The 226,233-nt window shown below is 72.9% G+C and carries 193 protein-coding genes, 1 tRNA gene and 1 pseudogene (2 of these 195 only partly in view); 122 read left to right on the plus strand and 73 right to left on the minus strand.

Going from position 1 to position 226,233, the window contains the following annotated elements; genetic code table 11:
- Nucleotides 1-722: the 5' portion of a metallophosphoesterase gene (locus tag ACZ4TG_RS06595; protein WP_468160210.1), read on the minus strand. It extends 217 nt beyond the left edge of the window; only the first 722 of its 939 coding nucleotides appear in the window; it begins with the start codon at nt 720-722; the stop codon falls past the left edge of the window.
- An 80-nt stretch (nt 723-802) separates the two neighbouring features.
- Here ACZ4TG_RS06595 and ACZ4TG_RS06600 point away from each other — a divergent pair, with 80 nt between their 5' ends.
- On the plus strand, nt 803-1,264 hold the full coding sequence (locus ACZ4TG_RS06600) for a GatB/YqeY domain-containing protein (RefSeq protein WP_468160211.1): 462 nt from the start codon (nt 803-805) through the stop codon (nt 1,262-1,264).
- A gap of 83 nt (nt 1,265-1,347) precedes the next feature.
- Here the strand turns inward: ACZ4TG_RS06600 and ACZ4TG_RS06605 are convergent, their stop codons facing one another.
- The gene (locus ACZ4TG_RS06605) at nt 1,348-3,660 is read right to left on the minus strand and encodes a transglycosylase domain-containing protein (protein WP_468160212.1); all 2,313 of its coding nucleotides are present in this window, start codon (nt 3,658-3,660) and stop codon (nt 1,348-1,350) included.
- 386 nt (nt 3,661-4,046) lie between these two features.
- Here ACZ4TG_RS06605 and ACZ4TG_RS06610 point away from each other — a divergent pair, with 386 nt between their 5' ends.
- On the plus strand, nt 4,047-4,397 hold the full coding sequence (locus ACZ4TG_RS06610; protein WP_030299276.1) for a WhiB family transcriptional regulator: 351 nt from the start codon (nt 4,047-4,049) through the stop codon (nt 4,395-4,397).
- 57 nt (nt 4,398-4,454) lie between these two features.
- On the opposite strand, the gene bagB is transcribed toward ACZ4TG_RS06610, so the two are convergent.
- Nucleotides 4,455-5,789 carry an ATPase BagB gene (bagB, locus tag ACZ4TG_RS06615; RefSeq protein WP_468160213.1) on the minus strand — a complete coding sequence of 445 codons (1,335 nt, stop codon included), beginning with the start codon at nt 5,787-5,789 and terminating at the stop codon, nt 4,455-4,457.
- An 8-nt stretch (nt 5,790-5,797) separates the two neighbouring features.
- Nucleotides 5,798-6,784, minus strand: a complete 987-nt coding sequence (gene bagA, locus ACZ4TG_RS06620) for an ATPase BagA (protein ID WP_468160214.1) — start codon at nt 6,782-6,784, stop codon at nt 5,798-5,800.
- A 72-nt stretch (nt 6,785-6,856) separates the two neighbouring features.
- On the opposite strand from bagA, the gene ACZ4TG_RS06625 reads away from it, so the two are divergent.
- From ACZ4TG_RS06625 to ACZ4TG_RS06645, 5 genes are all read left to right on the plus strand, one after another.
- Nucleotides 6,857-7,021, plus strand: a complete 165-nt coding sequence (locus tag ACZ4TG_RS06625) for a DUF4177 domain-containing protein (RefSeq protein WP_107089134.1) — start codon at nt 6,857-6,859, stop codon at nt 7,019-7,021.
- A complete protein-coding gene (locus tag ACZ4TG_RS06630; RefSeq protein WP_468160215.1) occupies nt 7,018-7,491 on the plus strand; it encodes a RidA family protein in 474 nt (157 codons plus the stop codon). Before ACZ4TG_RS06625 ends, ACZ4TG_RS06630 begins: the two co-directional genes overlap by 4 nt.
- Nucleotides 7,492-7,953: 462 nt before the next feature.
- A complete protein-coding gene (locus ACZ4TG_RS06635; RefSeq protein WP_468160216.1) occupies nt 7,954-8,877 on the plus strand; it encodes an NUDIX hydrolase in 924 nt (307 codons plus the stop codon).
- Entirely contained in the window at nt 8,874-9,719 is an 846-nt protein-coding gene (locus tag ACZ4TG_RS06640; protein ID WP_468160217.1) for an MBL fold metallo-hydrolase, read from the plus strand. The genes ACZ4TG_RS06635 and ACZ4TG_RS06640 overlap by 4 nt, the downstream gene beginning before the upstream one ends.
- On the plus strand, nt 9,716-10,027 hold the full coding sequence (locus ACZ4TG_RS06645; protein WP_468160218.1) for a hypothetical protein: 312 nt from the start codon (nt 9,716-9,718) through the stop codon (nt 10,025-10,027). Before ACZ4TG_RS06640 ends, ACZ4TG_RS06645 begins: the two co-directional genes overlap by 4 nt.
- On the opposite strand, the gene ACZ4TG_RS06650 is transcribed toward ACZ4TG_RS06645, so the two are convergent.
- Both ACZ4TG_RS06650 and ACZ4TG_RS06655 read right to left on the minus strand, forming a co-directional pair.
- The gene (locus tag ACZ4TG_RS06650; RefSeq protein WP_468160219.1) at nt 10,024-10,845 is read right to left on the minus strand and encodes a nucleotidyltransferase domain-containing protein; all 822 of its coding nucleotides are present in this window, start codon (nt 10,843-10,845) and stop codon (nt 10,024-10,026) included. The two genes, ACZ4TG_RS06645 and ACZ4TG_RS06650, sit on opposite strands and share 4 nt — an antisense overlap.
- A 141-nt stretch (nt 10,846-10,986) precedes the next feature.
- Entirely contained in the window at nt 10,987-11,661 is a 675-nt protein-coding gene (locus tag ACZ4TG_RS06655; protein ID WP_003981529.1) for a Crp/Fnr family transcriptional regulator, read from the minus strand.
- 266 nt (nt 11,662-11,927) lie between these two features.
- Here ACZ4TG_RS06655 and nth point away from each other — a divergent pair, with 266 nt between their 5' ends.
- The 3 genes from nth to ACZ4TG_RS06670 all read left to right on the plus strand — a co-directional run bounded on the left by nth (nt 11,928) and on the right by ACZ4TG_RS06670 (nt 14,930).
- Entirely contained in the window at nt 11,928-12,788 is an 861-nt protein-coding gene (gene nth / locus ACZ4TG_RS06660; protein ID WP_468160450.1) for an endonuclease III, read from the plus strand.
- A gap of 116 nt (nt 12,789-12,904) precedes the next feature.
- A complete protein-coding gene (locus ACZ4TG_RS06665; RefSeq protein ID WP_468160452.1) occupies nt 12,905-13,714 on the plus strand; it encodes an NUDIX hydrolase in 810 nt (269 codons plus the stop codon).
- 13 nt (nt 13,715-13,727) lie between these two features.
- Complete coding sequence (locus ACZ4TG_RS06670) at nt 13,728-14,930, plus strand: MarP family serine protease (RefSeq protein WP_468160454.1); 1,203 nt, start codon at nt 13,728-13,730, stop codon at nt 14,928-14,930.
- Between the two features lie 385 nt (nt 14,931-15,315).
- Here the strand turns inward: ACZ4TG_RS06670 and ACZ4TG_RS06675 are convergent, their stop codons facing one another.
- From ACZ4TG_RS06675 to ACZ4TG_RS06695, 5 genes are all read right to left on the minus strand, one after another.
- Nucleotides 15,316-16,275 carry an alpha/beta fold hydrolase gene (locus ACZ4TG_RS06675; protein WP_468160220.1) on the minus strand — a complete coding sequence of 320 codons (960 nt, stop codon included), beginning with the start codon at nt 16,273-16,275 and terminating at the stop codon, nt 15,316-15,318.
- On the minus strand, nt 16,272-16,730 hold the full coding sequence (locus tag ACZ4TG_RS06680; RefSeq protein ID WP_468160221.1) for a phage holin family protein: 459 nt from the start codon (nt 16,728-16,730) through the stop codon (nt 16,272-16,274). The genes ACZ4TG_RS06675 and ACZ4TG_RS06680 overlap by 4 nt, the downstream gene beginning before the upstream one ends.
- 62 nt (nt 16,731-16,792) lie before the next feature.
- Nucleotides 16,793-18,289, minus strand: coding sequence for a Na+/H+ antiporter NhaA (gene nhaA / locus ACZ4TG_RS06685; protein ID WP_468160222.1), 1,497 nt, complete (start codon nt 18,287-18,289; stop codon nt 16,793-16,795).
- Nucleotides 18,290-18,479: 190 nt separating this feature from the next.
- Nucleotides 18,480-20,477 carry an acetate--CoA ligase gene (acs, locus tag ACZ4TG_RS06690; protein ID WP_468160223.1) on the minus strand — a complete coding sequence of 666 codons (1,998 nt, stop codon included), beginning with the start codon at nt 20,475-20,477 and terminating at the stop codon, nt 18,480-18,482.
- Nucleotides 20,478-20,746: 269 nt separating this feature from the next.
- Nucleotides 20,747-23,089 carry a SulP family inorganic anion transporter gene (locus tag ACZ4TG_RS06695; protein ID WP_468160224.1) on the minus strand — a complete coding sequence of 781 codons (2,343 nt, stop codon included), beginning with the start codon at nt 23,087-23,089 and terminating at the stop codon, nt 20,747-20,749.
- 234 nt (nt 23,090-23,323) lie between these two features.
- On the opposite strand from ACZ4TG_RS06695, the gene ACZ4TG_RS06700 reads away from it, so the two are divergent.
- A complete protein-coding gene (locus ACZ4TG_RS06700) occupies nt 23,324-24,634 on the plus strand; it encodes a polysaccharide deacetylase family protein (RefSeq protein ID WP_468160225.1) in 1,311 nt (436 codons plus the stop codon).
- On the opposite strand, the gene ACZ4TG_RS06705 is transcribed toward ACZ4TG_RS06700, so the two are convergent.
- Entirely contained in the window at nt 24,588-25,613 is a 1,026-nt protein-coding gene (locus ACZ4TG_RS06705; protein WP_468160226.1) for an ATP-binding protein, read from the minus strand. The two genes, ACZ4TG_RS06700 and ACZ4TG_RS06705, sit on opposite strands and share 47 nt — an antisense overlap.
- 109 nt (nt 25,614-25,722) lie before the next feature.
- On the opposite strand from ACZ4TG_RS06705, the gene ACZ4TG_RS06710 reads away from it, so the two are divergent.
- Entirely contained in the window at nt 25,723-26,574 is an 852-nt protein-coding gene (locus tag ACZ4TG_RS06710; protein ID WP_468160227.1) for a Fic family protein, read from the plus strand.
- A 489-nt stretch (nt 26,575-27,063) separates the two neighbouring features.
- Here the strand turns inward: ACZ4TG_RS06710 and ACZ4TG_RS06715 are convergent, their stop codons facing one another.
- Nucleotides 27,064-27,924, minus strand: coding sequence for an HAD family hydrolase (locus ACZ4TG_RS06715; RefSeq protein WP_468160228.1), 861 nt, complete (start codon nt 27,922-27,924; stop codon nt 27,064-27,066).
- Between the two features lie 487 nt (nt 27,925-28,411).
- Here ACZ4TG_RS06715 and ssd point away from each other — a divergent pair, with 487 nt between their 5' ends.
- From ssd to ACZ4TG_RS06750, 7 genes are read left to right on the plus strand one after another with little or no spacing between them, the layout of a single operon-like run.
- On the plus strand, nt 28,412-29,584 hold the full coding sequence (ssd, locus tag ACZ4TG_RS06720) for a septum site-determining protein Ssd (protein WP_468160456.1): 1,173 nt from the start codon (nt 28,412-28,414) through the stop codon (nt 29,582-29,584).
- Nucleotides 29,581-30,729 carry a TadA family conjugal transfer-associated ATPase gene (locus ACZ4TG_RS06725; RefSeq protein ID WP_468160229.1) on the plus strand — a complete coding sequence of 383 codons (1,149 nt, stop codon included), beginning with the start codon at nt 29,581-29,583 and terminating at the stop codon, nt 30,727-30,729. The genes ssd and ACZ4TG_RS06725 overlap by 4 nt, the downstream gene beginning before the upstream one ends.
- Nucleotides 30,726-31,619, plus strand: coding sequence for a type II secretion system F family protein (locus tag ACZ4TG_RS06730; RefSeq protein WP_468160230.1), 894 nt, complete (start codon nt 30,726-30,728; stop codon nt 31,617-31,619). Before ACZ4TG_RS06725 ends, ACZ4TG_RS06730 begins: the two co-directional genes overlap by 4 nt.
- The gene (locus ACZ4TG_RS06735; RefSeq protein ID WP_468160231.1) at nt 31,619-32,395 is read left to right on the plus strand and encodes a type II secretion system F family protein; all 777 of its coding nucleotides are present in this window, start codon (nt 31,619-31,621) and stop codon (nt 32,393-32,395) included. Before ACZ4TG_RS06730 ends, ACZ4TG_RS06735 begins: the two co-directional genes overlap by 1 nt.
- A 49-nt stretch (nt 32,396-32,444) precedes the next feature.
- Nucleotides 32,445-32,642 (plus strand): DUF4244 domain-containing protein, encoded by a 198-nt coding sequence (locus ACZ4TG_RS06740; RefSeq protein ID WP_468160232.1) that lies wholly within the window; start codon nt 32,445-32,447, stop codon nt 32,640-32,642.
- The gene (locus ACZ4TG_RS06745; RefSeq protein WP_468160233.1) at nt 32,629-33,006 is read left to right on the plus strand and encodes a TadE family type IV pilus minor pilin; all 378 of its coding nucleotides are present in this window, start codon (nt 32,629-32,631) and stop codon (nt 33,004-33,006) included. Before ACZ4TG_RS06740 ends, ACZ4TG_RS06745 begins: the two co-directional genes overlap by 14 nt.
- Entirely contained in the window at nt 33,003-33,377 is a 375-nt protein-coding gene (locus ACZ4TG_RS06750; protein ID WP_468160234.1) for an Rv3654c family TadE-like protein, read from the plus strand. Before ACZ4TG_RS06745 ends, ACZ4TG_RS06750 begins: the two co-directional genes overlap by 4 nt.
- 935 nt (nt 33,378-34,312) lie before the next feature.
- On the opposite strand, the gene ACZ4TG_RS06755 is transcribed toward ACZ4TG_RS06750, so the two are convergent.
- On the minus strand, nt 34,313-36,766 hold the full coding sequence (locus tag ACZ4TG_RS06755; RefSeq protein WP_468160235.1) for a DEAD/DEAH box helicase: 2,454 nt from the start codon (nt 36,764-36,766) through the stop codon (nt 34,313-34,315).
- Nucleotides 36,767-36,847: 81 nt separating this feature from the next.
- Between ACZ4TG_RS06755 and bldG the strand changes: the two genes are divergently transcribed.
- From bldG to ACZ4TG_RS06805, 10 genes are all read left to right on the plus strand, one after another.
- Nucleotides 36,848-37,189: an anti-sigma factor antagonist BldG gene (bldG, locus tag ACZ4TG_RS06760; RefSeq protein WP_008743037.1), complete on the plus strand. Its 342-nt coding sequence runs from the start codon at nt 36,848-36,850 to the stop codon at nt 37,187-37,189.
- 126 nt (nt 37,190-37,315) lie between these two features.
- Nucleotides 37,316-37,756 carry an ATP-binding protein gene (locus ACZ4TG_RS06765; RefSeq protein ID WP_468160236.1) on the plus strand — a complete coding sequence of 147 codons (441 nt, stop codon included), beginning with the start codon at nt 37,316-37,318 and terminating at the stop codon, nt 37,754-37,756.
- Between the two features lie 694 nt (nt 37,757-38,450).
- On the plus strand, nt 38,451-40,853 hold the full coding sequence (locus tag ACZ4TG_RS06770; RefSeq protein WP_468160237.1) for a sodium-translocating pyrophosphatase: 2,403 nt from the start codon (nt 38,451-38,453) through the stop codon (nt 40,851-40,853).
- Between the two features lie 209 nt (nt 40,854-41,062).
- On the plus strand, nt 41,063-41,620 hold the full coding sequence (locus ACZ4TG_RS06775; protein ID WP_468160238.1) for a small secreted protein: 558 nt from the start codon (nt 41,063-41,065) through the stop codon (nt 41,618-41,620).
- A gap of 284 nt (nt 41,621-41,904) precedes the next feature.
- Nucleotides 41,905-43,419: a DUF7059 domain-containing protein gene (locus ACZ4TG_RS06780; protein WP_468160239.1), complete on the plus strand. Its 1,515-nt coding sequence runs from the start codon at nt 41,905-41,907 to the stop codon at nt 43,417-43,419.
- 157 nt (nt 43,420-43,576) lie between these two features.
- Nucleotides 43,577-43,774, plus strand: a complete 198-nt coding sequence (locus ACZ4TG_RS06785; RefSeq protein WP_468160240.1) for a hypothetical protein — start codon at nt 43,577-43,579, stop codon at nt 43,772-43,774.
- 278 nt (nt 43,775-44,052) lie between these two features.
- Nucleotides 44,053-46,890 carry a type I DNA topoisomerase gene (gene topA / locus ACZ4TG_RS06790; protein ID WP_468160241.1) on the plus strand — a complete coding sequence of 946 codons (2,838 nt, stop codon included), beginning with the start codon at nt 44,053-44,055 and terminating at the stop codon, nt 46,888-46,890.
- A gap of 163 nt (nt 46,891-47,053) precedes the next feature.
- Nucleotides 47,054-50,320 carry a dTMP kinase gene (gene tmk / locus ACZ4TG_RS06795; RefSeq protein ID WP_468160242.1) on the plus strand — a complete coding sequence of 1,089 codons (3,267 nt, stop codon included), beginning with the start codon at nt 47,054-47,056 and terminating at the stop codon, nt 50,318-50,320.
- Between the two features lie 113 nt (nt 50,321-50,433).
- A complete protein-coding gene (locus tag ACZ4TG_RS06800; protein ID WP_468160243.1) occupies nt 50,434-51,645 on the plus strand; it encodes a DNA polymerase III subunit delta' in 1,212 nt (403 codons plus the stop codon).
- 200 nt (nt 51,646-51,845) lie between these two features.
- Complete coding sequence (locus ACZ4TG_RS06805) at nt 51,846-53,429, plus strand: alpha/beta hydrolase (protein ID WP_468160244.1); 1,584 nt, start codon at nt 51,846-51,848, stop codon at nt 53,427-53,429.
- Between the two features lie 24 nt (nt 53,430-53,453).
- Here the strand turns inward: ACZ4TG_RS06805 and ACZ4TG_RS06810 are convergent, their stop codons facing one another.
- Nucleotides 53,454-54,914 carry an MFS transporter gene (locus ACZ4TG_RS06810; protein ID WP_468160245.1) on the minus strand — a complete coding sequence of 487 codons (1,461 nt, stop codon included), beginning with the start codon at nt 54,912-54,914 and terminating at the stop codon, nt 53,454-53,456.
- 258 nt (nt 54,915-55,172) lie between these two features.
- Between ACZ4TG_RS06810 and ACZ4TG_RS06815 the strand changes: the two genes are divergently transcribed.
- A tRNA-Thr gene (locus tag ACZ4TG_RS06815) sits at nt 55,173-55,246 on the plus strand.
- 44 nt (nt 55,247-55,290) lie between these two features.
- Here ACZ4TG_RS06815 and ACZ4TG_RS06820 read toward each other — a convergent pair.
- Nucleotides 55,291-55,517 (minus strand): annotated as a pseudogene (locus tag ACZ4TG_RS06820) (tyrosine-type recombinase/integrase); the annotation flags it as partial.
- A gap of 344 nt (nt 55,518-55,861) precedes the next feature.
- Between ACZ4TG_RS06820 and ACZ4TG_RS06825 the strand changes: the two are divergent.
- From ACZ4TG_RS06825 to ACZ4TG_RS06855, 7 genes are all read left to right on the plus strand, one after another.
- Nucleotides 55,862-56,047 (plus strand): plantaricin C family lantibiotic, encoded by a 186-nt coding sequence (locus ACZ4TG_RS06825; protein ID WP_468160246.1) that lies wholly within the window; start codon nt 55,862-55,864, stop codon nt 56,045-56,047.
- 79 nt (nt 56,048-56,126) lie between these two features.
- Nucleotides 56,127-59,183 carry a type 2 lanthipeptide synthetase LanM family protein gene (locus ACZ4TG_RS06830; protein ID WP_468160247.1) on the plus strand — a complete coding sequence of 1,019 codons (3,057 nt, stop codon included), beginning with the start codon at nt 56,127-56,129 and terminating at the stop codon, nt 59,181-59,183.
- Nucleotides 59,184-59,250: 67 nt separating this feature from the next.
- On the plus strand, nt 59,251-59,451 hold the full coding sequence (locus ACZ4TG_RS06835; protein ID WP_468160248.1) for a class II lanthipeptide, LchA2/BrtA2 family: 201 nt from the start codon (nt 59,251-59,253) through the stop codon (nt 59,449-59,451).
- 98 nt (nt 59,452-59,549) lie between these two features.
- Nucleotides 59,550-62,369: a type 2 lanthipeptide synthetase LanM gene (lanM, locus tag ACZ4TG_RS06840; protein ID WP_468160249.1), complete on the plus strand. Its 2,820-nt coding sequence runs from the start codon at nt 59,550-59,552 to the stop codon at nt 62,367-62,369.
- Nucleotides 62,369-64,531, plus strand: coding sequence for a peptidase domain-containing ABC transporter (locus ACZ4TG_RS06845; RefSeq protein WP_468160250.1), 2,163 nt, complete (start codon nt 62,369-62,371; stop codon nt 64,529-64,531). Before lanM ends, ACZ4TG_RS06845 begins: the two co-directional genes overlap by 1 nt.
- A gap of 30 nt (nt 64,532-64,561) precedes the next feature.
- Nucleotides 64,562-65,293: an ABC transporter ATP-binding protein gene (locus ACZ4TG_RS06850; RefSeq protein ID WP_468160251.1), complete on the plus strand. Its 732-nt coding sequence runs from the start codon at nt 64,562-64,564 to the stop codon at nt 65,291-65,293.
- Nucleotides 65,290-66,147 (plus strand): ABC transporter permease, encoded by an 858-nt coding sequence (locus ACZ4TG_RS06855; protein WP_468160252.1) that lies wholly within the window; start codon nt 65,290-65,292, stop codon nt 66,145-66,147. Before ACZ4TG_RS06850 ends, ACZ4TG_RS06855 begins: the two co-directional genes overlap by 4 nt.
- A gap of 80 nt (nt 66,148-66,227) precedes the next feature.
- On the opposite strand, the gene ACZ4TG_RS06860 is transcribed toward ACZ4TG_RS06855, so the two are convergent.
- The 11 genes from ACZ4TG_RS06860 to ACZ4TG_RS06910 form a co-directional block, all read right to left on the minus strand.
- A complete protein-coding gene (locus ACZ4TG_RS06860; RefSeq protein WP_468160253.1) occupies nt 66,228-66,410 on the minus strand; it encodes a hypothetical protein in 183 nt (60 codons plus the stop codon).
- Between the two features lie 21 nt (nt 66,411-66,431).
- Nucleotides 66,432-66,986, minus strand: coding sequence for a LuxR C-terminal-related transcriptional regulator (locus ACZ4TG_RS06865; RefSeq protein WP_468160255.1), 555 nt, complete (start codon nt 66,984-66,986; stop codon nt 66,432-66,434).
- A 665-nt stretch (nt 66,987-67,651) separates the two neighbouring features.
- A complete protein-coding gene (locus ACZ4TG_RS06870) occupies nt 67,652-67,882 on the minus strand; it encodes a hypothetical protein (protein ID WP_468160256.1) in 231 nt (76 codons plus the stop codon).
- A gap of 7 nt (nt 67,883-67,889) precedes the next feature.
- Complete coding sequence (locus tag ACZ4TG_RS06875) at nt 67,890-68,354, minus strand: hypothetical protein (RefSeq protein ID WP_468160257.1); 465 nt, start codon at nt 68,352-68,354, stop codon at nt 67,890-67,892.
- A 146-nt stretch (nt 68,355-68,500) separates the two neighbouring features.
- Nucleotides 68,501-69,193 (minus strand): hemerythrin domain-containing protein, encoded by a 693-nt coding sequence (locus ACZ4TG_RS06880; protein WP_468160258.1) that lies wholly within the window; start codon nt 69,191-69,193, stop codon nt 68,501-68,503.
- A 106-nt stretch (nt 69,194-69,299) separates the two neighbouring features.
- Complete coding sequence (locus tag ACZ4TG_RS06885) at nt 69,300-71,810, minus strand: hypothetical protein (RefSeq protein WP_468160259.1); 2,511 nt, start codon at nt 71,808-71,810, stop codon at nt 69,300-69,302.
- Between the two features lies 1 nt (nt 71,811).
- A complete protein-coding gene (locus ACZ4TG_RS06890; RefSeq protein WP_468160260.1) occupies nt 71,812-73,230 on the minus strand; it encodes a TldD/PmbA family protein in 1,419 nt (472 codons plus the stop codon).
- A complete protein-coding gene (locus ACZ4TG_RS06895; RefSeq protein ID WP_468160261.1) occupies nt 73,227-74,669 on the minus strand; it encodes a TldD/PmbA family protein in 1,443 nt (480 codons plus the stop codon). Before ACZ4TG_RS06895 ends, ACZ4TG_RS06890 begins: the two co-directional genes overlap by 4 nt.
- Nucleotides 74,666-77,290, minus strand: coding sequence for a lantibiotic dehydratase (locus tag ACZ4TG_RS06900; RefSeq protein WP_468160262.1), 2,625 nt, complete (start codon nt 77,288-77,290; stop codon nt 74,666-74,668). Before ACZ4TG_RS06900 ends, ACZ4TG_RS06895 begins: the two co-directional genes overlap by 4 nt.
- Nucleotides 77,283-78,386 (minus strand): NAD(P)/FAD-dependent oxidoreductase, encoded by a 1,104-nt coding sequence (locus ACZ4TG_RS06905; RefSeq protein WP_468160263.1) that lies wholly within the window; start codon nt 78,384-78,386, stop codon nt 77,283-77,285. The genes ACZ4TG_RS06900 and ACZ4TG_RS06905 overlap by 8 nt, the downstream gene beginning before the upstream one ends.
- On the minus strand, nt 78,353-80,986 hold the full coding sequence (locus tag ACZ4TG_RS06910) for a hypothetical protein (protein ID WP_468160264.1): 2,634 nt from the start codon (nt 80,984-80,986) through the stop codon (nt 78,353-78,355). The genes ACZ4TG_RS06905 and ACZ4TG_RS06910 overlap by 34 nt, the downstream gene beginning before the upstream one ends.
- Nucleotides 80,987-81,257: 271 nt before the next feature.
- On the opposite strand from ACZ4TG_RS06910, the gene ACZ4TG_RS06915 reads away from it, so the two are divergent.
- The 8 genes from ACZ4TG_RS06915 (at nt 81,258) to ACZ4TG_RS06950 (ending at nt 94,378) form a co-directional block, all read left to right on the plus strand.
- Entirely contained in the window at nt 81,258-81,398 is a 141-nt protein-coding gene (locus ACZ4TG_RS06915; RefSeq protein ID WP_468160265.1) for an ammosamide/lymphostin RiPP family protein, read from the plus strand.
- A gap of 73 nt (nt 81,399-81,471) precedes the next feature.
- On the plus strand, nt 81,472-83,370 hold the full coding sequence (locus ACZ4TG_RS06920; RefSeq protein ID WP_468160266.1) for a hypothetical protein: 1,899 nt from the start codon (nt 81,472-81,474) through the stop codon (nt 83,368-83,370).
- Nucleotides 83,367-85,778 carry a lantibiotic dehydratase gene (locus ACZ4TG_RS06925; RefSeq protein WP_468160267.1) on the plus strand — a complete coding sequence of 804 codons (2,412 nt, stop codon included), beginning with the start codon at nt 83,367-83,369 and terminating at the stop codon, nt 85,776-85,778. Before ACZ4TG_RS06920 ends, ACZ4TG_RS06925 begins: the two co-directional genes overlap by 4 nt.
- Complete coding sequence (locus ACZ4TG_RS06930; RefSeq protein WP_468160268.1) at nt 85,775-87,367, plus strand: hypothetical protein; 1,593 nt, start codon at nt 85,775-85,777, stop codon at nt 87,365-87,367. The genes ACZ4TG_RS06925 and ACZ4TG_RS06930 overlap by 4 nt, the downstream gene beginning before the upstream one ends.
- A 38-nt stretch (nt 87,368-87,405) precedes the next feature.
- Nucleotides 87,406-89,871, plus strand: a complete 2,466-nt coding sequence (locus ACZ4TG_RS06935; RefSeq protein WP_468160269.1) for a lantibiotic dehydratase — start codon at nt 87,406-87,408, stop codon at nt 89,869-89,871.
- Nucleotides 89,868-92,351, plus strand: a complete 2,484-nt coding sequence (locus ACZ4TG_RS06940) for a hypothetical protein (RefSeq protein WP_468160270.1) — start codon at nt 89,868-89,870, stop codon at nt 92,349-92,351. The genes ACZ4TG_RS06935 and ACZ4TG_RS06940 overlap by 4 nt, the downstream gene beginning before the upstream one ends.
- A complete protein-coding gene (locus ACZ4TG_RS06945) occupies nt 92,348-93,613 on the plus strand; it encodes an MFS transporter (RefSeq protein WP_468160271.1) in 1,266 nt (421 codons plus the stop codon). Before ACZ4TG_RS06940 ends, ACZ4TG_RS06945 begins: the two co-directional genes overlap by 4 nt.
- A 159-nt stretch (nt 93,614-93,772) precedes the next feature.
- A complete protein-coding gene (locus tag ACZ4TG_RS06950) occupies nt 93,773-94,378 on the plus strand; it encodes a response regulator transcription factor (protein WP_468160272.1) in 606 nt (201 codons plus the stop codon).
- Nucleotides 94,379-94,447: 69 nt separating this feature from the next.
- Here ACZ4TG_RS06950 and ACZ4TG_RS06955 read toward each other — a convergent pair whose 3' ends face one another.
- Together ACZ4TG_RS06955 and ACZ4TG_RS06960 are read right to left on the minus strand one after the other, a co-directional pair.
- On the minus strand, nt 94,448-96,406 hold the full coding sequence (locus ACZ4TG_RS06955) for a sensor histidine kinase (protein WP_468160273.1): 1,959 nt from the start codon (nt 96,404-96,406) through the stop codon (nt 94,448-94,450).
- A 151-nt stretch (nt 96,407-96,557) separates the two neighbouring features.
- Nucleotides 96,558-98,900, minus strand: a complete 2,343-nt coding sequence (locus tag ACZ4TG_RS06960; RefSeq protein ID WP_468160274.1) for a TOMM precursor leader peptide-binding protein — start codon at nt 98,898-98,900, stop codon at nt 96,558-96,560.
- A 319-nt stretch (nt 98,901-99,219) separates the two neighbouring features.
- Here ACZ4TG_RS06960 and ACZ4TG_RS06965 point away from each other — a divergent pair, with 319 nt between their 5' ends.
- Complete coding sequence (locus tag ACZ4TG_RS06965; protein WP_468160275.1) at nt 99,220-100,209, plus strand: Gfo/Idh/MocA family protein; 990 nt, start codon at nt 99,220-99,222, stop codon at nt 100,207-100,209.
- A gap of 89 nt (nt 100,210-100,298) precedes the next feature.
- On the opposite strand, the gene rfbB is transcribed toward ACZ4TG_RS06965, so the two are convergent.
- Nucleotides 100,299-101,309, minus strand: a complete 1,011-nt coding sequence (gene rfbB, locus ACZ4TG_RS06970; RefSeq protein ID WP_468160276.1) for a dTDP-glucose 4,6-dehydratase — start codon at nt 101,307-101,309, stop codon at nt 100,299-100,301.
- 166 nt (nt 101,310-101,475) lie between these two features.
- Between rfbB and ACZ4TG_RS06975 the strand changes: the two genes are divergently transcribed.
- Together ACZ4TG_RS06975 and ACZ4TG_RS06980 are read left to right on the plus strand one after the other, a co-directional pair.
- On the plus strand, nt 101,476-101,904 hold the full coding sequence (locus ACZ4TG_RS06975; RefSeq protein ID WP_468160277.1) for an ester cyclase: 429 nt from the start codon (nt 101,476-101,478) through the stop codon (nt 101,902-101,904).
- On the plus strand, nt 101,901-102,827 hold the full coding sequence (locus tag ACZ4TG_RS06980) for an NADP-dependent oxidoreductase (RefSeq protein ID WP_468160278.1): 927 nt from the start codon (nt 101,901-101,903) through the stop codon (nt 102,825-102,827). The genes ACZ4TG_RS06975 and ACZ4TG_RS06980 overlap by 4 nt, the downstream gene beginning before the upstream one ends.
- Nucleotides 102,828-102,909: 82 nt before the next feature.
- Here the strand turns inward: ACZ4TG_RS06980 and ACZ4TG_RS06985 are convergent, their stop codons facing one another.
- The 6 genes from ACZ4TG_RS06985 to ACZ4TG_RS07010 all read right to left on the minus strand — a co-directional run bounded on the left by ACZ4TG_RS06985 (nt 102,910) and on the right by ACZ4TG_RS07010 (nt 108,632).
- Nucleotides 102,910-103,434 (minus strand): GNAT family N-acetyltransferase, encoded by a 525-nt coding sequence (locus tag ACZ4TG_RS06985; protein ID WP_468160279.1) that lies wholly within the window; start codon nt 103,432-103,434, stop codon nt 102,910-102,912.
- Between the two features lie 87 nt (nt 103,435-103,521).
- Nucleotides 103,522-104,418, minus strand: a complete 897-nt coding sequence (rfbA, locus tag ACZ4TG_RS06990) for a glucose-1-phosphate thymidylyltransferase RfbA (protein ID WP_468160280.1) — start codon at nt 104,416-104,418, stop codon at nt 103,522-103,524.
- 1 nt (nt 104,419) lies between these two features.
- Complete coding sequence (locus tag ACZ4TG_RS06995) at nt 104,420-105,022, minus strand: dTDP-4-dehydrorhamnose 3,5-epimerase family protein (RefSeq protein ID WP_468160281.1); 603 nt, start codon at nt 105,020-105,022, stop codon at nt 104,420-104,422.
- On the minus strand, nt 105,019-106,122 hold the full coding sequence (locus ACZ4TG_RS07000) for a DegT/DnrJ/EryC1/StrS family aminotransferase (protein WP_468160282.1): 1,104 nt from the start codon (nt 106,120-106,122) through the stop codon (nt 105,019-105,021). The genes ACZ4TG_RS06995 and ACZ4TG_RS07000 overlap by 4 nt, the downstream gene beginning before the upstream one ends.
- 87 nt (nt 106,123-106,209) lie before the next feature.
- The gene (locus tag ACZ4TG_RS07005; protein WP_468160283.1) at nt 106,210-107,190 is read right to left on the minus strand and encodes an NAD-dependent epimerase/dehydratase family protein; all 981 of its coding nucleotides are present in this window, start codon (nt 107,188-107,190) and stop codon (nt 106,210-106,212) included.
- Nucleotides 107,187-108,632 carry an NDP-hexose 2,3-dehydratase family protein gene (locus tag ACZ4TG_RS07010; RefSeq protein WP_468160284.1) on the minus strand — a complete coding sequence of 482 codons (1,446 nt, stop codon included), beginning with the start codon at nt 108,630-108,632 and terminating at the stop codon, nt 107,187-107,189. The genes ACZ4TG_RS07005 and ACZ4TG_RS07010 overlap by 4 nt, the downstream gene beginning before the upstream one ends.
- A 319-nt stretch (nt 108,633-108,951) precedes the next feature.
- On the opposite strand from ACZ4TG_RS07010, the gene ACZ4TG_RS07015 reads away from it, so the two are divergent.
- A complete protein-coding gene (locus tag ACZ4TG_RS07015; protein ID WP_468160285.1) occupies nt 108,952-110,463 on the plus strand; it encodes a DHA2 family efflux MFS transporter permease subunit in 1,512 nt (503 codons plus the stop codon).
- A gap of 131 nt (nt 110,464-110,594) precedes the next feature.
- Nucleotides 110,595-111,773 (plus strand): glycosyltransferase, encoded by a 1,179-nt coding sequence (locus ACZ4TG_RS07020; protein WP_468160286.1) that lies wholly within the window; start codon nt 110,595-110,597, stop codon nt 111,771-111,773.
- Between the two features lie 152 nt (nt 111,774-111,925).
- Here the strand turns inward: ACZ4TG_RS07020 and ACZ4TG_RS07025 are convergent, their stop codons facing one another.
- Together ACZ4TG_RS07025 and ACZ4TG_RS07030 are read right to left on the minus strand one after the other, a co-directional pair.
- Nucleotides 111,926-112,816: an alpha/beta hydrolase gene (locus tag ACZ4TG_RS07025; RefSeq protein ID WP_468160287.1), complete on the minus strand. Its 891-nt coding sequence runs from the start codon at nt 112,814-112,816 to the stop codon at nt 111,926-111,928.
- Between the two features lie 89 nt (nt 112,817-112,905).
- On the minus strand, nt 112,906-113,373 hold the full coding sequence (locus tag ACZ4TG_RS07030) for an ester cyclase (protein WP_468160288.1): 468 nt from the start codon (nt 113,371-113,373) through the stop codon (nt 112,906-112,908).
- Nucleotides 113,374-113,553: 180 nt separating this feature from the next.
- On the opposite strand from ACZ4TG_RS07030, the gene ACZ4TG_RS07035 reads away from it, so the two are divergent.
- The 13 genes from ACZ4TG_RS07035 to ACZ4TG_RS07095 all read left to right on the plus strand — a co-directional run bounded on the left by ACZ4TG_RS07035 (nt 113,554) and on the right by ACZ4TG_RS07095 (nt 127,083).
- Nucleotides 113,554-115,395: an AfsR/SARP family transcriptional regulator gene (locus ACZ4TG_RS07035; protein WP_468160289.1), complete on the plus strand. Its 1,842-nt coding sequence runs from the start codon at nt 113,554-113,556 to the stop codon at nt 115,393-115,395.
- 192 nt (nt 115,396-115,587) lie between these two features.
- On the plus strand, nt 115,588-117,132 hold the full coding sequence (locus ACZ4TG_RS07040) for an acyl-CoA carboxylase subunit beta (protein ID WP_468160458.1): 1,545 nt from the start codon (nt 115,588-115,590) through the stop codon (nt 117,130-117,132).
- Entirely contained in the window at nt 117,129-117,359 is a 231-nt protein-coding gene (locus ACZ4TG_RS07045; RefSeq protein ID WP_468160290.1) for an acyl-CoA carboxylase subunit epsilon, read from the plus strand. The genes ACZ4TG_RS07040 and ACZ4TG_RS07045 overlap by 4 nt, the downstream gene beginning before the upstream one ends.
- A gap of 14 nt (nt 117,360-117,373) precedes the next feature.
- Nucleotides 117,374-118,363 (plus strand): ACP S-malonyltransferase, encoded by a 990-nt coding sequence (gene fabD, locus ACZ4TG_RS07050; protein WP_468160291.1) that lies wholly within the window; start codon nt 117,374-117,376, stop codon nt 118,361-118,363.
- Between the two features lie 67 nt (nt 118,364-118,430).
- Entirely contained in the window at nt 118,431-118,844 is a 414-nt protein-coding gene (locus ACZ4TG_RS07055; protein WP_468160292.1) for an acyl carrier protein, read from the plus strand.
- Entirely contained in the window at nt 118,816-119,340 is a 525-nt protein-coding gene (gene acpS / locus ACZ4TG_RS07060) for a holo-ACP synthase (protein WP_468160293.1), read from the plus strand. Before ACZ4TG_RS07055 ends, acpS begins: the two co-directional genes overlap by 29 nt.
- Nucleotides 119,330-120,115: an SDR family NAD(P)-dependent oxidoreductase gene (locus ACZ4TG_RS07065; protein WP_468160295.1), complete on the plus strand. Its 786-nt coding sequence runs from the start codon at nt 119,330-119,332 to the stop codon at nt 120,113-120,115. The genes acpS and ACZ4TG_RS07065 overlap by 11 nt, the downstream gene beginning before the upstream one ends.
- Nucleotides 120,115-120,567, plus strand: a complete 453-nt coding sequence (locus ACZ4TG_RS07070) for a hotdog family protein (protein ID WP_468160296.1) — start codon at nt 120,115-120,117, stop codon at nt 120,565-120,567. The genes ACZ4TG_RS07065 and ACZ4TG_RS07070 overlap by 1 nt, the downstream gene beginning before the upstream one ends.
- A complete protein-coding gene (locus ACZ4TG_RS07075; RefSeq protein WP_468160297.1) occupies nt 120,564-121,835 on the plus strand; it encodes a beta-ketoacyl-[acyl-carrier-protein] synthase family protein in 1,272 nt (423 codons plus the stop codon). The genes ACZ4TG_RS07070 and ACZ4TG_RS07075 overlap by 4 nt, the downstream gene beginning before the upstream one ends.
- Nucleotides 121,832-122,278, plus strand: coding sequence for a 3-hydroxyacyl-ACP dehydratase FabZ family protein (locus ACZ4TG_RS07080; protein WP_468160298.1), 447 nt, complete (start codon nt 121,832-121,834; stop codon nt 122,276-122,278). Before ACZ4TG_RS07075 ends, ACZ4TG_RS07080 begins: the two co-directional genes overlap by 4 nt.
- Nucleotides 122,275-123,567: a beta-ketoacyl-[acyl-carrier-protein] synthase family protein gene (locus ACZ4TG_RS07085; RefSeq protein WP_468160299.1), complete on the plus strand. Its 1,293-nt coding sequence runs from the start codon at nt 122,275-122,277 to the stop codon at nt 123,565-123,567. Before ACZ4TG_RS07080 ends, ACZ4TG_RS07085 begins: the two co-directional genes overlap by 4 nt.
- Before the next feature lie 37 nt (nt 123,568-123,604).
- Complete coding sequence (locus ACZ4TG_RS07090; RefSeq protein WP_468160300.1) at nt 123,605-125,986, plus strand: beta-ketoacyl synthase N-terminal-like domain-containing protein; 2,382 nt, start codon at nt 123,605-123,607, stop codon at nt 125,984-125,986.
- Nucleotides 125,983-127,083, plus strand: a complete 1,101-nt coding sequence (locus ACZ4TG_RS07095; RefSeq protein WP_468160301.1) for a 3-oxoacyl-ACP synthase III family protein — start codon at nt 125,983-125,985, stop codon at nt 127,081-127,083. The genes ACZ4TG_RS07090 and ACZ4TG_RS07095 overlap by 4 nt, the downstream gene beginning before the upstream one ends.
- Nucleotides 127,084-127,109: 26 nt before the next feature.
- Here the strand turns inward: ACZ4TG_RS07095 and ACZ4TG_RS07100 are convergent, their stop codons facing one another.
- Nucleotides 127,110-127,700 carry a TetR/AcrR family transcriptional regulator gene (locus ACZ4TG_RS07100; RefSeq protein ID WP_468160302.1) on the minus strand — a complete coding sequence of 197 codons (591 nt, stop codon included), beginning with the start codon at nt 127,698-127,700 and terminating at the stop codon, nt 127,110-127,112.
- A 162-nt stretch (nt 127,701-127,862) separates the two neighbouring features.
- Here ACZ4TG_RS07100 and ACZ4TG_RS07105 point away from each other — a divergent pair, with 162 nt between their 5' ends.
- The 4 genes from ACZ4TG_RS07105 (at nt 127,863) to ACZ4TG_RS07120 (ending at nt 132,733) form a co-directional block, all read left to right on the plus strand.
- The gene (locus ACZ4TG_RS07105; RefSeq protein ID WP_468160303.1) at nt 127,863-128,798 is read left to right on the plus strand and encodes an aldo/keto reductase; all 936 of its coding nucleotides are present in this window, start codon (nt 127,863-127,865) and stop codon (nt 128,796-128,798) included.
- An 87-nt stretch (nt 128,799-128,885) separates the two neighbouring features.
- Nucleotides 128,886-130,091, plus strand: a complete 1,206-nt coding sequence (locus ACZ4TG_RS07110; RefSeq protein ID WP_468160304.1) for an FAD-dependent oxidoreductase — start codon at nt 128,886-128,888, stop codon at nt 130,089-130,091.
- Between the two features lie 24 nt (nt 130,092-130,115).
- Nucleotides 130,116-130,955 carry an ester cyclase gene (locus ACZ4TG_RS07115; protein ID WP_468160305.1) on the plus strand — a complete coding sequence of 280 codons (840 nt, stop codon included), beginning with the start codon at nt 130,116-130,118 and terminating at the stop codon, nt 130,953-130,955.
- A 134-nt stretch (nt 130,956-131,089) separates the two neighbouring features.
- Nucleotides 131,090-132,733: a condensation domain-containing protein gene (locus tag ACZ4TG_RS07120; protein WP_468160306.1), complete on the plus strand. Its 1,644-nt coding sequence runs from the start codon at nt 131,090-131,092 to the stop codon at nt 132,731-132,733.
- Between the two features lie 166 nt (nt 132,734-132,899).
- Here ACZ4TG_RS07120 and ACZ4TG_RS07125 read toward each other — a convergent pair whose 3' ends face one another.
- Nucleotides 132,900-133,715 (minus strand): AfsR/SARP family transcriptional regulator, encoded by an 816-nt coding sequence (locus tag ACZ4TG_RS07125; RefSeq protein ID WP_468160307.1) that lies wholly within the window; start codon nt 133,713-133,715, stop codon nt 132,900-132,902.
- Between the two features lie 340 nt (nt 133,716-134,055).
- Here ACZ4TG_RS07125 and ACZ4TG_RS07130 point away from each other — a divergent pair, with 340 nt between their 5' ends.
- The 8 genes from ACZ4TG_RS07130 to ACZ4TG_RS07165 all read left to right on the plus strand — a co-directional run bounded on the left by ACZ4TG_RS07130 (nt 134,056) and on the right by ACZ4TG_RS07165 (nt 142,326).
- Nucleotides 134,056-134,208, plus strand: a complete 153-nt coding sequence (locus ACZ4TG_RS07130; RefSeq protein WP_468160308.1) for a hypothetical protein — start codon at nt 134,056-134,058, stop codon at nt 134,206-134,208.
- A gap of 100 nt (nt 134,209-134,308) precedes the next feature.
- Nucleotides 134,309-136,519 carry an MMPL family transporter gene (locus ACZ4TG_RS07135; RefSeq protein WP_468160309.1) on the plus strand — a complete coding sequence of 737 codons (2,211 nt, stop codon included), beginning with the start codon at nt 134,309-134,311 and terminating at the stop codon, nt 136,517-136,519.
- 4 nt (nt 136,520-136,523) lie between these two features.
- On the plus strand, nt 136,524-137,699 hold the full coding sequence (locus tag ACZ4TG_RS07140) for a sensor histidine kinase (RefSeq protein WP_468160310.1): 1,176 nt from the start codon (nt 136,524-136,526) through the stop codon (nt 137,697-137,699).
- Between the two features lie 5 nt (nt 137,700-137,704).
- Entirely contained in the window at nt 137,705-138,364 is a 660-nt protein-coding gene (locus tag ACZ4TG_RS07145; protein WP_468160311.1) for a response regulator, read from the plus strand.
- Nucleotides 138,365-138,488: 124 nt separating this feature from the next.
- Complete coding sequence (locus tag ACZ4TG_RS07150) at nt 138,489-139,733, plus strand: serine hydrolase domain-containing protein (protein ID WP_468160312.1); 1,245 nt, start codon at nt 138,489-138,491, stop codon at nt 139,731-139,733.
- A 76-nt stretch (nt 139,734-139,809) separates the two neighbouring features.
- Nucleotides 139,810-140,322: a GNAT family N-acetyltransferase gene (locus ACZ4TG_RS07155; RefSeq protein WP_468160313.1), complete on the plus strand. Its 513-nt coding sequence runs from the start codon at nt 139,810-139,812 to the stop codon at nt 140,320-140,322.
- A gap of 110 nt (nt 140,323-140,432) precedes the next feature.
- The gene (locus tag ACZ4TG_RS07160; RefSeq protein ID WP_468160314.1) at nt 140,433-140,948 is read left to right on the plus strand and encodes a SigE family RNA polymerase sigma factor; all 516 of its coding nucleotides are present in this window, start codon (nt 140,433-140,435) and stop codon (nt 140,946-140,948) included.
- 76 nt (nt 140,949-141,024) lie between these two features.
- Nucleotides 141,025-142,326: a hypothetical protein gene (locus ACZ4TG_RS07165; RefSeq protein ID WP_468160315.1), complete on the plus strand. Its 1,302-nt coding sequence runs from the start codon at nt 141,025-141,027 to the stop codon at nt 142,324-142,326.
- Between the two features lie 41 nt (nt 142,327-142,367).
- On the opposite strand, the gene ACZ4TG_RS07170 is transcribed toward ACZ4TG_RS07165, so the two are convergent.
- Nucleotides 142,368-144,050: a bifunctional 3'-5' exonuclease/DNA polymerase gene (locus ACZ4TG_RS07170; RefSeq protein ID WP_468160316.1), complete on the minus strand. Its 1,683-nt coding sequence runs from the start codon at nt 144,048-144,050 to the stop codon at nt 142,368-142,370.
- A 161-nt stretch (nt 144,051-144,211) separates the two neighbouring features.
- Here ACZ4TG_RS07170 and ACZ4TG_RS07175 point away from each other — a divergent pair, with 161 nt between their 5' ends.
- The 3 genes from ACZ4TG_RS07175 (at nt 144,212) to ACZ4TG_RS07185 (ending at nt 147,988) form a co-directional block, all read left to right on the plus strand.
- The gene (locus tag ACZ4TG_RS07175) at nt 144,212-145,381 is read left to right on the plus strand and encodes a DUF2786 domain-containing protein (protein ID WP_468160317.1); all 1,170 of its coding nucleotides are present in this window, start codon (nt 144,212-144,214) and stop codon (nt 145,379-145,381) included.
- Nucleotides 145,382-145,578: 197 nt separating this feature from the next.
- Nucleotides 145,579-147,624: an FUSC family protein gene (locus ACZ4TG_RS07180; protein WP_468160318.1), complete on the plus strand. Its 2,046-nt coding sequence runs from the start codon at nt 145,579-145,581 to the stop codon at nt 147,622-147,624.
- 118 nt (nt 147,625-147,742) lie between these two features.
- Nucleotides 147,743-147,988 (plus strand): DUF397 domain-containing protein, encoded by a 246-nt coding sequence (locus ACZ4TG_RS07185; RefSeq protein WP_030228447.1) that lies wholly within the window; start codon nt 147,743-147,745, stop codon nt 147,986-147,988.
- A 132-nt stretch (nt 147,989-148,120) separates the two neighbouring features.
- On the opposite strand, the gene ACZ4TG_RS07190 is transcribed toward ACZ4TG_RS07185, so the two are convergent.
- Nucleotides 148,121-148,639: an ATP-binding protein gene (locus tag ACZ4TG_RS07190; RefSeq protein ID WP_468160319.1), complete on the minus strand. Its 519-nt coding sequence runs from the start codon at nt 148,637-148,639 to the stop codon at nt 148,121-148,123.
- A gap of 348 nt (nt 148,640-148,987) precedes the next feature.
- Between ACZ4TG_RS07190 and ACZ4TG_RS07195 the strand changes: the two genes are divergently transcribed.
- From ACZ4TG_RS07195 to ACZ4TG_RS07220, 6 genes are all read left to right on the plus strand, one after another.
- Nucleotides 148,988-149,866, plus strand: coding sequence for a helix-turn-helix domain-containing protein (locus tag ACZ4TG_RS07195; protein ID WP_468160320.1), 879 nt, complete (start codon nt 148,988-148,990; stop codon nt 149,864-149,866).
- Between the two features lie 92 nt (nt 149,867-149,958).
- On the plus strand, nt 149,959-151,416 hold the full coding sequence (locus tag ACZ4TG_RS07200) for an aldehyde dehydrogenase family protein (RefSeq protein WP_468160321.1): 1,458 nt from the start codon (nt 149,959-149,961) through the stop codon (nt 151,414-151,416).
- A 63-nt stretch (nt 151,417-151,479) separates the two neighbouring features.
- On the plus strand, nt 151,480-153,555 hold the full coding sequence (gene mrdA, locus ACZ4TG_RS07205) for a penicillin-binding protein 2 (protein WP_468160322.1): 2,076 nt from the start codon (nt 151,480-151,482) through the stop codon (nt 153,553-153,555).
- Nucleotides 153,556-153,676: 121 nt separating this feature from the next.
- Entirely contained in the window at nt 153,677-154,231 is a 555-nt protein-coding gene (locus tag ACZ4TG_RS07210) for a DinB family protein (protein ID WP_468160323.1), read from the plus strand.
- An 84-nt stretch (nt 154,232-154,315) separates the two neighbouring features.
- Nucleotides 154,316-155,074, plus strand: a complete 759-nt coding sequence (locus ACZ4TG_RS07215) for a MerR family transcriptional regulator (protein ID WP_468160324.1) — start codon at nt 154,316-154,318, stop codon at nt 155,072-155,074.
- Nucleotides 155,075-155,215: 141 nt separating this feature from the next.
- Nucleotides 155,216-155,920 (plus strand): DedA family protein, encoded by a 705-nt coding sequence (locus tag ACZ4TG_RS07220; RefSeq protein ID WP_468160325.1) that lies wholly within the window; start codon nt 155,216-155,218, stop codon nt 155,918-155,920.
- An 84-nt stretch (nt 155,921-156,004) separates the two neighbouring features.
- Here ACZ4TG_RS07220 and ACZ4TG_RS07225 read toward each other — a convergent pair whose 3' ends face one another.
- Both ACZ4TG_RS07225 and ACZ4TG_RS07230 read right to left on the minus strand, forming a co-directional pair.
- Nucleotides 156,005-157,651 carry a threonine/serine exporter family protein gene (locus ACZ4TG_RS07225; RefSeq protein WP_468160326.1) on the minus strand — a complete coding sequence of 549 codons (1,647 nt, stop codon included), beginning with the start codon at nt 157,649-157,651 and terminating at the stop codon, nt 156,005-156,007.
- A 206-nt stretch (nt 157,652-157,857) separates the two neighbouring features.
- Nucleotides 157,858-158,352 carry an inorganic diphosphatase gene (locus ACZ4TG_RS07230; RefSeq protein WP_008742522.1) on the minus strand — a complete coding sequence of 165 codons (495 nt, stop codon included), beginning with the start codon at nt 158,350-158,352 and terminating at the stop codon, nt 157,858-157,860.
- A 162-nt stretch (nt 158,353-158,514) separates the two neighbouring features.
- Here ACZ4TG_RS07230 and dacB point away from each other — a divergent pair, with 162 nt between their 5' ends.
- The 7 genes from dacB to ACZ4TG_RS07265 all read left to right on the plus strand — a co-directional run bounded on the left by dacB (nt 158,515) and on the right by ACZ4TG_RS07265 (nt 166,853).
- Nucleotides 158,515-159,945, plus strand: coding sequence for a D-alanyl-D-alanine carboxypeptidase/D-alanyl-D-alanine endopeptidase (gene dacB, locus ACZ4TG_RS07235; protein ID WP_468160327.1), 1,431 nt, complete (start codon nt 158,515-158,517; stop codon nt 159,943-159,945).
- Between the two features lie 58 nt (nt 159,946-160,003).
- Nucleotides 160,004-161,149: a zinc-dependent metalloprotease gene (locus ACZ4TG_RS07240; protein WP_468160328.1), complete on the plus strand. Its 1,146-nt coding sequence runs from the start codon at nt 160,004-160,006 to the stop codon at nt 161,147-161,149.
- A 252-nt stretch (nt 161,150-161,401) separates the two neighbouring features.
- The gene (gene tilS, locus ACZ4TG_RS07245) at nt 161,402-162,493 is read left to right on the plus strand and encodes a tRNA lysidine(34) synthetase TilS (protein ID WP_468160329.1); all 1,092 of its coding nucleotides are present in this window, start codon (nt 161,402-161,404) and stop codon (nt 162,491-162,493) included.
- Between the two features lie 68 nt (nt 162,494-162,561).
- Nucleotides 162,562-163,122 carry a hypoxanthine phosphoribosyltransferase gene (gene hpt, locus ACZ4TG_RS07250; protein ID WP_468160330.1) on the plus strand — a complete coding sequence of 187 codons (561 nt, stop codon included), beginning with the start codon at nt 162,562-162,564 and terminating at the stop codon, nt 163,120-163,122.
- A gap of 227 nt (nt 163,123-163,349) precedes the next feature.
- Nucleotides 163,350-165,383, plus strand: coding sequence for an ATP-dependent zinc metalloprotease FtsH (gene ftsH / locus ACZ4TG_RS07255; RefSeq protein WP_468160331.1), 2,034 nt, complete (start codon nt 163,350-163,352; stop codon nt 165,381-165,383).
- A gap of 108 nt (nt 165,384-165,491) precedes the next feature.
- Nucleotides 165,492-166,100 (plus strand): GTP cyclohydrolase I FolE, encoded by a 609-nt coding sequence (gene folE / locus ACZ4TG_RS07260; RefSeq protein ID WP_468160332.1) that lies wholly within the window; start codon nt 165,492-165,494, stop codon nt 166,098-166,100.
- Between the two features lie 66 nt (nt 166,101-166,166).
- Complete coding sequence (locus tag ACZ4TG_RS07265) at nt 166,167-166,853, plus strand: hypothetical protein (RefSeq protein WP_468160333.1); 687 nt, start codon at nt 166,167-166,169, stop codon at nt 166,851-166,853.
- Nucleotide 166,854: 1 nt separating this feature from the next.
- On the opposite strand, the gene ACZ4TG_RS07270 is transcribed toward ACZ4TG_RS07265, so the two are convergent.
- The 6 genes from ACZ4TG_RS07270 to ACZ4TG_RS07295 form a co-directional block, all read right to left on the minus strand.
- A complete protein-coding gene (locus ACZ4TG_RS07270) occupies nt 166,855-167,340 on the minus strand; it encodes a DUF3180 domain-containing protein (RefSeq protein WP_468160334.1) in 486 nt (161 codons plus the stop codon).
- Between the two features lie 52 nt (nt 167,341-167,392).
- The gene (gene folK, locus ACZ4TG_RS07275) at nt 167,393-168,001 is read right to left on the minus strand and encodes a 2-amino-4-hydroxy-6-hydroxymethyldihydropteridine diphosphokinase (RefSeq protein WP_468160335.1); all 609 of its coding nucleotides are present in this window, start codon (nt 167,999-168,001) and stop codon (nt 167,393-167,395) included.
- On the minus strand, nt 167,998-168,357 hold the full coding sequence (gene folB, locus ACZ4TG_RS07280; protein WP_053678462.1) for a dihydroneopterin aldolase: 360 nt from the start codon (nt 168,355-168,357) through the stop codon (nt 167,998-168,000). Before folB ends, folK begins: the two co-directional genes overlap by 4 nt.
- Nucleotides 168,358-168,488: 131 nt before the next feature.
- A complete protein-coding gene (locus tag ACZ4TG_RS07285) occupies nt 168,489-168,932 on the minus strand; it encodes a nuclear transport factor 2 family protein (RefSeq protein WP_468160336.1) in 444 nt (147 codons plus the stop codon).
- A gap of 28 nt (nt 168,933-168,960) precedes the next feature.
- Nucleotides 168,961-169,833, minus strand: a complete 873-nt coding sequence (gene folP / locus ACZ4TG_RS07290; protein ID WP_468160337.1) for a dihydropteroate synthase — start codon at nt 169,831-169,833, stop codon at nt 168,961-168,963.
- Nucleotides 169,834-169,988: 155 nt separating this feature from the next.
- A complete protein-coding gene (locus tag ACZ4TG_RS07295) occupies nt 169,989-171,842 on the minus strand; it encodes a phosphatidylglycerol lysyltransferase domain-containing protein (protein ID WP_468160338.1) in 1,854 nt (617 codons plus the stop codon).
- Nucleotides 171,843-171,994: 152 nt separating this feature from the next.
- On the opposite strand from ACZ4TG_RS07295, the gene ACZ4TG_RS07300 reads away from it, so the two are divergent.
- Nucleotides 171,995-173,104, plus strand: coding sequence for an alpha/beta hydrolase (locus ACZ4TG_RS07300; RefSeq protein WP_468160339.1), 1,110 nt, complete (start codon nt 171,995-171,997; stop codon nt 173,102-173,104).
- Nucleotides 173,105-173,116: 12 nt separating this feature from the next.
- Here ACZ4TG_RS07300 and ACZ4TG_RS07305 read toward each other — a convergent pair whose 3' ends face one another.
- Complete coding sequence (locus ACZ4TG_RS07305) at nt 173,117-174,088, minus strand: ABC transporter ATP-binding protein (protein WP_468160340.1); 972 nt, start codon at nt 174,086-174,088, stop codon at nt 173,117-173,119.
- 164 nt (nt 174,089-174,252) lie between these two features.
- Here ACZ4TG_RS07305 and ACZ4TG_RS07310 point away from each other — a divergent pair, with 164 nt between their 5' ends.
- The 4 genes from ACZ4TG_RS07310 to ACZ4TG_RS07325 all read left to right on the plus strand — a co-directional run bounded on the left by ACZ4TG_RS07310 (nt 174,253) and on the right by ACZ4TG_RS07325 (nt 177,833).
- The gene (locus ACZ4TG_RS07310; protein ID WP_468160341.1) at nt 174,253-174,954 is read left to right on the plus strand and encodes an ABC transporter permease; all 702 of its coding nucleotides are present in this window, start codon (nt 174,253-174,255) and stop codon (nt 174,952-174,954) included.
- A gap of 3 nt (nt 174,955-174,957) precedes the next feature.
- Nucleotides 174,958-175,629 carry an ABC transporter permease gene (locus ACZ4TG_RS07315; protein WP_468160342.1) on the plus strand — a complete coding sequence of 224 codons (672 nt, stop codon included), beginning with the start codon at nt 174,958-174,960 and terminating at the stop codon, nt 175,627-175,629.
- 64 nt (nt 175,630-175,693) lie between these two features.
- A complete protein-coding gene (locus ACZ4TG_RS07320) occupies nt 175,694-176,683 on the plus strand; it encodes an ABC transporter substrate-binding protein (RefSeq protein WP_468160343.1) in 990 nt (329 codons plus the stop codon).
- 112 nt (nt 176,684-176,795) lie between these two features.
- Nucleotides 176,796-177,833 (plus strand): hypothetical protein, encoded by a 1,038-nt coding sequence (locus ACZ4TG_RS07325; RefSeq protein ID WP_468160344.1) that lies wholly within the window; start codon nt 176,796-176,798, stop codon nt 177,831-177,833.
- A gap of 90 nt (nt 177,834-177,923) precedes the next feature.
- On the opposite strand, the gene ACZ4TG_RS07330 is transcribed toward ACZ4TG_RS07325, so the two are convergent.
- The 3 genes from ACZ4TG_RS07330 to ACZ4TG_RS07340 are packed head-to-tail and all read right to left on the minus strand — an operon-like array spanning nt 177,924 to nt 180,222.
- Nucleotides 177,924-178,139: a hypothetical protein gene (locus ACZ4TG_RS07330; protein WP_468160345.1), complete on the minus strand. Its 216-nt coding sequence runs from the start codon at nt 178,137-178,139 to the stop codon at nt 177,924-177,926.
- A 42-nt stretch (nt 178,140-178,181) separates the two neighbouring features.
- Nucleotides 178,182-179,033: an arylamine N-acetyltransferase family protein gene (locus ACZ4TG_RS07335; RefSeq protein ID WP_468160346.1), complete on the minus strand. Its 852-nt coding sequence runs from the start codon at nt 179,031-179,033 to the stop codon at nt 178,182-178,184.
- 46 nt (nt 179,034-179,079) lie between these two features.
- Nucleotides 179,080-180,222 (minus strand): NADH-quinone oxidoreductase subunit D, encoded by a 1,143-nt coding sequence (locus ACZ4TG_RS07340; RefSeq protein WP_468160347.1) that lies wholly within the window; start codon nt 180,220-180,222, stop codon nt 179,080-179,082.
- 31 nt (nt 180,223-180,253) lie between these two features.
- On the opposite strand from ACZ4TG_RS07340, the gene ACZ4TG_RS07345 reads away from it, so the two are divergent.
- Both ACZ4TG_RS07345 and ACZ4TG_RS07350 read left to right on the plus strand, forming a co-directional pair.
- Nucleotides 180,254-180,745 (plus strand): PH domain-containing protein, encoded by a 492-nt coding sequence (locus tag ACZ4TG_RS07345; RefSeq protein WP_468160348.1) that lies wholly within the window; start codon nt 180,254-180,256, stop codon nt 180,743-180,745.
- Nucleotides 180,742-182,046, plus strand: coding sequence for a PH domain-containing protein (locus ACZ4TG_RS07350; protein ID WP_468160349.1), 1,305 nt, complete (start codon nt 180,742-180,744; stop codon nt 182,044-182,046). Before ACZ4TG_RS07345 ends, ACZ4TG_RS07350 begins: the two co-directional genes overlap by 4 nt.
- Before the next feature lie 28 nt (nt 182,047-182,074).
- Here ACZ4TG_RS07350 and ACZ4TG_RS07355 read toward each other — a convergent pair whose 3' ends face one another.
- Nucleotides 182,075-182,743, minus strand: coding sequence for a response regulator transcription factor (locus tag ACZ4TG_RS07355; RefSeq protein ID WP_468160350.1), 669 nt, complete (start codon nt 182,741-182,743; stop codon nt 182,075-182,077).
- A gap of 17 nt (nt 182,744-182,760) precedes the next feature.
- On the minus strand, nt 182,761-183,966 hold the full coding sequence (locus ACZ4TG_RS07360; RefSeq protein WP_468160351.1) for a sensor histidine kinase: 1,206 nt from the start codon (nt 183,964-183,966) through the stop codon (nt 182,761-182,763).
- Between the two features lie 107 nt (nt 183,967-184,073).
- Between ACZ4TG_RS07360 and ACZ4TG_RS07365 the strand changes: the two genes are divergently transcribed.
- Complete coding sequence (locus tag ACZ4TG_RS07365) at nt 184,074-185,060, plus strand: SAM-dependent methyltransferase (RefSeq protein ID WP_468160352.1); 987 nt, start codon at nt 184,074-184,076, stop codon at nt 185,058-185,060.
- Nucleotides 185,061-185,180: 120 nt separating this feature from the next.
- On the opposite strand, the gene ACZ4TG_RS07370 is transcribed toward ACZ4TG_RS07365, so the two are convergent.
- Nucleotides 185,181-186,734: a M28 family metallopeptidase gene (locus ACZ4TG_RS07370; protein ID WP_468160353.1), complete on the minus strand. Its 1,554-nt coding sequence runs from the start codon at nt 186,732-186,734 to the stop codon at nt 185,181-185,183.
- A 186-nt stretch (nt 186,735-186,920) separates the two neighbouring features.
- The gene (locus tag ACZ4TG_RS07375; protein WP_468160354.1) at nt 186,921-188,045 is read right to left on the minus strand and encodes a DUF5937 family protein; all 1,125 of its coding nucleotides are present in this window, start codon (nt 188,043-188,045) and stop codon (nt 186,921-186,923) included.
- Nucleotides 188,046-188,183: 138 nt separating this feature from the next.
- On the opposite strand from ACZ4TG_RS07375, the gene ACZ4TG_RS07380 reads away from it, so the two are divergent.
- Entirely contained in the window at nt 188,184-188,393 is a 210-nt protein-coding gene (locus tag ACZ4TG_RS07380; RefSeq protein ID WP_468160355.1) for a hypothetical protein, read from the plus strand.
- A gap of 138 nt (nt 188,394-188,531) precedes the next feature.
- Here ACZ4TG_RS07380 and ACZ4TG_RS07385 read toward each other — a convergent pair whose 3' ends face one another.
- Nucleotides 188,532-189,656: a threonine aldolase family protein gene (locus tag ACZ4TG_RS07385; RefSeq protein WP_468160356.1), complete on the minus strand. Its 1,125-nt coding sequence runs from the start codon at nt 189,654-189,656 to the stop codon at nt 188,532-188,534.
- A 97-nt stretch (nt 189,657-189,753) separates the two neighbouring features.
- Here ACZ4TG_RS07385 and ACZ4TG_RS07390 point away from each other — a divergent pair, with 97 nt between their 5' ends.
- The 8 genes from ACZ4TG_RS07390 to ACZ4TG_RS07425 all read left to right on the plus strand — a co-directional run bounded on the left by ACZ4TG_RS07390 (nt 189,754) and on the right by ACZ4TG_RS07425 (nt 197,822).
- The gene (locus ACZ4TG_RS07390; RefSeq protein WP_468160357.1) at nt 189,754-190,689 is read left to right on the plus strand and encodes a Rossmann-like and DUF2520 domain-containing protein; all 936 of its coding nucleotides are present in this window, start codon (nt 189,754-189,756) and stop codon (nt 190,687-190,689) included.
- Nucleotides 190,686-191,681: a pantoate--beta-alanine ligase gene (gene panC, locus ACZ4TG_RS07395; RefSeq protein WP_468160358.1), complete on the plus strand. Its 996-nt coding sequence runs from the start codon at nt 190,686-190,688 to the stop codon at nt 191,679-191,681. The genes ACZ4TG_RS07390 and panC overlap by 4 nt, the downstream gene beginning before the upstream one ends.
- Nucleotides 191,678-193,408: an L-aspartate oxidase gene (locus ACZ4TG_RS07400; RefSeq protein ID WP_468160359.1), complete on the plus strand. Its 1,731-nt coding sequence runs from the start codon at nt 191,678-191,680 to the stop codon at nt 193,406-193,408. The genes panC and ACZ4TG_RS07400 overlap by 4 nt, the downstream gene beginning before the upstream one ends.
- A gap of 2 nt (nt 193,409-193,410) precedes the next feature.
- Complete coding sequence (nadC, locus tag ACZ4TG_RS07405; protein ID WP_468160360.1) at nt 193,411-194,400, plus strand: carboxylating nicotinate-nucleotide diphosphorylase; 990 nt, start codon at nt 193,411-193,413, stop codon at nt 194,398-194,400.
- A gap of 3 nt (nt 194,401-194,403) precedes the next feature.
- Nucleotides 194,404-195,213, plus strand: coding sequence for a type III pantothenate kinase (locus ACZ4TG_RS07410; protein ID WP_468160361.1), 810 nt, complete (start codon nt 194,404-194,406; stop codon nt 195,211-195,213).
- A 147-nt stretch (nt 195,214-195,360) separates the two neighbouring features.
- Complete coding sequence (locus tag ACZ4TG_RS07415; protein WP_468160362.1) at nt 195,361-196,113, plus strand: GntR family transcriptional regulator; 753 nt, start codon at nt 195,361-195,363, stop codon at nt 196,111-196,113.
- A 96-nt stretch (nt 196,114-196,209) separates the two neighbouring features.
- Nucleotides 196,210-196,407 (plus strand): DUF397 domain-containing protein, encoded by a 198-nt coding sequence (locus ACZ4TG_RS07420; RefSeq protein ID WP_468160363.1) that lies wholly within the window; start codon nt 196,210-196,212, stop codon nt 196,405-196,407.
- Nucleotides 196,404-197,822 carry a serine/threonine-protein kinase gene (locus tag ACZ4TG_RS07425; protein ID WP_468160364.1) on the plus strand — a complete coding sequence of 473 codons (1,419 nt, stop codon included), beginning with the start codon at nt 196,404-196,406 and terminating at the stop codon, nt 197,820-197,822. Before ACZ4TG_RS07420 ends, ACZ4TG_RS07425 begins: the two co-directional genes overlap by 4 nt.
- Here ACZ4TG_RS07425 and ACZ4TG_RS07430 read toward each other — a convergent pair.
- On the minus strand, nt 197,819-198,130 hold the full coding sequence (locus ACZ4TG_RS07430) for a winged helix-turn-helix domain-containing protein (RefSeq protein ID WP_468160365.1): 312 nt from the start codon (nt 198,128-198,130) through the stop codon (nt 197,819-197,821). The two genes, ACZ4TG_RS07425 and ACZ4TG_RS07430, sit on opposite strands and share 4 nt — an antisense overlap.
- A complete protein-coding gene (locus tag ACZ4TG_RS07435; RefSeq protein WP_468160366.1) occupies nt 198,127-198,540 on the minus strand; it encodes a hypothetical protein in 414 nt (137 codons plus the stop codon). The genes ACZ4TG_RS07430 and ACZ4TG_RS07435 overlap by 4 nt, the downstream gene beginning before the upstream one ends.
- Nucleotides 198,541-198,688: 148 nt before the next feature.
- Between ACZ4TG_RS07435 and ACZ4TG_RS07440 the strand changes: the two genes are divergently transcribed.
- The 5 genes from ACZ4TG_RS07440 to ACZ4TG_RS07460 all read left to right on the plus strand — a co-directional run bounded on the left by ACZ4TG_RS07440 (nt 198,689) and on the right by ACZ4TG_RS07460 (nt 201,096).
- Nucleotides 198,689-199,312, plus strand: coding sequence for a hypothetical protein (locus ACZ4TG_RS07440; RefSeq protein ID WP_468160367.1), 624 nt, complete (start codon nt 198,689-198,691; stop codon nt 199,310-199,312).
- Nucleotides 199,313-199,325: 13 nt separating this feature from the next.
- Entirely contained in the window at nt 199,326-199,493 is a 168-nt protein-coding gene (locus ACZ4TG_RS07445; RefSeq protein WP_468160368.1) for a hypothetical protein, read from the plus strand.
- Nucleotides 199,494-199,609: 116 nt separating this feature from the next.
- Nucleotides 199,610-200,041: a BlaI/MecI/CopY family transcriptional regulator gene (locus ACZ4TG_RS07450; protein ID WP_468160369.1), complete on the plus strand. Its 432-nt coding sequence runs from the start codon at nt 199,610-199,612 to the stop codon at nt 200,039-200,041.
- 9 nt (nt 200,042-200,050) lie between these two features.
- On the plus strand, nt 200,051-200,581 hold the full coding sequence (locus tag ACZ4TG_RS07455; protein WP_468160370.1) for an amino-acid N-acetyltransferase: 531 nt from the start codon (nt 200,051-200,053) through the stop codon (nt 200,579-200,581).
- 176 nt (nt 200,582-200,757) lie between these two features.
- Nucleotides 200,758-201,096 (plus strand): histone-like nucleoid-structuring protein Lsr2, encoded by a 339-nt coding sequence (locus tag ACZ4TG_RS07460; protein ID WP_468160371.1) that lies wholly within the window; start codon nt 200,758-200,760, stop codon nt 201,094-201,096.
- Here the strand turns inward: ACZ4TG_RS07460 and ACZ4TG_RS07465 are convergent.
- Nucleotides 201,078-201,677 carry an SCO3374 family protein gene (locus ACZ4TG_RS07465; RefSeq protein WP_468160372.1) on the minus strand — a complete coding sequence of 200 codons (600 nt, stop codon included), beginning with the start codon at nt 201,675-201,677 and terminating at the stop codon, nt 201,078-201,080. The two genes, ACZ4TG_RS07460 and ACZ4TG_RS07465, sit on opposite strands and share 19 nt — an antisense overlap.
- 462 nt (nt 201,678-202,139) lie before the next feature.
- Between ACZ4TG_RS07465 and ACZ4TG_RS07470 the strand changes: the two genes are divergently transcribed.
- Together ACZ4TG_RS07470 and ACZ4TG_RS07475 are read left to right on the plus strand one after the other, a co-directional pair.
- Nucleotides 202,140-204,665 carry an ATP-dependent Clp protease ATP-binding subunit gene (locus tag ACZ4TG_RS07470; RefSeq protein WP_267801308.1) on the plus strand — a complete coding sequence of 842 codons (2,526 nt, stop codon included), beginning with the start codon at nt 202,140-202,142 and terminating at the stop codon, nt 204,663-204,665.
- A gap of 374 nt (nt 204,666-205,039) precedes the next feature.
- A complete protein-coding gene (locus ACZ4TG_RS07475; protein ID WP_468160373.1) occupies nt 205,040-205,690 on the plus strand; it encodes a M23 family metallopeptidase in 651 nt (216 codons plus the stop codon).
- 133 nt (nt 205,691-205,823) lie between these two features.
- On the opposite strand, the gene ACZ4TG_RS07480 is transcribed toward ACZ4TG_RS07475, so the two are convergent.
- The 7 genes from ACZ4TG_RS07480 to ACZ4TG_RS07510 all read right to left on the minus strand — a co-directional run bounded on the left by ACZ4TG_RS07480 (nt 205,824) and on the right by ACZ4TG_RS07510 (nt 212,221).
- Nucleotides 205,824-207,035: a LamG-like jellyroll fold domain-containing protein gene (locus tag ACZ4TG_RS07480; protein ID WP_468160374.1), complete on the minus strand. Its 1,212-nt coding sequence runs from the start codon at nt 207,033-207,035 to the stop codon at nt 205,824-205,826.
- A 118-nt stretch (nt 207,036-207,153) separates the two neighbouring features.
- Nucleotides 207,154-208,467 (minus strand): two-component system sensor histidine kinase CseC, encoded by a 1,314-nt coding sequence (gene cseC, locus ACZ4TG_RS07485; RefSeq protein WP_468160375.1) that lies wholly within the window; start codon nt 208,465-208,467, stop codon nt 207,154-207,156.
- The gene (gene cseB / locus ACZ4TG_RS07490) at nt 208,464-209,171 is read right to left on the minus strand and encodes a two-component system response regulator CseB (protein WP_468160376.1); all 708 of its coding nucleotides are present in this window, start codon (nt 209,169-209,171) and stop codon (nt 208,464-208,466) included. The genes cseC and cseB overlap by 4 nt, the downstream gene beginning before the upstream one ends.
- Nucleotides 209,172-209,199: 28 nt before the next feature.
- Nucleotides 209,200-209,877 (minus strand): hypothetical protein, encoded by a 678-nt coding sequence (locus tag ACZ4TG_RS07495; RefSeq protein WP_468160377.1) that lies wholly within the window; start codon nt 209,875-209,877, stop codon nt 209,200-209,202.
- A 23-nt stretch (nt 209,878-209,900) separates the two neighbouring features.
- Nucleotides 209,901-210,461: a SigE family RNA polymerase sigma factor gene (locus ACZ4TG_RS07500; protein ID WP_468160378.1), complete on the minus strand. Its 561-nt coding sequence runs from the start codon at nt 210,459-210,461 to the stop codon at nt 209,901-209,903.
- Between the two features lie 207 nt (nt 210,462-210,668).
- Entirely contained in the window at nt 210,669-211,586 is a 918-nt protein-coding gene (locus ACZ4TG_RS07505; RefSeq protein ID WP_468160379.1) for an HhH-GPD family protein, read from the minus strand.
- Between the two features lie 29 nt (nt 211,587-211,615).
- Nucleotides 211,616-212,221 (minus strand): phosphatase PAP2 family protein, encoded by a 606-nt coding sequence (locus ACZ4TG_RS07510; protein ID WP_468160380.1) that lies wholly within the window; start codon nt 212,219-212,221, stop codon nt 211,616-211,618.
- A gap of 160 nt (nt 212,222-212,381) precedes the next feature.
- Between ACZ4TG_RS07510 and ACZ4TG_RS07515 the strand changes: the two genes are divergently transcribed.
- Complete coding sequence (locus ACZ4TG_RS07515; RefSeq protein ID WP_468160381.1) at nt 212,382-213,203, plus strand: hypothetical protein; 822 nt, start codon at nt 212,382-212,384, stop codon at nt 213,201-213,203.
- Between the two features lie 109 nt (nt 213,204-213,312).
- On the opposite strand, the gene disA is transcribed toward ACZ4TG_RS07515, so the two are convergent.
- Nucleotides 213,313-214,437 (minus strand): DNA integrity scanning diadenylate cyclase DisA, encoded by a 1,125-nt coding sequence (gene disA, locus ACZ4TG_RS07520; RefSeq protein ID WP_468160382.1) that lies wholly within the window; start codon nt 214,435-214,437, stop codon nt 213,313-213,315.
- Nucleotides 214,438-214,647: 210 nt separating this feature from the next.
- Complete coding sequence (gene radA, locus ACZ4TG_RS07525; RefSeq protein WP_468160383.1) at nt 214,648-216,063, minus strand: DNA repair protein RadA; 1,416 nt, start codon at nt 216,061-216,063, stop codon at nt 214,648-214,650.
- 231 nt (nt 216,064-216,294) lie between these two features.
- Here radA and ACZ4TG_RS07530 point away from each other — a divergent pair, with 231 nt between their 5' ends.
- The gene (locus tag ACZ4TG_RS07530; RefSeq protein WP_468160384.1) at nt 216,295-218,028 is read left to right on the plus strand and encodes a BACON domain-containing protein; all 1,734 of its coding nucleotides are present in this window, start codon (nt 216,295-216,297) and stop codon (nt 218,026-218,028) included.
- On the opposite strand, the gene ACZ4TG_RS07535 is transcribed toward ACZ4TG_RS07530, so the two are convergent.
- On the minus strand, nt 218,025-218,858 hold the full coding sequence (locus ACZ4TG_RS07535; RefSeq protein ID WP_468160385.1) for a DUF3109 family protein: 834 nt from the start codon (nt 218,856-218,858) through the stop codon (nt 218,025-218,027). The two genes, ACZ4TG_RS07530 and ACZ4TG_RS07535, sit on opposite strands and share 4 nt — an antisense overlap.
- Before the next feature lie 63 nt (nt 218,859-218,921).
- Here ACZ4TG_RS07535 and ACZ4TG_RS07540 point away from each other — a divergent pair, with 63 nt between their 5' ends.
- From ACZ4TG_RS07540 to ilvD, 4 genes are all read left to right on the plus strand, one after another.
- The gene (locus ACZ4TG_RS07540; RefSeq protein WP_468160386.1) at nt 218,922-219,848 is read left to right on the plus strand and encodes a Ppx/GppA family phosphatase; all 927 of its coding nucleotides are present in this window, start codon (nt 218,922-218,924) and stop codon (nt 219,846-219,848) included.
- Between the two features lie 284 nt (nt 219,849-220,132).
- A complete protein-coding gene (locus tag ACZ4TG_RS07545) occupies nt 220,133-220,969 on the plus strand; it encodes a sugar phosphate isomerase/epimerase family protein (RefSeq protein WP_468160387.1) in 837 nt (278 codons plus the stop codon).
- Nucleotides 220,966-221,583, plus strand: coding sequence for a TetR/AcrR family transcriptional regulator (locus ACZ4TG_RS07550; RefSeq protein ID WP_468160389.1), 618 nt, complete (start codon nt 220,966-220,968; stop codon nt 221,581-221,583). Before ACZ4TG_RS07545 ends, ACZ4TG_RS07550 begins: the two co-directional genes overlap by 4 nt.
- 137 nt (nt 221,584-221,720) lie before the next feature.
- Nucleotides 221,721-223,571, plus strand: a complete 1,851-nt coding sequence (ilvD, locus tag ACZ4TG_RS07555) for a dihydroxy-acid dehydratase (RefSeq protein WP_468160391.1) — start codon at nt 221,721-221,723, stop codon at nt 223,569-223,571.
- Nucleotides 223,572-223,700: 129 nt separating this feature from the next.
- On the opposite strand, the gene ACZ4TG_RS07560 is transcribed toward ilvD, so the two are convergent.
- Entirely contained in the window at nt 223,701-225,842 is a 2,142-nt protein-coding gene (locus ACZ4TG_RS07560; RefSeq protein WP_468160393.1) for a protein kinase domain-containing protein, read from the minus strand.
- A gap of 106 nt (nt 225,843-225,948) precedes the next feature.
- Here ACZ4TG_RS07560 and ACZ4TG_RS07565 point away from each other — a divergent pair, with 106 nt between their 5' ends.
- Nucleotides 225,949-226,233, plus strand: the 5' portion of a protein-coding gene (locus ACZ4TG_RS07565; protein ID WP_468160395.1) for a peptidase. The gene runs 18 nt beyond the window's last position; the window shows 285 of its 303 coding nt (coding positions 1-285); its start codon is at nt 225,949-225,951; its stop codon lies off the right edge, out of view.

The raw sequence follows: 226,233 nt of genomic DNA on the forward strand, positions 1-226,233 counted from the left end.
TGTCCCGCGAGGATCAGCGGGTAGCGGTCGGCGGTGAAGGACTCCAGCGTGCGCAGGTACGGGGCGTGCACCACGGCCGTCGAGAAGTCCGCGTCCGCCTCCGGACCGCCCGCGACCAGCTCGTAGCGGTCGCGCTTGATGTGCGGGTCGTCCAGGCCGGTGAAGGCCAGCTCCAGCCCGTTCAGCTTCAGCCGCGCCCGCGTGTTGGTGAGGTTCAGCCAGCCCGCCTCGTCGAAGGCGTCCCGCATCTCCTCCCACGGGTTGTGGACGGCGCCGACGACCGGCTTGTTGCCGTTCAGCCCGTGCCGGCCCTGGGTCTTCTCGATCAGGTAGCGCCCGGGATTGCGCAGCCGCGGCCCGTAGTAGTCGTTCGACCCGAAGACGTACACGCCGGGGAACTCCATGAGGGGGCCCAGCGCGTCCAGCACCTCGGGCACGCCCTCCGTGTCGGAGAGGTTGTCGCCGGTGTTCACGACGAAGTCCGGGCGCAGCCCGGCCAGGGACTGGAGCCAGGCGCGCTTCTTGCGCTGGCCGCCGACCATGTGGATGTCCGACACCTGCAGGACGCGCAACGGCCGCATCCCCCGGGGCAGGACGGGCACAGTCACCCGGCGCAGGCGGAACGACCTCGCCTCGAAACCGGCGGCGTAGGCCACACCCGCGGCCCCCGCCGCAGCGATTCCGGCCGTGACCTTCAGGGGTACTCCGTAACGCGCACGCATGCCCCCATCGTCGCACCCCCGGTGGCCCGCAAGGAAAACCGGCGGGCGCCACCGCCCCCGCACCTGGCAGACTCAGGTGCATGACCACGCTCAAGGCCAAGCTTCAGGAAGACCTCACCGCCGCCATCAGGGCGCGCGACGAGCTCGCCTCGTCCACGCTGCGACTGACCCTCTCCGCCATCACCAACGCGGAGGTCGCGGGCAAGGAAGCGCGCGTGCTCTCCGACGACGAAGTCCTCAAGGTGATCGCCAAGGAGGCGAAGAAGCGCCGCGAGGCCGCGGACGCGTTCGCCCAGGGCGGCCGTACCGAGTCGGCCGCGCGCGAGACCCTGGAGGGCGAGTTCCTCGACCGGTACCTGCCCAAGCAGCTCACCGACGAGGAGCTCGCAGCGATCGTGGCGCAGGCCGTCGAGGAGGCCAAGGCGGCGGGCGCCGAGGGGCCGCGGGCCATGGGTGCGGTCATGAAGATCGTGAACCCGAAGGTGGCCGGTCTCGCGGAGGGCGGCCGCGTCGCCGCCGTCGTGAAGAGGCACCTTTCTTGAGTACTGGCTGACAGGACAAGAGGGAGGGGCCCCAGCCGGATCCGGCTGGGGCCCCTCCCTCTTCTACGTCGCCTCCTGCGCGGCTACTGGTCCTCGCGGCCGCCGATCAGGCCCGGGGGGAAGCCGATCCCGCCGGGGGTGCCGTCGCCCGGGTCGCCGCCGATGGTGCCGCCCGGGCTGCCGCCGGTGGCTCCGGCGACGGTCTGCCCGCCGGGCCGGCCGGTGCCGGGCTTGCCGTCACCGGGCTTTCCCGGCTTGCCGGGCCGGTTCGGGGCCGGCGTGCTGGGCTGGTTCGGCTTGTTGGGGCGCGAACCGGCCGCCGGGGCATCGGTCTCCGGGAGGGAGACCGTGGCGAAGTTCATGGACTCGCGGCCCGAGAGGGCGCCGGCGACCGCCTGCTTCCAGATCGGGCCGGGCAGCCCGCCGCCGTAGACCTTGGGGTAGTACTCGCCGCCGATGGTGATGTTCTCCATCGACACCTGCTTGGCCCCGCCCGAGCCGACCCAGGTGGCACCGGACATGTTCGGGGTGTACCCCACGAACCAGGCGTTCCAGCGGTTGTCTGTGGTACCGGTCTTGCCCGCGCTCTGCCGGTCGGTCAGACCGGCCGCCGCACCGGTACCGCCGGTGTCGACCACGCCGAGCAGCAGGGCGTTGATGGTGTCGGCGGTCTTCTCCGACATCACGCGCTCGCACTTGGACTTCGGCACGGCCAGGGCCTTGTTGTGCGCGTCGGTGATCGACTCGATGGCCACCGGCGTGCAGTACGTGCCCCGGTTGGCGAAGGTCGCGTAGGCGTTGGCCATGGTCAGCGGGGACATGCCCTCGGTGCCGAGCGCGATGGCCGGGACCTCCGGCAGCTTGGTGCCGTCCGCCGGGTTGACCCCGAGCTTGGTGGTCATCTCGGTGACCGGGCAGAGCCCCGTCTCGGAGATCATCTCCACGAAGTAGGTGTTGACCGACTTGGCCATCGCCTCCCTCATGCCGTACGGGCCGACCTCGGACTCCGACTCGTTCTCCACCCGGTCCTTGGAGGTGTTCACCCAGGGCTTGTCGCCGCAGGTCTGCACCGGGCTCGGGTACTCCATGTCGTGCGGGGACCCGTACGTCTTGGTCGGCGCCACGCCCCGCTCCATCGCCGCGGCCGCGACGAACGGCTTGAACGTCGAGCCGGTCGGGAAGCCGAAGTTGGAGCCGCCCATCCGCTTGTCCACGGAGAAGTTGATCTGGGTCTCGTTCTTGCCGAAGCCGTACGGCTTCGACTGGCCCATGCCGAGCACCCGCCCGGTTCCCGGCTGTACCAGGGTGACGGCCGTCGCGACCTTGTCCTCCTGGTCGACGTGGTCCTTGATCGACTCGTTGACGGAGTCCTGCGACTGCGGGTCCAGCGTCGTACGGACGGTCAGGCCGCCCTGGTTCCAGACCTTCGCCCGCTCCTCGCGGGTCTTGCCGAAGACGGGGTCGGTCAGGAAGCTGTTGCGCACGAAGTCGCAGAAGAAGCCCGCGCCCTTCACGGCCGTGATGCAGCCGTTCTTCGGCCGGGTCACCTTCAGCGTGACCGGCTTCAGCTTGGCCTCGTCGGCCTCCGTCTGCGAGATGTCCTTCATGTCGGCCATCCGCTGGAGGACGACGTTGCGGCGCTTCATCGCCTCCTGGGAGTCGTTCACCGGGTCGAACCGGGTCGGCGACTGCACGACGCCGGCCAGCAGGGCCGACTCCTCCAGCGTCAGGTCCTTGGCGGGCTTGCTGAAGTACCGCTGGGCGGCGGATTCGATTCCGTACGCCTGCTGACCGAAGTACGTGATGTTCAGGTAGTTCTCGAGGATCTTCTTCTTCCCGAGCTCCTCCTCGACCTGAATCGAGTACTTCAGCTCGCGGATCTTGCGCCCGAGGCTCTTCTCCTGGGCCTCGCGCACCTTCGTCTCGTCGTCGCCGGCTTCCTCGACGAAGACGTTCTTCACGTACTGCTGCGTGAGCGTGGAGGCGCCCTGTGCGGCGCCGCCTTCCTGTGCGTTGCGGTTGACCGCGCGCAGGATGCCCTTGAGGTCGACCGCGCCGTGCTCGTAGAAACGCGAGTCCTCGATGGCGACGATCGCCTTCTGCATGTACGGCGAGATGGCCGTCAGGGGCACCACCTGACGGTCACGTGAATAGACCGTGGCGATCAAGCCACCCTCTGCGTCCAGAATCGTGGTGCGCTGGCTCAGCGGAGGTGTCTTGAGATTGGCCGGGATCTCGTCGAAACCCTCGACCGTCCCCTTGGCCGCGAGCCCCAGGGCGCCGGCCCCCGGGATCGCGATACCGGCCAGTACGACTCCGGAGAGGACAGACACACCGAGGAACTTGGCGGCCTGTTGTGGCCCCGTGAGCCCGCCGCCCGAGCGCTTCTTTCCCATAGAGGGCAGCCTACGTTCTCATTCGCCGGACACACGCGAATGCCTTGGCCTAAGCTGTCCCCAACTGTCACAGCAGCGCGGCACGACATCAACCCCTCGGCTTGATTTTCACCCTTCCCGAATGGGGTGGACTGATGTCCGAATCTCGCCGCTCGCCCTGATGGTCCGCCGCCGATTTCACCCGAATCGCCGGAATGGCCGGGCATGTCGCCGGATCACTCCGTCGGGTGATCTGCCGCTTACCCATAGTCCGTTCGGACCATTCAAGATTGGGCCCAGCGGGGGTGTTGCACTGTGTCCTCCTTCCGTAACGTCCTCAACTGGCAGCGGTGAATATGCCGCTACCGCCGTGGGGGAGCCTCGATTCGGGAGAGGACGGCGCCGGGATGGGCTGGGTTACCGACTGGAGTGCGCAGGCAGCCTGCCGCACTACCGATCCGGATGAACTGTTCGTTCAAGGAGCGGCACAGAACAGGGCCAAGGCGGTGTGCACCGGATGTCCGGTGCGGACCGAATGCCTGGCCGACGCGCTCGACAACCGTGTCGAGTTCGGAGTGTGGGGCGGAATGACCGAGCGGGAACGTCGCGCATTGCTGCGCAGGCGTCCCACCGTCACCTCGTGGCGACGGCTGCTCGAAACCGCCCGCACTGAGTACGAGCGCAGTACAGGCATCCTCACCGTGGATGTCGATGCGGAGATCGACGTCCCGTACGAGACGTACGCGGCCGCCGGGTAGATCACCCGCGCGGTACCGCCTACGGACGCCCCCGCGCGGGGTGTTGCGTACGAAGACCTACGCTCCGGCCGGAACCCCGGCCGCGAGTCGCTCTCCGATGGCCCGCAGCCCGGCGAGGTCGTGTACATCGCCGGGCAGGGCGGCCACTTCGGCCACCGCCACCTCGGGGTGCAGCGAGGTGAAGCGATCGCGTGTGCGCTGTTCGCGCGCGATCACCTGCATCCGCTCGGCGTGCAGGCGCAACAGGCCTGCCGTGATCTCGTCGATCTCATCGATTCCGTCGATCTCGTCCACGTCCACGTCGGCGTTGGTGTCGGTGTCGGTGCCGGGGGAGCCGGTTCCAGGAGTCTGCGGGTCCGCGGCGGCGGCCTCCGCGGCCGAGCCACGAAGTCCAGCTTTCCCGGACTCCTGATCGACAATGCCGCCTTCTTCAAGATTCTCTGCGGCGGCCAACGCCCGCTCGGCGGACAGCTGGTCGGCGCCACTGCCGTGCACCCGGTTGAGCACCAGGCCGGCCAGCGGCATGCGCTCCGCCGCCAGCCGCTCGACGAAGTACGCGGCCTCGCGCAAGGCGTCCGGTTCGGGCGCGGCGACCACGAGGAAGGCCGTACCGGGAGCCTGGAGCAGCCGGAAGGTCGCGTCCGCGCGCGTGCGGAAACCGCCGAACATCGTGTCCATCGCCGCCACGAAGGTCTGTACGTCCTTCAGCAGCGAGGCACCCATCAGCTTGCTCAGCGTGCCCGTCATCATCGACATGCCGACATTCAGGAACTTCATCCCGGCCCGCCCGCCGACCTTGGCCGGAGCCATCAGCACCCGGATGAACTTCCCGTCCAGGAAGGACCCCAGCCGCTTCGGCGCGTCCAGGAAATCCAGCGCGGACCGGCTCGGCGGAGTGTCGACGATGATCAGATCCCAGTCGTCCCGGGCCCGCAGCTGGCCCAGCTTCTCCATCGCCATGTACTCCTGCGTGCCCGCGAAACCGGCCGACAGGGACTGGTAGAAGGGGTTCGCCAGGATCGCCTGCGCCCGCTCGCCCTCCGCGTGCGTCTCGACGATCTCGTCGAAGGTCCGCTTCATGTCCAGCATCATGGCGTGCAGTTCACCGCCGTCCCCCGCCACTCCCCGCACCTTGCGCGGGGTGTTGTCCAGCGAATCGATGCCCATCGACTGCGCCAGCCTGCGCGCCGGGTCGATGGTGAGCACGACGACCTTCCGGCCGCGCTCCGCCCCCCGGACGCCCAGCGCCGCGGCGGTGGTGGTCTTGCCGACCCCGCCCGCGCCGCAGCACACGATGATCCGGGTCTGCGGGTCGTCCAGCAGCGCGTCCACCGCCAGCTGCGGCGGCGTGTCCATGCCCGTGCCCGTGCCCCTGTCCGTGCTCGCGCCCATGGCCCCGCTCACTCCTCGCCCGCCTGCTTGCGCAGTTCCGTCGCCAGCTCGTACAGCCCCGCCAGATCCATCCCCGCGCCGAGCAGGGGGAGTTCGTACGTCGGCACGCGCAGCCCCTCCAGTACGGTGCGCTGCGCGCGCTCCAGCTCCACCCGGCTCGCGTGCTCGGCGGCCTGCGTCAGCAGCGGCTCCACCAGCCGCTCGGCGAGCCCCCCGCGCCGCGCGCCGCCCAGCCCCGCGCGGGACAGCGCCTTCGCCACGTCGGCGCGGCGCTTGCCGGCCGCCGCGCGCAGGGCATCCTCGTCCAGGTGGTGCGGGCGCACCATGTTCACGACGACCCGGCCCACCGGCAGCCCCGCCGCCTCCAGTTCCGCGATCCCGTCGGCGGTCTCCTGTACCGGCATCTCCTCCAGGAGCGTGACCAGATGGACGGCCGTCTCCGGGGACTTGAGCACCTTCATGACGGCCTGCGCCTGGTTGTGGATCGGCCCGAACCGGGCCAGCCCCGCCACCTCGTCGTTGACGTTCAGGAAGCGGGTGATCCGCCCGGTCGGCGGCGCGTCCATGATCACGTGGTCGTAGACGTACCGCCCGGCCTTGTCCTTGCGCCGCACCGCCTCGCACGCCTTGCCGGTCAGCAGCACGTCCCGCAGACCCGGCGCGATCGTCGTCGCGAAGTCGATCGCGCCGAGCTTCTTGAGCGCGCGGCCGGCCGAACCGAGCTTGTAGAACATCTGGAGGTAGTCCAGAAGCGCCCGTTCCGCATCGATGGCGAGCGCGTACACCTCACCGCCGCCCGCACCGGGCGCGACGGCGATCTTCCGTTCCTCGTACGGGAGCGCCTCCGCCCCGAAGAGCTGCGCGATCCCCTGCCTGCCCTCGACCTCCACCAGAAGAGTCCGCCTGCCCTCGCGTGCGAGGGCGAGCGCGAGTGCGGCGGCGACCGTGGTCTTGCCGGTGCCGCCCTTGCCGCTGACCACCTGGAGCCTGCTCACAGCGTCCGAGCCTAACCACTCGCGCTTCGGGTCGCGCATGAGCCCTGTGCCTCAGGCACTACGCTCGCTCCCATGACCAAGAAGTTCGAATACGCGACCGTCCCGCTGCTGGTCCACGCCACCAAGCAGATCCTGGACACCTGGGGCGAGGACGGCTGGGAGCTCGTCCAGGTCGTGCCCGGGCCGAACAACCCCGAGCAGCTCGTGGCCTACCTGAAGCGGGAGAAGTCGGCATGAGCGGGATCGTCGAAGCGAGGCTGGCCGAGCTCGGCCTGACGCTGCCGGAGGTCGTCCCGCCGCTGGCCACGTACCAGCCGGCCGTGCGGTCGGGCGTGTACGTGTACACCGCCGGCCAGCTCCCGATGGTCAAGGGCAGCCTGCCGGTCACCGGCAAGGTCGGCGCCGAGGTCTCGGCGGAGCAGGCCAAGGAGCTGGCCGCCACCTGCGCGCTGAACGCCCTGGCCGCCGTCAAGTCGGTGGTCGGTGACCTCGACAAGATCGCGCGTGTCGTCAAGGTCGTCGGCTTCATCGCCTCGGCCCCGGACTTCACGGGTCAGCCGGGCGTGCTGAACGGTGCGAGCGAGCTGCTGGGTGCGGTGCTCGGGGACAAGGGCGTGCACGCCCGCAGCGCGGTCGGCGTGGCGGTCCTGCCGCTGGACGCGCCGGTGGAGGTCGAGTTCCAGGTGGAACTGACCCCCGACGCCTGACCCTCCGGGGGTCGGTGGGGTCGGGTTGCCCCTGCCGGGCCGGGCCTGTTCTGCAGCTCGGCTGCTGCGTGTCGCCTCAATCGCCGGCGGGGCTGGGGTGGTGGGTCGGGTGTCTTTCCCCCACCCCGACGGCGCCACCGGCACCCCGCCCAACCCGCAGCCCAACCCAGCCCCGCCGGCGCTTGAGGCGCCCCGCAGCAGCGGAGCTGCAAACCAACCCGGCCAGGGCGGGGGCAGCCCGAGCCGCGACCAAAGCCCGGCCAGGGCGGGGGCAGCCCGAGCCGCGACCGAAGCCCGGCCAGGGCGGGGGCAGCCCGAGCCGCGACCGAAGCCCGGCCAGGGCGGGGGCAGCCCGAGCCGCGACCGAAGCCCGGCCAGGGCAGGGGCAGGCCGAGCCCCGTCAAACGACCCGGCCAGGGCACCGGTCTCGAACATCGGGCCGGATCCCCGTAGCATCCCGCCATGCCGAACGGTGAGCACGGACAGCAGACCCCCACCGGCCCCACCCCCGCCGGAGGCCAGTGGTACCCCCCGGAGTGGCCCGACCGCATCCGGGCCCTCGCGGACGGCTCCCTCACCCCCGTCCCGCCCAAACGCGCCGCCACCGTCATGCTGCTCCGGGACACCGACACCGGCCCCGCCGTGCACATGCTCCGCCGCCGGGCCTCCATGGCCTTCGCGGGCGGTGCCTACGCCTACCCCGGCGGCGGCGTCGACCCCCGCGACGAGGAGCACCTCATCGGCTGGGCCGGCCCGGGCCTGGAGGACTGGGCGGCTCGGCTCGGCACGGATCCCCGTACCGCCCAGGCGATCGTCTGCGGAGCGGTCCGGGAGACGTACGAGGAGGCCGGCGTGCTGCTGGCCGGCGAGGCCCCCGACCGTGTCGTCACCGACACCACCGGCGACGACTGGGAGGCCGACCGGCAGGCCCTGGTGGCCCGGGAACTGTCGTTCGCCGAGTTCCTCGACCGCCGCGGCCTCCTGCTGCGCTCCGACCTGCTCGGCGCCTGGGCCCGCTGGATCACCCCGGAGTTCGAGCCCCGCCGCTACGACACCTGGTTCTTCGTCGCCGCCCTCCCCGAGGGCCAGCGCACCCGCAACGCCTCCACCGAGGCCGACCGGACCGTCTGGATCCGCCCCGCGGACGCCGCCGCCGGCTACGACAAGGGCGAGCTGCTGATGATGCCGCCCACCATCTCCACGCTGCGCTCCCTGGAGCCGTACGAGAGCGCCGCGCAGGCCCTGACCGGTGCCACGGGCCAGGACCTGGCCCCGGTGCTCGCCCAGGCCGCCCTGGTGGACGGTGAGCTGGTACTGAGCTGGCCGGGCCACGACGAGTTCACCAAGCGCGTCCACCTCGGACACCCCGGAGGAGCCCCCGCATGACCGACGCCGCCGCACTGCCCGGCCAGCCCCGCGGAACGGTCGTCTCCGGACCCGCCACCGCCCGGGCGGTCAACATCCTGGCCCCGAACGCGTCCGCCATGACCCTGGACGGCACCAACACCTGGCTCGTCTCCGAACCGGACTCCGACCTGGCCGTCGTCATCGACCCCGGCCCGCTGGACGAGGCGCACCTGCGGGCCGTCGTGGACACCGCGGAGAAGGCCGGCAAGCGGGTGGCGCTGACCCTGCTCACCCACGGCCACCCCGACCACGCCGAGGGCGCCGCGCGCTTCGCCGAGCTGACCCGTACGAAGGTCCGCGCCCTCGACCCCGCCCTGCGCCTGGGCGACGAGGGCCTGGCCGCCGGGAACGTGATCCGGGTCGGCGGTCTGGAGCTGCGCGTGGTCGCGACCCCCGGCCACACCTCGGACTCGCTCTGCTTCCACCTGCCCGCCGACCGGGCGGTCCTGACCGGCGACACCGTCCTCGGCCGCGGCACGACCGTCGTCGCGCACCCCGACGGGCGGCTCGGCGACTACCTGGACTCGCTGCGCCGGCTGCGCTCGCTGACGGTCGACGACGGGGTTCACACGGTGCTCCCCGGCCACGGCCCGGTCCTGGATGACGCGCAGGGCGCGGTCGAGTTCTACCTGGCCCACCGGGCGCACCGGCTGGCCCAGGTCGAGACCGCCGTGGAGAACGGGTTCGTCACCCCCGAGGCGGTGGTCGCCCAGGTCTACGGGGACGTCGACCGCTCCCTGTGGCCGGCGGCGGAATGGTCCGTCCGGGCGCAGCTCGAGTATCTTCAAGATCACGGATTGATCCCTGGGGGCCCTGAATGACCACGCTGTTTCTTCTGCTCGCGCTGATCGCCACGGCCGGCTGGATCACCTCCACGGTGACGCTGCGCATGAAGGCCCTGGAACGCAGGGCGGAGCGCCTGGAGCGCCGCCTGGGCCTGGTCCTGGAGCACTTCGACATCGAGGAGCCGGAGCGCGCCGGGCTGGACGAGGTCCGGGCGCTGGTCCGCGACGGCCGCGAGATCGACGCCATCCGCGTCTACCGGCGCGTGACGGGCGCGGGCCTGCTGGAGGCCAAGCAGGCGGTCGAGGCGCTCACCGCCCAGGCCGTCCCGAAAGAGAAGGCCTAGGCTCCGGTCAGGGCCTGGCGCGGCGTCTTCGGTCCGTACCGGGCGGTGTACTCGTCCGCGAGCCACGGCCCGAGGTCCTCGGTGTACGCCCGCACGACCTCGGGGTCCGCGACCGGGTCCAGTGCCACGGCCGCCGCGGCCCGCATCTGCGCCGCGCGCTCGGGGTAGTACCGGCCGAAGATCTCCGCGGACTCGGCGAGGTCGCTGGTCCAGCCGCCCCACCGGGGCATGACGAGCGTGAACCCGGTGCGCACCAGGTGCCGCGCGAAGAGCCGGCTCAGTCTGCGCTGCTCCGCGGGGGTCGAGGCCGCCCGCGCCCGGGACCGCCAGCGGGGGAGCAGCTCGGCCAGCCCGCCGTTGGTCTCCCGGGCGAGCACGGCGTCCGGCCGGTACCGGGGCAGGTGCTCGGCCAGGTCGGCGCCGAGCAGCGGGGTGCACAGGCAGGCGAGGAACCATCCCAGGTCGTAACGTTCCTGCTCGCTCAGCAGGGTGTCCTTGCCGTACAGCAGGATGCCCACGCCGTCGATCTGCGGGAAGTCCTCGTCGAGGCTGCGGCCGAGCACCTCGGCGGTGTCCCGGTCCTCGTCCCCGGGCTCCCGGTGCAGGGCGAGCAGCAGGTCCAGGTCCGAGCGCCCGGGCCGGGCCGTCCCGCGCGGGACGGACCCGTACAGGTAGGCGCTGTGCAGCCGCTTCCCGTACGCCTCGGCGATCCGCTCGCGCGCGGCCGCCACGACCGGCGCGAACCCGGCCTGCACCCGGCCGAGCGAGCCCTCGCGTTCGAAGCAGCCGTACGGGTCCAGCCCTCTGTGCTCCTCCATGTGTCCACTCCGCCCTTTCCCCCGGCCGGGCTTCTCGCGATCGACAGGACGGCCGCCCCGGTGCCCGTGGCGCCGCACCCGGAAACGGCGGAGGGGCCCCGCCGGCACGGCAGGACCCCTCGGAGCACGGTTCGGACGGCGTCAGCGGGAGCGCTTGGCCAGCCGCTCCACGTCCAGCAGGATCACCGCACGCGCCTCCAGCCGCAGCCAGCCGCGGCCGGCGAAGTCGGCCAGCGCCTTGTTCACGGTCTCGCGCGAGGCGCCGACGAGCTGGGCCAGCTCTTCCTGCGTGAGGTCGTGCACCACGTGGATGCCCTCCTCCGACTGCACGCCGAACCGGCGCGACAGGTCGAGGAGCGCCCGGGCGACGCGCCCGGGTACGTCGGAGAAGACCAGGTCGGACATCTGGTCGTTGGTCTTGCGCAGGCGCCGGGCGACGGCGCGCAGCAGCGCCGTGGCCACCTCGGGCCGGGCGTTCAGCCACGGCTGGAGATCGCCGTGCCCGAGGCCGAGCAGCTTGACCTCGGTCAGGGCGGTCGCGGTGGCGGTGCGCGGGCCCGGGTCGAAGAGCGAGAGCTCGCCGATCAGCTCACCGGGGCCGAGGACGGCCAGCATGTTCTCGCGGCCGTCGGGGGAGGTGCGGTGCAGCTTCACCTTGCCCTCGGTCACGACGTACAGCCGGTCGCCGGGATCGCCCTCGTGGAACAGGGCGTCACCGCGTGCGAGGGTCACCTCGCCCATGGAGGCGCGGAGCTCCGCGGCCTGCTCGTCATCGAGCGCCGCGAAGAGCGGGGCGCGCCGCAGAACGTCGTCCACGAGTCTCTCTCCTATGTCGACCAGCCAGGGGACCGCTCCCCATTTTGCCGGACGGCTCAAACAGTGCGATCAATCACAAGGATGCCGGACGTACGGGTGTGCTGTGCGGCGAGGGACCAATCGGGGTGGTGTTACCTGAGGTCCGGGCGGGTGTCAGCGCCCGGCCTTAGGCTGGCCGGGTGTCCAATAAGCCGGTGAGAGCACAGGCCAAGGGGTCCGCAGCAGTGACGGCGGCCCAGAATTCAGCCGTGGGCGAACAAGCCCCCATGGAGGTGTCCTCGGAGGCCCCGCCCCGCGCCGAGGGCAAAGCTTCGGCCAAGAAACCCGCGTCTGCGAAGGTCCTGAAGGCGCCGAAGCCGGAATCCCGCCTCTCCATGGTCCGCAGAGCCCGCCGGATCAACCGGGAACTGGCCGAGGTGTACCCGTACGCCCATCCGGAGCTGGACTTCCGCAACCCCTTCGAGCTGCTGGTCGCCACCGTCCTGTCGGCGCAGACCACCGACCTGCGGGTGAACCAGACGACCCCCGCCCTCTTCGCCGCCTACCCGACCCCCGAGGACATGGCCGCGGCCGCTCCCGAGGATCTGGAGGAGCTCATCCGGCCAACCGGGTTCTTCCGTGCGAAGTCGAGGTCGCTCCTGGGCCTCTCCAAGGCCCTGTCCGAGAACTTCGGCGGTGAGGTGCCCAACCGGATAGAGGACCTGGTCACCCTGCCCGGAGTGGGCCGCAAGACGGCGAACGTCGTCCTCGGCAACGCCTACGGGGTGCCGGGCATCACCGTCGACACCCACTTCGGCCGCCTCGTGCGCCGCTGGAAGTGGACCGAGCAGGAGGACCCGGAGAAGGTCGAGGCGGAGATCTGCGCGATCTTCCCGAAGAGCGAGTGGACGATGCTGTCCCACCGGGTCGTCTTCCACGGCCGCCGGATCTGCCACGCGCGCAGGCCGGCCTGCGGCGCCTGCCCCATCGCCCCGCTCTGCCCGGCGTACGGGGAGGGCGAGACCGACCCGGAGAAGGCGAAGAAGCTGCTCAAGTACGAGAAGGGCGGCCAGCCGGGCCAGCGGCTGAGCCCCCCGCCGGACTACCCGGGCCTCCCGGCGTCCCCCCTGGGCGCCCCGGCGCCCTGACAGCACGGCAGCACGGCCCGGGTCCCGCACGGGGCTCGCGGAGGAACGAATCCGGCGGCGGAGCGCGTTGTGCCGAGTGTCGCCGGTGCCGGGAACGGCAGGGAGCAGGGATGCCTATGACGCGGGGTACGAGGGACGAGAGCATGGCGGGCACCCCGCTGGGCGCGCCGCCCGTGCAGCACGGCGAGCACGGCGAGCACGGCGAGCACGGCCAGGGCCCGCAGGCCCGGCACGGCGAGCCGTACGCAGCCCCGCGCGACGGCGTCACCATCAGCACCCAGGGGCTTCCGGCATGGCTGGAGCCCGTGGTCGAGGCCGCCCGCACGGTCCGGCCCCCCCAGCTGAGCCGCTTCCTGCCCCCCGAGGACGGCCGGGGCCGCCAGTCGGCCGTGCTGATTCTCTTCGGCGAGGGCCCCCGCGGCCCCGAACTCCTGCTCCAGGAACGCGCCGGCAGCCTGCGCTCGCACGCGGGCCAGCCGTCCTTCCCCGGCGGCGCCCTCGACCCCGAGGACGGCGATCCGCACACCACCGGCCCGCTGCGCGCCGCGCTGCGCGAGGCCGAGGAGGAGACCGGCCTGGACCCCGCCGGGGTCCAGCTCTTCGGGGTGCTGCCCCGCCTCTACATCCCGGTCAGCGAGTTCGTGGTGACCCCGGTGCTCGGGTGGTGGCGCGATCCCAGCCCGGTCGGCGTGGTGGACCCGGCGGAGACGGCCCGGGTCTTCACGGTTCCCGTGGCGGATCTCACGGATCCCGATCACCGGGTCACCGTGGTCCACGCGGGCGGCTTCCGGGGCCCGGCCTTCACCGTGGAATCGGCTCTGGTCTGGGGTTTCACGGCCGGGGTCATCGACCGGATCCTGCACTTCGCGGGCTGGGAGCGCCCGTGGGACCGCTCACGTCAGGTCCCGCTCGACTGGCGCGCATGAGACGGTGACCCTCGTGAACGTGCTGGACATCCTGTTGCTGGTCGCCGCCGTGTGGTTCGCGATCGTCGGCTACCGCCAGGGGTTCGTCGTCGGCATCCTGTCGGTGATCGGCTTCCTCGGCGGTGGTCTCATCGCCGTGTCCCTGCTGCCGCTGATCTGGGACCGCGTGACCGACAACGGCACCCAGGTGACCACCACGGTCGTGGTCGTCGCCGTCGTCGTGATCATCGTCTGCGCCTCGATCGGCCAGGCCTTCACCACGCATCTGGGCAGCAAGCTCAGACGCCACATCACCTGGTCCCCGGCCCGCGCCCTCGACGCGACGGGCGGGGCGCTGGTCAACGTCGTCGCGATGCTGCTGGTGGCCTGGCTGATCGGGTCCGCGCTCGCCGGCACCTCCTTGCCCACCCTGGGCAAGGAGGTCCGCAACTCCAAGGTGCTCCTCGGCGTGTCGCGGGTGCTGCCCGCGCAGGCGAACACCTGGTTCTCGGACTTCAGTTCCACCCTGGCGCGCAACGGCTTCCCGCAGGTGTTCAGCCCGTTCTCCAACGAGCCCATCACCGAGGTGAAGGCGCCCGACCCGGGCCTCGCCCGCAGCCCGGTCGCCGAGCAGGCCAAGCGCTCGATCGTGAAGGTCGTCGGTACCGCGCCCAGTTGCAGCAAGGTGCTGGAGGGCACCGGCTTCGTCTTCGCCCCCGGCAAGGTGATGACCAACGCGCACGTCGTCGGCGGCGTCGGCGAGCCCACCGTGCAGGTCGGCGGCGAGGGCAAGCTCTACGACGGCAAGGTCGTGCTCTACGACTGGGAGCGCGACATCGCCGTACTGGACGTGCCCAAGCTGAAGGCCCCGGTGCTGGAGTTCACCGAGAAGGACGCGTCGAGCGGCAGCGACGCGATCGTCGCTGGCTTCCCGGAGAACGGCGCGTACGACGTCCGGGCGGCCCGTGTCCGCGGCCGCATCAACGCCAACGGCCCCGACATCTACCACCGCGGCACCGTCCGGCGCGACGTCTACTCGCTCTACGCGACCGTCCGCCAGGGCAACTCCGGCGGTCCGCTCCTGACGCCCGACGGCAGGGTGTACGGGGTCGTCTTCGCGAAGTCGCTGGACGACCCGAACACCGGCTACGCCCTGACGGCGGACGAGATCCGCGACGACATCCGGGTCGGGAAGAGCGCCGAGCGGCGGGTCGACAGCCAGGGCTGCGCCCTCTGAGCCGAGCGGGCGCGGGTATCCGTACACCTCGTACGGGTACCCGTACGCCCGGGCGGCGGGAGCCCCCACAGCCGTGGGAGCTCCTACATCCGTGGATGGCGCAGGCGCGCCGATACCCAGCGGGCGCGGCGGCGCAGGATGCGCGGAATCCCGAGTCGGAGGTCGTGGCCTTCCCGGCCCGCCCTCTCGTGGGTGCCCGGCGCTTCGGCCGAGCGGCGTTCGTGTGCGGTGTCACCGTAGTCGTGCGTCCAGCCCATACCTCGAGCTGTGCCCGGGGCCCAAGGTCGGTAATCCCGTCAGGGGCGGCCAATTGGCCTATGCGCCGGGCAATTGAATGTTCGTAGGACGAGCACACTGGAAGGCTGCCGGTCCGTCAGAACGCCGATCAGCGGTCGGGTTCGGGGTCCTTGAGCCAGTTCACCAGCTCCGCCGAGAACGCGGCCGGATCCTCCTCGTGCGGGAAGTGCCCGAGCCCGTCGAACAGCCGCCAGCGGTAAGGGGCTTCGACGTACTCCCCCGAACCGGCCGCGCTGCGCGTGCGCATCACCGGGTCCAGCGAGCCGTGCAGGTGCAGCGTCGGCACCCGAACCGGCCGCTTCATGCGCCGGTTGAACTGGAGCCCGTCCGGCCGGGCCATCGACCGCATCATCCAGCGGTACGGCTCGATCGAGCAGTGCGCGGTGGACGGGATGCACATCGCCCGCCGGTACACGGCCAGGTCCTCCTCGGCCGGAGGCACCGGCCCGGACCAGTCCTGGATCAGCTGCCCCACGAGCGCCCCGTCGTCCGCGACCAGCTGCCGCTCGGGGATGAACGGCCGCTGGAATCCCCAGATGTGGGAGCTCGCCCGGGTCTGTCCGAAGTCCGCGAGCATCGCCGAGCGCCAGCGCCTCGGATGCGGCATCGACGAGACCACCAGCCGGCGCACCAGCTTGGGCCTCATCACGGCCGCCGTCCAGGCGAGGTAGCCGCCCAGGTCGTGCCCGACGAGCGCGGCGTCCGGCTCGCCCAGGGACCGGATGACCCCGGTGACGTCGAGTGCCAGGTTCGCCGGGTCGTAGCCGCGCGGGGTGCGGTCGCTGCCGCCCACCCCGCGCAGGTCCATCGCCACGGCGCGGTACCCGGCGTCGGCGAGGGCGGTCAGCTGGTGCCGCCAGGTCCACCAGAACTGCGGGAAGCCGTGCAGCAGGAGCACCAGCGGCCCGTCGCCCAGCTCGGCCACGTGGAACCGCGCCCCGTTGGCCGCGACGTCCCGGTGCGTCACCGACCGTCCGCCGGGGAGGTCGAGCCGTACCGCCGAGGCAGCCGTGGGCGGGGTGCCGGAGTCCGGCGAGGGCGCTGTCATGAGGACGAGCGTGCCACACCCACAGCGTTGTCACTCACCGCGCGCGGATGCGGCTTGACGGTCCCGACCAGCGCCGCGGTCTGCTTGACGGAGGCGATGGACTTCTCCGGCGGCTTGACCTTCTTGAACTTCGAGACGGCCATCAGCGCCAGCAGGCCCGCGAGCAGCAGGAACGCGACGCCGACGATGAGGAAGGACCACGCGAGCCCGAGCCCGAGGTTGTGGATCCCGTAGGCGGCGGCGAAGCTCAGCACCGGCAGGGAGAAGAGCGCGAACACTCCCGCGATCGAAATCGCGGCGCCGCCGATGCCCGCGCGCTTGACGTCCTGGCGCAGCTCCGCCTTCGCGAGGGCGATTTCGTCGTGCACCAGGGCGGACATCTCGGCGGTGGCCGAGGCGACCAGCTGGCCCAGCGTGCGCTCGGCTCCTTGCGGCCCTTGGTCCACTGCGCTCATCGCTCTCTCCCTAAGTCGTCCGTCATGCGTCCGTCGTCGACGGCTGTCCTCCGTCAGTCAGATCATGCCGGACGGTCGCCTCCGGTGCGGCCCCCGGTGCCCGCTTCGGCCGCGCCGGTCGTGGCGGAGTCCGCTGCCGAGAGCGCCGCCTCCTCGGCCTTGCGGCGGTGTTCCGCGGCCTTCTCCTCGTGGATCCGCGCCATCCGCAGGTGGTATTCGGGGTTGTCCTGCTCGTAGATGTCGGGGATTCCGTCGAGGTCGTCGTCGCGTTCCTCCGCCTCGGTGAGCGCCCTGTACTTGCGGTTGCGCATCTTCAGCATCACGCCCGAGACGATCGCGGCGATGAGCGAGCCCAGCAGGACGGCGGCCTTGACCTCGTCGGTGAGGGTGGCGTCGCCGGTGAAGGCGAGCTCTCCGATCAGCAGGGAGACGGTGAAGCCGATGCCGGCGAGCGAGGCCACGGCGAGTACGTCGGGCCAGGCGAGGTCCTCGTTCAGTTCGGCCTTGGTGAACCGGGCGGCCAGCCAGGTCCCGCCGAAGATGCCGACCGTCTTGCCGACGACCAGGCCGAGGACCACGCCGAGGGTCTCGGGCCGGGTGAAAACCTGGCCGATGGACTCGTCGGAGAGGGAGACGCCGGCGGACAGGAGGGCGAACATGGGCACGGCCAGCCCGGCGGAGACGGGCCGTACGAGGTGCTCGATGTGCTCGCCGGGGGAGTGCCGCTCGCCCTCCCGGCGGGAGCAGCGGAGCATCAGGCCCATGGCGACGCCGGCGATGGTGGCGTGGACCCCGCTGTTGTACATCAGGCCCCAGATGACCAGGGCGAGCGGGACGTAGACGTACCAGCCGTGGACCTCCATGCGGAGCAGGAACCAGAAGAGGACCAGGCCCGCGGCGGCCCCGCCGAGCGCGAGGAAGTTGATGTCGCTGGTGAAGAACACCGCGATGATCAGGATGGCGAAGAGGTCGTCGACGACCGCGAGGGTCAGCAGGAACGCGCGCAGCGCGGACGGCAGGGAGGTGCCGATGACCGCGAGGACGGCGAGCGCGAAGGCGATGTCGGTGGCGGTGGGGACGGCCCAGCCGTCGGTCGAGCCGTCTCCGAGGACGTTGACCAGGACGTAGACCAGCGCGGGCACGGCCATGCCGCAGATCGCGGCGATCACGGGGAGGGCGGCCGCCTTGGGGTCGCGCAGGTCGCCGGCGACGAGTTCGCGCTTGAGTTCGATGCCGGCGACGAAGAAGAAGACGGCGAGCAGCCCGTCGGCCGCCCAGTGCTGGAGCGAGAGGTCCAGGCCGAGGGAGGCGCTGCCGATGTGGAAGGACCGGACGCTGTCGTAGCTGTCCGAGAGGGCGGGGATGTTCGCCCATATGAGGGCGGCGATCGCGGCGATCAGCAGCAGGACGCCGCCGACGGTCTCGGCGCGCAGCGCGTCGGCCACGAAGCGGCGCTCGGGCAGTGAGAGCCGTCCGAGCAGCTTGCGGCCGGGAGTAGGCGTAGGCGTGGGCGGCGTGGGCGTGGCCACGATGGGACACCTCCGGGTGGTCGACGGCATGACGAACGCTGTTGCCGACCAGACTTCCCGGCGCACCCTGAGAGCTTTGAAGCTTGAGAGCATCAAATATTGACGCTTCTCTTACTTTACAGGGTCCGCAGTCGTATCGGGTGATCTTCACCTTAAACGGGCGGAGGGCGCCCGGCGCGTTGTGCGCCGGACGCCCTCCGCGATGCGGGAGCGGTCCCCGTCAGTCCTCGCTGGAAGCGGCGGGCAGCTTGCTCTGGATCAGGTCCATGACCGAGGAGTCGGCGAGCGTGGTGACGTCTCCGACCGCCCGGTTCTCGGCCACGTCGCGCAGCAGCCGGCGCATGATCTTGCCCGAGCGGGTCTTCGGCAGCTCCTGCACCGGCAGGATCCGCTTCGGCTTCGCGATCGGGCCCAGCGTCGCGCCCACGTGGTTGCGCAGCTCCGCGACCAGGCTGTCGGTCTCCGAGGCGGTGCCGCGCAGGATCACGAAGGCCACGATGGCCTGGCCGGTGGTCTCGTCGTTCGCGCCCACCACGGCGGCCTCGGCGACGGCGGGGTGCGAGACCAGCGCGGACTCGACCTCGGTCGTCGAGATGTTGTGGCCGGACACCAGCATCACGTCGTCGACCCGGCCGAGCAGCCAGATGTCGCCGTCGTCGTCCTTCTTGGCGCCGTCGCCCGCGAAGTACTTGCCCTCGAAGCGCGACCAGTACGTGTCGATGAACCGCTGGTCGTCACCCCAGATGGTCCGCAGCATCGACGGCCACGGCTCGGTGAGCACCAGGTAGCCGCCTCCGCCGTTCGGGACCTCGTGCGCCTCGTCGTCGACGACGGTGGCCGAGATGCCGGGCAGCGCGCGCTGCGCCGAGCCCGGCTTGGTGTGGGTGACGCCCGGCAGCGGCGAGATCATCATCGCGCCGGTCTCGGTCTGCCACCAGGTGTCCACGATCGGGCAGCGGTCGCCGCCGATGTGCTTGCGGTACCAGATCCAGGCCTCGGGGTTGATCGGCTCGCCGACCGAGCCCAGCACGCGCAGGCTCGACAGGTCGAACTTCGCGGGGATGTCGTCGCCCCACTTCATGAACGTACGGATCGCCGTGGGCGCGGTGTAGAGGATGGTGACGCCGTACTTCTGCACGACCTCCCAGAAGCGGCCCTGGTGCGGGGTGTCCGGCGTGCCCTCGTACATGACCTGGGTCGCGCCGTTGGCGAGCGGCCCGTAGACGATGTAGGAGTGCCCGGTGACCCAGCCGATGTCGGCGGTGCACCAGTAGACGTCGCTCTCGGGCTTCAGGTCGAAGACCGCGTGGTGGGTGTACGCGGCCTGCGTCAGGTAGCCGCCCGAGGTGTGCAGGATGCCCTTGGGCTTACCCGTGGTCCCCGAGGTGTAGAGGATGAACAGCGGGTGCTCGGCGTCGAAGGCCTGCGGGGTGTGCTCGGCGGACTGGCGCCCGACGATCTCGTGCCACCAGACGTCCCGGCCCTCGGTGAAGGCGGTCTCCTGGCCGGTGCGCTGCACCACCAGCACGTGCTTGACCTGCGGACACTTGCCGACGGCCTCGTCGATGGCGGGCTTGAGCGCGCTCGGCTTGCCGCGGCGGTAGCCGCCGTCGGCGGTGATCACCAGCTTGGCGTCGGCGTCCTGGATGCGGGAGGCGACGGCGTCGGCGGAGAACCCGCCGAAGACCACCGAGTGCGCGGCGCCGACGCGGGCGCACGCGAGCATCGCGACGACCGCCTCGGGGATCATCGGCAGGTAGACCGCGACGCGGTCGCCGGCCACGACGCCCAGCTCGGTCAGGGCGTTGGCGGCCCGGGAGACCTCGTCCTTGAGCTGGGCATAGGTGATCGACCGGCTGTCGCCGGGCTCGCCCTCGAAGTGGATGGCGACGCGGTCGCCGTTGCCGGCCTCGACGTGCCGGTCCACGCAGTTGTACGCGACGTTCAGCTTGCCGTCCGCGAACCACTTCGCGAAGGGCGGGTTGCTCCAGTCGAGCGTCTCGGTCGGCTCCGTGTCCCAGGTCAGCCGCCGGGCCTGCTCGGCCCAGAAGCCCAGCCGGTCCGCATCGGCCTGTGCATACGCAGCCTCGGTCACATTGGCGGCGGCGGCCAGATCGGCAGGCGGTGCGAACCGCCGCTCCTCCTTGAGCAGATTGGCCAGGCTTTCATTGCTCACGACATCTCCCTTTCCCAGGGTGTCCGTTGTGTCCCCGGGCATAGCTCATCAGTCAGCGGCCCAGGTGACAAGGGGTAGCCGAAAATTGGTTTAGACCTATAGCACGGCTGGGTCGACGCGCAAGTGGCCCCTTCCCGCTGCAGGGTGCGGAAAGGGGCCACTCCGTGGCACGGATACCGGAGGGTATCGGTTCAGTCGTACCGTTGATCCAGAACGGCGCCGACGGCGATTCGGACCGCTGGCGTCAGACCGGCGGCATCAGGGCGGCGGCGATTCGGACCAGCGGCGATTCGGACACGCCGTCCGATGGTTCAGGCACGCTGCCCGACGCTGCCGAAGACCCGGCAGTCGAAGAAGTCCTCCCCCTCCGACAGCAGGTACGCCTGCGCCTCGCCCACGTGGAAATACATCCCGTGGAGCTCCAGCGTGCCCTCGGCGAGCCGCCGCGCCACCGACTCGTGCGCCCGCAGATGGTCCAGCTGCTGCACCACATTGGTCAGGCACAGCTGCTCCACGGCGTCCGCCGGGAGCCGGCCCGCGATCCGGGCCCAGGCGTGGTGCCGGCTGGCCATCCGCTCCAGGCTGGGAAGGCCGTGCCGCAGCCAGCGGCGCAGCGGTGTCATCGGCGCCCCGGGGTGGGAGTTCAGCAGGGCCTGCATGGCCCCGCAGCCCGAGTGTCCGCACACCGTGATGCTGTCCACCTTCAGCACGTCCACGGCGTACTCGATGGCCGCCGCGACCGAGTCGTCCGTGGATTCGGCGCCCGGCAGGGGCACCAGATTGCCGACATTGCGGACGGTGAACAGATCGCCCGGCCCGCTGGCCGTGATCATGCTGGTCACCAGGCGGGAGTCCGCGCAGGTGAGGAAGAGCTGCGAGGGCCGCTGCCCCTCCCGGGCCAGCCGGGCCAGCTCGTCGCGGACGTGCGGCGCGGTGTCGCGCTGGAAGGCGCTGATGCCGTTGGCCAGCTGGCCCGCTCCGCGGCGCCGGGGCTCGGCCGCGGGAGCCGCCGCGGTCCCGCCGGGAGCCGTACGGTCTTCCCCGCCACCGGCGGCGGCGCGGTGGTCGCAGTGGTTCTGCCAGGGCGTCCAGGGGCGGCAGCACTGGTGGGTCCCGCGCTGGCCTCCGCGCTGTTCGGGATCGCCGCCGTCGGCGCGGCCCGCGCGGCCCGTCGCGGGGGTCCCGGCGACGGCACGGCCGGTGACCTCCAGCGAGCCGCCGTGGGCCAGATGGGAGACCTGCCAGTCCTGGAGCGTCTCGTACGCCGCGTGGTCCATGAAAGAGCCGTCCAGCTCGATCACGGCGTGTCCGTCGTGCGGGATCTGGTTCAGTACCCGGCTGAGCCGGGGGACGGCGAGGAAGGTCAACTGCCCGCGCGCCCACACCCGGTGAACCCCGTCCAGCTCCTCCACGGTGATCCTGGTCCTGGCCAGCCGGTGCAGGGCCATCGCGACGGCCACCGCGATGCCGATCGCGACGCCCTCCAGGACTCCACCGAGGACCACGGCCGCGATCGTCGACGCGTAGACCAGGACCTCGCGGTGCCGGGTGACGGCGCGCAGGTGTGTGGCGCTCACCATCTGCACGCCCAGCGCCATCACCAGCGCGGCCAGCGCGGCCAGCGGGATCAGGTCGAGGAGCGGGACGAGCAGTCCGGCCGCGAGCAGGATCCAGACTCCGTGCAGTATGACCGAACGGCGGCTTGCGGCACCGGCCTTGACGTTCGCCACGCTGCGGGCGGCGCCTCCTGCGACGGGCAGCCCGCCCAGCAGGCCGGAGACGATGTTCGCCGCGCCCTGCCCGCGCAGCTCACGGTCGAGATCGGCGCGCGGCGGGCGCTGGTCCGCGCTGCGCTGGGCGGCGATCAGCTTGTCGGTGGCGATCGCGGTCAGCAGGGACTCCACGCTGCCGACGAGCGTGACCGTCAGTACGGCGGCGATGAGGCCGAGAACCGGGCCCTCGGGCAGCTCGGGCAGGGCGTGGCTGCGCCAGGACGGCAGGTCCACCCGGGGCAGGCTCAGCCCGGCGAAGGTCGCGAAGGCGGTGGCCGCGGCGACGGCGGCGAGCGCGGCGGGCACTCTGCGCAGGGCGCGGCCGGCCCGACCGGGCAGCCGGGGCCAGCCGAACAGCACGGCCAGGGTCAGGACGCTGACGCCGAGGGCGGCCGGATGCAGTTCGGCCAACTGGGCCGGCAGCCCCAGGACGTTGGCCACGGCGGAGCTTTGCGGAGTGCCCCCGAGCACGATGTGCAGCTGGGCCAGCGCGATCGTCACGCCGACGCCGGCCAGCATGCCCTGCACGATGGCCGGGCTCACCATGAGCGCGGAGCGGGCGGTGCGCAGGTAGGCGAGCCCGAGCTGGCAGCAGCCGGCGAGCACGGTGATGGCGCAGGTGGTACGCCAGCCGTAGTGCTGGACCAGTTCGGCGGTGATGACGGTGAGTCCGGTGGCGGGGCCGCTCACTTGGAGCGGTACGCCGCCGAGCCGCCCGGCCACGATCCCGCCGACGGCCGCGGCCACCAGCCCCGCCTGGAGGGGGGCGCCCGTGGCCAGGGCGATGCCGAGGGAGAGGGGCAGGGCGATCAGGAAGACGGCGAGAGAGGCGGACAGGTCGGCGGGGAAGTCTTTGGCGGCGCTTTTGGAGGTGGCTGTCATGGGGTCCCGTCTCCTCGAGGGAGGGATGAAGCGGCGGGAGTCTCAACACTCGGTAAATGAACGGTAATGGAGAGTAAAGGGAAGTGATAGGGAATAGGGGCAAATGGCCTAGAAATTAGCACTCAAGAGTGATTAAGCATTTTGTCCGGCTTGTCATACCTTCCTCAAAGCTGACCGCGTGGGACGTTGCGGCGCGGAAGTCCTGCGATGGAACTGCGAGGGAGAGGTGTGCGGATGATCGCCGCCACGAAGAAGATCGCCGGCGGCCTGGTCGCCACGGCCCTGGCCCTGGGCGTTGCCGGGTGCAGCACCTCGGAACCCGCCAAGCCGGGCGGTCAGGGCGCAAGGAAGGGCGCCGCCGCACCGGAGGCCCCGGGCAGCGTCAAGCGTCTCATCGGCGACGGCTCGACCGCGTACACCGGCCTCCAGCCGAACGTGCAGCAGCCGCAGAAGCTCAAGCCCGGTGAAAAGCCCCCGCAGTTCGTCGTCTTCTCGTGGGACGGGGCCGGCGAGGACAGCCAGAAGCTCTTCTCGCACTTCCGGGAGGTCGGCAAGCAGTACAACGCCCGTATGACCTACTTCCTCAGCGGCGTGTACATGCTGCCGGAGGAGAAGCGTTCCCTCTACACCGCTCCGCAGCACTCCTCCGGCCGCTCCGACATCGGCTTCGGCGACCTCCAGGGCATCAAGGACACCGCCACCCAGGTCCGCGCCGCCTGGATGGAGGGCAATGAGATCGGCACCCATTTCAACGGCCACTTCTGCGGCCCCGACGGCGGCGTGGGCACCTGGTCCGTCGACGAGTGGAAGAGCGAGATCAACCAGGCCAAGTCCTTCGTCAAGAACTGGAAGACGAACACCCCGGCCCTCAAGGACCTGGAGCCGCTCCCGTTCGACTACGACAAGGAGCTGATCGGCGCCCGCACCCCCTGCCTCGAAGGCCAGAAGAACTTCATGCTGGCCGCCAAGGACATGGGCTTCCGCTACGACTCCAGCGGCATCAGCAAGCAGATCTGGCCCAAGAAGACCGACGGGCTCTGGGACCTGCCGCTGCAGCTGGTGCCCATGCCGGGCCGCGCCTTCGACACCCTGAGCATGGACTACAACTACATGGTCAACCAGTCCGGTACGACCACGCAGGGCGACCCCTCGCAGCACGCCTACTGGGGCGAGCAGATGCGCGACGGGCTGCAGAAGGCCTTCGACCGGGTCTACCAGGGCAACCGTGCGCCGCTGATCATCGGCAACCACTTCGAGTCCTGGAACGGCGGCACCTACATGACGGCCGTCGAGGACTCCATCAAGTCGATGTGCACCCAGAAGGAGGTCCGCTGCGTCCCGTTCCGCGAGCTGGCCGACTGGCTGGACGCCCAGGATCCGAAGGTCCTGGAGTGGATGCGCACCCTCGACGTCGGCGAGGCGCCGAAGGCCGGCTGGGCCACCTTCCTGACCGCGGGGCCGCCGGCGGCGCCGAGCGCCCCCGCGGCCCCGGGCGGGGTCAAGCCGGCTGCGGAGCAGGCTGAGTCAGGGTCGGACGAGGGCTGACCACCCCCGCGGGCGCGGCCTCGCGGAGGACGAAGCCGGGGTCGACCTGTCCCGACAGGTCGGCCCCGGTCTTGGCGTTGCCCCAGCTCTCGGCGTTCCGCAGGTGGAAGTGCACCATCTGCTCGGTGTACCGGGCCCAGTCGCGGTCGGCGTAGGAGTCCTCGGCGGCGTCCTGGAGCGTCTGCAGCGCGAGCCGGTTGGTCGCCTCGAGCAGCTCGAACCTGGCCGGAAGGCCCTTCTCCATCGACCGCACCCAGTCGGAGTGCCCGACGGTGACCAGCAGGTCCTCGCCCACCTCGTCCTGGAGGAACTCGATGTCCTCCGGGCCCTGCACCTTGTTGCCGATCACCTTGAGCGCGACCCCGAAGTCCCGGGCGTACTCCTTGTACTGGCGGTAGACGGAGACGCCCTTGCGGGTCGGTTCGGCCACGAGGAAGGTCATGTCGAAGCGGGTGAACATGCCCGAGGCGAAGGAGTCCGAGCCGGCCGTCATGTCGACGACCACGTACTCGTCCGGGCCGTCGACCAGGTGGTTGAGGCAGAGTTCGACCGCGCCGACCTTGGAGTGGTAGCAGGCCACCCCCAGATCGGCCTCGGTGAAGGGGCCGGTCGCCATCAGCCGGACGGGCTCCCCGTCCAGCAGGACCGTCCGGGCGCAGGCCTCGTACACCGGGTTGTCCTCGCCGACCCGCAGCAGGCGCGAACCGGTGCCGGGCGGAGTGGTCTTGATCATCGTGTCGGCGGACTCGATGCGGGGGTTGCTCCCGCGCAGGTATTCCTTGATCAGGGGCAGGTGCGCACCCATGGCGGGCAGCGCGGCGGCCTCGTCCTCGCCGAGCCCGAGGGCGACGCCGAGGTGCTGGTTGATGTCGGCGTCCACCGCGACGACGGGGGCTTCATTGGCGGCGAGGTGGCGGATGAAGAGGGAGGACAGCGTGGTCTTCCCGCTGCCGCCCTTTCCCACGAAAGCGATCTTCATGTTCACCAAGCGTAGCGGGTTGGTCGCGGTGTGTGCTCTACCTGAGTGAAGAAGACCACTCCAAGGAGGGGTCGGTGCTACGGGTGCGCAGTGCGTAGGCTCCCTACTTATGAGTAGCGCTGCTGACCCGCTGGCCCCACTGGCCGGGCTGCCGGGTGTCTCCGATTCCGTGGATTCCGTACGCAAGGCCGTGGACCGGGTCTACGGGCACCGCGTGATGCGCCGCCGCGCCGGGGAGATCACCTCGGAGGCGGCCCTGCGCGCGGCGCGGGCGAGCGCGGCGCTGTCCGGGGCCGACTGGGCCCTGGAGGAGGTGCGCCGCCGGACCGACTTCGGTGCGGAGTCGCAGGCGCGCACGGTGGGCGCGGCCCTGCGGCTCACGGCGGAGGCCGGGCAGCTGCTGAGCATCTGGCGCCAGTCGCCGCTGCGGGTCCTGGCGAGGCTGCACCTGGTCGCCTCGGGCGGGGCGGGCGTGGCTGGTTCCGCCGCCGCTTCGGCCGGGCAGGGCGACACGGTCGGGCGCCCGCGCCTGGCGGGAGAGCCGGTGGACGAGCCGCTGATCGACCTGCCGCTGCCGAGCGCCGAGGAGGTCGCGGCCCGGCTGGACGGCCTGTCCGGGCTGGTCATCGCGGGCGGCTCCGCCCCGGCGCTGATCACGGCGGCGGTGGTGCACGGAGAACTGCTGGCCCTGCGCCCCTTCGGTACGTACAACGGGCTGGTCGCCCGTGCGGCCGAACGCATCGTGCTGATCAACAGCGGGCTCGACCCGAAGGCGATCTGTCCGGCGGAGGTCGGCCACGCGGAGCAGGGTGCGGAGGCCTACGTGGCGGCCTTCGAGGGCTACGTCTCCGGGACCCCGGAGGGGATGGCGGCCTGGATCGCGCACTGCGGCCGGGCGGTCGAGCTCGGAGTCCGCGAATCGACCGCGGTCTGCGAGGCGCTCCAGCGCGGCGCGGCCTGAGGCCGGGCCCTGCGTCTGGCGCGCCAGACGGGCTGCTCCGCCTGGGCAAAGGGTTGCGGCGACACCGTCTTGCACTGGTGTCGCCGCTGGCATTCACACCCAGCTACCAAGCGTCCTCGAAAGTTGCCCATCAGGTCGGGAGCTTTGCCCGTCACCTGGTGCGGCTGGCCCGTAATCGACGGGTCGACGTCGCGTGGGTACTCGGCGTTCCTGCTTCGGTCCGTGGGCCTTACTGCGTTTTAAAGATGATCCTCTCGGATGTTCTTTGGTCTCGCGGGCCGTTGACTCCTTTGTACTCCGCTTCGGAGACAAGCGAAACCCCTGGCTCCACTTCTTTACTTTCCGGGACGTCTCGGGGTGATCCGGACATCGGAAACCCGCGTGATGTCGGCCCGCCCCAGCCCTGTGGGTGGGGCGGGGGCGGGGGCGGGACCGTGGTCGGGGTGGTGGGCTCTCCGGGCGAGGGCGTTGCCCCCCGGCTTGGGCTCGTCAGGCGAGGGCGTTGGCCCGTCGGCGGCTCGCGTACCAGACGAGCCCGGCCGTGGCAGCGGCCGCTCCGACGGCCGCTGCGGCGATCAGCGCGGGCCGGGAGGTCATGGACAGCTCCGGCAGCCGCTTCTTCAGCCGCACCGGCCGGTTGAAGACCAGTACGGGCCACTCCCGCGCGGTCGCCTCGCGGCGCAACGCCCGGTCGGGGTTCACGGCATGGGGGTGCCCCACCGCTTCCAGCATCGGCACGTCGGTGATCGAGTCGCTGTAGGCGTAGCACCGCGCGAGGTCGTACCCCTCGGACTTCGCGAGCTCGCGGACGGCTTCCGCCTTCGTCGGTCCGTAGGCGTAGTACTCGATCTCGCCGGTGAAGCAGCCGTCCTCGCCGACCACCATGCGGGTGGCCACGACACGGTCGGCGCCGAGCATCTCCCCGATCGGCTCGACGACTTCGGCGCCGGAGGTCGACACGATGACCACGTCACGCCCGGCGGTGTGGTGGGCCTCGATGAGGGACGCGGCCTCGTCGTAGATGATCGGGTCGATGAGGTCGTGCAGCGCTTCGGCGACGATCTCCCGCACCTGCTGGACGTTCCACCCCTTGCAGAGGGCGGACAGGTACTCCCGCATCCGCTCCATCTGGTCGTGGTCGGCGCCGCCGGCCAGGAAGATGAACTGGGTGTACGCGGTCCGGAGTACGGCCCGCCGGTTGATCAGGCCGCCCTGGTAGAAGGACTTGCTGAAGGTCAGAGTGCTTGACTTCGCAATGACCGTCTTGTCCAGGTCGAAGAAGGCAGCGGTCCGAGGCGAGGAGTGCGGCAAGGGCTGATTTTCCACGCCCCGAGCATATGCGCCCACCATTCGGCGTAAGGTGTGGCGCGTGGGTTTGCCTGAGAAGGCTCTCGGGTACACCATGGAAGTCACGGATCGTTCGCGACCGTGCTAACCCGGTCTGGCTCCTCCCCCCCCGAGTCGGACCGTGGGGACGACCCCCGCTCTCCCCCCCGGCGGGGGTCGTCGCATGTCCGGACGCGGTTTGCGTCCCTTGCCTTCGGCCCTCAGTGACCATCCCCCTGGCCTTCCTCTTCGGTGGGCCCGCGTGGCGAAGGCCCCTCATCCCATCGAACTCGTGACTGTGCGTAGTGGTTCCGCCGCGCTCCGAACTCACACGATGGGGTTGCGGAGTTATTCACAACCGCCTTCTTGTCCACAGTTTTCAAGCAAGATCCACTTCTTTTTCCGGATCGCTGCACGGTGATTCCAGCCGCGAAGTCCGCGGCCTGTGGATTTGCAGTGGAAGGGGGCGGAGATCGTGGCTGGATCGAAGTCGTGTGAAGTGCCGGAGACCGTGGTGGCCCGTGGGCAGGGGCGGCCCTCCCGTGCGGGGGCGGCCGGGGCCGGTGGCGGGCGGCCGCTGATCATCACCGAGGATCCCCTGCTGCTCGACGACCTGCTGCGGCTGTGCGCCGCCGCGGGCGCCGAGCCGCATGTGCAGTACGCGGTGCCCGAGCAAAGCGGAGCCGACGGTGACGCGAGGGGCGGGGGTGGCGGCGCCGTTGAGGGGCTCGGGAGCGTCGGGTGGGATTCCGCCCCGCTCGTGCTCGTCGGGGACGACGCCGCGCGCCGGGTCCGCGGGGCGCCGCGCAGGGACGGGGTGTTCCTCGTGGGCCGGGACCTGGACGACCCCCTGGTGTGGCAGCGGGCGCTGGAGATCGGCGCCGAGGAGGTGCTGAGGCTTCCCGATGCCGAGAGCGGGCTGGTCGACCGCATCGCCGACGTGGTGGAAGGGGCCGGGCGGCCTGCCCTCGCCGTCGGTGTCATCGGCGGCAGCGGCGGGGCCGGCGCCTCCACCCTGGCCTGCGCCCTCGCCGTACGGGCCGCCCGGGCCGGGGAGCGGACCATCCTCATCGACGGAGACCCCCTCGGCGGCGGTATGGATGTGCTGCTCGGCGGCGAAGGCGCCGAGGGACTGCGCTGGCCGGACTTCGCGGGCTCGCGTGGCCGCGTCGGGGCCGGGGCGCTGGAGGAGTCCCTGCCCGAACTGCACGCGCTGCGGGTCCTCAGCTGGGATCGCGGGGACCGGGTGGTGGTGCCGCCCGCCGCGATGAGGTCGGTGGTCGCGGCGGCTCGGCGCCGGGGCGGGGTGGTGGTCGTCGACCTGCCCCGGCGGGTGGACGAAGCCGTGGCCGAGGTGCTGGCCCAGCTGGACCTGGTGCTGATGGTGGTGCCGGGCGAGCTGCGGGCGGTCGCCGCCGCCGGGCGGGTGGCCGCCGGGGTGCGGATGGTGGCGCGGGACGTGCGCGTGGTCGTGCGGGGCCGCTGTCCGGACGGGCTCGACGCCGAAGCCGTGGCGGGGCTGCTGGGGGCCCCGCTGGCCGGGGAGGTGCCGGTCGAGGTCGGGCTTCCGGGGCGGGTCGCCGAGGGGGAACCGCCGGGTGCGCGGGGACGCGGCGCGCTGGCCCGCTTCTGCGACGGCTTCTGGCAGCGGGTGCTCGGCGCCGCCCAGGGGGTGGCGGCATGAGCGCGGTGCTGCTGGACGCGGTGCGGCAGCGGCTCGCGGAGAGCGGGGCGGAGCCGACCCCGGCCAGGGTCGCGGCGGCCCTGCGGGCCCAGGGCCGACTGCTCGGGGACGCCGAAGTGCTGGGTGCGGCCGTGGAGTTGCGGTCCGAGCTGGTCGGTGCCGGTCCGCTGGAGGCGCTGCTTGCCGACCCGGAGGTCACCGACGTGCTGGTGGCGGCCCCCGACCGGGTGTGGGTGGACCGCGGGAGCGGGCTGGAGCTGACCGGGGTGACCTTCGCGGACACCGCGGCGGTGCGCAGGCTCGCCCAGCGGCTGGCCGCGGTCGCCGGGCGGCGCCTCGACGACGCCCGCCCCTGGGTGGACGCCCGGATGCCGGACGGCACCCGGCTGCACGCCGTACTGCCTCCGGTTGCCGTCGGGTCCGCGTGCCTGTCGCTGCGGGTCGTGCGGCCCAGGGCGTTCACGCTGGACGAGCTGGTGGCCGCCGGGACCCTGCCGCCGGGCGGGCAGAAGCTGCTGAGGGCGATGGTCGAGGCCCGGCTGTCGTTCCTCGTCTCCGGTGGGACGGGGACGGGCAAAACCACGCTGCTCAGCGCCCTGTTGGGGCTGGTCGGACCGGGTGAGCGGATCGTGCTGGCCGAGGATTCGGCCGAGCTGCGCCCCGACCACCCGCATGTGGTGCGGCTGGAGACCCGGCCCGCCAACCAGGAAGGGGCGGGCCTGGTCACCCTCGCGGACCTGGTCCGGCAGGCGCTGCGGATGCGGCCCGACCGGCTGGTGGTCGGGGAGGTCCGGGGCGCCGAGGTGGCCGACCTGCTGGCCGCGCTGAACACCGGGCACGAGGGGGGATGCGGCACCGTGCACGCCAACGCGGCGGGGCACGTCCCGGCCCGGCTCGAGGCGCTCGGGACGGCCGCCGGGCTCGACCGGGCCGCCCTGCACAGCCAGTTGGCGGCCGCGCTGACCCTGGTGGTCCACCTGGTCCGGGACCGGGCCGGGCGGCGCAGAGTGGCCGAGGTGCATGTCCTGGAGCGGGATGCGGCCGGACTGGTGGTGACGGTGCCCGCGTTGCGCTGGTCCGCGCGGGGCTTCGTCCGCGAGCGGGGCTGGGCGCGGCTCGGCCCGCTGCTGGGGGTCGTCCGATGAGCGCCGGGGCGCAGGGGCCGGCGGGATCCCTGGCGGTGTTCGCCGGGGTGCTGTGCGCCGGGGCGGCCGCCTGGACGCTGGCCGGGGGAGACCAGGTGTCCCGGCGGGCCCGGCTGCTGCTCGCCGGCGGGGGCCCGGTGGCGCAGGGCGGTCCGGTGCGCTGGGAGCGGCTGGTGACCGCGGTGCGGGTCCGGGCCGCGCGGTGGCGGGAGTGGGCCGGAGCCGGGGCCGGGCTGCTGGTCGCGGTGCTCGGGGGTTCGGTGGTCCCGCTGGTACTGGGGGCGGCTTCCGTGCCGCTGGTGAGGCGGTGGCTGCGGGCCAGGGAGCGGGAGCGGGCCCGGGGCGCGAGGGCCGCCGAGGTGGTGGCGCTGTGCGGGGCCGTGGTGGGGGAGTTGCGGGCCGGCGCGCAGCCCGGGCAGGCCCTGACCGCGGCGATACGGAGGACGGTCGCGGGGCCGGGAGGCCCCGGTGTGGCGGAGGCCGGGGTGCTGGCCGCGGCGGCGTTCGCCGGGGATGTGGCGGGGGCGCTGCGGGAGGCGGCCCGGGAGCCGGGCGCGGAGGGGCTGGCCGGGATGGCGGCCTGCTGGCGGGTCTCGGTGGACGGGGGTGCGGGCCTGGCGGCCGGACTGGACCGGCTGGAGGGGGCGTTGCGGGCGGAGCGGGACCGGCAGGAGTCGCTGCGGGCCCAGTTGGCGGGGGCCAGGTCGACGGCGGTGGTGCTCGCGCTGCTGCCACTGGTGGGGCTGTTGATCGGTACCGGGCTCGGTGCGGATCCGCTGAGGGTGCTGCTGCACACCCCGATGGGGTGGGGCTGCCTGTTGGCGGGCGGGGTGCTGGAGGCGCTGGGGCTGCTGTGGTGCCGGCGGATCGTACGGGCGGGGGAGCGGTGATGGGCGGAGCGGTGGTCCACAGGCTGGGGATGGCGGTGTGCGTCGCGGCGGCGGTGCTGTGCGTGGGATCGGCGGTGGTGGCCCGGGTCCGGCGGCGGGCGGCCCGGCGGCGGGTCGCGGCGCTGCTGGCGGTGGGGGCGGCGCGGCGCGGTCGGGAGTTGGGCTCCCGGATACGGGGGGCGGCTTCCGCCTGGGCGGGGCCGGCCGGTGCGCTGCTCGCGGGCTGGGTGCTGGTCGGCGGGGTGGCGGGGGCGCTGGTCGGGTGCGCGGCGGCGTTCGGGGTGCGCCGCTGGCTGCTCCGGGCCGGGCCGCCGGCCGGGGTGGATCCGCGGGAGGTGGAGCGCCAGTTGCCGTTCGCCGCTGATCTGTTGGCCGCGTGCCTGGCGGCCGGAGCGGGGCCGGTGGAGGCCGCCGAGGTCGTCGGGGAGTCGCTGGGCGGCCCGGTGGGTGAGCGGCTGGCGCGGGCCGGCGCCGAGCTGAGGCTCGGGGGTGAACCGGGCGTGGCGTGGGGGAGGTTGGCGGAGATACCGGGGGCCCGGACGCTCGCGGAGTGCCTGGAGCGCGCCGCCCGTACGGGGGCGCCGGCCGCCGATCCGGTCTCCCGCCTCGCCTCGGCCCTGCGGGCGGACCGGGCCAGGCAGGCCACGGCCAGGGCGCAGCGGGCGGCGGTGCTCGTCACCGCGCCGGTGGGGCTGTGTTTCCTCCCCGCATTTCTTGCGGTGGGAGTGGCGCCTGTGGTGATCGGGATGGCTTCCGGTCTCCTCGCGGGCGGGTGAAAACAAGACCTGAAATCACATCAAGAACGTAATCCAACGGGAGGTTGTCATGAGGATCATCTGGGTTCGAGTGCGGTCGGTGCTGAGCGGTGGCCGTCGGGATGCCGGGATGTCGACTTCTGAATACGCCATGGGCACGATCGCGGCGTGTGCATTCGCGGCCGTTCTGTACAAGGTGGTGACGAGCGAGGTGGTCTCGACGGCACTCCAGTCGACCATCGGGAAGGCCCTCGATGTGCCGTTCTGAGGGAAAACCGAGGGGAAAGGACGACCGGGGATATGTGACGGCGGAGGCGGCCCTGGTGATCCCGGCGCTGGTGCTGTTCGCGGCGCTGCTGGTGTGGGGGCTGATGGCGGCCGCGGCGCAGATCCGGTGTGTGGACGCGGCCCGGGCCGGGGCGAGGGCCGCGGCCCGTTCGGAACCGGCGGAGGTCGCGCTGGCGGCGGCGCGGGCGGCCGCCCCGGCAGGGGCGGAAGTGGAGGTGCGGCGGGCGGGGGACCTGTGGCGGGTCCGGGTGGCGGCTCCGGCGCCGGGGCCGGGTGGGCTGCCCGTACGGCTCGGCGCGCACGCGGTGGCGCTGGCGGAGGACAGCGTGGGGCCGCCGCCGTGAGCAGGGACCGGGGTTCGGCGACGGTGTGGGCGGTGGTGGTGGTGACGGTGCTGGGCGCGGTGTTCGGGGGTGTCCTGCTGCTCGGCCAGGCCGTCGTGGCCCGCCACCGGGCCGCGGCGGCCGCCGACCTGGCGGCCCTCGCGGCGGCGGCGACCTGGGCGCACGGCCCCGAGACCGCCTGTGCGACGGCGGGCAGGGTGGCCGGGGCCCAGGGCGCGGCGCTGACCGCGTGCCGTCTCGAAGGTGAGTCGGCCGAAGTCACGGCCCGCACCGAGGCGGGCCCCTACGCCCCCGAGATCCGCTCCCGAGCGGGCCCACCCCCGCCCCCGCCGGGCACCCTGCCCCCGCCGGGCACCCCGCCCCCGGCTTGAGGCGTACCGGCCCGGCTTCGTCCTGGACCCGCCCCGTCCCGGGCCGACCTTGTCCAGGTCGGCCCCGTCCGGGCCCGGCCCCGACTCGCCCGGGCCGGGACGACTACCGAGTGCCGTGAGCCGGAGCCGGAGCCGGAGCCGGGGGCAGGGGCAGGGACAGGGGCGGGGGCGTGGGCCGGGTCCCGCCCCCGGCTCCGCCGACGGTTCGACGCTGCCGCCTGCCGCCTGCCGCCTGCCGCCTGCCGCCTGCCGCCTGCCGCCTGCCGCCTGCCGCCTGCCGCCTGCCTGGCACGGGCGGGCCGCCTCCTGGGCCTTGGCCGGTTCCGTCACCGGACTTGCCCGCCCCGGGGCCGGTCGGGGTGGGCGGCTCCGAGGGAGGGCAGGGCAGCTGGCTCGATCTGGTGGTTCTGGGGGTAGTGGGTCGGCCACGGAGGTTCGGCGCGCGCTGCCGGACTCCGGCCTGCGTCGCCGGCGACACTCTGGCCTCGGGCCGGGTGGGAATGCCCGTCCGCCCGGGGCCAGTGCCTCTGAGCCTGGGCAGGGGGCCCGGCTCCGGGCCGACCCGCAGCAGGCCCGTCTGCCGCGGGTCCTGGTGCCTCTGGGGGCGGGCTCTCGGCTCCGGGGGCGGGTGGGGCTACGTCTGCGGGCTCCGGCCCTCGGGGCCAGGGGCTGGCGGGTTCGCTGTGGGGCGGGCACCCAGCCACGCTCGGGTGTCCTCGGGGCGGGGGGCTGGGGGGCCGGCTGGGGGGGGGGCGGGTGCCCAGCCTCGCTCGGGTGCTCTCGGGGCGGGGCTCCCTGCCTCCGTCCGGTGTGCCTGGGGCAGGGGGCTGGCGGGTCCGCTGCCGGGGCGGCTGCCCTGCCCGGTCCGGAGTGCCCCCCGGGCGGGGCTGGGGGGTCCGCTGTGGGGCTGGGGCGGTGTCCGGGGGCCCCGGGGGTCAGGGGGGTGGGGCTTGGGCCAGGAGGCGGGTCAGGAGGCGGATGGCGCCGCGTTTGTGGAGGGGGTCGTTGCCGTTGCCGCACTTGGGGGACTGGATGCAGGACGGGCAGCCCGCGTCGCACTCGCAGGCGGCGATGGCGTCGCGGGTCGCCGTCAGCCAGGCGCGGGCCGTGTGGAAGGCGCGTTCCGCGAAGCCGGCTCCGCCCGGGTGACCGTCGTAGACGAACACCGTGGGCAGCAGGGTGTCGGGATGCAGGGGCACGGAGACCCCGCCGATGTCCCAGCGGTCGCAGGTGGCGAACAGCGGGAGGAGGCCGATGGAGGCGTGCTCGGCGGCGTGCAGGGCGCCGCCGAGGATCTCCGGGTTGATCCGGGCCTCGTCCAGCTGGTCCTCCGTGACCGTCCACCACACGGCCCGGGTGCGCAGCGTACGCGGCGGCAGGTCCAGCTTGGCCTCGCCCAGCACCTCGCCGGTGATCAGTTTGCGGCGCAGGTAGGAGACGACCTGGTTGGTCACCTCGACAGAGCCGAAGCAGAGCCTGGCCGGACCCCAGGGGATCTCGGTCTCGGTCTCCAGGACGGAGATGGAGGTGGTGTCGCGGGCGGTGGTGGAGAAGGGCGGGCTGGCCTCCTCCACCAGCGCCACCGAGTCCTCCAGGTCCAGGTGCCGCACGAGGTAGGTGCGGCCCTGGTGGAGGTGGACGGCGCCGTCGTGGACGGCGGTGTGGGAGGCCGACTCGTCGACCGTGCCCAGCAGCCTGCCGGTGGCGGCCTCGACGATCTGCACCGGGCGGCCGCCGCCGCCCCGGATGTCCGTCAGGTCCGAGGCCCGCTCCCGCCGGGTCCAGTGCCAGGCGGTGGCCCGGCGCCGCAGCAGCTTCGCCGCCTCCAGCTGCGGCAGCAGCTCCGCCGTGGCCGGCCCGAAGAGCTCCAGGTCCGCGTCCGTCAGCGGCAGCTCCGCCGCCGCCGCGCACAGGTGCGGGGCCAGCACGTACGGGTTGTCGGGGTCCAGCACCGTGGCCTCCACCGGTTGGCGGAACAGCGCCTCGGGGTGGTGGACCAGGTACGTGTCCAGCGGGTCGTCCCGGGCGATGAGCACCGCCAGGGCGCCCTGTCCCGAGCGGCCGGCGCGCCCGGCCTGCTGCCACAGCGAGGCCCGGGTGCCCGGGTAGCCGGTGATCAGCACGGCGTCCAGTCCGGACACGTCGACGCCGAGCTCCAGGGCGGTGGTGGCGGCGAGCCCCAGCAGTTCGCCGGAGTGCAGGGCGCGCTCCAGGGCCCGCCGTTCCTCGGGCAGGTAGCCGCCGCGGTACGCGGCCACCCGCCGGGGCAGCGACCGGTCCACCTCCGCGAGCCGCTCCTGGGCGATCAGGGCGATCAGCTCGGCCCCGCGCCGGGAGCGTACGAAGGCCACCGTACGGACCCCCTGGACCACCAGGTCGGTCAGCAGGTCGGCGGTCTCGGCGGTGGCCGTGCGGCGTACCGGAGCGCCCTTCTCGCCCTTCATCTCGGTCAGCGGGGGCTCCCACAGGGCGAAGACCACCTCGCCGCGCGGGGAGGCGTCGTCGGCCACCTCCACGACCTTCAGGCCGGTCAGCCGGGACGCGGCGGCCGCCGGGTCGCTCGCGGTGGCGGAGGCGAGCAGGAAGACCGGTTCGGAGCCGTAGCGGGCGCACAGCCGCCGCAGCCGGCGCAGCACCTGGGCGACGTGGGAGCCGAATACCCCGCGGTAGCTGTGGCACTCGTCGATGACCACGTAGCGCAGCGCCTTCAGGAACGAGGACCAGCGCGGGTGGGCGGGCAGGATGCCCCGGTGCAGCATGTCGGGGTTGGTGAGGACGTAGTTCGCGTACTGGCGCACCCATTCGCGTTCCTCCACCGGCGTGTCCCCGTCGTAGACGGCGGGGCGGACCGCGTGGCCCAGGGGCGCCGCGAGCTCGCGTACGGCGCGCCGCTGGTCGGCCGCCAGAGCCTTGGTCGGGGCCAGGTAGAGGGCGGTCGCACCCCTGCCGTTGGGGGCCTCGGCGCCGTCCGCGAGGGCCGACAGCACGGGGGCGAGGTAGGCCAGCGACTTGCCGGAGGCGGTGCCGGTGGCGACGACCACGGACTCGCCGTCCAGGGCGTGCTCGGCGGCCGCGGCCTGGTGTTCCCACGGATGTTCGATCCCGGCGGCCTGGATCGCGGCTACGACATCAGTTCGGATGCGGTCGGGCCAGACCGCATGACGACCCGCCCGAGGGGGCAAGTGCTCCGTATGAGTGATGCGCGCAGCTCGGGAAGGCCCCCGTGACAGCCGGTCCAGGACCGTGCTCGGGGTGGGTCGAGGGTCCGCGGGAGCCGTGGGCCGACCGGGGCGGTGAGTATTGGCCATTGGAACCGAGTGTGTCACTGGCGTGCGGGACAATGGTCCCAAGGCGTCGTGATCGCCTGCCGGTAAGTGATTGAATGCCATCGCGGCAGCCGATCCCTCCTCTACCTTCGGGTGGGGAGGCCCCTGGGGGGCGCCGCTCGATAGCAAGGTGCTGGAGGATCCGTGGACCTGTCCCTGTCGACTCGCACTGTCGGCGACCGCACGGTCGTAGAGGTCGGTGGCGAGATTGATGTGTATACCGCGCCCAAGCTGCGCGAGCAGTTGGTGGAGTTGGTGAACGACGGCAGCTACCACTTGGTTGTCGACATGGAGCGAGTGGACTTCCTCGACTCCACCGGCCTCGGTGTGCTCGTGGGAGGCCTCAAGCGCGTTCGCGCGCACGAGGGCTCGCTGCGTCTGGTCTGCAACCAGGAGCGCATCCTGAAGATCTTCCGTATTACCGGTCTGACCAAGGTGTTCCCTATCCACACCACTGTGGAAGACGCCGTCAACGCCACCGACTGACGGCTTCCGGCGGCTTTCCGGCCGCCCGGAAGCCGACGAGGAGCGGGGGGTACCGGACCACGGCTGGTCCGGGCCCCTGCCAAGGCGCGCCCGCTGGTCCGCGCCCAGAGTCCGAGGGGGACGCGCATGGCCACCGTTGAACTGCGCTTCAGCGCCCAGCCCGAACACGTCCGGACGGCCCGCCTGGTCGCGGCCGCCGTGGCGCGTCGGGCCGGTGTGGAGGAAGCCGTCCTCGACGAGGTCCGCCTCGCCGTGGGTGAGGCCTGCTCGCGCGCCGTCGGGCTGCACCGCAGCAACGGGCTGACCGCGCCCGTCCGGGTCGTGCTGACCGAGGAGGAGAAGGTGTTCTCCATCGAGGTCGGCGACGACGTGCCCGGCCCGGCCGGCGGTTCCGCCGAGACCGTGCCCGGCATCGCGGCCGCCCTGGACCCGGACAACGAAGGCGAGGACGAGATGGGCCTCGCGGTGATCAGCGGGCTCGTCGACGACGTCGAGGTGACCACAGGGGAGGCGGGCGGCACCATCAGGATGAGCTGGCCCGTCTCGGGGGCCTCCGGGCCCCGGTAGCGGCAGTCCGACGTCGATTACCGGCCACGGCTACCGCCCATCCAGGCACCGGCCCGCGGCTCGCCCAGGCACGTGCCACGACCCCACGGGGCCGCGCGGCTGCCTGCCGCGGCGCACCCCCCTGCCTGCACCGCGCGCCCAGCCACCTGACACGGCGCGCCCAGGCACCGGCCACCGCGCGCCCCAGGCACCCGCTGCCGCTCACCGGGCGCCTTCGCCGCTCACCAGGTGCCGGACCACCGCTCGCCACGTGCCGATCGCCGCTCACCGGGCGCCTTCGCCGCTCACCAGGTGCCGGGCCGCCGCTCATCATGCGCCGATCGCCGCTGCCCCGCTTCCGGCTGCCCTGATCGCAGCCGCCCGGTCGTCCTCGGGCCGGCCCGGGCCGGTCCCAGCGGGCCCGGGCCGCGGCGCGGAGTGCCTCCGAGCCCCCGCCGCACGTAACTTCGTATCGTCCGATCGTTTTAAAAGCCCTGCTCCGCGGGGCTTTTTTTCATGCCCCGGCACAAATACCTAGATCAATGAGCATGCGTCAATGCCTTTGCCCCATTACTACTTTCGGGGGTAATGGAGTGACGTGATCTATTGCTGAGGAGCAAGAGCAGGCCAATTCCGTTTCCCGCCCACTGTTTTGATCAGGTCGCGCTCCCTACAATCCGTCCACATCTTGAGCTCATCACGTCAAGGAGGACGAATGACGGGGCTCTTCACCCCCAACGCGCCGATCGGGAACTCCGATCTGGCAGCCGCAGTACTCACCGATGACAATCGGCTCATCGTGATCGTGATTGCCGCGGTCGCACTCGCCGCGCTCGTCGTCGCGCAGATCCTGGTCCGCCAGGTGCTCGCCGCCGACGAGGGCACCGACAGCATGAAGAAGATCGCCGCCGCCGTTCAGGAAGGCGCCAACGCCTACCTGGGACGGCAGTTGCGCACCCTCGGCGTCTTCGCCGTCGTGGTGTTCTTCCTGCTCTTCCTGCTCCCCGCCGACGACTGGTCGCAGCGGTCGGGACGATCCGCCTTCTTCCTCGTCGGCGCCCTCTTCTCGGCCGCCACGGGCTACATCGGCATGCGCCTCGCCGTCCGCGCGAACGTCCGCGTCGCCGCGGCCGCCCGCGAGGCCACCCCCGCCGAGGGCGAACCGGCCAAGGACCTCACCGAGGTCTCCCACAAGGCCATGAAGATCGCCTTCCGCACCGGTGGCGTGGTCGGCATGTTCACCGTCGGCCTCGGCCTGCTCGGCGCCTCCTGCGTCGTGCTCGTCTACGCCGCCGACGCCCCCAAGGTGCTGGAGGGCTTCGGCCTCGGCGCCGCGCTGATCGCGATGTTCATGCGTGTCGGCGGCGGCATCTTCACCAAGGCCGCCGACGTGGGCGCCGACCTGGTCGGCAAGGTCGAGCAGGGCATTCCGGAGGACGACCCGCGCAATGCCGCGACCATCGCCGACAATGTGGGCGACAACGTCGGCGACTGCGCCGGCATGGCGGCCGACCTCTTCGAGTCGTACGCCGTGACCCTCGTGGCCGCGCTCATCCTCGGCAAGGCCGCCTTCGGCGACCTGGGCCTGGCCTTCCCGCTGATCGTCCCCGCCATCGGCGTCATCACCGCCATGATCGGAATCTTCGCGGTCGCCCCGCGCCGCTCCGACCGCAGCGGGATGACCGCCATCAACCGCGGCTTCTTCATCTCCGCGGTGATCTCCCTGGTGCTCGTCGGGATCGCGGTCTACGCGTACCTGCCGTCCACCTACAAGGAGCTCGCCGGCGTCGAGGACGCCGCGATCCTGGCCCACTCCGGGGACCCGAGGATCCTGGCGGTCGTCGCCGTCGCCATCGGCATCGTGCTGGCCGCCCTGATCCAGCAGCTGACCGGCTACTTCACCGAGACCAACCGCCGTCCCGTCCGGGACATCGGCAAGTCCTCGCTGACCGGCGCGGCCACCGTCGTCCTCGCCGGCATCTCGGTCGGCCTGGAGTCCGCCGTCTACACCGCGCTGCTCATCGGCCTCGGTGTGTACGGGGCCTTCCTGCTCGGCGGCACCTCGATCATGCTGGCGCTCTTCGCGGTGGCCCTGGCCGGCACCGGCCTGCTGACCACCGTCGGCGTCATCGTCGCCATGGACACCTTCGGCCCGGTCTCCGACAACGCCCAGGGCATCGCGGAGATGTCCGGTGACGTGCAGGGCGCGGGCGCGCAGGTCCTGACCGACCTGGACGCCGTCGGCAACACCACCAAGGCCATCACCAAGGGCATCGCCATCGCCACCGCCGTGCTGGCCGCGGCCGCGCTCTTCGGCTCGTACAACGACGCCATCGCCACCGCGGTCAAGGAAGTCGGCGCCAAGGCCGGGGAGATGAACCTCAGCCTCGACATCGCGCAGCCCAACAACCTGGTCGGCCTGATCCTCGGTGCGGCCGTCGTGTTCCTGTTCTCGGGCCTGGCCATCAACGCCGTCTCCCGCTCCGCGGGCGCCGTCGTCTACGAGGTGCGCCGGCAGTTCCGCGAGCACCCCGGGATCATGGACTACACCGAGAAGCCCGAGTACGGGCGCGTGGTGGACATCTGCACCAAGGACGCGCTGCGCGAACTCGCCACGCCCGGCCTGCTCGCCGTCCTCACCCCGATCGCGGTGGGCTTCTCGCTGGGCGTCGGCGCGCTCGGCTCGTTCCTCGCCGGCGCGATCGGCACCGGCACGCTGATGGCGGTCTTCCTGGCGAACTCCGGCGGCGCGTGGGACAACGCGAAGAAGCTCGTCGAGGACGGCCACCACGGCGGCAAGGGCAGCGAGGCCCATGCGGCGGTCGTCATCGGTGACACCGTCGGCGACCCGTTCAAGGACACCGCCGGTCCGGCCATCAACCCGCTGCTCAAGGTGATGAACCTGGTGGCGCTGCTGATCGCCCCGGCCGTCGTGCAGTTCAGCTTCGGCGACGACGCCAATGCGGCCGTGCGGGCGGTCGTCGCCTTCCTGGCCATCGGCGTCATCGTCGGCGCGGTGTACATCTCCAAGCGCCGCGGCATCGCCGTCGGCGACGAGAGCGAGGGCGGCGCCGCCGAGCGGGTGGCGCAGTCGGCCGACCCCGCGGTGGTCTCCTGATCCGTCCTTGATCCCTCCCTGACGGGCTTTCGGGCCCGCTCCGGCCGGGTCCCCCGACCGGTTTCCGGAGCGGTGTTCCGAAGGGTTCGAGGGTGCGCCCGAACGGCGGACAGGCGACGCGGACTGACGCGTCGTCTGTCCGCCTTTGCATGTCCACGGAGGACGGGCGTGTATCTTCCGGGCCGAGAGCCTTCGAAGGGACCAATCCGGTGAACAAGAAGTTTGCGGCCGCAGTGTCCGGCGGTGCGGTACTGATGCTCGTGCTGTCCGGGTGCGGCGGGGACGACGGGGACAAGAAGGCCGACGCCTGGGCCAAGAAGGTCTGCGACGCCTGGGGACCCGAGCTGAAGAAGATCGAGACCGCCAACGTCGACATCAAGCGCGTGGCCACGGAGAGCAGCAAGCCGGAGGAGGTCCAGCAGACCGACTCGGCGGCCTTCCAGGCCATGTCCGACTCGTACAAGTCGATGGGGACCGCCCTGAACGGCGCGGGAGTTCCCCCGGTCAAGAGCGGCCAGGAGACGCAGGAGGCCGCGATCAAGGGCTTCGAGGCGACCTCCAAGGGCTACGCCGACCTGAAGACGAAGATGGACGCACTCGACGTCAAGGACCAGACGAAGTTCGCGGAGGGCCTCAAGGAGGTCGCGAGCGGACTCGAAACGGCGACCCAGGGCGGCAAGGAAGCGCTGGACAAGCTGAAGACGGGAGGCCTGGACAAGGCGATGAACGCCCAGAAGGGCTGCCAGGTCCAGACGCAACCGACGTAGCGCCGACGCGGCGGGGCCGGTGAAGTGGCCCCGCTCCCCGTCCTCATGGCTGTACGTCGACCAGGGCGGCCGGGGTCCTCAGCGGACCCCGGCCGCCCTGTCGGCTCCCGACGCCCCTCCATGGCCCCGCCGCCGGCCGACGACAGGCCCGGTTCGGCCGGAGGGGGGCCCGGTCCGGTCCGGCAGGCCCCGCTTCGGCCGGAGGGGCCCGGTTCGGTTCGAGAGGGCCGGAGGCGCGGGCGCGCGGCGCACGGATTGCCGGTGTCAGCGGCCACAATGGAGGCGTGAGTACCACCAGCCTTCCCTCGCCCGACCGCGCCGCCGAGCTCCGCACCGCCCTGCTGGCCGCCGGCTTCACCGCCGACGGGCTGCTCGACCTGCTCGGCGCCCCCGCCTATGCCGCGCTGGCCCGCAGCGAGACGGTCCCCGCCCTGCGCGCCACCCGTGGCCGTGGGGACGACCCGCTCGCGAGCCTGGTCCGGCTGTTCCTGCTCCAGCAGCCCGTGCCGTACGTGCACGCCCGGGCCGCGCTGCCCGTCGAAGCCGCGATCGAGGACGGCTGGCTGCGCCGGGAGGGCGACGAGGTGCACGCCACCGTCGACGTGCGCCCGTACAGCGGCCCGGACGGCGAGGACTGGTTCATCGCCTCCGACCTCGGCTGCGCCGTGGGCGGGGCCGGCGGCATCGGCAGCCGGGAGGAGGGCGTGGTCCTCGGCGTCGGCGGCGCCTCCACCACCCTGGCCGGGATCACCGTCCGCGCCCCCGTCGGCTCGGCGCTCGACCTCGGCACCGGATCCGGCATCCAGGCCCTGCACGCCGCCCAGCACGCCACCCGGGTCACCGCCACCGACGTCAACCCCCGGGCACTGGAGTTCACCCGTTTGACGCTGGCGCTGTCCGGGGCGCCCGAGGCGGAGCTGCTCACCGGGTCGCTCTTCGAGCCGGTCGGCGACGCCGCGTACGACCTGATCGTGTCCAACCCGCCCTTCGTGATCTCCCCCGGCGCCCGACTGACGTACCGGGACGGCGGCATGGGCGGGGACGACCTGTGCCGGACCCTGGTCCAGGAGGCCGGCGCCCACCTCAACCCCGGCGGGTACGCGCAGTTCCTCGGCAACTGGCAGCACGTGGAAGGCGAGGACTGGCACGAGCGCGTCCGTTCCTGGGTGCCCCGCGGCTGCGACGCGTGGATCGTGCAGCGTGACGTGCAGGACGTGACGCAGTACGCGGAGCTGTGGCTGCGGGACGCGGGCGACCACCGCAGCGACCCGGCCGAGTACGAGCGGCGGTACGAGGACTGGCTGGACGAGTTCGAGGCCCGCAAGACGAAGTCCGTCGGCTTCGGCTGGATCACGCTGCGCCGGACGGACGCGGCCGAGCCCTCGATCGTGGTCGAGGAGTGGCCGCACTCGGTGGAGCAGCCGCTGGGCGAGACCGTGCTGGCGCACTTCGCCCGCCAGGACTACCTGCGGGAGCACGACGACGCCGCTCTGCTGGCGGGGTACTTCGTACTGGCCGAGGAGATCGTCCAGGAGCAGGTCGGCTCGCCCGGGGCGGAGGACCCCGAGCACGTGGTGCTCCGGCAGAACCGGGGAATGCGCCGGGCCACGAAGGTGGACACGGTCGGGGCCGGATTCGCGGGAGTGTGCGACGGCTCACTCAGCGCGGGCCGGATCCTGGACGCGATCGCCCAGCTGATGCAGGAGGACCCGGTCGTACTGCGGGACCGCACGCCGGACGCGATCCGGCTGCTGGTGGAGCAGGGCTTCCTGGAGCCGATGCGGCCGCCGGCGCAGTAGTCCGGCGGCGCGCCGCGAGGGTCCGCCGCGCCGCGCCGCGGTGGCCGGAACCGTGATGTAACCCGGGGTTCGCCTGCTGTACGCCCTCGGCTGGCAGGCTCCCGGGAAGCGGGATCCGGGGGGATCCCCGAGCGGCTCCGGGGACGAGGGGAACGGCATGGAAAGCGGTCCGGCGATCTTCGCGGCGGCCGTGTTCCTGCTGTTCGGAGCCGCTCTGCTCATCTGGACGGGGGCGCGCGCCCTGCACCGGGCGCCGGTGGCCGAGGGCGTGCGCCCCGTCGTGGCCGTACCGCTCGCACTGCTGGCCGGATCCGGTTCGCTGGCCCTCGGGATCTGGTGCCTCGAGCGGTTCTGAAGCGGCCGTCCCGCAGGATGTACCTCCGGGTGGGAAACCCGGTGTGGCCAGGCCCGGGACGGGGCGCGGCCGCGGGGCCAGACGGCCCTTCGGCCACACTCCCGGAGTGACCGGGAAGCGGCCGCCGAGGCATCCGGGCGGCAGAAACGGCACTTGTCGGGTTACCGTTCGAGTGGCCGTTGCGGGCTTGTGCCGTTTGACACGGGGGCGGGTTGTACCGTCACACTCCGCAGCGTCGCCGTACTGCGACCGAGTGCCGACCGGAGAGAAGAGCCAAGTTGTCCCCGACTAGCGAGACCGCAAAGGGCGGCCGCCGACTCGTCATCGTCGAGTCCCCTGCCAAGGCGAAGACGATCAAGGGCTACCTCGGCCCGGGATACGTCGTCGAGGCGAGCGTCGGGCACATCCGCGACCTCCCCAGCGGCGCGGCCGAGGTTCCCGACAAGTACACCGGCGAGGTCCGTCGCCTCGGCGTGGACGTCGAGCACGACTTCCAGCCGATCTACGTCGTCAACGCGGACAAGAAGGCCCAGGTCAGGAAGCTCAAGGAGCTGCTGGCCGAGTCCGACGAACTCTTCCTCGCCACCGATGAGGACCGCGAGGGCGAAGCCATCGCGTGGCACCTGCAGGAAGTCCTCAAGCCCAAGGTCCCCGTCCACCGGATGGTCTTCCACGAGATCACCAAGGACGCGATCCGCGACGCCGTCGCCAACCCGCGCGAGCTGAACCAGCGCATGGTCGACGCCCAGGAGACCCGCCGCATCCTCGACCGCCTCTACGGCTACGAGGTCTCGCCGGTCCTGTGGAAGAAGGTCATGCCGAAGCTGTCGGCGGGCCGCGTCCAGTCGGTGGCCACCCGCCTCGTCGTCGAGCGGGAGCGCGAGCGCATCGCCTTCCGCTCCGCCGAGTACTGGGACCTGACCGGAACCTTCGGCACCGGCCGCGCCGGTGACGCCTCCGATCCCTCGACCCTTGTCGCCCGCCTGAACACGGTGGACGGCAAGCGCATCGCGCAGGGCCGCGACTTCGGCTCGAACGGGCAGCTCAAGAGCGAGGTGCTGCACCTCGACGAGGCGAACGCCCGGGCGCTCGCCGCCGCGCTGGAGGGTGCCTCGTTCGCCGTCCGCTCGGTCGAGTCCAAGCCGTACCGCCGTTCCCCGTACGCGCCGTTCCGTACGACCACGCTCCAGCAGGAGGCCTCGCGCAAGCTGGGCTTCGGGGCGAAGGCGACGATGCAGGTGGCGCAGAAGCTGTACGAGAACGGCTTCATCACCTATATGCGTACGGACTCCACGACGCTCTCCGACACCGCCGTGAACGCGGCGCGGGCGCAGGTCACCCAGCTGTACGGGGCGGACTACCTGCCGGAGAAGCCGCGCGTCTACGCCGGCAAGGTCAAGAACGCGCAGGAGGCGCACGAGGCGATTCGCCCTTCGGGTGATCGTTTCCGCACCCCCGCCGAGACGGGTCTGACCGGCGACCAGTTCCGCCTGTACGAGCTCATCTGGAAGCGGACCGTCGCCTCGCAGATGAAGGACGCGGTCGGCAACTCGGTGACCGTGAAGATCGGCGGGCGGGCCTCGGACGGCCGCGACGCCGAGTTCAGCGCGTCCGGCAAGACGATCACCTTCCACGGCTTCATGAAGGCCTACGTCGAGGGTGCGGACGACCCGAACGCCGAGCTCGACGACCGCGAGAAGCGGCTGCCGCAGGTCGCCGAGGGCGACGCGCTGTCGGCCGAGGAGATCACGGCCGACGGCCACTCGACCAAGCCGCCGGCCCGCTACACCGAGGCCTCGCTGGTCAAGGAGCTCGAAGAGCGGGAGATCGGCCGCCCGTCGACGTACGCGTCGATCATCGGCACGATCCTCGACCGCGGCTACGTCTTCAAGAAGGGCACGGCCCTCGTGCCGTCCTTCCTGTCGTTCGCGGTGGTCAACCTGCTGGAGACGCACTTCGGGCGGCTCGTCGACTACGACTTCACCGCCAAGATGGAGGACGACCTCGACCGCATCGCGCGGGGCGAGGCCCAGTCCGTGCCGTGGCTGAAGCGGTTCTACTTCGGCGCCGAGGACGCGTCGGAGGTCGTACCGGCCGACGGCGACCACCTCGGCGGCCTGAAGGAACTGGTCACCGACCTGGGCGCGATCGACGCCCGGGAGATCTCCTCCTTCCCCGTCGGCGACGGGATCGTGCTGCGCGTGGGCCGCTACGGGCCGTACGTGGAGCGCGGCGAGAAGGACGCCGAGGGCCACCAGCGCGCCGACGTGCCGGACGACATGGCTCCGGACGAGCTGACCACGGAGTACGCGGAGGAGCTCTTCGCGAAGCCGAGCGGCGAGTTCGAGCTGGGCAAGGACCCCGTCAGCGGGAACGAGATCATCGCCAAGGACGGCCGCTACGGGCCGTACGTGACCGAGATCCTCCCCGAGGGCACCCCGAAGACCGGCAAGAACGCGGTCAAGCCGAGGACCGCCTCGCTGTTCAAGTCGATGAACCTGGACACCGTCACGCTGGACGAGGCGCTCAAGCTGATGTCCCTGCCGCGCGTGGTGGGCGTCGACGGGGAGGGCGTGGAGATCACGGCCCAGAACGGCCGCTACGGCCCGTACCTGAAGAAGGGCACGGACTCGCGGTCGCTGGAGACCGAGGACCAGCTGTTCTCGATCACCCTCGACGAGGCGCTGGCCATCTACGCGCAGCCCAAGCAGCGCGGCCGGGCCGCGGCCAAGCCGCCGCTGAAGGAGCTGGGCACCGACCCCGTCAGCGAGAAGCCGGTGGTGGTCAAGGACGGCCGCTTCGGGCCGTACGTCACGGACGGCGAGACGAACGCGACGCTGCGGCGGGACGACGACGTCGAGACGATCACGCCGGAGCGGGGCTACGAGCTGCTCGCCGAGAAGCGGGCGAAGGGGCCGGCCAAGAAGACGGCCAAGAAGGCCACGGCGAAGAAGGCCCCCGCCAAGAAGGCGACGGCGACGAAGACCGCCGCCGCCAAGAAGACGGCCGCGAAGAAGACGACGACGGCGAAGAAGGCCACCGCGGCCAAGAAGACCGTCGCGAAGAAGACGGTGGCGACGAAGACGGCGGCCGCCCCGGCGGCGTCGGACGAGTAGCCTCCGGCGACTTGGGCATGACGGACAGGGCTCCGCGCACGGCGCGGGGCCCTGTCCGTTCATGTCCGGACCGCCCGGCGGGGCCCGCGAGGTGGGTGCGGGGTCACACCGGGGTTGTCCACAGGCTCCCGCAGCTGCCAAGCGCAGCGGATAGGCTGGGCGGATGACGCGAACCGAGCAGCCAACGGTCGTGACCGCCACCGAGAACCCCACCTACGACGAAGCCCTGGCCGCGGACTCCCGCGAGCGTGCGGTGCGCGCACTGCTGCGCACTCCGAGGCTGCGCCGGCTGTGGAGCGCCCAGCTGGTGAGCGGCATCGGTGATGCCCTCGCCCTGCTGGTCCTGGTGTTGCTCGCCCTCCAGGCGGCCGGCTCCGAGGGATCATTCGGCGGCGGCTACCGCGGAGCGGCCTTCGCCGTCGCCGCCGTGTTCGGCGTCCGGATCCTGGCCACCGTGCTCTTCGGCGCCGTGCTGCTCGGACCGCTGGCCAAGCTCACCGCCCCCGGCGGCAAGCTCGACCGCCGCTGGACGATGGTCGGCGCCGACGGGGTCCGGATGGGGCTGTTCGTCGTCGCCCCGCTCTGGCTGGACTGGATCCCGGCGCACGCCCTGACCGCGCTGCTGGCCACCGTCTTCGTCTCCGGGGCCGCTGAGCGGCTGTGGACCCTGGCCAAGGACAGCGCGGCCCCCGCCCTGCTGCCCGCGCCGCCGCCGGAGGGCGCCACCGTACGGCCGCTCCCGGACCACCTCGACACCCTGCGGCGCCTGACGCTGCGTACGGCCTTCGCGGCGCTGCCCGTCGCGGCCGCCGCGCTGCTCGCCGCGACCCTGGTCGGCCGGGCGCTGGGCCTCGGCGTGGACTGGTTCGCCGCGAACCAGGCGGCGCTCGGCTCGTACGTGGCCGCCGGCCTGTTCGCCGCGTCCGTATCGCTGCTGCTGCCGCTGGCGCTGCCCGCCACCCGGACCCCGCGCCCGCGCTCCCCGCTGGAGGGGCTGCGCGCCCCCAAGGCGGGGGACCGGCCCGAGAAGGGCCGTACGGGCGCCATCCCGCTGCTCGTGCTCGCCTCGGCCGCCGTCGCCGGGGCCGTGGCCTCCGCCGCCTCCGTGTCCGTACTGCACGCCGTCGACCTGGGCGGCGGCCCCTCCTCGTACGCCCTGCTCGTGCTCGCCCTGGTCGGCGGAACCGGGCTCGGCATCCGCGCCGGCCAGGCCGGGAAGGTCCTGCCCGGGCTGTCGCGGCGCCGGCTGCTCGCCCTCGCCATAGCGGTCACCGGGTTCGCGCTGCTGCTGGCCGGGCTGGTCCCGGACACGGCGACCGTGCTGTTCCTGGCGCTGCTCGCCGGGACCGCCGCGGGCACCGCCGCCAACACCGGCCACACGCTGCTGGACCAGGAGACCGAGGAGTTCCGCCGGGCCAGGGTCACCGAGCACCTCCAGGCCGTCGTCCGGGTGGCCGTGGCCGTCGGGGCCGTCGCCGCGCCGCTCCTGGCCGCGGCGATCGGCCCGCACCGGCTGACCGGCGGCGAGGTCGTCTTCTCGCACGGCGGCGCGGCCTTCACCCTGATGCTGGTCGGCGCGCTGCTGCTGCCGGTCGCCGTGGTGGTGCTGGCCAAGGCCGACGACCGCAGCGGGGTACCGCTGCGCCGCGACCTGCGCGAGGCGCTGCGCGGCGGGGAGCCGGTCCAGGCCGCCTCCGCCACCGGCTTCTTCATCGCCCTGGAGGGCGGCGACGGGGCCGGCAAGTCCACCCAGGTCGAGGCGCTGGCCGACTGGATACGGGGCAAGGGCCACGAGGTCGTCGTGACGCGCGAGCCCGGTGCCACCCCGGTCGGCAAGCGGCTGCGGTCGATCCTGCTCGACGTGTCCTCGGCCGGGCTGTCGAACCGCGCCGAGGCGCTGCTGTACGCCGCCGACCGGGCGGAGCACGTGGACACCGTGGTCCGGCCCGCGCTGGAGCGGGGCGCCGTGGTCATCACCGACCGCTACATCGACTCCTCGGTGGCCTACCAGGGCGCCGGGCGCGACCTGTCCCCGACCGAGATCGCCCGGATCTCCCGCTGGGCCACGGGCGGGCTCGTACCGAACCTGACCGTGCTGCTCGACGTGTCGCCGGAGGCGGCCCGGGAGCGGTTCACGGAGGCGCCGGACCGGCTGGAGTCGGAGCCGGCGGAGTTCCACCAGCGCGTGCGGGCCGGATTCCTGACGCTGGCCGCGGCCGACCCCGGGCGCTACCTGGTGGTCGACGCGGGCCAGGACCCGGGCTCGGTCACCACCGTCGTACGGCACCGCCTGGACCGGATGCTGCCGCTGTCCGAGCAGGAGGTCGCGGCGCAGCTCGAAGCCCGGCGGCTCGCCGAGGCGGAGGCCAAGCGCAGGGCGGAGGAAGAGGCCGCCCGCAAGGCGGAGGAGGAGCGGCTTCGGGCCGAGGAGGAGGCCCGGCTGGCCCGCGAGGCCGAGGAGGCCCGGATCAAGGCCGAGGCGGAGGCCGAGGAAGCCCGGCGGCTCGCGGCGGCCGAGGCCGCCCGCAAGGCGGAAGAGGCCCGGCTGCGCGCCGAGGAGGAGGCCCGCGCCCGGGCCGAGGCCGAGCGGCTGCGTGCCGAGGCCGAGGAGAAGGCCCGCGCCCTGGAGGCCGAGCGGCTGCGCAGGCAGGCAGAGGAAGAGGCCCGGCTGCGTGCGGAGGCCGAGGAGCGGCGGCTGGAGAAGCAGCGCCGCGCGGAGGAGGCCCTGCTGAGGGCCGAGGAGGCGCGCCGGCTGGCGGAGGCCTCGGCGGCCGCTGCCGCCGCCCGGACGGCTGCCGAGGCGGCTGCTGCCGCGGCGGTGGCTCCGGCGGCTGCTCCTGCCCCGGCTCCTGCCCCGGCTCCGGCCCCGGCGCCTGCTCCGGCCCCGGCTCCGGCGCCCGCCGGGGAGCGCGCGCCCAGGGTCGGGATGCGCAAGGACCCGCACCCGGACGACGCCGTCACGGTCGAGACCCCGGTGGTCAAGCGGTTCGTACAGCCCGACGACGTGACGCAGACGGTCCCGGTGCCGAAGGTCGACCCGGCCGCCGAGACCTCCGTGCTCCCGCCGGTCCGCGACGCCGCTCCGGCGGACGGCCCCGCGCGCCCGGCCCCCGCTTCGGGCGGCCGGAGCTCGTCAGCGCGGCCGACGGCCCGCCGCCCCGAGGAGAACCCGGCCGACCGGGTGCCCCCGGGCATCTTCCGGGACTCCGGGCGCCCCGACGCCGCCGGGTCCGCGGACGGCGGGAACGACGCGACCCGCGAGCTGCCGGTCGTCGGCGACGACGGCCGACCGCGCCGGGCGCCGTCGGACTGGGCCGAGGCCACACCACTGGACGATCTGCCGACCCTGGCGGACGAACTGCTGGGCCGGCGCCGGGACGACGAGGACGACGCGGACGACGAGGGCCGCCGTCGGGGCCGCCGCCGCTGAGCGGTGCCCCGCGGGCCCGGCCGGTGGTGCCGCCGAGCGCTGCGGCGTCGTTGTCAGTGGGGTCCGCCAGAATGTGAACAGGTACGCACGGACAGTGAAAGGCGGTGGGCGGGATGCCCGTATGGGACGACCTGGTGGGACAGGAGCGTGTGCAGACACAGCTGGCCGCCGCCGCCCGTGACGCCGACGGCCTGGTCACGGCCATCTCGGACGGGACACCGCCGCCGCCCCAGTCCAAGATGACCCACGCCTGGCTGTTCACCGGGCCGCCCGGCTCCGGGCGGTCCACCGCCGCCCGGGCCTTCGCCGCGGCCCTGCAGTGCACCAGCCCCGACCGCGCCCTCGGCGGGGAACCGGGCTGCGGCTTCTGCGACGGCTGCCACACCACCGTGATCGGTACGCACGCCGATGTGGAGATCGTCCGCACCGATCTGCTGTCCATCGGTGTGAAGGAGACCCGCGACCTGGTCCGCCGGGCCCAGCTGTCTCCCGCCGTCGGCCGCTGGCAGGTCATCGTCCTGGAGGACGCCGACCGGCTCACCGAGGGCGCCGGCAATGTGCTGCTCAAAGCCGTGGAGGAGCCCGCCCCGCGGACGGTGTGGCTGCTGTGCGCGCCCTCCCTGGAGGACGTGCTGCCCACCATCCGCTCCCGCTGCCGGCATCTGACCCTGCGTACCCCGCCGGTGGCGGCCGTCGCCGAGGTGCTGGTGCGCCGTGACGGCATCGAGCCGGAGGTCGCCGCCGCGGCCGCCCGCGCGACCCAGGGGCACATCGGCCGGGCCCGCCGGCTCGCCACCGACGCGTCCGCCCGCTCGCGCCGGGCCGCCGTGCTGAAGCTCCCGCTCCGGGTGGACGACGTGGGCGGCTGCCTCAAGGCCGCGCAGGAGCTCGTCGATGCCGCCGCCGAGGACGCCAAGCAGATGGCGGAGGAGGTCGACACCAAGGAGACCGAGGAGCTGCGCGCCGCGCTCGGCGCCGGAGCGGGCGCGGGCAGCAGGATGCCGCGCGGCACGGCGGGCGTGATGAAGGAGCTCGAGGACCGGCAGAAGCGCCGCCGCACCCGTACCCAGCGCGACAGCCTCGACCTGGCGCTGACCGATCTCACGGGCTTCTACCGGGACGTGCTGGCCCTCCAGCTCGGCTCGGGCCTGGCCATCGCCAATGAGGAGATACGGGCGGACCTGGACCGGATCGCCCGCGCCTCGGGCCCCGAGCGCACGTTGCGGCGTATCGAGGCGATCATCGCCTGCCGCAGCGCCCTCGACCGGAACGTGGCGCCGCTCCTCGCGGTCGAGGCGATGACGATGTCGCTGCGCGCGGGCTGAGAGGGCTGCTCAGGACATGTCCGCGGTTCGACGCTCGTTGACTCGTTGACTCGTTGACCCGTTCACCCGTACGAGCGTTACGGCGGGCCGTGCCGGGAGGCCCCGGTCCGGGCGGGGCGGTGGGCCGTCCCCGGGCGGCGGGCGGCCGGCCGGACCGCGCGGGCCCGCTGGCGGCCACCGGCAGGCCGTAGGCTCGCAACATGGACACCAGTCGCCTGCTGCGTACCACCGGAATCGTGATCGCAGCCGCCGGGCTGCTGCTTTCCGGGTGCACCTCGGACGGTTCGGGGGGACCCCGGGCCGCCGCGTCCTCCACCTCCCCCTCCGGCGGCTCCGCGCTGTCGGCGGAGCCGACCGCCGTGCCGGCCGCGCTGCGCCCGTACTACGAGCAGAAGCTGAGCTGGCGTGACTGCGGTGTCCCCGGCTTCCAGTGCTCCACGATGAAGGCGCCGCTGGACTACGCGAACCCGGGCACCCCCGATTCGCCTCAGGCCATCGACATCGCGGTGTCCCGCCGCGTGGCCACCGGCCCGGGCAAGAAGCTCGGCTCGCTGATGGTCAACCCGGGCGGGCCCGGCGGTTCGGGCATCGGGTACCTCCAGGCGTACGCGGGCATCGGCTACCCGGCGGCCGTACGCGCCCGGTACGACATGGTCTCCTTCGATCCGCGAGGGGTGGAGCGCAGCAGTCCGGTCGAGTGCCTGAGCGGGCCGGCGATGGACAAGTTCACGCAGGTCGACCAGACGCCGGACGACAAGGCGGAGGAGGCCCTGCTGGTGGCGGCGTTCAAGGAGTTCGCCGCCGGGTGCCAGGCGCGCTCGCAGCGGATCCTGCCGCACGTCTCCACCGTCGACGCCGCCCGCGACATGGACATGCTCCGTGCGGTGCTGGGCGACGAGAAGCTGTCGTACGTCGGAGCCTCGTACGGCACCTTCCTCGGGGCCACGTACGCGGAGCTCTTTCCGAGCCGTGTCGGCCGGGTGGTCCTGGACGGGGCGATGGACCCGTCGCGGCCGGCGCTCGAACTGAACCGGGACCAGACGGCGGGCTTCGAGACGGCGTTCCGCTCCTTCGCCAGGGACTGCGTGAAGCAGCCCGACTGCCCGCTGGGGAAGGGGGATCCGGACGCGGTGGCGCAGCGGCTGAAGGAGTTCTTCCGCAAGGTCGACGCGCAGCCGGTGCCCAGTGGTGAGGCGGACCGCCCGCTCGGCGAGTCCCTGGCGACGACCGGGGTGATCGCGGCGCTGTACGACGAGAGCGCGTGGCCGCAGCTGCGCGAGGCGCTGGGCTCGGCGATGAACGGCGACGGTTCGGGGCTGCTGGCGCTGGCCGACAGCTACTACGAGCGCGAGGCGGACGGCACGTACGCGAACCTGATGTACGCGAACGCGGCCGTGAACTGCCTGGACCAGCCCCCGGCCTTCAACGGGCCGGAGGGGGTCCAGGCGGCGCTGCCGTCCTTCGAGAAGGCCTCGCCGGTCTTCGGCCCGGGGCTGGCCTGGGCCTCGCTGAACTGCACGTACTGGCCGGTGAAGGCCTCCGGCTCGGCGGCCCCGCTGGCCGCGAAGGGCGCCGCGCCGATCGTGGTGGTCGGCACCACCCGCGACCCGGCGACCCCGTACAAGTGGGCGCAGGCGCTGGCGGGCCAGCTCGACTCGGGGACCCTGCTGACGTACGACGGCGACGGCCACACCGCGTACGGGCGCGGCAGCACCTGCATCGACACCGCGATCAACCGCTACCTGCTGGAGGGCAAGGCCCCGAAGGACGGCACGAAGTGCTGACCGGCGGGCCGGATCAGGTCCCTCTCAGTGGCCCGATCCGGTGGCCGTGAACTCCTTGGGCACCATCCACACCACGAGCAGCAGTACGGCGGCCGTGATGCCGACGGAGACGTACGAGGTGGTGGTCAGGGCGCTGTCGAAGGCGTCCCGCGCCCGCTCCAGGACCCCCGCGCTCTCGGCGGGCGGCAGGCCCTCGGAGAACTCCTTCGCCCCGCCGATCGACTCGGCGGCCTGGGCCGGGGCGCCGGCCATGTGGCGGGCGTACGCGGCCGCGTGGATGGAGCCGAGCAGTGCGACGCCGAGGCCCACCCCGAGCTCGTACGAGGTCTCGGACACGGCGCCCGCCTGCCCGGCCCGCTCCGCCGGGACCGCCGAGACCAGCACGGAGGCGGCGGTGGTGACGGCGAGGCCGTCGCCGAAGCCGACGGCGACGAGGAACACGGCGACGTAGGCGTACGAGGTCGGCTGCGGGGCCAGGGCCAGCAGGGTGAAGCCGACGACGAGCCCGGCCAGCCCGAGTGCCATCGAGGCGCGCACGCCGAGCCGGTGCATCAGCGTCGGCGCCAGCAGGGAGCTGACCAGCATGGCGAGGGCGGTCGGCAGGGTGCGCAGGCCGGCCTCGAAGGGGGTGTAGCCGTGTACGTACTGGAGCCACAGGGACACCAGGAACAGCGCGGCGCCGGCGGCGAGCATGGCCATCAGGGTCGCCAGCGCGGCGGCGGTGAAGGGCCGGTTCAGGAAGAGCCGTACGTCGAGCAGCGGATCCTTCAGGCCGAGCTGGCGGCGGGCGAACCAGAACAGCAGCCCGATGCCGAGCAGCAGGATCAGCAGGTCGACGGCGCCGGGGGTGCCCTTGGCCACGTGCTTGATCCCCCAGGCGAGGGCCACGATGCCGATGACGGACAGCAGGGCGCTGACCCAGTCGAGGGGGTGGCTGCCGGCGGACTTGTACTCGGGCAGCAGCCAGAGCCCGGCGACGACGGTCACGACGACGACGGGGACGTTGACCCAGAAGGCGGCGGCCCAGCCGTAGCGCTCGACGAGCAGCCCGCCGACGAGCGGCCCGATCGCGGCGCCGCCGCCGGCCACAGCGGCCCAGATGCCGATGGCGCGGGCGCGCTCGTGGGGGTCGGTGAAGATGTTCCGGATCAGCGAGAGCGTGGACGGCATGACCATCGCCCCGCCGATGCCGAGCAGGACGCGGCCGGCGATGAGCTGGGTGGAGCTGGTGGCGGTGGCGGCGACCACGGAGGCCACGCCGAACAGCACGAAGCCGGTCAGGAACAGCTTCTTGCGCCCCAGCCGGTCGCTGACGGCGCCGGTGGTGACGAGCAGGCCGCCGAGGACCAGCCCGTAGATGTCGATGATCCACAGCTGCTGGAGCGCGCTGGGCCGCAGGTCGTCGATCAGGGAGGGGAGCGCCACGTTCAGGATGGTGGCGTCCATGGCCACCAGCAGCAGACTGGCGCAGAGCACAGCGAGCATCGCCCAACGTCCGGATCCGGTCGTCGAGCGGCGTTCCGCGGCGGGGCCTGTGGGGTTCACGGCTCGGGCCACGGGATATCTCATCCCTTCGGGGGTCACGCAGCAGAACGATGTGCCGGATATGGCACATCTGCCCCATTATGTGGGTGATTCCGGGCCCTCGCGCAACCCGGTTCGGGGCACCCGGTTTAACCCTGTAGACTTGGCGCCGCTGCTGATGAGAGCCTCCCTCAGGGGAAATTCTCGTCTCCCAGCGGTGCCGCCTTAGCTCAGTTGGCCAGAGCAACGCACTCGTAATGCGTAGGTCTCGGGTTCGAATCCCGAAGGCGGCTCTGTAGAAGCCCCAGGACTCACTCGCCGTGACCTGGGGCTTTTGCTATTTCCGGATCTTGCGGCGCCGGCGGGCTCGGGTCCGCCCGGGTGCTCTCGGTCTCGGTTCTGGCCTCAGACACCGGATCGGGGCCCCGGCATGAACGCCTCGCCCGTGCGGGGCATCGCCTCCCGGGAGAGCTCCGATCGCCCCTTCACGTACCGCCGCGTCTGACTGATCTGCGTGTGGCGAAGGATCTCCGTGAGGGTGGGTATGCCGTCCCCCGGTTCGTGGGCCCATCAATGACCGGTGTGCGGCCGGAGCGCGGGCTGGTGCGCGGTCAAGGACATCGCCGCCGTGCCGTACGAGGTCGTTCTGGCGTGTGAAACCCAACCCCCGTACGCGTGCTGTCCGCTCGCCGCGTACAGCAGGGCAGCACCCAGGTGCGCCTGCGCGCTGCCCGAGGGCCTGCGGGGGATCCCCTCCCCGTCCCGGGGACAGGTTCGCGGGGCGGGGGGCGACCCGTCCCTGGGCGGGGGTAAGTCGCGGCCGGGATCTCTAGCGTTCAGGGGGTCAAGATCATTACGGATCGGCGCGGCCCAGGCCGTGCCGTCCACACGTGAAAGGCGTGAGCCGAATGGCGAACCCGAACGTCGGAATCATCGAAGAGATCAACGACCAGAACCTCGACGCCGTCAGCGCCGCCGGTCAGGGCTGGGGCACGGTCATGTCGACCCTGACCTGCTACGGCGCCAGCTACGTCCTGGGGAACAACGGCAACTTCTGCACCGCCACGGCCGAGTGCCAGAGCAACTGCAAGTGACGTAACCGACGCCGGGACTCCCCTCCCGGCGTCACCTCACCTCACCTCCCCTCACCTCCCCGCCCTGGACCTGGGATTCATGAAGAGCCACGACGATTCACACGGCGCGACCGACGCAGGATCCGACGCAGCCGCCGACGCGCTGCGGACGTACCTGCCGGAGCTGGTCTCTCCCGAGCTCATGGAGCACGTCGGGGAGCGGCTGCGCGCCGCCCGTGCCGCGGACCACGCCCAGGGCGCGAAGCGGCGGCCCGGCCGCCCCGCCGACTACGACCCGGGTCTCGACTCCGCCGGGCTGTTCCACGACTACTTCACGCACTTCGTGCGCCCCTGGGCCGAGCTCGTTCGCGACGCCGTCGAGGCGTCCTCCGTCGTGGCCCCCGCGAACACCGTCGTCGACGACTTCGTCGTCAACCAGACGGGCCTCGCCTCCCGCCTGATGATCCGGACCCTGGTCGAGGAGCTCCACCAGCGCCGTTCCCGCGGCCTTCTCGACGGCGACACCCCCGAGGAGCGGTACGCCGCCTTCCGCCGCTGGACGAACAGCGACGCCGGGCACGGCGAGCTGCTCGCCACCTACCCCCACCTCTTCCATCTGGTCGACTGCCGCGTCGAGGCCTCGGCGCGCTACGTCATCGACCTGATCGCCGAAGTCGGAGCGCATGAGAGGGAGTTGGGCTCGCTCCTGCCCGCCGGTGGCGGCCGCGCTCCCGAGGCGCTGAAGGTCGAGCGCTTCTCCCTCGGCGAGGGCGACACCCACAACGGCGGCAAGTCCGTCGCCCAGGTGGTCTTCACCGGTGGCGGCCGCGTCCTGTACAAGCCGCACCACATCGCCGCCGAAGCGGGCTACGGCTCCTTCGTCTCCTGGATGAACGAGCGGCTCGGCACCGATCTGCCCACGGTCTCCGTCGTGGCCACCGGCCGCGGCGGGTTCGTCGAGTTCATCCCGACGCAGGAGTACGCCGGCGAGCAGAAGGACTACTTCGCCCGGGTCGGGACCGTCGCCGGCATCCTCTTCCTGCTCAAGGCCACCGACATCCACTTCGAGAACATGGTGTCCTGCGCCGCCGGGCCGGTCGTCATCGACACCGAGACCCTGCTGTCACCCCGGCTGCGCGCCCCCGAGGCGTACAACGACGGGGCGGCTTCCGCGATCGGGGCGCGCGTGCTCCAGGAGTCGATCATCGGATCGGGCCTGCTGCCGCTCGTCGTCAGGGCCGGGGACGACGACCGGGGCATCGACATCGGCGCGATCGGCTACGACACCGGCCAGCGCGCCCCGTACAAGTCCCTCAGCCTGCACAACGGCGGCCGGGACGACATGTTCATCGGCATGGTGACGACGGAGACGACCGCGGCCAACGCGAACCTCCCCGTGCAGCGCGCCACGCAGCTCGCCGTGACCGCCCAACGCGACGTCGTCAAGGCCGAGTTCCGCCGGGTCCTGGAGTACGCGGCCGCCCACCCGGACGACGTCATGGACGCCGTCGAGAGGTTTCTCGGCGATGCGCAGTTCCGGCACGTCAACCAGGCGACGATCTTCTACTCGCAGCTTCTGCGCATGGCGACCCACCCGAGCGCGATGGCGGACCCGCTGGTCCGCGCCGCCGTGCTGAACCGTGTCGTCCTGCGCACCAGCGACTCCGTCGAGATCGCCGACGAGGAGGTCCGGCAGATGGCCGAGGGGGACGTACCGTACTTCTCCTACTCGGCCCGGGACCGCGCCCTCCACGCCCATGGCCGTGTCGTACGGGCGGACGCACTGGCCGAGCCGCCGCTGGAGACCGTGCGGGCCCGGGTCCACGGCCTCGACGAGAGCGTCATAGCCCGCGAACTCCGGCTGATCGACTACTCCTTCGTCAACAAGCTGCCCACCGAGCAGGAGAAGACGGGCTTCACGCCGGTGCGCGCCGCCGGCCGGCCCTCCGCGAACGCCGACCGGGCCCGGCTCGTACGGGAGGCCGAGCGCATCGGCGAGCGCCTGCTCGCGACGCTCGTCGACAGCACGGACCGCCGCCACCCCGCGACCTGGATCGCCCCGCAGGTCACCACCGACTCGCAGAGCCAGTGGAGCCCCGGCACCCTCGGCTACGACCTGTACGGCGGCAGCCCCGGCCCCGCGCTCGTCCTGGCCGGCCTCGCGCGCGAGACCGGGCGGCGTGACTTCGCGGACGGCGCGCGCCGCGTCCTGGACCCCGTCGAGGAACAGCTGCGCGGCGGCCTCCTCGCCGAACAGGGCGTCTCCGTCGGCGGGATGACGGGCATGGCCGGCACCGCGTACGCCGTGGCCGTGGCCCGGGAGCTCCTGGACGAGCCGGACGGCGCGCGTCTGGGCGAGCTGGCCGGGGAACTCGCCCGGTGCTCGGGAGCCGAGGTCGGCACCGACTTCCTGAGCGGGATGGCGGGCGCCCTGGCCGTCTCCCTGGCCCTGCACCGGCGTGCGAGCGACCCGGCGCAGAGGGCGGCCGTCGCGGAGGCCGTACGGACCATCGCCGCAGCGGAGGCGAGCGCCCTCGGCGGCATCGACCTCGGCCTCCGGGACGCGGCGGACGCCCGGGTCACCCCGTACACCGGCTACGCCCACGGTGCGATGGGCATCGGGCCCGTACTAATCAGGTACGGCACCGAGTTCGCCGATCCGCGGGTACGGGAGCTGGGCCTGCGCATCGTCGGCGCGGTGCTCGGCGCGTACGACGGGAACGACCGCGACTGGCCGCGCGTCTGGGGCGAGCCCGAGCGCTCGTACGGCTGGTGCCACGGCGCACCCGGACTGCTGCTCGGCGCCCTGGCGGCCACGGACCACGCACCCGACGCGGTGCCGGAGCCGGTCCTGGCCCGGCTGGCCGAGCTCACCCTCAGCCGCGGGTTCGGCAACAACCCGACGTACTGCCACGGCGACCTCGCCAGCGCGGAGGTCGTGGCCCTGGCCGGGCGCAGGCGCCCGGGACTGTTCGGCGAGGGCGCCGACGACATGTATCCGCGCCTGTTCGCCACGGTCGTCGAGCGCTACGAGCAGCGCTTCGACACGAAGTACGCCTACTCCAACAGCCTCATGGTCGGTGAGGCCGGACTCGCGTGGTCCGTCCTCCACCACCTGGACCCGGAGGTCTACCCCTCCATCCTGCGCTTCTCCTAGCGCACCTCGATCGAGGCTCGTCCCGAGCCTTGCCAAGAAGAGCACCACCTAGAGATAAGGAACCGTCATGGGCAACATCGCCATGAACGACGCCACCGGTTACGTCTCCGCCGACGAGCTGGTCGAGCTCGCCGACGCCCCGGAGTCGCTGGCGGCGGGCTTCACGCCCACCATCATCCCGGCCACCGCCATCGCGACCGTCGTCGTGGGCGCCAGCGCCGCGATGCAGGGCGGCTGCCCGACCAGCGGTTGCACCAAGCGCTGCTGACCGGCTGATCCGGCTGGGAACGGGCGCCCTGGAACTGGTACTTCCAGGGCGCCCGGCCCTCAGCATCCCACCCACACCCCCCGACCCGAGAGCAGACCGTGCACCTGAGCGACGCATCCCTCGAAGACCTGGTGAAGCACATCACCGAGGAGCGGGCCGATGTCTTCGGAGGCTTCTACACCCCGTACCTGAGGGACTGCGCGCAGCACATCGCCACGTGCCCGGACGAGGCCGTCGACCTGGAGGCCGTCGTCGAGTCCGCCCTGCGGTCGCTGATGGGCAGCTGTGTCGAGACCGGCGTACGCACCCTCATAGCCGCCTTCCACGCGGAAGGCGGGACGTACGAGGAGTTCCACGCCCGGGTCGCCGGCGAGCAGGGCCGCGGCGAGATACTCGGCCGTTTCCCCGAACTCGACCGGCTGCTGCGACTGGTCACGACCCGCGCCGCGCGGACCGTGCGCGAGGTCCTGGGCGCCGCCGCCGCGGACCGGCACGAGCTCGACGGCGTGCTGGGGACGCGGGGACGGATCACCTCCCTCACCCCCGGCCTCGGCGACTCCCACCGGGGCGGCCGGACCGTCTGCCTGGTGACCTGGGACGACGGCGCGCGGGCCGTGTACAAGCCGCAGCAGGACAACTGCCAGCAGCTCCTCTCCACCCTGCGCACGCTCCTCGACGCGGACGGGGAGTTCTTCGGCCCGCTGCACCCGCGGTCGATCGTCCGGCCGACGCACGTGTGGCAGGAGTTCATCGAGCACACGGACCTCGACGACCTCGCGCAGGGCGCCGCGTACTTCCGGCGCTTCGGCCGGGCCGCCGCGCTGCTCAGCCTGATCGGCGCCACCGATCTGCACCACGAGAACGTCATCGCCGTCCCTGGCGGACCCGTCGTCATCGACACCGAGACCCTGGTCTCACTGCCCAACGGCACCCCGCAGAACAGCGCGTCCGCCGCGGCGGCCCTCAACCTGGACATCGAGCACTCGGTGCTCAACACCCTGCTCTTTCCGGCCCGCTACGCGGGGGCGAAGCTGGACGTCGACATCTCGGGGATCGGCTGCGTACAGCCCGGGGCGTCCGAGCACCTCCAGTCGTACATGGTCGTGGACGCGGGCACGGACGACATCCGCTTCGACCGCAGCGCCGTCGTCGTCGAACACGGATCCAACATGGCCACGGTCGCGGGCGAGCCCCTGGACCCCCGGGACTGGGCCGATGTCATCGTCGCCGGGTACTGCGAGGCGCGCGCCCTGCTGGAGACCCACCGCGAGGGCATCGAGGCGGCCGTACGGGACTCCCGGGACTGGGCGGTGCGCCAGGTGGTGCGGCCCACGTACGTGTACGCGCGCTTCCTGGAGGCCTCCACCCACCCCGTGCACCTGGAGAGCAGCCAGGCGCGGGCCGAGCTCCTCGGCAAGCTGCCCCGGCAGTACCGGGGCGCCGCCGCGGAATCGGCGGACGCACTGCACCGGCAGGAGGTGGCCGCCCTGCTCGATCTCGACGTGCCCTTCTTCACTGTGGACTGCGACTCCACCCTGCTGCGCGGGGACACCGCCCACGCGGCCGAGGAGATGCACAGCACCGCGGGAGCCACCCCCCGGCAGTCCGCGCTCGCCGCGGTCCGCTCCTTCTTCGCGCGCCCGCCGGAGCGCGACCTGACCTACATGCGGTACGCGCTGGCCGGCTCCGTGGACGACGTCTGGGACGCCCGCCGCACCTCGCGCCGCGAGACGTTCCCCGACCTGGCCGACCCCGCGGGCTGGCACTCCACCCTCCGCGACCTCGTCGTCGGCGAGGAATCGGCCCCGACCTGGCTTCTGCCGCGCCTCCAGGGTGACGGGCTGCGCCTGGGCGGGGTCAACGCCCCGCTGTACGACGGCGGCGGCCTGCTCTTCTACCTGGCGCAGGTGGAGGCGCTCACCGGGGTCTCCCCGCTGGGCGTGGACATGGAGGCGGCATCGCGGGCCGCGATGCAGCCGGCGTTCGTGGCGGACGGGACACCGCTGGCGATGTCCCCCTTCACCGGAGCCCTCTCCGAGCTCGTCACCGACTGGGAGGTCCGCAGGCTCCGTACGCCCGGCGCGCCCTTCGCGGTGACCGAGCCCGCGGCCGCCGGGCGGGGGCTCGACGTGGACGGCCTCACGGCGGCGGACTTCGACTACCTCAACGGCTACGGCGGATACCTCGTCCACCTCGCCGCGCATCTGGAGCACGGCGCCACCGAACTGACCGGTGTCGCGCCCGAGCGGCTGCTGCGGCGGCTGGTCGCCGTGGACGGCGACCCCGAGACGCACACGGGGGAACTCGGCCTGGCGCACGGCCGGTTCGGGCGCATCACCGCCATGAGCGCCATGGTGGCCAAGGGTCTCGACGGCGACAGCGGTGCGCGCGAGCACCTGGAGCGGTTCGCCCGGGCCTACGCGTCCCACCGCTGGCAGGACGACAGCCTCCGCGACCGGGCGAGCGGCAACGGCTGGTGCAAGGGGTACGCGGGAGTGGCGTACGCGGCCGGGGAGCTCTTCTCGGCGCTCGGCCACAGCGACGAACGCGTCCGGGCCGACATCGCGCCCGAGGTGGAACGCCTCGTCAGCGGCGAGCTCGGCAATGACATCAGCTTCTGCCACGGCGCGGCGGGCCGCATCGCCGTCCTGTGCCGACTGGCCGACCGCTTCGGCTGGCCGGAGCTGCGTACCGAGGCCGCCGCCCTCCACACCGCCTTCCTCGACCGGTACGGATCCGCCGGTGCCGGTGCCGGTGCCGGTGCTGCCGCCGACGCCGGTGCCGGCGGCTGGACCTGCGGCATCGGGACCGAGCCGCACCTCCCCTCCTTCTTCCTCGGCCTGTCCGGCTGGCACTACGCGCGGCTGATGCTGGACCACCCCCGGGCCGCCCTTCCTCTCTGTCTCGGAGGCCGCTGATGGCTGTGCGTACCCGCAGGGTCCGGAGGGTCCGGGAAGTCCAGCAGTTCGCCCAGTCCGAATGCGGGCTGTGCTGCATCGCGATGGTGCTGTCCGCGCACGGCTCGCGCGACTCGGTGGCCGGGCTGCGGCGCGAGCACGAGGTGGGCCGCGACGGGCTCACCATCAAGGAGATAGCGACGATCCTGCGCGGCCGCGGCTTCACGGTCCGCGCCTTCCGCGCCGGCGCCAACCGCCTCGACCAGCTGGCGCTTCCGCTCATCGCGTACTGGGACGACAGCCACGTCGTGGTCGTCGAGGAAATCACCGACCGCCACGTCACCGTCGTCGACCCGGGCAGCGGGCGACGCAAGTACGGGCACGAGGAATTCGAGCTCCACTACTCGGGCCTGGCGCTCGAAGCCACGCCCACCGCCGACCACCGGCCGGTGCGCCACCGCGAACCGAGCGTGTGGCGCGAATTCCTGCGGTCGCTGAGCGGGGCGCGGTGGCCGCTGATCCAGGCGTTCGTGATGTCGCTGCTCCTGTACGCGTTCACGATCTCCATGCCGATCGCGACCCAGTACGCGGTCAACGACTACGCCGGATACCTGGAGAAGTCGCCGCTCGCGCTGATCCTCGTGGCCTTCTCGGTCCCGATGGCGGTCTTCTTCGTCCTCTCCCTGCTCAGGACGGTCTGCCTGGCCGCGGTGATCCGCGGCCTGGGCGAGGCGATGATGGGCAGAACGTTCAAGAAGCTGCTCGATCTGCCGTACAAGTACTTCGCCAACCGCTCGCAGGGCGAACTCTTCTACCGGCTGTCCAGCATCGCGGCCGTCCGGGACATGATCTCCAGCCAGATGTCGATCGTGCTGCTGGACCTCGGCAGCCTGATCGCGATCTTCAGCTACATGTTCTACCGCTCGTTCACGCTGGGCCTCGCGGCCTTCGCCGTCTTCCTGATCATGCTCGTGGTCGCCGTCTGCACCTACCGGCCGATCCGCCGCATCACCGAGCGGGAGATCAGCGAGACCGCCAAGTCCTCCTCCATCCAGATGGAGGCGCTGTCGTCGATCGAGACCCTGAAGGTCTCCGGAATGACCGACACCTTCTTCCAGGACTGGAAGAAGGTGTACGCGGCGGGCATGGAGCAGACCCAGCGGCGGATCGTCCTCCAGGGCGCGGCCACCAGCGGATACTCCGTGTTCCAGGTGTTCGGGCCGCTGCTGGTCCTCGCCGTGGGGCTGTGGCTGGTCCTGCACGGCAAGCTGGACCTCGGCTCGGCGGTCGCGGCGCAGACGCTCACCGCCACCAGCCTGGGCATGGTGATGTCCCTCTCCGGCGCCTTCACCCAGCTGATCACGGCGAACGCGCAGGTCGCGCGGGTCGGCGACATCCTCCACCAGCCCGAGTCCAAGGGCGCCTTCGGGGAGCGGCCCGTCGTGATGCGCGGTGGTGTCTCGCTGCGCAAGGTGGCGTTCGCCTACCCGGGCGCCAAGTCGCCGGCGCTGGAGGACGTCTCGTTCGACGTACGGCCCGGGGAGCGGGTCGCGATCGTCGGCAGTTCGGGCTCCGGCAAGAGCACCCTGGGCAAGCTGCTCATGGGTCTGTACCCGCTCCACTCCGGCGACGTCGCCTACGACGGCGTGTCCCTCGGGGAGATCGACGCGGAGACGTTCTACCGGGGCGCCGCCTACGTTCCCCAGGACATCGTGCTCAGCAACCGCAGCATCGCGGAGAACATCCGCTTCGGAGTGCCCGACGCGACCATGGAGGCGGTCACCGCCGCCGCCCACCAGGCACACGTCCACGAGGACATCGCGGCCATGCCGCTGGGCTATCACACGCCGGTGCGCGAGATGGGCGGCAGCCTCTCCGGCGGCCAGCGCCAGCGCATCGCCCTGGCCCGCGCGCTCGTGCGGCAGCCGCGCGTGCTCGTACTCGACGAGGCGACGAGCGCACTGGACACGGTCACCGAATCCAAGATCGCCGCCGCGCTGGACCGGCTCGAATGCACGCGGATCATCATCGCCCACCGGCTGTCCACGATCGTCAACGCCGACCTCGTCGTCGTCCTGGAGCACGGCCGGGTCGTCCAGAGCGGACGCCACGACGAACTGCTCTCGGAATCCGGTCCCTACCGGGAGCTGATCCGGTCGCAGGTCGACCTCAAAGGAGTCTGAGCCATGCGTGATCGAGGAGAGGGGAAGCAAGTGTCGGATGAGGAGTACGTGATATCGGTCCGGGGACTGCGCAAGGAGTTCAAGGGCACGAGAGCCGTGGACGGTGTCTCCTTCGACGTGGCGCGCGGGCGCATCACCGGCTTCCTCGGCCCCAACGGCGCCGGCAAGACCACGACGCTGCGGATGCTGCTCGGACTGATCCGGCCCACCGACGGCACGGCGCACCTCTGGGGCCGTCCCTACCGGGAGCTGACGGCCCCCACCCGCAAGGTCGGAGTCGGTCTGGACGGCGGGGCGTTCGTCGGCGGCCGCACCGGACGCGGCCATCTGCGCTGCTACGCGCAGGCCGCCGGATGCGCAGACGAGCGGATCGCCCGTCTCCTCGCCGAGGTGGGCCTCGAAGGCGCCGCGGACCGCCCGGTCTCCGGCTATTCGACGGGCATGAAGCAGCGGCTCGCCCTGGCCGCGGCGCTCCTGGGCGATCCGGAGCTGCTGATCCTGGACGAGCCCAGCAACGGCCTCGACCCCGAAGGGATGCTGTGGCTGCGGCAGTTCCTGCGGTCGTTCGCCGCGTCGGGCAGGACGGTGCTGGTCTCCAGCCATCTGCTCGGCGAGATGGAGCAGACCGTCGACGACGTCCTGCTCATGCACCACGGGCGGCTGCTGTGCAGCGAGCCGCTGAGCGGGCTTCTGGAGACGGACGGCCGTCTGGAGTCGGCCTTCATGCGCCTGACGCAGGCCAGGAACGGAGCATCGGTATGAGCACGGGTACGGGCACGGGTACGGGTACGGGTACGGGTACGGGTATGGCTACGGGGACGGAAACCACGCTGGGGACGCATCTGCGCTCCGAGGTGCTGAAGCTCACCACCACCAGGCTCTGGTGGATCCTGCTCCTCACCATGGCCGTGTGCAGCGCGGGCCTCACGGCCCTGGTCGTCTTCGGCGGTCTCAACGCCCCCAACAGCCCGCTCGGTTTCGACTCGGCGGACGATGCCGTTCCCGCGTACAACCTCGCGGTCGCGCTCGCCTACGTCTTCCCGCTCGCCATCGGGGTCGTCGTGGTCACCCAGGAGTACAACTCCCGTACGATCACGGCCACCCTGCTGTCCGAGCCCCGCCGGATGCGCGTGTACGGGGCCAAGGTCCTGGTCGGTCTGGGCACGGCGTTCGTGTACGGGGCGGTGTCGGTGGCCGCGAGCGCGCTGGTCGCGGCCGCGCTGCTCTCGGGTCACGGCGGGCAGGCGTACCTCACGGACGCGAGCGTGCTGAGCGCCCTCGGCGGCAGCGTGGTCGTGATGACGCTGTGGGGTGCGATCGGTGTGGGAGTGGGTGCGCTGGTACGCAACCAGGTGGTCGCCATCGTCGGCATCCTGCTGATGACGCAGTTCCTGGAGCCGACGCTGCGGCTCATCTCCTCGGCGATGGGCAGCCCTGGCGTGGGCAACCTCTTCCCGGGCGGCGCGGGCGAGGTCGCCGGCGGCGGCACGATCATCACCGCGGCGGCCGGGGCCGGGGACACGTCCCAGGCGTTCGGGTTCCTGGTCCTCGCGTTGTACGCGGTGGCGATCGGCGCGCTGGGCGGCGTGCGGTTCGCACGCTACGAGGTCGCCTGATCCGGCCGGAGACAAGACGCCGGGCCGGCCGCCGCACGGTGTACGGCGGCCGGCCCGGCGTTCCGCTTGTGGCTACGGGGTCATCCCCCGTTGCGGGCCCGTTCGTTCTTCTGCTGCATGACGTTGACGCACGCCAGCACCACGGCGAGAAGCAGCGGAACGACGACGGCAAAGGGGTTGGAACCGAAAAGCGGCGCGCCGAGTGCCAGGAGCAGCAGAACCGCTACCGGAGCCCAGCGGATTATGTCCTTCTTCTGTGCCATCACGGTCTCTTTCTGTTCTCTTCAGCGGGCGGTAGGCAGTTTCACGGGCATACGCGCCGCGAGTTGGCTCCGGTCCCGGAAGCCGGTCTTCTGCAGAATGTTCGACATATGGAATTTGACCGTGCTTTCCGCGATGTAGAGAGCTCCGGCGATTTCGCTGTTGTTCATGCCCTGGCTCACCAGAGACACGACCTCGTGCTCGCGGGCGGTGAGCGCCGGATCGCGGCGGCGTATGCGTGAGGGCGTATGCGCGGGCGGGCGCGACGCTGTTTCCGCGGCCGTGTGAGGGGTCCGGGTGTGCCCGGCATGCGGGCCCCGCAGCAGCGGGCGCACCAGCGTGGGTGAGATCCACCCGTGTCCCGCGGCCACTTCCTGGACCGCCTCCAGGAAAGCCTCGTCGAGGTCGTCCCGGTCGACGATGGCCCGTACATCGGCCTTGAGGGCTCCGAGCTCGCGCACGTCGGTGCCGTAGGTCAGGGCCGCTACGGGCGTCGGCCCGTGCATTTCTTCGAGTCGGTCGATGTCCACGACCAGGACATCGCACGGTGGAATGACACGCGTGTCTTCCACCTCCACCGCATTCCAGCCTCTGCTGGTGAAAAGCCGCTTCAGTCTTCGCCGCAGTGGCATTCTGGCGACGAGCAGTCCGACGGCTATACAGTCGCCCTCCGCTGTTGATTCCTCAACTACTTGACGACGAACCATTGATGCCCTACTTCCCCCGTGCAACCGCCTTGCGGCGTGCGCTGGTCAAGCGCATCGCGATCCTAGCTTTCGCAGGCAAACGACTGCAACTGTCGTTGTACTTCAGGTGTGGTGGGGCGGCTGGCTGGCCATTCAACGGGTCATCCCCCCGCCACTCGGCGGGGGTGGGTGTTGCGGATCTCCTCCTTCCGGATGATATGGATTGCCTTCCGAACATTCCGAACCCCGGCAATACGGGAAAGTTCGCCCGGCCCGCTGTGGCGGAGCGCTGTACGGGGCCGCTGAGCGTTCCGGTTGCTTCTGACGGCAGCTCGGCACCCTGCCGGCGGGCGCGGCCGCCTCCCCTGTCATCGGCTGCGCGTACGGTGCCGGAGCCGTCCCGCGCGGCCTGAAGGCCGCGGCCATCAAGGTGCGGGACGAGGACCACCTGCCCGTCGTGGCCCTCGCCAACGAGATCCTGGCCCTCTGGGACCGGCCCCGGATCGTACGGACGCTCCCCGCGGGAGACCTCGGCCCCGCAGCCTGACCGGCGGGCTCTAGCCGAGGTCCGCGTGCTTCTTCGTGAGTCTGGCCAGCCAGGCCCAGCGGGCGAGGGCGCCGATGGCGAGGGAGATGAGGATCGCACCCCAGTCGATGACGTGGGGGAGGCCGGGGAAGAAGGCGAAGAAGGCGAAGGACACGGCGGCGCCGGCGAGGAAGGCGGCGATGCCGGCACGGCGCCGTTTGGTTTGCCGGGCGGGGTCTTCGGGTGTGGGCTGGCGGGTCATGTGCGGCTCACTTCGTGATGTGGTGGCACTGGCCGGCCCGGCGAACGCCGTTGACGTTGATGTACGCGCACGCTTTGCCGTAGCGGGGGAGTTTCTGGGGTGCGTTGTCCCGCATCGGGTTGATCTTGCACTCGGTGTGGGTCTTGCCGCGGGAGGTGCGGTAGGTCTTGTTGTTCGTGTCCGCGTAGGTGAAGTCGATGCGCCAGTTGCAGAAGCCGGCGTTGAGGGCTCCGACGAAGCCGCAGTCGACGCCGGCGTTCTGGTAGGTGATGTTCCTGCCCTCGCCGCGGATGATGTGGGTGAACATGCAGCCCGTCGGGATCTTCATGGTGACGCCTCCGACCTGGTAGTCGAAGGTGGCCACGGCCGTCGAGCCGATCGCGCCGGCGTGCGCCTCGGCGGGGGGTAAGAGGGCCAGCGCGGCCGTCGTGGCGAGGGTGGCAATGGTTCGGGCCGTGCGGAGCTTGGCCATCGGTGTCCCTTCTCTGGCGGAGTGTGTCCGCAGATCGGAACGCCTGTCGGTGGCGCGGGGGTTCTGCCCCGAGAAGCAGACCACCACGGAGAGTGGTCAGCAGATGGGCATGCTGACCGGCCGTGACCGCCGGCTGCGGGGCGGGGTCAGGACGTGCCGCGGACTCGGCGGAGGGTGCGGGCGTAGAGGGGGCGGCCTACGAAGGTCCAGACGGGGCGGACGGGGGCGGGGAGGCCGGAGAGCATGACGGTGCGTTCGGCCGGGTCGGCGTCCTCCATGACCATGCCGAAGAACTTGAGGAGTTTGGTCTTCGGGGTGCTGGCCACGAAGTGGTCGCCCAGGGCCTGCCATTCCTTGGCCGTCAGGTAGCGCTCGGCGAGGGGGAGCAGTTCGGCCTCCTCGTCGTCGAGGTGTTCCACCAGGACCTCGCGGTGGGCGGTGAGGGCCGTCACCAGGGCGGTGCGGTCCTGCTCGCTCGCGGTGGCGGCCCAGCGGGTGACCAGGGCGTCGACGGTGGCGAGGGTGGAGGCGACCCGTTCGTGCTGCGACTCCATGCGCAGGACGACCTCCTTCTCCAGGCCGACCCGGGCCAGCATCGGCGGCCAGAGCAGTTCGTCCTCGCCCTCGTGGTGGTTGTGGACGCCGAGGCGGACGTCCGCGAAGTGGTCCGCGAGGACCCGGGCGCGGGCGGTGTCGCCCGGGGCGACCGCGCCGATCATCTCGATGAGCAGTCGGGTCTCCCGGCGGAAGGCGCGGTGGACGATGACCATCTCCTGGGCGTCGAACCCGCCCGTCTCACCCTGGGGGACGGATGACTGGGGAGGCTTGGGGGAGGACATGGGCACGGTCCTTTCGGAAGGTTCGGGCTCCGGTGGTCCCGGTGCGCTGTCGGCCGGTGCGCTACAAGCCTGGACCAGGAACCTCGGATACCACCTGGAGTTCCGCTCAAGTGCTGCTGGAGAGCGACCAGTTCGTGTGCGGGCCGCCGTCGTGGACGGCGAAGGCGCGGAGTTCGAAGGTGTGGCGGCCTCCGGCGGGTCCGGGGAGCCACAGGTCCTCGGGGCCGGGGAGCATCTCGCTGACCGACACCGGGCCGGCCGTGCGGGCCGCGTGGCGGTGGAAGACCTCCGTCAGGTGGCGGCTCGTGAAGTCCAGCAGCATCGGCTTCTGTTCCTCGGGGGTGCGGTAGTACACCTGCTCCGGCATCCCGGAGCGCCTGCGCCATTCGCGCGCCGCCCGCAGCAGTTCCCAGCCGCCGAGTCCCGCGTCCCAGGGCAGGCCCGGCACCTGCCAGCGCTCCCGCTGGTAGACCACGCCGCCCACCAGGATGCGCGGGGTGTGTCCCGGCAGGGTGACGGGGTGGTCCTCGACCGCGGGCAGGGCGAGCGGTGCCAGCGGGTCGAAGCCGGCGGCGGGCCGCAGTTGCGGGTACAGGAGCAGCGGGCCCCGGTCGTCGTGCAGGGCCAGCCCGGGGCCGTCGGGGCGTACCCGCAGGGCCGAGGCGGGTACGGCCCGGCCGGAGCGCGGCAGGTGCGGGCGCAGTTCCACGAGGGTGTCCGCGAGCCGGTACGGGAAGATCTTGGTGCCGCGGCCGATCAGGACCTGGCCGACGCGCACCCCGGCCGCGCCGAACACCCCGGACAGGAGCGCCGCGATGGCGTCCTCCCCGCCCTCGGTGCGGCGGAAGTGGTCGGTGGGGAACACGGACAGCAGGGCGGGGGCGTGGGCCTCGCCCACGACGATGCGGAACTCGCCCTGTGCGACGGCGTGCGGGCCGGCCGCGGCGATCATCAGGTCGACCGAGGTGAAGACCGGGCCGTGGGGGACCGGCCCCTGCGCCCCGGTGGCTTCCGCCGTGATGCGGGCGGACAGGGCCGACAGTTCGGCCGGGGAGAGTTCCGCCACGGGGGCGTCCGCCCGGTCGGAGAGCAGTTCGCGCAGGGCCGCGTCGAAGCGGCCCAGCGCGGTCGCGGAGGCGGGCGTGGCCCCGGCCGGTCGGGTGGCCGCCGCGCGCAGGTAGCCGAGCAGCGGCATGCCGTCGGGGCCGGCGCCCGCCGCGTCCAGGACCCGGCGGGCGTGCAGCCGCTGGTCGTGGTGGCGCAGCCGGGCGGCCGTGCGCCAGAGGTCGAGCACGGGCACGAGACCGTCCCCGATGGCCCGGGCGGCGGGTCCGCCGAGGTCGAAGCGGGCCAGGTCGCCGCGGGACTCCTCGAAGACCAGGGTGCGGTCGGTGTACATCCTTCCCGCGCCGCGCCGGGCCTGTTCGCCGGACAGCTCCTCGTAGCGGGCTTCGAGTTTGCGCAGTGCGGCGGTCCCCTCCTCCCGGGGATCGGTGTCGCAGGCGGCCACCAGGTCGGTCAGCTCCGCGACCACCTCGCGCCATTCGCGTACGGCCGCGTCCGCCGCCGGGAGCGAGTCCAGCCACTGGGCGACGGCTTCGAGCGGGTAGGCGGTGTCCGGGGCCGCGGGCGGGGCCACGGCCAGCAGTCCGCGCCGTACCAGGGCGGTGAAGCGCTCGGAGGTCCGCTGCCAGGGCTCGTCCAGCAGCCCGGCCAGTTCCCCGAGGTCCTTCGTGCCGTCGGCCAGCGCGAGCAGCCGGGCGTCGGCTCCGGCGAGGTCGACGGACCTGCCGGTGACGGTGCTGACCGCCCGGCTGCCGTCTTCGGCGGTGCGGTGCGTGACCGTGCGCCGGGGCCGCAGCCGGGGCCGCAAGCGGGGGTCGGCCTGGAGGGCGGCGGTCACCGCGTCGGCCAGCCGGGCCGTGGCGAAGACCGTACGGGAGACCAGCGCCGGGTCGCGCTCGATGCGGACGGCGTCCGGCGCGGCCGGCACCAGGCGCCCGTAGTTGACGGGCCCGTAGAAGCTGTTGGTCTCGTTCTTCGCGGCCAGCCGCTGGAGGTACGTGGCGAGGCGCAGCTCGGTGCTGCGGCTGTCGCGGCCCCCGCTGCCGTCGGCCCCCGGGTGCAGCGGGGCCCCGGCGTACCGGCGCAGGCCGTCGGCGAAGCCGGGACTGAGCAGCAGCGCCGCGTCGCGGATCCGGGGGTGCGCGGCCCGTGCGTGCAGCAGGGCGCGGCACCGGGCGAGCTCGGCGAGGTGGGTGCGGGCGGCCTCCTCGGAGAGCCCGGCCGCCGAGGCCAGCAGGTCGTTCCACTCCCGCAGGGCCCGGGCCACGGCCGGGTCGGGGGCCGCCCCGGGCTCTTTGGCCTCGACGCGGCGCCCGACGGCGGAACGCCGTTTGCTCAGCCACCGGGTCGCGGCCCGGTCCTCGCCCAGGGCCCGTACGGCGGCGGGGAACACCTCGCGCAGCAGCCGCTCGCGGTGCGCGTCGACGGCCTGCGCGGCGTCCAGGACGGTGTCGATCCCGGCGGCGGTGGCGGGGAGCCGGAGTTCTTCGAGCACCTCGTACGGGAATCCGGTGGTCCGTACGACCAGCTGGTCGTGGAGCAGCCAGGTCATCTCAACCCACTTCCATGCGGTCCACCAGGAGGCTGGGGGCCGTGGCGCCCCCGGCCAGGAAGGAACGCGCGGGGTCGTCGCCGACCGCCCGTACGTTCCGCAGCAGTTCGAAGACGCCGAGCGAGATCCGCACCGGGCCGAGGGCGTGGGTGCGCCGGCCGCCCTCGATCCGCCAGCCCAGCACCACCGTGGTGAAGGTGCCGCGCCGGCCCCGGATCCGGCCGGGCTGGAGGACTCCGACGGCCTCGATCCCGTCGCCGAGCAGGGCCCGCAGCTCCTCCCGCGAGGCGGTGCCCGGCGCGAGCGCGATGTGCGCCGGGCTCTCGACCACGGGCTTGTCGGGAGCCGCCCGCAGGGCCGCCCCCGAGGCGGTGACCCCCAGCTCGGCGGCGGAGGCCCGGCCGCTGAGGAAACCGCGCAGGGTGCCGTTCTCCAGCAGGGTGCGGTGCTCCGTCGGGCAGGCCTCGGCGTCCACCGGGGACAGCGGCTCGTCGGTCAGGGTGATCCCGGGCGCGGCTATCCGCCGCCCGACGCGCGACAGCAGCGGCCGCATCCCGGACAGCACGTTCCCGGCGCAGAGCAGGAAGCCCAGGCTGCGCGCCAGGTGCGCGGAGACCTCGGGGTGCAGGAGCACCGGCGACGCGGGGGCGGCTGCCAGGGGCTTCGGGCCCGCCCGGTGGACGGCGCGGAACTCCTCGGCGCGCGCCCGCAGCAGCTCGGGGCGCAGCCCGTCGGCGTCGCGGGCCGTCGTACCGTCCACCATGTGTCCGCCGAGGCCCTCCAGCCAGTGCCAGACGTGCTGTTCGGCGTGCTCGTGGGCGACGGCGGTGCCCGTGCTGTCCGCGACCACCGTCCAGCCGTGCGTCGCGACGTGCTCGGCGCCCAGCGCGGCCGGCCCGCCGGCGGCGGGTGCCAGCAGGGTGCCGAGCAGCTCGCGGGCGGGGGCGGCGGAGCGCGGACCGCGGGGCAGGGGGTGGACGCCGGTGCCCGGGGCGAGCGGGTTCGGGCGGCCCGGTCCGCCCGGGCCGCTGGAGCGGCGGGCGAGTTCGACGGCCAGCCGGGCGGTGGCGCGCGGGTCCTCGGGTGGCGCGCCGAGCAGCAGGGACGCGGCTCCGCCGCCCGCGCGGACGCGCAGTCCGGTGGTCGTGCCGGAGCCGTCCCGTTCGATGTACGAGCCGTCCGAGAAGGCCTGGGTGGAGCGGACGGCGGTCGAGACGCTCTGGAGGTCCGCGTCGTCGGCGCCCGCGGCGAGGACCGCGTCGAGCAGGTCCTGGCAGCCGAGGAGGAGCCGGTCGGTGTCCTTGGCGTCCCAGGCCCCGGCGGGACTCGACGTACCCGTGCTGCGCGTGCTGCCCGTGCTGCCCGTGGTGCCCGTCGTGCCCGTCGTGCCCGTCGTGTCGGTGGTGTCCGTGCCGGTCACGGTCCGCTCACCGCCATCCGTGCGACCCGCAGCGTGGGCTGTCCCACGGAGACCGTCAGGGGGAACTGGCCGAGCTTGTTGCACTGGTATCCGTACGGCATGAAGGCGAGGTCGCTGCCGATCAGGTCGATCGACCGCAGGACGCCCGGCCCGGTCCCCGTCAGGGTGGCCTCGCGCACGGGCGCGGTGAGCCGGCCGTTCTCGATGAGGCGCCCCGCGGTGACGCGCACGCTGAAGCGGCCGGAGCTCATGTCCGTCTCCCCGGAGACGATCGACTCGACGTACAGCCCGGAACGGGTGGCGGCGATGATCTCCTCCGGGTCGGTCGGGCCCGCCGCCACGTACGTGCAGCTCATGCGGGGGAGCGCGGGGTAGGCGTAGCCGATCCTGCGGCCGTGCCCGTGCGGGCCGACGCCCGCGGCCCGGGCCGTGCGGCGGTCGTGCAGGTAGGAGCGCAGGACGCCGTCCTCCAGCAGGGCGACGGGCCGCGCGGGCTCGCCCTCGTCGTCGTACCGGTACAGGCCGGCGCCGGCCGGGGCGCCGGGGGCGTCGATCAGGGTCAGCGGGGAGCCGGCGAGGCGCTCGCCGAGCAGACCGCCGTACGCGGCCCCGTGCTGCCCCGCCACATCGGCCTCCAGCCCGTGCCCGCACACCTCGTGCAGCAGGGCGCCGGGTCCGCCGGGGGCCAGGACGACGGGCATCTCGCCCGTCGGCGGTTCCACGGCGTCCAGGTTGCGCACGGCGGCGGCCGCGGCGTCCCGGGCGGCGGCGCGCACCCGCTCGTCGGACGGCCCGGGACCGGCGGCCTCAGCGCCCACCACCCGCAGGGCGCGCGCGGTACGGCCGCCCCGCCGCGCGGTGGCGTACAGCCGCAGTTCGACGTGGGTGTGCCGGTCCTCGCGGAGCAGCCCGTCCTCGCGGGCGACCAGGGTGGCTCGGTCGACGTGCTCCCCGGTGACCCGGGCCGTCACCACACCCGGGTGGGCGGCTTCGAGGGCGTCGGCCGCCAGGGTGACCAGCCGGGTCAGCGGCTCCACGGCGGCCAGGCCGTCGTCGCCGCGGGGGCGGACTCCGGGTGTTCCGCCGGGGGTTCGGCGCGGGGCGGACGGGCCGGGGTCGCCGTGCAGCAGGGCGAGCCGGTCCTCGTCCAGGTGGGGGACGTGGCGGTGGTGCACCCCGTCGGAGGAGATGCGGGTGAGCCCGGTGCCGGCCCGGTGCCGCTGCTCCAGGTGCAGGCCCTCGGGGTCCGCGGTCACCTTGGAGAGCAGGTACGACTCCGCGAAGACCTCGGCCCTGCGGCCGGGACCCGAGGCGGCGGCGGCCGCGCGCAGTGCCGCGCCGTGGTCGAGCAGCGCGTACGGGGTGTGCAGCGCGTGCGGGGTGTGCGGGGTGTGCGGCGCGTGCGCGTGCACGGGGTGCTGTGCGTGGGGTGTGTTCACCCGCGGGCCTCCTGTGTACCGGCGGGCCGTACCCGGGCGGCGCTCAGCCGCAGTTCGCTGGTGTGCGCCCCGTCCGGCCCGTCGAACCACAGCTGGTCGGGGCCGGGCAGCATCTCCGAGAGGGTCAGCTGCGCCGCGTCCGCGCTCAGGTGGGCCACCAGCTCGGCGAGGAAGAGCCCGCTGGTGTCCAGCAGGACCGGCTTGCGCTCGCCCGGGATCTTGGCGAACACCCAGCGCGGCAGCCCGTGTGCGCGCGCGGTCCGCCGCAGGGCGGTCAGCAGGGCGAAGGAGGTGTCGTCGGCACTGGCGGACTTGGCGGGTACGGGGGCCAGTTCGGCCCGGTCGACGCTCCAGCGCTCGCGCTGGAGCACCGTACGGCCGACCGTGATCCGGGGCGTGTGGCCGCGCTCGCGTCCGCCGAAGGTGACCGGGCGGACCCGCGGCGGGGCCAGCGCGTTGTGCGCGGCGGACTCCAGCTCGCCGTTGTGCAGCTGGAAGGCCGGATGGCCGGGAGCCGACAGCAGCAGCCGCCCGTCCCGTACGACGACGTCGACATCGCCCACCGGGATGGTCCCGCCGTCGGTGCGGTGGCTCGGCTGGGAGGCCTCCACCGTCGGGCCGGGGAACTCAAACGGCACGATCTTGGCCCGCTTCGAGGTCAGCATGTTCGCCAGCGGCCGGTCGGTGTCGAGCCGTGCCAGCAGCCCGGCGCCCGCCTCCTGCGCGGCCGCGGGATCGGCGAGGAACTGCAGGGCCCAGCCCCACAGCAGGACGGTGTCGTGCGATTCGGCGAGCACCAGCGTGAAGTCCCCGGCGCGCACGGCGTCCAGGTCGCGGGCCGCGATCATGATGTCCGGGGAGCAGACGAGCGCCTGGCCCGCCAGCCGCGCGGGGTCCACGGCGATGTCCGCCGGGTCGAGGGCGACGGGTTCCGCACCCGTGAGCCGGTCCTCGACGGCCCGCGTCCAGGGCGTGCGCGGGGCCGTGTCCTCCTCGCTCCAGGGCTTCGCCAGGTAGCGCAGCAGCGGTATCCGGTCGCCCTCGGACAGGCCCAGGGCCGCCAGTGCGTCCGCCGTCAGGGCCTCGTGCCGGGACACCGCCACCGCGGCCAACAGGTCGAGGACGGGGGCGAGCTCCGCGGTCAGCAGCGCCCGTACGTCGGGGCCGAGGCGCAGCGGGGTCTCGTCGCCCAGGCACTCCTCCGTGATGACCAGCCGGTCCGCGTAGAGCTGCCCGCCCGCCCGGCGGGGGTCGAGGCCGGTCAGCTCGCCGGCCTCCTGCTCCAGCCAGTCCAGCAGATCGCGGCGCCGGGTGAAGTCGGTGGTCGCGAACTCCTCCTGGAGGCCGCGCAGTCCGCTGAGCCGGGTCAGCCAGTCGGCGCGCACCGCGCACCCGTCGGGCAGCTCGGTCACCAGGGAGATCAGCGCTTCGAGGGCCCGCGGCTCGGTCACCGGCAGATCGATGCCGCAGGCCACCGCACGCTGCTCCGCGAGGTGCCCGAGCTCCGTGACCACCTCCGCCACCGGTACGGCGAGTTCCCCGGCCAGGGCCGCGGCGGAGCGCTTGCCGTCGATCAGCGGGAGCAGCGCGGCCGCCAGGGCGCCGAGCCGCACGGTCCGGGTCCGGGCGAGGACCACGGACGTGCCGTCGGGCCCCGGGCGGGCCAGCGGGGTCGGCCGGGGCCGCAGGTGGGGACGTACCTCGGGGTCGGCGGCGATCCGGTCGGCCAGGGCGCGCACCACCCAGTAGGCGATGTAGGCGTGCCGGCGCACGACGGTGCCGGCGCGGGGCCGCTCGCCCGCCGGCGCGGTGAAGTCGCCGTAGTTGATCGGGCCGAAGAAGGAGGCCGTCTCGTTCTTGGCGGCGACCCGCTGGAGGTAGCCGGTCAACTGGCGTTCCAGGGACCTGGTCCGGCCGTTGCGCGGGGCCGGGGTGCTCTCGGCGGCGAGGTGCCTGCGCAGGCCGCGTTCGTACATCTGCGGGCTGGAGAGCCAGACGGCCTCCTGGAAGCGCTCGTCGGCGGCCAGCTCGCGCAACGCGGCCCGGCGCACGGGGAGTTCCTCGTCGAACTGCCGCCGCGCGCTCTGCCGGGCCTGATCGAGGCCGGCCAGGGCCCGCGCGTACCGGTCGAGCAGTGCCAGCGACCGGTCCGACAGGGCGCCGGCGAGCTCCTCGCGGGCGGGCAGCGGGCGGCGCCGGGACAGCGACTTCCACAGCTTTCCGCGCAGCCGGCTGTCCGTGACCGCCTCGGGGGCCTTGAGGTGGGCCACGGCGGCCTCGGCCGAGTCGGTCACCTCCTGCTCGGCGTCCAGTGCGGAGTCGATCGCGGCCGCCGACAGCGGGAAGGACACCCGGTCGAGCAGGGCGAAGGGGAAGCCGGTGCTGCGCAGGATGAACTGCGGGTGCAGCTCCCAGCCCGCGGCCGCGGGCTCCGGGAGGGGTGCCTGGGCCTGCGGAGGCGCCTCGGTGAGCGGTGCCTCGCTGAGCGGCGTCCCCGTGCGCGGTGCCCCCGTGGGCCGTGCCTGCGTGAGTGAAGCCTGCGTGAGCGAAGCCTGCGTGCGCGGCGCCCCCGTGGGCCGTGCCTCCGTGAGCCGTGCCTCCGTGCGCGGTGCCTCAGTCATCGGAGCCCGGCCCGTCCGGGGCGAACGCCTCGCACCATTCGTCGTGGCCGCCGTCGAGGAAGGCGGCGACGGCCTGCCCGGTGAGCGCGCCCGTCAGGATGCCCTGGCCGCCGTGCCCCGCCGCGACCACGACGCGTTCGGCGCCCGGCAGCCGTCCGATGAGGGGGCGTCCGCTCGGCGTCGATGCCCGCAGGCCGCTCCACGTCGTACGGACCGGGCCCGCCGCCAGCCGGGGCAGTACCCGGCTGAGGAACGCGCTGAGGATCAGCAGCCCCTCCGGGGTGACCGCTTCGGTGAACCCCGTCTTCTCCTCGGTCGCGCCCACGACGACGGTGCCCGAGGGGCTCGGAGCCGCGTACATGGATCCCGACACCACGTGCCGCAGCGGGATGTCCGGGGTGTCCAGGCGCAGCATCTGGCCGCGCAGCGGGCGGACCGGCAGCGCCGGCAGCCCGGGGATCGCCCCCGACCAGGCGCCCGCGGCGACGACCACCCGGTCGGCGGTGACCGTTCCCCGGGGGGTGGTCAGCGTGACGCCGGTGGGGGTGCTCTCGACGCCCTGGACGGGGGTGCCCCGGCGCAGGACGGCGCCGGCGGAGGCCGCCGCCTGCTGGAGGCGGGTCACGTAGGCGTCGGCGTCCAGGACCAGGCCGCCCGGGTCGTGGTAGGCGCCGTGCACCTTGTCGGAGGCGAGCAGCGGTTCGCGCGCGGCCAGTTCCCCGCCGGCCTGCCACTGACCGAGCCAGCCCGGGTGGGCGGCGACGGCGTTCTCCAGCTCCTCGCGGTGCCGGGCGTCGCGCACCAGGCGCAGCACGCCGGCCTCGGTGCGCAGCCGGCCCGGGTCGCCGCCGGTGAGTTCGTCGAGGTCGGCCACGAGCTGCTTGCGGCCGGCCTCGGCGAACCCGAGCATCAGCGGGTCGGCCAGCAGGCGTACCGACGGCACGCCCACCCCGGCGGCGGCGCGGGAGCCGCGGCCGCCGACGCCGTGCGCGTCGAGCAGGCATACGCGGGCGCCGAGCGCGGCCAGCCGGCGGGCGACGGAGGCGCCCACCACCCCGGCGCCTATGACGGCGGTGTCGTACCGGGTGTCTTCCACGAGTCTTCCTCTCCAAGCGGTCCGGAGTGCGCGCCGGGTCCCTCGTGCGGGAGCGGCGGGCGGGTGCAGTACGTCATGCGCAGTTCCGTGCTGTACGAGCCGGCGCCGTCCGCGAGCCACCAGTCGGCCGGGTCCGGCAGCGGTTCGCCGAGGCGTACCGGGCCGTCGCCGGCGGCGGAGCGGACCATGTGGGCCAGGTGTTCCAGGCTCAGGGGCTCCGCGAGGTCCGCGTAGAACGGCTTGCGTTCCCCGGCGACCCGTACGTAGGCCCGGCCGGGCAGCCCGTACTCCCCGCGCAGCCGGTCGGCGGCGAGCAGCGCCTCGGCGGGGCCCCGGGCCCGCAGCAGCCCGTCGAACGCGGCGGCGGGCAGTTCCCAGCCCCGCCGCCAGGCGGTGGCGCCTCCCACCCGGACCCGGGGGGTGGCCCCGGTGAGCGGGGGTACGGGGAGGACCACGGGAGGCGGTCCGAACAGCCAGCTCGACGCCGACCGGGGGTCGCGCGGCCGTAGGAACAGCGGTCCGCGGACGGGGTGGTGGAGCCCGAGGGTGCCCCGCGCGGTGCGGACGACGGTGATGTCGCCGGCGCGCAGCCGCTCCGCCGGGGGCTTCGCGGACCGGCCGAGCACCTCGATGTCCGGTCCCGGCAGGTCCCGTTCGAAGGCCTTGCCCTGGGTGCGCCGGTGGATCAGGGAGGCGGGCCGCTGCCCGTCGACCTCCAGCAGGGCGGCGAGCGCTTCGGCGAGCGGGCCGCGGTCGTCGTCGGGGAGCAGTGCGCCGAGGTGGGTCCACACCTGGGTCCCGTGGTGGATCTCCCCGACGATCACCTCGGGCTCCCGGTCGCGCAGCGCCTCCTCGTCGGGCGCGGCCAGGAAGATGTCGGGGGACACGCTCAGGCCCGGGGGCAGCGGCCGCAGCAGCGGGGCCAGGTCGGCCTCGGTCAGCTGCACGGTGCCGTCGTCGCCGGTGTCTTCGGGGGACGGGGCGGCCTCGCGGACGAGGGCGGCGAGCCGCTCCAGGTACCCGGCGACGGCGGGGGAGGCGATGACCTCGTCGAGGCGGACGCGGTCGTCGAGGGCGGCGATGAAGCGCAGGAAGCCGACGGAGGCCCCCTGCGCGCCGTCCGCGCCGTCCGTCCCGACGGGCTCCGCGAGTTCCGCGTGGACGGCGCGGGCCCGCCGGCCGATCTCCTCCGCGACGGTGAGGCTGTACGAGGCGGAGAGCCTCAGCACCAGGTCGAGGCGGGCCGTGATCGCGTCGAGCAGCGGGCCGCCGACCGAGGCGTCCGTGACGTCGCCCCGGCAGTCCTCGGTGACGACGAGCCGGTCGGCGTAGATCGTTCCGGCGGCGCGCCGCGCCTCGGAGCCGGTGATCTCGGTGAAGCACTCCTCGGCGGCGCGCAGCGCGGCCTGGCGCTCGCCGGAGCCGGCCTGCGCCACGGCGGCCACCGAGGCCCCGAAGCGGTCGAGTTCGGCCAGCCGCTCGCGGACGGCCCCGGTGGTGCAGGGCAGTGCGGCCACCTGGCGGCGCAGCTGCGCGAGCGGGTCGTCGGCGCTCGTCGGGACGGCCAGGCCGCGGCGGATCACCCCGCGGGCCAGCAGGGCGCGGGCGGCCGCGGTCTCCTCGGCGGAGGCCGTACGGGCGAAGCCGGCCAGGGTCGTGCCGGTGCCGGTGCCGGTGCCGGTGCCGGCGCCGGCGCCGCAGGCGCGTACGGCCGCGGCCGACGCGGGGTCCAGGGCGGCGCCGCGGCCGGAGGGGGTGGTGAGCCGGCGGCCGTCGGGGGAGAGGGCGCAGCCGGGTGCGAGCCCGAGCGGCAGCAGCTCCTCGATCCGGGGGTCGGCGGCGATCCGGGCGCCGAGCGCCTCGGCGGCCCAGTGCGAGGCGCGCAGCCAGCGGGCCTGGAGGGTGCCGGGCCGCCGCTCCAGGCGCAGGGCCTCGGACGAGCCGGGCTCGACGCGCACCGGGTCGACGGGGCCGAAGAAGCTCACGGACTCGTTCTTGGCGCAGAACCGCTGGAGGTAGGCGTACAGCAGACCTTCCTCGCTGCGCACCCGGGAGTTGCGCCGGCCGGGCACCGCCGCGTCGGCGCGTTGCAGGACGCGTTCGTAGGCGCCCGGGTTGGACAGCAGCACCGCCTCCCGGAAGCGGGGCCCGGTGGCCGTCTCCCACAGCCGGGTCCGCGCGTCGAGCAGGGCGCGGTCGGCCGTGCTCGCGAGGTGGGAGCGGCTCTCGGCCAGGCGGGCGTCGGCGGCGCGCACGTCACCGCTCCAGGCGGCGACGCGGGGGCCGAGCGGTTCGAGGGCGGCGAGTGCGGGGGCGGGCGGGCATGCGGCGCGGACGGCGGAGCGGCGGGCCCGGTACAGGGCCTTGAAGACCGCGGCCGGGGCCCCGGCCGCCTCCTGCTCCCGGATCGCGCCGGGAAGGACCTCGTCGGTGAACTCGGCGCACACTGCGCCCAGTTCCTCCTCCGCCAGCCGGCAGCGGTGCAGGGCCTTCGCCACCTCGGGGTCGGCCAGGCGGTCGAGCAGCTCGAAGGGGAACCCGGTGCGGCGCAGCAGTGCCAGCGGCGCGGGCTGCCAGTGGGCTGTGGGATGTGCCGTCATGAAATGGCCTTGTCCATGGGATGGCCTCGCTCCCTTCACGGAAACCTGGGATGGCCCTCGAATTGGCTCCGATTCGCATTGAGAATGGCACAGCGAAAACCGGTGCCGCCATCATTTCCCGGGGCCCGTTTTATGGGGTCGAGCAGTCCTTGAGCGCTTCTCGTCCGCATCTTGAGGGTGATTCGGTTTCATTGGTCGCGAAGGCCAAGACGTCGGTCCATCATCGGCCAAGTGCCCAGGTGAACCGGCATTTCTGAAGGGATGTCCAGCCATGGCCGAAGAGCATGCCGTCGCCGAGAACCTGGCCGAAGCGACCGGGGAAGCCGCGGTCGACGGTGAAGAAATCGACGATCTCGACGATATGGAATTCCTCCTGGAGGAGATAGAGAACCGTATCGCCCCGCTTGCCTGACCCCGAGTCGGGGCCGGTGGGATTCGAAATTCATCTTGATCCGATATTTCCGTAGGGACGAAGGGGAGCCGTGGTGGGTACGGCCGTGAACAGCCTGGCGGGCACCACTGAGCCGCCGCACACGCTGGCGGACCGCGTCAAAGGTCCCGGAGCACCGGACGGCCTCCGAGCCGTCGAGGTGGACATCGGCACCCGGCTCCCCGTCGCCTTCTGCGGGCTGCGGTCGGTGCTGACGGCGCTCGGCGCGATCGCGCCGGAGGCACTGGCCGCGGTCGCGGACCGGCGCCGGCCGGAATGGGAGTGGATCTTCCCCGGTACGTATCCGGAGGCGCCGCTGCTCGCGGACCTCGCGGGCACGCCCTCGGAACGGCGCCTGCACGCCGAGTCGGAGCAGGTCTTCCGGGTCCTGGACACCGCGGCCGAGGCGATAACCGCCGGCCTGCTGGCCACCGGGCGGCCCCTGGTCCTGCGCGGTACGGGCCACGCCGACGTGGTGACCCTGCGCGCCCTGCCGCGCGTGGTGGAACGCCTCGCCCTCGCCGCGGCGCCCGACGGGGTCCGGCTGACGGTGGCCGACGCGGAGCCGCCGGCCCTCGCCGAGGGCCCGGGCCGCGGTTCCGTACGGGCCGCCGACGTACGCGGCCGGGCCCTGGCCGCACTGGCCGAACGGCTGGCCCCGGCGGGCGCGGTGGTCCCCGGTCCGGACCGCTACACGCCCCCCGCCGAGCAGGCGCACGAGCCGGCCGTGGCCGAACACCGCCATCTCGCCGCGGCCCTGGACACGGCCGGCGACCCCGAGCAGGCCGTCGCCGCCGCGCTCCTCGCCGTACGCTCCGCCTTCTTCAGCGCCAACCACGAGGGCGCGATCCTGGCCGCCGAGGAACTGCTCGCCCGTATCGAGGCGCACCCCGGCCTGGACACGGCGAAGGTCACCGCGCACTTCGTCGCCATCGACCCCGGTGACGGCACCCCCGCCATCGGCATCGACGAGGCGTCCGCGGCCTCCCCCGCCCACCTGCGCACCCTCGCGCTGCGCTGCCTGGGCGTCGTACGGGCCCTCACCGGCGATCTCGACGGCGCCCGCGAGGAGTTCGCGGCGGCCCTGGACCAGGCGCCCGACGCGGTCAGCGAGGCGCGCGTCCTGCTGCTGCGGGCCCTGCTCGCCGTCAAGCGGTCGGGCACGCTCCCCGAGGGCGTCGCCGACATCGAGCGCGGGCTCGCCCGGCTCGCCGCCGTGGACACCCCGGTCTCCGCGGTCGAGCAGGCCTGGCTGCGCAACGTACGGGCGCTGGCGCACGTACGGGCCAAGGAGTTCCGGCAGGCCATGGCCGAGGAGAAGCAGGCGGTCGGCCTGATCTCGAAGCTCCACTCGGCGGACGCCACCCACCTCAAGATCAACCTGATCTCGAACATCAGCGTGCTCCAGGAGATGGCCGGGCAGTTCGACGCGGCGGGCAGGACCTGGGGCCAGTTCGCCAGGATCAGCTCGGGCTGGGGCGACAGCTTCTTCAAGCACCACAGCTACCGCGCCGCCGGCCTGCACTACCGGGCCGGACGCCACGAGGAGGCGCTGGCCGGCTTCACCGCGGCCCACGACCTCGCCCGCCGCCTCGACGACGAGCTGCACCAGCAGATCCTCGCCACCGAGATCGGCGGCCTGCTCCTCGACCTCGGCCGCACGGCGGAGGCGGCCCGGTGGTACGGGCGCGCCGAGGCCTCCGCCGCCGTACTCGCCGATCCGTACGCCCTGGCGCTGGCCCGCACCGGCCGGGCGGTCGCGGCCGCGGAGCCGCCCGCGCCCGGCATCCGCGAACTCGCCGCCCGCAGCCTCATGTACGCCGCCGAGGCGGCCGGGCTGGTCGCCGCACTGGAGGCGGGCGGTGAGGCCGTGGCCGCCGCGCTGCCCCGGCCGAAGACGAAGCTCAACCGGCCCTTCCAGCTCGTCAACCTGGATCCGGGGAAGCGGACATGACCGGATTCCGGATGCTCGACCCCTTCGTGCTGCGGCGGGCCGGCTTCGGCCTCGGCATGCTCGACGGCCTCGGCTGCACCGATACGGCCGCGGCCCTGCGCGCGGCCCACGCCTGGCGCGAGAACGCCGAGGAGGCGCGGCGGGAACTGCTCGGGCGGGTCGTGCCGGCCGAGGTGAAGCGGGTGCAGGGCGGCGGCGGGGACCGGACCGCCCTGCGGGCCCTGTCGAAGCTGCGCACCCGGATCGGCAAGCGCGCCGGCCGCGTCGAACTGCCCCCGGGCCCGTGGTCCGAGGAGCTCAAGACCGCGCACCTCGGCTGGACCACCGCCCTGGACGCCGCGGCCGACGCCACCGAACGCGCCCGGCTCGCCCTGCTCGAAGAGGAACCGCGGGTGGCGGTCAGGCTGGAGGAGCTGACCGCCCGGCAGGACGTCCGGGAGGCGGTGTTCCTGCTGTCCCCCGGGTTCCTCGAAGCCCTGGAGCGCGGCGACCGCGACCCCGTGCGCGAGGGCCGGGCCCGCACGGCGGCCGACCGGGCCATGGAGCGGCGCGCGTACGCCTTCCTCCAGCGGCTCGCCGCCAAGAACGAGACCACCAGCTTCTTCGGCCCCGTCTGCTTCGGCCGGGTCGACCCGGCCGCCGACACCGTCACCTCGGGCCCCCAGGCACCCGGCGGGGTGATCGAGCGCGAGGTGTTCTTCGCCTTCTGGGCGGCCGCCGCCTGGGGCCGCGCCGCCGCCGCGGTCCCGGCCATCCGGCGGGAACTCCCTCCCCGCCGCGTCCCGTTGGTGGTCATCGAGGGCGACCGGGCCACGCTGCCGGGCCGCCCGCCCGTCGAGCTCGACGCCGTCGGGGCCGCGCTGCTGCGCGCCGCCGACGGCACCCGGACCCCGTCCGCGCTGGCGGCCGCACTCGGCCTGGGCGCCGCCGAGACCGAACGGCGCATCACCGGGCTGGAACGGGCCAGGGTGCTGCGCCGCGATCTCGAACCCAGCTCGACCACCGTCCACCCGCTGCGCGAGGTGGTGTCCCGGCTGCCCGGGATCCCCGAGTCCGAGCCCTTCAGGGCGGCGGCCGCCGACATGGCCGCACTGCTGGCCCGGTTCGCGGAGGAGACCGGGGTGGCCGGGCGTACGAAGCTCCTCGCCGAGGCCGAGGAGCTGTTCACCTCCGTCACCGGGGTGCCCGCCCGGCGCAACCAGGGCCGTACCTACGCCGACCGGTTCGTGCTCTTCGAGGACTGCCGCGCGGACGGCCAGCCCGTACGGTGGCCCGCCGCCCTGGCCCACCGGGTCGAGTACGCCCTCGACCCCGTCTTCCGGCTCGGCCTGACCGCGGGCCGGGTGCAGCGCGACGGGCTCCGGGCCGTCGCGGCCGGGGTGCTGGCGGAGCGCGGGGGCTCGCTGCCCTTCCTCGACTTCGCCGAAGCGCTGGCCGACCGGCTGGCCGAGGGCGCGCTGGAACCCGTACTCGACAGGTGGGGGAGCTGGCGGCGCGAACTCCTCGGCCGCTTCCTCGCCGCCTCCGACGGCCGCCGGGCGCACCTCGACCCGGCCGAGGTCGCCGACCTCGCGGAGCCGCCCGAGGGCGCGTTCTTCGTCAGCCCCGACGTCATGCTCCAGGCGGACCCGGACGCGCCGCTGGTCCTGGGCGAGATCCACCCGTACGTCTTCGCGTGGGGCCTGCAGGGCCAGTTCGCCCCGGACGCCGAGGCGCTGGCGCGGGCCGTCGACCCGGTGCTGGAGGTGTGGGGCGGGCCCGAGCGCGCGGCCACCGTCCTGCGCAGGCGCCAGCACAAGGGCCTGATCAGCGAGGCCTATCCGGGCCGCTTCATCGAGGTCGCCGGCCGGTCCGGCACCGGACCGGACCGCCGGATCGCGGTCGGGGACATGCGGGCGGTGCTGCGCGACGGCGAACCGGAACTGATCGGCCCGCACGGGCCCGTCTCCCTGTACGTCGGCGAGGACGACCACCCGCACCTGAGGGTGTTCGCCCCGGTGCCGGTGGAGTTCCCGAGGCTCCGTACGGGCGGGCACACCCCGCGCCTGGTGCTCGGGGACGTGGTCGTCCAGCGCGAGCGCTGGGACCTGGAGGCGGGGGCGCTGCCCGCGGTCACCGGGGCGCAGAACCGCTTCGAGCTGTTCGAGGCCGTCACCGCGGAACGCGAACGCCGCGGCTGGCCGCGTCACGTCTTCGCCCTGAGCCCCTCCGAGACCAAGCCGGTCTACCTGGACCTGGAGGTCCCGCAGGCCCAGGAGCAGCTGCGGCTGCTCGCGGCGGCCGGGCCGCTCGCGGTCAGCGAGATGCTGCCCGGGCCCGGGGAACTGTGGCTGCACCGTACGGAGGGCCCGTACACCAGCGAGTTCCGGATCGCGCTCGTCGGACACCTGGGGGGAGAGCGGTCATGAGCCGGGTCACGGTGGTCGTCCCCCCGATGGCGGACCCCACCCTCAGGGTGTCCTGGCCGGACGGGGAAGGGCGGCCGGCGCGGATCGTCGACTGCGGCCGGCTCTTCTTCGCCCGGGTGCTCTCCGAGGCGGCGGCCGGGGGCGGTGCGGAGGGCGCCGGGGCGGGTCGAGGCGGTCCGGGCCACGGCGGTCCGGGTCAGGGTGCTTCGGGCCACGGCGCTCCGGGCCACGGCGGTCCCGAGGCAGGCGGTACGGAGAGCGGCGGTCCGGAGGACGGTGTGGAGCCGCCGCAGGTGCGGGCGGCGGTGGCCGCGCTGGCCGATCCGGCCGGGCCGCTGTCCCGGCTCCGGGCCGCCGCGCTGCTGGTGCCCTTCCGGACCGACGGCGCGGGCTTCCCCGTGGAGGTCACGCTGGACGACCTGGAGCTGAAGCGGGGCACCACCGAGGAGTCCGCCGCCGTCCGGGAGGCGGCGCGCGGGGCGGCCCCGTACGACCCGGAACTGGACGCCGCCGTGGCGGCGGTCGGCGCCCGGGACGAGGTGTGGCTGGTCCTCGAACGGGACCAGCAGCTCCCGGCGGCGCTGGCACTGGCCGCTCGGCTGCCGGGACCGCTCAAGGTCACCGGCCGATACGCCCGCACCCACTGGCCCGTCCTCTCGGCGCTGCCCGAACTGAGCCGTGCCCGGTACGCGGATCCCGGCCGCCCCGTCACCTGGCGGATCGCGGGACTCCCCGACGAGCCGCAGGCACCGGCCGGCCCCTACTGGCGGGAACGGGCGGCGGACCCCGTGCCGCCGGGCCCCTGGGCCGGCCGGGTCGGCCTGCGCTCCACGGCCGAGGCCCCGGACGAGCTGATCGCGAGCGGCTGCGAGGTCGCGGTGCTCGGCGTGTGCGCGGCCGGCCCGGACACCTGGACGGGCCGCGGCGGCAACGTCGTGCCGACGCAGCGGCTCCGGGGGGCCCTCGCCACCCTGCGCGCGGCCGGTGTCACCGTCCTGGCCGAACTCTGGCTCGGCGCACCGGGCGTCGGCGCCGACCGGGCGCGCGCCGCGGTGGCCGAACTCACCGCCCCGGACGGCCCCGTGGACCGGCTCGTCGGGCTGCGCCGGTTCGACTGGCCGGTGCACTGGAGCGACCCGGACTGGGGCGCCGTCAGCGTGGCCCGCTCCACGCAGGGCGCGCCCGACCTGGCCCGGGGCCACGACTTCCGGGCCCCCGGCACCCTCGACGCCGACGAGGTCCGGGACCTGGTGGCCGAGCTCGGGGCGCCGCTGGCCGCCTCGGGGACGCTGATCCCGGCGCGGGTCGCGGCCGCGTACGTGGCGCCGGACGCGTGGCCGGGCGGCGGGGCGGACGCCGGTCCGCCGGAGCCCGGGATCGCCCTGGCCCCCGACGTGGTGCTGGTCGGCGGGCATGCCGTCGACCTGCGCCTGGGCCGTGTCGTACGCGTGGACCGCCGGGTGACCGAGCGGCTGCGGGTGGGACGCAGGCCCGTCGACGACTCCGAGGCGCTGCCCGGGGTCGCCCCCGCGACCCGCACCCGCGTCCTGGACGCGCTGGTGGGCAGCGGCCTCCTGGTCCGGCGATGAACCGGCTCGGCCACCACGACACGAAGGCAGGAACTCCCGTGCGTCCCACCGCAGTACCGGTCGCCGAGACCGCGAACCAGCCCCAGACCGCGAACCAGCCCCAGACCGCGAACCAGCCTGAGACCGCGGACCAGCCCCAGACCGCGAACGAGCCCGGGACCGCGCCGGGGCCCGCCGGCATCCCGTCCCCGGGGGCCTGGCGGCTCGCCCCGCACTTCGTGCTGCGGCACGCAGGTCTCCCCTTCGACTGGGTCGAGTCCCTGGGCGCCGACCCGGCCGTGCTGGAGGCCTGCGAGGCCGTGCTCGACGTGGAGGAGGAGATCGCCGCCCTGCTCGGGGAGGCGGCCCCGCCCCTGGTCGCCGCGCTCACCGCGGGCGGGCACCCGCCCGTGCCCGCCCGCGCCCGCCCGGCGGTGGCCCGCTGGCGTACGGCGTTCGCGCGGCTCGCGGACGTCCACGCCGCCTACCTGCCGAGGCTGCGCGAGCGGCTGCGGCAGCTCGCCGCGGACCCTCGCTTCAGCGACGCCGTCTTCACCTCCAACCCCGGGATGTACGACGGGATGCTCTCCGGCGGGCCCGTCGACGGCCCGGTGCCCGACACGGCCAAGCACCGTCGGGTCGAGCGGCAGCTCTACACGTACCTCCAGCGGTTCTGCGCGAAGAACGAGACGGCCAGCGCGTACGGGCCCATGGGCTACGGCGAGGTGACCGGGGACGCGAGCGGCATCACCGTGGAGCGCACCGCGCCGCCCGCCCGCCGGGCCCTGCTCGCGCACTGGGCCGTCACCGAGCTCGCCCGCGCGATCGGCCGGGACCGGGCGCTCATCCCGGACGTCCCGCTGCGGGTGAGCCTGCTGGCCCGGCGCGAGGGCGACGCCGTCGTCCTGGAGGGGCCGGGCGAACCGCTGCGGCCCGGCTACGAGGCACTGCGGCTGTTCGACGCCCTGGCAGAGGGGCCCGTCGGCCCCGCCGACCTGGCGGAGCGCACCGGCGTGACCGTACGGCAGGCCTGGGCCTCGCTGCGTCCGCTGATGACGGCGGGCGCGGTGATCCGGCTCCTCGACGTGCCGGGGGAGACCGTCGACCCGCTGGCCGGGCTGCGCCGGACCCTGGCGGCGCTGCCCGCCGGGGTGGCCCGCGACACCTGGCTCGCCCGGCTGGACCTGCTCGCCGCCGAGTGCCGGGCCTTCGCGGAGGCCGCCGGGGGGCCCGGGGGCGTGGCGGCCCGGCGGGCGGCGCTGGCCGAGCTGGAGACCACGTTCACCGAGCTGACCGGGGTGGCCGCCCGGCGCGGGGCGGGAGCCGTCTACGCGGACCGGCTGGTCCTCTTCGAGGAGGCCGCCTCGCCGTTCCGGCTCACCGTCGGCTCCGACGCCGCAGCCGAACTGTCCCGGGTCCTCAGTCCCGCGCTGGAGCTGTCCGCCGCCTTCGGCGACCGGGTGCAGGCCGGGCACGGCGCCGAGATGGCGGAGCTCGTGGAGAAGGCGGGCGGCTCGCTCGGCTTCCACGACTACGCGGCCCTCGCGCGGCCCGAGCACCAGGAGGGCAGCAGGTTCTCGCCGGTCCGGCCGGTCGCCGTACCGGCGGCGGACGGCGAGGCGGTACGGCTTGCCGCGGACACCCTGGGGGCTGCCGAGCCGGGTCCGCGCTACGCCCTCCCCGACGTCTGTCTCGCCATGGCGGATCCCGGGGAGGCCGCCGCGGGCCGCTGGCGGGTGGTCCTCGCCCGGGTCCACCACCACCTGCTGCTCAGCGGTTGGCTGGCGACCTTCCACCGCGACCCCGAGGCCTTCGACCGGGTGGCCGCCGACTGGCTGGCCGAGGACGGCGGCGATCTGGTCGCGCTGGCCACCAGCCGCCGCAACAAGGGCTACTACCGGTTCCCCGGGCCGCGCCTGGTCATCAACGCCACCGACCCGGACGGCCGTACGGACAACGTGCCCGGTCCCGACTGCACCGTGGAGGTCCGCGGCGGCAGGCCCGTACTGCTGGATCCCGAGGGCCGGCCCCGCCTGCTGTACCCGATGCTCAACGACCTCACCACGTATCCGCCGTTCGCGGCCCTGTCGGCGCCCTCCGTGCTGCACGCCCCCGTGCGCGGCGGCTCCGGGCACCTGGGCCGGGTCACCATCGACGAAGCCTGCTACCAGCGGGAGCGGTGGGCCTTCGGCGCCGGCGAACTGCCCGCGGGCGGCCGGGGCGCCGACTCGCTCCTCACGCTGCGCCGCCTGGCCCGGCGGCAGGGGCTGCCGAGGTTCGTGTTCGCGCGCGTCGAGTCGGAACGCAAACCCGTGCTCGTCGACACCGAGTCGCCGTTCGGCGCGGAACTGCTCGGCCACCTGCTGGGCCAGGGCGCGGCCGAGGGCCGGGACGTCGTGGCGGAGGAGATGTACCCCGGGCCCGGCGAACTGTGGCTGCGGGACGAATCAGGGCGCTACACCTGCGAGTTGCGGATGCAGATGACCCGCGGCCGTACCGCCGGGTACACCGTGGAGGAGCTGTGACGACCGCCGCCGAGGCCCCCGCGGAAGCGGCCCGGGGCCGCCGGCCCCAGGACGTGGTGATCCGGGGCGGCGTCCCCTTCGGCGCGGGCCGCCTGGACTGGGAGCTGATGCCCTGGGCGATGCTGCGCACCCCCGGCTTCGCCGTCGACGGCCTGGCCTCGCTGGCCGACCCGGGGCTGCCGGCCGCCGACGACCGCGCGGCCGGGCTGCGGGACGAGGTCCGGGCGGCCCGCGAGCGGATCCTGCGCGAGGCGCTGGTCGGTCTGCCCGTGAGCCTGCGGCGGGACGTGCGGCGCGCCGTGGCGGCGGGCCGGCCGATCCGCCGGGCCGACGCGCGGGCCTGGGAGGCCGCCGCGGGAGAACCCGGGATCCCCAAGCGGTGGAACGACCTGCTCGGCGATGTGGCCGCCGCGGAGGCACAGGTGGGGCGCCGCCACGAGGAGGCCCGGCGGCGCGCCACCGGGCGCCTGGTCGAGCTGAGCGCCGACCCCCGCCTCCAGCACGCGGTCTTCCTGTCCAGCCAGAGCTTCCACGAGCACGGCCTGGCCCGGATCGCCGCCCTCGGTACGGCGGAGCCAGGCAAGCGGGAGCGCAAATCGCTCGCCACCGCGGCCCGTTACCTGCGCAGGCTCTCGGTGCGCTGCGAGCAGACCTCCTTCTTCGGCCCGACCCACTTCGTGCACCTCGACCCGGATTCCGAGCCCGGCCTGCTGCTCGGGGAGCCGGGTCCGGAGCGGGTGTACGCCGAGCCGGGGATCTGGCTGCTGGAGCTCCTGGCCCGGGCCGGCTACCCGGCCACCCCGGCCGACGGGCGCAGGCCCCGGCGCCATCCGCTCTTCCGTGCCGGCGAAGGGCGGCTGGTCAGCGCCCTGGACGGCCGGTTCAAGCGGGTCGGGGAACCGGCGCTGCGGCTGTGGCGGGCCCTGGACGGCGAACGCACCCTGCCCGAGGCGTGCGCGGCCGCCGGTGTCGCGCAGGGCGAGGCCGCCGCGCTGCTCGCCGAACTCGGCCCGACCGTCATCCGGCAGACCCCGCTGCCCAGCCACGAGATGCACCCCCTGCAGCGGCTGGTCGCCGCCGAAGCCGCCCCGGACGGGCCCGCGCACCGGATCGCCGAGGCGACCGCCGCCTTCGCCGCGGCTCCCTGGCCCGAGCGCCGGGACGCCTTCACCGCGGCGGAGGAGGTGGCCGCCGGGCTCGGCGGCGAGGTGCGCCGGGGAGAGGGCGCCCACTACGCCGACCGCTACGTCCTGCACGAGGAGCGCGCCCACCCGCTGAGCGCCCGTACCGTCCTCGGGGGGCCCGCCCTGCGCGGACTGCGCTCGGCACTGGACGCCGTACTGCCCCTGTCCTTCCTCGGCGCGCTGCTCGACCGGGAGGACGCCCGCGAGGCGCTGCGTGCGGCGACGGGCGGCAGGCCGGTGCCGCTGGCCCGGGCCGGGTCGCTGGAGCTGCCCGCGGTGACCCGCCGCGCCGACGCCCTGCGGTCCGACCTGGCCGCGCTGGTCACGGCGCGCACCGGGGCGGACGGGGCGGGCGGGGCGGCCGGAGCAGGCGGGGCGCACGGGGCGGCGTACCTCACCGCCGCGCACCTCACCGCCGAGGACATCTCCGCCCTGGTGGCGCGCCATCTGCCCGACACCGCCCCCGACGATCTGTACGCCACCCTCGCGGGCCCCGACCTGATGGCCGCCGGGCCCTGGGAGTCCGCGACCTGGGTGCTGAGCGAACTGCACGACGACGGCAGCTACGTGGCCGGAGCGGTGACCCGGCTGCACCCCGAAGGGGCCGCACTGCGCGCGGAGTTCGAGCGGCGGGTGGTGCAGGTCCTGGACCCGGAGGCGATGGCCGCGGTGGTCTCGCGGCGCCGGAACAAGTTCCTGGTGCCGGAGATGCCGGGACTCGGCATCGAGGTGGGCGGCTACTCCACCAAACCGCGCTCGCGCACCGTCCCGGTCGCCGACGTGGACATCGCGGGCGACGGCACCGCCGTGCTCGTCGGGGACCGCAGGCTGCGCCTCTACAGCGGGGACATCCCTTCGGCCGTGCACCGTGCGCTGGCCGTGCCCGCCCTCAACCCCGTCGTCGTCGACACGGGCGGGAGCACCCCGCGGATCGTCGTCGACGGGGTCGTCGTGCAGCGGGCCCGGTGGCGCCTCGACGTGCCGGGCGCACTGTCCGGCCTGGACGCCTGGTCGGCCGCGCAGCGGCTGCGGCGGGAGGCGGGGCTGCCCCGGCGGGTCTTCGTACGGCACCCGGACGAGCCGAAGCCGCTGTTCGTGGACTTCGCGGACCCGTACGCGGTCGCCGATCTGATGCGGCTGCCCGGGGCGCGGGTGCTGGTCAGCGAGATGCTGCCCGACTACCCCGACCTGTGGTGGCGCCCCGAAGGCGCCGGGGTCTGCGCCGAGTTGCGTACCGGCTGCCTGGTCGCGTGGGATCCGCGGCCGCAGGGCGCGGACCAGGGGAGGACGCGATGAGCACGGGGACCGGGTCCGCCGCCCGCGACGCGGATTCCGCCGCCACGACCGGCCTCGCCCGCTACCGGCGGCTCGCCGCCGCGCCCGGGGCGCTGTGGATGTCGGTGGCCGCCCTGGTGGGCCGGCTGCCCAGCGGGATGTTCAGCCTGGTCCTGGTCACGGCGATCGCCCGCAGTACGGGCTCGTACGCCACCGCGGGCGCGGCGGCGGCCTGTTACGCGGTCGGCGTCGGGGTCTCGGGTCCCGTGCGGGGCCGGGCCGTTGACCGGCGCGGGGCCCGGCGGGTGCTCCTCGCCTGCGGCATCGGGCAGGCCGCGGCGATGCTCGCGCTGCTGGCCGCGCTGTCGGCGCGGGACGGGATCCGCGGCTGGGGGGTCCCCCCGGAGGCCGTGGCGATGGCGCTGTCCTTCGTGGTGGGCGCCCTGCTGCCGCCGATCAGTCCGGTCATGCGGACCATGTGGCGGCGCTCCCTCGACGACGAGGGGCTGCGGGCGGCGGCCTTCGCCCTCGAATCGGTGGTCGTGGACGCGGTGTTCATCCTCGGCCCCTCCGCGGTGGCCCTGATGCTGGCGCTGGGGATCGGCGGCGGGGCGCTCGCCGTCACGGCGGCCCTCACCCTCGGCGGCTGCCTGGCCCTCGCGGCGGCGCCCGACGTGCGCCGCTGGCAGACCTCCGCGGGGGACTCCCACGACTGGCTCGGCCCGCTGCGCTCGGCGCCGGTGCGCTGGATGCTGCCGGTCGGGCTGCTCGCCACCGGCGGGATCAGCGGTGTGGAGGTCGCCCTGCTCGCCACGGCGGGACTGCGGGGGCACGCCGGAGCGGGTGGTCTGCTGATCGCCGCGCTCTCGGTGGGCAGCGTCTTCGGCGGACTGGCCTACGGGGCCGTGAAGTTGCGCGGGACCAGCGCGCAGCACCTCGGGGTGGTGCTCGTACTGCTGGGCGCGGGCTATGCCGCGGCCTCCGCGATCGAGGGGCTGTGGGGTCTCGCCGTGCTGGTCGCGGTGGTCGGCCTCGCGCTCGCGCCGATGATGACGGCCCAGTACACGGCGATGGAGGAGGTGGCCCCCGAGGACTCGATGACGGAGTCCTTCGCGTGGCTGAACGCGCTGGGTCAGGGCGGCGGCGCCGTGGCCACGGCGCTGGCGGGCGGTCTCGCCTCCGCGGGACATCCGGGAGGCGGTTTTCTCGTCGCGGCGGCGATGGCGGCGATCGCGGCCCTGCTGACCGTCGTGGTGCAGAGGTCGCGTAACCGTATCCGTTAGCATCTCGGCCGGTTTGTGAACGGCGTCCGAAGGAAATGGCTATATGCCGAAGTGATCCGGACGGAACAGCTCCAGAGTGCCTCACCTTATGATTTCGGCAGGGATCGGATTGCGGTCCCTGCCGGAGGCATGGCCTCCTGGGGCTGTAACGGGGGATAGATGATCCGGATACTTATTGCCGAAGATATGCACATGCTACGTCGAGCGCTGGTCACCCTGCTCGAACTGGAAGACGACATGGAGGTCGTTGCGGAACTGGCGTCCGGTAATGAGATCGTTCCCGCGGCGCAGGCGGTGCAGCCGGACGTAGCCATCCTGGACATCGACCTGCCGGGCACCGACGGGATCACCGCGGCGCAGGCCCTGTACACGGCCGCACCGCAGTGCCGGACGCTGATCCTGACCAGCCTCAGCCGGCCCGGGAACCTGAAGCGGGCGCTCGCCGCCCACGTGTCCGGCTTCCTGCTGAAGGACACCGAACCGGCCCAGCTCGCCACCGCCATCCGGACGGTGATGCAGGGCGGCCGGGCGATCGACCCCCAGCTGGCCCTCGCGGCGCTGGACAGCGACGACTGTCCGCTGACCGAGCGGGAGGCCGAGGTGCTGAGGCTCGCCGGGGACGGCGCCGAGCCCGCCGAGATCGCGGACCGGCTGTTCCTGTCGGCGGGGACCGTACGCAACTACCTGACGACGGTGGTGTCGAAGCTGAACGCCCGCAATCGGGTGGACGCCATCCGGATCGCCCGCGAGGCGGGCTGGATCTAGCGGGCCGGATCCGGCGGCCCGGACCGGAGGGGGACCGGGCGGCCGCAGGGTGGACCGCGCCCGGGATGCCTACGTCGCGGGCGGGCGGTAGTTGCGGGCGACGCTGCGGACGTCGGTGAGCGCCTTGCGGGCGGTGCCGAAGATCTCGGCGATCTCCCGCTGCGCCGCCGCCGGATTGGAGGAGGCGAGCCGGCGGGCGTGCTCGCAGCGGACGGCGATGGCCGAGAGGTTGTACTCCAGCAGGTCGCGCAGGACGCCGGAGAAGCGCAGGCGTTCCGCGGTGACGGCGTGCCGGGAGAGCTCGGCGCGGGACTGGTGGACTTCGGCGATGACGTTCTTGAGCCGGGAGAGGCCGAAGATCACGAGCCCCGTCATGGGGGTCATGAGCCCGTGGTAGACGATCGGGATCAGCGCCGCCTCGCCGAGGCCGAAGCGGATGAGCACGGTGGCGGCGACGATGACGCCGAAGACCAGCCAGCGCCATCTGCGGGGCAGCACCAGCAGGACCGTGCCGGCCAGGAAGCCGGAGGTGCCCAGCCAGCGGTCCTGGAGGAAGGCGTACGGGGCGAAGGCCATCACCGCCTGGGCGCCGAGAACCGCGTACCGGCTGCGCAGCGGGCGCGGGACCACCCGCGGATAGATCCATTTCAGTTGCAGGCCCAGGGTGGCCAGCAGGACGAGAGAGCCGGCCAGGAGTAACGGAAGACTCAATTGGAACGTGTACATGAAACTGACACCTTGGAGTAAATACCCCAGAAGGATGCCGAGGGTGAGCATTGTTGCGGTACGGGGCGCAAAGGTCGGTGCATAGCGCGCCGAATCCGCTATTTCCGGCGGCGGCCCTTGTGGAATTCCGGCCGCGGTGTCCGGCATTGACCGGCGCCCGGCCCGTACGGGTATCCGGGTGGTGAGGCGGAACGAGCCGCCGTCCAGCTCGGTGACGAGGGTCCCGCCGAGCCGGCCGACCCGGTGGGTGAGGCTGTGCAGCCCGCTGCCGCCGCGGTCCGGGCTGGCGGCCGCGTCGGCGCCGTCGTTGACGATCCGCAGCTCCACGTGGCCGTCGGCGCACGAGGTGGTGATGGCACAGTGCTCGGCCTTGCTGTGCCGCAGCATGTTGGTGAGCGCCTCGCGCAGCACGGTCGCGAGGACGGTGTCGGTGCCGGAGTCCAGCGGCACGGGGTCGAGGGCCAGGCTCACCTGGAGACCGGCGGATTCGAGCATGCTGCGCGCGTCGCGGGCCTCGTCGGCGAGGGACATCTGCCGGTAGCCGCGGGCCACGAGGCGGACGTCGGTGAGGGCCTGGCGGGCCGTGTCCAGGATCTCGTCGAGCTCCTTCTCGGCCCGGGCGGTGCTGACCGGCATGAGCCGGTCGGCGAGTTCGCACTTCACGGCGATCGTGGACAGGCTGTAGCCGAGGAGGTCGTGCAGGTCCCCGGCGAAGCGGAGCCGTTCGGTGGTGACGGCGAGGCGGGTCAGCTCCGCGCGGGAATGGTGGGCCTCCGCGACCAGTTCCGTCAGCCGCGGCAGGGCGAAGATCACGGCCGCGTTGAGCAGGAACTGGACCGTCAGGTAGAAGGCGTTCCAGCCGATCCCGAGGACGTAGATCGCGGCCTGGTCGCAGGCGGCCACGAAGGCGAAGCCCGCCCAGGCGAGCCTGCGCGGGAGCACGAGCAGGGTGGATCCCGCGAGCAGCGGCACCATGCCCAGGAGCGCCTGTCCGAAGATGGGCAGGGTGCCGAGGGTGAAGAGCGCCTGGAGGCCCAGGGTCCAGTAGCGGGTGCGCGGCGCGATGGTGATCAGCCGGGGGAAGGAGTGGCACAGCTGGGTCGCCAGAATTCCGATGAAGCAGACCACCGCGACGGGGAGTTTCCAGGTCGCCGTGTGTTCGTTGAAGACGTACGGCGCGTCGATACCGCAGAATCCCACCACCACGGCGGCGGTGCTGAGCACGGCGAGGCGGACCGGAATGTCTTCGCGGAAGAAGCGCAGCGACGTGGACGCAGCCGTCTCGAGCTTTTCGAATCTCACGCTGCCCCCCGGCAGTTGATCACGAGTCAGTGAGCCTGCCATGGTGCGCTGGTGGACCAATGTACCCGAGGGGCTCGGGCCGTCGCGATAAGAAAATGTTTCGTGATCGGCTCCCGGAAGCGGGTCCGGCAGGGCTTCCGGGAGCAGGGGATCACAGGAAGAGCGGGATCGGATTGAGGTCCTCGTAGCGGCGGGGCTCCCGCAGCCGGCCGAGTTCCACCGGTACGTCGAACAGCCGGCCGGGCGCGAACCGCGCCGAGTGCGGCCGCAGCCCGGGGACCACGACCTTCACCACCGGCATCCCCACGTCGGGCCGGGTCTGGTCGAGCACGAGCAGCTCCATCCCGTGGCGTCTCAGCAGCCGCACGGCGGCCGTGATGTCGTCGCGCAGATCGGCGCGCGGTGTGTACGGGTGGTCGCCGGGGCGGACGGCGGGCGCCGCCGGGTCTGGCGTCACGTACGGCTGGCCGGCGGCGGTGGCCGTCCGCATCCAGTACAGGGCGTCGGGGTCGGAGGTGGCGTAGCCGGTGCCGTCGGCGTGGGCCCGCACCACGTTGGGCAGCAGCTGGTTGAGCTCGGTGAGGGCCCGGCGCAGGGCGGTGCGGGGGTCGAAGTGCGCGCCGAAGCCGAACATGATGTCCTCGTCGGTCTTGTCGGTGCGTCCGGACACGGCGGCGAACACGGGGATGCCGAGGTCGGAGGTGAGGTCGAGGGCCCACACCGCGCGGTTCAACGAGGCGTGCACGCGGACGAGTTCGGCCGTCCAGTCGTCCGCGAAGGCGTCGAGGTCGACGCCCGGCGCACGGGTCCGGTTGTACCACCACAGGGCGACCGCGTCGCGCTCCACGAGTTCGAGGAAGCCCTGGAGCACGGCGTCCTCCAGGCTGCCGCCGGCGGCGGCGCCGTTCGACCCGGCGAGGCAGAAGGCGCGGCCCTCGTCCTGGGGCACGTCGTAGTAGAGGAACGCGGTCGGCAGCAGCCTGTGGCGTTCCCCGGTGAGGGACCACACCGGCGTCCAGTCGGTCGGGGCCTGGGGGTCGAAGGGGTCGCACACCTGGTGCGCGGGCCCGTGGCAGGCGTTCCAGCTCTCGCGGCCGGCGAACTGCCGGGGGTCGTAGAGCTGTACGGAGTCGGGGTGGACGGCGCGGTCCGCGAGCTCGCGGTAGCTGCCCCGTACGGTCTGCTCGTCGCCCTGGTAGTAGCCGGAGAAACGTTCCAGCGCCTCGGCGAGCGCGCCTGCCCGGGCCTGCTCGGCGGTGGCGCCCTTCCCGCCGCTGGTGCTGCGCAGGCCGGCCCGTACCGCGTGGATGCCGCGCGGGTGCGCCACCGGATTGAGCCCCGCGTGGAAGGAGTTGAGGAACTCCGGGCCGCGCGGGTCCCGCACGATCTCCTTGACGATGCCGGTGACCGGGTCCACCAGGTGCCCGTACCGGTCGAGGAGCTGGGCGGGGGCGAGCGCCCGGTGCCCGCCGCCGCCGGTGTCCCGCTTGATCCGGGAGCCGATCACCACCGGGGCCGCCGCCCGCCGCGCCACCAGGCCCGGATCCCCGCAGGCGTGGCACTGGGGCCGCACGTCCACCGCGTGGTGGCCGCTCTCCAGGGTCAGGGCGTCGAGGGTCCACAGCGACCGCTGGCCCGGATGGCGCTGCCCGGCCAGCCACTTGGCCGCCTCCAGCGCCGCCAGGTGCAGCCCCGCCCGCAGGGTGGCGGGGGTGTGGCAGGCGGAGCGCCGGACGGGACCGGTCCGGCCCAGCGACTGCTGGATGTGGGCCTCGACCTGCCGCCCGCGCCACAGCCGGTCCGCCAGACAGGCCCAGCAGGCGCGCCCGGCCAGCCCGAAGAAGGGGCCGATCCACTGCTGGGTGCCGTTGCACATGACCGGCAGCCAGGGGCGGCCGGCGGCGCGGTGCTCGGCGTCGACCGCCTGGAGCGCGGGGTTGAGGAAGTCGTCGCAGAGGACCACCGTCAGGTCGGCCCCGGCGGCCCGGTGGGCCGGGCCGGTCCGCAGACCCGCGTCGGTGAGCACCTGGCGCAGCTGCGTGAGGTCCGCGGTGTGCACGGTCCCGACGGCCGCGGTGTGCACGGTGGCGGTGGCGCGCGCGGTGGCGGCCCGCGCGCCGTCGAGCCCGGCGGCCTCCCAGAAGGCCAGCTCCGCGTCGGCGGCGCCGCCGGCGGCCGTGCGGGCCGTGACGAGGCCCGCGTCGGAGAGGCGGCTGACGAGCCGGACGGTCTGCTCCGCGGTGAGCGAGCCGTCCGTGGCGCGGGTGAGCTGCTCGATGCCGAGGGTTCCGTCCAGCAGGGGGGCGAGCAGGGCTATCTGTTCGCCGTGCAGTGCGGTGACCTGGTGTCCGGCGAGCAGGTAGACGGCCTCGCCCGCTATCGGCTCGACGCTCAGATGTGCCTTGAATCCCAGGAGCGGGGTCTTGCCGACTTCGCCCACGGCTGTTTCCAGCAGCCGGTCGTCCTGTACTCCGAGTCGGCCAGGAGCAGGCATGGTGACACCTCTCGTATGCGTTCGTGACACGGGTCCGGTGCGTTACGACGAGATTCTGTGCGGGCCGGCCACGGGCGACCAGTGGTTCCTTCACCGTCCGGGCGTGAACATCTCATGGGTACGACGTGCGCTCCCGGGGCTTCCCCCGACGGGCCCGTCCTGAGTGGACTCGGTTCTGCGGCCCCTCTTCGAGTCGGCCCCGAGGAACGTCGTCGATAGTGGGTACGGACATGCCCGTGGCGGATGCGGTTGCGCGCGTACGGCCGGGCGTTCTGGTCCCGACCCAGCCAGTGGTACCGCGGCCCGCAGGAGGCAGCACATGAACCCCGTCAGGGTGGGCGTACTGGGCTGCGCCAACGCGGCCCGGCGCCTGATGCTGCCCGCGTTCGCCGGCCAGCGGGAGACCGAGCTGGTGGCCGTGGCGTCCGGGCACGCCTGCCTCGACGAAGAGGCGGAGCACACCTACGGCTGCCGGGCGGTCGACGGACAAGCGGAACTCCTCGCCATGGACTCGGTGGACGCCGTGTACATGACCCCGCCGGCCGGCCTGCGCGACGAGTGGGCCGAGGCCGCGCTGCGCGCGGGCAAGCACGTACTGGTCGACAAACCGCTCGCGACGGGCTCGGCGCGCGTGGCGGAACTCCTGGACCTGGCCGCGCACAGCGGTCTGGTGCTGATGGAGAACGTGATGTTCGTCAACCACTCCCAGCACGCCGCCGTGCGCAGCCGGATCGCCGCCGGGGACATCGGTGAACTGCGCTCCTTCCGCGCCGACTTCGCCGTACCGGAACCCGCGGAGGCGGACCCCCGGTGCCGCTCCGAGGCCGGCGCCGGCGCCCTGTTCGACGTGGGCTGCTACCCGGTGCGCGGGGCCCTGCACATGCTCGGCGGCGGCCTGCGCGTCGCGGGGGCGGTCCTGCGCCGCGCGCCCGGCGGCACCGCGCAGACCTCGGGGTCCGCGCTGCTCGAATCACCCGACGGGGTGCTGGTGCAGCTGACCTTCGGGGTCGGCTTCGCGTACCGCTCCTCGTACGAGCTCTGGGGCAGCCGCGGCCGGATCCGGGTGGAGCAGGTGTTCACCCCGTCGGTGGACCATCCGCCGGTCCTGCAGATCGAGCGGCCCAACTTCATCAGGCCCGTGGTGCTCGACCCCGACGATCAGGTGGCCGGCGCGGTACGGGCGTTCGCCGAGGCGGTGCGCTGCGGTGCGGCGGGTGCCCCGGACGCCGAGGTGTGCCTGGAGCAGGCGGTGCTCCTCGACGAGATCCGGCGTATGGCCGCACGTGCGGACGACGCGCCGTCCTGCTGAGCGCCGGTCGGCCGCCTGCCGTAGACGGGGTCCGCGCTCGTGCGTAGGGCGCCTCACCGTGGTGACGGGGAGGCGCCTTCGGCACGGGCTCAGGGGGCGGCGGGCCGGTCGAGGGCGGCGCGTTCCTTGAGCGGCTCCCACCAGGCGCGGTTGTCCCGGTACCAGCGGACGGTCTCGGCCAGGCCCGCCGCGAAGTCCTTGCGGGGCTCGTAGCCCAGCTCGCGGCGGATCTTGGAGCAGTCCACCGAGTAGCGGCGGTCGTGGCCCTTGCGGTCGGTGACGTACTCGACGCTGGTGTCCCAGTCCGCCCCGCACGCCTCCAGCAGCAGGCTGGTGAGCTCCTTGTTGGACAGCTCGGTGCCGCCGCCGATGTTGTAGACCTCGCCCGCGCGGCCCTTCGTACGGACCAGCTCGATGCCCCGCACGTGGTCGTCGATGTGCAGCCAGTCGCGGACGTTGCCGCCGTCGCCGTACAGCGGGACCTTCCCGCCGTCGAGCAGGCTCGTGATGAACAGCGGGATGACCTTCTCCGGGAAGTGGTGGTGCCCGTAGTTGTTGGAGCAGCGGGTCACCCGTACGTCGAGCCCGTGCGTGCGGTGGTAGGAGAGCGCGATCAGGTCGCTGGAGGCCTTGGCCGCGGAATAGGGGGAGTTGGGGGCGAGCGGGTCCGTCTCGGGCCAGGAGCCCTCGTCGATGGAGCCGTACACCTCGTCCGTGGAGACGTGCACGAAGACCGCGACGCCGGCCCGGTGGGCGGCGTCGATCAGGGTGTGCGTGCCGACGACGTTCGTGCGGACGAACTCGGCCCCGCCGTCGATGGACCGGTCCACGTGCGACTCGGCCGCGAAGTGCACCACCTGGTCGTGTCCGGCCATCAGCTCCGCGACCAGGTCCGCGTCGCAGATGTCGCCGCGGACGAAGGCGAACCCCGGGTGCCCGCGCACCTCGTCGAGGTTGGCGGGGTTGCCCGCGTAGGTGAGCTTGTCCAGAACCGTCACCGCGACGTCCCCGGGGCCCTGCGGCCCCAGGACGGTGCGGACGTAGTGCGAACCGATGAAACCGGCACCGCCGGTCACGAGTATCCGGGTCGTGGAGGTCATACGCCGAGGATGCGGTCCCCCGCTCGAGTCCCGATCGGGTTCCGGTGTGTTCCGGCCAGCCCGAGCCTCCTTCTCAAGGCCGCCTCGACCGCTGTTTGCCAGGCTCCAGCAGGTACGCAGCGGCTCACCGCCTGCCATGCGGCCGTCCTCCAGAGGGGTTCAAGACATGTCACAGAGTCACCGCGAGCTTGTCCAGCACTTCGTGGACATGATCAACAATCACGACGTCAGCACGATGGCCGAGCACACGGCGCCCGGGCACATCGACCACAACCCGGTGGTGGACGACGGCATCGAGGCCAACCGCGCGTTCTGGTCGGGGATCTTCGCCGCCTTCCCCGACATGAAGGTCGTGGTGCACGACCTGGTGGCCGAGAAGGACCGGGTGGCGGGCCGCTTCGAGTACAAGGGCACCCACCAGGGCGCCTTCCTCGGCATACCGGCGACCGGCCGCACCGTCTCCTTCCAGACCATCGACATCTGGCGGGTGGAGAACGGCCTGCTCGCCGAGCACTGGGACCAGATCGACCTGACGGACATCTTCCGCCAGCTGGGCGCCGACCCGTGGACCGCCGGCCAGGGCGCGGCCCGGTGAAGGCCGTCTTCTACGAGCGCCACGGCGGCGCGGAGGTGCTGGAGTTCGGCGAGCTGCCCGACCCCACGCTCGGCCCCGACTCGGTACTCGTCCGCGTCAAGGCCGCCTCTGTCAACCCGGTCGACTGGAAGGGGCGCGAAGGATACCTGGAGGGTCTGCTGGACTCCGTCTTCCCCGTCGTGCCCGGCTGGGACGTGGCCGGAGTCGTCGAGGCGGTGGGGATCTCCGTCACCGAGTACGCGCCGGGCGACGAGGTACTGGGCTACGTCCGGGAGGACGGCCTGCGGCGCGGCACCTTCGCCGAGCTGGTCGCGGCGAACGTGCGCTTCCTCGCCCGCAAGCCCGCCGCGCTGAGCTGGGCCGGGGCCGCGGGCCTGCCGCTCGCCGGACTCGCCGCGTACCAGGCGCTGGCCCACGTGGCCGGGGCCGGCAGCGGGGACACCGTGCTGCTGCTGGGCGCGGCCGGCGGCGTCGGCGCGCTGGCCTCGCAGATCGCGCGGTCATTGGGGGCGCGGGTGATCGGCACCGCGAGCGAGGGCAACCACGACTTCGTGCGGGACCTGGGCTGCGAGCCGGTCGCGTACGGCTCCGGACTGGGCGAGCGGGTACGGGAGCTCGCGCCGGACGGCGTGGACATCGTCTTCGACGCCGTCGGCAAGAAGGGGCTGCGCACCGCCAAGGGCCTGCTGAAGCCCGGGGGCCGGCTGGTGTCGGTGGTCGAGGCCGGGATCGGCGCGCAGGGCGGCACGTACGTCTTCGCCCGCCCGGACACCGCCGACCTGAACCACCTCACCGCCCTCGTCGACCGCGGCCTGCTCACGGTGCCGGTCGAGGCGGTGTTCCCGCTGGAGAAGGCGGCGGACGCGCACCTGCTCAGCCAGGAGGGACACGCCCGGGGGAAGATCGTCGTCGAGGTCGGGTGACCCCTCGGGGCCGCGGGCAAGCGTGTGGGGGCGGCGGTCCTGGACCGCCGCCCCCACCCTGCATCGCGCCCCGCACGGCGCGTCAGCGCGTCCCCGAAGGGACGCCGGCCGTCGGGGCCGTGTACCGGTTCTCCGGCAGCGGGTGCCCGACGAAGCGGTTCATGGCCACGGACACCTCGCTCAGGTCCTCGTACCCGAGCTGGCGGTACAGCGGGGCGCCCTGCCGCGAGGCGAAGAGGCTCACCCGCTCGCAGCCCAGCGCGATGAAGCGCTCGGTCATGTGGTGCACGACCGTCCCGCCGATGCCCCGGCCGCGGTACTCGGGCCGGGTGCTCACGGCGATGACGAAGCCGGCGACCGTGGCCGGCGACTCGGGGCTCGGGAAGCGCGGGCGGATCTCGCCCGTCGCGGAGCCCACCACCGTGTCGCCGTCCTCGACGAGATAGGCGTGGAACCCGGGGTCGTTGGCGAGCCGGTCGGCGGTGAACTCCTCGCAGGCCCGCATCCAGTCCGTCGGGTGCGGCCCGTTGATGGTGTCGTGCATGATCCTGCGCATCTCGGTCAGCACCGCGGCGTCGGCGACGGTGGCGCGACGGATCGGCAGCATGGGCGTGACTTCCTTCCACGTGGGGCACGGATCGGTGGGAAAGCCGTGCCGCCGGGGCGGCGGACCACCCCGGCGGCATACGGCGGATCAGGCGGCGTACGTGGCCGGCGCGCCGCCGCTGCGGGCGGCGATCTCCATCACGTAGGCGCCGTAGGCGGTGCCCGACATCTCCTCGCCGAGCCGGTAGCAGTGCTCGGGAGTGATGAACCCGCGGTGCAGCGCCACCTCCTCGACGCAGGCGATCCGCTCGCCCTGGCGCTGCTCGACGAGCTGTACGTACTGCCCCGCGTTCAGCAGGGAGTCGTGGGTGCCCATGTCCAGCCAGGCGAACCCCCGGCCGAGCTCGGTCAGCTGGGCCCGGCCCTGGGCCAGGTAGGCCTTGTTGACGTCGGTGATCTCCAGTTCGCCGCGGGCCGACGGGGTGAGGTTCTTGGCGATCCCCACCACGTCGCTGTCGTACATGTAGAGCCCGGTCACGGCCAGCTTGGACTTCGGGACCGCGGGCTTCTCCTCCAGCGACAGCAGCCGCCCGTCGGCGTCGATCTCACCGATCCCGTAGCGCTGCGGATCGCTGACCCGGTAGCCGAAGAGCGCGCAGCCGTCCAGGGATTCCACCGCGTCGCCGAGCAGCTTGGAGAAGCGCGGGCCGTGGAAGATGTTGTCGCCGAGCACCAGGGTGACCTGGTCGTCCCCGATGAAGTCCGCGCCGATGACGAGGGCCTCCGCGATCCCGCGCGGCTCGTCCTGCTCGGCGTACTCGATGCTCAGGCCGAGCCGGGAGCCGTCCCCGAGCAGGGTGCGGAAGCTCTCCGAGTGGTCCCGGGAGGAGACCAGCAGCACCTCGCTGATGCCTGCCAGCATCAGCACGGAGAGCGGGTAGTAGATCATCGGCTTGTCGTAGACCGGCAGGATCTGCTTGGACAGCGCACCGGTCAGCGGCCGCAGGCGGGTTCCGCTGCCACCCGCGAGGATGATGCCCTTCATCTCAGCGTCCGCTCTGTCGGCGCTCGATCTCCGCGCTGAGTGCGTAGTCCGGCAGCAGGCCCTGCTCGCGGGCCTGGGCCAGGGTGGGCGCGGCGACGTCCCGCTCCGAGAAGACCGGCGTGAGGTCCTTGGGGATCGGCAGGTTCAGCGCCGGGTCGGTGACCGAGATCGCCAGCTCGTGCTCGGGCACGTAGCTGCCGGTGATCATGTACGACATCACGGTGTCGTCCTCCAGCGCGACGAACGCGTGGCCCAGCCCCACGGGGAAGTACATCGCCCGGAAGTCCTGCTGGTCCATGAGGACCGCGTCCCACTGCCCGTACGTGGGCGAGCCGACGCGGATGTCCACGACGATGTCCAGCGCCGAGCCCTTGGGGCAGTAGACGTACTTGGCGCAGCCGGGCGGGGTCAGCGTGTAGTGCACCCCGCGGACCACGCCGCGCTTGGACCGGCTGTGGTTGCTCTGCGCCAGCGGGAAGCGCCCGCCGGTCGCCTCGGTGAACGCCGGGCCCTGGAAGGGGGAGAGGAACAGTCCCCGCTCGTCGGGGTAGACGTTCGGGGTGAACTCCAGGGCCCCCTCGACGGCCAGTTCGCGGACCTTCATGACAGAACCTCCCGTATGGCTGCGATGACCTTGTCCTGCTCGCCGACCGGCAGCGACGGGTACATCGGCAGCGAGAAGATCTCGCCGGCCAGCTTCTCCGTCACGGGCAGCGAGCCCTTGGGGTACCCGAGGTGGGCGAAGCCCGTCATGGTGTGGACCGGCCACGGGTAGCTGATGTTGAGGTGGATGTCGTAGGCCTTGAGGGCCTCGATGATCCGGTCGCGCTCCGGGTGGCGGACCACGTAGACGTAGTAGACGTGCTCGTTGCCCTCGTTGACCTTCGGCAGGCGCAGGGCGGTGTCGCCCAGTCCCTCCTGGTAGCGGCGGGCCACCTCGCGGCGGCCGGCCGTGTACTGGTCCAGCCGGGTCAGCTTGCGGCGCAGGATCTCGGCCTGCACCTCGTCCAGGCGGCTGTTGTGGGCCGGGACCTGCACGGTGTAGTAGGTCTTCTCCATGCCGTAGTAGCGCAGCTTGCGCAGCTCGGCGTTGGTATCGGGGCGCGAGGTGACCACGGCGCCGCCGTCGCCGTACGCGCCGAGCACCTTGGTGGGGTAGAAGGAGAAGGCCGCCGCGTCACCGGTGGTGCCCGCGAGCCGGCCGTTCTGCCGGGATCCGTGCGCCTGGGCGCAGTCCTCCAGGAGGACCAGGCCGTGCTTGTCGGCGATCGCCTTGAGCGGCGCCAGATCGACCATCTGGCCGTAGAGGTGCACCGGCAGGATGCACTTGGTGCGCGGGGTGATGGCCGCCTCGACCTGGTCCACGTCGATCAGGAAGTCGTCCTCGTTGATGTCCACGAAGACCGGCGTCGCGCCGGCGCCGTCGATGGCGATGACGGTGGGTGCCGCGGTGTTGGACACCGTGATGACCTCGTCGCCCGGGCCCACTCCGAGGGCCTGGAGGGCGAGCTTGATCGCGTTGGTGCCGTTGTCCACGCCGACGGAGAAGCCGGCGCCGTGGTAGGCGGCGAACTCCTCCTCGAAGCCCTGGACGCTTTCGGCGAGCACCAGGCGGCCGGAGGAGAAGACCTTCTCGACGGCGGCCAGGATGTCCTCGCGCTCGTTCTCGTACTCGGGCAGGTAGTCCCATACGTGGGTGGTCACGTTCGTCCCTTCATCTGTGTCGTCATGCCGGGTGGGGGATCTCCCCCGGGTGTGGAGCCACGGCGTGTGGAGCTACGGCGTGCGGAGCTACGGCGCGGGGGTGGCCAGGGCGGCCACCGTGCGGTCCAGCCCCTCGTCGAGGCCGACGAGCGGGCGCCAGCCGGTGGCCGTGCGGAACGGGGTGGAGTCGATGGTCACGCTGCGGAAGTCGGTCTCGGGGGCGTGCGCGGGCGGGGTCACCGAGACCACCGCCACCGGCTCGGTGCCGGTACGGGCCGCCGCGCGGGCGGCGACCGTACGGAAGACGTCGCCGAGGGCGTCGCCGCGGCCCGCGCCCAGCAGCCAGGAGCGTCCGGCGAGTTCGGCGCCGTGGTCGAGCGCGGCGGCGAAGGCGGCGGCGATGTCGGAGATGTGCACCAGGTCGCGGCGGACGGTGCCGTCGTGCCACAGGGTGATCTCCTGGCCGGCCAGCGCGCGGCGGGCCATCGCGGCCACCACCCCGCGGTCGGCGGTGCCCGGGAGGGTGCCTTCGCCGAACACCGTGGGCAGCCGCAGGGACACCCCGCGGACCAGGCCGGCCTCGCTCGCCGCCAGCAGCAGCCGCTCCGCCGCGAGCTTCTGCTCGTCGTAGACGGTGCCGGGCCGGTCGGGCTCCGTACCGTCCAGCGGCTCCCTGAGCGGGACGCCGACCTGGGAGGCGGCGCCCGCGTAGACCACCAGCGGCGGCCGCTTCGGGTCCCCGGCCAGCTCCAGCAGGTCGCGCATCACGCCGACGTTGACGCGTTCGCCGCCCGGCTCCTCGGCCGCGCGCCAGCCGCCCTCGCAGAGCAGTACGTGGACCACCGCGTCGGCGCCCTTGACGGCGGAGGCCAGCGCCTCCCGGTCGGTGAGGTCGGCGGTGACCACCTCGACGTCCGCGGCGGCGCCCTGCGGCACCGGGGCGGGCCGGCGGGCCACGGCCCGCAACCGCAGGTCCCGGCGCGCCAGTTCGGCCAGGACCGCCGAGCCGACGAAGCCGGTGGCGCCCAGTACGACGACCAGCGGCCGCTCTGTCTGTTCGGTACTCACGCGGTCCCTCCCCGGGCCCGATCGGAGCCCGGCGCCGGTCCGGCGAGCAGGCTGTAGAGGCAGGCGACGAGGCTGCGCGCCTGCACGTTGAGGTAGTTGGAGTGCAGCAGCAGGTCCGCGAGCTGGTGCACCGGCATCCAGCGGAAGCCGGGGTGCGCGTGCGCGGTACCGGTCTCGACGACCAGGTGCCGGTTGCTGATCTCCAGGAAGCGGCCGCCCTCGTCGGACAGGTCGCTGTCGAAGCGGACCGACTCCGCGGACGCGGCCAGCACCTCGTCCAGGAACGGGGGCCGGGCGGCGGCGGGCAGCCGGTCGTAGTTGCCGACCGTGCACTGCACGGTCGGCGCCAGCTCCGCCACGTCCAGCAGCCCCGGTTCGGTCTTCAGCTGCATCAGGGCGTGCAGCACCCCGTCGATCTCGCGGACCAGCAGCGCCTGGAGCCCGTCCTCGGCGGTGGCCAGCATGGGCTGGGTCCACCGGCCGACCTCCCGGCCGGCCGACTCCACCCGTACGCCGATCACCTCGAAGAAGCCGCCCGACTCGTGCCGGATGACGTCCGCGTCCCGCTGCCAGCCGGGCAGGCCGGTCAGGGGGGCCGGCCGGACGTCCAGCTCGGTCCGGCTGCGCACGTCGGTGATCCAGGACCTGATCTCCCGGCCCGGGTGGAGGGCGCCCGCCGCCGGGTCCAAGGACCGCCGGAGGGCCGCGGTGAACGGGTCCGCGCCGTCCGCGGAGTCCTTCCAGGTGTTCAGCGGCAGGCAGGAGAGGACCGTCCTGGTGTCCATGTTGATCAGATCGTCGACGTGGAGCAGCCGCAGCACCTGGCCCAGGCCGAGCCAGACGAATCCGTCCCTCGGGGGGATGTCGTCGTCGGTCAGCACGATCATGTTCCGGTTGCGCTTGCGCAGGAACCAGGAGCCCTGCTCGGACTGCCGGACGTCCGCGAGCACCCGGTGGGCCGGCGCCTCGCGGAAGTACTCCAGGAAGGGGACGGCCGCACCGCCGTGGACCCCGGTGAAATTGCTCCTGGTGGCCTGCACGGTGGGTGAGAGCTGCAGGCCGCCGCGGTTGCCGGGCTCCGCCTTCAGCTGCATGAGGCAGTGCGGGACGCCCTTGATCCGCTTGACCAGGATCCCCAGGATCCCGGTCTCGGGCTGATTGATGATCGGCTGGGACCAGTCGGGCACCGGGGCGCCGGCGATCTCGACGCGCAGCCCCTCTATCGAGAAGAACTTTCCGCTCCGGTGCCGAATCCAGCCGTTCGCCTCATCGGTGTACCAGCCGTCCAGGCGGTCCAGCGCAATGCGTTCCGAACGCGTCCAGATGCGGTCCCGGGCCTCGGCGAGATTCCGGTGGAACTCGGGAAGTCCGGTGATCCCGGCTTCCGGTGCCAGCGAATCCGGCCCGAGCAGCGGGAATTCGGCGGTTTCGGTGGGTGACACGACGGATGCCATCGCTGATGCCATCACTGGTCCCCACCGAGGGCGGGGGTGGAGATCCCCGATATCTTCATTGGCTTTCTCCTTCGAGTGGGCTCGCACGCCGGGGCGCCGACCTCCGCCAGATGATGTGCCACCTCGATCGGGCTTCGGCGGAGGAGCGCTTGAGACGCCGCTGAGACCCCGCTGACGTGCGGCTCAGGACCGCTGGCGGACGGCTCGACCGGGGCTTGAGTACCGCTTCCTAGCCTCTGCACATGGACTCGCGTGACCTGACACCGGTGCTCCGTCAATTAGCGGCGAACACGGAAGGAATCCCTGGATGAGTACTGTCAATGCGGCCGGAGGCGATGGGGGCACGTCCCGGAAGTCTCCGGGGGCGGCCATTCTGATCACCGGCGTGGCCGCCTTCATGGCCGGACTCGACAACCTCGTGGTCGTGACCGCCCTGCCCACCATCAGGGACGAACTCGGCGGCAGCCTGCAGGACCTGGAATGGACGATCAACGCGTACACCCTGTCCTTCGCCGTGCTCATGCTGTTCGGCGCGGCGCTCGGTGACCGCTTCGGCCGGCGCCGGGTCTTCGTCGGGGGCCTGCTGCTCTTCGTCGCGGCCTCGGCCGCGGCCGCCGTCGCCCCCGGCGTCGGTGAACTGATCGCCGCCCGGGCGGTCCAGGGCGTCGGCGCCGCGATCGTCATGCCGCTCTCGCTCACCCTGCTCACCAACGCGGTGCCCGCCGAGAAGCGCGGTGGCGCCCTCGGTATCTACGGCGCCCTCAACGGCCTCGCCGTCGCGGCCGGTCCGCTCGTCGGCGGGCTCGTCGTGGAGCACCTCTCCTGGCAGTGGATCTTCTGGATCAACGTGCCGGTCGGCCTGCTGCTCGCCCCCCTCGCCTGGCGCGGGCTCGCCGAGAGCAAGGGTCCCAACAACCGTCTGGACGTGCCCGGGACGATCCTGGTCAGCCTCGGCATGCTGGGCGTCCTGTACGGCCTGGTCAAGAGCAACGGCGAGGAGGGCTGGGGCGCGGCGGAGGTCATCGTCTCGCTGGGCGTCGGCATCGCGTTCGTCGCCGCGTTCGTCGCGTGGGAGAAGCGCACGAGCGAGCCGATGCTCCCCATGGGCATGTTCCGCAACCGGGCGTTCAGCGCCATCAACGGCGGCGGCATCCTGATGTCCGTCGGCATGTACGGGGTGATCTTCCTGATCACCCAGTTCATGCAGACCATCCAGCACCTCTCGCCGACCCAGGCGGGCGTGCGGATGCTCGCCTGGACCGCGATGCCGATGCTGGCGGCGCCGGTCGCCGGCATCGTCTCCGACAAGATCGGCGGCCGCCCGGTGGTGGTCGTCGGACTCGCGCTGATGGCCGCCGGCTTCGGCTACTGGGCGCTCACCATGAGCCCGGACGTGTCGTACGTGGTGCAGCTGCCCGGCTACCTGCTGGGCGGGCTGGGCGTGGCCTGCTTCTACGCGCCGCTGCTGAACCTCACGATGACCTCGGTCAAGGTCGAGGAACAGGGCATCGCCTCCGGTGCCACCTCGGCCACGCGTGAGCTCGGCGCGGCCCTGGGCATCGCCCTGCTGGCCTCGGTCTTCGCCGGCCAGGGCGGCTACTCGTCCGGCGAGGAGTTCGTCGACGGCTTCGTGCCCGCGCTGTGGGTGGGCGCCGCGGCCGTGGCGCTCGCCGCCGTCGTGATGCTCTTCGCCTCCCGTCCCGCCACCGCGGCGGCGCCGGTGCAGGGGAAGGCGCCGGGCGCGCCGGAAACGCTGGACGTCCCGGTGCGGGCCGCGGGTGCCGAGGCGCCCGAACCGGCCTCGTCGACCAGTCGCTGACGATTTTGCCGCTCGTCCGTTCCGGTATGACCCCACGGGAATTCATCCCGTGGGGTCTCGGGCTTTTAATTCCGTCTCCTTTTCTTTCGCAATGCTGGACAATGCCCGCTGAATTCCCTATCGTTTGAGGTATGAGGATTCTCTTCGCGAGCGTCGGAAATTTCGGGCACATATTCCCCCTGCTTCCTCTCGCCCAGGCCGCACGAGCCGCCGGGCACGAGGTCTGGTTCGCGTCCAGCGAGCAGTTCCAACCGATCCTGGAGAAGGCCGGTGTGCAGCCCCTCGTCGCGGGCTTCTCGGTCCCGTGGGCGTATATCGAGGCCCTGGGCGGCCAGGCCTTCCTGGACGCCCAGGAGGGCGAGGTGCGGGCCAGCGACGTACCCCCCGAGGTGCTCTCCGCCCTCGGTGTGAAGGTCTTCGGCTCGGTGCTGCCGCGCAGCGTCGCCGCCGACCTCGCGCCCGCCCTCGACTCGGTCCGCCCCGACCTGGTCGTCCACGAGATCATGAACTCCGGGGCCGCCTTCGCGGCCGCGCTGGCCGGGGTGCCGGCGGTCTGCCACGGCATCGGCCGCGTCTCGTACGACATCCACGAGAGCGCGCTCCAGGAGGAGCTGCGGGCCACGGCGCGCGAGCTCGGCGTACCGGCCGGGGGCCGGCAGATCCGCACCATGGGCAACCCGTACGTCGACATCTGCCCGGCCTCCGTCCAGAGCCGCGAGTTCCTGGACTCGGGCGTGGAGCTGATCCCGCAGCGCCCCGTCGCCTTCTCCGAGCCGGGCGACCTGCCCGCCGCCGTCACGGAGGGCGGCCGGCCGCTGGTCTACCTCAGCCTCGGCACCGTCCTCGGCTCCGCGCAGCTGCTGCGCACCGCGATCGACGGGCTGCTGCCCCTGGACGTACGGGTGCTCGTGGCGACGGGCCCCGTCGTCGACGTGGCCGACCTGGGCGAGCTGCCGGACAGCGTCATCGCCCTGCCCTGGGTCCCGCAGCCCGAGGCGCTGACGTACGCCTCCGCCGTCGTCCACCACGGCGGCGCGGGCACCACGCTCGCCGCCCTGGCGGCGGGCCTGCCGCAGCTGATCCTGCCCCAGCCGGGCGACGGCCCCGGCAACGCGGAGGCCGTCCGGGCCACGGGCGCCGGCCGCGTGCTGCTGGCGGAGGAGGTGTCCGCCGAGGCCGTGACGGCCGAGGTGCGCAAGCTGCTGTCCGACGACGCCCACCGGGACGCCGCCGGAGCCGTCGCCCGGGAGATCGCCGCGATGCCCGAGCCCGCCGACACGCTCGCCCGGCTGGAGGCGTACGTCCGCTGACCCGTCGCCCGCCCCTCCCCACCGCCGCCCCGCGCTCCCCGGTGAGCGCGGGGCGCCCTGCGTGCCGGGGGCCGGGCGCGGGCACGCGTACGAGCGCCGCGGCCCCGGACGGGGGGGCGCGGCGCTCGGTGTGCGGGACGGGCGGGCCCGGATCAGCTCCGGGGCGCCGGAGCCGTCAGGCACTCCTCGAAGAAGGCCAGCGCCCGCAGGTGGTAGGAGCGCGCGGCCAGGCCCAGGCTGATGTTGTGCCCCGCGCCGGGCTGCCGGTCGACGCGCAGCCGCGGCACCCCGCCGAGGTACGAGACCAGGTCGGCGATGTCCTCCTCGCCGTGCCGCCACCACGCCTCGTGCTCGGCGAAGGTGAGGCGCAGCGGCAGCCGCAGCCTGGGCGCCACCTCGGTGAACGTGCCCGGCCACCGGGCGGCCTCGGCCGCCTCCCGGGCCGGCAGCGGGGCGACCAGGGCGGCGCTGGCCCGGAAGGTCCCCGGGGGGTAAAGGCCCAGCGGCCCCCAGGTGCGCTCGACCTGGGTGTGGCGGCGGTCCCTGGCCAGCCGGTCGGTGTCGACGACGTAGCGGTGGCCGCAGCCGTTGACGTCCAGCCCCAGGAAGCCGGGGGTGCGGGCCGCGGTGCTCATGGCGAGCTTGCCGCCGTAGGAATGGGCGAGCAGGAAGGTGCCGGCGCCGGTCGGGAAGCGCGCGGCGAAGGCCTCCGCGGCGGCGGCCAGCACCCGCGCCTGCTCCGCGAGGGTCAGCCCCTCGGGCAGCGCGGCCGCCGAGCCGCCGTAGCCGGGCCGGTCCACGGCGAGGACGCTGAAGCCGAGGCGCGCGCCCAGCGTGAGCAGGGACAGGTCGGGGTGCGCCTGTCCGTCGAAGTACCCGGCGCTCATGCCGCCGCCGTGGACGGCGATCACCGCCGCGCGGGGCGGCCCCTCGGGCTCGCCGAGCAGGCAGGACAGGGTGATCCCGGCGGCTTCGAGGCCGATCCGGCGCACCCCGGGGGACAGCGTCTGCGACGGCTGCGGCCTGGGTGTCCTCGGCTTCATCGTGCACTCCTTCCGGTCGGCGGCCGATGCCGCTGGACATGCCGGTGCCGGGGACTCAGCGTGCTGAGGCCCCGGCACACCGTGCGCACTCAGGCGAGCTGCCGCGCGAAGGTCGAGAGGTCGAAGTACAGGGTCTCGTCGACGAGGACGTCGCCGTCGAAGTGGAAGAAGACGGCGACGGGGGCGTCGACCGTCTTGCCCCGGTTGGGGATCCCGCGCCAGTCGGCGGCCTGCGTGCCGCGGATCTGGGCCTCCAGGATGACGGCGGTCGGCGTGTGGTGGACGTGGTGCAGGTCGTGGTCCAGGTCGGGGAAGGCCGCGCGCAGCTCGTTGAAGTAGCCGTACACCGCCTCCTTGCCGATCAGCGGGGACTCCTCGAAGGGCAGCACCCGGTACACGCCGCCGCGCGGGAAGGTCGCGAGGACACCGTCGACGTCCCAGACGATCTCGGCCAGCGTGTGCTCCGCGACGACCGCCTCGCGCGCCTTGCGCAGCTCGGCGGAGGGCTGCGGGAGGTCCGCGCCCGGAAGGACGAATTCGTGCTGGTCGGTGCTCATGAGATTTCCTCCGATGTCTCCTGCGGTCCGAATATGAAAGGACGCTAAGCCTCCCGACTCGCCCGTTCCTCGGATTCCGCTGGAGACGCCCGGCTCCGTTTGGGGCAGAGCGGAATTCGAGGGCAGCTGGACCGCTCGCCTTTACTTTTGCGGGGGTGGAAAGGATGCGGGTGATTCTTCATGGAGCTGCGAATACTGGGACCGATAGAGGTGTGGACGGCAGGCAGTGAGGCGGACATCGGCCCCGCTCGGCAACGAGGGGTGCTGGGCGCGCTGCTCGTCGACCCGGAGCGGCCCGTGCCGCTCGAGTCGCTCGTCGACCGCGTCTGGGGCGACACACCGCCCTCCGGCGCGCGGAGCGTCGTCTACACGTACGTCGCACGGCTGCGCCGGGCCCTCGCCCGCGCATCGGAGGGCGCCCCGGAGCTGGTCGGCCTGACCCGGTCCACGGCCGGCTACCGGCTGGAGGCGGACCCCGACACGGTCGACCTGGTGCGGTTCAGGCGGCTGCTGAAGGAGGGCCAGCGCCCGGACCTGCGCGACCCGCAGCGCAGCGCCCTGCTCCAGGAGGCACTGGGCCTGTGGCGGGGCGACGCCCTGGCGGGGATGAACAGCGACTGGGCGGCCCGGGTCCGCGAGACGCTGGGCCAGCTGCACACGGAGGCGCTCATCCAGTGGGCCGACACCGAACTGCGGCTCGGCCACTCCGGGGCCGTCGTGGCCGACCTGCGCGCCGCCCTGCTCGGCGACCCGCTGTCGGAGCAGATGGGGGAGCGGCTGATGCGCGCCCTGCACCTGGACGGGCGCAGCGTGGAGGCGCTGGAGCACTACCAGGCGCTGCGCCGGCAGATCGCGGAGGAGCTGGGCGCCGACCCCTCGCAGCGGCTCCAGGAGCTGTACGAGTCCATCCTGCGCGGCGAGCAGGTCGAACCGGGCCCGCCCGCCCAGGCCGAGCCGGTCCGGCTCCTCGCGCCGCCCGCGGTGGCCGTCGTACCGCGGATGCTGCCGCTGGACCTGCCGGACTTCACCGGGCGGGAGTCCGAGCTGAAGCACGTCCTGGAGGTGCTGACCAGCCGGGAGGTGCCCCTGCCGCCCACGGTGCTGATCGTCGGCGCGGGCGGGGTGGGCAAGACGGCGCTGGCGGTGCACGCCGCGCACAGCGTCCAGCACGCCTTCCCCGACGGGCAGTTGTACGCGGGCCTGCGCGGCAGCGGAAGACATCCGGCCGATCCGTTCGGGGTCCTGGGCAGACTGCTGAGGGCGCTGGGCATGGATCCGGCCGACATCCCCGAGGATCCGGACGAGCGCGCCGAGGTGTACCGCGCGCTGCTGGCGGGCCGCCGGCTGCTGGTGGTCCTCGACGACGCGCTCGACGACGACCAGGTGCAGACACTGCTGCCGGGCAGCGCCGGCAGCACGGACAGCGCGGTCCTCGTGACCACCCGCAGCCGGCTCAACACCCCGCTGGGCGCCGACGTGCTGGAGCTCGACGAACTGCCGGGGGACGACGGCCTCGCCCTGCTGACGCGGCTCATCGGCGCGCAGCGCGTCGCACGGGAGCGCGCCGCGGCGGCGGTCGTGGTCGGCTACTGCGGCGGGCTGCCGCTCGCCATCCGGGCGGCCGCGGCCCGGCTGACCGCACGGCCGCACTGGACGCTGGCGCGGTTCGCGGAGCGGCTCAGCGACGAGAACAGGCGGCTCGACGAGCTGTCGCACGGTTCGCTGAGCGTGCGGGCCCGGCTGACGGCCTCGTACGAGTCCCTGCCGAGCGACGCCCGCGAGGTGCTGCGCTGCCTGGCGGACATGCCGATGTCGGAGTTCGACGGCTATGTGGCCTGCCCGGTGCTCGGCAAGGACCTCAGGACGGTCGAGGACGCCTGCGAGCAGCTGGTCGAGGCGTACTTCCTGTGCGTCGTGGAGGAGTCCACAGGGGACCAGCCGACCCGTTTCAGGCTGGACGGACTCCAGCGCGTGTTCGCCCGCGGCCTGCGGGAGAAGGCCCTCTCGGCGGTGGCGCGGTAGCAGTACAGATCCGCTCAAGACTCTGTCCAGCCGGGCGACCACACACCCGTACGACAGTCGTGGGGAAGGCGATGGAGCACTGAGGAGGGGGACGCGATGGCGATGTCGAACACGGCCCAGGTCGAAGCACCCGAGCTCGCCGACCAGGGCTTCGTACCCGGCCGGGAGGCAGGTCCGCAGCAGCCGCCGACGATGGCGAGCCTGACGGACGATCTGGCCGCCCGGCGGGCGGAGGCCCACTTCGGACACGACCCGGACGCCGAGCGCCGCCACCTCGACAAGGGCAAGCTGCTCGCCCGCCAGCGCATCGAGCGGATCCTGGACCCGGGTTCCTTCGTGGAGCTGGGACTCTTCGCGGAGCACCGCGCCACCGGCTTCGGCATGGAGGACTCCCACCCCGAGGGTGACGGGGTCATCACCGGCTGGGGCGAGATCGACGGCCGTACGGTCTTCATCTTTGCCCACGACGCCCGGGTGCGGGGCGGGGCGCTCGGCGAGACCTTCGCCAACAAGATCCACCAGCTGCTCGACCTCGCGGACTCGGTCGGCGCCCCGGTCATCGGCCTGAACGACGGCGGCGGCGCGCGGATCCAGGAGGGTATCGACGCCCTGACCGGCTTCGGCCGGCTCTTCGCCCGCAACGTCCGGGCCTCGGGGGTGATCCCGCAGATCAGCGTGGTGCTCGGCTCCTGCGCGGGCGGCGCGGTCTACTCGCCGGCCCTGACGGACTACACGTTCATGGTCGAGGGCATGGCCAACATGTTCATCACCGGCCCCGACGTGGTGCAGGCGGTGACCGGCGAGAAGGTCACCCACGACGAGCTGGGCGGCGCGGGCACCCACGGCCGCCGGACCGGAGTCGCCAGCTTCGTCTCGCCGGACGAGGAGAGCTGCTTCGAGAGCGTCCGCGAGCTGCTGTCCTACCTGCCGTCGAACAACCACGAGACGGCGCCCGAGGTGGCGGCCGAGGACGATCCCGACCGGCGCTGCGAGGAGCTGCTGGACCTCGTACCGGTCGACGAGAAGCGCCCGTACGACATCAGGACCGTCATCGAGCACATCGTGGACCACGGGGAGTTCCTGGAGGTCCAGGAGCAGTGGGCGCCGAACATCGTGTGCGCGCTGGCCCGGCTCGACGGCAAGCCCGTCGGGATCGTCGGCAACCAGCCGGCCGTGCTCGCCGGGGTCCTGGACATCGACGCGTCGGAGAAGGCGGCCCGGTTCGTGCGGACCTGCGACGCCTTCAACATCCCGCTGGTGACCCTGGTCGACGTACCCGGGTTCATGCCGGGCACCGAGCAGGAGCACAACGCCATCATCCGGCGCGGCGCGAAGCTGCTGTACGCCTATTGCGAGGCAACGGTGCCCCGCATCCAGGTCATCCTGCGCAAGGCGTTCGGCGGCGCGTACATCGTCATGGACTCCAAGTCCATCGGGTCCGACCTGTCCTTCGCCTGGCCGTCCAACCAGACGGCCGTCATGGGCGCGGACGGCGCGGCCAACATCATCTTCCGTCGGCAGCTGAGGGAGTCGGCCGAACCGGAGAAGCTGCGCAAGGAGCTCGTCGCCGAGTACACCGAGCAGCTGCTGAACCCGTTCGCCGCCGCCCGGCGGGGCCAGGTCGACGACGTGATCGACCCGGCCGACACCCGCCGCGTACTGATCAAGTCCCTCCAGGTGCTGCGGACCAAGCGCGGGGTCCACCCCGTGCGCAAGCACGGGAACGTCCCGCTGTGAGCGGGAGCGGCCCGGTCGCGCTCAGCGTCGTGCGCGGCCGTCCGACACCCGAGGAACTCGCCGCCGTGATCGCGGTCCTCACCGCGGTCACCGGGAACACCGCACCCGCCGCGGCGCCGCGCGAGCGGCGGCACGGCTGGAACGGGCGGGGGCCCTGGCGCCGTCCGGCCCCCGCGAACAGCGCCCCGCAAGCCGCCGGCTGGCAGCGCACCCCCACCGCCCCATGAGGAAGGAGACCACCATGACCGCATCCGCGCTCGGCAGTTCCGGCTCGCCCGGCGTGAGCGGCTGCCTGGCGATGTTCCCCGGCCAGGGTTCACAGAGGCCCGGTATGGCCGGATACCTGATCGAGAACCACCCCACGGCCCGGGAGCTGTTCGCCCAGGTCGACGACATCCTCGGCATCCCGCTCTCGGAGATCTGCGTGAGCGGCACCAAGGACGAGCTCGCCCGTACCGAGGTCACCCAGCCCGCGATCGCCGCGACCAGCATCGTCGTGTGGAACCTGCTGCGCGAGGCGGGCTACGAGCCCGCCGCGGTGGCGGGGCACAGCCTCGGCGAGTACCCGGCCCTGGTGGCCGCCGGGGTGCTGTCGCTGGAGTCCGCGATGCGGCTGGTCAAGCTGCGCGGCCGGCTCATGGGCGAGGCCGGGCGGACCGTGCCGGGCGCCATGGCGGCCGTCATCGGACTCACCGCCGAACAGGTCGAGGAGGCCTGCGCGTCGGCCGCCGGCACCGGGCTCGTCACGGTGGCCAACTTCAACGAACCCCTGCAGACCGTCGTCTCCGGACAGGTCGACGCCGTCGAGCAGGCCGGCCGGGCCGCCCGCGAGGCGGGCGCCGAGCGGGTCGTACCGCTCGCCGTGAGCGCCCCCTTCCACTGCCCCCTGATGGAGGCCGTCGAGGAGGAGTTCACCGAGGCCCTGGCCCGGCACGAGTTCGCCGACCCGGAACTTCCCGTCATCAGCTCGGTGACGGGGGAGTACGCCCGCAGCGGCGGCGAGGCGCGCGAACTGCTGCGCCGCCAGCTCACCGAACCCGTCCGCTGGGTGGAGGTGCTCCGTACGGCCGCGAGCCACCCGGTGGAGGCCTACACCGAGATCGGCCCCGGCCGGGTGCTCGGCGGGCTCGCCCGCCGCACCTTCGACGAGGCCATGACCCGCTCGACCGGCGACCAGCGCCGGCTGGGCGCACTGCTCGGCTCGCTGACCGCGCTGCCGACCGCCGTATGACCCCCACGAACCGCCGGTGCCGAACCGGCGTGCTCTGCCAACAACCGTGCAAGAAGGGTTAGGACACATGTCGTACAACGGGAATGACTTCAGCACCATCGTCCGGGACGCCGTGGCCGCAGCGCTGGGCCTCGACGTCGAAGAGGTCGTGCCGGAGGCCACCCTGCTGGGCGATCTGGACGCCGAGTCCATCGACCTGCTCGATGTCCTGTTCCGTATCGAGCGCGCGTCGGACGTGAAGGTCAAGGTCGCGGACATCGCGGAGCGCCTCCAGGGCGGCATCCCCGACGAGGAGTTCGCGGACGACGACGGCATCATCAACGAGGTCGGCCTGGCCCAGCTCAAGCTGTCGCTGCCGCAGATCGACGTGGCGGAGCTGGCGGGCAAGCTGACCGCGGACGAGGTACTCACGCTCTTCACCGTCCAGAACCTCACCGACCTGGTGGCCGAGCGTGCAGATCTCGCCAAGGCCGCTGCCTGAGACGCGAGCGGGGCAGCCTCCCGGCCGCACCGCTCCCCTGAGGGTCCGCATCGGCACCGACGTGGCCGAGATCTCCCGCGTCGAGGAACTCATGAGCACGCAGCCCGGCCTCCAGGAAACCGTATTCACCGCCCGCGAGCTGGCCTACTGCTACCGCCGCAGGCGGGCGGGAGAGCACCTGGCGGTCCGCTGGGCGGCGAAGGAGGCCGTGCTCAAGAGCCTCGGTACGGGCATGGCCGCGCGCATGGAGTGGACCGACATCGAAGTCATCAACGAGAGGGGCGGGCGGCCGCAGGTGCGGCTGTACGGGGAGGTGAGGGCCGTGGCGCTCTCCCTCGGGATGGACCACATCGAGATCTCGCTCACGCACAGTGGCGGCCTCGCCGTGGCCCACGCGGTCCTGGTCTGCGTTCCGTTCGACCAGGACCCCCCGTACGGCCCGGCGGGCGGCCCCGCCTCCGCAGAAGAGGAAGGAGACGGACGGAATGAGACTTGAAGGCCGGGCCGCCCTGGTCACCGGCGGCTCGCGCGGGATCGGGCGGGTCATCGCGACCCGGATGGCATCCGAGGGCGCCGCCGTGGCGGTCAACTACCGCACACGGTCCGACGAGGCGGACGAGGTCGTCGCCGAGATCACCTCGGCGGGCGGTCGCGCGGTCGCGCTCCAGGCCGACGTCTCAGAGCCCAAGGAGGCCCAGGAGCTCGTACGGCGGGCCGCCCAGGAACTCGGCGGCCTGCAGATCCTCGTCAACAACGCGGGAGTGGTCGGCAACGGGCTGATCTACGACCAGGACCCCGACGACTGGTGGCAGGTCTTCCGTACGAACGTCCTGGGCGTCTTCAACTGCACCCAGGCGGCCGCCGAGCACCTCATCTCGGGCGGCACGGGGAGCATCGTCAACATCTCGTCCGTCATGGGCGAGCAGGGCTGGGTCGGCCAGTCCAACTACGCCGCGTCCAAGGGCGCGGTGAACGCCTTCACCCGGGCCAGTGCCACCGAGTTCGCCCGGTTCGGCGTACGGGTCAACGCGGTCCTGCCCGGCTGGACGCCGACCGGCCTGCTCGGCTCCCTGCTGGAGCAGGACCGCGGGCGCAACATCAAACGCCAGCTTCCGCTGCGCGAGTTCGCGACGGCGGAGCAGGTCGCCGCCGCCGTCGCGTTCCTCGCGAGCGACGACGCCGCGTACACCACGGGCGAGCTGCTCCACGTCGACGGCGGCTGGACCGCCCAACTCGGCCTGGGCCGCCCCAAGACAGAGGGAGGACGATGATGCGGTTCCACCTGATCGACCGCGTCGACAGCTGGGAGCCCCACACCCGACTGGCCGGCCGCAAGGCCACCGCCCCGGACGAGGAGTACTGGGAGCCGTCGCCGTACGGCCCGGTGATGCCGGGCGGCCTCGTACTGGAGGCGCTGGCCCAGGCCGGCACCTGGCTGCTGCTGCTGAGCAGCGACTTCCGGCGCCGCGCCGCGCTCGGCAGCGTGACCAGGGCCGAGTGGCGCTCCGAGGTGGTCCCCGGCGAGGTCCTGGAGATGGACGTCTCGATGCTGTCCCACGACGACACCGCCGCGGTGTTCACCGGGACCGTCCGGGTGGGCGACCGTACGGTCCTGGAGGCGGACGGCGTCATGTGCGCGGTCGTCGACAGCGCCCTGCTGGAGGACCCCGAGGACACCGCCCGGATGGGCCGGCAGCTGCTGCGGACGGAGGCCCTGCGGTGAACCGCCGGGTAGTGATCACCGGACTGGGCGCCGTCACGCCGCTGGGCAACGACGCCGCGACCACCTGGCAGGGGCTCGCGGAAGGGCGCAGCGGGGTCGGCCGGCTGACGGCCATCGACCCCGACGGGCTCGACGTGACGATCGCCGGCGAGGTCAAGGACTTCCGGCTGAAGGACGTCGTGCCCCGCTCGATCGGCCTGCGGCACCTGTCGCGGCCCGCGGGCTACGGGGTGGCGGCGGCCTGGGAGGCGCTGCGCGACGCCGGGGTGCACCGCAGCACCTACGACGGCGACGACATGGGCGTCGCCATGGGCGCGAGCGTCGACCGGCCCGACCTCCAGTGGCTGGTGGACGTCGGCGCGGCGCGGGACGAGACCGGCAGGGACGACGCGTTCCTCCCGTACGCCCCGTCCGACGCCCTCGCGTACAGCCAGAACGTCGGCTCGGCGGCGATGGCCCGGATCCTGGACGCCACCGGCCCGATGCTCGGCCTGTCCACCGCCTGCTCCGGTTCGGGGCACGCGATCGGAGAGGCGTTCCGGACCGTGCAGGAGGGCGATGCGACCCTCATGCTGGCCGGCGGCTACGACTCGCTGACGTCCTGGCTCGACCTGGTCGGCTTCAGCCTGCTGGGCGCGCTCACCAAGGAGTACAACGACGACCCGCAGCGGGCCAGCCGCCCCTTCGACGGCAACCGGTCGGGCTTCGTGCTCGGCGAGGGCGGGGTGGTCTTCGTCCTGGAGGAGCTGGAGGCGGCCCGGGCCCGCGGGGCGAAGATCCACGCCGAGATCCTCGGCTACGCCACGAGCCTGAACGCCTGGCGCATCACCGACTCGCCGCCCGACGGCACCGGGGCCATCGAGTCGATGCAGGGGGCCATCGCGGACGCGGGCCTCGGCGCCGACGACATCGACTACGTGGTGGCGCACGGCACCAGCACCCACGGCAACGACTTCTCCGAGACCAACGCGATCAAGAAGGTCTTCGGGGACCACGCGCAGAACCTGCTCGTCAGCTCGCCGAAGTCGATGGCCGGGCACCTCACGGCGGCGGGAGCCGCGCTCAGCACCTTCACCGCGGTCGGCGCCATCGAGCACGGACTGGTGCCGCCCACCATCAACCAGGAGGTCCCGGACCGCAGGCTCGGCCTCGACTACGTGCCGAACGTCGCCCGCGAGCGCGCCGTGGCACACGTCCTGATCAACGCCTTCGCCTTCGGCGGCACCAACGTCAGCCTCGTCGTCGGCGCCTACGAGGGGGAACGATGACCGTCACCGACAGCCCCGCGCCCGTCACGGCGGCGCCCGCCGGGTACCCGGCCCACCTCACCGACGTGCTCGTCACGCCGGGGGAGCGGGCCGAGGCCGCACGCAACGTCCCGAACACGATGGCCCTGTTCGACACCCACTTCCCGCGCTTCCCGATCCTGCCCGGCGTACTGGTCCTCCAGGCGGCCGCCGACGTCGCCGCGCTCGCCGTGCCCCGGACCCCCGGCGGCACCCGGCTCGCCCGGGCCACCCGGATCCGCTGGCGGCAGCCGGTGCGGCCCGGCGACCGGATGCTCATCCACGCCGAGCTGGTCCGGGACGAGGGCGACGAACTCCACTTCCGCGCCCGGGTCGAGTCCGGCGGCACCACCGTCGCCGAGATACGCCAGCTCACACTCGCCCGGCGCGGCCCGTCCGCAGCACCCTTGGAGGAGCCCCGATGAGCCCCACCGGACGCGAGGTCGTGATCAGCGGGATCGGCCTGCTGACCGCCCTCGGCGAAGGTCCCGAGGCCAACTGGAAGGCGCTGGTGGCGGGCGAGTCGGGGGTGGGCCCGATGCGGGCCTACGACACCTCCCCGCTCCAGTCCACGCTCGGCGCGGAGATCCACGACTTCGACGCCACCCGCTTCGCCGGCAAGCGGCAGCTGCGCACCATCAACCGGGGCGACCGGCTCGCCCTGGCGGCGGGCCGGCTCGCGCTGGAGGACGCGGGCGTGGACATCAGCCGGCCGCTCGGCCCCCGTACCGGCCTCTACCTGGGCGGGAACAAGTCCATCGGCCGGATGGAGCAGCTCATCGAGGAGCTGAAGGTCATCCGCCGCGAGGACGGCAGCGCCGACCAGGCGATGCTCGGCCGCAAGGCCGACGTCATCATGCCGCCGCTGTTCTTCGTCGAGGGGCTCCAGTCCGGCGGGGTCTTCAACATCTCCCAGACCTTCGGCATCCAGGGCGCCAGCGCCTTCTTCGCCGGCACCGCCGACGCCGGGGCCAGCGCGATCGGCCAGGCCGTCCGCGCCGTGCGCCGGGGCGAGGCCGACCTCGCGGTCGCGGGCGGCTACGACGACGCCACCAGCTGGTGGTCCATGACCCTGCTCGACCGGATCGGCGTACTGACCACCCGCAACGAGCTCGGCAAGGAGGCGTTCCGCCCCTACGACCGGGACCGCAGCGGCGCGGTCGTCGGCGAGGGCGCCGCCCTGCTGGTCCTGGAGGAGAAGCAGGCGGCGCTGCGCCGCGGCGCACGCATCTACGCCGAGATCACCGGGTACGGCGGCGGCCACGACTGCCGCACACCGCCCGCGCCCGACGCGCAGGGCCGCGGCCTGGCCCGCGCGGTGCGCCGCTCCCTCCAGGACGCCCGGGTGGCGGCCGGGGACCTCGGCTACATCGCCGCGCACGGCGCGGGCACCGTGATCGGGGACCTCAGCGAGAACGCCGCGCTGCGCACCGCGCTGGGGCGGGACGCCGGGTCGGTCCCGATCAGCTCGGTGAAGCCGCAGTTCGGCCATCTCATCGGCGGGGCGGGGGCGTTGAACACCGTCGTCTCGGCGCTCGCCCTGCACAACGGTGTGGTTCCCGCGACGCTCAACCTGGACAACCCGGACCCCGCCTGCGACCTGGACTACGTCCGGGGCTCCGCGCGGGAGTCGAAGCCCGAGCACGCGCTGGCGCTCGCCAGGGGCATCGAGGGGCAGGCCGTGTCGCTCGTCCTGTCGAGGACCGCCGCCTGACCGGGCCGCCACCACATCTCAGAGAGGACGCACACGCATGAATGGCACCACTGATGCCGTCACCGGCGTGGTGATCGTGGGACTGGGCGCCGTCACCTCGCAGGGCGGCACCGCCGACGCGCTGTGGGAGGGGGTGCGCGGGGGCAGGGTCGCGATCCGGCCGGTGGTCGGGTTCCCCATGGACGAGTACCAGACCGCGATCGGCGGCGAGGTCACCGAACCGGCCTTCCCCGCCTTCGACTACATGCCCGAGTCCGGGGTCCGGGAGCCGTCCGTCGACTTCGCGCTCGCGGCCGCCGAGGAGGCCATGGCCCACACGGGCCTCAAGGTCGGCGAGGACATCCCGGCGGAGCGCTGGGGGGTCGCGTACGGAACCTGCAACGGCGGCTGGCGCAGCGCCGAACTCGCCCTGCGCGAGGCCGCGGACGGCGCCGCCCCCGACTGGCACCGCTACACCTTCGTACCGCCGCAGGCGGCCGCCGAGGCACTGAGCGCCGCCTTCGGGCTCAAGGGCCCGGTGCTCAGCGTCAACACGGCCTGCGCGTCGAGCGCCCACGCGCTCGGCCACGCCCTGGAGACGATCCGGGCGGGACGGGCCGACGCGATGCTGGTCGGCGGCAGTGACGCCTTCACCGAATCGGCGTTCGCCGGGTTCAGCAGCCTGGAGTCGCTGTCGCCCGAGCCGGCCACCCCGTACTCCAAGGACCGCACCGGCCTCTCCCTGGGCGAGGGCAGCGGCATGTTCGTACTGCTGTCGCGCGAGGCGGCGCTGCGCACCGGAGCCACCGCCCTCGCGGAGGTGCGCGGCTACGGCCTGTCCGCCGACGGCTACCACCCGACGGCCCCGCACCCGCAGGGCGAGGGCGCGGCCCGCGCGATCACGGCCGCCCTGGCCGGCGCGGGGGTCGGCCCGGACGACATCCGCTACGTCAACGGGCACGGCACCGGCACCCCGAAGAACGACTCGGCGGAGAGCAACGCCGTGCGCGCCGCGTTCGGCCCGTCCGTCGAGAAGACCGCGCTGAGCAGCACGAAGTCCATGGTCGGGCACCTGCTGGGCGCGGCCGGCGCGGTGGAGGGCATCGTCACCGTCCTCGCCCTGCGCGACCAGCTCCTCCCGCCCACGGCCGGGTTCCGGGAAATGGACCCGCAGTGCGGTCTCGACCCGGTGGCGGGGACGGCCCGGCCCATGGCCCTGGACGCGGCGCTGTCCAACAACTTCGCGTTCGGCGGCGCCAACGCCTCGGTCGTCTTCGCCCGCCCCGACGCCCTGCCCGGCGCACCCGCCGGCGGCGGAGCGCACGAGGTGGTCGTCACCGGTGTCGGCGCGCTCACCGCGGCGGGCGCCGGCCCGGACGCATTGTGGGAGGCGTACGCGGCGGGGGAGCGGCTCGGGGCCGACGAGGGCGGGCTGCGCCTGGCCCGCCTCGACTTCGACCGCGCGGCCGCCGGGTCGGCCAAGGAGCGGCGGCGCATGGACCGGCTCTCCCAGCTGGCCGTGGCCGCGGCGAGGACCGCCCTCGACGACGCCGGGGTGAGCGGCGACGAGGCCGCGGTCACCGCGACCGGGGTGGTCGTCGGCACCGGGATCGGCCCGATGGAGAGCAGCGAGGACTTCATCGTCCCGGTGCTCGCCGGGGGCGCCGTACAGGCCAATCCGGCCGTCTTCCCCAACACCGTCTACAACGGCGCGGCCGGCCAGGTCGCCATGCTGCTCGGCACCAAGGGCCCGACCTCGACGCTGACTTCGGCGCACGCGGCCGGTGCGGCGGCCCTCGGTGTGGCCCACGACCTGCTGCGCACCGGCAAGGCCGAGCGGATCGTGGTCCTGGCGGTCGACGTCTTCTCACCGGGCGCGCTGGACGCGTACCGCAGCATGCCGCTGTTCACCCGGGGAGCGCGCCGCTACACGCTCGCCGAGGGCGGGATCGCCCTGGTGCTGGAGCGTGCCGACGCCGCCGAGCGGCGCGGGGCCCGCGCCCTGGCCGTGGTGTCCTCGCACGCGACGGCCTCGGACGCCCGGGGCATCGGGCGCTGGGACGCGACGGGCGAGGGGGTGGAGCGCGCCATGCGGCAGGCCGTCGCCTCGGCCGGGCTGACCCCCGGGGAGGTGTCGGCGGTCTGGTCGAACGAGGCCGGGCTGGCCGTCGTCGACCGCCCCGAACAGGCCGCCGTGCAGCGGGTGTTCGGCGCCGAGGGGGTGCGCGTGGAGGCCCCGAAGCGGGTCCTGGGCGAGCCCGTTGGCGCGGGAGCCGCGCTGTCCGCGGTCCTCGCCCTCGCCTCCTGGCGGCGCAGTGGGGCGGCCGGGCCCGTCGTGATCAACAGTTCCTCGCTGGGCGGCACCCACAGTTCGGTCGTGCTGTCCCCCGTACCCCTCACCGCACCTCAGCCTCTCACCGAAGTGGAGCCGGTTCGATGACCGCCCAGTACGACGTGTCCATCCTCTCGGTCGGCGGGTACGTGCCGGGCGAGCCCCTCGACAACGCGGCCCTGGAGAAGTACGTCGGCCCGCTGCCGGACGACGTCCTGGAGGGCATCCAGGTCAGGACCCGGCACTGGATGATCGACCCGGCGACCGGCGCCCACGTCATCAACAACAGCCGGATGGCCGAGCACGCCGCCCGCCAGGCGCTGGAGCGGGCCGGGGTGGAGCCCGGCGAGGTCGACCTGATCGTGGCGTGCACCACGACCCCGGAGTACGCGCTGCCGAACGTGGCGACGACCCTGCAGAGCTACCTCGGGCTGGAGAGCGTCGGTGCGATCGAGATCCGCGGCGCCTGCGCCGGCTGGGTGCAGGCCCTCGATCTCGCCCGCCGCCAGCTGGAGGCGGGCGAGGCGCGCACCGCGCTGGTGGTGGGCAGCGAGGCGATCTCCCCGCTGATGGCACCGGCCTTCCTGGGCAAGGACCCGTCCGCGGTGCGCATGCGCGACCGGCTGACCCTGTACACCTTCGGCGACGGCGCGGGCGCGGTGGTGCTCCGGGCGGAGCCGGCGCGCGAGGGCGCCCCGGTGGACGGGTTCGCGTACGTCAACGCCTGCGCGGGCGGGCTGCGCAAGCCCGGGATGGAGATCATCGGCGGCGGTACGGACGTACCGCAGGCACAGCAGCAGGCCCGCAAGCAGCTGATCCAGATGAAGATCGACGTACCCGGCACGTCCACGTTCGGGCCGCAGGTCTTCGTGCGGGCGATCCAGGAGATGGCCGCGCGCAGCGGCCGCTCCATCGGGGAGTTCGACGCGATCGTGCTACCGGAGGGCAACGCCGAGTACTTCGCGAGCGAGTTCGAGGCCGCGGGGCTCGGACAGGAAGACCGTGACGCGCTGGCCGGGCGGATCGTGGAAAACCTCGCGGACGTCGGCGCCACCGGCTCGGCCGCGGTGCCGCTGTCCCTGGACTTCGGCTGGACCTCCGGCCGGATCAAGCCGGGCGACAAGATCGTGCTGCTCGGCATCGAGGCCAGCCGCTACGTCTACACGGGCCTCTCGCTGACCTGGCGGGCGGCGGTCCCGGCGTGAACCGGGCCGCCGCCCCCGGCCGGGGGTCACACCGGCTGGGCGGCCGGGGCGGTGAAGGCGTCCACCAGGGCGGCGAGCCGGTCCTTCTGGAGGCCCGGCCGCAGCCGCCCGCCCCAGGCGAGGTTGGCCATGCCGTGCCAGGAGCTGAACAGCACCTCGGCGAGGAGCTCCGGATCGCGGTGCCCGGCGGCCGGCCGGACGGCTTCCATGATCTCCAGGAAGGCGTCCACCATCTGCCGCGGGGTCTCCTCCCGGGCGAAGACCAGGCCCACGTCCAGGGAGAACATCGCCTGGTACAGGACGGGGTTGGCCACGGCGAAGGCGATGTAGGCCTCGGCCACCTCGTGCAGCCGCCGCTGCGGTTCGTCGCTGCCGAGGCGCGCTGCCCTCAACTGCTCGGCGAGCTCCCCGAATCCGTCCAGCGCGACGGCGCGGACCAGGGCGTCCTTGTTCTTGAAGTGCTGGTAGAGGACCGGCTGGCTGTACTCGATCCGGTCGGCGAGTCTGCGCGTGGTGACCGAGTCCCAGCCCTCGGCCTCGGCCATCTCACGCGCCGCGGAAAGGATCAGCTGTCGTCGTTCCGCCTGTTCGCGGAGGCGTCGCTCACGAATTGACATGTGTCGATGATAGCCAAAAAGTCATCGCTATGGAATCTGTCAGTGCTAACTATCTGGCGGTGCATCACACCGCCCTCCTCCTTCCTTCCTTGAGAGGTACCTGTGGAACGCCGCACTCTGGGCCCGTTCGGGCTGAACGTCCCTGTTCAGGGACTTGGCTGCATGGGCATGACCTTCGGCTACGGCGACGCCGACGCCGACGAGGCCATCGCCACCGTCCACCGCGCGCTGGACCTCGGCGTGAACCTGCTGGACACCGCCGACATGTACGGACCGCTCACCAACGAGGAGCTGGTCGGCCGGGCCATCGCCGGCCGCCGCGACGAGGTGGTGCTGTCCTCCAAGGTCGGCAACGAGATCGACGCCGACGGCGCGCTGACCGGCCGCGTCAACGGCAGCCCCGCCTACATCCGTTCGGCCGTCCGGGCCAGCCTGCGGCGCCTGGGCACCGACCACCTCGACCTCTGCTTCCTGCACCGCGTCGACCCCGACACCCCGGTCGAGGACACCTTCGGAGCGCTGGCCGGCCTGGTCCAGGAAGGCCTCGTACGCCACCTGGGCATCTCCGAGGCCGCACCCGAGACCATCCGGCGCGCCCACGCGGTACACCCCCTGACCGCCGTGCAGACCGAGTACTCGCTCTCCACCCGGGACGTCGAGGTCAACGGGGTCCTCGACACCGTCCGCGAGCTCGGCATCGGCTTCGTCGCCTACAGCCCCCTCGGCCGGGGCCTGCTGACCGGCACCATCCGCAGCGCCGGGGACCTCCCCGAGGGCCTGGACTTCCGCAAGTTCGCCCCCCGGTTCAGCGACGGCAACCTCCGCGAGAACCTCACCGTCGTCGACCGGCTCACCGAGCTGGCCGACTCCCTCGGCATCAGCGTCACCCGCCTCGCGCTCGCCTGGGTGCTCTCCCGCGGCGAGGACGTCATCGCCATCCCCGGCACCAAGCGCCGCACCTACCTGGAGGAGAACGTCGCCGCGGCCGAGGTCGTCATCCCCGCCGAGGCGCTGGCCGCCATCGACGAGATCGCCCCCTACGGCGCCTCGGCCGGCGAGCGCTACCCCGAGGCCGCCATGGCCCACGTACACCGCTGAACAGCCCGCTGTCCCGGACCGGTTCCACCCGGCCCGTTCCACCCCGACCTGCTCCACCCCGACCCGATCCACCCAGAAGGAGATGTGGTGTCCCCAACACGTATACGCCGCGTGCTGATCGCAGGCGGAGGGATCGGCGGCATCGCCGCGGCCCTGGCACTCCAGCAGCAGGGAATCGACTCCGTCGTCTTCGAGCGCGCCCCGCAGCTGCGCGACGGCGGCGCCGGACTGCACATCTGGACCAACGGCATGCTCGCCCTGGCCCACCTCGGCCTCGCGGACCAGGTGGCCGCCGTGGCGCCGGCCCAGGAGGTCTGCCACTTCTCGACCTCCACGGGCCGGGTCATCGGGCAGTGGCCGGTGGGCGAGTTCATGACCCGCTACGGCCAGCCCACCGTCGCCGTCGGACGCTCCGAACTCCACGGCATCCTGCGCGACGCGGTGAAGTCCCCGATCGTCACGGGCGCCGAGGTCACCGGCTACACCGAGGACCTGGACGGGGTCACCGCCCATTTCGCGGACGGCACGTCCGAGCGCGGCGACATCCTCATCGGCGCCGACGGCGTCCACTCCAACGTGCGCAAGCAGCTCCTCGGCCCCGAGCCCCCCGACTACACCGGGTACATCGCCTGGCGCGGCCACGCCCGCCTGGGGCCCGAGGAGTTCCCGCCCGGCAGCTTCCACGCGCTGTTCGGCCCGGGCACCCGGTTCACGTACTACGACATCGCGCCCGGCGTCGTGCACTGGATGAGCGTCGCCAACGGCCCCGCGGGCGGCCGCGACCAGGGCTCCGCCGACGACACCCTCGACATGCTGCGCCGCCGGCACGCGGGCTGGGTCGACCCGGTGGGCCGCATCCTCGAAGCCACCGATCCGGACAGCATCCTGCGCGGCGACGTCCTCGACCGCAAACCCGACTCCGTCTGGGGCCGGGGCCGCGTGTCCCTGCTGGGCGACTCCGCCCACGCCATCAGCTTCAACATCGGCCAGGGCGCCTGCCAGGCCATCGAGGACGCGCTGGTCCTCGCCGGCCACCTCGCGGCCCCCGGCGCCTCGGTCACCGCCGCGCTGCGCGCCTACGAATCGGAGCGGCAGGCCCGGACCAAGCCGATGCAGGAGCTCGCCCACCGGATCGGCGTCATCGGCGCCCTGCGCAACCCTGCCGCGATCTGGCTGCGCGACCGGATCATGCCCTTCGGCTGGGCCAAGGCCTTCAAGGCCGCGGAGAACGAGCACGTCGCCTACGGCACGCGCTGGAACACCACCAAGTCCGCCGTCTCCCCCATCGGCTGAGCGATCCTCAGAGGAGAGATCACCATGATCACTGCGGAGAACGTCAACGTCCAGGTACGCAACAAGGCCACGATCCGGCGCGTGTTCGACGAGTTCGTCAACCGCGGCGACTTCTCGGTCGTGGACGAGATCTACCGCCCCGACATCGTGGACCACGAGGGCCTGCCCGGAGCCCCGGAAGGCGCCGTCGGGGTCAAGTACACGATCGCCGGCCTGCGCGAGGCCTTCCCCGACCTGCACGTCACGATCGAGGACATGAGCGCGGACGGCGACATGGTCGTCATCCACAACACCTGGCGCGGCACCCACCTCGGGGACCTGCTCGGCATGGCCCCCACCGGCCGCTCGATCGAGTCCAAGGGCATCGTCATCTGGCGGCTCGACGAGGACGGCAAGATCGCCGAGCGCTGGGCGCACGGCGTCAGCTCCAACATGTTCGCCCAGCTCGGCATGCGGATGCTGACCCCGCGCAAGGGCGGCGGCCGCGAGCAGAACGGCATCCGGACCGTCGTGCGCACCCTGCCGCTGCGCAACGGCAAGCCGATGGCCTGGCACCGGCTCAGCGCCGAGCTCCAGGGCCCGCGCAGGCGCGAGTACGAGGCTTCCCGCCGCAGGCTCGGCATCACCCGCGAGGTGTTCCGCATCGAGCCCCGGTACGACCGCGACCACGTCGTCGTCTACTACGAGACGGCCGACCCGGAGCGGACCTCCAAACGCTGGGCCGAGTCCGCGCACCCCTTCGACCAGTGGCTGCGCGAACAGATCCTCGACATCCACGGCGAGGACCCCTGGGCACGCCCCCTCGCCGACTGGGAGGCGGAGGGCCTGTGCTGGGCCGCACCGCCCAAGCTCGACAAGGCCTGATGCACCCCGCGCACCAGCAGGCCGGTCCGGTCCCGGGAGGGCCGACCGCTCGGCCCTCCTACCCGCCTTTGAGTGCCCCTCGACCCCGGTCCGCGAGCATCGGAGCACGGATCGCCCACAGAGAGGGCCATGGAATGCCGACCCAGACCCCCACCCAGCAACTGATCCACCTGGCCGCCGACGTCATGGGCTGCGACCGGCACGCGCTGCGGGTGGCGGCCGTCGGATCGCCCTTCGTCACGCTGGGCGGCACCCTGGCCAAGGCCATGCGGCTCCAGGCGGGCGCCGACGAGCAGCTCGGCCTGTCCGTGGACCTCGCGTCGCTGCTCGGACCCGAGCCCCTGGAAGAGGCGCTGGCCCGGGCCGTGCCCGTCCCCGCTCCCGCCGTGAAGAACGGCTCGGGGCGCACCGTACGGGAGTCCCTGCCCGAGCAGCGGGCCCTGCTGGCCGCCGAGGAGTACGTCGGCGGCCCGGCCGTGCACCGCATCCTGAGCGCCGAGCTCACCGGACCGCTGGACATGGTGGCCCTGCGGGCCGCCCTGCGCGCGGTCGTGGCCCGGCACGAGGGGCTGCGCACCGTCTTCGCGTGGTCGCCCAAGGGTCCCGTACGGCGCGTCCCGGTACGGGGCGACGCGCACCTGGTGGTCGAGGACGCCGCGGCCGCCGCGGGCCCGGCCGACGCGCAGGAGGCCGGGCCCGGGGACGGGCTGCCCGGCCCCGCCGTGGAGGCGGCGCACGCCCGGGTCGCGGCGAGCGCGGCCCGGCTGCTCGGCAGCCCGGACCGGCCCGCCGCCGCCTTCGTGCTGTCCCGCTTCACCGACACGCACCACCTGCTCTCCTTCGTCCACCACGACGCGGTCGCGGACAGCTGGTCGGCCGCCCTGGTCTGGAGCGAGCTGCTGGCCGACTACGGCAGTGCCGTGGGCCGCAGGCCGGTCACCGAGAACCCGATGCCGAGCCCCGACGCGGCGCTGGAGCGGGCCACCGACCTGGCCGCGTCCGGAGTGCTGCTGACCCTGGCCGCGCGGCGGATCGACCAGCTGCGGGAGTTCCCGACCACCGTCGAGATCCCCGCGAAGACCCCGCGGCCGGCCACCTTCGACCACCGGGGGGAGCGGATCCTGTTCGGCCTGCCCCCCTCGGTGCGCGACGCCTGTGACGAGGTCGCGGGCCGGGCCGGCGTGCCCAGGACCGTCGTCCTGCTCGCCGCGTGGGCCCTCACGACGGGCGGGCTGGCCGGCCTGGACCGGCTGCTGGTCGCTGCCGAGGTGCCGAGGCGGCCCACGAGCGGGCTGATGCGCACGGTCGCCCCCTGCTCGGCCACCGTCCCGGTGCGCTGCGAACTGGTCGGCCCCGTGGACTACTTCCTGCGCGGCGTGGCCTGCGCCTCCGGTGAGGCCCTGGAGTTCGCCGACGTCGCCTCCCAGGCCCTGGCCCGCGGGCTCGGCGTCCCGCTCGACCGGTCCCGGACCCCGCTGGTCCAGGTGGCCTTCGCGGCCGAGGACGAGCTGCTGCCCGAACGGGTCGAGGCCGGCGGGCTGACGGCGGTCTTCCACCGCGGGCACTGCGGCGGCGCCTCGGCGGACGCGGCGCTGACCGTGCTGCGCTGGGGCGAGCGGCCGCTGCTGGGGCTGGAGTTCGCCACCTCGGTCTTCACCCGTGCGGAGGCGGAGTCCCTCGCGCGGCGGATGGGGGAGACGCTGAGGGCCCTGGTCACCGCCGGCGAGGACGCCCCCGTGGGGGAGCTCCTCGTGGGCGGGCCCGGCCTGGAGGCCTGAGGGGGCGGGGTCCGCCGGAGACGGCGGACCCCGCCCCCGTGAGGCACCCGTACGCGAGCGACGAAGGGGCCCGCCCTGCCGGGATGCGGCAGAGCGGGCCCCTTCTTTCCGTGCGTCCTGCTCTTTCCTGTCCGGTGCGTGTCGCGGCTCCCCCGCGCCCGCGCCCTCAGCGGGTGAACAGGTCCAGCGCCCTTCCCGAGTCGGCGTCGGAGTCCAGCGCCAGGTCGCCGCCGAGCACGGCCTGCTGGAGGCGCTGGAGCCGCTGCGACGGCTCCATGCCGAGTTCGTTCACCAGGCTGGTGCGCAGGCTCCGGAAGACGTCGAGCGCGGCCGAAGGCCGGCCGGCCCGGTAGAAGGCCAGCATCGACTGGGCGTGCAGCCCCTCGTGCAGGGGATGCCGGGCGGTGAGCTCGGTGAGCTCGCGCAGCAGCTCCCCGTGGTGGCGCAGCCTGAGCTCGACGTCGATGCGCCGTTCGAGCACGCCGAGCCGGCTCTCCTCCAGGCACATGGTCTCTATCTCCAGGAGGGGACCCGTCCGTACGTCGACGAGGGCCGGCCCGCGCCACAGGGCCAGGGCCTCCCGGAACAGCTTGGAGGCCGATTCGTCCTGGCCCTGGTCGAAGGCGCGCTGCCCCTGGGCTGCGAGCCGGTCGTACTCGTGGACGTCGATGCTGCCCGTGGGAGCCTGCAGCAGATAGCCGCCGTGCCGCGTGATCAGCAGTTCCTTGGAGTCACCGGGCAGTGAGCCCTCCAGCGCCGAGTTCAGGTGGCGGCGCAGCTGGAGGATGTACGTCTGCAGCGTGGTGAGCGCGCTGCGCGGCGGGTCGGCGCCCCAGAGTTCCTCCATCAGCGAGGAGACGGGGACGACCTGGTTGGCGTGGATGGCGAGCAGGGCGAGGATCTGCCGGGGTTTTCCTGCCGTGGGCAGGATCGATACTCCGTTCAATTCGGCGTGGAAAGACCCCAGTAGGCGGACATGCATTTGGTACCTCCGGGCGCATTCGTGGAATCACGAACGTCCCACGTACGGCCGCCGCGGCACCAGTGCCTCACTCCTCGATCGGCGCCGGTGATCGTCATGGGCCGGGCATGAAAATTTCATACGGCCCGGCTGTAGCAGGGCTCCAGGGGCTCTATAGGAGGGCTACAGGGGATATCGACCCGTGCTCGTGAAATCTTCACGTGGCCGTGGTGACGCTGACACTGGCCGCCCGCGAGCCGCGTCAACAGAATCCTTCTCGTAGCCCAGCGGGAACGCCCCGGCGTGATACCCGGCTACGGCACGACTCACTCGTCCCACCCACAACGAACGAGGTGTCAGCATGTCCGCAGTACACGCCGATTCGGGATTCTCCGTCGACGACCTGGTCATCGAGGTACTGGACCGCAACCCGGGCACCGCCCCCGCCGACGGCTGCTACTCCTGCGGGTACGGCTACCGGGTGGTCGTCCGCAGCGCCGAAGACGGCGTCTGAGCGCGAGAGGGGGACCCGGCCTTGTCCACCGACCGGTGGACACCAGGTTCAGCCGGTCGAGCCTGCCGCCGCACGCAGGCCCCCGACCAGCATGTGAGGCATGACGAATCTTCCCGTACGCATGGCTCGTTGGAGCGCCGGACATCCCTGGCGCGCCATCGCGGGCTGGATCCTGTTCATCGCCCTCTGCCTCGGAGCCGGGATCGCGGTGGGCGGGAATCCGGCAGGCACCGAGGACTACCGCATCGGTGAGGCCGGCGTGGCGGAGGCGATGGCCGCCGGGGGCGGGCTCCAGCAGCGGCCCCTGGAGCGGGTGCTGATCACCGCCCGTCCCGGGGCGGGTGCGCTCGACGGGGCCGCGGCCGATGCCGCGGCCCGGGACGTCGCCGAGCGGATGCGCGCACTGCCCGAGGTGAGGTCCGTGGCCGGCCCGGTGCGGTCCGCGGACGGCACGGCCGTCCGGGTCGACGTGACCATGAACGGCCCCGAGCTGGACGGCAGGAAGCACGTCGGCCCGCTGCTGGCACGGACCGCCGAGGTGGCGGCCGCCCACCCGGACCTCCTCGTGGAAGAGACCGGCGGCCCCTCCATCAGCAAGGGAGTCGACGCACTGCGCGGTGACGACCTCGCCCGCACCGAGGTGATCGCCCTGCCGGTCACGCTGGTCACCCTGCTGGTGGTCTTCAGCTCCGTCGCGATGGCCCTCGTGCCGCTGCTGCTCGCGCTCTCCTCGATCGCCGGGGCCATCGGCCTGTCGATGCTCGCCTCGCACGTCTTCCCGGACGCGGGTGTCGGCACGAACGTCATCCTGCTGATCGGGCTCGCGGTGGGCGTCGACTACACGCTCTTCTACCTCAAGCGGGAACGGGAGGAGCGGGCCAAGGCCGGCGGCAGGCTCGGCCCGCAGGCCGTCGTGGAGATCGCGGCCGCCACCTCCGGCCGGGCCGTCGTCCTGTCCGGCCTCGCCGTCGCCGTCTCCAGCGCGACCCTGTACCTGGCCGACGACGTCATCTTCTCCTCCATCGCCACCGGCGCGATCCTCGTCAGCCTGGTCGCCGTGGCCAGCTCCCTGACCGTGCTGCCCGCGCTGCTCGCGGCGCTCGGGGAGCGCGCCGAGCGCCGCAGGGCCAGGAGGGCCGGCAAGCCCCGCAAGGCCGGGAAGGCCGGGAAGGCGGCCCGCGGCCTGCGCGGCGGGCGGTCCGATGCCGGGGCGGGCCGCCTCACCCGGGCGGTGCTGCGGCCCGTCAGCAGGCACCCCGTCGCCACCCTGGCCGTCTCGGTCACCGCGATGCTGGCCCTCGCCACCCCGCTGCTCGGCCTCCAGCTCACCGACATGGGCCGCGAGACGCACTCCCGCGCCATCGGCGCCATGCGGACCTACGACCGGCTGAACGCCGCGTACCCCGGGCTCAAGGCCATGAACCAGGTCGTCGTACGGGCCGACGCGGGCCGCGCCGGCCAGGTGGCCGGGGCACTGCGGGAGCTCGCCGGACGGGCCGGCGGCGAGGCCGCCCTGCGGACCTCGCCCGACGGGCGGACCAGCCTGCTGGAGCTGTCCGTCCCGCACCACGTGAGCACCGCGCAGGCCCAGGACTCCCTGAAGCGGCTGCGCACCGAGTACGTGCCCGAGACCGTCGGGCGGGTCCCCGGCGCGCGCGCCGCCGTGACCGGTGACGTGGCCCGCTACGCCGACTATCCCGCGCACCAGAAGCAGCAGCTGCCGCTGGTCATCGGGGCTCTGCTGCTCGTCACCTTCGTCATGACCGTACTGGCCTTCCGCTCGGTGGTCCTCGGCCTCGTCGGCGTGGTGCTGAACCTGCTGTCCGCCGGTGCCTCGCTCGGCGTGCTGGTGCTCGTCTTCCAGGGGACCTGGGCCGAGGGCCTGCTGGACTTCACCTCCACCGGCTCGATCGGCTCCCGGGTGCCGCTGTTCCTCTTCGTGATCCTCTTCGGCCTGTCGATGGACTACCAGGTGTTCGTGATCAGCAGGATCAGGGAGGCCGCGCTGGCCGGCGCGGCGACCCGCAAGGCGGTGCTCGACGGGATCGGCAGCTCGGCGGGCGTGGTGACCAGCGCTGCCGTGGTGATGGTGACGGTGTTCGCCAGCTTCGCCGCCCTGCACCTGATCGAGATGAAGCAGATCGGCTTCAGCCTGGCGGTGGCGGTGCTGCTGGACGCCTTCGTGATCCGGATCCTGATCCTGCCGTCGCTGATGCTGCTGCTCGGCGAGGCCTGCTGGTGGCCCTCGAAGGGGGTGGCCCGGGCCCGGCGGGCGGTCCCCGCGGCCCGGCCGCTCGAAAAAGTAGGCTGACGGGATGAACCAACGGCCAGAGCCCCACTCCGTGTTGTGGATCCCGAGGCTCCACCGCTGGTACACCGTCACCTGGGTGCTCTTCGGCCTCGCGCCGCCCGTCATCGGCGTCCAGGACGACCCGCCCGCCCGGAAGTACGCGGCCCTGGCGGTGCTGGCCGTACTGGCCGCCGGGTACGCGGCTGTGCGGACCGCCCCGGGCGGGGGGAGGGCCTGGCGGTACCCGTACCTGTGCGTGCTGGTCCTGGGGCTCGGGGCGATGGGCTGGCTCCCCGGCGGCGGGGCCGCGCTGTTCATCGTCTCCCTGCCGCAGTTCTGGATCCTGGCCCCCCGCCCCCGCACCGCGATCCTCCTCAGCGGGGCGGCGGCCGCCGGAGCCGTGGCGGGCCGCGCCGTCCAGAGCGCCGAACCCATCACCGGCAACGGCGTCTTCACCGTCATCGGCTACACGGCCGGGGTGCTGACCGGGATGCTGGTCCACAAGCTCACCCAGGACGCCGAGGCGCGGTCGCGGCGGCTGGCCGAGGAACTGGAGAAGACCCGGCTGCGGCTGGCGGCGGCCCACCGCAGTCAGGGCGCCGCCGAGGAGCGCGAACGCCTCGCCCGCGAGATCCACGACACCCTGGCCCAGGGCTTCGCCTCCATCATCGTGCTGGCCGAGGCGGCCCGCGCGAGCCTCACCGCCGAGCCCGACAAGGCCGCACGGCAGTTGCTCTCGATCGAGCGGACCGCCCGGGAGAACTTCGCGGAGGCGCGCGTCCTGGTGGGGTCCGCCCCCCAGAGCGGCCTCACCCCCGGATCGGTGGCCGCGACCCTGCGCCGCACCCTCGACCGCTTCACGCAGGACACCGGGCTCACCGTCGAGGCGGAGCTGCCGGAGGTCCGCTGCGACCAGCAGACCCGGATCGCCCTGCTGCGCTGCACCCAGGAATCCCTGGCCAACGTGCGCAAGCACGCCGGGGCCACGACGGTGGGCGTGGTGCTGACCCAGCACCCCGACAGCGTCGAACTGGAGATCACCGACGACGGCCGGGGCTTCTCCGTCGAGCGGTCCAGCGGATTCGGCCTCGACGGCATGCGCAAGCGGATGGCCGAACTGGGCGGCGGCCTGAGCGTCACCAGTTCTCCCGGGGACGGCACCCGCCTCCTCGCCACCCTCCCCACGAACGGCCAGGTGTGACCCGGATGAGCACGCCGCCCGCAGAGCAGAAGATCCGCGTCGTCGTGGTGGACGACCACGCGGTGATGCGCGCCGGAGTCCTCGCACTGCTCGCCCCGGACCCCGCGATCGACATCGTCGGAGAGGCGGCCGACGGCCGCGAGGCCGTGGAACTCGTCGAGGCCCTCGCGCCCGACGTCGCGCTCGTCGATCTGCGGATGCCCGTGCTCGACGGGGTGGGCGCGACCGAGCGGATCGCCGCCGGCCCCACCGCGACCCGGGTGCTGATCCTCACCACCTACGACACCGACGAGGAGATCGAGCGGGCCGTCGAGGCCGGCGCCATCGGCTACCTCCTCAAGGACACCACCCGCGAACAGCTCGTCGACGCCATCCGGGCCGCGCACCGCGGTGAGACCGTGCTGGCCCCGCGCGTCGCGCAGCGGCTCGTGGCCCGCCTGCGCCGCCCCGCGCCCGTGGTCCTGACCTCGCGCGAGCTCGACGTACTGGACGCGGTCGCGGACGGCCTCTCCAACGCGGACATCGGCAGGCGCCTGGTGATCGCGGAGGCGACGGTCAAGACCCACCTGCTGCGGGTCTTCGCCAAGCTCGACGTCAGCGACCGCACCCACGCGGTGGTCGTGGCCCTCGAACGCGGACTGCTGGTGCGCGCTCCCCGCTCCTGACGGGCGGGGCCCGGGCCCCCGGGGCCGGTCCGGGGTCGGGCGCACGGGTTTCCGGTCGCCCGGGGCGCGGGGCGGGACTAGGTTGGATTGGTGTGGCTCGGGGTCTCGTGGTAGGAGGCCAGGCATGACGACACGGTGGCGCGGTGCGGCGGTCGGAGCGGCCGCGGTGGGACTGGTGGTGGTCCCGCTGGGGGTGGGAGCCGGGTACGCCTGGAACGGGACGGCGCCGGCGGCCGTCGCCCCCTCGGCCTCCGCCGCACCCTCGCCCGCGGCCCCGGCCTCGGACGACTTCCCGCAGCTCACGCCCGCGGTGGCGCGGCAACTGGACGACGCGGTCCGCAAGGTGATGAAGGAGGCCGGCGTCCCCGGTGTGATGGTCTCCCTCTCGGCCCCCGGCAAGGGGATGTACGTGCGGGCCTTCGGTGTCGCCGACAAGGCGACGGGGCAGCCGATGACCCCGGACCTGTACATGCGGATCGGCAGCGAGACCAAGACCTTCACGGTCACGGCCCTGCTGGAGCTGGTCGACCGGGGCAAGGTGGGCCTGGACGACCCCATCGGGAAGTACGTGAAGGGCGTCCCGAACGGAGACCGGATCACCCTGCGTCAGCTGGCCGGGATGCGCAGCGGGCTCTTCAACTATTCCGCCGACGAGGGCTTCTTCAAGGCCCTGACCGGCAATCCCCGTCGGGCGTTCACCCCGCAGGAGCTGCTGGCGTACTCCTTCAAGCACCCGGTGCAGTTCGAGCCGGGCGCGAAGTTCGACTACTGCAACACCAACCTGATCCTGCTGGGGCTGGTCGTGGAGAAGGCGAGCGGGAGCAAGCTCGCCGACTTCGTCCAGAAGGAGGTCGTCGCACCGGCCGGGCTGCACCACACGCTCTTCCCCACCGGCGCCGAGTTCCCCGCACCGCACGCCCAGGGGTACACGAACCAGACCGCCACCGGGAAGGTCGAGGACTCGGCCGACTGGAACCCCTCCTGGGGCTGGGCCGCCGGAGCGATGATCTCCGACCTCTCCGACCTGCGGACCTGGGCCAGGGTGCTGGCCACCGGCGAACTGCTGACGCCCGCGACCCAGGCCCAGCGGCTGAGGACCAGCCCGGCGGGCGACCTGCCCGACACGGGCTACGGCCTGGGCATCTTCAACGTCGAGGGCTGGATCGGACACAACGGCTCGCTGCCCGGCTACCAGTCGCTGACGGTGTACCTGCCCGAGTCCCGGGCCACGATGGTGGTGCTGCTCAACACCGACATCTCCTACGAGGGTGCCGAGCCCAGCGCCCTGTTCGGCGAGGCGATCACCAAGACGGTGACCCCGGACCACGTGTTCAAGCTGCCGGCCACGCCGGTCACCGAGAAGCACTGACCCCTCGCCCGAGGGCCTGCCGTTCCCCCGCGCACAATGGAGCCCGGCGCGCGGGGTGGACGAGGAGACAACGGACATGAACGGTCGGACGGCAGAACAGGGCACACAGGCTCCCGAGCAGGCTCCCGGGCAGGCCCCGGCGGTCGTGCTGCGCGCAGCCGGCGAGGCGGACATCGAGGTCGCGGCGGAGCTGTTCCGCGGCTACCTCGACTTCTACGGGGTGACCGTGGAGGACCCCGGCCGGCCGCGCGCCTTCCTGGCCGAGCGCATCCGCAACGGCGAGTCGCTCGTGCTGCTCGCACAGGTCCCCGGCGCCGGCACGGTCGGCTTCGCCCAGGTCTACCGCACCTTCTCGTCCCTCTCCCTGCGGCCCGCGTGGATCCTCAACGACCTCTACGTCGCCCCGGCGGGCCGCCGCACCGGCGCGGGACGGGCACTGCTGCGCGAGGTCCTGCGCCGCGCGGCCGAGGCGGGGGTGGCCGGGGTGCAGCTGGAGACCGCCTACGACAACCACATCGCCCAGGGCCTGTACGAGTCGGAGGGCTTCGAACGAGAGGAGTTCCACGCCTACTTCCACGGGCTCGGCTGACCAGCCCGGCACCGCTTTTTCGAACCTTCCCTCGATCAGGCGTGTTTCACGTGAAACATTCCCCGGCCGCCATCGCGTCAGTGGGGTGAGACGGACGCGAGGGGGAGTGAATGCGGCAGGGTCGCAGAGACGGGTTCCGTGAGTTCGCGGCAGGCCGGTCGGGGCACTTGTACCGGTCGGCATGCCTGCTGACGAGCGGGGACACCCACCTCGCAGAGGATCTGGTGCAGGAGACCCTGGGCCGGATGTACCTGCTCTGGGGGCGGATCTCGCGCATCGACAATCCGGCGGGCTACGCACAGACCGTGCTCGTACGGACCTTCCTGACCCACCAGCGGCGCCGTTCGGCGGGGGAGCGCCCGGTCGGCGAGTTCGCCGAGCCGGACACGGCCCCGGCGGGCGGCGCCGATCCGGCGCTGCGGCTGACGCTGCTGGAGGCCCTGGGGCGGCTGGCCCCCAAGGACCGGGCGGTGCTGGTGCTGCGGTACTGGGAGGACCGCAGCGTGGAGGAGACCGCCGAGGCGATGAACAGCAGCTCGGCGGCCGTACGGACCCGGTCCTCCCGGGCGCTGGCCCGGGTCAGGGCGCAGCTCGGCGGCAGTCTGAGCGACTTCGCCAACCTCTGAGGCCCGCATTCCCCGTTCTCGTCGCGGCGATCCCGCGACCCCTCACCGCACCTTTGACCGGAAGGTTTGATTCGGCATGCCCTTTGAAGATGAGATCGGTGAAGCCCTGCGGCGCGCGGGGGAGGGCTTCACGCCCGGCGGACAGGTCCCGGACCGCAACGCCCTGGTGGAGGCGGGCGAGCGGCGCGGGCGGCGGCTGGTGGCCCGCCGCCGGGCCGCGGTGATCGGCGGATCGGCGCTCGCCCTGGCCCTGGCCGGTACGGCCGGCGCCTACACCGGGGGCCTCCTCGACCCGCTCACCGGCGGCGGAGCGGCCGGCGTCGCCGCGGCGCCGAAGCTGCCACCCCGGGGGCCGGGGCAGGGCGGGGCGCCGAAGGAGGCCGGGGTCGGCACCGGCGCCGTCACCGCCGATCAGATGCTCGCCACCTTCAAGCGGCTGCTGCCGAGCGGGCAGGTCACGGACGCGGAGGCCCGGGGCTCCGACAACTCCCCGATGGTGCAGGGCGTGTTCGACGACGGGAAGGGCAAGGCGGCCATCGGCGTCAGCCTCACGCGCGTCGATCCGGCGGGTGAGATCGCCAGGCTGATGGTGACCTGCCCCAAGCCGGGCGAGCCGACGTACGAGAGCTGCACCGGCGAGAGCCTCGCGGACGGCTCGAAGCTCCGGCTCGCCCAGCACGCCCCGGACCCCAAGGTGGACAAGGCCGACGTGGGCAAGAAGGAGTGGGCCGCCACGCTGGTGACGCCGCAGGGCTACGCCGTCAGCGTGTCCGAGTTCAACACCGACCGGGGGAAGAACGCGCCGGTCTCGCGGCCCCAGCCGCCGCTGACCATGCAGCAGCTCAAGGCGCTCACCGTCTCACCGCTGTGGCATCCGGCGCTCGCGGACCTGCCGTCCTTCGAGGAGACCAGGCCCCGGGAGACCTACCCGGGCCTGACGGCCCTGCTGGCCCTCATGCGGGACTCCGGGATCGACTGGGCCGCCAAGGGCGGCGGGGGCCATCTCGGGTACCTCGTACTCGACGACGGCAAGGGCTACTCGCGCCTTGAGGTGGAGGTCGAGCCCGACCGGGGCGGCCAGGCCGGGAAGCCCGTCGCCGAGTACTTCCGGTCCGAGGCGCAGGCGGGACGCGGGAGCCTGAGCAAGCCGGCGGACGGCAGCCAGGTGTTCGTCGCGCAGCGACCGGGCCCGGCCGGCGGCCCCGGCGTGGTCGAGTGGACCGTGGACGTGCTGCGCGCCGACGGCAAGCGCGTGACCTTCAAGGAGTACAACGCGCAGGACCCGGCCAAGGCCGCGACCCGCGCGGAGCCCGCGCTGCCGATGGAGCGGCTCAAGGCCCTGGCGACCAGCGAGAAGTGGGCGGACTACGGGAAGTAGCGGCCGGGCGCAGCCGAGGAGGAGGCGCCGGCCGAACGGGGCTACTTGGCGTCGGCGTAGCACTCCACGATCGCCGTGGTGAACGGGAACCGGACCGGGGTCTCGCCGAAGGTGATCCGGCCCGCCCGGTCACCGGCGGCACCGATGGCCTCCGCCACGGCCTCGGCCTCCTCCGCCGGGCAGTGCACGATCACCTCGTCGTGCTGGAAGAACACCAGCTCGGCCCGCATCCCGGCGGCGGCGATGGACTGCCGCAGGGCCGCGAGCAGCAGCAGCGCCCAGTCGGCGGCGCTGCCCTGCACGACGAAGTTGCGGGTGAACCGGCCGCGGGCCCGGGTGTTGGTCGAGGCGTAGCTCGGCGTCCAGCCGTCCTCCCGGTCCTGCGGGATGCCCGCCTCGCCGTCGTCGTCGGCGGAGCCGGCGGGCGGCGGGCAGGTCCGGCCGAGCCAGGTGCGTACCAGCCGGCCCTCCTCGCCAGCCTTGGCGGCGTCGTCCACGTAGGCCACGGCCCGGGGGAAGCGGCGGCGGAGCGCGGCCAGGTTCTTGAGGCCGTCCCCGGAGGTCTGTCCGTACACGGCGCCGAGGACGGCCAGCTTGGCCATGTCCCGGTCGCCGGAGAAGCCCTGGCGGGAGATGGAGGTGTACAGGTCCTCGGGGCGGCCTGCGACCTCCATCAAGGCCGGGTCGCGGGAGATGGCCGCCAGTACCCGCGGCTCCATCTGGTCGGCGTCGGCGACCACGAGCCGCCAGCCCGGGTCCGCGACGACGGCCCGGCGGATCACCTTGGGGATCTGCAGGGCCCCGCCGCCGTTGGTGACCCAGCGGCCGGTGAGGGTGCCGCCCGGGATGAACTCCGGGCGGAAGCGGCCGTCGTGCACCCAGTCCCCGAGCCAGGACCAGCCGTGGGCGGTGTAGATCCGGTACAGCTTCTTGAACTCGATCAGCGGCTCCACGGCGGGGTGGTCCAGCTCCTGGATCTCCCAGCGGCGGGTGGACTTGAGCCGCATCCCCGCCCCGGCGAAGGCCCTGATGACATCGGCGGGCAGCTCGGGGCGTACGCGGCGGCCGAACGCGGCCGAGATCTCGTCGGCCAGCTCCGCGAGGCGCCGGGGCTGCCCGCCGCCCGCGTACCGCTCGCCGAGCAGCTCGGTGAGCAGGGCGCGGTGGGTGTCGGCCCGCCAGGGGAGCCCGGCGTGGTGCATCTCGGCGGCGACGAGGAAGGCGGCCGACTCGGCGGTGGTCAGCAGGTGCATGCGGTCGGGGTGGGCGGTGGCCCCGTGCCGTGCCGCCTGGTCGGCGTGGACGGCGACGAGGGCGTCCAGCGGGACCGGGGCGGGCTGCGGATCGAAGAGGGAGTCCTGCGTGCCGGGTTCGGCGGCGCGCTGCGGCAGGTCCGGCGGTACGGGGCGGCCCTCCAGCCGGGCCCAGGCGGCGGCCGCCGAGCGGGGCTCGCCGAAGCGGCCCTCGTGGCGCAGCAGCAGCAGCTCGGCGTTCTCGACGTCGTAGCACCGCTCGACGCGGACCCCGGCCGCGAGCAGCCGGGGGTAGACGGCGGCGGTGGACGCCCACACCCAGCGCGTCCCGGCGGGGGCGGCCCGCACGGCCTCGGCGGCGTCCCGCGCGCGCACGGCCGCCCGGCCCGCCCCGCCGTGCTCCAGGGGCGCGGCGTGCCACCAGCCGTCGCCGTCCTCGGCGAGGGCCCAGCGGGGAGTGCGGTCGCTCATGCTTGCGAGTCTCCCACCGGGCTCTGACACACCACCGCCCCCGGCTCCGCGCGGCGCGTCCCGCGAGGGGCCGGTCCCCGGGCCGGGCCGGACGGCGCCCGGGGAGAGGGGTCGGGGGAGAGGGGTCGGGGCGGCGCGGCGGTACGTGCAAAGCTGGAGGCGTGAGAGACATCGTCGAACGGGCCTGCGAAGCCGCCCTGTACGCCCAGGGGGACGCCGGCCTGGACGCCGGGGCCTCGATGCTCGCCGCCGACACCGCCCGGTGGAGCGGGGCCGCCCGGGAGCTGCTGGCACGCGGGGAGACGTACGTACGGCAGGCCTGGGAGCGCGGCTGGCAGCCGGCGGACGTGCTCCGGCTGGTCCGCCGGGACCTCGACGAGCTCCACGTCCGGATCACCGGGGACCTGGTCGCCGCCGAGGCGCGGCGCTACGCCCGGCTCCCCGCGCGGTGGACCGACGCCGAGGTCTGGTGGGGGAGCGACGCGGAGTACGGGGACCGGCTCGCGCAGCGCGAGCGGAGCGACCGGTTCACCTTGGCGACCGCCGTCCTGGAGGTGTTCCGGGTCCTGATCCGGCTGCCGTCGATCGAGCCGGTCGGCCCGCTGCCCGGCGCCCCGGCGGACGCCCTGGAGCACGCCCACATCGAACCCCGCATGCTCGGCCGGATCCGCGCCCTGCTCGCGAAGGCCGAGGCGACGAACTTCCCGGAGGAGGCGGAGGCGCTCAGCGCCAAGGCCCAGGAGCTGATGGCCCGGCACACAGTCGACGAGGCCCTGCTGGCCGCGCGCGGCGGCGGCCCGGCGCAGGTCCCCGGCGCCTGCCGGATCGGTGTGGAGCCCCCGTACGAGGAGGCCAAGGCGGTGCTGCTGGACGCGGTGGCCACCGCGAACCGCTGCCGGGCGGTGTGGAACAGCGGCTTCGAGTTCTCCACGGTGGTCGGCTTCGAGAGCGATCTGGAGGCGGTGGAGCTGCTGTACACCTCGCTGCTGGTGCAGGGCACGGCGGCGATGACCCGCGCCGAGGCCGCCCAGCGCTCCGGCGGGCGCAAGCGGACCAAGACGTTCCGGCAGTCCTTCCTGCTGGCCTACGCGAGCCGGCTCGGCCACCGCCTCGCCGAGACCGCCGAGCACACCGCCTCCGAGGCGCCCGACAACCTGCCGGCCCTGGTGGCCCGCGACGTGGCGGTCACCTCCCGCGCCGAGGAGATGTTCCCCCGGACGACCACGACCCGGCTGCGCGGGGCCACCGACCTCGCTGGCTGGGAGGACGGCACGGCCGCCGCCGACCGGGCGCACGTGGGCCGCGGAGAACGCCGGCCGCTGCGGAAGTGACCGCCCGGGGTCGGCGGGCATCCAGACGCCCGCCCAGCGCCCCTCGGGCGGCCGGACGCCCGCCCAGCGCCCAGCGGGCGGCGTCGCGCCCGGGCCCCGCGCGCCGTCCTGCGCTGTGATGATCCGCCTTATGGACCAGCCGTGCGCCATACCCGTACAAATCCGTAGAAGTACCCAAAACCCTTAGGCTCGCCCCCATGAGCTGGCTCCGCGCGCTGAAGCACACGGCGCGGACCGGCATGACGATCGAGCGCACCCGCCTGGAGCCGCTCGTCGCCCTCCGCGCCGCCGCGGGCCTCGCGATCGTCATCGGCGCCGGGCTCGCCCTCCTCGGACCCGGCTCGGCCGCCAGTTCCGCCTTCGGCGCCCACTGCGCCGCCATCGCCACCTTCCAGAAGAGCTGGCGCCCGCGCCCCGTGCTCGCCCTCGCCTCCGGGCTGACCCTCGCCGTCTCCACCTTCGTCGGCTACCTCGTCGGCTCCTCGCACACCGCCCTGTTCCTCGCCCTGCTCGCCGTCTGGGCCTTCGCCGCGAGCCTGCTGTGGGCGGCGGGGCCCGTCGCCGGGATCATCGCCTCGAGCAACGTGGCGATCGTGCTCGTCACCGTGACCCTGCCGACCTCCGTCCCGCAGGCCGCCGGGCACGCCGCGATGATCGCCGCCGGCGGGGTGGTCCAGGCGCTGCTGATCGTCCTGTTCCCGATCCGCCGCTGGGGCGCCCAGCGCGACGCCCTGGCCGGCGCGCTCGCCGCCGAGGCCGACTACGCCCGCCGACTGCGCCACGACCCCGTCGCCCCCTTCGACCCGCAGCCCCTGATGACGGCCCGGGACGCGGCCGCGGTGACGGTGCGCCAGGCCCGGCGGCGCCCCGCCGAGCTGCACGGGGCGCGGGGGCTCGCGGAGCGGATCCGGCCCGTGCTGGCCTCGCTGGCCGATCCGGCGGTCGGGGCGCCCGCCGAGGGCCCGGGTCGGGACCGGGTACGGGAACTGCTCGCCGCGGCGGCGGAGGTCCTGGACGCCGCCGCGCGGGCGATCCGGCACGGGGAACCGGTACGGCTGCCCGGCTCGGCCCTGTCCGTACTGAACGCGCCCGACACCGAGGACCTCCTCGGCGGCGCTCCGCTGCGGGCCGCGCGCCGGCTCGCCGCCCTGCTGGGCGACGTACTGGAGACGGCCGAGCCCGGGTCCGGCCGGACCGCCGACCCCGGCGAATCGATGCTCAGGCCCGGCCTGCTGTCGCTGGCGCCGCTGGTCCTGAGATCCGTACGGGCCGAACTGCGCCCCGGATCCGCCGTCCTGCGGCACGCCGTGCGGGTCACCGCCGTGGCCTGCGCGGGCTACGCCATCGGCCAGGCCCTGCCGCTCGGGCACGCCTACTGGGCCCCGATGGCCTCCGTCATGGTGATGCGGCCCGACTTCAGCCAGACCTACTCCCGGGCCGTGGCCCGGTTCGGCGGCACCCTGGTCGGGGTCGCCGTCGCCACCGGCACCGTGCAGCTCGCGGAGCCCGGGATGTACCTGTCCGGCTTCCTCGCGGTGGTCAGCGCGGGCCTGATGTACGCGCTGATGCGCACCGGGTACGCCGTCTCGCAGGTCTTCGTCTCCGCGTACGTGGTGTTCCTGCTCGGCATGGGCGGGGTCCGCTGGGACCAGACCGTGCCCGACCGGGTCGCCCTCACCCTGCTCGGCGGCGTGCTCGCGATGATCGGGTACGCCCTCTACCCGGCCTGGGAGACCCCGCGGCTGCGGACCCGCCTCGCCGACTGGCTCGCCGCCGACGGGCGGTACGCGGCCGCCGTGCTCGGGCACTACGCCGACCCGGCCGGGTCCCGGCGCCCCGACGTGCGCAAGGCCCTGCTGGCGGCCCGGGACGCGCGCATCGCCTGGCGGGAGGCGGGGGAGCGGGCCGCCGGGGAGCCGGTCCGCCACCGCGGCCTGTCCCGGGAGGCCGCCGACCGCGCGGGCGAGGCCATGGCGGCGTTCGGCCGGAGCGCGATGCTGCTGGAGGCTCACCTCCCGGACGGGTCCCGGGCCCCGGCGCCGGGCGCGCAGGCCCTGGCGAAGGCGGTGCGGGCGGACACGGAGGCGGGGGCGAGGGCGGTGCGCGAGCGCCGGATCCCCCAATGGGAGCGGATGCGGGCGCTGTTGTCCGACGGGGAGACCCCGGTCCCCGGCATCCTGGGGACCGCGACGCGGCAGCTCCTGGACTCCCTGGACGAGGTGTCCGAGGCGCTGCGCACCTGAGGCGGCCGCGCCCGTGATCAGATCAGCACCCTGCGTGCACGTGCATCTGCCCATGCAGCTGCTTATGAACAGAGCTATGATCCGGTGCAGTTGACATCTGCACTATCGGGGGCTTCCTGTGGACCACGCGTACAACGGGATGGCAGCTGCAGAACTCGCTTCCTTGTATGAGCTGACCTGGCAGAAGAGCAGACACAGCAACTCGCAAGGTTCCTGTGTCGAGTTCGCGAAACTGCCGGGCGGCGACGTCGCCATGCGCAACTCGCGATTCCCGGACGGTCCGGCGCTCGTCTATACGCCGGCCGAGATAGAGGCGCTGCTCCTGGGCGTCAAGGACGGCGAGTTCGACCACCTGATCGGCTGACAGGAACGGCGCAATGATCAAGCCATGCACGTGCACTGGCCGGGACTGATCGCAAGGATCAAGCCCGGCCAGTTGTCGCGCGTGTACTGATTCTCCGACGGTGCCCGCGCGTCGGCCGGCGGTACCCGTGCGTCAGTCCTGGAGCATGAACAGCGCCCAGACCACCTTGCCGGTCAGCCGTCCCGCGAGCGGGTGCCAGCCCCAGCTGTCGCTGTACGAGTCCACCAGGAACAGCCCGCGCCCGGACTCCAGGTCGAAGTTCTCCTCGGTCCGCTCCGGCGAGAACGCCCCGCCGGGCCGCTCCTCGCTGGGGTCCCGCACCGCGCACACCAGCCGGGTGCTCCACCGCATCAGGTGCAGCCGCACCGGCGGCTCCGGCGCGTCCGACGCCTGGCGCCCCGGGCGGTCCTCATCGGGCAGGGCATGGCGAAGCGCGTTGGTGACGAGCTCGGAGACGACGAGGGAGACATCGTCGAAGCGTTCGTCCAGGCCCCACTGGGACAACGTCGACCGGGTGAACGAACGGGCGCCCCGCACGGCCTCGAAGCGGGAGGGCAGGGCGCAGGAGGCGGATCCGGAGACAGCCGTGGGGTCGACCGGGGGCAGCCCCTGCCGTAACGGCTCGAGCATGGTCGATCCATTCGTCCCCATGCGAGGCACTCCCGGGATTCGCGGACGGAGCGGCGGCTGTCGTCCAGTAAGAACTGCGGGGTGGGTCGGTCCGGCGCCGGCGCGAAGAGCACGCAGGTGCGCGGCACCATCGTTCCGAATGCCGAAGCCGGATGCAAGGGCAGATGCACGTGCACGCGCCGGACCTGTCCACTCCCGTGACGGTTCTTGCTCATTTCTTCCTACGCATACTTACGGACTTCTTTTCCAGGAGCCCGGATTCCGTTACAGAACGAGTACGGGCCGATGCGTTTTGGTGGCAGACTGCGGGCCCTGGGGTTCGGGGGCCCCGGCGAGCGACACCGCGCAGACCACGCGCACACCATTGCGATGGGGAGGGCAGGACTAGTGACCGCAGAAGCCAGCGGTTCCGTGGTGCGCCGCATCCTCCTGGGCTCACAGCTCAGGCGACTCCGAGAATCCCGCGGCATCACCCGTGAGGCGGCCGGCTACTCGATCCGCGCATCCGAATCGAAGATCAGCCGCTTGGAGTTGGGAAGGGTGAGCTTCAAGGCCAGGGACGTCGAAGACCTCCTGACGCTCTACGGAGTCACGGACGGCGCCGAGCGGGAGTCCCTCCTGGGGCTCGTCCGCGAGGCCAACGCGGCGGGCTGGTGGCACAGTTACGGCGACGTGCTGCCCGGCTGGTTCCAGACGTACATCGGGCTGGAGGGCGCCGCCTCGCTCATCCGCATCTACGAGGTCCAGTTCATCCACGGACTGCTCCAGACCGAGGCCTACGCGCACGCCGTCGTCAAGCGCGGCATGCCCGGCGCCACCCCCGGCGAGATCGACCGCCGCGTCGCGCTGCGCCTGGAGCGCCAGAAGGTACTGGTCTCCGAGAACGCCCCCGTCTTCCACGCCGTCCTGGACGAGGCCGCGCTGCGCCGCCCGTACGGCGACCGGGACGTGATGCGCGGTCAGCTGGAACACCTCATCGAGGTCTCCCAGCGGCCCAACGTCCAGCTCCAGGTGATGCCCTTCTCCTTCGGCGGCCACGCGGGCGAGAGCGGAGCCTTCACCCTGCTCCGCTTCCCGGAGTCCGACCTCCAGGACATCGTCTATCTGGAACAGCTCACCAGCGCGCTCTACCTGGACAAAGAAGAGGAAGTGGCACAGTACGGAAGGGCGATGGAGCGGCTCCAGGAGGACTGCCCCGACCCCGGGCAGACCCGGGACGTCCTGCGCGGACTGCTCCAACTGTCTTGATCCGCACGTAGTATGACGTCTGATCAGTGCATGACGATGACCGATCGGTCTCCGGTGCAGCGCACGGGTGCGCGCTCGCAGTAAGGGATGGCATGTCCATATTCGACGACCTGGCTCACCAGTACATCGACGGCGAATGGCTGGCCGGCACCGGTTCGTGGGACATCATCGACGTCAACCCCTACAACGGGGAGAAGCTCGCGGCCATCACCGTGGCCACCGTCGAGCAGGTGGACCGGGCCTATCGCGCGGCCGAGCGGGCCCAGAAGGAATGGGCCGCCACCAGCCCCTACGCGAGACGCGCGGTCCTGGAGCGCGCCCTGCGGATCACCGAGGACCGCCAGAAGGAAATCGTCGAGGCGATGATCGACGAGCTCGGGGGCACCCGTCCCAAGGCCGAGTACGAGGTCCACCTCGCGATGGAGTTCATCCGCGAGGCGATCCAGCTGGCCATCCGGCCCGAGGGCCGGATCCTGCCCTCGCCGGTCGAGGGCAAGGAGAACCGCGTCCAGCGCCTGCCCGTCGGGGTCGTCGCCGTCATCAGCCCCTTCAACTTCCCCTTCCTGGTGACGCTCAAGTCCGTCGCCCCGGCCCTGGCCCTCGGCAACGCCGTCCTGATCAAGCCGAACCAGAACGCCCCGGTCGTCGGCGGCGGAGTCATCGCCAAGATCTTCGAGGACGCGGGACTGCCGTCCGGGCTGCTCAACGTCCTGGTCACGGACATCGCCGAAATAGGCGACGCCATCCTGACCCACCCCGTCCCGAAGGTCATCTCCTTCGCCGGCTCGGACCGGGTCGGCCGGCACGTCGGCTCGGTCGCCGCCCGCCACTTCAAGCGGACCGTCCTGGAGCTCAGCGGCAACAGCGCCCTGGTCGTCCTCGACGACGCCGACCTCGACTACGCGGTGGACGCGGCCGTCTTCAGCCGGTTCGTCTACCAGGGCCAGGTCTGCATGGCCGCCAACCGCATCCTCGTCGACGCCTCCGTCGCGCAGGAGTTCACCGAGAAGTTCACCGCCCGGGTGCGCGCCCTGAAGACCGGCGACCCGCACGACGCCGACACCCACATCGGCCCGCTGATCAACTCCTTCCAGGCCGACGCCCTCACCGCCCTCGTGGACCGCGCCGTCGAGGCGGGCGCGCAGGCGCTCGTACGCGGATCTACGCGCGGCAACCTGGTCGAACCGACCGTGCTCGCCGGCCTGCCCGAGGACTCCCCGCTGCTGGCCCAGGAGATCTTCGGCCCCGTGGCGCTGCTGGTGGTCTTCGACGGGGAGGACGAGGCGGTCCGGCTCACCAACGCCACCCCCTACGGGCTCAGCGGCGCGGTGCACACCCGGGACGTGGAGCGCGGGGTCCGCTTCGCGCAGCGGATCGAGACCGGGATGATCCACGTCAACGACTCCACCATCGGGGACGAGCCGCTGGCGGCGTTCGGCGGCGAGAAGGCCTCGGGCCTGGGCCGGCTGAACGGCGAGGCGACGGTGGAGGCCTTCACCACCCAGAAGTGGATCTCCGTACAGCACGGGCGGTCGCAGTTCCCGTTCTAGGCGCGGCTCCTTCTACACTCGGCCGGGCAAGCTGCAGGCGCGCACGTCCCGGGGAGAGCCGAGTTGACCAACATTCCGGAGACCGGGCGGACCCCGCGGGTCCAGAACCGCCTCGTGATCATCCAGATCGTGGTCTTCTCGCTGCTGCTCACCCTCGGCGGACGGCTCTGGTACCTCCAGATACGCAACGGCCAGGAGTACACGGACGAGGCGAAGAACAACCACACCCAGCAGGTGGTCCAGCCCGCCGTCCGCGGTTCCATCCTCGACGACCGAGGGGTCCCGCTGGCCGACAACGAGACCCGCATGGTGGTCTCCGCCAGCCGCACCGACCTGTCGAAGATGAAGGACCGGGGCAAGGACGTCCTCACCCGCCTCGCCGGGGTCCTGGGCCTCGAACCCCAGGACGTGATCGACAGCGTCCGGCTGTGTGACGCCAAGACCCCCAAGCCCTGCTGGAACGGTTCTCCCTACCAGCCGATCCCCGTCACCGACGAGGCGACCACCGACCAGGTCCTGGAGATACGCGAGCACGCGGAGCGGTTCCCCGGCATCACCGCCGAACCCACCGCCCTGCGCCGCTACGCGGCCCCCGACCAGGCCAACACCTCCCAGGTGCTGGGCTACCTCTCGCCGGTCACCGACGAGGAGATCACCAAGGCCAAGGGCTCGGAGTCGCCCTACCTGCGCTCCGACCAGGTCGGCCGCTCCGGCCTGGAGCGCACGTACGACAAGGAGCTCCGCGGCAAGGCGGGCATCACCCGCTACGAGGTGGACAACCTCGGCCGGGTGATCGGGGAGGGCGTGAGCGTGAAGCCGCAGCCCGGCGCGAACATCGTGACCTCGATCGACGCGCGGGTGCAGGCGGTGGCCGAGCGCGAGCTGAACAGCGCCATGCTGGAGGCCCGCAAGACGTACGACAAGAACACGCACCGCAACTACGAGGCCGACTCGGGCGCCGTGGTGGTCATGGAGGCCAAGACCGGCCGGATCGTCGCGATGGCCTCCAACCCGACCTACGACCCGAACGCCTGGGTCGGCGGGATCTCCGCCAAGGACTACAAGGCCCTCACCGAGAAGGACTCCAACTACCCGCTGCTGAACCGCGCGATCCAGGGCCAGGCCGCGCCCGGATCGATCTTCAAGGTGGTCTCCTCGACGGCCGCGGTGAACGCCGGATACCCCTTCAACGGCCGGTACGGCTGCCCCAGCTCCTACTCGGTCGGCAACCAGACCTTCACCAACTTCGAGTCCCAGGGCTACGGCGACATCACCATCGGCAAGGCCCTCGAAGTCTCCTGCGACACGGTCTACTACGGCATCGCGGACCAGGAGTGGAAGAAGGACGGCGGCATCAAGCCGAAGAAGGACCCGAACGACTGGTTCTTCAAGACGGCCCACGAGTTCGGCCTGGGCAAGCAGACCGGCATCGACCTGCCCAACGAGGTCCCCGGCCGGGTCCCCGACCGGCAGTGGAAGAAGGACTTCTTCGAGGCGAACAAGGCCGCCTGGTGCCGGGACGGCAAGAAGGACGGCAGCTTCGCCGAGAAGATCGCGTACGAGAACTGCCGGCAGGGCAACCAGCTCCGCGAGGGCGACGCGATCAACTACTCGATCGGCCAGGGCGACACCCTCGTCACCCCGGTCCAGATGGCCTCCGTCTACGCGGCCATCGCCAACGGCGGCACCCTGCACCAGCCCAGCGTCGGCAAGGCCGTGGTCAGCGCCGACGGCACCGCGGTCAAGGAGATCGCGCCCAAGGAGCAGGGCCGGCTCCCGATGGACGCGAAGACCCGCGACAACATCGACGAGGCGCTCGCCGCCGTGGTCACGAACGGCAGCGCCGCCTGGCGCTTCGGCGGCTGGCCGCAGAAGCAGATCCCGATGCACGCGAAGACCGGCACCGCCGAGGTCCAGGGCAAGCAGACGACGTCGTGGTTCGCCTCGTACACCGAGGACTACTCGATCGTGATGACGATCTCCCAGGGCGGCACCGGCTCCGGGGCCTCGGGCCCGGCGGTCCGCAACATCTACGAGGCGATGTACGGCCTCGACGACGCGGGCAGGCAGGACCTCTCCAAGGCCCTCCTGCCGAAGCCCCGCACGGAGGTCCCGGTGATCCGTCCCGACGGCCAGTGACCGCCGGGACCCTTCGCCGGAGTTCCGCAGACCCGCGGCATTGCGGACGGAAACTGTCCGCAAGCCTCCGTAGCGTGGTTCTCGTCAGCAGGAAGCACGACACAAGAGGCGGTCGGTCAGCATGGTCACTCACGTTCCCGCAGAGGCTCACGGCGACGAGCGGGGCGCGCTCCTGTCCTTCGTGGAGGCCCAGCGCGGCGCCATCCGCCGCTCGCTCCTCGGCCTGACCGAGGAGCAGGCCGCCGGCCGCCCCAGCGCGAGCGAGCTGTCCCTGTCCGGGCTGCTCAAGCACGTCTCGGAAACCGAACTGGGCTGGCTGCGGATGGCGCAGCAGCAGCCGAACGAGAAGCAGCGCACGCAGGAGACCTGGGCCGACAGCTTCCGGATGGTCGAGGGGGACTCCATCCCCGAGCTGCTGGCCTTCTGGGACGAGGTCGCCGCCGAGCTGGAGAAGTTCATCCGGGAGGTACCGAGCCTGGACGACACCTTCCCGCTGCCGCGGGCGCCCTGGTTCCCCGAGGAGGGCCGGGTCTCGATGCGCTGGCTGCTCATGCACCTGGTCGAGGAGCACGCCCGGCACGCGGGCCACGCGGACATCGTGCGCGAGTCCCTGGACGGGAAGACGGCCTTCGAGCTGGTCGCCCTGGCGAACGGGGAGACCTGGCAGACGGCGTAGCCGCCCGGGCCCGCTCCGGGCTTGCACCTCACGCGGCGTGAGGGCCCACAGTGAAGGGCGTACCCAACCAGAGGAGCGGAAACGATGGGCTACTCAGTGGGCCAGGTCGCCGGATTCGCCGGAGTCACGGTGCGCACCCTGCACCACTACGACGAGATCGGGCTGCTCTCCCCGAGCGGCCGCAGCCACGCGGGACACCGGCGGTACGACGACGCCGACCTCGACCGGCTGCAGCGGATCCTGTTCTACCGGGAGCTCGGCTTCCCGCTCGAAGAGGTCGCGGTCCTGCTGGACGATCCGGAATCGGACCCGAGGGAGCACCTGCGCCGGCAGCACGCCCTCCTGACCGACCGGATCGCCCGGCTCCAGCAGATGGCCAAGGCCGTTGAGCACGCCATGGAGGCGAAGAAGATGGGCATCAACCTCACGCCCGAGGAGAGGTTCGAGGTGTTCGGGGACAAGGACCCCGAGCAGTACGCGGAGGAGGCCGAGCGGCGCTGGGGCGGCACCGACAGCTACGCGGAGTCGCAGCGCCGGGCGGCCACGTACACCAAGGACGACTGGAAGCTCATGCAGGACCAGGCCGCGGACTGGGGAGCGCGCTACTCGGCCCTCATGGACGCCGGCGAGGCCGCCGACGGCGAGCGCGCGATGGACATGGCGGAGGAGCACCGCCGGCACATCGGCACGTGGTTCTACGACTGCACGTACGAGGTCCACACCTGCCTCGGCGAGATGTACGTGGCCGACGAGCGCTTCAAGGCCTTCTACGACTCCATGCGGCCCGGTCTGGCCGAGCACCTGCGGGACGCGATCACGGCCAACGCGATCCGGAAGGTGTAGCCGCGAGGACCGGAGAAGTTCCCCGCACGGCCCCCGCCGGGACCTGGAACCCGGCGGGGGCCGTGTGCGTTCATAATTGGAACCACCCGTCCTGCCCCGCACCCCCGCGGACACCCCCCGATCCAGGAGAGCCCGGAACTCGTGTACACGCTTGCGCTCGGCCCTCAGTGGCTGTCCCCGGACTATCTGATCTCGCATTTCGGCCTGATCGGGATCCTGGTCATCGTCTTCGCCGAATCGGGACTCTTCGCCTTCCTGCCCGGCGACTCCCTGCTGTTCACGGCGGGTCTGCTGGTCGCGAACGGCGAGTACATCAAGCAGCCGCTCTGGCTGGTCTGCACGCTGATCGTGGCCGCCGCGATCCTCGGTGACCAGGTCGGTTACATGATCGGCAAGTTCTTCGGGCCGAAGCTGTTCAACCGGCCCAACTCCAAGCTCTTCAACCGGGAGAACCTGGACAAGGCGCACGAATTCATGGACAAGCACGGCCCGAAGGCCATCGTGCTCGCCCGTTTCGTGCCGATCATCCGCACCTTCGCCCCGATGGTCGCGGGCGCCGGTTCGATGAAGTACCGCACCTTCCTGACGTACAACGTCATCGGCGGCATCGGCTGGGGCGCGGGCATCACCGCCGCCGGCTACTGGCTCGGCCAGATCGAGTTCATCAAGGAAAACGTCGAGTCGATCCTCGTCCTGATCGTCCTGCTCTCCCTGATCCCGGTGATCTTCGAGGTCCTGAAGGCCCGCAAGGAGAAGGCGGCGGCCGCCGCCGCGGCCCCGGCCGAGGCCGGCGCGGTGGACGACCAGCAGACCCCGGGCCAGCGCGGCCGCCACGCGAAGCGCTAGTTCCGCCGCTCAGCCCCGTACGTACGCCCCGTGGACCGGATCCGGTCCACGGGGCGTACGCGCGTCAGGCGGCGGCCAGGCGGCTCAGAAGCCGCGGGTGCGCTTCGCCGCGCGGCGGTTGGCGGCGCTGGCGGCGCCCGGGATGCGCATGAACAGCCTGGAGGTCTCCGACCCGAGGTTCACGCCGATCGCGATGGCCAGCGCGATCGCCGCGGCGTTCACCAGCGAGCCGAGCCCCTCGTTCAGCCGGTTCTCGGCGATCAGCAGCAGCCCGTAGTAGGTCGCCGAGCCCGGCAGCAGCGGGCCGATGGCGGCGGTCGTGTACGGCAGCGCGGAGGCGAAGCGGTAGCGCGAGAAGAGCTGCCCGAAGAGGCCGACGATCCCGGCCGCGATGGCCGTGGACGGCACCGGCGGGATCCGGCCCGCGTAGTGCAGGGCCCCGTACGTCACCCAGGCGATCGCGCCGTTCAGCGTCACGATCAGCACGGTGGAACGTTCCTGCTGGAGCAGGATCGCGAAGGTGAAGACCAGCACCATCGAAGCCGCGATCTGGATCAGCGGCCGCTGCGTGATCTGGAGGACCTCGTCGGGATTGGGCTGGGCGTCGAGCTGGAGGCCGATGTACAGCACGACCAGCACGCCCATGATGATGCCGATGAAGAGGTACATGACCTCCAGCAGCCGGGCCGACGCGGTGATGTAGTAGCCGGTCAGCCCGTCCTGCACGGCCGCCACCAGGGCCCGCCCGGGCAGCAGCGCGAACAGCCCGCCGGTGATCACCGCGGACGCCTTGACGTCGATCTCGGCCAGCTTCAGCGCCACGCCTATCGCCGCGGGCGGCATCGCGGCGACCACGAACTGGTAGAACTCCGGCAGCCCGCGCCCGGCGCACAGCCAGGCCAGCCGGTCGCCCAGGACCGCCCCGACGGCGGCGGCGAGGAACACGAGCACCCCGCCGCCGACCAGGGTGGAGGCCGCCCCGGCGAGCAGCCCGGCGGCCGCCGTCAGCATCCAGCCGGGGTACGGGTGCCGGTTGCGGCGGATCTCCGCGAGGCGCCGGTAGGCCTCCTCCAGCGAGACCTCGATCTCGGGGGCGCTGATGTCGTCCACCAGGCGGAAGACGGCCGCGAGGCGGTTGTAGTCGGTGCCGCGGCGGCGCACGGTCCGGTTCGCCGAGACCGGGTCGTCCACCAGGGAGGGCTGATGGGTGACGGACAGCATGGTGAACGTGACGGTCGGCTCGCAGCGGTCCAGCCCGTAGCTGCGGGCCACGGCGAACATCGCCGCCTCGACGTCCTCGGCCCCCTCGCCGCCGGCCAGCAGCAGCTCGCCGATGCGCAGCGTGAGGTCCAGTACGCGGCCCACGGCGGGCCCGGACTCGCTCAGCCGCTGCATGGGCTCCGGTACGGGCCGTACGTCCACCGGCATGCGCAGCATCGTGCGCATCCGGTCCTGCCAGGGGGATTCCTTCATCCGGGACACCGGGAAGCCCTGGCCGGGGGTGTAGGCCGGCGGGGAGTGCGCGGCGCTGTAGGTGTGCGGGGTGGCGAACGCGGACCCCTCGGGCTCCACGGGCACGGCCGCCAGCCCGTCGGGAACGGCGAACTCGGAGGTCGGCTGCTCCTCCTCCGGAGCCTCCGCCGCCATCCCGGGCGGCGTCGTGAAGGCGCTGTGTGCCTCGTCGGATTTCGGCTTCCGGTCCTCTGACCCGGCGCCCTCGCCCTCCGCCACACGTCCTCCAGTCCGACAGCCCGGGTATCAGTATGCGGAACACACCGATCCACGGCGAAAGGGGACCTCCCGGCGGAACTCCCGACGGATCGCCGACGGAACCCCGGCCCGGAGACGACAGCGGGCGGCACCCCCGGCGAAGGGGGTGCCGCCCGCGGTGTCACAGGGGCGGGACGGTGTCCCGCCTGCCCTTCACCGAGCGGAGCTCAGTGGTGGCCGCCCTGCGCCTCCAGGCGCTTGTACGAGGCCTCGATCTCGGCCTCGGCCTCGGTGCGGCCGACCCAGTTCGCGCCCTCGACGGACTTGCCCGGCTCCAGGTCCTTGTAGACCTCGAAGAAGTGCTGGATCTCCAGGCGGTCGAACTCGGAGACGTGGTGGATGTCGCGCAGGTGCTCGACACGCGGGTCCGAGGCCGGCACGCACAGCAGCTTGTCGTCGCCGCCCGCCTCGTCCGTCATGCGGAACATGCCGATGGCGCGGCACTTGATCAGGCAGCCCGGGAAGGTCGGCTCGTCAAGGATGACCAGCGCGTCCAGCGGGTCGCCGTCCTCGCCGAGGGTGTTCTCGACGAAGCCGTAGTCGGCCGGGTAGCTGGTCGAGGTGAAGAGGCGACGGTCCAGACGGATCCGGCCGGTCTCGTGGTCCACCTCGTACTTGTTCCGCGAACCCTTGGGGATCTCGATGGTGACGTCGAACTCCACGTCCTGCTCCTCCATGATCAGCTTCATTGCTTCGAGACTGCGTCGTTCACCTGCGTGCGCGGCCCGCCCAGCCCTGCCGGGTGGGGTGCCATGCTCGCGGCAAGACGCAGTGGTTAAGTGTCCCTCACGCATATGTGTGATCGCGAAAGGGGCTGGTCCGAGGTGCCATTGGTCAAAACGTGGCAGCTCATCGCGGGGTCGGCCGTCGCCGGCCTCGCCCTCTCGGTGGCGACGGTGTCCGCCGCCGGGCCTTGGGACTCCGGCCAGCGTAAGGCCGAGCGGGACAGGGCCGCCTCCTGGAGCCTTACGGGTGGCGCAGATCACGCGGCCGGCGGCCTCCCGCAGGCCGCGCCGAGCGCGCCCGGGGTACTGGCCGGGGTCGGCCAGGTCTCGGGACAGGCCGCCCGGCAGGTGCCCGCCGGCAGCCCCGGGCTGGCCGGGGCGCTGGAACCCCTGCTGGCCGATCCCGCGCTGGGGAACCTGCGCACCGCCTCCGTCGTGGACACCGCCACCGGCCAGGTGCTCTTCGAGTCCCGGCCGCGCGAGGCCATGACCCCCGCGTCCACCATCAAGATCGCCACCGCCACGGCCGCCCTGGCCGCCCTGGGCCCCGAGCACCGCATCCGCACCACCGTGGCCCCCGGCGCGGGACCCGGGCAGATCGTCCTGGTCGGCGGCGGCGACCCCTCCCTCACCGCCCGCAAGAAGGCCCCGGCCGGCTCCGGCGGCAGCCTCGTCGCGCTGGCCGCCGACACCGCCCAGGCCCTCAAGGCCGCCGGCACGGACACGGTCGGCCTCGGCTACGACGACTCCCTCTACACCGGCCCGGCCCGCCACCCGATCGGCGAGAACCCCAACATCGCGCCCCTGACCGCCCTCATGGCCGACGAGGGCCGCCCCGACGAGTCCGTCTCGGGGCCGGTCGAACGCAGCGAGGACCCCGCCAAGGACACCGCCCGCGCCTTCGCCGCCCTGCTCAAGGAACGCGGCATCAAGGTCACCGGCGACCCCGCCCGGGCCAAGGCGCCCGCCGGAGCCCAGCCGCTGGCCACCACCCTGTCCACCCCGCTCCAGGGGCTCGTCGAGCGGATGCTGACCAACAGCGACAACGACATCGCCGAGGCCCTCGCCCGCCAGACCGCCCTCGCCGCCGGACAGCCCGCCAGCTTCGAGGGCGCCGAGAAGGCCGTCTCCGCGAAGCTGGCCTCCCTCGGCCTGGACGTCGCGGGCGCCCGCTTCGCGGACGGCAGCGGCCTGGGCCGCGCCGACAAGCTCAGCACCTCGCTCCTGACCGGCCTGCTGGCCAAGGCCGCCGACCCCCAGCGGCCCGAGCTGCGGCCGGTCCTCACCGGACTGCCCGTCGCCGGCTTCACCGGGACCCTGCGCAACCGCAACGCCGGCAGCTCCCCGGCCGCAGGCCTCGTACGGGCCAAGACCGGCACGCTCAGCCAGGTGAACGCCCTGGCCGGGACCGTCGTCGACCCGTCCGGGCGGCTGCTCGCCTTCGCGTTCCTGACCGCGAACAGCGTCGACGCACCCGCCGCCGAGAAGGGGCTGGACAAGCTGGCCGCCGCCGTGGCCACCGCCCCGTAGTGGTGACGGCCTCCTCCGGGGGGATCCGCCGCGGCGCGGGTCCACGTACGGTTGACGCATGACGAGCATCGGTGGTGCGGAGATGGTCGACTGGAACCTCGCGGTGGCGACCGCGACCCGGCTGGTGCGGCCGGGTCCCGAGGTCAGCCGCGAAGAGGCCCGGGCCGTGGTGGCGGAACTGCGCCGGCACGCCAGGACCTCCGAACAGCACGTGCGCGAGTTCACCCGGATGCTGCCCGAAGGCACCGAGGTCCACGACACCCCCGTCCTCGTCGTCGACCGGGCCGGCTGGGTCAAGGCCAACGTGGCCGGCTTCCGCGAGCTGCTGGGCCCGCTGCTCGGCAAGATGCAGGACCGCCGCGCCGGCACCCCCGGCGCCTCCGTGTTCGGCGCGGTCGGCGGCAAGGTCACCGGCGTCGAGCTGGGCATGCTGCTCAGCTTCCTGGCCTCCCGGGTGCTCGGCCAGTACGAGACCTTCGCGCCCTCCACCCTCGACCTGCCGGGCTCGGCCGCGGGCGGCGGCCGGCTGCTGCTCGTCGCGCCGAACATCGTGCACGTGGAGCGCGAGCTGGAGGTGAACCCGCACGACTTCCGGCTGTGGGTCTGCCTGCACGAGGAGACGCACCGTACGCAGTTCACGGCCGTCCCGTGGCTCCGCGCCCACCTGGAGGGCGAAATCCAGACGTTTCTCGGCGCCACCGAACTGGACCCGATGAACGTGCTGGAACGGCTCCGCGAGGCCGCCCAGTCCTTCGCGGGCGCCCGCCCCGACGCCGAACAGGGCGAGGAGGGCCGCTCGCTCGTCGAGCTCGTACAGACGCCCGAGCAGCGCGAGGTGCTCAGCCGGCTCACCGCCGTCATGTCCCTCCTGGAGGGACACGCCGACTTCGTCATGGACGGGGTCGGGCCCGAGGTGGTGCCCTCGGTGGCCGAGATCCGGGAGAAGTTCCAGCAGCGCAGGGCCAGCGGTGCGGGCCGGCTCGACGCCGCGCTGCGCAAGCTGCTGGGCCTGGACGCCAAGCTCCGCCAGTACCGTGACGGCGAGCGCTTCGTACGGGCCGTCGTCGGCCAGGTCGGCATGGACGGCTTCAACCGGGTCTGGACCTCACCGAACACGCTGCCCACCAAGGCGGAGATCGCCAAGCCCGCGGACTGGGTGGCCCGAGTGCACCGAAAGGGGAGCGAGGGGAGCGAATCGGAGTGACTCAGGGGGCTTGAACTTGTCTCGTTGGGGGAAGCAGCATCACCCGTCCGAGGGACCGTGGGCCGTGGAAGGGCGTGCGATGCTCGGGGAACGGCTCGGTTCTGTCACCATCGACGCACTCTGAGTGACAACCGGCATCCTCCGGGGCTCCTCGCGGGGATCCCCCGTCGGGTACCGGGCAGCACCGAACGACACCCCTGCGCACCACCCCAACGCCTCCGAGGCATCCGAACTCCACGAAGGGCACCGGACATGGGTCCCCATCCTGCGGTCGCGGCGATACGCCTGGCGGTCCGCCGCGTACTCCACGACGTCCTCACCGACCTCACCGAACCGACCGACGCCGAACTCAAGGCGAACGGCCGCCCCGCCGGCCGCGGCACCGCCCGGGGCCGCATCCCCGCGCCCGCCGCAGGAGGCACCCCGCCGCTCGTCCTCGTCGCCTGCTCCGGCGGCGCCGACTCCATGGCCCTCGCCTCCGCCCTCGCCTTCGAAGCCCCCAAGCTCGGCATCCGGGCCGGCGGCATCACCGTCGACCACGGACTCCAGGCCGGCTCCGACCTGCGCGCCGCCGAGGTCGTCACCCGCATGACCGCGCTCCGCCTCGACCCGGTGGAGTCCGTCGCCGTGCGCGTCGGCCGCGACGGCGGACCCGAGGCCGCCGCCCGCGACGCCCGCTACGGCGCCCTGGACGAGGCCGCCGACCGGCTGGGAGCCGCCGCCGTGCTGCTCGGCCACACCCGGGACGATCAAGCCGAAACCGTCCTGCTGGGCCTCGCCCGCGGCTCCGGCATCCGCTCGCTCTCCGGCATGGCCGAGGTCTCCGGAGGCCCCGGCCGCACCAACCGCTACCGCCGCCCCTTCCTGCAGATCGACCGGCAGACCGCGCGCAAGGCCTGCATGGTCCAGTCCCTCCCCGTCTGGGAGGACCCGCACAACATCGACCCCGCCTACACCCGCTCCCGGCTGCGCCACGAGGGACTGCCCGCCCTGGAGAAGGCGCTCGGCAAGGGGGTCGTGGAGGCGCTCGCCCGCACCGCACAGCTCTCCCGGGACGACGCCGACGCCCTGGACTCCTGGGCCGCCGACGCGGAAGCAGGCGTACGCGACGAGGACGGCCGGCTGGAGTGCGCGAAGCTGTACGCGCTGCCCCCCGCCGTCCGCCGCCGCGTCCTGCGCAGGGCCGTGGTCGCCGCCGGCTCCCCCGCAGGCTCGCTCTTCGCCCGTCACATCGAGGAAGTGGACCGCCTCATCACCGGATGGCGCGGTCAGGGCGCCATCAACCTGCCCGGCCGGGTCGAGGCCCAGCGGCAGGGTGGCAGACTTGTCATCCGGCAGGGCTGATTGGTGCTGAAACGCGGCTGAGTCCTCCGGGGGCACCCCCTCCGGAGTCCCGGCCGACAACGAAAGTGATGCGGGTGGACGAGAAGGACATGGGCGCCGACCTCGAGTCGGTGCTCATCACCAAGGAAGAGATCGACGCGAAGCTGGCCGAGCTGGCCGCGAAGATCGACGCGGAGTACGCGGGCAAGGACCTGCTCATCGTCGGCGTCCTCAAGGGCGCAGTGATGGTGATGGCGGACCTGGCGCGCGCCTTGTCCACCCCGCTCACCATGGACTGGATGGCGGTGTCCTCCTACGGCGCCGGGACCCAGTCCTCGGGCGTGGTCCGGATCCTCAAGGACCTGGACACCGACATCAAGGGCAAGCACGTCCTGATCGTCGAGGACATCATCGACTCGGGCCTGACGCTGTCCTGGCTGCTGTCGAACCTGGGCTCCCGCGAGCCGGCCTCCCTCGAGGTCGTCACGCTGCTGCGCAAGCCCGAAGCCGCGAAGGTCGCGATCGACGTCCGGTGGGTCGGCTTCGACATCCCGAACGAGTTCGTCGTCGGCTACGGCCTCGACTACGCGGAGAAGTACCGCAACCTGCCGTTCGTCGGCACGCTCGCCCCGCACGTGTACGGCGGCTGAACCCGGCCGCTCACCGAAGTGGCCCCCGCCCCGCATCCGGGCGACCGACAGGGAAACCTGGGGAACCTGGGAGCGATTCCCGCCGTTGGAGCAGGGGAAGGCGGGTCTGTCAGCCGTCCCACGAGGCCGCGGGTGACAATACAGGGGTACATTCCGAAGAACAGTCTTTACTCACAGCAGCATTTACCTACGGGCAGGAGGGACGGGGTGCCTAGCGCCCCGTATGGATGGACGTGAAGCGATACTTCCGTGGGCCGGTCATGTGGATCGTGCTGGCCGTCCTCGCCGTGGTCGTGTTGATGAACGTCGTCGGCTCCGGCGGCGGCTACAAGTCGGTGGAGACCAGCGAGGTCATCAAGGCGATCAACAGTGGCCAGGTGGAGAGCGCCAAGCTCACCACCGGTGACAGCCAGATGATCAAGATCGAGCTGAAGAAGGACCAGAAGCTCGGCGACAACGACGGCACCAAGTTCCAGGCCAACTACATCGGGGACCAGGGCGTCCAACTCGCCCAGAACCTCCAGACCAAGTTCGAGGCCGGTCAGATCCCGGACGGTTACACCGTCTCGCCGGACAAGACCAGCCCGTTCCTCAGCGTGCTGCTCTCGCTGCTGCCCTTCGTCCTCATCGTCGTCGTCTTCCTGTTCCTGATGAATCAGATGCAGGGCGGCGGCTCCCGGGTGATGAACTTCGGGAAGTCCAAGGCCAAGCTCATCACCAAGGACACCCCGAAGACGACGTTCGCCGATGTCGCGGGCGCGGACGAGGCCGTCGAGGAGCTCCACGAGATCAAGGAGTTCCTCCAGGAGCCGGCGAAGTTCCAGGCCGTCGGCGCCAAGATCCCCAAGGGCGTGCTGCTCTACGGCCCGCCCGGCACCGGCAAGACCCTGCTCGCGCGTGCCGTGGCGGGCGAGGCCGGTGTTCCCTTCTACTCGATCTCCGGTTCCGACTTCGTCGAGATGTTCGTCGGTGTCGGTGCCTCGCGTGTCCGCGACCTGTTCGAACAGGCCAAGGCCAACGCTCCGGCGATCGTCTTCGTCGACGAGATCGACGCGGTCGGCCGGCACCGCGGTGCGGGCCTCGGCGGCGGTCACGACGAGCGCGAGCAGACCCTCAACCAGCTGCTCGTCGAGATGGACGGCTTCGACGTGAAGGGCGGCGTCATCCTGATCGCCGCCACGAACCGTCCGGACATCCTCGACCCGGCGCTCCTGCGCCCGGGCCGCTTCGACCGGCAGATCGCGGTCGACCGTCCCGACATGCAGGGCCGTCTGGAGATCCTCAAGGTCCACCAGAAGGGCAAGCCGGTCGCCCCGGACGTCGACCTGGGTGCCGTCGCCCGTCGCACGCCCGGCTTCACGGGTGCCGATCTGTCCAACGTCCTGAACGAGGCCGCGCTGCTCACGGCCCGCTCGGACCGGAAGCTGATCGACAACCACGCCCTGGACGAGGCGATCGACCGTGTCGTGGCGGGCCCGCAGAAGCGGACCCGGATCATGTCGGACCGGGAAAAGAAGATCACCGCGTACCACGAGGGCGGACACGCCCTGGTCGCGGCGGCCTCCCCGAACTCCGACCCGGTCCACAAGATCACGATCCTGTCCCGCGGCCGGGCCCTGGGTTACACCATGGTCCTGCCCGACGAGGACAAGTACTCGACCACGCGCAACGAGATGCTCGACCAGCTGGCGTACATGCTGGGCGGGCGCGCGGCCGAGGAGCTGGTCTTCCACGACCCGACCACGGGCGCGGCGAACGACATCGAGAAGGCCACCGCCACGGCCCGCGCGATGGTCACGCAGTACGGCATGACCGAGCGTCTGGGCGCGATCAAGTTCGGCGGCGACAACACCGAGCCGTTCCTGGGCCGCGAGATGTCGCACCCGCGGGACTACTCGGAAGAGGTCGCGGCACTGGTCGACGAAGAGGTCAAGAAGCTCATCGAGACCGCGCACAACGAGGCCTGGGAGATCCTGGTCGAGAACCGCGACGTCCTCGACAACCTCGTCCTCGCGCTGCTGGAGAAGGAAACGCTGAACAAGGAGCAGATCGCCGAGATCTTCTCCACCATCGTGAAGCGCCCGGCCCGCCCCGCGTGGACCGGCTCCTCCCGCCGCACCCCCTCCACCCGTCCGCCGGTGCTCTCTCCCAAGGAGCTCCAGCTGACGAACTCCGCGAACGGCACTTCGGCGGCGAGCTCGCCGGCCGTGTCGGTCGAGAAGGACCCGGAGCACTCCCCGGAGGAGCGCCCGGAGGCCTGATCAGAGGCCCCACCAGTCCCGGAATGGATGCCGCGCCCCCCAGGTTCTAGCCTGGGGGGCGCGGCACTTTCACATGCCCGCGAGTGCGCAGACAGGAACGAGGAAGAGATGACCGACCCAGTGACCCTGACCGGTGGCGAGGGCACGATCGGCGAGTTCGACGAGAAGCGCGCCGAGGCGGCCGTCCGGGAGCTCCTGATCGCGGTCGGCGAGGACCCGGACCGCGAGGGCCTCCTGGAGACCCCGGCGCGGGTGGCGCGGGCGTACCGGGAGATCCTGGCCGGCCTGCGCCAGAAGCCCGAGGACGTCCTGACGACGACCTTCGACCTGGGACACGACGAGCTGGTCCTGGTGAAGGACATCGAAATCGTCTCTCTGTGCGAGCATCACCTGCTTCCGTTCCACGGTGTCGCCCACGTCGGCTACATCCCCGCGGACAGCGGCAAGATCACCGGTCTGTCGAAGCTGGCGCGTCTCGTCGACGTCTACGCTCGCCGCCCCCAGGTGCAGGAACGTCTCACTACGCAGATAGCCGACTCCCTCATGGAGATCCTCGAAGCCCGCGGGGCGATCGTCGTGATCGAGGCCGAACACATGTGCATGTCGGTCCGCGGCATCCGCAAGCCGGGAGCCAAGACCATCACCTCGGCGGTCCGCGGCCAGCTCCGCGCCCCGGCGACCCGCAGCGAAGCGATGAGCCTGATCATCGCTCGCTAGTCTGTTCCCCTGATGATCAGCATGGGCCGCCCGCAGAGGGCGGCCCTGTCCTGGGGGAGTCGGCCGATGGCCCGCGCGCGTAAGAATCCGGTCCGGTGGACGAGGGGCACCCTGGCGGTGGCCTGCGGCGCTGCCCTGGTCGCCTGTGGAGGCCCGGCGGAAGGGGGCGGGTCCGCCCCGGCCGAGGGGGCTCCTGCCCCGCACGCGGCCTCGGCGTCCCCGTCTGCGGCCTCCTCGGCGGCTGCCGGCTTCGAGGCCCGGGGGCCGGTGCTCTCGGTACGGCAGGGGAACTACCCGCATACCGTGCAGATCGCCGATGCGTGGCTCAGCCCCGACGCGCCGCAGGATCCGGCGCCGAAGGGCCTGACCCACGTACAGCTGCTGCTGAAGGTCGCCGGGGAGCCGGGCAGGCCGTTGAAGGCGCCCCACCCGAAGGCCTACTGGGTCGTGCGGTATCCGGGCTGCGAGGCGGCGCAGGCCAAGGACAGCCGGGTCGGATGCGGCGGGATGGACGACGGGACCAACTACTTCACCGCCGAGGAGATGCGCGCGGACGACTTCGGCACGGGGACGTACAAGCAGTTCGGGGACCTGAAGGCGGACACCCCCTACTGGACGCGCGCCTGGCAGAGCGTGCCGGAGGGCGCGGACCTGTCCCAGGCCCGGCTGTGCGAGACGAGGACCGGGGCGGCGTCCGACACGAACTGCGTCCCGCTCGGAGAGATCCGTACGAAGGCCCCCGCGGCCGGCTGAGTCAGGCGCGGGCCGGGGCCTCGGGGGTGTCGTCGTCCTCGGGGAGTTTCAGGACGTGTTCCAGGAAGAGGGCCGCGGCGATGACGGCCGCGCCCGCCAGGACCGAGCCGCCCGCGTACCAGGCCTGGTCGCGGCGGGCGGGCACCTCCATGGCGTCCGTCAGCAGGAAGACGCCGACGCCGCCGTACATGCCCGCCACCAGCGCCGCCACCAGGGCGCTGGCCTGCCCGAAGACCACCGCGCGGGCCGCCATCAGCGGCTCCACGCCCTTGGCCCCCGGGCGGCGCTCACGCTGGGCCTTGAGCCGGCCGCGCATCGACAGGGCCGTCGCGAAGAGGACCACCGCGATGACCGCGAGGACGATCGGGGCCGCCAGCGGGACGCCCGGCAGCGTGCCGTACGCGTTCCACAGCCGGGCTCCCGCCCAGGACAGCACGCCGGCGACCGCGAAGATGCCCGCCAGGACCGCCGGCCTCAGTTGCTTCACGTACCCGTTCCCCGCTTTCTGAGCGATTCGTCAGCAGTGAACAGGCTAACGACTACTCAGGGAGGTGGAGTTCCAGGTCCGGGCGCGGCGTGACCCCGGTCAGGCCGATTCCGGCCAACAGCGCGGAGACCGCGCCGTGGCCCGGGAGCTGGGCCTCGGGGTCGATGTCGTGCCAGGGGGCCAGTACGAAGGCCCGCTGGTGGGCCCGCGGGTGCGGGAGGGTGAGGACGGGGTCGTCGGAGACCACGTCGGCGTACGCGACGATGTCGACGTCGATGGTGCGGGGACCCCAGCGCTCCTCGCGGACGCGGTCGAAGGCCTCCTCGATGGCGTGCCCGCGCTCCAGGAGCGAGGACGGCGGGAGGGTGGTCTTCACCGCGAGGACCGCGTTGAGGTACGAGGGCTGCGAGCCGGTCTCGACGCCCCACGGCTCGGTCTCGTAGACGGGGGAGACGGCCTTGACCCGCAGGCCGGGGGTGTCCCCGAGGGCGTCGATGGCGCCCTGGAGGGTCTCCAGCCGGTTGCCGAGGTTCGCGCCCAGCGCGACGACGGCCCATTTCGGGTTGGACAGGGTGACGTCCGCCGCGTCGACCGTCTCGACGACGGAAGCGGGCACCGGCTGGACGGTGGGGTCGCTCTGGGCGTTCAGTCCGTTGTTCATGCGCGGCTCCGGGTGATCGTGATGGTCACGTCGTCGAAGGGGACGGTGATGGGCGCGTCCGGCTTGTGGACGATGACCTCCACCTGTGCCACCGCTTCGTGCTTGAGGCACTGCTGGGCGATCCGCTCGGCGAGGGTCTCGATCAGGTCCACGGGCTCTCCCTGGACCACGTCGACGACTTCCTCCGCGACTACCCCGTAGTGCACGGTCTTAGCCAGGTCGTCACCGGCCGCCGCGGGTCGGGTGTCGAGGTGCAGCACCAGGTCGACGATGAAGGTCTGGCCTTCTTCGCGTTCCCGGGGGAAGACGCCGTGGTGCCCGCGAGCCTTGAGGCCGCGCAGCGCGACACGATCCACGCGAATCACTCCTGCTTTCGTAGGTGCTTCCGGTCCCGGGGCTCCCCGGGGCCATGGGCCTACGCCGAGTGCGGTCGGCGTCGTCCACCTTCGAATTTACCTGCGATAAACCTTCGTCCCCGCCCTTGGGGTCAGGCAGAGTCCTCTTCGTCCTCATCTTCGGAGTCCGTAAGGACCGGTGAACCGTGGTGGGACCAGAGCCGCCAGCCCTCGGATGTGCGACGGAACACATTCGTGGCGACGACCAGCTGCCCGACCAGCGGGCCCAGCTCGCCGCCGTCCTCGGCAGGCCCGCCGCTGAGGATGTTCTCGGTACAGGTCACCAGCGCGGTGTCGCCTATGACGGCCACCTTGGTGTCGGTGAGGAAGAACTGGATGTACTCGGTGTGGGACATGATCAGGGCGTACGAGCGGAGCACTTCGCCGCGCCCCGACAGCACCGGCCAGCCGGGGTGCACGCAGGAGATCTCGTCCTCGAGCCAGAGCGCCGACAGTGAGTCGAAGTCCCCCTGCTCCATGGCCTCGTAGAAGGCCGTGTTGACCTCTTCGACGGCTTCGATGTCGGTACGGCTCACCGTGCCCCTTCCTTGTCGGTACGACGGATCACAGTGCCCCTTCCACCGCACGGGCCACCCGAACCGCGTCCGCGGTCGCCCGTACCTCGTGCACGCGTACGGCCCAGGCGCCCTGGTGGGCGGCGATGGCGGAGACGGCGGCCGTGGCGGCGTCCCGCTCGCGGGCGGGCGGCGGGGCCGCGCCGTCGGCGCCGGCCAGGACCCGGCCGAGGAAACGCTTCCGCGAGGCGGCGACCAGCAGCGGGAAGCCGAGAGCCCGCAGCTCGCGCAGGTGGGCCACCAGGGCCAGGTCGTGTTCGGCGTTCTTCGCGAAGCCGAGGCCCGGGTCGACGACGAGCCGCTCGGGGGCGATCCCGCCGGCCACGACCGCGTCGATCCGCTCGCGCAGCTCGGCGGTGACCTCGGCGACCACGTCCCCGTACACGGCCAGGCCGTTCATGCCGGCGCTGAAACCGCGCCAGTGCATGACCACGAACGGCACCTCGGCGGCCGCGACGGCCGGGATCATGCCGGGGTCGGCGAGCCCGCCGCTGACGTCGTTGACCAGCACCGCCCCGGCCTCGACGGCCCGGGCGGCGACCTGGGCCCGCATGGTGTCGACGGAGACGGCCACGCCCTCGGAGGCCAGTCCGCGCACCACGGGCACGACCCGGCGCAGCTCCTCCTCGGCGTCGACGCGCGAGGCGCCGGGCCGGGTGGACTCGCCGCCGACGTCGACGAGGTCGGCGCCCTGTGCGACGAGGTCGAGGCCGCGCTTGACGGCCGCGGTGGTGTCGAACCAGCGGCCCCCGTCGGAGAAGGAGTCGGGGGTGACGTTGACGACGCCCATGACCCCGCAGCGGTCCCACTCCGGCAGGCCTGTCACCCGGCCCCTGGCGGTGGCCCCGTGGTTCGTGTTCATACGTTCCAGGGTAGGGCCCGTGCCCTGGCCGGGAGGGCCGGGCCGGGATGCGGGACGGCCCCCGCCCGTTCGGGGGCGGGGGCCGTTCTGGGTCACGGCCCGGGTCCTGGCCCGGGTCCGGGTGCGCACGCGCCGCGCGCCGGGCCGGGGCGCGGTCAGGCCGCCTGGCACTCGCGTTCCGCCTGGGCCGGCACCTTCGCCACGACGTGGTTGTGGGCGCAGGTGCGGACCGGCTTGGGGCGGCGCCGGCTGGCGAACAGCCGGGGGAGGGCCAGCGTCACGAAGCCCTCGGCCTGCATCGCCGCGAAGCCGATGCGGGGCAGGTCGCGGGTCTGCCGGAAGACCACGAAGCGGGGCTCCCAGCGCGGGCGGAACTTCGCGTTGAACTTGTACAGCGACTCGATCTGGAACCAGCGCGACAGGAACACCAGCAGGCCGCGCCACATCCGCAGCACCGGTCCGGCGCCGATCTTCTCGCCGCGGGCCAGCGCCGAGCGGAACATCGCGAAGTTCAGCGAGACCTTCTCGATCTTCAGCGCGGGAGCGGCCTCCAGCGAGGCCACGATCAGCAGCTCGTTCATGCCGGGGTCGGCGGCGCGGTCGCGGCGCATCAGCTCCAGCGACATGCCGTCGCTGCCCCACGGGACGAAGTGCAGTACGGCCTTCAGGTCCCCGAACGGGCTGGTGTCGCCCTCCTCCACGCGGTGGGCGGTGGCGATGAAGCAGTCCCCGTCGCCCGGGTCGCCGACGCGGCCCAGGGCCATGGAGAAGCCGCGCTCGGTGTCGGTGCCGCGCCACGCGTCCGCGGCGCCGCGGACCTGCTCCAGCTCCAGCTCGGTGAGCTCGCTCACCCGGCGGACCTTGGTGGTGTAGCCGTTGCGCTCGATGCGCTTCACCATCTGGCGGACGTTGCGCATGGCGCGGCCCGACAGTGAGAAGTCTTTGACATCGACAATCGCCTCGTCACCCAGCTCCAGGGCGTCCAGACCGGTCTCGCGGGTCCAGACCTCGCCGCCGGTCTCGCTGCAGCCCATGACGGCCGGGGTCCAGGAGTGGGCCTTGGCCTCCTCCATGAACCGCTCGATGGCGCCGGGCCAGGCCTCGACGTCGCCGACCGGGTCGCCGGAGGCGAGCATCACGCCGGAGACGACGCGGTAGGTGACGGCGGCCTTGCCGCTGGGGGAGAAGACCACGGCCTTGTCGCGGCGGAGCGCGAAGTGGCCGAGCGAGTCGCGGCCGCCGTGCTTGGCCAGCAGCTCGCGCAGCTTGGCCTCGTCGTCGGCGGTGAGCTGCGCGGCCGGGTGCTCCGGGCGGAAGGCCAGGTAGATGGTGGTGACCGCGGTCAGCATGCCGAGGGCGCCGAGGGAGTACCCGACGGTCCAGGACACCCGGCCGAGGTAGTCCACCGGGCCCTCGAAGCCGAAGAGGCCGTAGACGACGTGGGTGATCTGCTCGTACAGGCTCGGATCGCCGACGACCTTGTTCGGGTGCACGTTGACGATGACCAGACCGAGCCCGATGGAGCCGGCGCTCATCAGGACGAAGTTGGCCAGGGCCTTCCAGCGGCTGCGCGGGTCCGGCAGCGCCTTGAACTCGCTCTGGTGGCGGAGCAGCAGCGCGAGGAGCACCGCCGCGATGATCACGCCGATGACGGAGTGCCGGTACGTGAACTGCGCCACCGCGCCCGCGGGCAGCAGGACGACGGCGGCCCGCCAGGCGCGCCGCTTGTGCCGCTTGAGGCCGTGGGCCAGCAGCAGGATCAGTACGCCCGCGCTGATGGAGAGGGCCGCGGCGAACGGGCCCAGGGAGCCGGGCAGCACCTCGGTGACCGTGTGGAACCGGCTGTGCCGAAATCGCGGGAAGACGCCCGCCGCGACGTCCAGCAGGCCGACGACCATGACGGCCGTGCCCACCAGGCCGGGCACGGTCTCCGGTCGTGGGCCTCGGAGGATTCGGCTGACCCGCTTCGGAACCTGTCCGGACTTATCGCCATCTATCCTGCTAGACATCGCTTCCCGTTGCTCCGCGAGAGATCATGTGGCCGAAGGCCGCGACAGCCTCCGGTGTGTGGTGCGTCCATTAGGACGACATCGAGGACGAGCGGGTTCACTCTTCCGTCGGAAAAAACTAGTCCTGCCATCAGAAAGTCGACTGACTGCTCATGGGTCTCACCAGTAATACGGTTCTGGTCCTGGCCATCATCGCCGGTGTGCTGCTGTTCGCGGCCACGGTCTGGTTCTGGCCGCGGCTCTCGGGCCGCACCTGGCGCGCGTACGTGGGCCGGATCGGGCTCCTGCTCGCGACGCAGCTGGCGCTGTTCGCGGCAGTGGGTCTCGGGGCGAACAAGTCGTTCCTCTTCTACGGTTCCTGGGCCGACCTCTTCGGCCAGGAGACGTCGATGGGCAAGGTCGTCGACCACTCCATGAGCAGCCAGGACATCAAGGTCGTCGACAAGCAGAAGCTGGACGTCCCCGGGGGCGCCAAGCCCCAGGTCGGCGGCCAGATCCTGAAGGTTGCCATAACCGGGCAGAAGTCGAAGATAACGAGCCCCGGGTACGTGTGGCTGCCGCCGGAGTACTTCCAGCCGCAGCACAAGAACGACAACTTCCCGGCGTCCATCGTCCTGACCGGCTACCCGGGCACCGCCGAGAACCTGATCAAGGGGCTCGACTACCCGATGAAGGCCTTCAGCCTGTCCAAGTCGGGCAAGATGAAGCCGATGATCCTGGTCATGCTCCGGCCGACCGTCGCGCCCCCGCGCGACACCGAGTGCGTCGACATACCCGGCGGACCGCAGACCGAGACCTTCTTCGGCCAGGACCTGCCGCAGGCCATCCAGAGCACCTTCCGGGTCGGCAAGAAGCCCCAGAACATGGGCTTCATCGGGAACTCCACGGGCGGCTACTGCGCCCTGAAGATCGCCGCGCACTACCCGCAGACCTTCGGCGCGGCCGCGGGCCTGTCCGCGTACTACGAGGCCCCGGACGACCCGACGACCGGTGACCTCTTCCACGGCGACGACAAGCTGAAGAAGCGCGCGGACGTGCTCCACAGCATGAAGGGCAAGAAGCCGGCCGGTACGTCGTTCCTGGTGACCAGCAGCGAGAAGGGCGAGCCGAACCTCGGTGACACCCGGGAGTTCATCAAGCTGGTCAAGGGCCCGGACCGGGTCTCCTCGATCATCCTCGACAGCGGCGGCCACAACTTCAACACCTGGCGGCGCGAGATCCCGCCGATGCTGACGTGGATGAGCAGCCGCATCCAGGCCTGAGCCGCGGTCGGGTCAGGCCTCCTGGAGCCGGGCCCGGCGCAGGGCCCGGTGTACGCCCTCCGGGGTGAGTACGCCGACCAGCGCGCCGGTGTCCGGGTCCGTGACCCCGATCCGGCCCGAATCCTCCTGCAGCAGCGCCGCGAGCGCCTCGCGCAGACTCGCCCCCAGTGCCACCGAGGCGCTGGGGGCCTTTTCGCGCGCGGGGTCCGCCGAGGTCAGGTCCGCCGCCCCGACGGGGGTGACCGCCAGGCGCTTGAGGCCCCGGTCGGCGCCGACGAAGGAGGCGACGTAGTCGGTGGCCGGAGCCGCCAGCACGGTGGCCGGCTTCGCGAACTGCTCGATGGTGCCCGCCCCGTAGACCGCTATCCGGTCACCGAGCCGGATGGCCTCCTCCAGGTCGTGCGTGACCAGCAGGATCGTCTTGCGGACCGTCTTCTGCAGGGTCAGGAACTCGTTCTGGAGCCGCTCGCGCACCACCGGGTCCACCGCGCCGAACGGCTCGTCCATCAGCAGCACCGGAGGATCGGCCGCCAGCGCACGGGCCACGCCGACCCGCTGGCGCTGCCCGCCGGAGAGCTGCTCCGGGTACCGGCCCCCGTAGACCGCCGGGTCCAGTCCGACGAGCTCCAGCAGTTCGGACGCGCGGGCGCGGGCCTTGGCGCGGGGGGTGCCGAGGAGCTGCGGCACGGTCGCCGTGTTCTCCAGCACCGTCTTGTGCGGGAACAGCCCGACCTGCTGGATGACGTACCCGATCCGGCGGCGCAGCTCGACGGGATCGGCGGCGGCGATGTCCTCGCCGCCCAGCAGGATCCGGCCGGACGTCGGCTCGATCAGCCGGTTGACCATCTTCATCGTCGTCGTCTTGCCGCAGCCGGACGGCCCCACCAGCGTGACCAGCTCGCCCTCCGCGACCTCGAAGGACAGGTCCCGGACGGCGGTCGTCCCGTCGGGGTAGCGCTTGGTCACTTGCTCGAATCGGATCACATCGCCATCCTTCCTCACTCCCGGGCGCCATTTGTGAAGGGCGTGTTGCCCGACTGCGAAGGATTCCGGCCATTGTCGGTCGTGCGGGTTATGGTCGGTCCGACCGGCTCTGGCCGGACGTGTGTTCGTAGGCGGGTCGGCGGAGCGGGACGGGGGTGGGGGACATGGCCGGGCAGAGCTGCCTGGTGGCGAACGACTGGATCTGCTGGGAGTACGTCAGTTCCCGCTCCCAGGAGCTCACCGACGCCACCGTCGAGCACATCTGGATCACCGGCCTGTCCGTGGTCATCGGCCTCGTCGTGTCCGTGCCGCTCGCCCTGCTGGCCCGCCGCGGCCGGCGCTGGGCGGCCCCCGTGCTCGGCTTGACCACCCTGCTGTACACGGTCCCCTCGCTGGCCATGTTCTCCCTGCTGCTGCCGGTCTTCGGGCTCTCGGCGTCGCTGGTGGTGACCGGCCTGGTGCTGTACTCGCTGACCATCCTCGTGCGCAACGTGCTGGCCGGGCTGGAAGCCGTCCCCGAGGAGGTACGCGAAGCCGCGCGCGGGATGGGGTACGGCCCGGGCCGGCTGCTGTGGCAGGTCGAACTGCCGCTGGCGCTCCCCGCGCTGCTCGCCGGTGTCCGGATCGCCACCGTTTCCACCGTCGCACTGACGACCGTGGGGTCGATCGTCGGCAAGGGCGGTCTGGGCAACCTCATCGCCCCCGCCGTGAACAGCTCCTTCAAGGCCCAGGTGCTCACCGCCTCGGTGCTGTGCGTGCTGCTCGCCCTGGTGGCCGACCTGCTGCTGCTCGGCCTGCAGCGGCTGCTCACCCCGTGGACGCGCGTCTCGCGGCGCGCCCATGCCCGCAGCATCAAGGAGGCCTGAGCCGTGGGCGTACTGGGCGGGGCCTGGGACTGGCTGGCGGACGGCGCCAACTGGTCCGGCGAGAACGGCGTCTGGCACCGGCTCGGCGAGCACGTCTACGTCAGCGGGATCGCCCTGGCCATCGCCTGCGCGGTGGCCCTGCCGGTCGGGCTGTGGCTCGGCCACCTCGGCAAGGGCGGGGCCCTCGCGGTGAACGTCTCCAACGTCGGCCGGGCCGTGCCCGTCTTCGCCGTGCTGGCCCTGTTCATGGTCTCGCCGCTGCGCAGCGCCGGGTACCTGCCGACCATCGTCGCGCTGGTGCTGTTCGCGATACCGCCGCTGCTGACCAACGCGTACGTGGGCATGCGCGAGGTGGACCGCTCGGTGGTCGAGGCCGCCCGCGGCATGGGCATGTCCGGCGTCCAGCTGTTCCTGCGCGTCGAACTGCCGCTCGCGCGCGGACTGGTGATGACGGGCCTGCGCTCGGGCGCCGTCCAGGTCATCGCCACCGCCACGATCGCGGCCATGGTCGGCCAGGGCGGCCTGGGCCGCATCATCACCGCCGGCTTCAACACGTACAACACCGCCCAGGTGGTCGCGGGCGCCCTGCTGGTGGCGCTGCTGGCCCTGCTGGTGGAGGGCGTCCTGGTGGCGGCCGACCGGCTCCTGCTGCGCCGCCCGGCGGCGGTCCGCTGACGCCTTCCCGCGGTCCCCGTCCGCCTCTTCTTCCCCGCTGTACCGACTCCTTGGAGGAGCAACCATGAGCAAGTCCACGCGTGTCCTCGGCGCGGCACTGGGTGCGGTGGCCCTGACGGCCTCGCTCACCGCGTGCGGCGGCGACAGTCTGGAGAAGGCCAAGGACGGCGGCTCGTCCGACGCGGCCTCGGCCTCGGACGGGGGCGCCAAGGGCAAGCTGGTGATCGGCGCGGCCGGCTTCACCGAGTCCAACGTGCTGGCGGAGCTGTACGCGCAGGTCCTCAAGGACGCCGGCTACTCCACCTCGATCACCACGGTCAACAACCGTGAGCTGTACGAGCCCTCGCTGGAGAAGGGCGAGATCGACGTCGTCCCGGAGTACGCGGCCACGCTCGCGGAGTTCCTCAACGCCAAGGTCAACGGCAAGGACGCGCCGAAGGACAAGCCGGTCGCCTCCAGCGACGCGGCGGCGACGGTGGCGGCGCTGGAGAAGCTCGCGGCCCCGCTCGGGCTCAAGGCCCTCGCGGCGGGCTCGGCCGTCGACCAGAACGCATTCGCGGTGACCAAGGAATTCGCCACGAAGAACAACCTGAAGTCCCTTTCGGACCTCGGCCGGTCCGGACTGAAGGTGAAGATCGCGGCGGGTGACGAATGCGCCGTCCGGCCCTTCTGCTCCCCCGGGCTGGAGAAGACGTACGGAATTGCCGTCGCCGGCATCGACCCGAAGGGCGTCGGCACCCCGCAGGCCAAGCAGGCCGTCAAGGACGGCGTGGACCAGCTGGTGCTCACCACGACCACCGACGCCACGCTCGACACCTACGGCCTGGTGCTGCTGGAGGACGACAAAAAGCTCCAGAACGCCGACAACGTCCTGCCGGTCGTCAACGCCAAGGACGCGGGCGGCCCCGAGGTCGCCGCCGCGCTCGACAAGCTCACCAAGGCCCTGACGACCGCCGACCTCGTGGACCTCAACCGCAAGGTCGACGCGGAGCGCGCGAAGCCCGCCGATGTGGCCAAGGCCTACCTGGAATCCAAGGGTCTGCTGAAGAAGTAGCTCCCCAACAAGATCAGTTACGCGATTGATGGAGAAATGACGGGTAACTGCCCGGCAAGAGATTGCCGGGCGGCTACCCCACACCCCGCCCACGCCCTGTAAATTTCAGGCCATGCCCCGTGGACGCCACCGCAATCCCGAACCTCTGCACCGACTGCTCACGCCGACGGTCGTCGCCGGTGTTTCCGTGGCCGGCGCCGGCACGGCCTGGCTGCTCTCGGCCTCCGACGGCGGCACCGCGCTCCGCCTGCTCGTGGCCCTCACGGCCGCCGCGGGTGTGACCGGCGCCGTCCTCATGCGCTCCTGGGACCGCTCGGCCGGGCGCCGGGTGGCCGAACTCGCCCGCGAGCGGGTCAAGGACGAGTGGAAGACGGAAGAGCGGATAGCCGAGCTCGAATCCGATCTGGAAGAAGCCCGCGTGCTGCGCGCCAAACTCGACGCGAAGCTGCGCGCCAAGCGCGTCGAACTGGCGGGCCTGCGCGGTGAGCACGCCGCGCTGCTGCGCCGGTACGCCACCGCGGAGACCGAGCGGGCCAGCGCCCTGGAAGGGCGCCGGCTGCTGGCCATCGAGGCCGCCTCGGCCCCGGCGGCCGGGCCGAAGGAACTCCCGGCGGTCTCGCAGGAGCGCACCGGCAGCGGGGCGCCCACCGCGATCGGCTACGCCCGGGCCCGCGCGGCCATGGAGGCGCTGGTGCGCAAGGCCGAGGAGCGGGCCGCGGCGAAGCCCAGGGCGCTGGAGGCCGGTCCGGCCCCGGCCCCGCCGGTCGCCCCCGTCGAGCCGCACGGCCGTACCGCGGCGGGGGGCCCGGCGGCAGCCGTTCCGGCCCGCCGGCTGGCGACCGCGGTGGCCCCGTACGCGGCCCCGCGCCGCTCCGCCTCGCGCGTCGAGGGCGGCTTCGACTTCTTCGGCACCAAGAACGCCGCCCAGGCCCGCGCCGTGATCGACGCCGTGCAGAACGAGGACCTGGCCGACGTGGTCGGAGCCGAGGCCCTCGCGGTGCACAAGGCGGAGTCCGTACGGGCCGACAGCGGGCCGGAGTTCAAGCCGGCGACGGCCGAGCAGCGCGCGGTGGGCCAGGTCATCGACCTGACGGCCCACGACGAGACCGAGCCGATCGACGTGGCCCAGCTCCGCACCGCCATCTCCTAGGACCCCGGCCCTCGGGCCGGGCTCCGCCGCGCCGTCCGTCCACAGCCTGTGCACAAGGCGCGGGCGCGCCGGCGGCCCGGAAGGGACGGCCTAGAACAGCGGCAGCTGTCCCGGGTGCGGTCCGAGGGTGAAGCCGTCCAGGGTCGGCGCCGAGGCGCCGAGCACCACCCGGGCGCGGGAGCCGGGGCAGGACACCAGATCGCCGCGGTCCCGCCCGGCGGGCGGGTCGTGGCGGGCGATCCGGCCGGCCGTCACGGCGCAGTCGCGGCCGCAGGCGGGGCAGGCCCGCCGGGGGGAGTGGGACATGCCCCAAGTCTGCACCCTCGCACCGACAGCGGCGCCCGGGCGTCACCCCGTCCGGGTCGCCTGCCACGCGTCGTGGGCCCGGCACACCCGGGCCCACAGGGCCGCCCGGTCCGCCGGCGTCAGGTCGTCGAGCTTCCGCTCGAACAACCCGGCCAGCACGGCGAAGAACTCCTCGGGCGTGTCCAGTTCCCGCTCCGATGCCCCCTTCAGCGGGTCGATCCGGCTCAGCACCCGTCCGCGCAGCGCGTCGATGCCGTCGGCGTCGCGCCGCAGCGCCGCGAAGGTCCGTACGAAACCGGAGTCTTCCGAGGTGGACAGCCGCAGGTGTTCCGCCTCGAAATCGGCCGTCGTGGCGGGCGCCGAGCGGAAGTTGACGACCGGGAACGGGCCGCCCGGGTTGCGGTAGGTCCAGCCCGGCCCCTCCCCGTCCAGCGGGGCCAGGGGCTCCATCGCGTACCGGAAGTCGCCCTGCTCGTAGCTGCCCTCGCGCAGCGGCAGCGGCTCGTACGGGCCGTCGCCGAGCCCGGTGTCCACGAAGTAGACCGCCCCGTCCACCCTGACGGTCAGCGCGAGGTGGTCACCGCCGACGCCCCGCGCGTCGGGCTCCTTGTACACACCGCCGACATGGCGGGTCACGTCGTACCCCAGGGCTTCGAGGAGCGCGGCGAAGGCGCCGTTGAGGTGGAAGCAGTACCCGCCCCGCCCGGCGGCGAGGCGGCGCACCGACAGCAGCGGGTCGATGCCCGGCGGCCGCCCCAGCTGGATGTCGACGTTCTCGTACGGAACGCGCTCCAGGTGGGCCCGCTGGAGGGCGAACAGCCCCCGGGCGGAGGGGGCGCCGGGGTCGCTGATCCCGAGCCGGCGCAGGTAGTCCGCGAATATGCCAGTGGTCATGCGGTCACCCTAGGGGGCGTCTGCCCGAACCTGGCCGTATTTACGGCTACTTGTCGATGTCCCCGACGACGAAGAACAGCGAGCCCAGGATCGACACCATGTCCGCGACCAGCTGTCCGGGCAGCAGCACGGCCAGCGCCTGGATGTTGTTGTAGGACGCCGAGCGCAGCTTGAGCCGGTACGGGGTCTTCTCGCCCTTGGACACCAGGTAGTAGCCGTTGATGCCCAGCGGGTTCTCGGTCCAGGCGTACGTGCTGCCCTCGGGCGCCTTGAGCACCTTCGGCAGGCGCTGGTTGACCGGGCCCGGAGCGAGCTCCGCCATCCGGTCCAGGCAGGCGACGGCGAGGTCGAGGGCGTTGTGCGTCTGGTCGAGCAGCACCTCGAAGCGGGCCAGGCAGTCGCCCTCGGTCCGGGTGACCACCTTCAGGACGTCCTGGAGCTCGCCGTACGCCAGGTACGGCTCGTCGCGCCGCAGGTCGAAGTCGACGCCGGAGGCGCGGGCGATCGGTCCGGAGACCCCGTACGCGTGCACGGCCTCCGCCGACAGCACGCCCACCCCGCGCGTGCGGCCGCGGAAGATCTCGTTGCCGTGGACCAGCTTGTCGTACACGTCCATGCGGGTGCGGACGTCCGCGATCGCCTCGCGGGCCCGGCCGAGCCAGCCTGCCGGGAGGTCCTCCTTGAGGCCGCCGACGCGGTTGAACATGTAGTGCATGCGGCCGCCGGAGATCTCCTCCATCACCGCCTGGAGCTCCTCGCGCTCGCGGAACGCGTGGAAGATCGGCGTGATGCCGCCCAGTTCGAGGGGGTACGAGCCGAGGAACATCAGGTGGTTCAGCACCCGGTTCAGCTCGGCCAGCAGCGTCCGCATCCACACGGCCCGCTCGGGGACCTCCATGCCCAGCATCCGCTCGACGGCCATGACCACGCCGAGCTCGTTGGAGAACGCGGACAGCCAGTCGTGGCGGTTCGCGAGCATCACGATCTGCCGGTAGTCACGGGCCTCGAAGAGCTTCTCGGCGCCCCGGTGCATATAGCCGACCACCGGTTCGGCGCTGACGATGCGCTCGCCGTCCAGGACGAGGCGCAGGCGCAGCACGCCGTGCGTGGAAGGGTGCTGCGGCCCGATGTTGAGCACCATGTCGGTGCTCTCCGCCGCTCCGCCGATGCCGACCGTCGTCTCCGTCATGGCCGCATTGTCTCAGCCCTAGGGTGTATGCATGGGAACCGGGACAACGGGCGGGACGAGCGGACCCGAGTGGGTGGGGCTGCCGGGCGGGCTGCTCACCCTGCGTCGGCTGCTGCTGGTGATGTGGATGATGCTGCTCACGGCGGTGACGGCGGTCGTACTGGGCCTCACCGCCGGACCGGCGTGGGCCGCTTTCGGCGCCTTCTGGCCCGCGGTGCTGGCCTGGGGCTGGGTGCTCCTCGGCCGGAACTGGCGGTCCTGGCGGTACGCCGAGCGCGCCGACGACCTGCTGATCAGCCGGGGCGTCCTGTGGCGGGAGCAGACCGTGGTCCCGTACGGCCGGATGCAGCTGGTCGAGGTGACCTCCGGGCCGCTGGAACGCCGCTTCGGGCTGGCCTCCGTACAGCTGCACACCGCGGCCGCCGCCACCGACGCCCGGATCCCCGGGCTGGACCCGGCCGAGGCCGAGCGGCTGCGCGACCGGCTGTCCGAGCTCGGCGAGGCAAGGTCGGCCGGGCTGTGAGCGCCGAGGCCGGCCGGGAGCGCCGGCTGCACTTCCTCACCCCGCTGCTGCGCGCGTGGGTGCCGATCGCCGCGACCATCGGCGTGATCGCCCAGCAGGGGGAGCGGGCCGGGGAGTGGATCGCGGACCTGTCCGGGCTGCTGCGGATCGCGGTGCTGGCCGGCCTGGTCCTCGTCTTCGGCGCCTACGGGTTCCTGAGCTGGTGGTTCACGCACTACGCCGTCACCGACGCCGAGCTGCGCATCCGCAGCGGGCTGATCTTCCGGCGCACCGCCCACATCCGGCTCGACCGGATCCAGGCCGTGGACGTCACCCGGCCCCTGCTCGCCCGGGTCGCCGGGGTCGCGAAGCTGCGGCTCGACGTCATCGGCGCCGAGGCCAAGGACGAGCTCGCCTACCTCGGCGAGCGGGACGCCGTCGCACTGCGCGCCGAGCTGCTGGCCCGGGCGGCGGGCTTCGCCCCGGCCGAGGCCGCCGCGGTCGGCGAGGCCCCGGAGCGGGGGCTGCTGAGGGTCCTGCCGCGGGACCTGGCGGTGTCGCTCGTACTGACCCTGTCCGCGTGGGCGGCGCTGGCCGCGGGGCTGGTGGCGCCGGTCGTGGTGTGGTGGTTCACGGGGAGCGTCTGGGCGACCGCCGTCACCCTGCTCCCGTTCGTCGGAGGGGTCTGGGCCGGGACGGCGGGCCGCTTCCTCACCGAGTACGACTGGACGGTCGCGGAGTCCCCCGACGGGCTCAGGATCGACCACGGGCTGCTCGACCGGGCCCACGAGACGGTGCCGCCGGGGCGCGTGCAGACCGTACGGATCGTCGAGCCGCTGCTGTGGCGCAGGCGCGGCTGGGTCCGGGTGGAGCTGGCGGTGGCCGGCTCGAAGAACGACGTCCTGGTACCGGTGGCCGCCCGGGACGCCGCGTACGCGGTGATCGCGCGGGTGCTGCCGGGGGTGGACCTGGCGGCGCTGTCCTTCAGCCCGGCCCCGGGGGCCGGCGCGCGGTGGGTGGTCCCGGTCTGGTGGAAGGGCTACGCCCTGGCCGTGTCCGAGGACGTGTTCGCCGCGCGCAGGGGGCGGCTGTGCCGCCGTACGGAGATCGTCCCGCACGCGAAGGTCCAGAGCGTCCGGCTCACCCAGGGCCCCTGGGAACGCGCCCGCGGCGTGGCCGACCTGCACGTGGACACCGGGGCCAACGCCACCGTCACCGCCCGCCTGCGGCCCACGGCGGAGGCCGCCGACCTGCTGCCCGCGCAGGCGGCCCGCTCCCGCACCTCCCGCGCGACGGCCCGCCCGGACCGCTGGATGACCTGACGCAGGGCCCCCGGAGCCCCTGGACGGCCTAGAGGCCGCCCGCGCGGACCAGGCCCGTCTCGTACGCCAGGACCACGACCTGGACGCGGTCGCGCAGGCCCAGCTTCGTCAGGATGCGGCCCACGTGGGTCTTCACCGTGGCCTCCGAGAGGACCAGCCGCGCCGCGATCTCGCCGTTCGACAGGCCCTGGGCCACCAGCAGCATGACCTCCCGCTCGCGCTCCGTCAGCCGCTCGACCTCCTTGTTCCGCGGCTCCGCCGTCGTGGTCGGCAGCATCGGGGCGAAGCGGTCCAGCAGCCTCCGCGTCGTCGACGGGGCGACCACCGCGTCGCCGCTGTGCACCGAGCGGATCGCGGCCAGCAGCTCCGACGGCGGGACGTCCTTCAGCATGAAGCCGCTCGCGCCGGCCTTCAGGCCCGAGAACGCGTACTCGTCCAGGTCGAAGGTGGTCAGGATGATCACCTTGGGGTGCTCCGGCAGCTGGCAGATGCGCCGCGTCGCCTCGACCCCGTCGAGCCGCGGCATCCGGACGTCCATCAGCACCACGTCCACCTTGGTGGCCCGCAGCACCTCCAGCGCCTCCAGCCCGTCCCCCGCCTCGGCGACGACCTCCATGTCGGGCTGGGCGGCGAGCACCATCCGGAAGCCGGTGCGCAGCAGCATCTGGTCGTCGACCAGCATCACTCGGATGGACATCGGTTACCTCGTCCTCGTCATCTCTTCTTGTTGAGCGGGAGCAGTGCGCTGATCCGGAATCCGCCGCCGGGACGCGGGCCCGCGTCCAGGGTGCCTCCGACCATACCGATGCGTTCCCGCATGCCGATCAGCCCGTGTCCGGCGCCGTCGGCGCCGCCGTCCTCGTACAGTTCGTGCGCCGCGCCCCGGCCGTCGTCCTCGACGAGGAGGCCGAGGCCGTCGTCGAAGTAGACCAGCCGGACGCTGGCCTTCGCGTCCGGGCCGCCGTGCTTGCGCGTGTTGGTCAGCGCCTCCTGCACGATCCGGTAAGCGGTCAGCTCGACCCCGCTCGGCAGCCGCCGCGGGGTGCCCTCGACCGCGAAGTCCACCGAGAGCCCGGCCGCCCGGACCTGCTCGACCAGCACCTCGATCTGCTCGACGTCCGGCTGGGGCACGTAGTCCTCGGACTCCTGCGGCTCGCCGGTGCGCAGCACGCCCAGCAGCCGCCGCATCTCGGCCAGGGCCTGGCGGCCGGTGCCGGAGATGGTCTGGAGGGCCTCCTTGGCCTGTTCCGGTGCCACGTCCATGACGTACGCGGCGCCGTCGGCCTGGACCACCATCACCGAGACGTTGTGCGCGACGACGTCGTGGAGCTCGCGGGCGATCCGGGCGCGTTCGGCGGCGACGGCCACCTTGGCCTGGGCCTCGCGCTCCTTCTCCAGCCGCTGGTTCCGCTCGACGAGCTGGGCGTAGTAGGCCCGGCGGGTGCGCAGCGAGTCGCCGAGTACCCAGGCGAGGGCGAAGGGGACGACGGCGAACAGGGTGAAGAAGACGTTGTCGGTGGTGTCGCCCTTGTCCACGTGGAAGCGCAGGGCGTAGAGGGGTGCGGCCGTCAGCCCGATGGCGAAGGCGGTACGGGACACCCGGCGCGAGATGTCGGCCGCGGCCGCGACCGTGTAGAGGATGACCAGCATGCCCAGGTCGCCGGTGTGCACGTCCGTGCCGGTCAGCAGCTGGTAGACCCCGGTGCCGACGGCCAGCCAGAACATCGGCTGGGTCCACTTGCGGCGCAGGGACACGACGGCGCCCATGGCGAGCACCGAGGGGACGGCGAGCAGCCGCGAGGCGGTGCCGGCGAAGTTGTTGTCGGCGATCTCCAGCATCGCGATCCCGCACAGGAGGACAGCCCAGAAGCTGTCGACGCCCGTCGGGTGTCTGCGGAGGAAATCGTAGAGGCGCTGCACGTAACCCAGAGTAGGCAACGGAGATAGGTGCTGGAGTCAACCACAGGTGCGATCCGACCGGGGGCGGTGTACTCCCGAAGGTGGAGGGTGAGCTTAGCCTTCGGGTGATGAGCACTCAGGGGGAACGCATGGGTCCGGTTCGGTGGCGGACGGCGATGGAGGCGGCCCTGTACGGGCCCGGGGGCTTCTACGTACGGCCCGGCGGGCCCGGTCCCGCGGGTCACTTCCGGACCTCCGTGCACGCCTCGGCGCTGTACGCGGGGGCCGTGGCCCGCCTCCTCCTCACGGTGGACGAGGCGCTCGGGCACCCCTCGGGGCTGGACCTGGTCGACGTGGGAGCCGGGCGGGGCGAGCTGCTGTCCGGGGTGCTCGCCGCCCTCCCGGAGCCGGTGGCGGCGCGGGTGCGCCCGTACGCCGTGGAGCGCGCGGCCCGGCCCGAGGGGCTGGACCCCGGGATCCGCTGGGTCCCCGCACCGCCCGAAGGGACTACGGGGCTGCTCTTCGCGAACGAGTGGCTGGACAACGTGGCGCTGGACGTCGCCGAGGACGGCCGGTACGTCACGGTCGCGCCCGACGGTACGGAGAGCCCCGGCGGCCCCCTGGAGGAGGCGGACCGGGCCTGGCTGGAGCGGTGGTGGCCGGGCCCGGGCCGGGCCGAGATCGGGCGCCCCCGCGACGAGGCCTGGGCGGCGGCCGTCGCGACCCTGGAAGCGGGCCTGGCGGTGGCGGTGGACTACGCCCACACCCGCGCGGCCCGGCCCCCGTACGGCACCCTCACCGGCTTCCGCGCGGGCCGGGAGGTCCCCCCGGTCCCGGACGGCAGCTGCGACGTCACCGCGCACGTGGCACTGGACGCCTGCGCGGGACCGGGCGCCACCCTGCTCACCCAGCGGCAGGCCCTGACCGCCCTCGGCGTCTCGGGCGCCCGGCCGCCGCTGGCCCTGGCCTCGTCCGACCCGGTGGCGTACGTCCGCGCCCTGTCGGCGGCGGGCGAGGCGGCGGAGCTCACCGCGCGCGGAGGCCTGGGCGACTTCGGCTGGCTCGTCCAGCCGGTCGCCGCCGCCCCCTGGCCGCCGGGCCCGGCCGCCGGGTGACCGGAGCAGCGGCAGGGGCCGGGACCCCCTGACGGGAATCCCGGCCCCTGCGCGGCTGGTCCGGCGCCTGCCGCGTGGTGCCCAGGCGTGGTTCCTACGCGTGGTTCCTGCGCATCGCTCCTACTGGGCGACGTCGTGGTCGTGGCCCTCGCGCAGACCGCCGCCGCTGCCCCCGCCGCCGTTCGTCGGCTTCGAGACGACCGGCTGCGACAGCGGGGCCAGGTCGTACGCGTAGTGGCCGACCGCGTTCGCGATGACGTCGACGTTGATGTCGAGCGCCTTCTGGTCGATGTTGTTGATGTCGTCACCCTTGCCGTGGTAGTTCACGTCGTAGGCGACACCGGCCTGACCGCCGAACTTCGCGGCCTGCGCGGCGGTCTTGATGCCCTCGGCACCCGTGTCCGTACCACCGGAGGGGATGCCGGCCTCGATGAACGGGCCGTAGTCCGAGCGGCCGGTGAAGTCCGAGCCCTCGTGCGGGATCTTCTGGGCGTCGAGGAAGTCGGTGATCCCCTTCTCCAGCTGCGCGGAGCCCTCCGGGCCGGGGCCCGAGCCGACCTTGTCGGAGTCGTCGCCGTCGTAGACGAAGTACGCCGCGTTCGGCGAGGCGATCATGTCGAAGTTCAGGTAGAGCTTGATCTGCTTCTTCTGCGCGTCCGTCAGCCCGCCGACGTACGCCTCGGAGCCGAGCAGGCCGAACTCCTCCGCCGACCACCAGGCGAACTTGACCTTGTTCTTGATCTTCGTCTGGCTGCTCGCGAGCCGCTGCGCGACCTGGAGGATGCCGGCCGAGCCGGAGCCGTTGTCGTTGATGCCGGGGCCCGCCGCGACCGAGTCGAGGTGCGCGCCGAGGAAGACGGTGTTGTTCTCGTCGCCGCCCTTCGTCTCCGCGATGACGTTGTAGGTCTTGCGGTTCTCGCGGAACTCGCGGATGTCCAGGGTGACCTCGACCGGACCGGCCGCAGCCTCGGCGGCGAGCTTCTCGCCCTCCTCCTGGCTGACGCCGCCGGTGGGGACCTTGCCCGCGTCCGGAGCGCCCAGGGTGCCGTTCAGGGCGCCCGCGGTGTTGTTGTAGATGATCGCGCCGACCGCGCCGGCCGCCGCCGCGTTCTGCTGCTTCACCGCGAAGGTGCAGCCGCCGCGCTTGACCAGGGCGATCTTGCCGGTGAAGGCGCCGGCGGCGAAGTCGCCGGGCTCGCAGCCGTTCGTACCGTCGGCGTCGACGGGCGCGACGGCGACCTGCGCCTTGACGCCCTCCTCCGGGCCGCTCGCGGTGTACGTCATCAGGTGGATCGGGACGTCGCGCCCATTCGCGCCGTTCACCGTCAGCTTTTCCGCGACGGTCTCGACGTACACGAAGTCGAACTCGTTCTTCGTCACCTTGTAACCGGCCGCGCGCATGACGGCTTCGACGTACTGGGCGGACTGCACGTGGCCCTTGGAGCCGGCCACGCGCGTGCCCTTGTTGTAGTCGGCGATCGACTGGAAGACCTTCAGGTGGTTGTTGGCGCCCTTGCCGGTCGCCTCCTTGACCAGCTTCTTGGCCAGCGCGTCGCCCTTGGCGGCGTCGCTCTGGGGGCTGGTGGCGCCGGCGGGGCCGGCGAGCAGCAGCGGGGAGACGAGAGCCACAGCGGCCAGGGCGGCGGTGGCTGCGGCTATACGGCGTGACGGCATGAAGGTCCTTTCACGACAGGTGCAGGCAAACGTGTGGTGTTGCACGGTGTGCGTGGGGGAGTGGTGGTCGCACGTTAAACAGCAACAGGCCACTCTGGCCAGAGTTTTCGCTGATTCCGGTTTATGAATTCCGTATATCGGTGAATCTGCGCCGTTGTGAACAGGCCACCGTCCGCCGTTTTCCGCCTACCGCAGGATGCCCTCGATGAAGTCCGAGCCGATGCGGGCGACGGCGGACAGATCCAACTGATGCTGGGCATAACGCCCCTGACGGCGGGTCTGGAGCAGTCCGGCCCGTTTCAGCACCGCGAGGTGGCGGGACACCTCGGGCGCGGTTATCCCGTAGACGGTGGCCAGCTCCCCGGTCGTGTAAGGGCCCCTGGACAGGCTCCGGCACAGCATCATCCGCATCGGATGGGCCAGGGCCTCCATCCGGCGCTGGAGCAGCTCCACCGAGCCGGGGGAGGAGGCCAGCTCGGGCGAGCCGAGCGGGTAGTGGACCACCGGCCGCCAGCGGGGGGCGTGCAGGACCAGCAGGTGCGGCCAGCCGAAGTGGGTCGGTATGAAGACCAGCCCCGGGCCGATCTCCGGATCGGTGGCGGTGGCGGAGCCGTTGACCATCTTGTCGGCGGTGATGGTGGTCCCGGCCGCGTCCACGCTCAGCGCCGACGAGACCTCCTTCAGCGCGGCGGCCAGCCCCTTGCGGCGCAGCACCTCGGCCTTGTGCCGGGCGTCGGCGGCCTGCTGCGGCCCGATCCGCTTCCAGGTCGCCCCGAAGAAGGCCTCCTCGCAGTCCTCCAGCATCCGGCGCATCCACACCCGGACGGCGGCGGGGTCGTCCAGCAGCCGCAGCGAGAAGTCCAGCTGCCGGGGACCGCGCGCGGCCGCCGTCTCCAGCGCCTTCGCCCGGGCGGCCGGGTCCGTGAGCGGGGAGGTCGCGCTGCCGTCGTTGTAGAGCGCGAGCCAGCAGTGCTCCAGGGCCGCCATGACGAACCGCTCGTCGTCCAGCCGGTCGAGCACGTCGAGCTCCTCCGCCAGGGTCGCGGCGGGCAGCCCGGTTCCGCCGGGGACCCCGGCGAAGGGCATGAAGACGTCGGAGAAGGAACTGCGCCACATGAACTCCGCCTCCAGGAGGCGGTCCGCCAGGCCGGGGTCGAGCGAGGCCCGGGTGGCCGTCGTCCAGGAGTCGAGCCCCGGATGGTGCGCCGGCTGCGAGAGCGAGTGCAGGGCCATGCAGAGTTCGGCGAGGGGCGAGGGGGCGAACTCGATCCGCTCCACGGGGAGCCCGGCGATGTCGATGGTGACGCTCATCGCCCCATTCTGTCCGCTGCCGCACACCGCCGTCCGTGGCCGGGTCGGCGGTGCCCCGTGGGGCGCCTGCCCGGGCGTCGATTGACGGGGAGCGTCAATCGACAGGACGGGTGCGGCCGGGAGGGTGAGGCTGGACGCATGAGCGCGATTGAGCAGTACCTCCTCGACACGTACCGGGCGTCCCAGCACGGGACGCCGATGCCCCCGCCGCCGGGCCGGGACGACGTGGCCGTCGTCCGGTCGATCCGCACCGAAGCCCGCTTCCGCGCGGTCCTGGCCGGCAGGCCGGCCGGCCACCCCTGGCTCTCGGCCCTGCGCGGCCTCTTCTCCCGCCCCCGCTCCTGCTGACCCCCGGCGGGGGCCCCTCCCGGACCGCCCCCGCCCGGCGACCGAGCCGCCGGCGCCGCGCCCGGGCCCCGGCGGCCGGGCCGCCCCCCGGTCCCGGCGGCCGGGTCGGGTCCCGGCCGGCGCCGCCCGGGCCGGCGGCTAGAGGCGGGACACGAAGTCCGCCACCGCCTTCACGACGTCCGCCGCGCTCCACGCCAGGCCCGGCTCCGTGACCTCCAGCTCCGTCACCGACAGCCCCGGCGGCCCCTCCGCCGACCAGCGGCGGAACAGCACCGTCCCCGTCTCCTCCGCCTGCCGCAGGCCCGCCTCCGTCAGCGACTCCGCCTCGTACGGCAGCCACACCTGGAACTGGTGCGTGTGCGGAACCTCCGGGTGCACCCGGAACCACGGCACCCCGGCCGCCTCGAAGCCCTCCCGCAGCGCCCCGGCGACCACCCGCGCGTGCTCCACGTACGAAGGCAGCCTCGGCAGCTCCCGCTCCAGCCCCGCCAGCGCGGACAGCGCCTGCGGGAACTGCCGGAAGATCTGGCCCCCGTACCGGTGCCGCCACACCCGCGCCTCGGCGACCAGCTCGGCGGACCCCGCGAGGCAGGCCCCGCTCAGACCGCCGAGCGACTTGTAGAAGGACACGTACACGGAGTCCGCGAGCCCCGCGATCTCCGGCAGCGACCGCCCGAAGTGCACGGTGGACTCCCACAGCCGCGCCCCGTCGAAGTGCACCACCGCGTCCCGCTCCCGGGCCGCGCCGACCAGCTCGGTCAGCTCCTCCCACGTCGGCAGCAGGAACCCGGCGTCGCGCAGCGGCAGCTCCAGCATCAGCGTGCCGAAGGGCTCGGCGAGATCGGCGACCTCCGCCGGGCTCGGCTGCCGCGGATCCCGCGTCGGGTGCACCGTCCGCAGCCCCGACACCAGCGACAGCGCGCCGCCCTCCCACAGCTCCGGGTGGCTCATCGGGTGCAGCGCCACCACCGGGTTCCCGGTCCGCCCCGCCCAGCACCGCAGCGCGATCTGCTGCGCCATCGTCCCGGACGGGAAGAACGCCGCGTCCTGCGTCCCCAGCAGCTCCGCGACCCGCTGCTCCAGCCGGCCCACCACCCCGTCCCCGTACACGTCGGCCGGCTCGTCGGGGTCGGCGGCGGCCAGCTCCGGAAGGGCTGCCAGCAGCTCGCCCACGGTCGGCTCCAGCAGGCTCCGGGAGAGCCTGCGCCCGGCCCCCCGCCACGCCGCCACCAGGCGCTTCGTACGGTCTTCGTCAGCAGTCATGCCCCGATCATCGCGGACCGCCCCGTACGCCCAGGGGCTAGCATGGCGGCGTATCGTCCGGTACCCCCCGCGGACTGGAACGGAAGGCATTCCCCGCGTGAACGCACCCCATCAGACGGAGCCCCGGGATCCGTCCGACCGACCTGCCCGGCTCAGCGTCGGCGTCGTCGGCGCCGGCCGGGTCGGCCCCGCGCTGGCCCGTGCCCTCCAGCAGGCCGGGCACCGGCCCGTCGCCGTGTCCGGAGTCTCCGACGCCTCCCGCCGCCGGGCCGCGCGGATGCTGCCCGACGTGCCGGTCGTACCGCCCGCCGAGGTGCTGGCGCGGGCCGAGCTGGTGCTGCTGACCGTCCCCGACGACGCACTGCCCTCGCTGGTCGAGGGCCTCGCCGAGACCGGCGCGGTCCGCCCCGGCCAGCTCCTCGTCCACACCTCCGGGCGGTACGGGACGGCCGTGCTCGACCCCGCGCGCCGCGCGGGCGCGCTCCCGCTGGCCCTGCACCCCGCGATGACCTTCACCGGCACCGAGGTCGACGTCCAGCGCCTGGCCGGCTGCTCCTTCGGCGTGACCGCCCCCGGCGAGCTCCGGCTGGCCGCCGAGGCCCTGGTCATCGAGATGGGCGGGGAGCCCGAGTGGATCGCGGAGGAGAACCGTCCGCTCTACCACGCGGCCCTCGCCCTCGGCGCGAACCACCTCGTCACCCTGGTCGCCCAGTCGATGGAGCTGCTGGGCCAGGCCGGCGTCGAACACCCCGACCGGATGCTCGGCCCGCTCCTCGGCGCCGCGCTCGACAACGCCCTGCGCTCCGGCGACGCCGCGCTCACCGGCCCGGTGGCCCGCGGTGACGCCGGTACGGTCGCCGCGCACGTCTCCGAGCTGCGCAAGCACGCCCCGGCCACGGTCGCCGGCTACCTCGCGATGGCCCGCACCACCGCCGACCGGGCCCTCGCACACGGCCTGCTCAAGCCCGAGCTCGCCGAGGACCTGCTGGGCGTACTCGCCGACGGCGCCGACCCGGAGGGCGACCGCCGATGACCGGCCCCCTGCTCCTGAACACCGCCCACGAGCTGCACGAGCTGGCCCGTACCGGCCGCCGCGCCGTGGTCATGACCATGGGCGCCCTCCACGAGGGCCACGCCACCTTGATCCGCACGGCCCGCGAGCTGGCCGGGCCCGGGGGCCAGGTCGTGGTCACCGTGTTCGTCAACCCCCTCCAGTTCGGGGCGAACGAGGACCTCGACCGCTACCCGCGCACCCTCGACTCCGACCTGCGCATCGCGGGGGACGCCGGCGCGGACGCCGTGTTCGCCCCGGCCACGGGCGAGGTCTACCCCGGCGGTGACCCCCAGGTCCGGATCACCGCCGGACCGATGGGGGAGCGCCTCGAAGGCGCCACCCGCCCCGGCCACTTCGACGGAATGCTGACCGTCGTCGCGAAGCTGCTCCACCTCACCCGCCCCGACCTGGCCCTCTTCGGCCAGAAGGACGCGCAGCAGCTGGCGTTGATCCGCCGGATGGTGACCGACCTCAACTTCCCGGTCGAGGTACTCGGCGTACCCACCGTCCGTGAGGACGACGGCCTCGCGCTGTCCTCCCGCAACCGCTACCTCGCGGCCGCCGAGCGGCGTACGGCGCTGGCCCTGTCCCGCGCCCTGTTCGCCGGCCGCGACCGGCTCGCCGCCCAGGCCGCGCTGCGCGCCCGCGCCGAGGCCGCCCCGGCCAGTGACGAGCGGGCCAGTGCGCTGGCCCGGCTCGGCGAGATCCGCGCCTCCGCCGACGCGCACGCCGTGTCGGTGGCGCGCGCCGGTCTTCCGGACGCCGTACGGGCCGCCGCGCGGCACGTCCTGGAGGAGGCCGGCCGGCACGACCCGCCGCTCCTGCTGGACTACCTGGCGCTGGTCGACCCCCAGGACTTCACCGACGTCGGCCCCGAGTTCACGGGGCAGGCCGTGCTGGCCGTCGCCGCGAAGGTGGGCACGACCCGGCTGATCGACAACATCCCATTGGAGTTCGGAGCACACTCGTGAGCACTGGCACACGTGCCGGAGGCACCACCACCGGCATACGGCTGCACGCCCCCGCCCCCGGCTGGTCCCTTGACGCGGACGTCGTCGTCGTCGGCTCGGGCGTGGCGGGGCTGACGGTGGCGCTGCGCTGCGCCGCCGCGGGCCGCCGTACGGTGGTGGTCACCAAGGCCCGCCTCGACGACGGCTCCACCCGCTGGGCCCAGGGCGGCATCGCCGCCGCCCTCGGCGAGGGCGACACCCCCGAGCAGCACCTCGACGACACCCTGGTGGCGGGCGCGGGCCTGTGCGACGAGGCCGCCGTACGGCTGCTGGTCACCGAGGGGCCGGGGGCCGTACGCCGGCTCATCGAGACCGGCGCCGTCTTCGACACCTCCGCCGAGACCGGCGAGATAGAGCTGACCCGCGAGGGCGGCCACCACCGCCGCCGGATCGCGCACGCGGGCGGCGACGCCACGGGCGCCGAGATCTCCCGGGCCCTGGTCGAGGCCGTCCAGGACGCCGGCATCGAAACCGTCGAGAACGCGCTCGTACTGGACCTGCTCCAGGACGCCGAGGGCCGTACGGCCGGCGTCACCCTGCACGTCATGGGCGAGGGCCAGCACGACGGGGTGGGCGCCGTCCACGCCCCCGCCGTGATCCTCGCGACCGGCGGCATGGGCCAGGTCTTCTCCGCCACCACCAACCCGTCGGTGTCCACCGGCGACGGCGTGGCGCTCGCCCTGCGGGCCGGGGCCGAGGTCTCCGACCTGGAGTTCGTGCAGTTCCACCCGACGGTGCTGTTCCTCGGCGCCGGAGCCGAGGGCCAGCAGCCGCTGGTATCCGAGGCCGTCCGCGGCGAGGGCGCGTACCTCGTCGACGCGGACGGGGTGCGCTTCATGACCGGGCAGCACGAGCTGGCCGAGCTGGCCCCCCGCGACATCGTCGCCAAGGGCATCACGCGCCGCATGCTGGAGCAGGGCACCCAGCACATGTACCTGGACGCCCGGCACTTCGGCGCGCGGATGTGGGAGCAGCGCTTCCCGACCATCCTCGCCGCCTGCCGCTCCCACGGCATCGACCCGGTGACCGAGCCCATCCCGGTCGCGCCCGCCGCGCACTACGCGTCGGGCGGCGTACGGACCGACCTGCACGGCCGCACCACCGTCCCCGGCCTGTACGCCTGCGGCGAGGTGGCCTGCACCGGCGTGCACGGCGCGAACCGGCTCGCCTCCAACTCCCTGCTGGAGGGCCTGGTCTTCGCCGAGCGCATCGCCGACGACATCGTGGCCCACGCCCCCACCGGCAGCGGCCCCGGCATCCCGGTCCCGGCCACCGGCCCGCTCCAGCCCGCCGAGGCGCGGTACGAGGTGCAGCGCATCATGACGCAGGGCGCGGGCGTGCTCCGCTCCGCCGAGTCCCTGGCCACGGCGGCCGCCGCGCTCGAAGGCCTCTACGCCACCGCCCTGAACGACCTCGAAGCGCACGGCAAGACCGCCGAGCCGGGCGTGGACACCTGGGAGGCCACCAACCTCCTGTGCGTGGCCCGGGTCCTGGTCGCGGCCGCCCAGCGGCGCGAGGAGACCCGCGGCTGCCACTGGCGCGAGGACCACCCCGACCGGGACGACACCGACTGGCGCCGCCACCTCGTCGTCCGCCTCTCCGCGACGGAGAAGCGGGCCCTGGTCGTCACCCCCACCGACTCCGCGGACTTCCCGTCCGTACGACCCCACCCGAGCCAGGAGCAGTAAGCGTGAGCACGCACGAGCACGACCACGAGCACAACGAACTCCCCCTCGTGGGGCAGGGCGACGGCGGCTGCGGCGACGACTGCGCCTGCGGCGACGGCGAGGAGTCGGGCCTGGACCCGGCGCTCGCCCAGCTGCTGGCGGACGCGGGTCTGGACCCGATCGAGGTCGAGGACATCGCGCACATGGCGCTGTCCGAGGACCTGGACGGCGGGGTCGACGTCACCACCGTCGCCACCGTGCCCGAAGAGGCCGAGGCCGTCGCCGACTTCATCGCCCGCGAGGACGGTGTCGTGGCCGGTCTGCGGATCGCGGAGGCCGTGTTCTCGGTGGTCTGCACCGAGGCCTTCGAGGTGGAGCGGCACGCCGAGGACGGCGACACCGTCAAGGCCGGCCAGGTGCTGCTCGCCGTCCGCGCCCGCACCCGCGACCTGCTGACCGCCGAGCGCAGCGCGCTGAACATCCTGTGCCGGCTGTCCGGCATCGCGACCGCCACCCGCCGCTGGGCCGACGTCCTGGAGGGCACGGCGGCCAAGGTCCGCGACACCCGCAAGACCACGCCCGGCCTGCGCGCCCTGGAGAAGTACGCGGTGCGCTGCGGCGGCGGCGTCAACCACCGCATGTCCCTGTCGGACGCGGCGCTGGTCAAGGACAACCACGTCGTCGCCGCGGGCGGCGTCGCCCAGGCCTTCACCGCCGTACGGGAGGCCTTCCCGGAGGTCCCGATCGAGGTCGAGGTCGACACCCTGGCGCAGATCGGCGAGGTCCTGGAGGCGGGCGCCGACCTGATCCTGCTGGACAACTTCACGGTGGAGCAGACCGCCGAGGCCGTGGCCCTGGTGGCGGGCCGCGCCGTCCTGGAGTCCTCGGGCCGCCTCACCCTGGACACCGCCCGCGCCTACGCCGAGACCGGCGTGGACTACCTGGCGGTCGGCGGACTCACCCACTCTTCGCCGATCCTGGACATCGGCCTCGATCTGCGCGAGGCGGTGTAACCGATGCTCCTCACCATCGACGTAGGCAACACCCACACGGTCCTGGGCCTGTTCGACGGTGACGAGATCGTCGAGCACTGGCGCATCTCGACCGACCCGCGCAGGACGGCCGACGAGATGGCCGTCCTGATGCAGGGCCTGATGGGCATGCACCCGATGCTCGGCACGGAGCTGGGCGACGGCATCCACGGCATCGCGATCTGCTCGACGGTGCCCTCGGTGCTGCACGAGCTCCGCGAGGTCACCCGCCGGTACTACGGGGACGTGCCCGCGGTACTGGTGGAGCCCGGCATCAAGACGGGCGTGCCGATCCTGATGGACAACCCGAAGGAGGTCGGCGCGGACCGCATCATCAACGCGGTCGCGGCCGTCGAGCTCTACGGCGGTCCGGCGATCGTCGTGGACTTCGGCACGGCGACCACCTTCGACGCGGTGTCCGCCAAGGGCGAGTACGTGGGCGGGGTGATCTCCCCGGGCATCGAGATCTCCATGGAGGCCCTCGGCGTACGGGGCGCCCAGCTGCGGAAGATCGAGCTGGCCCGCCCGCGCAACGTCATCGGCAAGTCCACGGTCGAGGCGATGCAGTCGGGCGTGGTCTACGGGTTCGCCGGCCAGGTCGACGGCATCGTGACCCGGATGGCCAAGGAGCTGGCCGGCCCCAGCGGCGACCCCGACGACGTCCGGATCATCGCCACCGGCGGGCTGGCGCCGATCGTCCTCGGCGAGGCCTCGGTGATCGACGACCACGAGCCGTGGCTGACGCTGATCGGGCTGCGCCTGGTCTACGAGCGCAACGCGCCCAACTTCGAGTAGCGGCAAGGCCCCTGCCCACCGGGCGGGGGCCTTCGTCCTGTGCGCCGCGTTTCACCCGCCGTCATGCTGAGCAGTCCGCCCCAAGCTGATGCCTTAGCTTTGTCGGCGCCGGAACGCACGTGCCCGAGACGCTCCAGGACGGTCGAAATGCCCCGTGAATCACCGTACTTGCAGGTGGTCGACTCCCTCCGGGCCCGCATAGAGGCGGGGGAGTGGCAGATCGGGGACAAGCTTCCCTCCCGGTCGCGCTTCGCGACCGAGTACTCCGTGGGACAGAGCGTCACCCAGCGCGCCCTGGAACGCCTGATCATCGAAGGCCTCCTCGAAGGCCGGGCCGGCTCGGGGACCTACGTGCGCACCCCGCGCCGCCGGATGCGCATGGTCCGCACCCGCCGCCGCGTGCCGAACGCGGGGAACGCCTTCCGCGCCGAGGCCCTGGAACACGGCTTCGCCGCGTCCTGGGACTCCCGGACCGCCGCCCGCACCCCGGCCCCCGAGAACATCGCGGCCCGGCTCGCCATCGCCCCCGGCGACCCCTGCGTGCGGACCCGCTACGAGTTCATGGCCGACGGCAGCCCCGCCGAACTCTCCGAGTCCTGGGAGCCGATGGCCATCACCGGCGGCACTCCGGTGGTCCTGCCGGAGGACGGGGAGCTGCGCGGAGCCGGCGTGGTCGCCCGGATGCGCTCGATCGGGATCACGGTCGCCTCGGTGCTGGAGATCCCCCGCCCCTCCCGCGCCAACCAGGCGCAGGCCAACCTGCTGGGCATCAGCGTGGGCTCCCTGATCACCGAGATCGAGCGCACGTACCTCGACTCCGACGGCCGCCCGGTGGAGACGGCCGACCTCGTCATCCCCGACTCCCGGTACGAGATCGCTTACGCGTTCCCGATCGAGTGAGCGGGAACTTCCACGGAAATGGCCGGAGTACGCCCCTGCCGGGGTTACGGTCGCCAGGAGACGCACCGTGACCCCGTCCCCGGCGGAGGAGACATCATGACAACGACCCCTCGCCCCACCTGGCGGAAGTCGTCCTACTGCGGCGACGGAGAAGCCTGCGTGTACGTAGCCTCCGCGCCGGGCACCCTGGTGCGCGTGGCCGACCAGTCCGACCCGGCGCACCTCGTCATGGCGACCACCCATGACGCCTGGGCCGCCTTCGTGGACGCCGTCAAGGCGGACGGGCAGGGATGAACGGGACGACACTGGCCGGCCGGTACGCGCTCGGCGACCGCATCGGAGCGGGCGGCATGGGCGAGGTGTGGCAGGCCCGGGACCTGGAACTGGACCGGGCCGTCGCGGTGAAGGTCATCGCCCGGCCCGGTGACGACAAGCTCGCGTTACGGCTGCGCGCCGAGGCCCGGGCGGCCGCGGCGCTCTCGGACCCGCACGTGGTGTCCGTGCACGACGTCGGCGAGACCGTCGTCGACCACCGGACGATCGTCTACCTCGTCATGGAACTGGTCGACGGCCGGCCCCTGGGCACCGGCGCCGGCCCGGCGCCGGTCGAGGACGTCGTCGGGTGGGGGGTGCAGATATGCGAGGGGCTCCAGGCCGCCCACAGCGCCGGGGTCATCCACCGCGACATCAAGCCCGGCAACGTCCTGCTCACGACCCGGGGCCGGATCAAGATCTGCGACTTCGGGATCGCCCGGCAGAGCGGCTTCCAGGGCCTGACCACGACCGGCCTCGCGATGGGCACCCCCGCGTACATGTCCCCCGAACAGGCCCGGGGGGAGGAGATCGACGCCCGCAGCGACCTGTACAGCCTGGGCTGCCTGCTCTACGAACTGCTCACCGGCGAGCCGCCCTTCACCGGGTCGGGCTGGGACGTCCTGGCCCAGCACGCCCACCAGCCGCCGGTCCCGCTCCGCACGCGCCGCCCCGAGGTCCCCGAGGCCCTGGACCGGCTGGTCCTGCGCCTGCTGAGCAAGGAGGCCGCCGCCCGGCCGGCCAGCGCTTCCGCCACCGCCGCCGCGCTGCGGGCCACGGCCGCCACGGCCACCCCCGGGCCCCAGGCGCCGCGGGCCGTCCCCACGCCGCGGCCCAAGGCCCCCAAGGCCCCCGCGGAGGCCGGGGAACCCATGAGCGTCTCCACGGGGGCGGCCTGGCTGGGCTCGCTCGTGCCCGGGGTGGCGGCCGGCGGCCAGCTGTTCGCCTTCGGAGCCCTGTCCGGCATCTGGTCGGTCGCCGTGGGGCTGGTCGTCGCGTTCGTGGCCTGGTTCGGCCTGGCGGCCCAGCCGACGGACGAGCCGGTCTCGGCCCTCGGCGTCATCCTCGGGATCGTGGTCGCGGTGGTGCTGCTGATCTCGCTGCTGGTCGGCACTCCGGTCCAGTGGTGGAAGGCCGTCCTCGTCGGCCTCGCCACGGCGCCGGTGCTCTGGATCGGCGGCCACTGGGTGCAGAAGCTGATCGCCGCCTCGTCCCGCGCCAAGGAGGCCGCCTTCTCGGCCGGAAACACCGGCGAGATCAGCGGGGTGCTCACCGCGTGGCTGATCGCCACCGAGACGCGCGCCTCGGTCCTGGTGGCCGTCGCCGCCGGCCTCGGGGTCTGGCTGGGCGTGGGCCTGCTCCTCGGCCTCCTCCAGCCCCGCCGCCGGGAGGCCTAGCCCTCCGCGATCGCCCGGAGCGCGTCCAGGTGGCGCCGGTAGACGGTGAGGCCCTGCGGGGTCAGCGAGAGCCAGGTGCGCGGGCGGCGGGCCACCCGGCCCTTGCTCACCGCCACCAGGCCCGCCTCCTCCAGCGCCGCCACCTGCTTCGACAGCGCCGAGTCGGAAACCTCCACGAGGTCCCGTACGAAGGCGAACTCGGCCTTGTCCACCGCGGCCAGCGCCGCCACCACAGACAGCCGCACCGGCGCGTTCAGCAGCGGCGCGAGCCCGTGCCTGGGGTGGCTGCCCGGCTTCTCCCCGCTCATGCCGCCCGCCTCTCGGTCACCGCGCCCACGACGGCCGGGAGCGCGCACGCCAGCGCGGCCGCGGCCGCGAAGACCGGCTCGTCCGCGAACACCCCGGTGCCCAGCACCACCGCGAGCGCGAACACCACGCCCCACACCCCGATGACCAGCCCGTGCTTGAGGCCGAACCGGCGCCGCACCACCCGCTGCCGCACCGCGTACACGCTCAGCCCGCCCACGAGGACCGCGTTGGCCACCGAGAAGACCGCGGCCTGGGCGGGCCCGTGCCACAGCAGGGCCACCGGTACGAGGACCAGCTGCCCGGCCGCGAAGACCCACAGGTAGCGCGCGTACCACCCGCTGCGCCGCAGGGCCGCCGCCTCCATCCGCTTGGCCTCGCTGTATTCGCCGTATCCGCTGAATCCGCCCACGGTGTCCCCCCGGTGATCGACGGCGCCGCCCTCCGGCGCTCACTTTCCAGAATGGCTCTTACTTTCCAAACTGGCAAGTGTTGGTCACGCCGCGCCGCACCCGGGCATCCTGAGGGGATTTTGTCCGATTAGCGCGTATCTTCGGCCCATGCCCACGCCCTACGGATCCCGCGGCGGCATGGCGTTCAGTGCTGCTGAGCTGCACGTGCTCAGGCGCACGCTCGCCCACGCCCTTCAGTCTTCGACGGCCCCGCTCACGACCGCCGAGGTCCAGGACTGCCTGCGCCTCGCGGCGTCGGTGGACGACGTGGTCCAGGAGGCGGGACGGCTCAGAGACTTCCTGCTCGCCGACCTCGCCCGCTACAGAGACGCGCTCCCCGGCAGCCTCTCCGGATACCTGGAGCTGCTCCAGGACGCCCTCGCCGCCGGGTACGAACCCGCCCCCGACGACCTCGCCGCCCTGCGGGCCCTGCGCGCCAACCCGCTCGCGGCCGCGGTGCTGGAGCGGGCGCAGGCGGTCGCGGAGCGCTCCGTACGCCGCCGCCTCACGACCGCCCCCGCGCCCCGGACCCGGCTGCTGGCCCTGGCCGGCGGGCGCGAGGACGAGCGGGCCGCCGAACCGCGCCCCGCGCCGAAGCCCGCCCCGTCGCCGAAGGAGCCGCCGCAGCCCGAGCGGGAACGGCCCATCCCGACCCCCGGAGAGGTGTTCCCGCCCCGCCGGAAGCCCGCCGCGCCCACCACGCCCCCGGCGTCCGGCCGCGCGGCCGGGTAGCTACGCTGGGGGCATGGACTACGTCTCCGCGCTCGTACCCCCCTTCGTGATGGCCGTGTTCTTCATCGCCCTCGTCAGGACGATCGTGAAGAGCCAGGGCGGCGCCAACAAGGCCAAGGAGGACGCGGCCGTCGACGCCGTGCTCGCCAGTGCCGAGGCCGCCCGCCAGCCCAGGAAGTAACCCCGCGCGAGGCGCCGGGGACGGGCGTACGGCCTGCGGGCCGTGCGCCCGATTTTGTTGCGCGTTGTCGGCCGAATAGTCGGGCAATTCCACGCAACCCGCACTATCGTGCTGTTGTGCCTCGCCCCTTGGGAGAACTCGAAGACGCAGTGATGACGCGGGTGTGGCAGTGGAACCGCCCGGTCACCGTCCGGGAAGTCCTGGAAGACCTCCAGCAGGAACGGTCCATCGCGTACACCACGGTCATGACCGTTATGGACAATCTCCATCAGAAGGGCTGGGTCCGCCGGGAAGCGGAAGGCCGCGCCTATCGATATACGGCGGTCTCCACCCGCGCCGCCTACTCGGCCGCACTGATGAACGAAGCCTGGTCGACCAGCGACAACCCCGCGGCCGCTCTCGTGGCCTTCTTCGGCATGATGTCGGCGGAACAGCGTGAAGCCCTCCGCGACGCCGTACGCATCGTCGGCCACGACGGCGAGGCCGCCCCGGAAGCCGCGGAACCCGAAGGGGACTCCGGCGCGCGCCGGCCCGAGCCGGGGCGATAGCGTCACCGCATGGGAGAGTTTTCCGCCGCAGACGCAAATACCGTGACGATCCGCCGCGCGCGCACCCGCGATGTTCCCGCGCTGCGCCGCCTGCTCGACCAGTACGTGCAGCAGCGGATCCTGCTCGACAAAGCCCCCGTGGTCCTTTACGAGGACATCCAGGAGTTCTGGGTAGCGGAACGCGACTCCGACGCCCAGGTGGTGGGCTGCGGCGCTCTCCACGTCATGTGGGAAGACCTCGCCGAAGTGCGCACACTCGCCGTCGACCGCGGCTTGAAGGGCGCGGGTGTCGGTCATCAGGTGCTGGCCCAGTTGTTGGAGACGGCCCGCCTGCTCGGGGTGAGCCGGGTTTTCTGCCTGACCTTCGAAGTGGACTTCTTCGCCAAGCACGGCTTCGTCGAGATCGGGGAGACTCCGGTCGAGACCGATGTCTACATGGAGCTCCTGCGTTCCTATGACGAGGGCGTCGCCGAGTTCCTCGGTCTCGAACGAGTGAAGCCGAACACCTTGGGCAACAGTCGGATGCTTCTGCACCTCTGATCGATCGCGGATCGATCACGGCCGCTTTTACGGGGCTCCGTCCGCCTGTGGCCTATGTCCGAATCGCGTACGTTTCCCGCCCTGTTGAGGTCCTGAACCTCTCGGCGGGGGTTTGTGTTTTCCAGGCAAAAGCGGTTTCCTTTCCGCGTACTGCATTTTCGATGAAAGGAAATCCGGTGGCACAGAAGGTTCAGGTCCTTCTTGTCGACGACCTCGACGGTGGCGAGGCGGACGAGACCGTGACGTTCGCTGTGGATGGCAAGACCTACGAGATCGACCTCACCGCCGCCAACGCTGAAAAGCTCCGCGGCCTGCTCGAGCCCTACACCAAGAGCGGCCGCCGTACCGGTGGCCGTGCCGCCGCCGGCCGCGCCAAGGGCGGCCGCGCCGCCGTATCGGCCGGCAACCCGGACACCGCGGAAATCCGCGCGTGGGCGAAGGCGCAGGGTCTTACGGTCAACGACCGCGGCCGCGTGCCCGCCGATATCCGTGAGGCCTACGAGAACCGGGGCTGACCCAAGGCGCCGACGGGCCTCGCGGGGGCCGTACGTCGCCGCAGGCGCGCCCGGTGGCATTCCGTTGCCGCCGCGGCGACCAGACGTACGAGATCGGGTCCGGCCCCTCGTCCGGGCCCGGCGCCCTGCCCGGTACCGGGCAGGGACGGCAGGAACGCCTCGCACCCCCGCTCGGGGGGCCGCAGCCACACGGCGGCCCCCTGAGGACTTCCCTCGGGCTGCCCCGGCGGCAGCGGTGCGGTGATCCGGCCTCCCGCCCCCAGGGCGATGAGGTCCAGGGCCACCCCGCCCCACTCCAGCCAGTCGAGGAGCCCGTCCAGCTCCTCCGCGCTCCCCGGCGCCACCAGGAAGCGCATCCGGCGCCCCATCACGGCCACCGGTCCGGTGCCGACGGGCCTGCGCAGCAGCCGGCCACCCGCGTCGGACGGCAGCTCCAGCACGTCGAACCGCGTCCCGGTGACCAGCTGGGCGGGCGGACCGCCGGTGAGGGGCCAGCCGAGCACCCGCCCGTACCAGGAGGCGTACGCGTCCCCCTCGGGAGCGACGCGGGGCGGCGGTACGGTCTCGGCGGTGAGGGCCATGACTGGAGCAACTCCGGAAGCGCCCTGGAGTTACGCAACGCGGCTGCGGCAATGCGGAACGTAAACGTCCGTGGGGCTCGATCCCACATTCGGAGACGGAACCGTGTTCGCCCGTAGCGGAGGGAACCGCGCCCGCCCGCATGGAGTGTCCGTCCTTACGGGTAAGACATTCCTAGTGGATGGGGGCGACACGCTGATTTGACGGGTCTCCGACCGGCTTCCGTTCGCCGTCGGCGTACACGTGTGACGGGTATCTGCCTGGCCTGCGGGAACATCGTCTCGCACCATCGGGTTGGAGCAGTTGTCGGCACTTACAGCCTGGCTTTCCCACGGACGTGGGGGTGAGCCGCGGACGGATGTCGGCAGTTGGAATGAGCTGTCCCGCCCCGCGGGACTAGCATGCGGAAGGACAGGGCGGGGACCGACCCCGAACTGCCCGACCGCTCTGAGGAGCGATAAACGATGTTCGAGAGGTTCACCGACCGCGCGCGGCGGGTTGTCGTCCTGGCTCAGGAAGAAGCCCGGATGCTCAACCACAACTACATCGGCACCGAGCACATCCTCCTGGGCTTGATCCACGAGGGTGAGGGTGTCGCCGCTAAGGCCCTGGAGAGCCTCGGGATTTCGCTCGAGGCTGTTCGTCAGCAGGTTGAGGAGATCATCGGTCAGGGGCAGCAGGCCCCGTCCGGCCACATCCCCTTCACCCCGCGGGCGAAGAAGGTCCTGGAGCTTTCGCTCCGAGAGGCCCTCCAGCTCGGCCACAACTACATCGGCACCGAGCACATCCTGCTCGGCCTGATCCGCGAGGGCGAGGGCGTCGCCGCCCAGGTCCTCGTGAAGCTGGGCGCCGATCTGAACAGGGTCCGGCAGCAGGTCATCCAGCTGCTCTCCGGGTACTCCGGAGGCGGCAAGGAGTCGGCCACGGCAGGCGGCCCGGCCGAGGGCACCCCCTCGACCTCGCTCGTCCTCGACCAGTTCGGCCGCAACCTCACCCAGGCTGCCCGCGAATCCAAGCTCGACCCGGTCATCGGGCGCGAGAAGGAGATCGAGCGGGTCATGCAGGTGCTGTCCCGCCGGACCAAGAACAACCCGGTCCTCATCGGCGAGCCCGGCGTCGGCAAGACCGCCGTCGTCGAGGGCCTGGCCCAGGCGATCGTCAAGGGCGAGGTTCCCGAGACGCTCAAGGACAAGCACCTCTACACGCTGGACCTGGGTGCCCTGGTCGCCGGTTCCCGCTACCGCGGTGACTTCGAAGAGCGCCTCAAGAAGGTGCTGAAGGAGATCCGCACCCGCGGCGACATCATCCTGTTCATCGACGAGCTCCACACCCTCGTGGGTGCGGGCGCCGCCGAGGGCGCGATCGACGCCGCCAGCATCCTCAAGCCCATGCTGGCCCGTGGTGAGCTCCAGACCATCGGTGCCACGACGCTGGACGAGTACCGCAAGCACCTCGAGAAGGACGCGGCCCTCGAGCGCCGCTTCCAGCCGATCCAGGTGGCGGAGCCTTCCCTCCCCCACACGATCGAGATCCTCAAGGGCCTGCGCGACCGCTACGAGGCCCACCACCGCGTCTCCATCACGGACGAGGCCCTCGTGCAGGCGGCCACCCTGGCCGACCGGTACATCTCGGACCGCTTCCTCCCGGACAAGGCGATCGACCTGATCGACGAGGCCGGCTCCCGGATGCGCATCCGCCGGATGACCGCGCCGCCGGACCTCCGCGAGTTCGACGAGAAGATCGCGAACGTGCGTCGCGACAAGGAGTCGGCCATCGACTCCCAGGACTTCGAGAAGGCGGCGTCTCTCCGTGATTCGGAGAAGCAGCTGCTGGCGGCGAAGGCCAAGCGCGAGAAGGAATGGAAGGCCGGCGACATGGACGTCGTCGCCGAGGTCGACGGTGAGCTCATCGCCGAAGTCCTCGCGACCGCGACCGGCATTCCGGTGTTCAAGCTGACCGAGGAGGAGTCCTCGCGACTCCTGCGCATGGAGGACGAGCTCCACCGTCGCGTCATCGGCCAGAAGGACGCCATCAAGGCCCTCTCGCAGGCGATCCGACGGACCCGTGCGGGTCTGAAGGACCCGAAGCGTCCCGGTGGCTCGTTCATCTTCGCCGGCCCGTCCGGTGTCGGTAAGACCGAGCTCTCCAAGACGCTCGCCGAATTCCTCTTCGGCGACGAGGACGCGCTGATCTCCCTCGACATGTCGGAGTTCAGCGAGAAGCACACGGTTTCCCGCCTCTTCGGTTCGCCCCCCGGCTACGTGGGCTACGAAGAGGGCGGCCAGCTGACCGAGAAGGTCCGCCGGAAGCCGTTCTCCGTCGTCCTCTTCGACGAGGTCGAGAAGGCGCACCCGGATATCTTCAATTCCCTTCTCCAGATCCTGGAGGACGGTCGCCTGACCGACTCCCAGGGCCGGGTCGTGGACTTCAAGAACACGGTCATCATCATGACGACCAACCTGGGTACGCGGGACATCTCGAAGGGCTTCAACCTGGGCTTCGCGGCCCAGGGCGACACCAAGACCGGTTACGACCGGATGAAGGCGAAGGTCAACGAAGAGCTCAAGCAGCACTTCCGGCCCGAGTTCCTGAACCGTGTCGACGACACGGTGGTCTTCCACCAGCTCACGCAGGAAGACATCATCCAGATCGTCGACCTGATGATCGCCAAGGTGGACGAGCGCCTCAAGGACCGCGACATGGGCATCGAGCTCAGCGGTGACGCGAAGCAGCTCCTGGCCAAGCGCGGCTACGACCCGATCATGGGTGCGCGCCCGCTGCGCCGGACCATCCAGCGCGAGATCGAGGACATGCTGTCGGAGAAGATCCTCTTCGGCGAGCTGCGTCCCGGTCACATCGTGGTCGTGGGTGTGGAGGGTGAGGGCGAAGCGGCCAAGTTCACCTTCCGCGGCGAGGAGAAGACTCCGATCTCGGACCTTCCCCCGATCGAGGCGACGGGCTCCGGCCCCGACCTCTCGAAGGGCGCCTGAGCACCGGCTCGCGGCAAGCGGTACGAAGGGGCGGCCCCGGAACCGAAAGGTTCCGGGGCCGCCCCTTTTGCCTGTGGGCCAGGACACCTTCCGGGCCGCGCGCCGGTGACAAGCCGCACAGGGCAAATCGGACCTACTACCACGTTTCGTAGATCGAGTGTCCGATTTGCCCTGCCCTCGATCCAGCAGGGATCCGGTCAACAGGCCTGGCGGCCCCCTCCGCCCCTACGAGCGGCGGTAGTAATGGGGGGGTTTGGGGAAGTACGGGGGCCCGGGTTACCAAGGTGGGGCAAGCCCTGCCCGGCACCGCTCAGCACCCGCTCAGCGTGCCGGGTCGCTTATTGCCCTTGTCCCCGGCCCCGGAGGTCTCCCGCATGTCCGCGAAGCGCGTCAGCACCCGTCGTACCCGTCTCGCCCTCGTCGCCACCGGTCTCGGTGCTGCGCTGGCTCTCGGGGCGGGGACGACCGCCGCCTTCGCCGACGAGGCCCAGACCGCCCTCACCGGTACCGCCGGGCTCGTGGCCGAGCAGGCCAAGGCCCAGGCCGCCCAGGCCAAGGCCGCTGCCGCCAAGGCCGCCGCCAAGCCCGCCGCCGCCAAGTCGGCCGTCGCCTGGAAGAAGCCGGTCACGGGCTACACGCTCTCCGCGACCTTCGGCAAGGGCGGCAGCATGTGGTCGCACAAGCACTCCGGCCAGGACTTCGCCGTCCCCGTCGGCACCAAGGTCCGCGCGGCGAGCGCCGGCGTGATCGTCAAGGCCGGCCCCAACGGCGGCGGCGACGGCCCGGCGTACGGCAACGCCATCGTGATCAAGCACGCGAACAACACGTACTCGCAGTACGCGCACCTCTCGCGGATCCAGGTCAAGATCGGCCAGAAGGTCTCGGCCGCCCAGCAGATCGCGCTGTCCGGCAACACCGGAAACTCCAGCGGCCCGCACCTGCACTTCGAGATCCGCACCACCCCGAACTACGGCTCGGCCGTCAACCCGGTCAGCTTCCTGCGCGGCGTCGGCGTCACCGTCTGACCTGCGCCCGATCGCCGGAAAGCCGGCCGGACCCTGTGGGGTCCGGCCGGCTTTCCGTCGTTCCGGCCGTCGTTCCGGGCGTTGTTCCGGCCGTTGTTCCGGGCGTTGTTCCGGGCGTTGTTCCGGGCGCCGCTCAGAACAACAGCCAGGACCCCGTCGGCGGGGCCACCGGGTCGAGCTTGCCCGGCTTGAGGGCGTCGATCCGCTCCTGCGGGAGCGCCACGTCGTAGGTCCGCAGGCTGTCCATGGCGCCCTGCCAGGGGGCCGCCCACTGCTCCAGGTGGCGGGCCCGGCCCAGCTGGAGCGGACCGGGGGCCGGGAAGATGGCGGCCGGCACCGGCGCCTCGCCCGTCCGCTTGCCGTTCACGTACAGGGCGATCACCTTCTTGCCGGCGTCGTAGGTGCCCGTCAGCTCCGCGAAGGTCTTGTCCATCTTGGGGCTCGTCCCCGTGACGGTCGTGGTGGTGGCGTCGGCGCCCGGGGTCCCCGTCTGCACGCGGAAGATCCAGACCGCCTTGCCGTTCACCTCGTCCAGACCCAGCTCGAACGAGAACGACTTCTCGTTGCCCTGGCTGACGGCGATCTGCTGGCCCTTCGGGGCGCGGTTCCAGACGCGGGCCGCGACGCTGAAGCTCTTGGACGTGTCCACGACGCGCTGCTGGGACTCGGCGTAGGAGTTCGCGTTCCCCTTCGTGCGGATCTCGTTCCGCTTGTCGATGGGGAAGACGCCGGCGTCGGCGCCCATCTTCAGGTTGGCCCTGCCGGTCATGTCCCGGATCGTGGTCGGGTCGCCCGCGACGGTGGGGGTCAGGTCGGCCGGGCCCTTGGCCCCGCCCTGGGACGGGGAGGGCGAGTCGGAGGCGGACGTCGTGGGCCCGCCGTCCGCCTCGTCCTTCTTGTCGCCGTCACCGAGCAGCAGGAACGTTCCTCCACCGGCCAGCAGCGCCAGTACGGTCACGGCGGCGCCGATCAGCCACAGCCGCTTCTTGCGCCGGTCCGCCGCCGACCGGTCGGCGAGCGCCTCCCAGTCGGGTTGGTCGGCCGGCTGCTGCTGGAACGGCGCCCCCGGCCCGGGCACCGGGCCGCCCTGCTGCTGCCACTGCGCGGGCGGGGTCCCCGGGTTCGGCTGGTACGGGTTCGCCGGCCCGGGCTGCGCCTGCGGGTAGCCGTACCCGTCCTCCGGGCCTTGTCCCGGCGGGGGGCCGAAGCCACCGGACGCGGGAGGGCCGGGCGGGAAGCCGTAGCCACCGGCCGCGGGTGCTCCCGGCGGGAACCCGTAGCCCCCGCTCCCCGGGGCGGGCTGCTCGGGCTGCGGGTTGTGCGGGGGATTCGTACCGTCGGTCATGCCACGGATGCTAAGACATCACCCGAACGGATCGAACGGCCGCAGGTCCCGATACGGATCCGATACCAACCCGGTACGGAGCGCCACCGGCCCCCGGGACCGCCTCCGCGGCCCCAACTCACTCCGGCAGCTTGATGATCGGGAAACTGCCCGTCGCCGTCGGCGCGTGCTCCGGCAGCCAGAGCACCGCCACCGCCCCGGCGGCCGAGCCCTCCCGGTCCGCGCCGCCCGGCGCCGCCACGTTGCGGAACGTCAGCCGGGCGCCCAGCACCCGCGCCTGCCCCTCGGCGATGGTCAGCCCGAGCCCGTGCCCGACCCCGGCCCGGTCGGTGGACCCGGTCCGGAACCGGCTCGGCCCCTCGCGCAGCAGCGCCTCCGGGAAGCCCGGCCCGTGGTCCCGGACCCGGACGACGCGGCCCTCGATGTCGACCTGGATCGGCGGCTGCCCGTACCGGGCGGCGTTCGCCAGCAGGTTCCCCAGGATCCGCTCCAGCCGGCGCGGGTCCGTGCTCACGATCTCGTCCGCGACCACCCGTACGGAAGCCTCCGGCATCAGCGCCGTCACCCGCCGGCTCACGAACTCGCCCAGCGCCACGTCCTGGAGCTCGGCCCGCTCCGAAGCGCTGTCCAGCCGGGCCACCTCCAGCACGTCCTCGACCAGCGCCCGCATCGCCTGCGCCCGGTCGCGCACCAGCTCGGTCGGACGGCCCGGAGGCAGCAGCTCCGCCGCCGTGAGCAGGCCCGTCACCGGCGTCCGCAGCTCGTGCGCGATGTCGGCGGTCACCCGCCGCTCGGCCTCCAGCCGCTGCTGGAGCGTGTCCGCCATGGCGTCGACCGCCCGCGCCAGGTCGTCCGTCTCGTCCCGTACGACACCGCCCACGGCGTCGCGTACGCGTACGTCGGGATCCCCGTGCGCCACCCGCTGCGCCGCGGCCGCGGCCTTGCGCAGCCGGCGCGAGATCTGGCCGCCGATCAGCACGCCGGCCGCCGAGCCCGCGATCACCACGGAGAGGGAGCCGACCACCAGCGCCCGGTCCAGGTCGCGCACCATGTTGGCGCTCTCCCGGAACTGCGTGTGCAGCGACAGCACCTGCCCGTTCCCGAGCGGCACGGCGGCCCACACCTCCGGCAGCCCCCGGGGGTTCTCCTGGATGTACGTACCGCGCCGCCCGCCCCGTGCCTTCTCCCGCAGCTCGGCGGGCAGGTCGGGGTCGTTGAGCTTGGCGCCCATGGGGGGCTTGCGCCCGGCGTCGGCGTTGCGGGAGATGAACTGCACCCGGTCCAGCTGGACCTCACGGGCGCTCTCCAGCATCGACACGCGGGCAGCACTGTGCACCACCAGGCTCAGCGCGAGCGCGATGAGGGCGCTGACAGCGGCGATGGCGAGGGTGATCTTCCAGCGGATTCCGGTGCGGAGAGTGAACCGCTTCATGCCTTCAGCTTGTATCCGAAGCCCCGGACCGTCTCGATCCGGTCCTGCCCGATCTTGGTGCGCAGCCGCTGGACGTGGACGTCCACGACCCGCGTGTCGCCGCCCCAGTCGTAGTCCCAGACCCGCTCCAGCAGCCGGTCGCGCGACAGCACGGTGCCGGGCGCCGAGGAGAACTCCAGCAGCAGCCGCATCTCCGTCGGGGTCAGGCCCACCGAGGCACCCGCCTTGCGTACCTCCATGCCCTCGGTGTCGACCTCCAGGTCGCCGAAGACCAGTACCCCGCGCTCGCCGGCCGTGTCCTCCTCGGCGGGCGCGCCGCCGTTCGGGCCGCCCGCGTGGCCGAAGCGGCGCAGCACGGCGCGGATCCGGGCGACGAGTACCGACCCGTCGAAGGGCTTGGTGACGTAGTCGTCGGCGCCCGCCTCCAGGCCCAGTACGACGTCGATGGAGTCGGCGCGCGCCGACAGCATGATCACCGGGACGGTGGACTCGTCGCGGATGCGGCGGCACAGGCTCACGCCGTCCATGCCGGGCACCATCACGTCGAGCAGCGCGATGTCCGGGCGGTCGGCCCGGAAGGACTCCAGGCCGGAGAGGCCGTCGGGCATGGCGGTGACCACGAACCCGTCGCGTTCCAGCGCCAGGGTCGTGGCCTCGCGGATGACGTCGTCGTCCTCCACGAACAGCACATGGGTCTCGGCCATGCGGGAGCCTCGCTTCAGTTCTTCTGCTTCAGTTCTTCTGTGAGATGGCCGGGGCGGGCTGGCCCCCGCCGTCGACCACATTGCTGTAGTCCGTGTGCACACGGTCCTGCTCGGTGAACGCCTCCCCGGTCCAGCGGTACGTGATCACGTCCTCGCCGGACGGGTACGAGAGCGCGTCGCTCTTCGCGTAGACCGGCTTGGTGACCACCAGATCGCCCCGGTCGATCTCCGCGTAGACGGGTGGCTGCTCGTCCGAGAAGACATTCTCGTACTTCCCGGCGTCGGCGCGGTACACGTACGAGCCGCGCCCCAGCGCGTCCGCGCACGACAGGACGTTGACGACGATGTCGACGACGGCGCTGCCGGTGACCTTCCCGTAGCTCACGTCGACCGGGTACTCCTTGCCCTGGCAGGGCTTCAGGTCCCGCTTGACCTCGGCGCTGACCTTGGGGTCCGCCTTCAGCAGCGCGACCGGGTCGACCTTCTTCAGCGGCTTGCCCGTGCCCGTGGGGGAGGCCTGGCCGTGGGTGTCGACGGAGGGGGCGGGCCCGACCGGCGGGCCGGTCTTGGCCACGGATTCGGTGCGGGCGGGGCCGCCGTCGCGCAGGCCGGTGCCGCCGGTGGCGCAGCCGGCCGCGAACAGGGCTGTGCCGACGAGGACGACCGTCCCCGCCGACACCAGTACCAGCGACTTCCTGCTGCTCAAGCTACTGCTCAAGTCTTGGCCGTTCAGGCCGCGCACCGCTCCCGCCCCTCGTAACGGCCGGTGTGGTCACCGCGTTCCAGCGCGCGCATGTCGAGGTCCCGGCTCTCCAGCTCCTGCCGGAGCCGGGCCAGTGCGCGGTGCAGGGTGCTCTTCACGGTTCCCGCCGACATGCCGAGCGCCGCGGCCGTCTCCTCGGTGCTCATCTGCTCCCAGTGTCGCAGCACGACAACACTGCGCTGCTTGGGCGCGAGCACCTTGAGGATGTCCATCAGCAGGGCGCGGTCGGCGCGCTGGTCGGAGCCGTCCTCGACGGAGGCGTCGGGGAGCTGCTCGGTGGGGACCTCGTCGAGCTTGCGGGCGCGCCACCACTCGGTGCGGGTGTTGATCATCACGCGGCGCAGGTAGGCGTCGGCCAGGGACTTGTCGGCGATGCCGTCCCAGCGGCCGTAGGTGCGCACGAGCGCGGTCTGGAGGAGGTCCTGGGCGTCCGTGGGGTCCGGGACCAGGCGCCGGGCACTGCGCAGCAGCGCGTCCTGCCGGGTGCGTACGTACTCTTCGAATTCGAGTACCTCGCCGTGCGCCATCTCAGACCGCCTCCGCTGCCGTCCACCATCGCCCGCTGTCTTACGGATCCGAAGGTACGGAGGGGTTGTCACGGCACTGTGCGGGTCAGCCTTCGATGGGCGCACGGACACCCGTAGGTTGTGTAACAACGCCCTTGAGCTGCGATTTCCCGGCGCCAAGCGGAATCTTCGACTCAGCTTCGGCGCCGGGGTGCCCCGCGGCCGCGGTCAGCCGCGCGCCCCGCCCTGCGGCAGCCGGTACATGCCCTGCGCGAGCGGCTCGACCAGCCCGTCGGCGACCAGCCCGTCCAGCGCCCGGGCCCGCTGCACCGGCTCGTCCCAGACGGTGTCCAGCAGCGACTGCGGAACCGGCCCGACCGCCTCCCGCAGCACGGCCAGCAGCTTGCCCCGCACCTGCCGGTCGGTCCCGGCGTACGTCTGCCCGCGCCGCGGCGGCCCGTCGTGCGCCGGCTTCCCCGCGAGGCGCCACGCGCACAGCCCGGCCACCGGGCAGCGCGCGCAGTCCGGGCTCTTGGCCGTGCACACCAGCGCGCCGAGCTCCATGGAGGCCGCCGCCCAGCGGGCCGCCGTCTCCTCGTCCTGCGGCAGCAGGGCCCGGGCCAGGCGCCGCTCGGCCGCCGTGGTCGCGTTCGGGGGGTACTCGACCCCGCTGGAGGCCCGGGCGAAGACCCGGCGGACGTTGGTGTCCAGCACCGCGTGCCGCTGCCCGTACGCGAAGGAGGCCACCGCCGCCGCCGTGTACTCGCCGATGCCGGGCAGCGCGAGCAGCTGCGCGTGCTCCCGCGGTACGTCGCCCCCGTGCCGCTCCGTTATGGCGACGGCCGCCCCGTGCAGGCGCAGGGCCCGGCGGGGGTAGCCGAGGCGCCCCCAGGCCCGTACGGCCTCGCCGGGTGCCTCGGCGGCCAGGTCGGCGGGCCGGGGCCAGCGGGCGAGCCACTGCTCGTACACCGGCAGCACCCGGCTGACGGGGGTCTGCTGCAGCATGAACTCGCTGACCATCACGCCCCAGGGGCCGGCCTCGGGGCGGCGCCAGGGCAGATCGCGGGCGTGCTCGTCGAACCAGGCGATGACCGGGGAGTGCAGCGCGTGGGAGACGTCGGGCGGGGGAAAGGTGGATGCAGTCATGGCAGACGGCATCCTGACACGTTTCGCCCCTACCGCGCCGGGCCCGGACCGGTGAACCAGAGCGCCGTCCGGCTCCCGCTCGCCCGCATGGCGGAGGTGACCGTACTGATGGGGCCGGTCAGCGCGAGGACGACCAGCGGGGCGAGCGAACCGCCGAGCAGCAGGCCCATCGCCACGTCGTGCGGGTAGTGCACCCCGACGAAGACCCGGGAGAAGGCCATCAGCAGCGCCAGCGGCACGGCCAGCAGGGCGAGGCGGCCCACGGCCATCGTCAGCGCGACGGCGGCGGCGCCCGCGATGACGGAGTGATTGCTGGGGAAGGACCAGTCGCCGGGCGCGGGGCAGGGGATCAGCGGGGCGACCGCCCCGCTGACGGCCCGGCAGGGGCGCTCCTCGTCGACCGCGGACTTCAGGAGCTCGGAGGCGACGTACGCGACGGCGGTGGCCGGCGGCGCGAGGACGGCGAGCGCCACGGTCCGGGTGGCGGCCCCCCTGGCCCGCCACCAGACGGCTATGAAGAGCAGGCCGAAGGCGAACAGCCCGTACTCCGTCCACACTTCGAAGGACGATTGCACCCAGGCGGGTGCGGTGTGGGCGAAGTCGGTGATGTCTCGGTAGAGACCGGAGCTGTCCATGGTCACCGACCGTACTCAATGCGCCGGAGCGATCGCCTCCGCCCCCTGGCCGGTTCTGATCGGTCCGGACTCGCCCCGCAGGATGATCATCGGCAAAACAAGCCGCGTGCGCGGCATGTGGGGCGCTGATCGCGGCATGACTTCTCGTAAGGTTCCGTTCGTGGGATCTCTGCGCAATCCGGTCGGGCCGCTCCCCTCCTCCATCTACTGGCGACGGAGGGCTGTGCTGGCGTCCGCTGTCGCGCTCCTCGCGCTCCTCGCCGTATGGACCGTCAGTTCCGGCGGGGGGAAGTCGAGTACGAACGGCAAGGGCGAAAGCGGCCCCCGTCCCGTCACCTCGATCACCCCGGGCCCCTCCGGTTCCGGCCCGGCGATCAGTCAGGCCCCGGGCGGGCGTGCGGACTCGGGCGGCTCCACCGGCTCCGGTGCCGGTACTGGTTCCGGCTCGGGTTCCGGTTCCGGTGGCGGCAAGGGCGGTGGCAAGAACGGCGAGCCCGGCGGCGGCACCGGTGGCGGCACCGGCGACTCCGCTTCCGCGGGCGGCGCGGCGCAGGTCCCGGCGGACTCGCCGCTGCCCACGTGCGCGCCGGGTGTGCTGCAGTGGGAGGTCAAGAGCGCGAAGAACGAGTACGAGGCGAACGAGAAGCCCCGCCTGGAACTGATCGCCCGCAACATCTCCGGCACCACCTGCAAGGTCGACCTCGGCCCCAAGCAGGCGGTCCTGACCATCACTCAGGCCAGCAACCCCAAGGCCGTCTGGTCCTCCACGGACTGCCCGACGGGCGCGGCGAACGTCTTCTTCCGCCTGCCCGCGCAGGGCGAGACGAAGACGCCGGTGCTGGAGTGGGACCGCAGGTTCAGCGCCCCGGACCAGTGCCAGACGCCCCCGGCGGGGCCCGCGGCCCCGGACACGTACGTGGTCGAGGTCAAGTCCCCCGGGATGCCGGTGGCCCGTACCTCGTTCGTACTCAAGCAGGACTGAGCCGCCAGGCCGCGGCCCGCCCGGCCGCGGCCCTCACGAGGGCCGACCATGAGCGGGACAAGGCCCGGACGTACCGTGCCTGGGCGTATCGCGCCTAGACGTACCGCGCCTAGACGTACCGCTCCAGGATCGAGGACTCCGCCAGCCGGGACAGCCCCTCGCGCACGCTCCGCGCACGGGCCTCGCCGACGCCGTCCACCGTCTGGAGGTCGTCCACGCTGGCGGCCAGCAGCTTCTGGAGCCCGCCGAAGTGCTCCACCAGCCGCTCGATGATCGCCCCCGGCAGCCGGGGAACCTTCGCCAGCAGCCGGTATCCCCGCGGGGACACCGCCGAGTCCAGCGTCTCCGGCGACCCGGTGTACCCCAGCGCCTTCGCCACGATCGCCAGCTCCAGCAGCTCCGGATGCGTCAGCGCGTCCAGCGCCGGCAGCGCCTCGTCCACCGTGCGGGAACGCTTCGCCGTCGGCTCCGGGACGTAATCGCGGATCACCAGCTCCCGCTCCTGTTCGATCCCGACCGTCAGCTCGTCCAGCTGGAGCGACAGCAGTCGCCCGTCCGTGCCCAGCTCGACCACGTACTCGGCGATTTCCGTCGCGATCCGGCGGACCATTTCCAGCCGCTGCGCGACCGCCGTCACGTCGCGCACCGTGACCAGGTCCTCGATCTCCAGCGCGGACAGCGTCCCGGCGACCTCGTCGAGGCGCAGCTTGTACCGCTCCAGGGTGGCCAGCGCCTGGTTCGCCCGCGACAGGATCGCCCCGGACTCCTCCAGGACCCGCCGCTCCCCGTCCACGTACAGCGCGATCAGCCGCATCGACTGCGACACCGACACCACCGGGAACCCGCACTGCTTGGAGACGCGGTCGGCCGTGCGGTGGCGGGTGCCGGTCTCCTCGGTCGGGATGGACGCGTCCGGCACCAGCTGCACGCCGGCCCGAAGGATCTTGGTGATGTCCTTGTCGAGGATGAGCGCCCCGTCGAGCTTGCACAGCTCGCGCAGCCGGGTCGCGGTGAACTCCACGTCCAGCACGAAGCCGCCGGTGCACATCGCCTCGACGTTCTTGTCCATACCGAGGACGATCAGGCCGCCGGTGTTGCCGCGGACGATCCTCTCCAGACCGTCACGCAGGGGCTGACCAGGTGCGACCGCGCTGAGCGAGGCACGCATCATGGCCTCCTGCTTGGAGCTCGCGCCCGACTTGCCGGATGCTGCTGCCCCGTCCTTGGCTGCCACTGCACTCCTCCGGTCGCGGGTTGCGCCGCCTGCGTACGGCCGGGCGGACCAGCACAAAGTCTACCGGCGCAGCCTGTGCGCCCGTCGTGCCTTGGCCCGCATCGTCGCAGGACGGCCCCGTACGGGCCTCCGTACCCGTCCGCCGACCTGGCGAAGCCCCTCCCGTCGGTCTCCCGCGCGGGGCGATTCTCCGCCCGCCCGTCCCTCCGCCTATCCGTCCGCCGCCCGCTCCTTGGCCGGCGTACGCGAGCGCCCGCGCGGCAGGACCCGTAGCGCGTCGCCCATGTCCGCGACCTCGATCACCTTCATGCCCGGCGGCACCTTGCCCGGGTCGCCGGGGACCAGCGCGTGCGTGAAGCCGAGCCGGTGTGCCTCCGCGAGCCGGCGCTGGACGCCGGTCACCCGCCGCACCTCGCCGGCCAGGCCGACCTCCCCGATGGCGACGAGGTTCTTGGGCAGCGGGACGTCACTCGCGGCCGAGGCCAGCGCCAGCGCGATCGCCAGGTCGGCGGCCGGCTCCGTCAGCTTCACCCCGCCCACCGTCGCGCTGTAGATGTCCCGCTTGCCCAGCGCGGTGATCCGGCCGCGCTGCTCCAGCACCGCCAGCATCATCGAGACCCGGGACGTCTCCAGGCCCGAGGTGGTCCGGCGCGGCGAGGGGATCTGCGAGTCCACCGTCAGCGCCTGCACCTCCGCGACCAGCGGCCGCTTCCCCTCCAGCGTCACCGTCAGGCAGGTCCCCGGCACCGCCTCGGCGCGCCGGGTCAGGAACAGCCCGCTCGGGTCGGCCAGCCCGGTGATGCCCTCGTCGTGCAGTTCGAAGCAGCCGACCTCGTCGGTCGCCCCGTACCGGTTCTTCACACCGCGCACCAGGCGCAGCCGCGCGTGCCGGTCGCCCTCGAAGCTCAGCACGACATCGACGAGGTGCTCCAGCAGCCGGGGGCCGGCGATCGCCCCGTCCTTGGTGACGTGGCCGACCAGCAGCGTGGACATCCCGCGCTCCTTGGAGGCCCGGATCAGCGCGCCGGCCACCTCCCGGACCTGGGCCATGCCGCCGGGGGCGCCGTCGATCTCGGGCGAGGCGATGGTCTGTACGGAGTCCAGGATCAGCAAGGAGGGCTTCACGGCGTCGAGGTGGCCCAGTACGGCCGACAGGTCCGTCTCGGCGGCGAGGTACAGGTGGTCGCTGAGGGCGTTGATCCGGTCGGCCCGCAGCCGCACCTGGCTCGCCGACTCCTCGCCGGTGACGTACAGCGTGCGGTGGTCGCCGCTGGCCGCCTTCGCCGCCACGTCCAGCAGCAGCGTGGACTTGCCCACGCCCGGCTCGCCCGCCAGCAGCACGACCGCGCCGGGCACGAGCCCGCCGCCGAGCACCCGGTCCAGCTCGTCCACACCGGTGCTGCGCGCGGTGGCCGTCCGGCCGTCGACCTGGCCGATCGGGACGGCCGCGGTCGAGACCCGGCCGGCCGCGGTGGTCCGTACGGCGGGCGCGCCCATCTCCTCGACGGTGCCCCAGGCCTGGCATTCCGGGCACCGGCCGAGCCATTTCGCGGTCGTCCAGCCGCACTCGTTACAGCGGTAGGACGGCCGGTCCTTGGCGGATGAACGTGCTGTGCGGGCTGCCATGGGCCCCACCGTAGCCGCCCCCACCGACAGCCCCGGCGGCACTGCCTCGGACGGTCCCGGCGGCACCGCCTCGGACACCGGCGCCGGCACCGCCTCGGACACCGCCTCCGGCACCGGCGCCGGGCACGGCGTCAGGGCCGCTGTCAGCACGGGCCCGATCTGTTCACCCGTAAGGGCTAAATGTGCTGAAGGCTTCCGGGGCATTACCGGCGCGCCACCTACGGTCGCCAGGTGAACAGCAGCAACCAGGGACACCCCTCATCGCGCACCGGCGCACACCGGGCGCACGGGCGCACGCCTTCGGAGGGTCGCGGGGTGCAGGAGCTCGCCGACGAGCAGCCTCCGCCTTTCCGGCACGAGCCCTATCTCGACGGCCTGTTCACCTACTGCCTGTCGGTGCTGTGCGACCACGACACCGCCACCGACGTGCTGGCGGACGTCCTCTCCGTCGCCGAACGGCACCCCGGCCGATGTCCCGACGAAGGGGACCGCCGCGCCTGGCTGTACGCGCTGGCCCGCTGGGCCTGCCTGCACCGGCTCGCCGATCGGCGGCGCACCCGGCGGGGGGCGCACAGCGCCGGGCGTACGCCGGAGCACACGGATGCCGACCGCGCGCCGGGTGCGCTCGACGTGAGCGCCTACCACCGCACCGAGCTGGCCCGCCTCGCCTGGCCCGAAGCCGCCGGCACCACCCCCGAACAGCGCGAGGCCCTCGAACTCGCCGTCCGCCACCGCCTCGGCGTCCCCGAACTCGCCTGCGTGCTCGGCACCCCGCCCGCCGCCGCCCGTGAGCTGCTGTCCGCCGCCGCGTGCGAGGTGGAACGGACCCGAGCCGCCCTCGCCGTCGTGGAGACCGGCGGCTGCCCGGTCGTGTCCCGGCTCACCGGCGAGGACGGAGACCCCCAGGTACTGCTGTCCTCCACCCTGCGCGCCGAGCTCGTCCGCCACGTCGACGACTGCCCGCGCTGCCGCCGCGTCGCCGAACGCGTGGGCGCCGCCGCACCCTGGCCCGGCTCCGGCGGCACCCACACCGCCGCGCTCCCGCTGGTACCGGCCCCCCGCACCGCCGTCCACGCCGCGATGGTGCGCCGCGGCCGGCGCCGCGGCGCGGCCCCCGGCCCCCGCTTCGACCGGACCGGCTTCCCGATGGATCCCAAGGACCGCGCGGCCCGCCGTGACCGGCTCCGGGCCCGGGCGGTCACCACCACCGTCGTCGCCACGGTCGTCGCCGCGCCCGTACTGGCGCTGTGGGCCGCGTACCGGGGCGCCCCCACCACCGGCGAACCCGCCGGGGACAACACCACCCGGATCTCCGCGAGCGAGTCCGAGATCCCGCCGCCCCAGGTCGGCGGCCGCCTGCTCACCTCGTACGAGAACACCGGCAACACCGCCCGTACCACCGGCGAGCCCGGCTTCGCCCCGGGCCCCGCCGCCCCCGACGTGTCCGTCGAGGTCATCAGCGCGGGCCCGCCCGCCACGCCCGAGTCGGACCGGCCCGGAGCCCCCGGCCGGCTCACCGTGACGGCCACCACCCACGGCTCCACCACCCTGCTCACCCTCACCGCCTCCGGCGGGGCCCCCGTGGACTGGCGGCTCTGGTCCGACGCGCCGTGGCTGCGGGCCGGCCAGACGGCGGGCACGCTGTCGCCCGGAGAATCGGTCACCCTGCGGATCGCCGTGGACCCCGAAGCCCAGCCCGTCGGGGCCTGGGCGGCCAGGGTCGGGGTGGACCCGGCCGGCGCGGTGATCTCCATCCGCGGCCGCGGCCGCCCGGCCCCGACGCCGACCGATGACCCGCCGACGCCGACGCCCACACCGACGCCCACACCGACGCCCACGCCCACGCCGACCCCGACACCCACACCGACTCCGACTCCGACGCCGACCCCCACCCCGACGCCGACGGAGTCAGAAGGAACGGTTTCCCCGGCCCCGGAACCGGACCCGACGCCTACGGCGGGCTAGGCCCCGGCCGCCGGCGGATCCGCGGGGTGCGGAGCCATCGGCAGCAGCGAGGCCAGCCGCGCCTCGCAGAGCCTCACCAGCTCCTCGTACCCCTCCTTGCCCATCAGCTCCGTCAGCTCCGCCCGGTAGGTCACGTACACCGGGTCACCGGCGCCGTGCGCGGACGTGGCCGACGTGCACCACCAGTGCAGCTCGTGGCCGCCCGGGCCCCAGCCGCGCCGGTCGTACTCGCCGATCGACACCTGGAGCACCCGCGTGTCGTCCGGCCGGTCGATCCAGTCGTATGTCCTGCGGATCGGCAGCTGCCAGCACACGTCGGGCTTGGTCTCCAGCGGCTCCTGGCCGCTCTTCAGCGCCAGGATGTGCAGCGAGCAGCCGGAGCCGGCCGGGAAGCCGGGCCGGTTCAGGAAGATGCAGGCGCCGTCCCAGCGGCGGGTCTGCCGCTCGCCGTCCTCGTCCTTCTGCACCCAGCCCGACCCGGTCCCCACGTCGTGGAACTGCCACAGCTCGGGAGTCAGCCGCGCCACGTGCTCCGCGACGCGCTTCTCGTCGTCCTCGTCGGAGAAGTGCGCGCCCAGCGTGCAGCAGCCGTCGTCGGCCCGGCCGGCCTGGATGCCCTGGCAGCCGCTGCCGAAGATGCAGGTCCAGCGCGAGGTCAGCCAGGTCAGGTCGCAGCGGAAGACCTGTTCGTCGTCGGCGGGATCCGGGAACTCCACCCAGGCCCGGGGAAAATCGAGCCCCTTCTCATCACTGGCGGCCACGGCGGCCGCGCCGGCCTTGGCCTTCTTCGGCTTCGTGCGGGACTTGTTGGCCTTCTTCGTATTTGGCACAAACCCAAGCCTAAGCGCCCCTTACTCCACCCCCACGCGATTGGCCCAGTAGCGTTTCCTCGTATGAGACTCGGTGTCCTTGATGTGGGTTCGAACACGATCCATCTGCTGGTGGTGGACGCACACCCCGGTGCGCGCCCGCTGCCCGCGCACTCGCACAAGGTGGAAATGCGGCTGGCGCAGCTGCTCGACGAGCGCGGCGCGGTCACCCCGGAGGGCATCGAAGCGCTCGTCTCGGTCATCGGCGACGCCGCCCAGGCCGCCGAGGACAAGGGCTGCGAGGACCTGCTGCCCTTCGCGACCAGCGCCGTACGGGAGGCCTCGAACGCCGACGAGGTCCTGGCCCGGGTGAAGTCCGAGACCGGCATCGACCTGCCCATCCTCAGCGGCGAGGACGAGGCGCGGCTGACGTTCCTGGCCGCCCGCCGCTGGTTCGGCTGGTCGGCGGGCAAGCTGCTGGTCCTCGACATCGGCGGCGGCTCGCTGGAGATCGCGTACGGCATCGACGAGGAGCCGGACGCGGCCGCCTCCCTCCCGCTCGGCGCGGGCCGCCTGACCTCGGCCTGGCTCCCGGGCGACCCGGCGCACGCGGCGGACGTGAAGGCCCTGCGCCGCCACGTGCGGGCCCAGATCGCCCGGACGGTCGGCGAGTTCAGCCGCTTCGGTGCGCCGGACCACGTGGTGGCGACCTCGAAGACCTTCAAGCAGCTGGCCCGCATCGCGGGCGCGGCCCGCTCGGCGGACGGGCTGTACGTCCAGCGCGACCTGACCCGCAAGTCCCTGGAGGAGTGGGTCCCGCGCCTGGCGGCGATGACCACCGCGCAGCGCTCCGCCCTCCCCGGCGTCTCGGAGGGCCGCGCGGCACAGCTCCTCGCGGGGGCGGTGGTGGCCGAGGGGGCGATGGACCTCTTCGGGGTGGACGAGCTGGAGATCTGCCCCTGGGCACTCCGCGAGGGCGTCATCCTCCGCCGCCTGGACCACCTCCCGTAGCCCTGACCGGGCGGGTGCCGTAGCGCTTGCGGGGCCGGGGCCCCAGGTCCCCCGCCCGGCTGGGGCAGCGGCGCGGGCCCCCGGGGCGCGGGAAGCGGCCCGGGCCGGGGTGCGCCGCCTGGACGGTGGGCGCCCGGCCCCGGCCCGGCCCCCGGTCCCGGCCCGGCCGCCGGTCCCGGCCCCGGCCCCGGCCCGGGGGCCCGCCCGGCCCGGAACGGGGGCCCCGGGGAGGGGGTCGCACCCGCACCGCCCGGCCAGGGCATCGGCATCGGTAACCTGTCCCCGTGGCGAAACCACCCCGACACCAGACCCCGAGCCCACGGCCCAAGGTCGCCCTCTCCACCGCCTCCGTCTACCCGGAGTCCACGGCGACCGCCTTCGAGATCGCCGCGCGCCTCGGCTACGACGGCGTCGAGGTCATGGTCTGGACGGACCCGGTCAGCCAGGACGTCGACGCCCTGCGCCGCCTCTCCGACCGGCACCAGGTCCCCATCCTGGCCATCCACGCCCCCTGCCTCCTCATCACCCAGCGCGTCTGGTCCACCGACCCCTGGACCAAGCTCCAGCGCGCCCAGGCGGCGGCCGAGAGGCTCGGTGCGGGCACCGTCGTCGTGCACCCGCCGTTCCGCTGGCAGCGCGCCTACTCCCGCGACTTCGTCACCGGCATCTGGCGGATGGCCGACGAGACCGACGTCCGGTTCGCCGTCGAGAACATGTACCCGTGGCGCTACCGCGACCGCGAGATGCTCGCGTACGCGCCCGAGTGGGACGTCACCAAGGACGACTACCGCCACTTCACGGTCGACCTCTCGCACACCGCGACCGCCCGCACCGACGCCACCGCGATGATCGACCGGATGGGCGACCGGCTCGCCCACATCCACCTCGCCGACGGAAACGGTTCCGCGAAGGACGAGCACCTCGTCCCCGGCCGCGGCACCCAGCCCTGCGCCGAGCTCCTGCGCGGCCTCGCCCGTACGTCCTTCGACGGCCACATCGTCATCGAGGTCAACACCCGCCGGGCGATGTCCTCGGCGGAGCGCGAGGCCGATCTGGCCGAGGCCCTGGCCTTCACGCGCCTCCACCTCGCCGCCGCCGACACCCCGGCCACCCGCCCGTGACGCAGCCGGCGAAGCCCCGCCGCGGCCCCGGCCGCCCCCGCCAGGACGAGGCCGACGACGGCCCCGGCACCCAGGAGCGGATCCGCCTCGCGGCCCGCTCCGAGTTCGCCGCGCGGGGCTACGACAAGACCTCCGTACGCGGGATCGCCAAGGCCGCGGGCGTGGACCCGGCCCTGGTGCACCACTACTTCGGCAGCAAGGACGACCTCTTCGCCGCCGCCATCGAGCTCAGCATGGAACCGGACCTGGTGGTCCCGCAGATCCTCGGCTCCGGCCCCGACGGCATCGGCGAACGCCTCGCCCGCTTCTTCCTGGGCATCTGGGAGAACCCGGTCACCCGCGCCCCCCTCCTCGCCGTGATCCGCTCGGCCCTCACCCACGAGGCCGCCGCGGCGGTACTGCGCCGGCTGATCCTGCGCCGCGTCCTGGAACGGGTGGCCGCGGACCTCGACGTCCCCGATCCCACCTTCCGCGCCGAGCTCGCGGCCTCGCACATGATCGGCATCGCGCTGCTGCGCTACGTCGTCCAGGTGGAGCCCCTCGCGTCCGCGGACCCGGAGGCGATCGTCGCCCTGGTCGCCCCCACCCTCCAGCGCTACCTCACCGAGGAATGACCGAAGACTGAGCCGCCCGTCCCGGCATCCGGACAAGCTGTCCGTATCCCGGGCGAGAGGCGTAGCCTCGTAACCGAGCCATATCCACAGTCGCGGCGGGCGTTCCGGTGCCCCCGCACTCATGGGGAGTGAACCCGATGCCCGAGCTGAGGTCCCGCACCGTCACCCACGGCCGCAACATGGCAGGCGCACGTGCGCTGATGCGCGCCTCGGGCGTAGCGAGCGAGGACATCGGCAAGCCGATCATCGCGGTCGCCAACTCGTTCACCGAGTTCGTCCCCGGCCACACCCACCTGGCCCCGGTCGGCCGCATCGTCTCCGACGCCATCCGCGCCGCCGGCGCCATCCCCCGCGAGTTCAACACCATCGCGGTCGACGACGGCATCGCCATGGGCCACGGCGGCATGCTGTACTCCCTGCCCTCCCGCGACCTCATCGCGGACTCGGTCGAGTACATGGTCGAGGCGCACTGCGCCGACGCGCTGATCTGCATCTCCAACTGCGACAAGATCACCCCCGGCATGCTGATGGCCGCCATGCGCCTCAACATCCCGGCCGTCTTCGTCTCCGGCGGCCCGATGGAGGCCGGCCAGGCCATCCTCGTCGACGGCACCGTGCGCAAGCTCGACCTGATCGACGCCATGGTGGAGGCCTCCAACGAGAACGTCTCCGACGAGGACGTGCTCCGCATCGAGGAGAACGCCTGCCCCACCTGCGGCTCGTGTTCCGGCATGTTCACCGCCAACTCGATGAACTGCCTCGCCGAGGCGATCGGCCTCGCCCTTCCCGGCAACGGCTCGGTCCTCGCCACGCACACCGCGCGCAAGGCCCTGTACGAGGACGCCGGCCGCACGATCGTCGAGATCACCAAGCGCCACTACGAGCAGGACGACCACTCCGTCCTGCCCCGCTCCATCGCGACCCGCGAGGCCTTCGAGAACGCCATGGCCCTCGACATCGCCATGGGCGGCTCCACGAACACGATCCTCCACCTCCTCGCCGCCGCGCAGGAGGCCGGCCTGGACTACGACCTCACCGACATCGACGAGGTCTCGCGCCGGGTCCCGTGCCTGTCCAAGGTCGCCCCCAACGTGGCGCCGGGCGGCACGTACTACATGGAGGACATCCACCGCGCCGGCGGCATCCCCGCCATCCTCGGCGAGCTGCACCGCGGCGGCCTCCTCAACAAGAACGTCACCACCGTCCACTCCGACGGCCTGGAGGACTGGCTGGCCGAGTGGGACGCCCGCTCCGGCACCGCCTCCGAGACGGCGATGGAGCTGTGGCACGCGGCTCCCGGCTGCAAGCGCTCCGCGACCGCCTTCTCCCAGTCCGAGCGCTGGGACACCCTCGACCTGGACGCCGAGGGCGGCTGCATCCGCTCCGTCCAGCACGCGTACTCCAAGGACGGCGGCCTCGCCGTCCTGCGCGGCAACATCGCGGTCGACGGCTGCGTCGTGAAGACGGCCGGCGTCGACGAGTCGATCTGGACCTTCGAGGGCCCTGCCGTCGTCTGCGAGTCCCAGGACGAGGCCGTCGACAAGATCCTCCGCAAGGAGATCAAGGCGGGCGACGTCGTCGTCATCCGCTACGAGGGCCCGCGCGGCGGCCCCGGCATGCAGGAGATGCTGTACCCGACGTCCTTCCTCAAGGGCCGCGGCCTCGGCAAGGTCTGCGCCCTGGTCACGGACGGCCGCTTCTCCGGCGGCACCTCGGGCCTGTCCATCGGCCACGCCTCCCCGGAGGCGGCCTCGGGCGGCGACATCGCCGTCGTCCGGGACGGCGACCGCATCCGCATCGACATCCCGAACCGCTCCATCGAGCTGCTCGTCTCCGACGAGGAACTGGCGGCCCGCCACGAGGCCCTCGGCGGCGTCTACGCCCCGAAGAACCGTGAGCGCAAGGTGTCCGCGGCCCTGCGTGCCTACGCCGCCATGGCCACCAGCGCCGACAAGGGCGCGGTCCGCGACGTCTCCCGCCTGGGCTGACGCCTGGGCTGACGCCTTCCTTCCGGCCCGCAGGCCTGCGGCCCCGTCCGAGTCCCTCGGGCGGGGCCGCTGCCGTTCACCGGCCGCCGTCCCGCCGCTGCCGTCCCGCCGCCGTTCCCCCGCCGCCGTTCACCACCCGGTGGGGTCCGCCGCGTTCACGGCGAAGACCGACCCGTCGGGCGCGCCGGCGTAGACCCGGCCGTCCGCGGCCACCGGCGCGGGCAGGGTCGCGGTGAAGACGCCCTGGCTGCTGCCCGTCCGCAGCCGGGTCTGTCCCAGCAGGCGCCCGGCGGCCGCGTCGACGGCCAGCAGCCGCCCGTCCGCCGTCGTCAGGAAGACCCGCCCGCCCGCGGACACCGGCCGGGAGGCGGTGGCCGCGCCCGTCTCCAGCCGCCACTGCTCCTTGGCCGAGCCGACCGCCGCGAGTTCGCCCCGGGACCCGAACACGTAGACGGTTCCGTCCTCACCCACCGAGGCCTCCGCCTCGTACAGCGGAGCCGGCAGGCCGACCCGCCGGACGGCACGGGTCGACACGTCCACCCGTACGGTCGCGCCGGTCTTCGCGCCCCCGTCGTTCTCCAGCAGGTACAGCCCCCCGCGTGCCACGCCGACCGGACGGAGCCGGCCGGCGCTCCGGAGCTGCCAGCGCAGGTTCCCGTTCGCCGGGTCCACCTCGGAGATCTGGGTGGACCCGCCGTCGGTGTCGGCCGTCGCCACGTAGAGCACCGCCGCTCCCGGCTCGCCCCACCACACGGAGCCGGTCCCGCCGATCTGCTTCGTCCACCGCTGCGCGCCGCTCGCCGCGTCGAGTGCGGTGACACCGCCCGTCGCCGACACCGTCAGCACGTGTCCGCCGGCGGCGACCACGCGCGTGCCGGCGGCCAGCTTCCGCTTCCAGCGCTCCGCACCCGTGCCCGGGTCGAGCGCCTGGAGCAGCTCGCTGCCGGGCGTCACCGCGAGGACCAGTCCGCCCGCGTGCAGCGGAGTGCTGTCCGGGGCCGGTCCGGACTCCGGCGCCGCCGCGCGCACCGCCCAGGCCACCGCGCCGTTCGCAGGGTCGAGCCGGGCGGCGGTCAGCCCAGGGCCGGAGCAGTACAGGGCAGGGGACTCCCAGGAGCAGGACGCGGTTCGCGCCCCCAAGGACGCCTCCCAGGGCGCGAAGCCCGTCCCCGCTTGCGCCGGCCCCGCTTTCGGCCCCACGGCCGGCTCCGGTGCCTCGCCGCCGCTCCCGAACCGGAGGTGGCCGGCCACCGCGCCCGCCGTCAGCAGCAGCCCGAGCCCTGCGGCCAGCAGCGCCACCCGCCTGCGCCGGCCGCGCGGCGCCGGGCCGGGGGAAGGGGCCGGTGCCGGTGCCGGGTCGGGCGTGGCGATCCGGTCCCGGCGGTGCGTGACCTCCACGCCCGCCACCGGCAGGCGGGGCTGCGGGACGAAGGCGTGGGTGTCCTCGGCGGTGGGGTACGCCAGCGCCCGCATCTCGGCGATCAGCGCATCGGCCGTCGGCCGCTCGGCCGGGTCCTTCGCCAGGCACCGCCCGACGAGCGGCACGAGCCGCGCGGGCAGTCCGGTCAGGTCGGGCTCGCTGTGCACCACCTGGTACGCCACGAGGTAGTGGCTGTCGGAGTCGAACGGCCCCCGCCCCGTCGCCGCGTGCACGAGCACCGCACCCAGGGCGAACACGTCGGCCGCCGTGCCCACGTCCCGGGGCCGCTGGAACTGCTCCGGCGCCATGAACGGCGGCGTCCCGATCAGCTTCCCGGTCTCCGTCCGCAGATCACTGTCCGCGGGCCGCGAGATGCCGAAGTCGATGACCCGCACCCCGTCCGGCGCCATCAGCACGTTGCTGGGCTTAAGGTCCCGGTGCACCACCCCGGCCCGGTGGATGTCCCGCAGGGCCTCCGCCAGCCCGGCGGCGAGCCGCGCCAGCTCGACCGGGTCCAGCACCCGTTCCCGTACGCGCTCGGAGAGCGTCGGCGCGTCGATGAAGGAGGTGGCCATCCAGGGCCGCTCCGCATCCGGGTCGGCGTCGACCACCGGCGCGGTGAAGGCCCCGCTCACCCGCCGCGCGGCGGCGACCTCCTGCCGGAACCGCGCGCGGAACTCCGGATCCACCGCGTGCTGGGCGTGGACGACCTTGACGGCGAGTTTCAGCCCCGAGTCGGAAGTGGCCAGGTGGACGACGCCCATGCCGCCGGAGCCGAGTACGGATTCGAGCCGGTACTGCCCGGCATACTCCGGAAACCCCGCACAGTTCGTCCCGCGCAGCGAATGCACCGCTCACCACCCCCGCCGGAGCCTAGTCGATGGCCCATGCGAACATCCAAGGGCTTGCTACCCTGCGCGCGTTGCGCAGAGCAACACCCAAGGGGGGAGTTTTCGCATGTCCGTTGAGAACGATTCAAGCCAGGCACAGAGCCTCGCCGGCGAGGCCGCATTCCCGACGTTCCCGCTCGCGCCGGGCTACCGGGTGAACGTCCGCAGCGGCCCGGGCACCAATTACGCGGTCATCGACGCCCTGCCGGTCGGCGGCTACGTGACGATCCGCTGCCAGTGCGAGGGCACGACCATCTCCGGCCCGTACGGCACGTCCAGCATCTGGGACTGCATCGGCAACGGCCGGTTCGTGTCCGACGCGTACGTGAAGACCGGCAGCGACGGCTACGTC

It is taken from the genome of Streptomyces sp. NPDC028314 (genome assembly GCF_055565795.1).

Bases quoted from the DNA above. Each gene is read 5' to 3' on its own strand.
- ACZ4TG_RS06630 (WP_468160215.1), top strand. From the start codon at position 7,018: ATGAGCGGGATCGTCGAAGCGAGGCTGGCCGAGCTCGGCCTGACGCTG.
- ACZ4TG_RS07365 (WP_468160352.1), top strand. From the start codon at position 184,074: ATGAGCACTCAGGGGGAACGCATGGGTCCGGTTCGGTGGCGGACGGCG.
- ACZ4TG_RS07155 (WP_468160313.1), top strand. From the start codon at position 139,810: ATGAACGGTCGGACGGCAGAACAGGGCACACAGGCTCCCGAGCAGGCT.
- ACZ4TG_RS07160 (WP_468160314.1), top strand. From the start codon at position 140,433: ATGCGGCAGGGTCGCAGAGACGGGTTCCGTGAGTTCGCGGCAGGCCGG.
- ACZ4TG_RS06875 (WP_468160257.1), bottom strand. From the start codon at position 68,354: ATGGCCAAGCTCCGCACGGCCCGAACCATTGCCACCCTCGCCACGACG.
- ACZ4TG_RS07310 (WP_468160341.1), top strand. From the start codon at position 174,253: ATGGCCGGGCAGAGCTGCCTGGTGGCGAACGACTGGATCTGCTGGGAG.
- ACZ4TG_RS06610 (WP_030299276.1), top strand. From the start codon at position 4,047: ATGGGCTGGGTTACCGACTGGAGTGCGCAGGCAGCCTGCCGCACTACC.
- ACZ4TG_RS07320 (WP_468160343.1), top strand. From the start codon at position 175,694: ATGAGCAAGTCCACGCGTGTCCTCGGCGCGGCACTGGGTGCGGTGGCC.
- ACZ4TG_RS07500 (WP_468160378.1), bottom strand. From the start codon at position 210,461: ATGGCGCACGGCGAGGTACTCGAATTCGAAGAGTACGTACGCACCCGG.
- ACZ4TG_RS06960 (WP_468160274.1), bottom strand. From the start codon at position 98,900: ATGCCTGCTCCTGGCCGACTCGGAGTACAGGACGACCGGCTGCTGGAA.
- ACZ4TG_RS07015 (WP_468160285.1), top strand. From the start codon at position 108,952: ATGAGTACTGTCAATGCGGCCGGAGGCGATGGGGGCACGTCCCGGAAG.
- acs (WP_468160223.1), bottom strand. From the start codon at position 20,477: ATGCCCGGGGACACAACGGACACCCTGGGAAAGGGAGATGTCGTGAGC.
- bagB (WP_468160213.1), bottom strand. From the start codon at position 5,789: ATGGGCGCGAGCACGGACAGGGGCACGGGCACGGGCATGGACACGCCG.
- ACZ4TG_RS07195 (WP_468160320.1), top strand. From the start codon at position 148,988: ATGGGGAGGGCAGGACTAGTGACCGCAGAAGCCAGCGGTTCCGTGGTG.
- ACZ4TG_RS06945 (WP_468160271.1), top strand. From the start codon at position 92,348: ATGAGCACGGGGACCGGGTCCGCCGCCCGCGACGCGGATTCCGCCGCC.
- ACZ4TG_RS07105 (WP_468160303.1), top strand. From the start codon at position 127,863: ATGGGCATGACCTTCGGCTACGGCGACGCCGACGCCGACGAGGCCATC.
- ilvD (WP_468160391.1), top strand. From the start codon at position 221,721: ATGCCCGAGCTGAGGTCCCGCACCGTCACCCACGGCCGCAACATGGCA.
- nhaA (WP_468160222.1), bottom strand. From the start codon at position 18,289: ATGCCGTCGACCACCCGGAGGTGTCCCATCGTGGCCACGCCCACGCCG.
- ACZ4TG_RS06925 (WP_468160267.1), top strand. From the start codon at position 83,367: ATGACCGGATTCCGGATGCTCGACCCCTTCGTGCTGCGGCGGGCCGGC.
- fabD (WP_468160291.1), top strand. From the start codon at position 117,374: ATGACCGCATCCGCGCTCGGCAGTTCCGGCTCGCCCGGCGTGAGCGGC.
- ACZ4TG_RS06835 (WP_468160248.1), top strand. From the start codon at position 59,251: ATGGGCAACATCGCCATGAACGACGCCACCGGTTACGTCTCCGCCGAC.
- ACZ4TG_RS07420 (WP_468160363.1), top strand. From the start codon at position 196,210: ATGACAACGACCCCTCGCCCCACCTGGCGGAAGTCGTCCTACTGCGGC.
- ACZ4TG_RS07020 (WP_468160286.1), top strand. From the start codon at position 110,595: ATGAGGATTCTCTTCGCGAGCGTCGGAAATTTCGGGCACATATTCCCC.
- ACZ4TG_RS06785 (WP_468160240.1), top strand. From the start codon at position 43,577: ATGGAAAGCGGTCCGGCGATCTTCGCGGCGGCCGTGTTCCTGCTGTTC.
- ACZ4TG_RS07505 (WP_468160379.1), bottom strand. From the start codon at position 211,586: ATGACTGCATCCACCTTTCCCCCGCCCGACGTCTCCCACGCGCTGCAC.
- ACZ4TG_RS07025 (WP_468160287.1), bottom strand. From the start codon at position 112,816: ATGAAGCCGAGGACACCCAGGCCGCAGCCGTCGCAGACGCTGTCCCCC.
- tmk (WP_468160242.1), top strand. From the start codon at position 47,054: ATGACGCGAACCGAGCAGCCAACGGTCGTGACCGCCACCGAGAACCCC.
- ACZ4TG_RS06755 (WP_468160235.1), bottom strand. From the start codon at position 36,766: ATGGCATTCAATCACTTACCGGCAGGCGATCACGACGCCTTGGGACCA.
- ACZ4TG_RS07030 (WP_468160288.1), bottom strand. From the start codon at position 113,373: ATGAGCACCGACCAGCACGAATTCGTCCTTCCGGGCGCGGACCTCCCG.
- ACZ4TG_RS07100 (WP_468160302.1), bottom strand. From the start codon at position 127,700: ATGTCAATTCGTGAGCGACGCCTCCGCGAACAGGCGGAACGACGACAG.
- folE (WP_468160332.1), top strand. From the start codon at position 165,492: ATGACCGACCCAGTGACCCTGACCGGTGGCGAGGGCACGATCGGCGAG.
- ACZ4TG_RS06725 (WP_468160229.1), top strand. From the start codon at position 29,581: ATGAGCGCGGTGCTGCTGGACGCGGTGCGGCAGCGGCTCGCGGAGAGC.
- ACZ4TG_RS07480 (WP_468160374.1), bottom strand. From the start codon at position 207,035: ATGACCGACGGTACGAATCCCCCGCACAACCCGCAGCCCGAGCAGCCC.
- ACZ4TG_RS07125 (WP_468160307.1), bottom strand. From the start codon at position 133,715: ATGCATGTCCGCCTACTGGGGTCTTTCCACGCCGAATTGAACGGAGTA.
- ACZ4TG_RS07295 (WP_468160338.1), bottom strand. From the start codon at position 171,842: ATGTCTAGCAGGATAGATGGCGATAAGTCCGGACAGGTTCCGAAGCGG.
- ACZ4TG_RS07150 (WP_468160312.1), top strand. From the start codon at position 138,489: ATGACGACACGGTGGCGCGGTGCGGCGGTCGGAGCGGCCGCGGTGGGA.
- ACZ4TG_RS07095 (WP_468160301.1), top strand. From the start codon at position 125,983: ATGACCGCCCAGTACGACGTGTCCATCCTCTCGGTCGGCGGGTACGTG.
- ACZ4TG_RS06730 (WP_468160230.1), top strand. From the start codon at position 30,726: ATGAGCGCCGGGGCGCAGGGGCCGGCGGGATCCCTGGCGGTGTTCGCC.
- ACZ4TG_RS06765 (WP_468160236.1), top strand. From the start codon at position 37,316: ATGGCCACCGTTGAACTGCGCTTCAGCGCCCAGCCCGAACACGTCCGG.
- rfbB (WP_468160276.1), bottom strand. From the start codon at position 101,309: ATGACCTCCACGACCCGGATACTCGTGACCGGCGGTGCCGGTTTCATC.
- nth (WP_468160450.1), top strand. From the start codon at position 11,928: ATGGAGGTGTCCTCGGAGGCCCCGCCCCGCGCCGAGGGCAAAGCTTCG.
- radA (WP_468160383.1), bottom strand. From the start codon at position 216,063: ATGGCAGCCCGCACAGCACGTTCATCCGCCAAGGACCGGCCGTCCTAC.
- ACZ4TG_RS06745 (WP_468160233.1), top strand. From the start codon at position 32,629: ATGTGCCGTTCTGAGGGAAAACCGAGGGGAAAGGACGACCGGGGATAT.
- ACZ4TG_RS07120 (WP_468160306.1), top strand. From the start codon at position 131,090: ATGCCGACCCAGACCCCCACCCAGCAACTGATCCACCTGGCCGCCGAC.
- ACZ4TG_RS07080 (WP_468160298.1), top strand. From the start codon at position 121,832: ATGACCGTCACCGACAGCCCCGCGCCCGTCACGGCGGCGCCCGCCGGG.
- ACZ4TG_RS06985 (WP_468160279.1), bottom strand. From the start codon at position 103,434: ATGCTGCCGATCCGTCGCGCCACCGTCGCCGACGCCGCGGTGCTGACC.
- ACZ4TG_RS06640 (WP_468160217.1), top strand. From the start codon at position 8,874: ATGACCGACGCCGCCGCACTGCCCGGCCAGCCCCGCGGAACGGTCGTC.
- ACZ4TG_RS06710 (WP_468160227.1), top strand. From the start codon at position 25,723: ATGAGTAGCGCTGCTGACCCGCTGGCCCCACTGGCCGGGCTGCCGGGT.
- ACZ4TG_RS07085 (WP_468160299.1), top strand. From the start codon at position 122,275: ATGAGCCCCACCGGACGCGAGGTCGTGATCAGCGGGATCGGCCTGCTG.
- ACZ4TG_RS07180 (WP_468160318.1), top strand. From the start codon at position 145,579: ATGAGCTGGCTCCGCGCGCTGAAGCACACGGCGCGGACCGGCATGACG.
- ACZ4TG_RS06880 (WP_468160258.1), bottom strand. From the start codon at position 69,193: ATGTCCTCCCCCAAGCCTCCCCAGTCATCCGTCCCCCAGGGTGAGACG.
- ACZ4TG_RS07470 (WP_267801308.1), top strand. From the start codon at position 202,140: ATGTTCGAGAGGTTCACCGACCGCGCGCGGCGGGTTGTCGTCCTGGCT.
- cseC (WP_468160375.1), bottom strand. From the start codon at position 208,467: ATGAAGCGGTTCACTCTCCGCACCGGAATCCGCTGGAAGATCACCCTC.
- ACZ4TG_RS06965 (WP_468160275.1), top strand. From the start codon at position 99,220: ATGAACCCCGTCAGGGTGGGCGTACTGGGCTGCGCCAACGCGGCCCGG.
- ACZ4TG_RS06650 (WP_468160219.1), bottom strand. From the start codon at position 10,845: ATGGAGGAGCACAGAGGGCTGGACCCGTACGGCTGCTTCGAACGCGAG.
- ACZ4TG_RS06930 (WP_468160268.1), top strand. From the start codon at position 85,775: ATGAGCCGGGTCACGGTGGTCGTCCCCCCGATGGCGGACCCCACCCTC.
- ACZ4TG_RS06695 (WP_468160224.1), bottom strand. From the start codon at position 23,089: ATGACAGCCACCTCCAAAAGCGCCGCCAAAGACTTCCCCGCCGACCTG.
- ACZ4TG_RS07200 (WP_468160321.1), top strand. From the start codon at position 149,959: ATGTCCATATTCGACGACCTGGCTCACCAGTACATCGACGGCGAATGG.
- ACZ4TG_RS06845 (WP_468160250.1), top strand. From the start codon at position 62,369: ATGGCTGTGCGTACCCGCAGGGTCCGGAGGGTCCGGGAAGTCCAGCAG.
- rfbA (WP_468160280.1), bottom strand. From the start codon at position 104,418: ATGAAGGGCATCATCCTCGCGGGTGGCAGCGGAACCCGCCTGCGGCCG.
- cseB (WP_468160376.1), bottom strand. From the start codon at position 209,171: ATGGCCGAGACCCATGTGCTGTTCGTGGAGGACGACGACGTCATCCGC.
- ACZ4TG_RS07455 (WP_468160370.1), top strand. From the start codon at position 200,051: ATGGGAGAGTTTTCCGCCGCAGACGCAAATACCGTGACGATCCGCCGC.
- ACZ4TG_RS07375 (WP_468160354.1), bottom strand. From the start codon at position 188,045: ATGAGCGTCACCATCGACATCGCCGGGCTCCCCGTGGAGCGGATCGAG.
- folK (WP_468160335.1), bottom strand. From the start codon at position 168,001: ATGAACAACGGACTGAACGCCCAGAGCGACCCCACCGTCCAGCCGGTG.
- ACZ4TG_RS07065 (WP_468160295.1), top strand. From the start codon at position 119,330: ATGAGACTTGAAGGCCGGGCCGCCCTGGTCACCGGCGGCTCGCGCGGG.
- ACZ4TG_RS07510 (WP_468160380.1), bottom strand. From the start codon at position 212,221: ATGGACAGCTCCGGTCTCTACCGAGACATCACCGACTTCGCCCACACC.
- ACZ4TG_RS07335 (WP_468160346.1), bottom strand. From the start codon at position 179,033: ATGACCACTGGCATATTCGCGGACTACCTGCGCCGGCTCGGGATCAGC.
- ACZ4TG_RS07135 (WP_468160309.1), top strand. From the start codon at position 134,309: ATGACGAATCTTCCCGTACGCATGGCTCGTTGGAGCGCCGGACATCCC.
- ACZ4TG_RS06635 (WP_468160216.1), top strand. From the start codon at position 7,954: ATGCCGAACGGTGAGCACGGACAGCAGACCCCCACCGGCCCCACCCCC.
- ACZ4TG_RS07345 (WP_468160348.1), top strand. From the start codon at position 180,254: ATGGGAACCGGGACAACGGGCGGGACGAGCGGACCCGAGTGGGTGGGG.
- ACZ4TG_RS06830 (WP_468160247.1), top strand. From the start codon at position 56,127: ATGAAGAGCCACGACGATTCACACGGCGCGACCGACGCAGGATCCGAC.
- ACZ4TG_RS07165 (WP_468160315.1), top strand. From the start codon at position 141,025: ATGCCCTTTGAAGATGAGATCGGTGAAGCCCTGCGGCGCGCGGGGGAG.
- ACZ4TG_RS06975 (WP_468160277.1), top strand. From the start codon at position 101,476: ATGTCACAGAGTCACCGCGAGCTTGTCCAGCACTTCGTGGACATGATC.
- ACZ4TG_RS07440 (WP_468160367.1), top strand. From the start codon at position 198,689: ATGCCCACGCCCTACGGATCCCGCGGCGGCATGGCGTTCAGTGCTGCT.
- ACZ4TG_RS06805 (WP_468160244.1), top strand. From the start codon at position 51,846: ATGGACACCAGTCGCCTGCTGCGTACCACCGGAATCGTGATCGCAGCC.
- ACZ4TG_RS06735 (WP_468160231.1), top strand. From the start codon at position 31,619: ATGGGCGGAGCGGTGGTCCACAGGCTGGGGATGGCGGTGTGCGTCGCG.
- ACZ4TG_RS06810 (WP_468160245.1), bottom strand. From the start codon at position 54,914: ATGCTCGCTGTGCTCTGCGCCAGTCTGCTGCTGGTGGCCATGGACGCC.
- ACZ4TG_RS06910 (WP_468160264.1), bottom strand. From the start codon at position 80,986: ATGACGGCACATCCCACAGCCCACTGGCAGCCCGCGCCGCTGGCACTG.
- ACZ4TG_RS07170 (WP_468160316.1), bottom strand. From the start codon at position 144,050: ATGAGCGACCGCACTCCCCGCTGGGCCCTCGCCGAGGACGGCGACGGC.
- folP (WP_468160337.1), bottom strand. From the start codon at position 169,833: ATGAACACGAACCACGGGGCCACCGCCAGGGGCCGGGTGACAGGCCTG.
- ACZ4TG_RS06715 (WP_468160228.1), bottom strand. From the start codon at position 27,924: ATGGTGGGCGCATATGCTCGGGGCGTGGAAAATCAGCCCTTGCCGCAC.
- ACZ4TG_RS06995 (WP_468160281.1), bottom strand. From the start codon at position 105,022: ATGAAGGTCCGCGAACTGGCCGTCGAGGGGGCCCTGGAGTTCACCCCG.
- panC (WP_468160358.1), top strand. From the start codon at position 190,686: ATGACCGGCCCCCTGCTCCTGAACACCGCCCACGAGCTGCACGAGCTG.
- ACZ4TG_RS07540 (WP_468160386.1), top strand. From the start codon at position 218,922: ATGAGACTCGGTGTCCTTGATGTGGGTTCGAACACGATCCATCTGCTG.
- ACZ4TG_RS07140 (WP_468160310.1), top strand. From the start codon at position 136,524: ATGAACCAACGGCCAGAGCCCCACTCCGTGTTGTGGATCCCGAGGCTC.
- ACZ4TG_RS07465 (WP_468160372.1), bottom strand. From the start codon at position 201,677: ATGGCCCTCACCGCCGAGACCGTACCGCCGCCCCGCGTCGCTCCCGAG.
- ACZ4TG_RS06825 (WP_468160246.1), top strand. From the start codon at position 55,862: ATGGCGAACCCGAACGTCGGAATCATCGAAGAGATCAACGACCAGAAC.
- ACZ4TG_RS07240 (WP_468160328.1), top strand. From the start codon at position 160,004: ATGACGAGCATCGGTGGTGCGGAGATGGTCGACTGGAACCTCGCGGTG.
- ACZ4TG_RS07145 (WP_468160311.1), top strand. From the start codon at position 137,705: ATGAGCACGCCGCCCGCAGAGCAGAAGATCCGCGTCGTCGTGGTGGAC.
- ACZ4TG_RS07265 (WP_468160333.1), top strand. From the start codon at position 166,167: ATGGCCCGCGCGCGTAAGAATCCGGTCCGGTGGACGAGGGGCACCCTG.
- ACZ4TG_RS07040 (WP_468160458.1), top strand. From the start codon at position 115,588: ATGGCGAGCCTGACGGACGATCTGGCCGCCCGGCGGGCGGAGGCCCAC.
- ACZ4TG_RS06675 (WP_468160220.1), bottom strand. From the start codon at position 16,275: ATGACAGCGCCCTCGCCGGACTCCGGCACCCCGCCCACGGCTGCCTCG.
- ACZ4TG_RS06950 (WP_468160272.1), top strand. From the start codon at position 93,773: ATGATCCGGATACTTATTGCCGAAGATATGCACATGCTACGTCGAGCG.
- ACZ4TG_RS06915 (WP_468160265.1), top strand. From the start codon at position 81,258: ATGGCCGAAGAGCATGCCGTCGCCGAGAACCTGGCCGAAGCGACCGGG.
- ACZ4TG_RS07330 (WP_468160345.1), bottom strand. From the start codon at position 178,139: ATGTCCCACTCCCCCCGGCGGGCCTGCCCCGCCTGCGGCCGCGACTGC.
- ACZ4TG_RS07445 (WP_468160368.1), top strand. From the start codon at position 199,326: ATGGACTACGTCTCCGCGCTCGTACCCCCCTTCGTGATGGCCGTGTTC.
- ACZ4TG_RS06900 (WP_468160262.1), bottom strand. From the start codon at position 77,290: ATGACTGAGGCACCGCGCACGGAGGCACGGCTCACGGAGGCACGGCCC.
- ACZ4TG_RS07300 (WP_468160339.1), top strand. From the start codon at position 171,995: ATGGGTCTCACCAGTAATACGGTTCTGGTCCTGGCCATCATCGCCGGT.
- ACZ4TG_RS07190 (WP_468160319.1), bottom strand. From the start codon at position 148,639: ATGGGGACGAATGGATCGACCATGCTCGAGCCGTTACGGCAGGGGCTG.
- tilS (WP_468160329.1), top strand. From the start codon at position 161,402: ATGGGTCCCCATCCTGCGGTCGCGGCGATACGCCTGGCGGTCCGCCGC.
- ACZ4TG_RS06665 (WP_468160452.1), top strand. From the start codon at position 12,905: ATGACGCGGGGTACGAGGGACGAGAGCATGGCGGGCACCCCGCTGGGC.
- ACZ4TG_RS07410 (WP_468160361.1), top strand. From the start codon at position 194,404: ATGCTCCTCACCATCGACGTAGGCAACACCCACACGGTCCTGGGCCTG.
- ACZ4TG_RS07430 (WP_468160365.1), bottom strand. From the start codon at position 198,130: ATGAGCGGGGAGAAGCCGGGCAGCCACCCCAGGCACGGGCTCGCGCCG.
- ACZ4TG_RS07210 (WP_468160323.1), top strand. From the start codon at position 153,677: ATGGTCACTCACGTTCCCGCAGAGGCTCACGGCGACGAGCGGGGCGCG.
- ACZ4TG_RS06860 (WP_468160253.1), bottom strand. From the start codon at position 66,410: ATGGCACAGAAGAAGGACATAATCCGCTGGGCTCCGGTAGCGGTTCTG.
- ACZ4TG_RS07380 (WP_468160355.1), top strand. From the start codon at position 188,184: ATGAGCGCGATTGAGCAGTACCTCCTCGACACGTACCGGGCGTCCCAG.
- ACZ4TG_RS07055 (WP_468160292.1), top strand. From the start codon at position 118,431: ATGTCGTACAACGGGAATGACTTCAGCACCATCGTCCGGGACGCCGTG.
- ACZ4TG_RS06770 (WP_468160237.1), top strand. From the start codon at position 38,451: ATGACGGGGCTCTTCACCCCCAACGCGCCGATCGGGAACTCCGATCTG.
- ACZ4TG_RS07215 (WP_468160324.1), top strand. From the start codon at position 154,316: ATGGGCTACTCAGTGGGCCAGGTCGCCGGATTCGCCGGAGTCACGGTG.
- ACZ4TG_RS06605 (WP_468160212.1), bottom strand. From the start codon at position 3,660: ATGGGAAAGAAGCGCTCGGGCGGCGGGCTCACGGGGCCACAACAGGCC.
- ACZ4TG_RS07325 (WP_468160344.1), top strand. From the start codon at position 176,796: ATGCCCCGTGGACGCCACCGCAATCCCGAACCTCTGCACCGACTGCTC.
- ACZ4TG_RS06680 (WP_468160221.1), bottom strand. From the start codon at position 16,730: ATGAGCGCAGTGGACCAAGGGCCGCAAGGAGCCGAGCGCACGCTGGGC.
- ACZ4TG_RS06705 (WP_468160226.1), bottom strand. From the start codon at position 25,613: ATGAAGATCGCTTTCGTGGGAAAGGGCGGCAGCGGGAAGACCACGCTG.
- ACZ4TG_RS07090 (WP_468160300.1), top strand. From the start codon at position 123,605: ATGAATGGCACCACTGATGCCGTCACCGGCGTGGTGATCGTGGGACTG.
- ACZ4TG_RS07035 (WP_468160289.1), top strand. From the start codon at position 113,554: ATGGAGCTGCGAATACTGGGACCGATAGAGGTGTGGACGGCAGGCAGT.
- ACZ4TG_RS07475 (WP_468160373.1), top strand. From the start codon at position 205,040: ATGTCCGCGAAGCGCGTCAGCACCCGTCGTACCCGTCTCGCCCTCGTC.
- ACZ4TG_RS06885 (WP_468160259.1), bottom strand. From the start codon at position 71,810: ATGACCTGGCTGCTCCACGACCAGCTGGTCGTACGGACCACCGGATTC.
- ACZ4TG_RS07355 (WP_468160350.1), bottom strand. From the start codon at position 182,743: ATGTCCATCCGAGTGATGCTGGTCGACGACCAGATGCTGCTGCGCACC.
- ACZ4TG_RS07370 (WP_468160353.1), bottom strand. From the start codon at position 186,734: ATGCCGTCACGCCGTATAGCCGCAGCCACCGCCGCCCTGGCCGCTGTG.
- ACZ4TG_RS07415 (WP_468160362.1), top strand. From the start codon at position 195,361: ATGCCCCGTGAATCACCGTACTTGCAGGTGGTCGACTCCCTCCGGGCC.
- ACZ4TG_RS06600 (WP_468160211.1), top strand. From the start codon at position 803: ATGACCACGCTCAAGGCCAAGCTTCAGGAAGACCTCACCGCCGCCATC.
- ACZ4TG_RS07425 (WP_468160364.1), top strand. From the start codon at position 196,404: ATGAACGGGACGACACTGGCCGGCCGGTACGCGCTCGGCGACCGCATC.
- ACZ4TG_RS07385 (WP_468160356.1), bottom strand. From the start codon at position 189,656: ATGACTGCTGACGAAGACCGTACGAAGCGCCTGGTGGCGGCGTGGCGG.
- ACZ4TG_RS06700 (WP_468160225.1), top strand. From the start codon at position 23,324: ATGATCGCCGCCACGAAGAAGATCGCCGGCGGCCTGGTCGCCACGGCC.
- ACZ4TG_RS07070 (WP_468160296.1), top strand. From the start codon at position 120,115: ATGCGGTTCCACCTGATCGACCGCGTCGACAGCTGGGAGCCCCACACC.
- ACZ4TG_RS06740 (WP_468160232.1), top strand. From the start codon at position 32,445: ATGAGGATCATCTGGGTTCGAGTGCGGTCGGTGCTGAGCGGTGGCCGT.
- ACZ4TG_RS06870 (WP_468160256.1), bottom strand. From the start codon at position 67,882: ATGACCCGCCAGCCCACACCCGAAGACCCCGCCCGGCAAACCAAACGG.
- ACZ4TG_RS07115 (WP_468160305.1), top strand. From the start codon at position 130,116: ATGATCACTGCGGAGAACGTCAACGTCCAGGTACGCAACAAGGCCACG.
- ftsH (WP_468160331.1), top strand. From the start codon at position 163,350: ATGGACGTGAAGCGATACTTCCGTGGGCCGGTCATGTGGATCGTGCTG.
- ACZ4TG_RS06625 (WP_107089134.1), top strand. From the start codon at position 6,857: ATGACCAAGAAGTTCGAATACGCGACCGTCCCGCTGCTGGTCCACGCC.
- ACZ4TG_RS07340 (WP_468160347.1), bottom strand. From the start codon at position 180,222: ATGACGGAGACGACGGTCGGCATCGGCGGAGCGGCGGAGAGCACCGAC.
- ACZ4TG_RS07130 (WP_468160308.1), top strand. From the start codon at position 134,056: ATGTCCGCAGTACACGCCGATTCGGGATTCTCCGTCGACGACCTGGTC.
- ACZ4TG_RS06800 (WP_468160243.1), top strand. From the start codon at position 50,434: ATGCCCGTATGGGACGACCTGGTGGGACAGGAGCGTGTGCAGACACAG.
- hpt (WP_468160330.1), top strand. From the start codon at position 162,562: ATGCGGGTGGACGAGAAGGACATGGGCGCCGACCTCGAGTCGGTGCTC.
- ACZ4TG_RS06645 (WP_468160218.1), top strand. From the start codon at position 9,716: ATGACCACGCTGTTTCTTCTGCTCGCGCTGATCGCCACGGCCGGCTGG.
- ACZ4TG_RS06855 (WP_468160252.1), top strand. From the start codon at position 65,290: ATGAGCACGGGTACGGGCACGGGTACGGGTACGGGTACGGGTACGGGT.